The 230686-nt window shown below is 69.4% G+C and carries 181 protein-coding genes, 5 tRNA genes and 2 pseudogenes (1 of these 188 only partly in view); 103 read left to right on the top strand and 85 right to left on the bottom strand.

The genetic code is table 11. The features are described 5' to 3' along the window. The 4 genes in view from ACZ6BG_RS05660 to ACZ6BG_RS05645 are tightly spaced (at most 43 nt apart) and all read right to left on the bottom strand, a layout consistent with a single transcriptional unit that may run on beyond the window. Positions 1–1299, bottom strand: the 5' portion of a protein-coding gene (locus ACZ6BG_RS05660) for an AAA domain-containing protein (RefSeq protein WP_468997226.1). Its footprint begins 57 nt before the window's first position; 1299 of the gene's 1356 nt are visible here — the first part of the coding sequence; its start codon is at positions 1297–1299; its stop codon lies beyond the left edge, outside the window. A gap of 43 nt (positions 1300–1342) precedes the next feature. Continuing rightward, positions 1343–2959, bottom strand: coding sequence for a hypothetical protein (locus tag ACZ6BG_RS05655; RefSeq protein ID WP_468997225.1), 1617 nt, complete (start codon positions 2957–2959; stop codon positions 1343–1345). Next, positions 2950–4026: a hypothetical protein gene (locus ACZ6BG_RS05650; protein ID WP_468997960.1), complete on the bottom strand. Its 1077-nt coding sequence runs from the start codon at positions 4024–4026 to the stop codon at positions 2950–2952. The genes ACZ6BG_RS05655 and ACZ6BG_RS05650 overlap by 10 nt, the downstream gene beginning before the upstream one ends. Further along, a complete protein-coding gene (locus ACZ6BG_RS05645) occupies positions 4013–5095 on the bottom strand; it encodes a phosphatase PAP2 family protein (protein WP_468997223.1) in 1083 nt (360 codons plus the stop codon). Before ACZ6BG_RS05645 ends, ACZ6BG_RS05650 begins: the two co-directional genes overlap by 14 nt. Before the next feature lie 226 nt (positions 5096–5321). Here ACZ6BG_RS05645 and ACZ6BG_RS05640 point away from each other — a divergent pair, with 226 nt between their 5' ends. Further along, positions 5322–5918, top strand: a complete 597-nt coding sequence (locus ACZ6BG_RS05640; protein ID WP_468997220.1) for a histidine phosphatase family protein — start codon at positions 5322–5324, stop codon at positions 5916–5918. A gap of 58 nt (positions 5919–5976) precedes the next feature. On the opposite strand, the gene ACZ6BG_RS05635 is transcribed toward ACZ6BG_RS05640, so the two are convergent. Next, positions 5977–7422, bottom strand: a complete 1446-nt coding sequence (locus tag ACZ6BG_RS05635) for a tetratricopeptide repeat protein (protein ID WP_468997218.1) — start codon at positions 7420–7422, stop codon at positions 5977–5979. A 327-nt stretch (positions 7423–7749) separates the two neighbouring features. Here ACZ6BG_RS05635 and ACZ6BG_RS05630 point away from each other — a divergent pair, with 327 nt between their 5' ends. Together ACZ6BG_RS05630 and ACZ6BG_RS05625 are read left to right on the top strand one after the other, a co-directional pair. Further along, a complete protein-coding gene (locus ACZ6BG_RS05630) occupies positions 7750–8232 on the top strand; it encodes a hypothetical protein (protein WP_468997216.1) in 483 nt (160 codons plus the stop codon). Positions 8233–8430: 198 nt separating this feature from the next. Further along, complete coding sequence (locus tag ACZ6BG_RS05625; RefSeq protein WP_468997213.1) at positions 8431–9291, top strand: spermidine synthase; 861 nt, start codon at positions 8431–8433, stop codon at positions 9289–9291. 27 nt (positions 9292–9318) lie between these two features. On the opposite strand, the gene ACZ6BG_RS05620 is transcribed toward ACZ6BG_RS05625, so the two are convergent. Continuing rightward, the gene (locus ACZ6BG_RS05620) at positions 9319–9870 is read right to left on the bottom strand and encodes a hypothetical protein (protein ID WP_468997211.1); all 552 of its coding nucleotides are present in this window, start codon (positions 9868–9870) and stop codon (positions 9319–9321) included. Between the two features lie 178 nt (positions 9871–10048). On the opposite strand from ACZ6BG_RS05620, the gene ACZ6BG_RS05615 reads away from it, so the two are divergent. The 3 genes from ACZ6BG_RS05615 (at position 10049) to ACZ6BG_RS05605 (ending at position 14050) form a co-directional block, all read left to right on the top strand. Then, on the top strand, positions 10049–10747 hold the full coding sequence (locus tag ACZ6BG_RS05615) for a response regulator transcription factor (RefSeq protein ID WP_468997209.1): 699 nt from the start codon (positions 10049–10051) through the stop codon (positions 10745–10747). A 28-nt stretch (positions 10748–10775) separates the two neighbouring features. Then, positions 10776–12194 (top strand): sensor histidine kinase, encoded by a 1419-nt coding sequence (locus ACZ6BG_RS05610; protein ID WP_468997206.1) that lies wholly within the window; start codon positions 10776–10778, stop codon positions 12192–12194. 377 nt (positions 12195–12571) lie between these two features. Then, entirely contained in the window at positions 12572–14050 is a 1479-nt protein-coding gene (locus tag ACZ6BG_RS05605; protein WP_468997202.1) for a cellulose binding domain-containing protein, read from the top strand. 128 nt (positions 14051–14178) lie between these two features. On the opposite strand, the gene ACZ6BG_RS05600 is transcribed toward ACZ6BG_RS05605, so the two are convergent. The 4 genes from ACZ6BG_RS05600 to ACZ6BG_RS05585 form a co-directional block, all read right to left on the bottom strand. Beyond that, positions 14179–15618: a GH1 family beta-glucosidase gene (locus tag ACZ6BG_RS05600; protein ID WP_468997200.1), complete on the bottom strand. Its 1440-nt coding sequence runs from the start codon at positions 15616–15618 to the stop codon at positions 14179–14181. Between the two features lie 81 nt (positions 15619–15699). Beyond that, positions 15700–16572, bottom strand: a complete 873-nt coding sequence (locus ACZ6BG_RS05595) for a carbohydrate ABC transporter permease (protein WP_468997197.1) — start codon at positions 16570–16572, stop codon at positions 15700–15702. Between the two features lie 9 nt (positions 16573–16581). Then, positions 16582–17610, bottom strand: a complete 1029-nt coding sequence (locus ACZ6BG_RS05590) for a carbohydrate ABC transporter permease (protein WP_468997195.1) — start codon at positions 17608–17610, stop codon at positions 16582–16584. A gap of 7 nt (positions 17611–17617) precedes the next feature. After that, positions 17618–18955 (bottom strand): ABC transporter substrate-binding protein, encoded by a 1338-nt coding sequence (locus ACZ6BG_RS05585; protein ID WP_468997193.1) that lies wholly within the window; start codon positions 18953–18955, stop codon positions 17618–17620. Between the two features lie 260 nt (positions 18956–19215). On the opposite strand from ACZ6BG_RS05585, the gene ACZ6BG_RS05580 reads away from it, so the two are divergent. Together ACZ6BG_RS05580 and ACZ6BG_RS05575 are read left to right on the top strand one after the other, a co-directional pair. Further along, on the top strand, positions 19216–20271 hold the full coding sequence (locus ACZ6BG_RS05580; RefSeq protein WP_468997191.1) for a LacI family DNA-binding transcriptional regulator: 1056 nt from the start codon (positions 19216–19218) through the stop codon (positions 20269–20271). Between the two features lie 282 nt (positions 20272–20553). Continuing rightward, on the top strand, positions 20554–20955 hold the full coding sequence (locus ACZ6BG_RS05575; protein ID WP_468997189.1) for a hypothetical protein: 402 nt from the start codon (positions 20554–20556) through the stop codon (positions 20953–20955). Positions 20956–21021: 66 nt separating this feature from the next. Here ACZ6BG_RS05575 and ACZ6BG_RS05570 read toward each other — a convergent pair. The 4 genes from ACZ6BG_RS05570 to ACZ6BG_RS05555 form a co-directional block, all read right to left on the bottom strand. After that, positions 21022–21094 (bottom strand) — tRNA-His (locus tag ACZ6BG_RS05570). A gap of 111 nt (positions 21095–21205) precedes the next feature. Further along, positions 21206–21808, bottom strand: coding sequence for an oligoribonuclease (gene orn / locus ACZ6BG_RS05565; RefSeq protein WP_468997187.1), 603 nt, complete (start codon positions 21806–21808; stop codon positions 21206–21208). 10 nt (positions 21809–21818) lie between these two features. Continuing rightward, positions 21819–23123: a helix-turn-helix domain-containing protein gene (locus ACZ6BG_RS05560; RefSeq protein WP_468997184.1), complete on the bottom strand. Its 1305-nt coding sequence runs from the start codon at positions 23121–23123 to the stop codon at positions 21819–21821. A gap of 396 nt (positions 23124–23519) precedes the next feature. Next, the gene (locus ACZ6BG_RS05555; RefSeq protein WP_468997182.1) at positions 23520–23933 is read right to left on the bottom strand and encodes a hypothetical protein; all 414 of its coding nucleotides are present in this window, start codon (positions 23931–23933) and stop codon (positions 23520–23522) included. A 540-nt stretch (positions 23934–24473) separates the two neighbouring features. On the opposite strand from ACZ6BG_RS05555, the gene ACZ6BG_RS05550 reads away from it, so the two are divergent. After that, complete coding sequence (locus ACZ6BG_RS05550) at positions 24474–24998, top strand: universal stress protein (RefSeq protein WP_030360002.1); 525 nt, start codon at positions 24474–24476, stop codon at positions 24996–24998. Positions 24999–25406: 408 nt separating this feature from the next. Here the strand turns inward: ACZ6BG_RS05550 and glmS are convergent, their stop codons facing one another. The 3 genes from glmS to ACZ6BG_RS05535 form a co-directional block, all read right to left on the bottom strand. Continuing rightward, a complete protein-coding gene (gene glmS, locus ACZ6BG_RS05545) occupies positions 25407–27224 on the bottom strand; it encodes a glutamine--fructose-6-phosphate transaminase (isomerizing) (RefSeq protein WP_468997177.1) in 1818 nt (605 codons plus the stop codon). A 30-nt stretch (positions 27225–27254) separates the two neighbouring features. After that, on the bottom strand, positions 27255–27512 hold the full coding sequence (locus ACZ6BG_RS05540) for a hypothetical protein (protein WP_468997174.1): 258 nt from the start codon (positions 27510–27512) through the stop codon (positions 27255–27257). Between the two features lie 119 nt (positions 27513–27631). After that, positions 27632–28531 (bottom strand): DUF4429 domain-containing protein, encoded by a 900-nt coding sequence (locus ACZ6BG_RS05535; RefSeq protein WP_468997173.1) that lies wholly within the window; start codon positions 28529–28531, stop codon positions 27632–27634. Between the two features lie 125 nt (positions 28532–28656). Here ACZ6BG_RS05535 and ACZ6BG_RS05530 point away from each other — a divergent pair, with 125 nt between their 5' ends. After that, positions 28657–30282: a beta-N-acetylhexosaminidase gene (locus ACZ6BG_RS05530; protein WP_468997172.1), complete on the top strand. Its 1626-nt coding sequence runs from the start codon at positions 28657–28659 to the stop codon at positions 30280–30282. A gap of 55 nt (positions 30283–30337) precedes the next feature. On the opposite strand, the gene ACZ6BG_RS05525 is transcribed toward ACZ6BG_RS05530, so the two are convergent. From ACZ6BG_RS05525 to ACZ6BG_RS05485, 9 genes are all read right to left on the bottom strand, one after another. After that, positions 30338–32140, bottom strand: coding sequence for an IucA/IucC family protein (locus tag ACZ6BG_RS05525; protein WP_468997169.1), 1803 nt, complete (start codon positions 32138–32140; stop codon positions 30338–30340). Further along, on the bottom strand, positions 32137–32739 hold the full coding sequence (locus tag ACZ6BG_RS05520; RefSeq protein WP_468997957.1) for a GNAT family N-acetyltransferase: 603 nt from the start codon (positions 32737–32739) through the stop codon (positions 32137–32139). Before ACZ6BG_RS05520 ends, ACZ6BG_RS05525 begins: the two co-directional genes overlap by 4 nt. A gap of 41 nt (positions 32740–32780) precedes the next feature. Beyond that, complete coding sequence (locus ACZ6BG_RS05515) at positions 32781–34016, bottom strand: lysine N(6)-hydroxylase/L-ornithine N(5)-oxygenase family protein (RefSeq protein WP_468997954.1); 1236 nt, start codon at positions 34014–34016, stop codon at positions 32781–32783. Positions 34017–34077: 61 nt separating this feature from the next. Then, a complete protein-coding gene (locus tag ACZ6BG_RS05510) occupies positions 34078–35520 on the bottom strand; it encodes a pyridoxal phosphate-dependent decarboxylase family protein (RefSeq protein ID WP_468997168.1) in 1443 nt (480 codons plus the stop codon). A gap of 354 nt (positions 35521–35874) precedes the next feature. Continuing rightward, positions 35875–36921 (bottom strand): ABC transporter substrate-binding protein, encoded by a 1047-nt coding sequence (locus ACZ6BG_RS05505; protein WP_468997166.1) that lies wholly within the window; start codon positions 36919–36921, stop codon positions 35875–35877. A gap of 108 nt (positions 36922–37029) precedes the next feature. Beyond that, positions 37030–38190, bottom strand: coding sequence for an acyl-CoA dehydrogenase family protein (locus tag ACZ6BG_RS05500; protein ID WP_468997164.1), 1161 nt, complete (start codon positions 38188–38190; stop codon positions 37030–37032). A gap of 5 nt (positions 38191–38195) precedes the next feature. Beyond that, the gene (locus ACZ6BG_RS05495; RefSeq protein WP_468997951.1) at positions 38196–39143 is read right to left on the bottom strand and encodes a hydroxymethylglutaryl-CoA lyase; all 948 of its coding nucleotides are present in this window, start codon (positions 39141–39143) and stop codon (positions 38196–38198) included. A 65-nt stretch (positions 39144–39208) separates the two neighbouring features. Then, positions 39209–41284 (bottom strand): acetyl/propionyl/methylcrotonyl-CoA carboxylase subunit alpha, encoded by a 2076-nt coding sequence (locus tag ACZ6BG_RS05490; RefSeq protein WP_468997948.1) that lies wholly within the window; start codon positions 41282–41284, stop codon positions 39209–39211. 19 nt (positions 41285–41303) lie between these two features. Then, positions 41304–42920 carry a carboxyl transferase domain-containing protein gene (locus ACZ6BG_RS05485; protein WP_468997161.1) on the bottom strand — a complete coding sequence of 539 codons (1617 nt, stop codon included), beginning with the start codon at positions 42918–42920 and terminating at the stop codon, positions 41304–41306. Positions 42921–43003: 83 nt separating this feature from the next. On the opposite strand from ACZ6BG_RS05485, the gene ACZ6BG_RS05480 reads away from it, so the two are divergent. The 3 genes from ACZ6BG_RS05480 to ACZ6BG_RS05470 all read left to right on the top strand — a co-directional run bounded on the left by ACZ6BG_RS05480 (position 43004) and on the right by ACZ6BG_RS05470 (position 45853). Further along, entirely contained in the window at positions 43004–43600 is a 597-nt protein-coding gene (locus ACZ6BG_RS05480) for an SACE_7040 family transcriptional regulator (RefSeq protein WP_468997159.1), read from the top strand. Positions 43601–43806: 206 nt separating this feature from the next. Next, positions 43807–44964, top strand: coding sequence for an acyl-CoA dehydrogenase family protein (locus ACZ6BG_RS05475; RefSeq protein WP_468997158.1), 1158 nt, complete (start codon positions 43807–43809; stop codon positions 44962–44964). Positions 44965–44971: 7 nt separating this feature from the next. After that, the gene (locus ACZ6BG_RS05470; protein WP_468997155.1) at positions 44972–45853 is read left to right on the top strand and encodes an acyl-CoA thioesterase; all 882 of its coding nucleotides are present in this window, start codon (positions 44972–44974) and stop codon (positions 45851–45853) included. A gap of 214 nt (positions 45854–46067) precedes the next feature. Here the strand turns inward: ACZ6BG_RS05470 and ACZ6BG_RS05465 are convergent, their stop codons facing one another. Both ACZ6BG_RS05465 and ACZ6BG_RS05460 read right to left on the bottom strand, forming a co-directional pair. After that, a complete protein-coding gene (locus ACZ6BG_RS05465; RefSeq protein ID WP_468449839.1) occupies positions 46068–46853 on the bottom strand; it encodes a phosphatase in 786 nt (261 codons plus the stop codon). 388 nt (positions 46854–47241) lie between these two features. Further along, positions 47242–49008 carry a PucR family transcriptional regulator ligand-binding domain-containing protein gene (locus tag ACZ6BG_RS05460; protein WP_468997150.1) on the bottom strand — a complete coding sequence of 589 codons (1767 nt, stop codon included), beginning with the start codon at positions 49006–49008 and terminating at the stop codon, positions 47242–47244. Positions 49009–49199: 191 nt separating this feature from the next. Between ACZ6BG_RS05460 and ACZ6BG_RS05455 the strand changes: the two genes are divergently transcribed. From ACZ6BG_RS05455 to ACZ6BG_RS05425, 7 genes are all read left to right on the top strand, one after another. Continuing rightward, entirely contained in the window at positions 49200–50669 is a 1470-nt protein-coding gene (locus ACZ6BG_RS05455) for a sodium:solute symporter family protein (RefSeq protein ID WP_468997148.1), read from the top strand. Between the two features lie 250 nt (positions 50670–50919). After that, positions 50920–51942: an agmatinase gene (speB, locus tag ACZ6BG_RS05450; protein WP_380854931.1), complete on the top strand. Its 1023-nt coding sequence runs from the start codon at positions 50920–50922 to the stop codon at positions 51940–51942. After that, the gene (locus ACZ6BG_RS05445) at positions 51939–53660 is read left to right on the top strand and encodes a thiamine pyrophosphate-binding protein (protein ID WP_468997144.1); all 1722 of its coding nucleotides are present in this window, start codon (positions 51939–51941) and stop codon (positions 53658–53660) included. Before speB ends, ACZ6BG_RS05445 begins: the two co-directional genes overlap by 4 nt. A gap of 99 nt (positions 53661–53759) precedes the next feature. Further along, positions 53760–54689, top strand: a complete 930-nt coding sequence (locus ACZ6BG_RS05440; RefSeq protein ID WP_468997141.1) for a serine hydrolase — start codon at positions 53760–53762, stop codon at positions 54687–54689. Positions 54690–54871: 182 nt separating this feature from the next. Next, a complete protein-coding gene (locus ACZ6BG_RS05435; RefSeq protein WP_468997137.1) occupies positions 54872–58606 on the top strand; it encodes an ABC transporter ATP-binding protein in 3735 nt (1244 codons plus the stop codon). A gap of 152 nt (positions 58607–58758) precedes the next feature. Next, entirely contained in the window at positions 58759–59151 is a 393-nt protein-coding gene (locus ACZ6BG_RS05430) for a hypothetical protein (protein WP_468997134.1), read from the top strand. Positions 59152–59290: 139 nt separating this feature from the next. Next, positions 59291–60727: a S28 family serine protease gene (locus tag ACZ6BG_RS05425; protein ID WP_468997131.1), complete on the top strand. Its 1437-nt coding sequence runs from the start codon at positions 59291–59293 to the stop codon at positions 60725–60727. 233 nt (positions 60728–60960) lie between these two features. On the opposite strand, the gene ACZ6BG_RS05420 is transcribed toward ACZ6BG_RS05425, so the two are convergent. The 3 genes from ACZ6BG_RS05420 to ACZ6BG_RS05410 form a co-directional block, all read right to left on the bottom strand. Beyond that, positions 60961–61593: a hypothetical protein gene (locus ACZ6BG_RS05420; protein ID WP_468997946.1), complete on the bottom strand. Its 633-nt coding sequence runs from the start codon at positions 61591–61593 to the stop codon at positions 60961–60963. Positions 61594–61718: 125 nt separating this feature from the next. Beyond that, complete coding sequence (locus ACZ6BG_RS05415) at positions 61719–63515, bottom strand: glycoside hydrolase family 3 protein (RefSeq protein WP_468997129.1); 1797 nt, start codon at positions 63513–63515, stop codon at positions 61719–61721. A gap of 320 nt (positions 63516–63835) precedes the next feature. After that, positions 63836–64762, bottom strand: coding sequence for a LysR family transcriptional regulator (locus ACZ6BG_RS05410; protein ID WP_468997123.1), 927 nt, complete (start codon positions 64760–64762; stop codon positions 63836–63838). 180 nt (positions 64763–64942) lie between these two features. Between ACZ6BG_RS05410 and ACZ6BG_RS05405 the strand changes: the two genes are divergently transcribed. The 4 genes and pseudogenes from ACZ6BG_RS05405 (at position 64943) to ACZ6BG_RS05390 (ending at position 69225) form a co-directional block, all read left to right on the top strand. After that, the gene (locus ACZ6BG_RS05405; RefSeq protein WP_468997115.1) at positions 64943–65872 is read left to right on the top strand and encodes an EamA family transporter; all 930 of its coding nucleotides are present in this window, start codon (positions 64943–64945) and stop codon (positions 65870–65872) included. Further along, positions 65869–66720 (top strand): MerR family transcriptional regulator, encoded by an 852-nt coding sequence (locus ACZ6BG_RS05400; protein ID WP_468997111.1) that lies wholly within the window; start codon positions 65869–65871, stop codon positions 66718–66720. Before ACZ6BG_RS05405 ends, ACZ6BG_RS05400 begins: the two co-directional genes overlap by 4 nt. Before the next feature lie 198 nt (positions 66721–66918). Next, positions 66919–67404: pseudogene (locus ACZ6BG_RS05395) on the top strand (DUF4158 domain-containing protein); the annotation flags it as partial. A gap of 216 nt (positions 67405–67620) precedes the next feature. Beyond that, the gene (locus ACZ6BG_RS05390) at positions 67621–69225 is read left to right on the top strand and encodes a Tn3 family transposase (RefSeq protein ID WP_468997943.1); all 1605 of its coding nucleotides are present in this window, start codon (positions 67621–67623) and stop codon (positions 69223–69225) included. Here ACZ6BG_RS05390 and ACZ6BG_RS05385 read toward each other — a convergent pair. From ACZ6BG_RS05385 to ACZ6BG_RS05370, 4 genes are all read right to left on the bottom strand, one after another. Further along, positions 69197–70612, bottom strand: a complete 1416-nt coding sequence (locus ACZ6BG_RS05385; protein WP_468997109.1) for an NAD(P)/FAD-dependent oxidoreductase — start codon at positions 70610–70612, stop codon at positions 69197–69199. The genes ACZ6BG_RS05390 and ACZ6BG_RS05385 overlap by 29 nt on opposite strands. 105 nt (positions 70613–70717) lie before the next feature. Continuing rightward, on the bottom strand, positions 70718–71689 hold the full coding sequence (locus tag ACZ6BG_RS05380) for a spirocyclase AveC family protein (protein ID WP_468997107.1): 972 nt from the start codon (positions 71687–71689) through the stop codon (positions 70718–70720). Positions 71690–71694: 5 nt separating this feature from the next. After that, complete coding sequence (locus tag ACZ6BG_RS05375; RefSeq protein ID WP_468997105.1) at positions 71695–76926, bottom strand: type I polyketide synthase; 5232 nt, start codon at positions 76924–76926, stop codon at positions 71695–71697. 9 nt (positions 76927–76935) lie between these two features. Continuing rightward, positions 76936–77169, bottom strand: coding sequence for a DUF5988 family protein (locus ACZ6BG_RS05370; RefSeq protein WP_468997102.1), 234 nt, complete (start codon positions 77167–77169; stop codon positions 76936–76938). A gap of 225 nt (positions 77170–77394) precedes the next feature. Here ACZ6BG_RS05370 and ACZ6BG_RS05365 point away from each other — a divergent pair, with 225 nt between their 5' ends. Continuing rightward, on the top strand, positions 77395–78762 hold the full coding sequence (locus ACZ6BG_RS05365; RefSeq protein ID WP_468997099.1) for a hypothetical protein: 1368 nt from the start codon (positions 77395–77397) through the stop codon (positions 78760–78762). 65 nt (positions 78763–78827) lie between these two features. On the opposite strand, the gene ACZ6BG_RS05360 is transcribed toward ACZ6BG_RS05365, so the two are convergent. The 3 genes and pseudogenes from ACZ6BG_RS05360 to ACZ6BG_RS05350 all read right to left on the bottom strand — a co-directional run bounded on the left by ACZ6BG_RS05360 (position 78828) and on the right by ACZ6BG_RS05350 (position 81119). Beyond that, a complete protein-coding gene (locus ACZ6BG_RS05360; RefSeq protein WP_468997096.1) occupies positions 78828–79661 on the bottom strand; it encodes a sugar phosphate isomerase/epimerase family protein in 834 nt (277 codons plus the stop codon). A gap of 221 nt (positions 79662–79882) precedes the next feature. After that, positions 79883–80669: pseudogene (locus tag ACZ6BG_RS05355) on the bottom strand (bifunctional helix-turn-helix transcriptional regulator/GNAT family N-acetyltransferase); the annotation flags it as partial. 72 nt (positions 80670–80741) lie between these two features. Beyond that, positions 80742–81119 (bottom strand): nuclear transport factor 2 family protein, encoded by a 378-nt coding sequence (locus tag ACZ6BG_RS05350; protein ID WP_468997092.1) that lies wholly within the window; start codon positions 81117–81119, stop codon positions 80742–80744. 200 nt (positions 81120–81319) lie between these two features. Between ACZ6BG_RS05350 and ACZ6BG_RS05345 the strand changes: the two genes are divergently transcribed. Further along, a complete protein-coding gene (locus ACZ6BG_RS05345) occupies positions 81320–81508 on the top strand; it encodes a hypothetical protein (RefSeq protein WP_468997088.1) in 189 nt (62 codons plus the stop codon). A 15-nt stretch (positions 81509–81523) separates the two neighbouring features. Here the strand turns inward: ACZ6BG_RS05345 and ACZ6BG_RS05340 are convergent, their stop codons facing one another. Next, positions 81524–82576 carry a LacI family DNA-binding transcriptional regulator gene (locus tag ACZ6BG_RS05340; protein ID WP_468997084.1) on the bottom strand — a complete coding sequence of 351 codons (1053 nt, stop codon included), beginning with the start codon at positions 82574–82576 and terminating at the stop codon, positions 81524–81526. Between the two features lie 162 nt (positions 82577–82738). Here ACZ6BG_RS05340 and ACZ6BG_RS05335 point away from each other — a divergent pair, with 162 nt between their 5' ends. Genes ACZ6BG_RS05335 through ACZ6BG_RS05325 form a run of 3 tightly spaced genes read left to right on the top strand, consistent with a single transcriptional unit; the run spans position 82739 to position 85865 of the window. Then, entirely contained in the window at positions 82739–83899 is a 1161-nt protein-coding gene (locus ACZ6BG_RS05335; RefSeq protein WP_468997081.1) for a Gfo/Idh/MocA family protein, read from the top strand. Next, the gene (locus ACZ6BG_RS05330) at positions 83896–85017 is read left to right on the top strand and encodes a dihydrodipicolinate synthase family protein (RefSeq protein ID WP_468997079.1); all 1122 of its coding nucleotides are present in this window, start codon (positions 83896–83898) and stop codon (positions 85015–85017) included. The genes ACZ6BG_RS05335 and ACZ6BG_RS05330 overlap by 4 nt, the downstream gene beginning before the upstream one ends. Continuing rightward, a complete protein-coding gene (locus tag ACZ6BG_RS05325; RefSeq protein ID WP_468997076.1) occupies positions 85014–85865 on the top strand; it encodes a sugar phosphate isomerase/epimerase family protein in 852 nt (283 codons plus the stop codon). The genes ACZ6BG_RS05330 and ACZ6BG_RS05325 overlap by 4 nt, the downstream gene beginning before the upstream one ends. Before the next feature lie 34 nt (positions 85866–85899). Here the strand turns inward: ACZ6BG_RS05325 and ACZ6BG_RS05320 are convergent, their stop codons facing one another. Then, the gene (locus ACZ6BG_RS05320; protein WP_468997073.1) at positions 85900–86505 is read right to left on the bottom strand and encodes an ArsR/SmtB family transcription factor; all 606 of its coding nucleotides are present in this window, start codon (positions 86503–86505) and stop codon (positions 85900–85902) included. Between the two features lie 152 nt (positions 86506–86657). On the opposite strand from ACZ6BG_RS05320, the gene ACZ6BG_RS05315 reads away from it, so the two are divergent. Then, on the top strand, positions 86658–86930 hold the full coding sequence (locus ACZ6BG_RS05315; protein ID WP_468997070.1) for a hypothetical protein: 273 nt from the start codon (positions 86658–86660) through the stop codon (positions 86928–86930). Between the two features lie 43 nt (positions 86931–86973). Here the strand turns inward: ACZ6BG_RS05315 and ACZ6BG_RS05310 are convergent, their stop codons facing one another. From ACZ6BG_RS05310 to ACZ6BG_RS05285, 6 genes are all read right to left on the bottom strand, one after another. Beyond that, entirely contained in the window at positions 86974–87507 is a 534-nt protein-coding gene (locus ACZ6BG_RS05310; RefSeq protein WP_468997068.1) for a DUF937 domain-containing protein, read from the bottom strand. 284 nt (positions 87508–87791) lie between these two features. Continuing rightward, a complete protein-coding gene (gene rbsD, locus ACZ6BG_RS05305; RefSeq protein ID WP_468480766.1) occupies positions 87792–88187 on the bottom strand; it encodes a D-ribose pyranase in 396 nt (131 codons plus the stop codon). After that, positions 88184–89092: a ribokinase gene (locus tag ACZ6BG_RS05300; protein ID WP_468997066.1), complete on the bottom strand. Its 909-nt coding sequence runs from the start codon at positions 89090–89092 to the stop codon at positions 88184–88186. The genes rbsD and ACZ6BG_RS05300 overlap by 4 nt, the downstream gene beginning before the upstream one ends. Positions 89093–89180: 88 nt before the next feature. Further along, positions 89181–91151: an ABC transporter permease/substrate-binding protein gene (locus tag ACZ6BG_RS05295; protein WP_468997064.1), complete on the bottom strand. Its 1971-nt coding sequence runs from the start codon at positions 91149–91151 to the stop codon at positions 89181–89183. Further along, entirely contained in the window at positions 91138–92820 is a 1683-nt protein-coding gene (locus ACZ6BG_RS05290; RefSeq protein ID WP_468997062.1) for a sugar ABC transporter ATP-binding protein, read from the bottom strand. The genes ACZ6BG_RS05295 and ACZ6BG_RS05290 overlap by 14 nt, the downstream gene beginning before the upstream one ends. Next, the gene (locus tag ACZ6BG_RS05285) at positions 92817–93857 is read right to left on the bottom strand and encodes a LacI family DNA-binding transcriptional regulator (protein WP_468997059.1); all 1041 of its coding nucleotides are present in this window, start codon (positions 93855–93857) and stop codon (positions 92817–92819) included. Before ACZ6BG_RS05285 ends, ACZ6BG_RS05290 begins: the two co-directional genes overlap by 4 nt. Before the next feature lie 313 nt (positions 93858–94170). Here ACZ6BG_RS05285 and recD2 point away from each other — a divergent pair, with 313 nt between their 5' ends. Next, on the top strand, positions 94171–96423 hold the full coding sequence (gene recD2, locus ACZ6BG_RS05280; RefSeq protein WP_468997057.1) for an SF1B family DNA helicase RecD2: 2253 nt from the start codon (positions 94171–94173) through the stop codon (positions 96421–96423). A 228-nt stretch (positions 96424–96651) separates the two neighbouring features. Next, complete coding sequence (locus tag ACZ6BG_RS05275) at positions 96652–97950, top strand: citrate synthase (protein ID WP_468449809.1); 1299 nt, start codon at positions 96652–96654, stop codon at positions 97948–97950. Between the two features lie 606 nt (positions 97951–98556). Here ACZ6BG_RS05275 and ACZ6BG_RS05270 read toward each other — a convergent pair. From ACZ6BG_RS05270 to ACZ6BG_RS05250, 5 genes are all read right to left on the bottom strand, one after another. Next, positions 98557–100818: a heavy metal translocating P-type ATPase gene (locus ACZ6BG_RS05270; RefSeq protein ID WP_468997054.1), complete on the bottom strand. Its 2262-nt coding sequence runs from the start codon at positions 100816–100818 to the stop codon at positions 98557–98559. 82 nt (positions 100819–100900) lie between these two features. After that, positions 100901–101146 carry a heavy-metal-associated domain-containing protein gene (locus ACZ6BG_RS05265; RefSeq protein ID WP_468997053.1) on the bottom strand — a complete coding sequence of 82 codons (246 nt, stop codon included), beginning with the start codon at positions 101144–101146 and terminating at the stop codon, positions 100901–100903. Positions 101147–101285: 139 nt separating this feature from the next. Next, positions 101286–101486 carry a helix-turn-helix transcriptional regulator gene (locus ACZ6BG_RS05260; protein WP_190113812.1) on the bottom strand — a complete coding sequence of 67 codons (201 nt, stop codon included), beginning with the start codon at positions 101484–101486 and terminating at the stop codon, positions 101286–101288. Between the two features lie 384 nt (positions 101487–101870). After that, the gene (locus tag ACZ6BG_RS05255) at positions 101871–102875 is read right to left on the bottom strand and encodes a helix-turn-helix domain-containing protein (RefSeq protein WP_468997050.1); all 1005 of its coding nucleotides are present in this window, start codon (positions 102873–102875) and stop codon (positions 101871–101873) included. A gap of 109 nt (positions 102876–102984) precedes the next feature. Further along, positions 102985–103911 carry a sugar phosphate isomerase/epimerase family protein gene (locus ACZ6BG_RS05250; protein WP_468997047.1) on the bottom strand — a complete coding sequence of 309 codons (927 nt, stop codon included), beginning with the start codon at positions 103909–103911 and terminating at the stop codon, positions 102985–102987. A 127-nt stretch (positions 103912–104038) separates the two neighbouring features. Here ACZ6BG_RS05250 and iolC point away from each other — a divergent pair, with 127 nt between their 5' ends. The 7 genes from iolC (at position 104039) to ACZ6BG_RS05215 (ending at position 112664) form a co-directional block, all read left to right on the top strand. After that, positions 104039–105022, top strand: a complete 984-nt coding sequence (gene iolC, locus ACZ6BG_RS05245; RefSeq protein ID WP_468997045.1) for a 5-dehydro-2-deoxygluconokinase — start codon at positions 104039–104041, stop codon at positions 105020–105022. Then, complete coding sequence (locus tag ACZ6BG_RS05240; RefSeq protein WP_468997043.1) at positions 105019–105903, top strand: Cgl0159 family (beta/alpha)8-fold protein; 885 nt, start codon at positions 105019–105021, stop codon at positions 105901–105903. The genes iolC and ACZ6BG_RS05240 overlap by 4 nt, the downstream gene beginning before the upstream one ends. A gap of 31 nt (positions 105904–105934) precedes the next feature. Further along, positions 105935–106738 (top strand): 5-deoxy-glucuronate isomerase, encoded by an 804-nt coding sequence (gene iolB, locus ACZ6BG_RS05235; RefSeq protein WP_468997041.1) that lies wholly within the window; start codon positions 105935–105937, stop codon positions 106736–106738. Continuing rightward, a complete protein-coding gene (iolD, locus tag ACZ6BG_RS05230; RefSeq protein WP_468997039.1) occupies positions 106735–108642 on the top strand; it encodes a 3D-(3,5/4)-trihydroxycyclohexane-1,2-dione acylhydrolase (decyclizing) in 1908 nt (635 codons plus the stop codon). The genes iolB and iolD overlap by 4 nt, the downstream gene beginning before the upstream one ends. Positions 108643–108665: 23 nt before the next feature. Then, positions 108666–110177 carry a CoA-acylating methylmalonate-semialdehyde dehydrogenase gene (gene mmsA / locus ACZ6BG_RS05225; protein WP_468997940.1) on the top strand — a complete coding sequence of 504 codons (1512 nt, stop codon included), beginning with the start codon at positions 108666–108668 and terminating at the stop codon, positions 110175–110177. 332 nt (positions 110178–110509) lie between these two features. Then, positions 110510–111934: an APC family permease gene (locus ACZ6BG_RS05220; protein WP_468997037.1), complete on the top strand. Its 1425-nt coding sequence runs from the start codon at positions 110510–110512 to the stop codon at positions 111932–111934. A gap of 259 nt (positions 111935–112193) precedes the next feature. Then, a complete protein-coding gene (locus ACZ6BG_RS05215; protein WP_468997035.1) occupies positions 112194–112664 on the top strand; it encodes an ABC transporter permease in 471 nt (156 codons plus the stop codon). 19 nt (positions 112665–112683) lie between these two features. Here the strand turns inward: ACZ6BG_RS05215 and ACZ6BG_RS05210 are convergent, their stop codons facing one another. After that, the gene (locus ACZ6BG_RS05210) at positions 112684–113928 is read right to left on the bottom strand and encodes a threonine synthase (RefSeq protein ID WP_468997033.1); all 1245 of its coding nucleotides are present in this window, start codon (positions 113926–113928) and stop codon (positions 112684–112686) included. A 217-nt stretch (positions 113929–114145) separates the two neighbouring features. Here ACZ6BG_RS05210 and ACZ6BG_RS05205 point away from each other — a divergent pair, with 217 nt between their 5' ends. The 3 genes from ACZ6BG_RS05205 to ACZ6BG_RS05195 all read left to right on the top strand — a co-directional run bounded on the left by ACZ6BG_RS05205 (position 114146) and on the right by ACZ6BG_RS05195 (position 119776). Next, on the top strand, positions 114146–116860 hold the full coding sequence (locus tag ACZ6BG_RS05205) for an alpha/beta fold hydrolase (protein WP_468997031.1): 2715 nt from the start codon (positions 114146–114148) through the stop codon (positions 116858–116860). Beyond that, positions 116857–117807 carry an ABC transporter permease gene (locus tag ACZ6BG_RS05200; RefSeq protein ID WP_468997029.1) on the top strand — a complete coding sequence of 317 codons (951 nt, stop codon included), beginning with the start codon at positions 116857–116859 and terminating at the stop codon, positions 117805–117807. The genes ACZ6BG_RS05205 and ACZ6BG_RS05200 overlap by 4 nt, the downstream gene beginning before the upstream one ends. Positions 117808–118114: 307 nt before the next feature. Then, positions 118115–119776 carry a vWA domain-containing protein gene (locus tag ACZ6BG_RS05195; protein ID WP_468997937.1) on the top strand — a complete coding sequence of 554 codons (1662 nt, stop codon included), beginning with the start codon at positions 118115–118117 and terminating at the stop codon, positions 119774–119776. 19 nt (positions 119777–119795) lie between these two features. On the opposite strand, the gene ACZ6BG_RS05190 is transcribed toward ACZ6BG_RS05195, so the two are convergent. Then, positions 119796–121649 (bottom strand): arabinofuranosyltransferase AftB family protein, encoded by a 1854-nt coding sequence (locus tag ACZ6BG_RS05190; RefSeq protein WP_468997027.1) that lies wholly within the window; start codon positions 121647–121649, stop codon positions 119796–119798. Between the two features lie 333 nt (positions 121650–121982). On the opposite strand from ACZ6BG_RS05190, the gene ACZ6BG_RS05185 reads away from it, so the two are divergent. Then, positions 121983–123899, top strand: coding sequence for an AMP-dependent synthetase/ligase (locus tag ACZ6BG_RS05185; RefSeq protein WP_468997025.1), 1917 nt, complete (start codon positions 121983–121985; stop codon positions 123897–123899). Positions 123900–123952: 53 nt separating this feature from the next. Here ACZ6BG_RS05185 and ACZ6BG_RS05180 read toward each other — a convergent pair whose 3' ends face one another. Then, on the bottom strand, positions 123953–124654 hold the full coding sequence (locus ACZ6BG_RS05180; RefSeq protein ID WP_468997934.1) for a MerR family transcriptional regulator: 702 nt from the start codon (positions 124652–124654) through the stop codon (positions 123953–123955). Between the two features lie 95 nt (positions 124655–124749). Between ACZ6BG_RS05180 and ACZ6BG_RS05175 the strand changes: the two genes are divergently transcribed. Then, positions 124750–125160 (top strand): DUF3291 domain-containing protein, encoded by a 411-nt coding sequence (locus ACZ6BG_RS05175; RefSeq protein ID WP_468997023.1) that lies wholly within the window; start codon positions 124750–124752, stop codon positions 125158–125160. Between the two features lie 134 nt (positions 125161–125294). Beyond that, the gene (locus ACZ6BG_RS05170) at positions 125295–125753 is read left to right on the top strand and encodes a hypothetical protein (RefSeq protein ID WP_468997021.1); all 459 of its coding nucleotides are present in this window, start codon (positions 125295–125297) and stop codon (positions 125751–125753) included. Between the two features lie 207 nt (positions 125754–125960). Here the strand turns inward: ACZ6BG_RS05170 and ACZ6BG_RS05165 are convergent. The 4 genes from ACZ6BG_RS05165 to ACZ6BG_RS05150 all read right to left on the bottom strand — a co-directional run bounded on the left by ACZ6BG_RS05165 (position 125961) and on the right by ACZ6BG_RS05150 (position 129649). Further along, a tRNA-Arg gene (locus tag ACZ6BG_RS05165) sits at positions 125961–126036 on the bottom strand. 310 nt (positions 126037–126346) lie between these two features. Beyond that, positions 126347–126715, bottom strand: a complete 369-nt coding sequence (locus ACZ6BG_RS05160; RefSeq protein ID WP_468997019.1) for a hypothetical protein — start codon at positions 126713–126715, stop codon at positions 126347–126349. 367 nt (positions 126716–127082) lie between these two features. Continuing rightward, entirely contained in the window at positions 127083–127745 is a 663-nt protein-coding gene (locus ACZ6BG_RS05155) for a hypothetical protein (protein WP_468997017.1), read from the bottom strand. Between the two features lie 1145 nt (positions 127746–128890). After that, the gene (locus tag ACZ6BG_RS05150; RefSeq protein WP_468997015.1) at positions 128891–129649 is read right to left on the bottom strand and encodes a hypothetical protein; all 759 of its coding nucleotides are present in this window, start codon (positions 129647–129649) and stop codon (positions 128891–128893) included. Positions 129650–130595: 946 nt separating this feature from the next. Here ACZ6BG_RS05150 and ACZ6BG_RS05145 point away from each other — a divergent pair. From ACZ6BG_RS05145 to ACZ6BG_RS05115, 7 genes are all read left to right on the top strand, one after another. Next, positions 130596–130871, top strand: a complete 276-nt coding sequence (locus tag ACZ6BG_RS05145) for a hypothetical protein (protein ID WP_468997013.1) — start codon at positions 130596–130598, stop codon at positions 130869–130871. Positions 130872–130882: 11 nt separating this feature from the next. Next, on the top strand, positions 130883–131401 hold the full coding sequence (locus ACZ6BG_RS05140) for an ATP-binding protein (RefSeq protein WP_468997010.1): 519 nt from the start codon (positions 130883–130885) through the stop codon (positions 131399–131401). A 519-nt stretch (positions 131402–131920) separates the two neighbouring features. Then, positions 131921–132748, top strand: a complete 828-nt coding sequence (locus ACZ6BG_RS05135; protein WP_468997008.1) for a DUF2637 domain-containing protein — start codon at positions 131921–131923, stop codon at positions 132746–132748. A 356-nt stretch (positions 132749–133104) separates the two neighbouring features. After that, positions 133105–133176, top strand: a tRNA-Val gene (locus ACZ6BG_RS05130). An 84-nt stretch (positions 133177–133260) separates the two neighbouring features. After that, positions 133261–133335, top strand: a tRNA-Leu gene (locus tag ACZ6BG_RS05125). A 420-nt stretch (positions 133336–133755) separates the two neighbouring features. Further along, the gene (locus ACZ6BG_RS05120) at positions 133756–134118 is read left to right on the top strand and encodes a hypothetical protein (protein WP_468997006.1); all 363 of its coding nucleotides are present in this window, start codon (positions 133756–133758) and stop codon (positions 134116–134118) included. A 430-nt stretch (positions 134119–134548) separates the two neighbouring features. Then, the gene (locus ACZ6BG_RS05115) at positions 134549–135493 is read left to right on the top strand and encodes an N-acetylmuramoyl-L-alanine amidase (protein WP_468997004.1); all 945 of its coding nucleotides are present in this window, start codon (positions 134549–134551) and stop codon (positions 135491–135493) included. Between the two features lie 661 nt (positions 135494–136154). On the opposite strand, the gene ACZ6BG_RS05110 is transcribed toward ACZ6BG_RS05115, so the two are convergent. Then, positions 136155–136712 (bottom strand): Lsr2 family DNA-binding protein, encoded by a 558-nt coding sequence (locus ACZ6BG_RS05110; protein WP_468997002.1) that lies wholly within the window; start codon positions 136710–136712, stop codon positions 136155–136157. 324 nt (positions 136713–137036) lie between these two features. On the opposite strand from ACZ6BG_RS05110, the gene ACZ6BG_RS05105 reads away from it, so the two are divergent. From ACZ6BG_RS05105 to ACZ6BG_RS05000, 22 genes are all read left to right on the top strand, one after another. Then, positions 137037–137225: a hypothetical protein gene (locus tag ACZ6BG_RS05105; RefSeq protein ID WP_468997000.1), complete on the top strand. Its 189-nt coding sequence runs from the start codon at positions 137037–137039 to the stop codon at positions 137223–137225. A 689-nt stretch (positions 137226–137914) separates the two neighbouring features. Continuing rightward, positions 137915–138106: a hypothetical protein gene (locus ACZ6BG_RS05100; protein ID WP_468996998.1), complete on the top strand. Its 192-nt coding sequence runs from the start codon at positions 137915–137917 to the stop codon at positions 138104–138106. A 19-nt stretch (positions 138107–138125) separates the two neighbouring features. After that, a complete protein-coding gene (locus ACZ6BG_RS05095) occupies positions 138126–138296 on the top strand; it encodes a hypothetical protein (RefSeq protein WP_468996996.1) in 171 nt (56 codons plus the stop codon). 598 nt (positions 138297–138894) lie between these two features. Further along, complete coding sequence (locus ACZ6BG_RS05090; protein WP_468996993.1) at positions 138895–140352, top strand: terminase; 1458 nt, start codon at positions 138895–138897, stop codon at positions 140350–140352. A gap of 18 nt (positions 140353–140370) precedes the next feature. Beyond that, positions 140371–141837, top strand: a complete 1467-nt coding sequence (locus ACZ6BG_RS05085; protein WP_468996990.1) for a phage portal protein — start codon at positions 140371–140373, stop codon at positions 141835–141837. Then, positions 141837–142511: a VG15 protein gene (locus tag ACZ6BG_RS05080; RefSeq protein WP_468996988.1), complete on the top strand. Its 675-nt coding sequence runs from the start codon at positions 141837–141839 to the stop codon at positions 142509–142511. The genes ACZ6BG_RS05085 and ACZ6BG_RS05080 overlap by 1 nt, the downstream gene beginning before the upstream one ends. 101 nt (positions 142512–142612) lie before the next feature. Beyond that, positions 142613–143155, top strand: a complete 543-nt coding sequence (locus tag ACZ6BG_RS05075) for a hypothetical protein (protein ID WP_468996986.1) — start codon at positions 142613–142615, stop codon at positions 143153–143155. A 119-nt stretch (positions 143156–143274) separates the two neighbouring features. Then, a complete protein-coding gene (locus ACZ6BG_RS05070; protein WP_468996984.1) occupies positions 143275–144165 on the top strand; it encodes a phage major capsid protein in 891 nt (296 codons plus the stop codon). An 85-nt stretch (positions 144166–144250) separates the two neighbouring features. Beyond that, positions 144251–144682: a Gp19/Gp15/Gp42 family protein gene (locus tag ACZ6BG_RS05065; RefSeq protein WP_468996982.1), complete on the top strand. Its 432-nt coding sequence runs from the start codon at positions 144251–144253 to the stop codon at positions 144680–144682. Next, complete coding sequence (locus ACZ6BG_RS05060) at positions 144667–145017, top strand: hypothetical protein (protein WP_468996978.1); 351 nt, start codon at positions 144667–144669, stop codon at positions 145015–145017. The genes ACZ6BG_RS05065 and ACZ6BG_RS05060 overlap by 16 nt, the downstream gene beginning before the upstream one ends. Continuing rightward, on the top strand, positions 145017–145271 hold the full coding sequence (locus ACZ6BG_RS05055) for a hypothetical protein (RefSeq protein WP_468996976.1): 255 nt from the start codon (positions 145017–145019) through the stop codon (positions 145269–145271). The genes ACZ6BG_RS05060 and ACZ6BG_RS05055 overlap by 1 nt, the downstream gene beginning before the upstream one ends. Continuing rightward, the gene (locus ACZ6BG_RS05050; RefSeq protein WP_468996974.1) at positions 145271–145672 is read left to right on the top strand and encodes a hypothetical protein; all 402 of its coding nucleotides are present in this window, start codon (positions 145271–145273) and stop codon (positions 145670–145672) included. Before ACZ6BG_RS05055 ends, ACZ6BG_RS05050 begins: the two co-directional genes overlap by 1 nt. Before the next feature lie 223 nt (positions 145673–145895). Next, positions 145896–146474 carry a phage tail tube protein gene (locus ACZ6BG_RS05045; protein WP_468996972.1) on the top strand — a complete coding sequence of 193 codons (579 nt, stop codon included), beginning with the start codon at positions 145896–145898 and terminating at the stop codon, positions 146472–146474. A 113-nt stretch (positions 146475–146587) separates the two neighbouring features. Further along, the gene (locus tag ACZ6BG_RS05040) at positions 146588–146836 is read left to right on the top strand and encodes a hypothetical protein (RefSeq protein ID WP_468996969.1); all 249 of its coding nucleotides are present in this window, start codon (positions 146588–146590) and stop codon (positions 146834–146836) included. A gap of 140 nt (positions 146837–146976) precedes the next feature. Then, entirely contained in the window at positions 146977–147438 is a 462-nt protein-coding gene (locus tag ACZ6BG_RS05035; protein ID WP_468996966.1) for a hypothetical protein, read from the top strand. Positions 147439–147464: 26 nt separating this feature from the next. Next, the gene (locus tag ACZ6BG_RS05030; protein WP_468996964.1) at positions 147465–151127 is read left to right on the top strand and encodes a phage tail tape measure protein; all 3663 of its coding nucleotides are present in this window, start codon (positions 147465–147467) and stop codon (positions 151125–151127) included. Further along, the gene (locus ACZ6BG_RS05025) at positions 151124–152971 is read left to right on the top strand and encodes a DNRLRE domain-containing protein (protein ID WP_468996962.1); all 1848 of its coding nucleotides are present in this window, start codon (positions 151124–151126) and stop codon (positions 152969–152971) included. Before ACZ6BG_RS05030 ends, ACZ6BG_RS05025 begins: the two co-directional genes overlap by 4 nt. Before the next feature lie 107 nt (positions 152972–153078). After that, complete coding sequence (locus ACZ6BG_RS05020; RefSeq protein ID WP_468996960.1) at positions 153079–154137, top strand: hypothetical protein; 1059 nt, start codon at positions 153079–153081, stop codon at positions 154135–154137. A 40-nt stretch (positions 154138–154177) separates the two neighbouring features. Beyond that, positions 154178–156652, top strand: coding sequence for a hypothetical protein (locus ACZ6BG_RS05015; RefSeq protein WP_468996958.1), 2475 nt, complete (start codon positions 154178–154180; stop codon positions 156650–156652). Positions 156653–156683: 31 nt separating this feature from the next. Next, complete coding sequence (locus tag ACZ6BG_RS05010) at positions 156684–156929, top strand: hypothetical protein (protein WP_468996956.1); 246 nt, start codon at positions 156684–156686, stop codon at positions 156927–156929. A gap of 82 nt (positions 156930–157011) precedes the next feature. Next, a complete protein-coding gene (locus ACZ6BG_RS05005) occupies positions 157012–157335 on the top strand; it encodes a hypothetical protein (protein WP_468996953.1) in 324 nt (107 codons plus the stop codon). 541 nt (positions 157336–157876) lie between these two features. Further along, entirely contained in the window at positions 157877–158092 is a 216-nt protein-coding gene (locus tag ACZ6BG_RS05000) for a hypothetical protein (RefSeq protein ID WP_468996951.1), read from the top strand. A gap of 84 nt (positions 158093–158176) precedes the next feature. On the opposite strand, the gene ACZ6BG_RS04995 is transcribed toward ACZ6BG_RS05000, so the two are convergent. Together ACZ6BG_RS04995 and ACZ6BG_RS04990 are read right to left on the bottom strand one after the other, a co-directional pair. Further along, positions 158177–159232, bottom strand: a complete 1056-nt coding sequence (locus tag ACZ6BG_RS04995; RefSeq protein WP_468996948.1) for a tyrosine-type recombinase/integrase — start codon at positions 159230–159232, stop codon at positions 158177–158179. A 134-nt stretch (positions 159233–159366) separates the two neighbouring features. Then, a tRNA-Arg gene (locus ACZ6BG_RS04990) sits at positions 159367–159439 on the bottom strand. A gap of 329 nt (positions 159440–159768) precedes the next feature. On the opposite strand from ACZ6BG_RS04990, the gene ACZ6BG_RS04985 reads away from it, so the two are divergent. From ACZ6BG_RS04985 to ACZ6BG_RS04955, 7 genes are all read left to right on the top strand, one after another. Then, the gene (locus ACZ6BG_RS04985; protein WP_468996943.1) at positions 159769–161418 is read left to right on the top strand and encodes a dynamin family protein; all 1650 of its coding nucleotides are present in this window, start codon (positions 159769–159771) and stop codon (positions 161416–161418) included. After that, positions 161415–163463 (top strand): YfjP family GTPase, encoded by a 2049-nt coding sequence (locus ACZ6BG_RS04980; protein WP_468996941.1) that lies wholly within the window; start codon positions 161415–161417, stop codon positions 163461–163463. Before ACZ6BG_RS04985 ends, ACZ6BG_RS04980 begins: the two co-directional genes overlap by 4 nt. Positions 163464–163750: 287 nt before the next feature. Continuing rightward, positions 163751–164359: a single-stranded DNA-binding protein gene (locus ACZ6BG_RS04975; RefSeq protein ID WP_468996939.1), complete on the top strand. Its 609-nt coding sequence runs from the start codon at positions 163751–163753 to the stop codon at positions 164357–164359. Between the two features lie 328 nt (positions 164360–164687). Then, a complete protein-coding gene (locus tag ACZ6BG_RS04970; RefSeq protein WP_468997931.1) occupies positions 164688–166190 on the top strand; it encodes an LAETG motif-containing sortase-dependent surface protein in 1503 nt (500 codons plus the stop codon). A 188-nt stretch (positions 166191–166378) separates the two neighbouring features. Next, entirely contained in the window at positions 166379–168043 is a 1665-nt protein-coding gene (gene ettA, locus ACZ6BG_RS04965; RefSeq protein WP_468996937.1) for an energy-dependent translational throttle protein EttA, read from the top strand. Between the two features lies 1 nt (position 168044). After that, positions 168045–168518 carry an acyl-CoA thioesterase gene (locus ACZ6BG_RS04960; protein WP_468449787.1) on the top strand — a complete coding sequence of 158 codons (474 nt, stop codon included), beginning with the start codon at positions 168045–168047 and terminating at the stop codon, positions 168516–168518. After that, the gene (locus ACZ6BG_RS04955) at positions 168515–169192 is read left to right on the top strand and encodes a DUF8010 domain-containing protein (RefSeq protein ID WP_468996935.1); all 678 of its coding nucleotides are present in this window, start codon (positions 168515–168517) and stop codon (positions 169190–169192) included. The genes ACZ6BG_RS04960 and ACZ6BG_RS04955 overlap by 4 nt, the downstream gene beginning before the upstream one ends. A 113-nt stretch (positions 169193–169305) precedes the next feature. On the opposite strand, the gene ACZ6BG_RS04950 is transcribed toward ACZ6BG_RS04955, so the two are convergent. Next, positions 169306–169710: a globin gene (locus ACZ6BG_RS04950; RefSeq protein ID WP_468996933.1), complete on the bottom strand. Its 405-nt coding sequence runs from the start codon at positions 169708–169710 to the stop codon at positions 169306–169308. 85 nt (positions 169711–169795) lie between these two features. Between ACZ6BG_RS04950 and ACZ6BG_RS04945 the strand changes: the two genes are divergently transcribed. Beyond that, positions 169796–170794 carry a methyltransferase domain-containing protein gene (locus ACZ6BG_RS04945; RefSeq protein ID WP_468996931.1) on the top strand — a complete coding sequence of 333 codons (999 nt, stop codon included), beginning with the start codon at positions 169796–169798 and terminating at the stop codon, positions 170792–170794. Between the two features lie 62 nt (positions 170795–170856). Here the strand turns inward: ACZ6BG_RS04945 and ACZ6BG_RS04940 are convergent, their stop codons facing one another. From ACZ6BG_RS04940 to ACZ6BG_RS04875, 14 genes are all read right to left on the bottom strand, one after another. Further along, complete coding sequence (locus ACZ6BG_RS04940; RefSeq protein WP_468996929.1) at positions 170857–172848, bottom strand: FHA domain-containing protein; 1992 nt, start codon at positions 172846–172848, stop codon at positions 170857–170859. A gap of 117 nt (positions 172849–172965) precedes the next feature. Continuing rightward, positions 172966–174309: a vWA domain-containing protein gene (locus ACZ6BG_RS04935; RefSeq protein ID WP_468996927.1), complete on the bottom strand. Its 1344-nt coding sequence runs from the start codon at positions 174307–174309 to the stop codon at positions 172966–172968. Positions 174310–174457: 148 nt separating this feature from the next. After that, complete coding sequence (locus tag ACZ6BG_RS04930; protein ID WP_468996925.1) at positions 174458–176176, bottom strand: PP2C family serine/threonine-protein phosphatase; 1719 nt, start codon at positions 176174–176176, stop codon at positions 174458–174460. 11 nt (positions 176177–176187) lie between these two features. Further along, positions 176188–178923, bottom strand: a complete 2736-nt coding sequence (locus tag ACZ6BG_RS04925) for a serine/threonine-protein kinase (RefSeq protein ID WP_468996922.1) — start codon at positions 178921–178923, stop codon at positions 176188–176190. Continuing rightward, positions 178920–180239 carry a hypothetical protein gene (locus tag ACZ6BG_RS04920; protein ID WP_468996920.1) on the bottom strand — a complete coding sequence of 440 codons (1320 nt, stop codon included), beginning with the start codon at positions 180237–180239 and terminating at the stop codon, positions 178920–178922. Before ACZ6BG_RS04920 ends, ACZ6BG_RS04925 begins: the two co-directional genes overlap by 4 nt. A 47-nt stretch (positions 180240–180286) precedes the next feature. Further along, the gene (locus ACZ6BG_RS04915) at positions 180287–181348 is read right to left on the bottom strand and encodes a glutamate ABC transporter substrate-binding protein (protein WP_468996919.1); all 1062 of its coding nucleotides are present in this window, start codon (positions 181346–181348) and stop codon (positions 180287–180289) included. A 17-nt stretch (positions 181349–181365) separates the two neighbouring features. Further along, entirely contained in the window at positions 181366–182811 is a 1446-nt protein-coding gene (locus ACZ6BG_RS04910; RefSeq protein WP_468996917.1) for a hypothetical protein, read from the bottom strand. Between the two features lie 447 nt (positions 182812–183258). Then, a complete protein-coding gene (locus ACZ6BG_RS04905; protein ID WP_468996915.1) occupies positions 183259–184275 on the bottom strand; it encodes an N-acetylglucosamine kinase in 1017 nt (338 codons plus the stop codon). Next, positions 184266–185588 (bottom strand): 6-phospho-beta-glucosidase, encoded by a 1323-nt coding sequence (locus ACZ6BG_RS04900; protein ID WP_468996913.1) that lies wholly within the window; start codon positions 185586–185588, stop codon positions 184266–184268. Before ACZ6BG_RS04900 ends, ACZ6BG_RS04905 begins: the two co-directional genes overlap by 10 nt. Positions 185589–185596: 8 nt before the next feature. Beyond that, entirely contained in the window at positions 185597–186508 is a 912-nt protein-coding gene (locus ACZ6BG_RS04895) for a carbohydrate ABC transporter permease (protein ID WP_468996911.1), read from the bottom strand. A 6-nt stretch (positions 186509–186514) separates the two neighbouring features. Further along, on the bottom strand, positions 186515–187450 hold the full coding sequence (locus ACZ6BG_RS04890; RefSeq protein WP_468996908.1) for a carbohydrate ABC transporter permease: 936 nt from the start codon (positions 187448–187450) through the stop codon (positions 186515–186517). A gap of 13 nt (positions 187451–187463) precedes the next feature. Next, complete coding sequence (locus ACZ6BG_RS04885) at positions 187464–188804, bottom strand: ABC transporter substrate-binding protein (RefSeq protein ID WP_468996906.1); 1341 nt, start codon at positions 188802–188804, stop codon at positions 187464–187466. Between the two features lie 160 nt (positions 188805–188964). After that, on the bottom strand, positions 188965–190155 hold the full coding sequence (locus ACZ6BG_RS04880) for an ROK family transcriptional regulator (protein WP_468996904.1): 1191 nt from the start codon (positions 190153–190155) through the stop codon (positions 188965–188967). Positions 190156–190329: 174 nt separating this feature from the next. Then, positions 190330–191424, bottom strand: coding sequence for a mechanosensitive ion channel family protein (locus tag ACZ6BG_RS04875; protein WP_468996902.1), 1095 nt, complete (start codon positions 191422–191424; stop codon positions 190330–190332). A 267-nt stretch (positions 191425–191691) separates the two neighbouring features. Here ACZ6BG_RS04875 and ACZ6BG_RS04870 point away from each other — a divergent pair, with 267 nt between their 5' ends. Next, a complete protein-coding gene (locus tag ACZ6BG_RS04870) occupies positions 191692–192228 on the top strand; it encodes an HNH endonuclease (protein ID WP_468449769.1) in 537 nt (178 codons plus the stop codon). A gap of 66 nt (positions 192229–192294) precedes the next feature. Here the strand turns inward: ACZ6BG_RS04870 and ACZ6BG_RS04865 are convergent, their stop codons facing one another. After that, positions 192295–195306 (bottom strand): beta-N-acetylglucosaminidase domain-containing protein, encoded by a 3012-nt coding sequence (locus tag ACZ6BG_RS04865; RefSeq protein WP_468996899.1) that lies wholly within the window; start codon positions 195304–195306, stop codon positions 192295–192297. 592 nt (positions 195307–195898) lie between these two features. Between ACZ6BG_RS04865 and ACZ6BG_RS04860 the strand changes: the two genes are divergently transcribed. The 3 genes from ACZ6BG_RS04860 to ACZ6BG_RS04850 all read left to right on the top strand — a co-directional run bounded on the left by ACZ6BG_RS04860 (position 195899) and on the right by ACZ6BG_RS04850 (position 199023). Then, a complete protein-coding gene (locus tag ACZ6BG_RS04860; protein ID WP_466260013.1) occupies positions 195899–196135 on the top strand; it encodes a hypothetical protein in 237 nt (78 codons plus the stop codon). After that, a complete protein-coding gene (gene malQ / locus ACZ6BG_RS04855) occupies positions 196136–198700 on the top strand; it encodes a 4-alpha-glucanotransferase (RefSeq protein ID WP_468996897.1) in 2565 nt (854 codons plus the stop codon). Positions 198701–198783: 83 nt separating this feature from the next. Next, entirely contained in the window at positions 198784–199023 is a 240-nt protein-coding gene (locus ACZ6BG_RS04850; RefSeq protein ID WP_030363363.1) for a hypothetical protein, read from the top strand. A gap of 142 nt (positions 199024–199165) precedes the next feature. On the opposite strand, the gene ACZ6BG_RS04845 is transcribed toward ACZ6BG_RS04850, so the two are convergent. Next, entirely contained in the window at positions 199166–199717 is a 552-nt protein-coding gene (locus ACZ6BG_RS04845) for a MarR family winged helix-turn-helix transcriptional regulator (RefSeq protein ID WP_468997929.1), read from the bottom strand. Positions 199718–199881: 164 nt separating this feature from the next. On the opposite strand from ACZ6BG_RS04845, the gene ACZ6BG_RS04840 reads away from it, so the two are divergent. The 3 genes from ACZ6BG_RS04840 to ACZ6BG_RS04830 all read left to right on the top strand — a co-directional run bounded on the left by ACZ6BG_RS04840 (position 199882) and on the right by ACZ6BG_RS04830 (position 202797). After that, the gene (locus ACZ6BG_RS04840) at positions 199882–200847 is read left to right on the top strand and encodes an EamA family transporter (RefSeq protein ID WP_468996894.1); all 966 of its coding nucleotides are present in this window, start codon (positions 199882–199884) and stop codon (positions 200845–200847) included. A gap of 114 nt (positions 200848–200961) precedes the next feature. Then, complete coding sequence (locus ACZ6BG_RS04835; protein WP_468997926.1) at positions 200962–201864, top strand: DMT family transporter; 903 nt, start codon at positions 200962–200964, stop codon at positions 201862–201864. Positions 201865–201891: 27 nt separating this feature from the next. Beyond that, positions 201892–202797, top strand: a complete 906-nt coding sequence (locus tag ACZ6BG_RS04830; protein ID WP_468996892.1) for a LysR family transcriptional regulator — start codon at positions 201892–201894, stop codon at positions 202795–202797. A gap of 261 nt (positions 202798–203058) precedes the next feature. On the opposite strand, the gene pepN is transcribed toward ACZ6BG_RS04830, so the two are convergent. Beyond that, positions 203059–205677, bottom strand: a complete 2619-nt coding sequence (pepN, locus tag ACZ6BG_RS04825) for an aminopeptidase N (protein WP_468996890.1) — start codon at positions 205675–205677, stop codon at positions 203059–203061. Positions 205678–205866: 189 nt separating this feature from the next. Here pepN and ACZ6BG_RS04820 point away from each other — a divergent pair, with 189 nt between their 5' ends. The 6 genes from ACZ6BG_RS04820 to ACZ6BG_RS04795 all read left to right on the top strand — a co-directional run bounded on the left by ACZ6BG_RS04820 (position 205867) and on the right by ACZ6BG_RS04795 (position 212275). Continuing rightward, on the top strand, positions 205867–206907 hold the full coding sequence (locus ACZ6BG_RS04820) for an ABC transporter substrate-binding protein (RefSeq protein ID WP_468996888.1): 1041 nt from the start codon (positions 205867–205869) through the stop codon (positions 206905–206907). 280 nt (positions 206908–207187) lie between these two features. Beyond that, positions 207188–208168, top strand: coding sequence for an ABC transporter permease (locus tag ACZ6BG_RS04815; protein WP_468996886.1), 981 nt, complete (start codon positions 207188–207190; stop codon positions 208166–208168). Further along, the gene (locus ACZ6BG_RS04810; RefSeq protein WP_468996884.1) at positions 208165–209202 is read left to right on the top strand and encodes an ABC transporter permease; all 1038 of its coding nucleotides are present in this window, start codon (positions 208165–208167) and stop codon (positions 209200–209202) included. Before ACZ6BG_RS04815 ends, ACZ6BG_RS04810 begins: the two co-directional genes overlap by 4 nt. Before the next feature lie 42 nt (positions 209203–209244). Beyond that, entirely contained in the window at positions 209245–210072 is an 828-nt protein-coding gene (locus tag ACZ6BG_RS04805; RefSeq protein WP_468996880.1) for an ABC transporter ATP-binding protein, read from the top strand. Beyond that, on the top strand, positions 210069–211361 hold the full coding sequence (locus tag ACZ6BG_RS04800) for a flavin-dependent oxidoreductase (RefSeq protein ID WP_468996878.1): 1293 nt from the start codon (positions 210069–210071) through the stop codon (positions 211359–211361). Before ACZ6BG_RS04805 ends, ACZ6BG_RS04800 begins: the two co-directional genes overlap by 4 nt. 401 nt (positions 211362–211762) lie before the next feature. Then, positions 211763–212275, top strand: coding sequence for a DUF1203 domain-containing protein (locus tag ACZ6BG_RS04795; protein WP_468996876.1), 513 nt, complete (start codon positions 211763–211765; stop codon positions 212273–212275). A 17-nt stretch (positions 212276–212292) separates the two neighbouring features. Here ACZ6BG_RS04795 and ACZ6BG_RS04790 read toward each other — a convergent pair whose 3' ends face one another. Further along, positions 212293–213186: a LysR family transcriptional regulator gene (locus ACZ6BG_RS04790; protein WP_468996874.1), complete on the bottom strand. Its 894-nt coding sequence runs from the start codon at positions 213184–213186 to the stop codon at positions 212293–212295. A gap of 98 nt (positions 213187–213284) precedes the next feature. Here ACZ6BG_RS04790 and ACZ6BG_RS04785 point away from each other — a divergent pair, with 98 nt between their 5' ends. Next, positions 213285–214469, top strand: a complete 1185-nt coding sequence (locus ACZ6BG_RS04785) for an MFS transporter (RefSeq protein ID WP_468996872.1) — start codon at positions 213285–213287, stop codon at positions 214467–214469. A 78-nt stretch (positions 214470–214547) separates the two neighbouring features. Here the strand turns inward: ACZ6BG_RS04785 and ACZ6BG_RS04780 are convergent, their stop codons facing one another. After that, positions 214548–214745, bottom strand: coding sequence for a hypothetical protein (locus tag ACZ6BG_RS04780; RefSeq protein ID WP_468996871.1), 198 nt, complete (start codon positions 214743–214745; stop codon positions 214548–214550). A gap of 185 nt (positions 214746–214930) precedes the next feature. Continuing rightward, positions 214931–215950, bottom strand: a complete 1020-nt coding sequence (locus ACZ6BG_RS04775; RefSeq protein WP_468996869.1) for an aspartate-semialdehyde dehydrogenase — start codon at positions 215948–215950, stop codon at positions 214931–214933. 232 nt (positions 215951–216182) lie between these two features. Between ACZ6BG_RS04775 and ACZ6BG_RS04770 the strand changes: the two genes are divergently transcribed. From ACZ6BG_RS04770 to ACZ6BG_RS04760, 3 genes are all read left to right on the top strand, one after another. Continuing rightward, complete coding sequence (locus ACZ6BG_RS04770) at positions 216183–216716, top strand: RNA polymerase sigma factor (RefSeq protein WP_468996866.1); 534 nt, start codon at positions 216183–216185, stop codon at positions 216714–216716. Next, entirely contained in the window at positions 216713–217627 is a 915-nt protein-coding gene (locus ACZ6BG_RS04765) for a hypothetical protein (RefSeq protein ID WP_468996864.1), read from the top strand. The genes ACZ6BG_RS04770 and ACZ6BG_RS04765 overlap by 4 nt, the downstream gene beginning before the upstream one ends. Before the next feature lie 277 nt (positions 217628–217904). Then, the gene (locus ACZ6BG_RS04760) at positions 217905–219404 is read left to right on the top strand and encodes a M28 family metallopeptidase (RefSeq protein WP_468996862.1); all 1500 of its coding nucleotides are present in this window, start codon (positions 217905–217907) and stop codon (positions 219402–219404) included. A 136-nt stretch (positions 219405–219540) separates the two neighbouring features. Here ACZ6BG_RS04760 and ACZ6BG_RS04755 read toward each other — a convergent pair whose 3' ends face one another. Both ACZ6BG_RS04755 and ACZ6BG_RS04750 read right to left on the bottom strand, forming a co-directional pair. Continuing rightward, positions 219541–222867: a S8 family serine peptidase gene (locus tag ACZ6BG_RS04755; protein ID WP_468996860.1), complete on the bottom strand. Its 3327-nt coding sequence runs from the start codon at positions 222865–222867 to the stop codon at positions 219541–219543. Between the two features lie 218 nt (positions 222868–223085). Continuing rightward, entirely contained in the window at positions 223086–223670 is a 585-nt protein-coding gene (locus ACZ6BG_RS04750) for a CGNR zinc finger domain-containing protein (RefSeq protein WP_468996858.1), read from the bottom strand. A 140-nt stretch (positions 223671–223810) separates the two neighbouring features. On the opposite strand from ACZ6BG_RS04750, the gene ACZ6BG_RS04745 reads away from it, so the two are divergent. The 3 genes from ACZ6BG_RS04745 to ACZ6BG_RS04735 all read left to right on the top strand — a co-directional run bounded on the left by ACZ6BG_RS04745 (position 223811) and on the right by ACZ6BG_RS04735 (position 227740). Next, positions 223811–224257 carry an NUDIX hydrolase gene (locus ACZ6BG_RS04745; RefSeq protein WP_468996855.1) on the top strand — a complete coding sequence of 149 codons (447 nt, stop codon included), beginning with the start codon at positions 223811–223813 and terminating at the stop codon, positions 224255–224257. A gap of 457 nt (positions 224258–224714) precedes the next feature. Next, positions 224715–226517, top strand: coding sequence for a TIGR03767 family metallophosphoesterase (locus ACZ6BG_RS04740; RefSeq protein ID WP_468996853.1), 1803 nt, complete (start codon positions 224715–224717; stop codon positions 226515–226517). Between the two features lie 53 nt (positions 226518–226570). Next, positions 226571–227740: a serine hydrolase domain-containing protein gene (locus ACZ6BG_RS04735; protein ID WP_468996851.1), complete on the top strand. Its 1170-nt coding sequence runs from the start codon at positions 226571–226573 to the stop codon at positions 227738–227740. A 148-nt stretch (positions 227741–227888) separates the two neighbouring features. Here ACZ6BG_RS04735 and ACZ6BG_RS04730 read toward each other — a convergent pair whose 3' ends face one another. Then, entirely contained in the window at positions 227889–228971 is a 1083-nt protein-coding gene (locus ACZ6BG_RS04730) for a hypothetical protein (protein WP_468996849.1), read from the bottom strand. A 320-nt stretch (positions 228972–229291) separates the two neighbouring features. Between ACZ6BG_RS04730 and ACZ6BG_RS04725 the strand changes: the two genes are divergently transcribed. After that, positions 229292–230368 carry a S1 family peptidase gene (locus ACZ6BG_RS04725; RefSeq protein ID WP_468996847.1) on the top strand — a complete coding sequence of 359 codons (1077 nt, stop codon included), beginning with the start codon at positions 229292–229294 and terminating at the stop codon, positions 230366–230368. The last annotated feature ends 318 nt before the right edge of the window (positions 230369–230686 follow it).

The raw sequence follows: 230686 nt of genomic DNA, 5'->3' as shown, positions 1-230686 counted from the left end.
CCAGCCGTCGGGGAACTTGACCGTGACGCCCAGTTGGACGGGCTCCGTGGAGGGGTGGTCGTCCAGGAGCGTGTCGACTCCCGCTCGGCACACGACGATGCACGCGTGCCGGTGCCGGGACGTGAGCACGCACAGCCGTCCCGTCTCCAGGTGGAAGGCCGTGGCGTCCGGCCGCCCGGACAGGGGGTGGAGCACGACGGTCACGTCGAACTCCCGCCCCTGGAGACGGTTGGCCGTGTCGACGGTCACGTCCACCACCCCGAGAGCGGCGAGCGCCCCGCGTACGGCCGCGGCCTGATCCCGGTGCGCCGTCCCGACGGCGATCCGGTCGGCCGTGAGGGGGACGGGCTCGGGGGCCCGCTCGGACGTCGCGGCCCCGCCCCGGTCGAGCAGCCGCCGCACCACGAGGGCGACGGCCCGGACCGCCTCGGGGTCCGTACGCGGAGTGTGCCGGGCGGGCAGTTCGAGCAGGCCCCACCCGGAGAGGGCCGCCTCGTCGATGACCCGGTCGGGGCCCGAACCGTCGGACGGGACGCCGAAGTTGAGGGACCGGTCGGCGTGCCCTGTGCCGCTGCGGAAGGGCGTGTAGGGGTAGAACGCGTCGGAGACCAGCGGCGCGGCCGACGCGGGCAGCCGCCACGAAACGGGCAGCCGATGCTGCGGCAGCCCGGGATTGTGGGCGAGGAGCGTGGTCACCGCGCTGGCCGAGGGATCGTACGCGAGCCCCGCCCACTGCTCGGCCTCGGCGATGGCGAAGGGGTCCAACTGCCCCGGGTCGCCCACGAACAGGGCCCGCTCGAAGAGCCCGGCGACGGCGAGCAGGGCGTCCGACCGCATTTGGTACGCCTCGTCGACGATGGCGTGCCGCCAGGGCTCGACGTCCTTGACGTGCCCCCACTTCGCGGCGGTGGACACGACGACGTCGAGCCCGGCGAGGTCGCCGACCTTCGCGGACTTGCGTACGTTCGCGAGTGCGTCGAGCGCCTTGTCGTACGGGTCGGGGTCGCTGCTGTGCAGCCGTCCGACGGGCAGTTCGGGGTTCTTCTCGGCGAGGCGCAGGACGAGGTCGTCGACCTGGGCGTTGGTCTGGGCGACGACCATCAGGGGGCGCCCCGCCGCGGCCAGTTCGAGGGCGGCGCGGACCACGAGGGTGGACTTCCCGGCGCCGGGCGGTGAGTCGACGACGACACCCCGGTGCGCGCCGTCCAGCGTGTCGCGCAGGATCGCGTCGGTCGCCCGGGCGGCTTCCGCCCCGGGGTCGAACGGCGCGGGGCTCGCGTCGAGGGGTGCCGGGCTCACAGGGTGTCCTCCGGGGTGGCGGGGGCGGCGGGGGCCACGGACGTCACAGGATGTCCTCCGCTGTCACGGGGTCGGGCCGTTCGCCGACGGGGGCGGTGCCGGCGGCCGGGGCGGGCGTCGCCTCCGGGGGGCCGCCGTGCGTCCACGGGGTGTCCTCCGGGTCCGGAAGGCGCGGCCCGCCCCGCTGCTCGTGCTCGAAGAGCGTCCAGCACAAGCGGTCGCCCACCTCCGGCACGGAACCCGGCTCGGGCTCCTTGCCGCGGCCCATCTTGTCCAGGAGCCGCAGGACGAGCCCGCCGTCGGGGTCGCGGGTGACGAACTGGAAGGACTGGGGCTTGCCCGCGAGGGAGCGGTAGGCCTTCACGCCCTCGTCGAGCTGCGGGCGGTCGGGGGTGCGGACGGTGACCAGGGGGCGGGGGCGGGGCGAACGGCCCTCGCTGTACGCCATGACGACGTCGGTCACCTCCCCGGCGAAGGCCTCGCCCGCGAGCCGCCGCCCGGCCATGACCAGCGGGTCGTCCAGGGCCTCCTGGGCGTCGAGCCGGGCCTGCTCGCGCTCGCGGGTGGCGAGCTTGTTCGCGGCGGTGACCGCGTCGTCGACGCGGGGCTGCGGCGGCTCCCCGGCGGCGACACGGTCGCGGTGCCCGGTGAACGACCAGCGGTCGCCGCGCCACCGGTCGACGGCGCTCGGCGCCTCGGGCAGTGTGCACAGCGCGTCCAGGCCGCGCCACACCGCGTCCCAGGTGGGCCGGGTGCGGCTGGCCACCAGGGCGTCGATCTCGCGCTCGGCGGCGCCGAGCGAGGCGAGCAGCGCGTCCGCCTCGACGCCGTCCGCGGCGGCGGCCAGGGCGGTGCGGGCCCGGTCGTGGCGCTCGATGGCCGGGGCGAGGAGCTGGTTGTCGAACGCCGGGTCCGTGGCGGGCCCCGCGGGCGGGCACAGCAACTGCCCGTCGGCGTCCCTGGCCAGCTCCGCGCGGAGCGCCGCGTCCGCGCCGGACGTCCCCTCGGGCGCCTCGATCCACGCGAGCAGCGCGCCCAGGTGCTGTTCCTCAAGGGACGACTGGCCGGTGGCCCAGTGCCGGGACAGCAGGTCGGTCATGGCGAGCAGCAGCGACGAGCCGGGCACACGGGACCGCTCGCCGTAGTGCGTGAGCCAGCGCCCGAGCAGCGGCACGCGCGGGGGCGCGGGATACGGGGCGTCCGGATCCTGCTCGGCGGTCCGCCGGAACCGCATGGAGCGGCCGAGCAGCCGTACGAACTCGATGCCCGCGCGGCTCGGCACGATCAGCTGCGGGGCGTCCGCGCACAGCTCGACCTCGACCTTGACGCGCTTGCCGGTCTCCGGGTCGGTCTCGGTGCGCTCGGCGGCCTCGACGTCGTCCGCGTACGACTCGACGTACGGCAGCAGGATCTCGGCGAGCCGGGACAGGAACGCGAAGCGCAGGTCGCGGTCGCGGGGCTGGGCCACCGTGAGCAGCCGGGGGGCCGTGCGCTCCGTGCCGATCAGGGCGCCGAGCGGAGCGCCCGCCTCGCCTGCGGTGATGAGCGGCACGAAGACCAGGGGGCGCTCGGACAGATGCCGGTGGCGGACGGTGGCCCGCGGCTGGGCGCGCCCTGTGGTGGCGGCGTCGAGCCGGGCCAGGTTGTCGATCAGGGACAACGCACACCTCCGGCGAGCGCCTCCGCGCGCAGCGCGCCCGCGCGGCGCAGCGCCGCCACCGCCGGGTCGTCGGCGTCGCCCGCCTCGCCCCGGGCCGCGGCGAGCGCCTCGTCGATGGTGGCGAGCGTGCCGAGGTCGGCGCGCAGGGAGCGGCCGAGGGAGGTCAGCTCGCCCGCGGCGCGGGCCCGGTCGCGGCAGTGGAAGGCCAGCTCGCAGGCGGCCAGACACTCGGGGGCGTACGTCGCGGGGACCGCGTCGACCGCGGCGGCCAGCTCGGCGGCGGGCCGCGTCACGTCGAACGTCGTGCCGGGCGGGAGCGTGGCCGCGATGTCCTCGACGCGGGTCAGGCGGGACAGCTGGCGGCGGGTGACGGCGAGCTGCTTGCGGACGTCCACGGGGGACGCGGTGGGCAGGTTCGAGAAGTCCTTGGGGCAGACGAGGAGCGCGTGGTGGCGCACCTGGGGCGCGGGGTCGAGGCGCCGCGCGACCCGCTCCAGGGCGAGGACGTACACCGCGGCCTGGCGCGCCGCCGCGCCCACCTTCGCCGCGTCCGCCGCGCCGTCGATCATGGGGAAGGACTTGATCTCGACGACCGTCCAGGTCCCGTCCGGCGCCACGACCACGGCGTCCGGCTCCAGGAAGGCGGGCGTGCCCGCGACGTCCAGGGCCAGCATCGGGTGGTCGAGCAGCGTCCAGGTCCCGGCGGCCGAGGCCTCGTCCAGGGCGAGCTCCGTGCGGGCCGCGCGGCCCTCGGGCCCGGCCGCCGTGAGGTCCGGCACGCTCGCCGCACCGGGCTCCGGCTCAGGGCCGCCGCCCAGGCACGCGTGCGTGAGGCGCAGCAGCTCCGTGCCGCCGTCGGCCTTCACGCGGGCCTCGAAGGCGTGCCCCCGCATGAACGCGAACTGCGACTGCCCGAAGCCCGAGGGCGAGCCGAGCGCCTCGGCGAGCGCCGCCTTGGGCACGCCCGCGCCGTCCAGGAGCGCGCGCCGCCCGCAGCCCGGGTTCGCCGCGAGCGCCGCCAGGGCGCGGGCGTCCAGGGACTGCGGCGGTACGTCAGGTCCGCGCAGCTCCGCGAGCCGATGTCTGAGCGCTGTCCCCGGAGTCCGCGGCGCGGCCCGCGGGTCTGGCGCCCTTGTTCCCGCGGGGCTTGCCGCCCGGCTTGGTGGCGGACTTGCCGCCCGGATCGGTCCCGAGCTTGCGCTGATGGGGAATTCGCTCACCCGCCGAAGTCTGGCATCCGGCACTGACAATCGAGGAGTCAGTGGCGACTGGGGCGGTGGTGGCTTCCGCGGGGGCCTTGGCGCGCCCCGCGGCGCGTGCGGCGAGTGCGGTCGCGACGACCGGCCGCAGCCGGGCCTTGACCCGGGCCGCGCCGCGCTGCACCGGCCGGACGAGCAGCAGGCCGAGCCCCATCACGGCCGCGCCCGCGACCGCGTCGAGGAAGTAGTGGTTGGCGGTGCCCATGACGACGATGGTGGTGAGCAGCGGATAGGCGATGGCGATGGCCTTCACCAGGGGCGTGCGGCCGTAGCGCCACAGCACCACGCCGCACCACAGCGACCAGCCGACGTGCAGGCTGGGCATCGCCGCGTACTGGTTGGTCATGCCACCGAGCCCGCGCGGGGCGCTGGCCTGGCCGCCCCACCAGCCCCAGTCGCTGTACTGCGCCATCGTGTCGACGAAGCCGTGCTTGCCGTCGAGGAGCCGCGGCGGGCAGGTCGGCATCAGCGTGAAGCCGATCAGACCGATGAGCGTGGACACCATCAGCCAGGTGCGGGCGGCGGCGTAGTGCACGGCCTTGCTGCGGAACAGCCAGATCAGTACCAGTGGTGTGACCAGGTAGTGCAGCGAGGCGTACCAGAAGTCCGCCGGGACACCGATGGAGGTGTGGGCCGTGAACAGCCGGTTGAGCGGATGCTCCAGGTTCAGGTTCAGGGCCTTCTCGACCCGCAGGATGTCCAGGCCGTGGCCCACGGCCGTCGTGACGTCCCCGCGCGCGAGCAGCCGCCCGGCGGAGTAGGCCCCGTACACCAGGAGGATCAGCGGCAGCTCCGTCCACCAGCGCAGGCGGAGTGGGGATGTCAGGCCCTCGGATATGCCGCGGCTGCCGGCGCCCTTTGCCTCGGTCTGCGGCATCCGGTGGGTCCCCCATCTCATTCGCGCTGTTCCCGCTCTGTTCTCGCGGCGTACGGCCGCTGGGTCACTTTACGGCGTACGCGAAGGCCGATGAGCCATCCCCCTGTGCCTCAAAGACGCAGAGATCGCCGCCCGGGTTGCGCTTTCCCGGTGTGAGTGATGATGGAAGGAACGGACAGGTGACTGTCCCTTTTTGTCCTTGCATGTCCCTCTAGAAAGGCTTCTCATGGCACCGCGCATCCTGCTGGCCCGGCACGGACAGACCGAGTGGTCGCTGTCCGGAAAGCACACCGGCAGGACGGACATCCCGCTCCTCGAAGAGGGCAGGCGCGGCGCCAAGCTCCTGGGCCAGCGGCTGCACCGGGCGCCCTACGACGGCCTCCCCGGGGTCGAGGTGCGCACCAGCCCGCTGTCCCGCGCGCGGGAGACGTGCGAGCTCGCCGGGTTCGGCGACCGGGCCGCCGAGTGGGACGCGCTGATGGAGTTCGACTACGGGGCGTACGACGGACTGACTCCCGCGGACATCCAGGCCCTGCGCCCCGGGTGGTTCATCTGGCGGGACGGGGTTCCGGACGGCGAGACGCTGGCGCAGGTGTCCGCGCGCGCCGACGAGGTCGTCACCTGGGCCCGCGAGGCCGACCGGGACGTCCTCGTCTTCGCCCACGGCCACATCCTGCGCGTCATCGGCGCCCGCTGGCTCGGCTACGACATCGAGTTCGCGGCCCGCGTCCGCCTCAACCCGACGTCCCTCTCGGTCCTGGGCTGGGCCTACGGAGAGCCCGCCCTGGAGTCCTGGAACGAGACGGGCCACCTCGCCGGGTAAACCGTCGTCCACGCGCGCGTGCGCGATGTCGTCATCCACGCGCGCGTGCGCCGTGCCGTCATCCACGCGCGCGTGCCGCGTGCTGCTCCAGGAAGTCCGTCACCTCGGCGGCCCGCCGGTGCGGCAGCAGCAGCCGGGCGGTGGTCGCGAGCATGCACGCGATCCGCGACGACTGCACCTCGTCCAGGAGGGCGAGGACCCGCACGCCCGCCGCCGCGGCCTCGTCCGGGCGGCCCGCGCGGGCCAGGTCGTCGGCGAGCTCCGCGGTGTACAGCGCGATGTTCCGCGTGAACTCCGGCGTCTGCTCCGCCGCCACGCCCGCGGCGCGCTGCGCGTGCCGGGCCGCGCGCTCCCACTGCCCGAGCGCCGACCAGCACTGCGCCTCCAGGCCCGCTAGCTCGGCGTCGCCGTAGAAGGTCATCCACTCCGGGTCGGCCTCGGCCGGGCCGCGGTCGAACAGGGCGTGCGCGCGGGTCAGTGCCTGGCGGCAGCCCGTGTGATCGCCGAGCCCGGCCCAGCCGCCCGCCTCGCGCAGTGCGAGCAGCGAGAGGAACCGGGGCGATTCCAGGTGCCGGGCCGCCCGCGCCGCGGCCTGCGCGGCCCGCACCGCCTCCCGGGGTCGGCCCGCGTCCCTGGCCAGGAACGCCGTGTTGCAGAACGCGTGCGCCTCCAGGGCGGGGTCCCCGGCCATCCGGGCCGTCGCGAGCGCCTCCGCGTAGTGCGAGCGGGCGTCGTCGAAGCGGCCGGAGTCGTGCGCGAGCCAGCCGACGGAGATGGCCAGCTCGCCCGCACCCGAGTACAGCCGTGCGGTCGCCGCCTGCCCGGCCTGCCGGGTGGTGCCCGCGTCGAGCAGGGCGTAGGCGGTGCGCAGCGGGGCGGCCGCCCGCTGGTAGAGGCCGTCGGCGCCATGCCGGTCGTCGAGCAGGCGGATCTCGCGGACGGCCTCCTCGACGGCGTTCACCTCGTGCTCGTCCGCCGCGCGGAACCGGCGGGGCTCGCGGGCACGGGCCTCGGCGCCGCCCAGCGGGAGCCCGAAGGACCCCAGGGAGGCGACGGCCACGGTGGCCGTGCCGCTGGTCATGAATGCGCGACGCCGCACGTCGCTCTCCTCGGTGCTGAAGGTGTTGTCGCTGTCACTGGCACGCGGGTACCTCGGGTCGTCGCCGTCATGCGGGCAGCCGGTGGCCGCCCCGCGCGCGTCCCCGGCGGCCCGCGCCCCCCGGCCCCGGACGGCCGCGCGCGGCGCGAAGCCCAGGTCCGTCAGCGTCCGGCCGGGGAACATGTGCAGGAACACCCGTTCGTACGCGTAGTTGGGGCAGCGGATCTCGCCCGCCTCCACGCGGCCGACGTACCGCGCGTCGCAGCTGACCCGCTCGCCGATCTCGCGCGCGGCCCGCCGCACCGCGGCCGCGAACTCGCCCGGGGAGCGCTGCCCGCGCAGCTGCCGGAACACGACATTCGGACGCGGAGGCGGAGTTGACGATGCCGATGACGACGACGCCATGCCGGATCCTCTCGCTGGAGACCGTGCTGGACCGTGGTACGCCGTTCCGCGCGGTCGGCCGCCGGTACGCCGACCGGAGCCGACCGGTGCGGGCTGTTCCGGCTTGTTCCGGCTCGTTCCGGCGGAGCATGAACGTACTAGTTGTGAACCGGCCACCACACGGAGTTTGGCTACAAACCGGATATCTCACCCGTGATCTGCCATGAACTGCCATCCTTTGCGGCGGCGTGGCGCCGTAGCCGTTGACGCCCCGGCGCGTTGAACCATGCGGAGAGGGAGCGACGCCGCTTCCGCCCTGGCGAGGAGGTTCCCTTGTTGGAATTCGGCATGGAGAACAGCGAATCCGGGGGCGCGCTGACGACGGCCCGGCACTGGCCGAGCCAGGACCGCAGCGCGGGGCCCGGCTGCGGGGGCCTTGACGGTCATGAGGACCCCGACGGCCACGAGGAGTGCGATCTCGTGACCGTTCCCGCACGCCAGGGGCTCGAAGCCGTCGACATTCTGCGCCGGGGCGCGGGCGGCGAGGCCGTGGGGCCCGTCCTGCACGACGGGGGGTGCGACACGCTCGGCTTCCTCGTGCCGCCCGGCACCGCGGACGGGTGGGATCTGCCCGGCAGTGCCTGCACCCAGACCTTCGGACGCGGGGTCGCCGTGGCCCGGGACCCCGATCCGGTGCCCGCGCCGCCCGTCGCCGGGACCGGGTGGCTGGTGCCGCCCGGGGACACCGATCCCGTGACCGATCCGGCGATGTTGCGCGCTGCGCTGGGGGAGGCCGCGCGCATGATCGAGGCCGCGGACAACTGCCGTTGAGGGTGGGGTGCCTGTGCCTGTACAGAGGGCTGCGGCCCTTGCCCCGCTTTTCGCCGCTGCGCGGCTCGTCCTCAAACGCCGGACGGGCTGAGACGGCTCGGCCGAGTGCCGACGGGGCCGAGATGGCTCGGCCTGGCGTCGGCGGGGCTGAATGCGTCCGGGCGGGCGGGGGCGTAGCCGCCCGGCGATAATGAGCCCGTGGCAAGGAACAGGCGGGGCCAGCAGGCGCGGGAAGCGCTCGTCGAGGAAGTCGACGGAGGGCTCGCCGAGCTGATGCCCGACCGGGAGCGGGCCCGGGGCTGGACCCTGCTTGTCGACGGTGCGCCGCAGTCGCACGTCGATCTTGACGATCCCGCCCACCTCGACTTCGAGTACCAGCGCAGGATCGGCCACATCATCGACCTCGTCGCCCCGCCGGGACGGCCCGTGCACGTGCTGCACCTCGGCGGTGGCGCCCTCACCCTCGCCCGGTACGTCGCCGCGACCCGGCCCCGCTCCACCCAGCAGGTCGTCGAGCGCGACACCGCCCTCGTCCAACTCGTCCGCCGCGCCCTGCCCCTCGACCCCGGCGCCCGCATCCGCATACGCGGCACCGACGCCCGCGCAGGCCTCGCGAAGACCCCCGACGGCTGGGCCGACCTCGTCATAGCCGACGTGTTCAGCGGTGCCCGCACGCCCGCCCACCTCACCACCGCGGAATTCCTCGGCGACGTCCGCAGGGCCCTGAAGCCCACCGGCTGGTACGCCGCCAACCTCGCCGACGGCCCGCCGCTCGCCTATCTGCGCGGCCAACTCGCCACCGCCGCCACCGTCTTCCCCGAACTCGCCCTCATCGCCGACCCGGCGGTCCTGCGCGGCAAACGCTTCGGCAACGCCGTGCTCCTCGGCGCCGGGCAGCCCCTGCCCATCGCCGAACTCACCCGGCGCAGCGCCAGTGACCCGCACCCCGCCCGGGTCGAACACGGGCCCGCGCTCGGCGACTTCAGCGGCGGCGCGGCGGCCGTGACGGACGCGAGCGCCGTGGCGTCGCCCGCGCCGCCGTCGTCCGTGTTCCGCTAGCCGGCGGGGTTCCCCGAGCCGCCCGGCTCAGTACGTGTTGATGTCCACCCGCGGCGCGTGGTCGTGCCACGTGCAGAACACCGACACCCGGTCCGCGCCCGACGTGAACTCCACCCGGATCCACGTCGACGCCTTCCACACCTGCATCGACCAACCCGCCGACGGCGACGACGACACCAGCGTCGCGTACGTGTCGCCGAGGTCGAAGACGACCCGGCCGCCGTCGGTGCTGTAGCCCTTCACGCTGCCCGAGGGGGAGGGGCGGGTGGGCTTCTCCGGAGGCTCGGCCGAGTGGTCCGGGGACGGGCTCCGGGGGAGCTCCGGGCTCTTCGTGGGGTCCGGGCGCTTCGACGTGGACGGGTCGCCGGACTTCGGGGGCTCGCTGCTCGACGTCGGCTCGGGGCGGTGCGTCGACGACGACAGGGGGTCCGCCGCGCGGTCGCCGGACGCGAGGGGCAGGGCGCGCGGCGGGTCGTACGCCGTGCCCGCCATCACCGTGTGCACGCCCCACCACGACAGCGTGACCGCCGCGCCCGTGGCGAGCGACCACGCGATCGCGTGTACGAGACCTCTGTGCATCGCGGGCCATAGTGCACCACCCGCCGCGCCCAGGACCAGGAGTTGAACCTTCCGCTTGGCATCCGCACGCGGTCCGGCGCGCGGCCCGGCATACGTTCCGGACCGGACATCGGACCCAAGTCCGGGCCAAAAGTCCCGCTCGGCACCCGTGTCCCCCGAATGGCGTACGGTGCCGCCCATGGCAAGTGTGCTCGTCGTCGAGGACGACCAGTTCGTACGCTCGGCCCTCATCCGGCATCTCACCGACGCCTCCCACACGGTACGGAGCGTCGGCACCGCCCTGGAGGCGCTGCGCGAGGTCGCCCATATCCGCTTCGACCTGGTCATCCTGGACCTCGGACTGCCCGACCTGGACGGGGCCGAGGCGCTGAAGATGCTGCGCGGCATCACCGACGTACCCGTGATCATCGCGACCGCGCGCGACGACGAGGCGGAGATCGTGCGGCTCCTCAACGACGGCGCCGACGACTACCTGACCAAGCCGTTCTCCGTCGAGCACCTGTCCGCGCGGATGGCCGCCGTGCTGCGGCGCTCGCGCGGCGCCGGATCCGGCAACGGCGACGCGGCGCCCCGGCCCGTGCTCCGGGTCGGCGGCCTCACCGTCGACCCGCTGCGCCGCCAGGCCCAGTTGGACGGCGCCCGGCTCGACCTGACCCGGCGCGAGTTCGACCTGCTCGCCTTCCTCGCCGGGCGGCCCGGTGTCGTCGTACCGCGCAAGGAACTCCTCGCCGAGGTCTGGCAGCAGAGCTACGGCGACGACCAGACCATCGACGTCCATCTCTCCTGGCTGCGCAGGAAACTGGGCGAAACCGCCGCCAACCCCCGCTATCTGCACACCCTGCGGGGCGTCGGCGTGAAGCTGGAGCCACCGCTGTGACCCGCGCCCGGCGGGCGGGAGCCGCGCCGTGAGGTGGGCGCTCGTGCGGGTGTGCCTGGCCGTCACCACGATGGTCGTGGCCGCGTTCGCCGTCCCGCTGGGCCTCGTCATCCAGGAGATGGCCCGCGACCGCGCCTTCTCCGCCGCCGAACGGCACGCCGCCGGCATGGGCCCGACCCTCTCCATCACCACCGACCGTGCCCAGCTCACCCGGGCCGTCGCCACCTCCGAGGCGGGCGGCGACGGGCGAATGGCCGTGTACGTACCGGAGATCGGCGAGCAGCCGCCGCTCCGGATCGGCGGCCGCCGCGCCACCGCCCGCGACGTGGCCGCCACCCGGGCGGAGGGGCGGGCCAGGACCGCGGGCGTGCCCGGCGGCTCCGCGCTGCTCCAGCCCTTCGGGCTGAGTTCCGGGGAGATCGCCGTCGTCGAGATCTTCGTGCCGGAGAGCGAGGTCAGCAACGGCGTGGCCACGGCGTGGCTGGTGCTCGCGGGCGTCGGCGTGGCGCTCATCATCGGATCCGTCGCGGTCGCCGACCGCCTCGGCGTGCGCATGGTCCAGCCCGCCCGGCGGCTCGTCGGCGCCGCGCACGACCTCGGCGAGGGCAAGCTCGGCGCGCGGGTGCCGGAGGACGGGCCGACCGAACTGCGGCTCGCCGCCGTGGCGTTCAACTCCATGGCCGACCAGGTCGTCCAGCTCCTCGCCAACGAGCGGGAACTGGCGGCCGACCTGTCGCACCGCCTGCGGACGCCCCTGACCGTGCTGCGCCTCAACGCCGCCTCGCTGGGCGAAGGACCCGCCGCCGAGCAGACCCGCGTCGCCGTCGAACGCCTCGAACGCGAGGTCGACACCATCATTCGTACGGCGCGGGACGCCAAGCCGCAGACGGCGGCCGGTGTGCACGTCGGGCCCGGGGCCGGGTGCGACGCCGCCGAGGTGATCCGCGAGCGGATGGGGTTCTGGTCGGCGCTCGCGGAGGACGAGGGGCGCGAGGCACGGGTCGCCGGGGTGGAGCAGCCGGTGTGGATCCCGGTGGCGCGGGCCGAACTGGTCGCCGCCCTCGACGCGTTGCTCGGCAATGTCTTCCGGCACACGCGGGAGGGGGCGGCGTTCGCCGTCGACGTGCACAGCGGGGAGGACGCGGTGATCGTGCTCGTCTCCGACGCGGGGGGCGGGATCGCCGACCCCGGGGCCGCCCTCGCCCGCGGCAACTCCGGGGCCGCGACCGGCGCGACGGGGTCCACCGGCCTCGGCCTCGACATCGTCCGCCGCCTCGCGGAGTCCACCGGCGGCGATGTGCGCATCGGCCGCTCGGTCCTCGGCGGTACGGAGGTGCGCCTCTGGATCCAGCGGGATCCTCGGCGGTCCCTGGCCGGGAGGCGGCGGCGGGGGAGCGTGCGCCGACGAGGGCGGCGGGCGGCGCCGGTGGGGGGTGGTTCGGGCTGACGGGGGGCTTCCCCAATCCCGCCCCTTCCCGAACCGGGGGCTGCGCCCCCGGACCCCCGCTTGTCGGCGCTTCGCGCCTCGTCCTCAATCGCCGGACGGGCTGGAACTTTGCCGGGGCGGGCTGGAAGCTGGCTGCACCGGCGAGATTTTCAGCCCCTCCGGCGTTTGAGGAGCGGGGGTCTGGGGGCGGAGCCCCCAGGTTCGGGAAGGGGCGGGATCGGGGAAGAAGCCGACCCAACCTTTCCCCACCCCGATCCCACTCTTAAGCCCGCCCTAAGATCCACCCCCGGACCCGGGGAAGCCCCTTTTGTCGCGCCCACGCGGGGCTAACGTGCGGAGCGGTCCCACCCGCACCCCCCGAAAAGGCAGGCGCAGCCATGAGCACCCACCGTCGCAGGATCACCGGCAGACAGAAGGCGATAGGTGCCGTCGTCACGGCGGCCGTCGTCGGTGGCGGTGCCTTCCTGTTGTCCGGCACGGCCCAGGCGGCCTCCGTCGGCGCCGCGTACACCAGGACCAGCGACTGGTCGGGCGGATACACCGCGCAGTACGTCGTCAAGAACAGCACCGACAAGGCCCAGTCCGACTGGACCCTGGAGTTCGACCTGCCCGCGGGCGCGAAGCTCGGCTCGCTGTGGAACGCCGAGCACAAGGTCGAGGGGCGCCGCGTCACCGTCACCCCGCCCAAGTGGGACAAGGAGCTGGCGCCCGGCGAGTCCCTGACGGTCGGGTTCGTCGTGTCCGGCGCCGCCGACCCGGTCAAGTGTCTGATCAACGAGGCCAAGTGCGCGGCCGACGACGGCGCGGCCCCGCAACCCTCCGGCCGCCCCTCCGAGAAGCCCACCCAGGACCCGACCGGCAAGCCGTCCGGGAAGCCGACCGGGAAGCCCACGGACAAGCCCACCGACAAGCCGACGGAGAAGCCCACCCCGACCTCCACCCCGGGTGAGGGCACTGGCGGCAAGGGCGCCGCCAAGTTCGCCCCCTTCGTCGACACCTCCCTCGCCCCGGCCTACGACCTCCTCGACACCGCAGCGAAGACCGGTGTGAAGGAGTTCAACCTGGCCTTCGTCACCTCGGGCGGCGGCTGCGCACCCCTGTGGGGCGGCAGCACCGCGCTCGGCGACGACAAGGTGGCCGCCCAGATAGGTGATCTGCGTGCCAAGGGCGGTGACGTCCGCGTGTCCTTCGGCGGCGCGGCCGGCTCCGAACTCGGCCTGCGCTGCGACAGCGCGGGCGCACTCGCCAAGGCGTACGGCAAGGTCATCGACGCGTACAAGCTCACCAAGGTCGACTTCGACATCGAGGGCGCGGCCCTGCCGGACACCGCCGCCAACTCCCGCCGCGCGCAGGCCATCGCCGCCCTCCAGAAGGACCACCCGGGGCTCGACGTCTCCTTCACGCTGCCGGTGATGCCCGAGGGCCTGACCCAGCCCGGCGTCGACCTGCTCGCCGACGCCAAGAAGAACGGCGTGAAGATCTCCGCCGTGAACATCATGGCCATGGACTACGGACCGGCCTACAGCGACGACATGGGCACCTACGCCACCCAGGCGGCGACCGCGACACAGGCGCAGATCAAGGGCGTGCTCGGCCTTTCGGACGCGCAGGCCTGGAAGACCGTCGCGGTCACCCCGATGATCGGCGTCAACGACGTCACCACGGAGATCTTCAAGGTCGACGACGCCACCCAGCTGGTGAGGTTCGCACAGGACAAGGGCATCGGCTGGCTGTCGATGTGGTCCTCGACGCGCGACAAGGCCTGCGCGGGCGGCAACAACTCCGTCCAGCCGACGTGCTCGTCGATCGCCCAGGACCCCCTGGCGTTCACGAAGGCGTTCGCCGCCTACAAGTAGCCGCACCCACGGCCGCTTCCCCCAAGAGCCACTGCGTCCCCCCACACGCGCCCCGGCCGGACTTTCCCCCCACTCGGCCGGGGCGCACCCCTGCCCCCTGCCCCCTGCCCCTCTGTCCACCCGCCGCCTCACTCCTCGGCCGCGCGCAGCTCCCCGCTCGCCGCCACCTTCGCGTACCAGTGGGCGCTCGACTTCGGCGTCCGCGCCTGCGTCTCGTAGTCGACGTACACCGCGCCGAACCGCTTGCTGTAGCCGTACGCCCACTCGAAGTTGTCCAGCAGGGACCAGAGGAAATAGCCGCGCACGTCGGCGCCCGCGAGGAGCGCCTCGTGCAGGGCGGTGAGGTGGCCGTGCAGATAGCGGATCCGGTCGGGGTCGTGGACCTGGCCGCCCGCGCCGGGCTTGTCGTCGTAGGCCGCGCCGTTCTCCGTCACGAAAAGGGGAACCCCGGGGGCCTGAGCGGTGTACTCAAGGAGAAGGTCCTTCAAGCCGGTGGGGTCCACCGGCCAGTCCATGGCGGTGAGTTCACCGGGCGCCCGGTGGAAGGAGACGGAGTCGGCGCCCGGCCAGGGGGAGTGGTCGGCGGCGCCGTGCCCGTCGAGACGCGGTCCGGCCGCGGGCGGGGCGGCCGACACGACGGCGGGGGAGTAGTAGTTGATGCCGAGGAAGTCCAGCGGCTGCCGGGCGGTGGCCAGGTCCCGGTCGCGCACGAAGGACCAGTCCGTGATCCGCGCGGTGTCGGCGAGCAGATCGTCGTCGTACGTCCCGCGGAGCATCGGCCCGGTGAAGACGCGGTTGGCGAGCGCGTCGATGCGGCGCCGCGCGTCGAGATCCGCGGCGGACGAGGTCAGCGGGCGCACGGCGCTCGGGTTGAGGCAGACACCGACCCGGGCGCGGGTCGGCAGCGCCGCGCGCAGCGCCCGGACGCCCAGGCCGTGGGCGAGGTTGAGGTGATGGGCCGCGCGCAGGGCGGCCGCCGGGTCGGTGCGGCCGGGCGCGTGCACACCCGAGCCATAGCCCAGGAAGGCGCTGCACCAGGGCTCGTTGAGGGTCGCCCACAGCTCCACGCGGTCGCCGAGCGCCCCGGCGACGATGCCCGCGTACTCCTCGAAGCGGTAGGCGGTGTCCCGCTCCGGCCAGCCGCCGCCCGCCGGGGAGCCGCTGGGGAAGGCCGACTCCAGCTCCTGGGGCAGGTCCCAGTGGTAGAGCGTGACCATCGGCGTGATGCCGTGCGCGAGCAGCTCGTCGACGAGCGCGCGGTAGAAGTCGAGCCCGCGCTGCACGGCGGGCCCGCGCCCGGTGGGCTGCACCCGCGGCCAGGACACGGAGAAGCGGTAGGCACCGATCCCGAGGTCGGCCATCAGCCGCACGTCGTCGCGCCACCGGTGGAAGTGGTCGCAGGCCACGTCCCCGGTGTCCCCGCCGAGCACCTTGCCCGGCGTATGGCTGAAGGTGTCCCAGATCGACGGCGTCCTGCCGTCCGCCCGCACCGCCCCTTCGATCTGGTACGCGGCGGTGGCCGCGCCCCACAGAAAGGAGGACGGGAATCGCAGGTTCGCGTGGGTCATGGAAGCGCTCCCATGGATCGTACGGAAAGGTCGGTGCACGTCGAGCCAGGACGGCGGTGCGGCGAGGGACGGCGGTGCGGGTTACCCCTTCACCGCGCCCTGCATGATGCCGCCCACGATCTGCTTGCCGAACAGGACGAAGGCGATGAGCAGCGGCAGCGTGCCGAGCAGCGCGCCCGCCATGATCACGGACTGGTCGGGGATCTGGCCGCGGCCGAGACCGGCGAGGGCCACCTGCACGGTGGGTTCGCCGCCCTGGGTCAGCGCGATGATGGGCCAGAAGAAGTCGTTCCAGGCCATGACGAAGGTCAGCATGCCGAGGACGGCCATCGCGGGCCGTGCCGCGGGGAACACCACGTGCCAGATCAGCCGCAGACTGCTGGCGCCGTCGACCCGGGCGGCCTCGATCACCTCGGTGGGCAGCGCCTCGATGAGGTACTGCCGCATGAAGAACACCCCGAAGGCGCTCACGAGCGTCGGCAGGATCACCGACTGCAGCTGATCGGTCCAGCCGAACTCGGCCACCATCATGAACAGCGGTACGACACTGAGCTGCGGCGGCACCATCATCGTGCCGATCACGAGCAGCAGAAGCAGCCCCCGGAAGCGGAACCGCAGCTTGGCGAAGGCGAAGCCCGCGAGGGTGGAGAAGAGCACGGTGCCCACGGTGATGGTGCCCGCCACCACCAGGGTGTTGAGCAGGGCCGTGCCCATGTTGGCGTCGGTCCAGGCGATCTCCAGGTTCTTGAAGAGGTTCCCGCCGAACCAGAAGGGCGGGGGTGTCTCGGCGAGCCGCGTGTTGTTGCGGGACGCGGCGATCGCGGTCCACACCAGGGGGAAGAGGGAGCCGATGGTGAACAGGATCAGTACGGCGTAGGCCAGCTTGCCGCCGTGCAGTTGGCGCCCGGCGCCACGCTTCTTGAGGCGTGTACCGCGCTTCTTGAGGCTTGCCACGTCATCCCCTCACGCGCTTCTGCGGATCCAGCGGCTGATCGCCCAGTTGAGCAGGCCGATCAGGACGAGAATGAGGAACATGGTCCAGGCGATCGCCGAGGACCGGCCCAGGTGCTGGTTGAACCAGCCCTGTTCGTACAGATAGAGACCGAGCGTCTGGAACTGGTGGTCGGAGCCGCCGGTGGGGCTCGCGCCCTGGCTGAAGAGCAGCGGCTCGCCGAAGAGCTGGGTCGCCCCGATCGTCGACACCACGCAGGTGAACAGGATCGTCGGCCGCAGCGAGGGAATCGTGACGTGCCGGAACTGCTGCCAGCGGCTCGCGCCGTCCAGCGCCGCCGACTCGTACAGATCGTTGGGGATGGCCTGCATCGCCGCGAGATAGATCAGCGCGTTGTAGCCGGTCCACCGCCAGATGACGATGGCGGACACGGCGAACTGCGCGGTCCAGTCGCCGTTCTGCCAGTCCACGGCGTCGACGCCGACGAGCCCGAGCGCCCAGTTGATCATGCCGTGGTCGGTGCGGCTGAACATGAGCACGAAGACGAGCGTCGCCGCGGCCACGGAGGTGGCGTAGGGGGTGAGGATCGCGACGCGGAAGAACATCGAGCCGCGCAGCCGGTAGTGCAGGAGATGGGCGAGGCCGAGGGCCATCAGGAGCTGCGGCACGGTCGAGATGAGACCGATGGTGAAGGTGTTGCGCAGCGCGTTCCAGAAGAAGTCGTCCTCGATGAGCCGCGAGAAGTTGCGCAGCCCCACCCACTCCATGTCCGTGGGCGTCCCCAGCTCCACCCGGTGCAGCGAGGCCCACCCCGTGTAGAGCAGCGGGAAGAGCCCGAAGGCGATGAAGAAGAGGAAGAACGGCGCGATGAGGGCGTAGGGACTCCACTTCATGTCCCAGCGGTAGCGGCGGCTGCGCCGGGCCCGGCGGCGCTCGGCCGCCGGGTCGGCGAGCAGTGCCCCGGCCCGCGCGCGGGGGGCCGCGCCCTCCTCCCCCGTGGAGGGCGCGGCGGTACGGGTGTCGCTCGGGATGTCGGTCACCGGATGATCACTGGTCCAGCGCGTTGTCGATCGTCTTCATTGCCTTGTCCCAGGCCTTGTCGGGAGACGTGCCCTTCTGGTCGACGCCGAGCATCCCGGTGTCGGCCAGGTACTGGGAGATGATCCCGTCCTTGGGGCCGATGGGCTGGACCGGCACGCCCTCGGCGGCCTTGGCGAAGATCTGTCCGACCGGGGCGTCGCCGAAGTAGGGGTTCTTGGCGTCCTTCACCTCGGGCAGGCCGTACGCGGCCTCGGCGCTCGGGAAGCTGGCCCGCTTGTCGAACAGCTTGGCCTGCTGCTTCGGGGCGGTCAGCCAGGCGGCGAGCTTGGCGGCCTCCTCCTTGTTCTTGCCCGCCTCGGGCACGGTCAGGAAGGAGCCGCCCCAGTTGCCGGGCTTGGGCGCGGCGGCGACGTCCCACTGGTCCTCGCCCTTGTCGCCCGCCTTGTCCTTGATGTAGCCGAGCATCCAGGGCGGGCAGGTCACGGTGGCGAAGGAGGCGTTGGAGAAGGCCTGGTCCCAACTGGGCTGGAACTGCTGGAGCTTGGCGGTCAGACCGGCCTCGGCGAACTCGGCCGCGAGGTCCCAGCCCTCCTTGACGCCCGCGCTGTCCTTGTACACCAGCTCGCCCTCGGCGTCGTAGAACTTCTCCTTGCCGGAGCCGTGCACGGCGGCCATCACTCCGGTGGCGCCGTCGACGAAGGCGGTGTCCTTGGGCGCCTTCTTCTGGAACCGCTTGCCCGCCTCCAGGTACTTGTTCCAGTCCCCGGCCCAGAGCTTGCCGACCTCCTCGCGGTCCGTGGGCAGCCCGGCCTTCCTGAACAGGTCCTTGCGGTAGCAGATGCCGGTCGGCCCGATGTCGGTGCCGAGGCCGATGGTCTTGCCGTCGTCGGTGGTGCCCTGCTGCCACTTCCAGTCGAGGTAGGCGTTCTTGTCGACGCCGGAGGCCTTGCCGAGGTCCACCAGCTTGCCGGAGTGGGTGCCGGTCAGCTCGGCGATGTTGCCGACCTCGACGGCCTGGATGTCGGAGAGGCCGCTGCCACTGCTGAGGTGGGTGAGGAGCGCGGGCCAGTAGTTCTCGTTGCGCTGTACGGAGTTCTGCTTGATGTTGATCTCGGGGTTGAGCTTCTCGTACTCGTCGTACAGACCGGCTTCCTGCAGGCCGAAGGCGCCGAACACCCCGACGGTCAGGGTCGTCTTGCCCTTCCCGCCCCCGCCGCCCCCCGAGGAACCGCCGGGCTCGTCCTCGGCGGAGTCCTCCGCGCAGCCGGCGAGCAGTCCGGCGGCGAGAGCGGTGGCGGCCGCGAGGACCACGGCCGTGCGGGACGTTCGAGTCCTGTAGCGCATTGCGTCCTCCTGGTCCCAGACGTACCGACAGCCGGTCAACTCTCGTATGAAATGGGCGAGTTGGTGGGAAATGGCTCGGACGGGACGTGCGGGTCATGTAAGAGCCGAGTAGGGTGGGAGCGCTCCCATGTGTGATGCCTTGAAGGTTCGCGGCTCGCCCGGGGGGTGTCAAGGCACCGGACGCCGGGAGTTGCGGGCCGTCGGCGCCGTCGCTGGTGGTCGTGGCCCTGCTGTTAGATTCGCGTCGTGGGGAGGCACTGATGGGGAGCGGTCAGTCCAGGGGGCGCGGCGGGGCACGGCCCACGCTGGAGGAGGTCGCCGCGCGGGCGGGGGTCGGGCGCGGCACGGTGTCCCGGGTGATCAACGGTTCGCCCCGGGTGAGCGAGCAGACGCGGGCCGCCGTCGAGGAGGCGGTCGCGGAGCTGGGCTATGTCCCGAACACGGCGGCCCGCGCGCTCGCCGCGAACCGTACGGACTCGATCGCCGTGGTCGTCCCCGAGCCGGAGTCCCGTTTCTTCGCCGAGCCGTACTTCTCGGACATCATCCATGGCGTGGGCACCGCGCTCGCGGAGACGGACATGCAGCTCCTGCTGACGTTCGCGGGCGGCGACCGGGAGCGCCGCAGCCTCGCCCAGTACCTGTCGGCGCACCGCGTGGACGGTGTCCTCCTCGTGTCGGTGCACGCCGACGACCCCCTGCCGGACCTGCTCCAGCAGCTCGACATCCCCGCCGTGATCAGCGGCCGCCGCTCGGCCGACGAGCCGCTGGCCTCGGTGGACTCCGACAACTTCGCGGGCGCCCGCGCGGCCGTCGGCCACCTTCTCGACCGGGGCCGCCGCACGATAGCCACGATCACGGGACGCCTGGACGTGTACGGCGCCCAGCGCCGCCTGGACGGCTACCGCGAGGCCCTCACCGAGGCGGGCCGCCCCGTCGAGGAGGCCCTGACAGCGCGCGGCGACTTCACCGAGGAGGGCGGCCGTCGCGCCATGACGGAGCTCCTGGCCCGCCGCCCCGACCTGGACGCGGTCTTCGCCGGGTCGGACGTGATGGCGGCGGGCGCCCGCCAGGTCCTGCGCGAGGCGGGCCGCCGCATACCGGACGACGTGGCCCTGGTCGGCTTCGACGACTCGGCCATCGCCCGCCACATGGACCCGCCCCTGACCAGCGTCCGCCAGCCCATCGCCGAGATGGGCCGCACGATGACGGACGTCCTGCTCGCCGAGATAGCCGACACCCGCCCGGCGGGCTCCCGCCGCCTCGCGCGGCAGCAGATCGTGCTGCCTACGGAACTGGTGTGCAGGGCGTCGTCGTGAAGGGTGCGGCGCCATGCGTTCACGGACCTGGGCGATGCGGCCTGGCGTGCGCCTTTGACCTCACGGAGAGATGATTGAGGTACTAGCCCCGCGCGCCACCTGGGGGGCGCCATGTCAGCTCAGCGGCCTCGTTCCGCAGCACCGCCGACTGGGTGGGGGCAGCCACCAGGTGGACCGCCGAGCGGACCGCCGAGCGGACCGCTGGGTGGGCCGTCGGGAGGGTCGTCCTGGGGGCAGCGCCCTCCGCCGAAGAGGAAGCGGCTCGGGCGGGCGATTCTGTACGTGGTCCTGATCGCTGTCGCCCTGGTGGCGCTCATGGTAGCGGCGGCGCTCATCGGTGGCGGCGACGAGGAGACGCCTCCCGACAAGGGCCCGTCTCAGGAGCAGACCGCCCCGTCGGTGTCGGATGCGCGCGCCGACGTGCGGCTCACCAAGTGTTCGGTGGAGCCGAGCACCGGCTGGCCCACTGCCGAGTTGCGTGTCACCAACCACAGCTCGAAGACGTCCGACTACGTGATCCAGGTGGAGTTCGTCGGCGCCGACGGCGTGCGCATCGCCGAGGGGGCCGCGGTCGCGAGCAACTTGGCGCCGGACCAGGTCGCGAACGAGTCCGCTTCGGGGATCCGTCAGGCGTCGGGGAAGGTCGTCTGTCGGATCACTGATGTGACACGGCACATGTCCTAGGCTCCCGCGAGAGCCGGAAACAAATCGGCCCCTGACCCGTTCCCGGGTCAGGGGCCGATCCTTCAGGGTGAGTGACGGGACTTGAACCCGCGGCCACCTGGACCACAACCAGGTGCTCTACCAACTGAGCTACACCCACCACGGGCCGGTCTTTGTCGTTCTTCCGACCGGCCGAGAAAAAGTGTACAGGGTCCGAAGGGGTGCTCGCGCACGCCTTTTCCGGACCCCGTACACGGGGTGCCGCGGAGGGCTAATCCGCAGGCAGGACGTGCTTCGCGGCGATCGACTTGGCGGTGTCGGAGTCCGGCCCGGGCTGCGGGACGAAGATCGCCTCGCGGTAGTAGCGCAGCTCCGCGATGGACTCGCGGATGTCGGCGAGGGCGCGGTGGTTGCCGTTCTTGTCCGGGCTGTTGAAGTACGCCCGCGGGTACCAGCGCCGGGCCAGCTCCTTGACGGAGGAGACGTCGACGATGCGGTAGTGCAGGAAGTCCTCGAGGGTCGGCATGTCCCGCAGCAGGAAGCCGCGGTCCGTGCCGACCGAGTTGCCGCACAGCGGTGCCTTGCGGGGCTCCTTCACGTGCTGCCGGATGTAGGCGAGGACCTGCTCCTCGGCGTCGGCCAGCGTGGTGCCGCCGGCCAGCTCGTCGAGGAGCCCCGAGGTGGTGTGCATCTGCCGCACCACCTCGGGCATGGTCTCCAGTGCCGCGTCCGGCGGGCGGATCACGATGTCCACACCTTCGCCGAGCACGTTCAGTTCCGAGTCGGTGACCAGTGCGGCCACCTCGATAAGTGCGTCATCCGTCAACGAGAGCCCGGTCATCTCGCAGTCGATCCACACCATGCGATCGTTCATGCGCCCAACCCTACGGCGCGCTCCTCTGACCGGGCAGGGGAGTGCGACCCGGCGCGTACGCGTCGGAGTGTGGCTTGCCCGGATCCATGGGCAGGGACGCCGCGGCCCCGAGCGAGCTGGCGGCGGCCGTGCGTCGGGTCTGGGACGGGACGGGGCCCGGTGCCAGACCGGGATTTCCCGGCCCCGGCCCTGGTCCGTCCGCGGCGACCACGGAGGGCCCGGCGGACACGGCGGCAGCCGCGGTGGCCGCCGACGGGGCGGAGGGCGCCGACGCCGACTCCAGGGACCGCTCGTTCTGCGGCCGCCGCGCCCGGTACGCCGCGCGGTACGCCGCGGGCGAGGAACCGAGCTGGCGCCGGAAGTGGCCGCGCAGCGCGACCGGCGAGCGGAAGCCGCAGCGTCCGGCGACCTCGTCCACGGAGTAGTCGGAGGTCTCCAGGAGCCGCTGTGCCTGCAGCACCCGCTGAGTGATCAGCCACTGCAGGGGGGCGCTCCCGGTCAGCGAGCGGAACCGCCGGTCGAAGGTGCGCCTGCTCATATAGGCGCGGGCGGCCAGCGTCTCCACGTCGAACTGCTCGTGAAGGTGTTCGAGCGCCCAGGCGACGACCTCGGCGAGCGGGTCGGCGCCGATCTCCTCCGGCAGCGACCGGTCCAGGTAGCGTTCCTGGCCGCCGGCCCGGCGCGGTGGCACGACCAGCCTGCGGGCGAGCGCGCCCGCCGCCTCATTGCCGTGATCCGTGCGCACGATGTGCAGACAGAGATCAATTCCGGCCGCGGTGCCGGCCGACGTCAGCACATCGCCGTCGTCGACGAACAGCTCGCGCGGATCGACGTGCACGGACGGGTAGCGCTTGGCCAGCGTCGGCGCGTACATCCAGTGCGTCGTCGCCGGTCGGCCGTCCAGTAAACCGGCCGCGGCCAGGACGAACGCGCCGGTGCACAGGCCGACGATGCGCGCGCCCTCCTCGTGCGCGCGGCGTAGCGCGTCGAGTGCCTCCAGCGGGGGCGGCGATGTGATCGAGCGCCAGGCCGGCACCACGACGGTGCCTGCCCGCGAGATCGCCTCCAGCCCGTGGGGCGCGGTCAGTTCCAGCCCGCCTGTGGTGCGCAGCGGCCCCTCTTCACCGGCGCACACGAGCAGCCGGTATCGGGGTACTCCCGCGTCCTGCCGGTCAATGCCGAACACGGAGAGAGGTATGGAACTCTCGAAAATGGGACCACCGCTGAAGAGCAGCACCGCGACGATCTCCCGACGTCGCCGCCCGGAGAGTTTCCGCGCCGCGGCTTCCTGCACGGCAGTGGAGTCGTGGCTCATGGTGCTAAGCCCCCCTCGGTCGTCGCGGCTCCCTGTTCTTGACGTGCTTTCTGGGCCTGTCGCTCCTGCACGTTTCCCCTCGGTCCTCCACCAGTCCCCCGCCGTACTACAGTCAAGATCGAATCTACTGCGTCATGTGACGCCGCTGTGACCAGTTCAGCACCCGGCGCATTGTCGACATGGCAACTTGGCGTGAAGCATTCGATCACGAAGCGTCGCACTCACGGGCCGCGCAGGGAAGTGCGCCTTGTGCCAGTGGCCGGTCAACGTAGGGTGCAGAAGCCTTCCCCACTCCTTTCACCCCTGGTGAGACGTGCGTTGACCCCCCGTTCCGCCAGGGAATGCCGACGGCTGGGAAGTTGGCTGAAAACATACGGGGGAGTGCGTGGGAATCAGTCAGTCCACCGGCGCGTCCGGCCCCGGACGGCGGCCGCCCCGATGCGCCCCCGGCGCCTGGCGCTGACGCCGTCCGCGGGTGTCCGCGCCCCGCTGCGCGCGGGCCCGCGCCGCCCCGCGCTCGGACTGCTGCAGAAGCACCCGGCACACCCCGGTCACGGCGGCGAGTCCCAGGGCCGCCCCGCCCGCGCCGGCCAGCGAGGTCCCGTACCCGACCAGGACCACCGGAACCAGGACGCAGGAGAAAGCCGCCCAGCGCACCACGTCGCTCGCCGATTCCTGCGGGGCGGGCGCCGGGGTCCTTGCGGGGCGGGGCGCCGGGACCCCGGGGGCCCGGCGCTCGCGCGCCCCCTCGGGTGCGCGGCGGCGGGTGGTGGCTGCGGCGACCGGGGCTGCGGTGGACGGTCCTGGCACGGCGTGCTCCCTGCGGCAGTGGTTTCGCACGGTGTGGCGGTGGCTGCGGATGTCTCCGAAAGAGTGGTTTCACGGGTTCAACGCGCGGCCGACCGGCCGGTCACTGGCCTGAAGGGACCGCGCGCGCGAACCGGGCGCAAACCGCCTGTACGGGGCAGCCGCCATTGCCATCCGAGCCGGGCTCATGCATGCTCCGGTGAACGCCGTGAGGCCTCGCTGAGGCCTTGGGCGGGCCTTGTGCGGGCCCGCGGCGGCGCCCCGGGGCCAGGCCCGGGCGGGTCCTCGACGGGGCCCGGACGAGGCTCGTCGAGAGCTGGGCAGGAGAGGAGTGCGGCCGTACCCTTGGGGGTAAGGGGTTGGGAAGATGATTCCCGGACACACGTCCGGTGATGTGCGTCGTCACAGTGCCCGACCTGCGGTGACCCGCACACGTCCGAACCTGCTCGTACTTGTTTGTGCCGCCCTGTCCCCTACCGCGCACGCAGACCGCGCACCTGAAAAGCCGACCCTCCCACAGAGGACTCCTTCGCCGAGACACCGATGGCCGGTCACGAATTCTCCGAACCCGCGAACCGCAAGCGGCAGGTCGCCGACCCGAGCGCGACCCCCCAAGCGGCGGAAGAACCACGTCACTCCTGCGATCCCGCCTTCCGGCACGGTGTCGTCGTCGGCTTCGACGGCTCGACATCCAGCGAGCGGGCCCTCGCCTACGCGATCGGGATGGCACACCGATCCGGCTCCGGCCTGATCATCGTCCATGTCGCCAACCGGCTGCCCACCACCGTCTGGGCGGGCTGCGAGCCCCCGGTCTTCGTCGACGTCCCCGACCACCGCACCGAAGTCCTCGGCCTCGAACTGGCCTGCGCCGAGTATCTGTCGGAAGTTCCCTGGATCCTGGTCGAGCGCGGCGGCGACATCTGCCACGAACTCGAAGAGGTCGGCCGGGAGTACTCCGCGGACGCCATCGTCGTCGGCTCGACGCACGGGATCGTGGGGCGCATCTTCGGGTCGGTCGCGGGCCGTCTCGCGCGCCGTGCGCAACGGCCCGTCGTCGTGATCCCCTAACTGCGCAACTCCCTTTCGTCCCAGGTGGGATGAGGGGCGCGGGGTAGCGGCGGCGCATCGGCGGCGCATAAATCTACTCGCGCGTAGAGGTGGGTTGCTCCCTTGTGAAGGGTACATACCGCTTGTTGGGGCAGAACCACGGCCCAGTGCCCGTGCGGCGGCGTCCGGCGGCCCATGCCGACGCGCGGAGCGTATGCCCTGCAGGTCGGGGGGTGACGGCCGCCGGCTGAGCAGGCGCGGGCCGGGGTAATGGGCGACCCCGGTCCCTCGAAGAACGGTCCCCTGTGCGCTTGGTGGCACACACAGGGGACCGTTCGCCCCTTTGCGGCTGAACCGCCGCCGCTCTCGCGGAGGTGGTTGCTCGCCGTGGGGGTTGCTCAATTTTCGCTGCCGTGATCGGTGGCAGGACTACTCCACCGTGACCGACTTCGCGAGATTCCTCGGCTTGTCGATGTCCCGGCCGAGGGCCAGCGCCGTGTGGTAGGCGAAGAGCTGGAGCGGGATGCCCATCAGGATCGGGTCGAGTTCGTCCTCGTTCTTCGGGACGACGATCGTGTGGTCGGCCTTCTCCTGCTCCCGGTGGGCGACCGCGAGGATCTTGCCGCTGCGGGCCTTGATCTCCTCCAGGGCGGCGCGGTTCTTCTCCAGGAGGTCGTCGTCGGGGACGATCGCCACGGTCGGCAGGGCGGGCTCGATGAGGGCGAGCGGGCCGTGCTTCAGCTCGGAGGCGGGGTAGGCCTCGGCGTGGATGTAGGAGACCTCCTTGAGCTTCAGGGAGGCCTCGCGGGCCACCGGATAGCCGCGTACGCGCCCGATGAAGAGCATCGACTTGGCCTCGGCGAACTCCTGCGCCAGCTTCTTGATCTCGTCCTCGCGCTCCAGCATCTGCTCGATCTGCGCGGGCAGTTGCCGCAGACCCGCGATGATCCGCTTGCCGTCGGAGACCGACAGGTCGCGGATGCGGCCCAGGTGCAGGGCGAGCAGCCCGAAGGCGACGGTGGTGTTGGTGAAGCACTTGGTGGAGACGACGCAGACCTCCGGGCCCGCGTGCACGTACACACCCGCGTCCGCCTCGCGCGCGATGGCGGAGCCGACGACGTTGACGACGCCGAAGACGCGGGCGCCCTTGCGCTTGAGCTCCTGCACGGCGGCGAGCACGTCGTAGGTCTCGCCGGACTGGGAGACCGCGACGTACAGGGTGTCGGGGTCGACGACCGCGTTGCGGTAGCGGAACTCGGAGGCGGGCTCGGCGTCGGCGGGGATGCGGGCCAGCTCCTCGATCATCTGGGCGCCGATCATGCCCGCGTGGTACGAGGTGCCGCAGCCGAGGATCTTGACGCGGCGCACCTTGCGGGCGTCGTGCGCGTCCAGGTTCAGGCCGCCGAGGTGCACGGTGGAGAAGCGGTCGTCGATGCGGCCGCGCAGGACGCGGTCCACGGCGTCGGCCTGCTCGAAGATCTCCTTGTGCATGTACGTGTCGTGGCCGCCCATGTCGTACGACTCGGCCTCCCACTCCACGGTGGTCGGCTCGGCCGAGGTGCGCGAGCCCTCGGTCGTGTACGTGCGGTAGTCGTCGGCCTTGATGGTGGCCATCTCGCCGTCGTCGAGGGTGACGACCTGGCGGGTGTGCGAGACCAGGGCGGCGACGTCGGAGGCGACGAACATCTCCTTCTCGCCGATGCCGAGGACGACGGGCGAGCCGTTGCGGGCGACGACGATGCGGTCGTTGAAGTCGGCGTGCAGGACGGCGATGCCGTAGGTGCCCTCGATGTGGCGCAGTGCCTCGCGGACCCGGTCCTCCAGCTTCTCGGCGTCGGAGCGGGCGATCAGGTGGGTGATCACCTCGGTGTCCGTCTCGGAGCGGAACTCGACGCCGTCGGCGATCAGCTTGGCGCGCAGCTCGGAGGCGTTGTCGATGATGCCGTTGTGGACGACGGCGACCTTGTTCTCGCCGTCCAGGTGGGGGTGGGCGTTCTCGTCGGAGGGGGCGCCGTGGGTGGCCCAGCGGGTGTGGGCGATGCCGGTGGTGCCGGTGAAGCGCTTGGGGACGCGGGCCTCCAGGTCGCGGACGCGGCCCTTGGCCTTGACCATCTTCAGGCCGGTGGCCTTCGGGCTGGTGATCACGACGCCCGCGGAGTCGTAGCCGCGGTACTCCAGGCGCTGCAGGCCTTCCAGGAGCAGGGGGGCGACGTCACGCTTGCCGATATATCCGACGATTCCGCACATAAGGGTCCCTCGGGTTGATGTGGACAGGGGTCAGCCGTAGACGATGCGGCGCAGCTGTCTGAGCGTGAGCTCGGGCGGCGCGACCGCCCGGTAGCGCAGGTCCGCCGCGATCCGCTCGAAGATCTCCGTGTTCACCAGGCCCTGACCCTGGAGCTCACGGTGGCGGCGGCGGACGAACGCCTCGGTCGTCTCGTCGAAGTACGCGAGCACGTCCTGGATCACCCGCAGCGCCTCGCCGCGGTGCAGCTGGGTGGAGCGCGTCAGGTGATCGACAAGTTCTTCGTGCACCCGTTGATCCTGGGGCACCAAAGGAGCTTTCGCAAGAATCCTGCCCGATATCGGGCAGGGGTGGCCTGGTCCATACTTTTATCGGGCCCCGAAACGCCTCTCGGGCCCCACGCCCCCCTTCACATCCGCTTCAGCACCGCCTGCTTGGCCGCCGCGAACTCCTCGTCCGTCAGGACCCCGCTCCGGTGCAGCTCGCCCAGCTCCCGCAGGCGCCGAAGCAGCGCGTCATGGCTGTCCTCGGCCGGTGCGGCGGGCGCCGCGGCCACCGCGTCGGCCGCGGCGCCCGCGGCATCCTGGGCGAGCGCCGCCTTCGCGGGCGCGGCCGGGTGCGGCAGGCGGGCCTGCACGGCCGCCGCGACCAGTGCCATCAGCGGGTCCTTCTTGAAGCCCCACAGCTCCACCGAGTTCGGGTCGTACTTCGGCGGGGCCTTGGTGGGGGAGTTGCGCACCGTGAACCGCAGATAGCCGTTCTCCAGGCCGATGGCGGGCTGCCACTCCACGGCGGCCACGTCGGCGAGGGCTATGGAGCGGGTGCCGGAGGCCGCCTTGGCCTCCTCCGTCTTCCAGTTCCACTCCAGGCGGACGTTCTCCCCGTCGAAGCTCACCGTGGCGTCGCCAGCCGCGACCTGCAGCGGCACCGAGGGGCCCGGCAGCAGATAGCTCTCGCAGCCCTTGGCGGGGACCTGCTCCAGGAGCAGCGCGTTGCGCACCTCGTCGACCACGTACTCCGCGACGCCGTACCGGTCCGGCTCCACCGTCAGCTGGTACGGGTCGGAGGCGTCGGCGAGCTTGCCGCCCGTCGCCTGGAGCAGCGGGTCCGCGCCGTCGCGCAGCCGCAGCCGCAACCGGCCGTTCTTCTTGCCCTGTTCGAAGGCGATGCCCGCCAATGCCGCCAGGGGCAGCGTGAGTTCGCCGAGGGTCTTGCGCAGCAACGAGACGGCTTTGTCGCGGCCCGGCACGAGCCGCAGCGTCTCTCCGTCGAAGGTCCAGGTCCCGTCGCGCTGGATGATTTCCGCCATGCCCCGATTCTCGCACCGCAGGCCAGGGCGGGTGGTCTACACCTTGACCAGGTCTGGGGTGCGCGGTACGCATGGTGACGGTTCGACTGCGTCACATCCGCGTTGCCCGGCGAAGGGACCCGCTTGTGAGACAGCACCGCAGAACTGCCTGTGTCATCGGATCACTCCTGCTGATCGCCGCCGCCGGTACGTCATCGTCGGCGGCCGCCTCCGGCTCGGCCACCCCGGGCTCCGCCACCGCCCGCGCCGAGCCCATCCCGCTGGGCCGGATCGTGCCGGTGCCCATGAAGGCCGAACCGGGCGGACCCGGCTTCGAAATCACCTCCAAGACCCGAATCCGCGTCGGCGACAGGCCCGAGGAGCGCCGCGTCGCCGAGTACCTCGCGGGCATCCTGCGCCCCTCCACTGGCTACCGCCTCCCCGTCACCGACCGCTCGGGCGGTGACGGCATCCGCTTGCGCCTCAGCGCCGAGCCGGAGAACAAGGTCCTCGGGAACGAGGGCTACCGCGTGATCTCCAAGCGTGGCTCCCTCACCATCACGTCCTGGTCGCCCACCGGCCTGCTCCACGGCGTGCAGACCGTGCGGCAGCAACTGCCCGTCGCCGTCGAGAAGAAGACGAAGCAGCCGGGACCGTGGCGGATCGCGGGCGGCACCATCAAGGACAAGCCGCGCTTCGCCTACCGCGGCTCGATGCTGGACGTGTCCCGGCACTTCTTCCCCGTCGAGCACGTGAAGCGCTACATCGACCAGTTGGCGCTCTACAAGATGAACAAGCTGCATCTGCACCTGAGCGACGACCAGGGCTGGCGCATCGCCATCGACTCCTGGCCGCGCCTGGCCACCTACGGCGGGTCCACGCAGGTCGGCGGCGGCCCCGGCGGCCACTACACCAAGGACCAGTACAAGGACATCGTCGCCTACGCCGCGTCCCGCGGGCTCCAGGTGATCCCGGAGATCGACATGCCGGGCCACACCAACGCGGCCCTCGCCTCGTACGCCGAACTGAACTGCGACGGCGTCGCGCCGCCGCTGTACACCGGCACGAGCGTCGGCTTCAGCTCGCTGTGCGTGAAGAAGGACGTGACGTACGAGTTCGTGGACGACGTCGTCCGGGAGCTGGCGGCGCTCACGCCCGGTGGGACCGTGCACATCGGCGGCGACGAGGCGCACTCCACGAGCCACGAGGACTTCGTGACGTTCATGGACAAGGTGCAGCCCGTCGTCACCAAGTACGGCAAGAGCGTGATGGGTTGGCACCAACTGGCGGGCGCCAACCCGGTCAAGGGCGCCGTCGCCCAGTACTGGGGCTACGACCGCACCGGCCAGGCCGAGCGCGACCAGGTCGTGAACGCGGCGAAGAACGGCACCAAGCTGGTGATCTCCCCGGCCGACCGCGCCTACCTCGACATGAAGTACCACAAGGACACCCCGCTCGGCCTGTCCTGGGCCGGCTACGTCGAGGTGCAGCGCTCCTACGACTGGGACCCGGGCACGTATCTGCAAGGGACCCCGGCGGACTCGGTCCTCGGCGTCGAGGCGCCGCTGTGGACGGAGACCCTGTCCACGCCCGCGCAACTGGACTTCATGGCGTTCCCGCGCCTGCCCGGCATCGCCGAGCTGGGCTGGTCGCCCGCGTCCACGCACGACTGGGACACCTACAAGTCCCGGCTCGCCGAGCAGGCTCCGCGCTGGGACGCGCTCGGCATCGACTACTACAAGTCACCGCAGGTGCCCTGGCCCACGAAGTAGACCCGGACACGGCTGAGCGGGGCTCCGCGGGACCGTCCGCGGAGCCCCGCCCGGTCTAGGCGATCGGGTTCTTCAGGGTCCCGATCAGCTGGAGGGCGCCCGCCGGGTCGGCGAGGTCCAGCATCTGCTCGTTGTCGCGCAGTTGGAGCCGGTTCAGGCAGGACAGCGCGAACTCGGGCGCGAACATGTCGTACTGCCGGAACTTGTCGGCCAGTTCGGGCATCGAGTGCTGGTAGTCGCGGACGCACTCGGCGACCGTGCGCCAGAAGACGTCCTCGTCGAGGCGGCCCTCGGTGACGAGGCTCGCGGACAGGAAGCGGAAGAAGCAGTCGAAGACGTCCGTGAGGATCGACAGGAGTTTGCGGTCCTCGGGCACGTCGACGCGGATCCGCTCGACCTCGGGCGGCAGGACCGCCGTCGGGTCCATCACGGCGATCTCCTCGGCGATGTCCTTGAACAGGACCCGGTCGACGACACCGTCCTTCAGGACCATGATCACGTTCTCGCCGTGCGGCATGAACACCAGGTCGTAGGCGTAGAAGCAGTGCAGGAGCGGCGTCAGATAGGCGCGCAGATAGCGGCGCAGCCACTCGGCGGGCGCCAGGCCCGAGCGCTCCATGAGGGCGCCCGCGAAGGAGGCCCCTTCGCGGTCGGTGTGCAGCAGTGACGCCATGGTGGCGAGCTGCTCGCCGTCCTTCAGGGCCGGCACGGGGCTCTCGCGCCACAGCGCGGCGAGCATTTTGCGGTACGGCGAGTAGCGGTCGGTGGCGGCCTCGTACTCCAGGTGCCGGTAGCCGACGGCGGCGCGCTCGCGGATGATGCCTAGGCCGGTGGAGCGCAGGACCTCGTCGGAGGCGACGAGGGCGTGCAGCCAGTCGTTGATGGCCGGGGTCGCCTTCATGTACGCGGCCGAGAGCCCGCGCATGAAGCCCATGTTGATGACGGACAGGGCCGTCTTCACATAGTGCTTGGCCGGGGCGGAGGCGTTGAAGAACGTCCGGATCGACTGCTGGGCCAGATACTCGTCGTCGCCCTCGCCGAGGCACACCAGGCGCCGGTCGGCGACCTCGGCCGCGAAGGTCACGGAGAGCTTGTTCCACCACTGCCAGGGGTGGGCCGGGATGAGGAGGTAGTCGGCCGGGTCGAGGTCCTGGGCGCGCAGCACGGCGTCGAACCGGTCCAGGGTCTCCCGGCCCAGCTCGGCGCGGAGGAACGACTCGTACTCCAGGCCCTCGCCCGCGGTGAACGCGGCCCGGTCGCGCCGCGCCGCCAGCCAGATCAGCCGGACGGGGCTCGCGGTCTCGGGGGCGTACGAGAGGTACTCGTGCACGCCGAAGCCGAGCCGTCCGTTGTTCGCGACGAAGCAGGGGTGGCCCTCGGTCATGCCGGTCTCGATCTCCTGGAAACCGGCGGTGGCCAGCTCGGCGGCGGAGACGCGGGGCTTGGCGAGTTTGAAGCAGGTGCCGGAGAGGGTGGAGGAGATCTCCTCCAGGTACACCGGCAGGACCTGGTCGCTCAGGCCGAGGGCGCCTCGCAGCTCGGTGAAGAACTCCAGGGCGTTCAGGGGGAGTTCGGCGCCGTCGCGGTGGCGGGTGATCGAGGAGGCGTCGATGCCCCAGTGGTCGAGGGCGAAGACGCGCGCGGCGAAGCGGTAGCGGGTCAGGCCGTCGTCGCTGCGCACGACGTACCGGCCCGCGCCCAGTTCCTCGGGGGCGAGCAGCCGCTCGTGCGCGAACTCGGCGAGGGCTTTGCGGATGAGGAGCCGGTTGGCCTCGGCCCAGCGCTCGGGGCTCAGATGGTCCACGGCCTCGGCCTGGGGGGAGAGGTGCGTCAGGGGTGCGGCGGGCGTCAGGGTCATGTCCGTGCTCCAGAAACTGCGGTGGGGCGTGCTGCCACGGCGTGGCGCACCACGGCCGCCTCGTAACTCTCGCGGGTGCAGAAGCTGAGCAGGGCCCGCTTCTCCGGCTTGTCGATCTCGCGCTCCGGCACGAAGCCGACCTCCTCGTTGAGGCGGTGCACGGCCGTGTTGGTGACGTCGGGTTCGACGACGACGCGGTGGGTGCGCGGGTCGGCGAACAGGTGCTCCATCACCGAGGAGATGACGGCTCGGGTGAAGCCGTGCACCGGTCGGTCGGTGGGGGCGACCAGGAAGTGCATGCCGACGTCGCCGGGCTCGGGCTCGTACAGGCCGACCAGTTCGATGTAGCGGGGGTCGTAGCGCTCCATCAGGAACGCGGGCTCCCCGTCGTGCAGGCCGATGAACGCGTCGTGGTGCTCGGAGGCGGCGATGCCCATGTACTCGCGCTCGACGTCCTGCAGTTTCGCGCCCTGGAGCAGCCAGAAGGCCGACTTGGGGTGGGTGACCCAGGAGTGGACCAGCTCGGCGTCTTCGAAGGGGTCGAGGGGGCGCATGGTGAGGGTGCCGACGCCGCGCTCCCGGCTCGGCCTGCGTCTCATGCCGCTCGTGCCGCTCGTCCTGCCCGTCCCTTGCATCCAGCTCATGCGGCGAACTCCTGGAAGGCGATGGACTTCTCGACCGGGTAGACCTCGCGGCCGAGCAGCTCTCGGATGATGTACGCGTTGCGGTACGGGCCCATGCCGAGGTCGGGGCTGGTCATGGAGTGGGTGTGGACGGCGGCGTTCTGCAGGAACACGCCTCGGCCGGTGGTGTCCACGGAGTAGTTGCGGGCCACGTCGAAGCGGCCGTGGCCGTCGAAGCGCAGGTGCTCGCGCAGCGGCTCCAGGAAGGCGGGGACGGCGTACCGGTAGCCGGTGGCGAGGATCAGGCCCTCCGTCGTCATCTCGAAGTCCTTGCCCTGCTCCTCCTGGCGCAGGCCGAGGGTGTAGACGCCGTTGGTGTGCCTGGCTTTGCGCAGGCTCGTGTTGGTGAGCAGCCGGGTGGGCACGGGACCGTCGAGGTTCTTCTGGTAGAGCAGGTCGAAGATGGCGTCGATCAGCTCCCCGTCGATGCCCTTGAACAGGTTCTTCTGCTCGCTCTCCAGGCGGTAGCGGGTGTCCTCGGGCAGCGCGTGGAAGTAGTCGATGTACTCCGGAGAGGTCATCTCCAGGGTCAGTTTCGTGTACTCCAGCGGGAAGAAGCGCGGCGAGCGGGTCACCCAGTTGAGGCGGTAGCCGTGGGTGTCCATGTCGGCGAGCAGGTCGTAGTAGATCTCCGCGGCGCTCTGGCCGCTGCCGACGATGGTGAGGGAGTTCTTCTTCTGCAGCTCCTCCTTGTGCTCCAGGTAGCGGGAGTTGTGCAGGAAGTCGCCGCCGAGGCCCTCGCACGCCGCCGGGACGTGGGGCGGGGTGCCGGTGCCGAGGACGAGGCGGCGGGCGCGCAGGGTGGTGCCGGAGCCGGTCGTCACGTCGTAGCCGCCGTTGTCGTACGACACCCGGGTCACGGTCGTGCCGAAGCGGACGGAGGAGAGTTTCCCGGCGGCCCAGCGGCAGTAGTCGTTGTACTCGCGGCGCAGCGGATAGAAGTTCTCGCGGATGTAGAAGGAGTACAGGCGGCCCGATTCCTTCAGGAAGTTCAGGAAGGAGTACGGGGACGTGGGGTCGGCGAGCGTCACCAGGTCCGACATGAACGGAGTCTGCAGGTGGGCGCCGTCCAGGAACATGCCCGAGTGCCACTCGAAGTCCGGCTTGGACTCCAGGAACAGGCCGTTCAGGTCGTCCAGGGGCTCGGTGAGACAGGCGAGGCCGAGGTTGAAGGGCCCGAGGCCGATGCCGATGAAGTCGTACGTCGTGTCCGGCGCCGTGGCCGTCGAGGTCTTCGGCCGCGCTTCGCGGCGGTCAGCTGGCGCGGTCAAGGTTCTCTCCCAGGTACTGCTCGGCGTGGCCGGCTATCAGGTCGAGGACGGCGGCGATGTCGGCGGCCGTGGTCTCGGGGTTGAGCAGGGTGAACTTCAGGTACTGGCGGTCGCCCACCTTGGTGCCCGCGACCACGGCGGCACCGGAGGCGAACAGGGCCTTGCGGGCGTACAGGTTGGCGCGGTCGATGGCCGCCGGGTCGCAGATCGCCGCCGGGATGTAGCGGAAGACGAGCGTGGAGAGGCTCGGCTGGACGACGACGTCGTAGCGAGGGTCGGCGGCGAGCAGGTCGAAGCCCTCGGCCGCCAGGTCGCAGACCTCGTCGAAGAGGTCACCGATGGCGTCGGCGCCCATCACGCGCAGCGTCATCCACAGTTTCAGGGCGTCGAAGCGACGGGTCGTCTGCAGGGACTTGTCGACCTGGTTGGGGATGCGCTCCTGCACCGCGCGCCGCGGGTTCAGATACTCGGCGTGGTACGTGGCGTGCCGCAGCGTCACCGCGTCCCGGACCAGGAGCGCGGACGAACTGACGGGCTGGAAGAACGACTTGTGGTAGTCGACCGTGACGGAGTCGGCGCGCTCGATGCCGTCGAGCAGGTCGCGGCGGGTGCGCGAGGCGAGCAGACCGCAGCCGTAGGCGGCGTCGACGTGCAGCCACGTCTCGTACCGCGCGCAGAGGTCGGCGATCTGCGGCAGCGGGTCGATGGAGCCGAAGTCGGTGGTGCCCGCGGTCGCGACGACGGCCATGGGGACCAGGCCCTCGCGGTCGAGGCGGGCCAGCTCGCGGGCGAGCGCCACGGTCTGCATGCGCTTGTCGCGGTCGGTGGGGATCACCACGACGGCGTCCTGGCCGAGGCCGAGCGTCTTCGCGGCCTTCTGGACGCTGAAGTGGCCGACCTCGGAGGCGAGGACGCGCAGCCGGTCGGGGGATTCCGCCTTGGCCTCCTCGCGGGCGAGGAGCAGCGCCTGCAGGTTGGACTGGGTGCCGCCGGAGGTGAACACGCCGTCGGCGGCGGGCCCGAGGCCGATGCGCTCGGCGGTCCAGTCGATCAGGCGGCGCTCGATGAGGGTGCCGCCCGCGGACTGGTCCCAGGTGTCCAGGGACGAGTTCACGGCGGTCAGGACGGCCTCGCCGAGCACGGCAGGGATGACGACCGGGCAGTTGAGGTGGGCCAGGTAGCGCGGGTGGTGGAAGTAGACGGCGTCGCGCAGGTACAGCTCGTCCAGCTCGTCGAGGGCGGCGCCGGTGTCGTGCAGCGGGGTGTCGAGGTCGACGGCCTCGACGCGGGGGGTGAGGGCGTCCGCGGAGACGCCGGTGAACGGGCGGGAGGTGGTGGCGATTCTGGCCGCCACCCGCTCGACTCCTTCGGTCACGGAGGCGCGGTACCGCTCCGTGGTGGTGTCATTGAGCAGGTGCGAGCGCATGAACTGTCCTCCAGGTGAGGGGACTTGGTCGCGCCCCCGGAGCAGGGCACAGCGGGGAGGGCCGAGGGCGCGACATGGAACTTAGGTTAGCCTAACCTAAGTTCATCCCGACAGGGCTCTGGGGTCCCTTCCGTCCCACAAGTCGCAGGGATATTCACGAGTCGTCCACAGGCCCGCAGGCCACAAACACAGCGCCGCCCGGCTGCGGGGGGCAGCCGGGCGGCGCTGGGGGATATTTCGAGCCCGTCGTGGGGGTACCCCCTGCTCCTTAAGAGCTTGGGGGAGATTGAGGACGAGCCAGGCCGAAGGCCGCGACTAGGCGGCGCGCCAAGGCCGACGTGCACCGAACCCCGGTCAGGAGACCTTCTTCGCCTTCTCGATGGCCTTGGCCAGGTCCTCCAGGATCGGCGCGCACTTGGCGTACGAGAAGATCGGCTCGGTGACGCGCGGGATGACCTGCCCGGCCTTGACGGCGGGCAGCTTGCCCCAGGTGGGCTTCTGCTTCGCCAGGTCCGCGGGCTGCAGGGCCGACGTGCGGTTGTCCATCATGATCACGTCGGCCTTGTACTGGTCGACGTTCTCCCAGGACAGGTTCTCGAACCAGCCCCCGCTCTCCTTCTTGGCCTTCTCCGGCGGCTCGACGATGTTCACGCCGAGCGCCTTGAAGTACTCCAGGTCGGCGGAGAGGTCGGAGCCGGAGACGTAGAAGATCTCCGCGCTCGCCGAGCCGATCAGGACCTTGATCTCCGGGCGGGACTTCGCGGCCTTGCGCAGCCGTTCCGCAGCGGCCTCGAAGCGCTTCTTCGCCGTGACGACCTTGTCGGACTTCACGTCCGCGCCGAGCGACTCGGCGAGGGCGAGGATGCGCTCAAGGGGCTTGGTCATCTGGCGGTCGTAGACGGAGACGCCGACGCTCGGGGCGAGCCCCAGGATCTTGTCCTTGGACTGCTCGGGGACGTACCAGAGGGTGCCCTTGTCGTCGAACATCGTGGAGATCAGGACGTCGGGCTGGAGGCCCACGTACTTCTCGATGTTGAACTGGTCCCAGGCGTTGCCGAGGATGGTCACCTTGCTGATGTCCATGTCGCCGGCCTGGACGTCCGGCTTGCCGTCCTTGGTCCTGGTCGGGCCGAAAACACCCTTGACCTCGATGCCGTAGTCGTACAGCGCGGCCGCGACACCGGTGAACGCCACGATGTTCGCGGGCGTCGCGTCCGCCTTGGCCGTCTCGCCGCGGTCGTCCTTGAAGGACCAGGGGCCGCCGTCCTCGGTGCCGCTGCCCGAGCCGCCGCTCTTGTCCTTCTTCTCGTCCCCGCAGGCGGCGAGGACGGCGGTGAGCCCGAGGGCGCCGCCCGCGGCGAGGATGCCGCGGCGCGAGGGCGTGCGGAGGCTGTGCGACATGAGGTCTCTGCTTTCGTACGGGGCACTGGCCGGAAGTGGTGCTTAGGTTAACCTAACCTTGCTTCCGGTCCAGCGGCCCCCCGCCCCGGTCGGCGGCCCCCTCCCGCCTCAGCTGGTGAGGCCGAGCTCCCGGGCGATCAGCATGCGCTGCACCTCGCTCGTGCCCTCGCCGATCTCCAGGATCTTGGAGTCCCGCCACATCCGCGCCACCGGGTACTCGTTCATGAAGCCGTACCCGCCGTGGATCTGCGTGGCCTCGCGCGCGTTGTCGACGGCGACCGTCGACGAGTACAGCTTCGCCAGCGCCGCCTCCTTCTTGAACGGCTCGCCGGAGACGAGCCGCGAGGCCGCGTCGCGCCAGGCGAGCCGCGCCGTGTGCGCCTTCATCTCCATGTCGGCGATCTTGAACTGGATGGCCTGGTTGGAGCCGATCGGCCGCCCGAACGCGTGCCGCTCCTTGGCGTACTTCACCGACTCGTCGACACAGCCCTGCGCGAGCCCCGTGCCGAGCGCCGCGATCGCGATCCGGCCCTCGTCCAGGATGCGCAGGAACTGCGCGTACCCGCGGCCGATCTCACCGAGCAGGTTCGCCCGCGGCACCCGCACGTCGGAGAACGACAGCTCCCGCGTGTCCGACGCGTTCCAGCCGACCTTCGAGTACGGCGCCGCGACCGTGAAGCCCGGCGTGCCGGACGGCACGATGATGGAGGAGATCAGGGGCTTGCCCGCGTCCGTGCGGCCCGTCACCGCCGTCACCGTCACCAGGCCCGTGATGTCGGTCCCGGAGTTGGTGATGAAGCACTTCGTGCCGTTGACGACCCACTCGTCGGTCGCCTCGTCCAGGCGCGCCGTCGTGCGCGTACCGCCCGCGTCGGAGCCGCCGTCCGGCTCGGTCAGGCCGAAGGCGCCCAGGATCTCGCCGGAGCACAGCCGCGGCAGCCACTCCCGCTTCTGCTCCTCGGTGCCGAACAGGTGCAGCGGCATCGCGCCCAGGGAGACGCCCGCCTCCAGCGTGATCGCCACGGACGAGTCGACGCGCGCCAGCTCCTCCAGGGCGATGCCGAGCGCCAGGTAGTCGCCGCCCATGCCGCCGTACTCCTCGGGGAAGGGCAGCCCGAAGAGGCCCATGCGGCCCATCTCGCGCACGATCTCGTACGGGAACTCGTGCCGCTCGTAGAGGTCGCCGATCTTCGGGGCGATCACGTCGTGGGCGAACGCCTCGACGGTGCGCCGGAGTTCCTCGTGCTCGGGGGAGAGGTGGTGGTCCATCGTTCTCACTGCTCCTGGTGGGAGAGGGCACGCACGGTGCGGGACGGGCTCGGTCGGCCCAACTGGCCGGCCATCCACACGCTGGTGGCGGTGAGACGGCCGAGGTCGACCCCGGTCTCGATGCCGAGGCCGTGAAGCATCCACACGAGGTCTTCGGTGGCGAGGTTTCCGGTGGCGCTCTTGGCGAACGGGCAGCCGCCGAGGCCGCCCGCGGACGCGTCCACGGTGGTCACCCCGTGCTGCAGGGCCGCCAGGGTGTTGGCGAGCGCCTGGCCGTAGGTGTCGTGGAAGTGCACGCCGACGCGGTGCGTGGGCACGCCCTGTTCGTTGAGGGCGGCGAGCAGTTCCTGTACGTGGCCGGGGGTCGCCACGCCGATGGTGTCGCCGAGGCTCAGCTCGTCGCAGCCCATGTCGAGCAGCGCCTTGCAGACGCGGACGACCTGGGCGATCGGGACGGCGCCCTCCCAGGGGTCGCCGAAGCACATCGACAGATAGCCGCGCACGTGCACCTGGTCGTGCGCGCTCTGAGCCGCCTTCGCCCGCGCCACCACCGGCTCGAACATGGCGAGCGCCTCGTCCACCGTGCGGTTCAGGTTGGCCTTGGCGAAGGACTCGGTGGCGCTGGCGAACACCGCGACGCGGCGGGCGCCGAGCGCGAGGGCGCGGTCCAGGCCGCGGGCGTTCGGGACCAGCACCGGCAGGCGCACGCCCCTGGTGTGCGCGAGGTCGTCGAGCAGCGGGAACAGCTCTTCCGCGTCGGCCAGTTGGGGCACCCACTTGGGGTGCACGAAGCTGGTCGCCTCGATCGTGGTCAGGCCCGCGGCGGCCAGGCGGTGGATGAACTCCGCCTTCACCTCGGTGGGCACGGTCGCCTTCTCGTTCTGCAGGCCGTCCCGGGCGCCCACCTCGTGGATGCGGACGCGGGGCGGGAGGCCCGCCGTGGGGACGACCATGGGGAGGGGGGCGCGGGGTGCTTCGGCGGCTCCGCCCGCCTCGGTGGCCGGGCCGGTTTCCTCGGTCATGACGCGTCCTCCTCCGCTGGGGTCACCACGGCCAGGACCTGGTCCATGGCGACCGTGGTGCCCGGGGTGACGTCCAGCTCGGTGACGGTGCCGGCATGCGGCGCGGAGATGACGTGCTCCATCTTCATCGCCTCCACCACCAGCAGGCTCTGGCCCGCGGCCACCTCGTCGCCGGGGGCCACCTTGACGACGGTGACCGTGCCGGGCATGGGCGCCGTCAGGGCGTCCACGCCCGCGTGCGCGGCGCCGCTGAGGGCGGCTTCCACGGGGTCGTGGTCCTGGACGTGCCAGGCGTGGCCGTCACGGCCGAGCCAGGTGCCGGCGCGGTGGAAGGTGTGGGTGCGGCCGTCGAGGTGGAGGGTGGGGCGCTGCGCGGAGCCTTCCCCAAGCCCGCCCCTTCCCGAAACCGGGGGCGAGCCCCCGGGCCCCCCGAGGTCGACTTCGACGTCGCCGTCGGCGGTCAGACGTGTCCGCACGGACACGGGCTCGTGCCCCGGCACCCGCAGATGGTGCACGGTCCACGCGGGCTCACCGCCGAGGCGCCACCCGTTGGGCACGGAGAAGGGGTCGAGCCACGCGTTGTTCTTCAGCCCCTCCGGCGTTTGAGGAGCGGGGGCCGGGGCGGAGCCCCGGTTTCGGGAAGGGGCGGGATCGGGGAAGGAACCGACCGCCCGCACCAACGCCGCCGCCCCGTACACCTCCACCGGCACGTCCGGGTCCACCAGCCCCTCGGCCTCCCGCTCCACCAGGCCGGTGTCGATGTCCCCGGCCACCACCGCCGGGTGGGCCAGCAGCCGCCGCAGGAACCCCGCGTTCGTCGGCACCCCCAGGGTGACCGTCTCCGCGAGCGCGGCCCGCAGCTTCCGCAACGCGGTCGCGCGATCCGGCCCGTACGCGATGACCTTCGACAGCATCGGGTCGTACAGGCTCCCGACCTCCGTGCCCTCGCTGAGCCCGGAGTCGGTGCGCACGCCGTCGCCGGACGGCTCGTGCAGGGAGAGGACGGTCCCGCCGGACGGCAGGAAGCCGCGGGAGGGGTCCTCGGCGCAGACGCGGGCCTCGACGGCGTGCCCGGTGAGCGTGATGTCGTCCTGAGCGAAGGGCAGTCGCTCGCCGGAGGCGACCCGGAGCTGCCATTCCACCAGGTCCAGGCCGGTGATCAGCTCCGTCACGGGGTGCTCGACCTGGAGGCGGGTGTTCATCTCCATGAAGTAGTACGAGGCGGGGTCGTCGCCGGGGACGATGAACTCGACGGTGCCCGCGCCGACGTACCCGCAGGAGCGCGCGGCCTCCACGGCGGCGGCCCCCATCGCGGCGCGCGTCGCCTCGTCGAGCAGGACGCTGGGCGCCTCCTCGATGATCTTCTGGTGGCGGCGCTGGAGGGAGCACTCGCGCTCGCCGAGGTGGACGACGTTGCCGTGCGCGTCGGCGAGCACCTGGATCTCGATGTGCCGGGGCCGGTCCACCCACCGCTCCACGAGGAGGGTGTCGTCGCCGAAGGAGGCGCGGGCCTCGCGCCGGGCGGCGGCGATCTCCTCGCCGAGGAGGGCGGCGTCCCGGACCAGGCGCATGCCCTTGCCGCCGCCGCCCGCGGAGGGCTTCAGGAGCACGGGGGTGCCGATCTCCCGGGCGGCGTCGATGAGCTGGGCGTCGGTGAGGCCGCTGCCGGAGGAGCCGGGGACCACGGGGACCCCGGCCTTCCGTACGGTCTCCTTGGCGCGGATCTTGTCGCCCATCAGGTCGATGGCGGTGGCGGGCGGCCCGATGAAGGCGAGCCCGGCGTCCGCGCAGGCCTGCGCGAAGGCGGCGTTCTCGGCGAGGAAGCCGTAGCCGGGGTGGACGGCCTGGGCGCCGGACGCGGCGGCGGCCGCCAGGAGGCGCTCGGCCGACAGATAGCTCTCGGCGGCCGGGGCGGGCCCGAGCCGCACCGCCGTGTCGGCCTCGTGGACGTGCCGGGCGTCGGCGTCGGCGTCGGAGAAGACGGCCACCGAACGGACGCCGAGCGCGCGCAGCGTACGGATGACGCGGACGGCGATCTCGCCCCGGTTGGCCACAAGGACTGTGTCGAACATGCTCATGGGGTCTGGTCCCTCACATCCGGAAGACGCCGAAGCCGCGTTCGCCCAAGGGCGCCCCGGCACACGCGGTCAGAGCCAGGCCGAGCACCTGGCGGGTCTCCAACGGGTCGATGACACCGTCGTCCCACAGTCGTGCCGTGGCGTAATAGGCGTTGCCCTGCTGTTCGTACTGCGCGCGGACCGGGGCCTTGAAGGCGTCCTCGTCCTCGGCCGACCACTCCTCGCCGCGCGCCTCCAACTGGTCGCGCTTGACGGTGGCGAGGACGGACGCCGCCTGCTCGCCGCCCATCACGGAGATCTTGGCGTTGGGCCACATCCACAGGAAGCGCGGCGAATAGGCCCGGCCGCACATCGAGTAGTTGCCCGCTCCGTACGAGCCGCCAACCACGACGGTCAGTTTCGGTACGCGGGTGCAGGCCACCGCCGTGACCATCTTCGCGCCGTGCTTGGCGATGCCCCCGGCCTCGTAGTCCCGGCCGACCATGAAGCCGGAGATGTTCTGGAGGAAGACCAGCGGGATGCCGCGCTGGTCGCACAGCTCGATGAAGTGGGCGCCCTTCTGGGCGGACTCCGAGAACAGGATGCCGTTGTTCGCGACGATGCCGACGGGGTGGCCGTGGATGTGCGCGAAGCCGGTCACCAGGGTCTGGCCGTACTCGGACTTGAACTCGGCGAAGCGCGAGCCGTCGACGACGCGGGCGATGACCTCGCGGACGTCGTAGGGGGTGCGGGAGTCCGTCGGCACCGCGCCGTACAGACCGAGCGGGTCGACCTTCGGCTCCTCGACCGGGCGGACCTCCCAGGGCAGGGCGCCGCGCGCGGGGAGCGTGGAGACGATCGTGCGGACGATGCGCAGCGCGTGCGGGTCGTCCTCCGCGAGGTGGTCGGTGACGCCCGACACCCGGGAGTGGACCTCGCCGCCGCCCAGCTCCTCGGCGGTGACGACCTCGCCGGTGGCGGCCTTCACCAGGGGCGGGCCGCCGAGGAAGATCGTGCCCTGATCGCGCACGATCACGGCCTCGTCGCTCATCGCGGGGACGTACGCCCCGCCGGCCGTGCAGGAGCCGAGGACCGCCGCGATCTGCGGGATGCCCGCGCCGGACATCCGCGCCTGGTTGTAGAAGATCCGCCCGAAGTGCTCGCGGTCGGGGAACACCTCGTCCTGCATCGGCAGGAAGGCGCCGCCCGAGTCCACCAGATACAGGCAGGGCAGGCGGTTCTCCAGGGCGATCTCCTGCGCCCGCAGGTGCTTCTTGACCGTCATCGGGTAGTACGTCCCGCCCTTGACGGTCGCGTCGTTGGCGACGATGACGCAGTCGCGCCCGCTGACCCGGCCGACGCCCGCGATGACGCCGGCGGCCGGGGCCGCGCCGTCGTACATGCCGTCGGCCGCGAGCGGGGCCAGTTCGAGGAACGGCGAGCCGGGGTCGAGGAGGGCGTCCACGCGGTCGCGCGGCAGCAGCTTGCCGCGCGCCACATGCCGCTGCCGGGCGCGCTCGCCGCCGCCGAGCCGGGCCGCCGCGAGTTTGCCGCGCAGCTCCTCGACCAGGGCGCGGTGCGCCGTCTCGTTCGACCGCCAGGCTTCCGAGGCGGGGTCCGCCGCGCTCGCGAGGACTGGTGCCTGTTGCATCCGCTGTGCTCCCACTGTTAGTGAGCGTTAACGTATGCCGTTAAGGTTAACGACCGCTAACCGTGCTGTCTAGAATTGCTTCCATGGCCACCAGGACCGACGCCCCCACCCGTCGCGAGCAGATCCTCAAGGAAGCCGCCAGGCTCTTCGCCGAGCGCGGCTTCCACGGCGTCGGCGTGGACGAGATAGGGGCCGCCGTCGGGATCAGCGGGCCCGGTCTGTACCGCCACTTCGCGGGCAAGGACGCGATGCTGGCCGAGCTGCTCGTGGGGATCAGCGAGCAGTTGCTGCGGGGCGGCGAGCGCCGGGCCGCGGAGGCCGCGGGATCACCCGGCGCCGTGCTCGACTCGCTCATCGAGGGCCATATCGACTTCGCCCTCGACGACCGCCCGCTGATCACTCTCCACGACCGGGAGCTGGACCGCCTGCGGGACAGCGACCGCAAGCTGGTGCGCTCGCTCCAGCGGCGGTACGTGGAGCTGTGGGTCTCCGCGGTGCGGGACGTGTACGCCGGGCTCGCCGAGGCCGAGGCGCGGGCGTCGGTGCACGCGGTGTTCGGCCTCCTGAACTCGACGCCGCACCTGGGGCGGCCGGGGTCGCTCCCGGACCGGGAGGGGATGGCGAGGCTGCTGAGCAGGTTGGCGCACGGGGCGCTGGCGGCGGCCGCGAGCGAGAACTGAGCGGCGGGGGCATCGGAACCGGTGGGGGGATCAGGCCCGTCCGGCGATTGAGGGCGAGCAGGCCGAAGGCCACGATCGGCGGTGCCCCCGACCGGCGGTCACGAATTTCGCCCTGGACGGTCACGCGAACCCACGGGTAACCTCGACTGAGCAAGCGCTTAGCCAAGGACGCGCTTGGCCGGATCCGTGACCCAGGGAGCTCAATCGTGCGGCGTACCGTCTTCAACGAGGACCACGAGGCATTCCGGGAGACCGTCCGGGCCTTCATCGAGGCCGAGGTCGTGCCCGTGTACGACGAGTGGTTCGCGGCGGGCCAGGCGCCCAGGGACTTCTACTACAAGCTCGCCGACCTCGGCGTCTTCGGCATCCGCGTCCCCGAGGAGTTCGGCGGCGCCGGCATCGACTCGCACAAGTTCGAGGCCGTCATGTACGAGGAGACGGCCCGCGCGGGCGTCTCCTTCGGCGGCTCCGGCGTGCACGTCCTGCTCGGCCTGCCGTACATCGAGATGCTCGCCACCGACGAGCAGAAGAAGCGCTTCCTGCCCAAGTTCGTCTCCGGCGAGGAGATGTGGGCGCTCGCCATGACCGAGCCCGGCACCGGCTCCGACGTCGCGGGCATGAAGACCACCGCGAAGCTCTCCGACGACGGCACGCATTACGTCCTCAACGGCGCCAAGACCTTCATCACCGGCGGCGTGCACGCCGACCGCGTGATCGTCTGCGCCCGCACCTCCGCCCCGCGCGAGGACGACCGCCGCTTCGGCATCTCCCTGTTCGCCGTCGACACCAAGTCGGCGGGCTACTCGGTCGGCCGCAAGCTCGACAAGCTCGGCCTGAAGGTCTCCGACACCGCCGAGCTTGCCTTCGTCGACGTCGAGGTCCCGGTCGAGGACCTGCTCGGCGAGGAGAACAAGGGCTTCGGCTACCTCGGCCACAACCTCGCCTCCGAGCGCTGGGGCATCGCCTTCGGCGCGTACGCGCAGGCCAAGGCCGCCGTGCGGTTCGCCAAGGAGTACGTCCAGGAGCGCGCCGTCTTCGGCAAGTCGGTCGCCTCGTTCCAGAACACCAAGTTCGAACTGGCCGCCTGCCAGGCCGAGGTGGACGCCGCCGAGGCCGTCGCCGACCGCGCCCTCGAAGCCCTGGACGCGGGCGAGCTGACCCCCGCCGAGGCCGCCTCCGCGAAGCTCTTCTGCACCGAGGTCGCGCACCGCGTCATCGACCGCTGCCTCCAACTGCACGGCGGCTACGGCTTCATGAACGAGTACCCGATCGCCCGCCTGTACGCGGACAACCGCGTCAACCGCATCTACGGCGGCACCAGCGAGGTCATGAAGATGATCATCGCGAAGTCGATGGGTCTGTAACTCGCCGATGAGCGAGGAACTCGAAAGGCTGCTCGGCCTCCTCGACCTGGAACGGGTCGAGGAGGGCATCTTCCGCGGCGTCAGCCGGACGTCGCTCGTGCCGCGCGTCTTCGGCGGCCAGGTCGCCGCGCAGGCCCTGGTCGCCGCCGGGCGCACCGTCCCCGGCGAGCGTCCCGCGCACTCCCTGCACGCCTACTTCCTGCGCCCCGGCGACCCCGGCGTGCCCATCGTCTACACCGTCGACCGCATCCGCGACGGGCGCTCCTTCACCACGCGCCGCGTCGTCGCCGTGCAGCACGGGCAGCCGATCTTCCACCTCTCCGCGTCGTTCCAGGCGTACGAGGAGGGGCTCGACCACCAGGACGGGATGCCGCCCGCGCCCGACCCCGAGACGCTGCCCACCGCCGCCGAGTCGCTGCCCGGGTACGAGGACGTGCTCGGGCCCGACGTCGTGCGGCGGCTCATCGAGGCGCGGGCCGCCGTCGACCTGCGGTACGTGGACGAACCGCCGTTCGCCAGCGTCGGCGCGCCCCGGCAGGCGCGGTCCCAGGTGTGGTTCCGCACCAACGGCAAGCTCGGCGCGGAGCCCGCGGGCTCGCTCCTGCACCTGTGCCTCGCCACGTACGTGTCCGACATGACGCTCCTCGACTCCGTGCTGCTCGCCCACGGGCGCGGCGGGTGGGCCGTCGGGGACGTCGTCGGCGCCTCGCTCGACCACGCCATGTGGTTCCACCGGCCCTTCCGGGCGGACGAGTGGCTCCTCTACGACCAGGAGTCGCCGTCGTCCGGGGGCGGGCGGGGACTCGGGCAGGGGAGGATCTGGACGATGGACGGGAAGCTGGCGGTGACCGTGATCCAGGAGGGTGTGGTCCGGGTTCCCCGGGGCTGACGGCGTCTCCGGCCGCCTTCGTCCCCGCTGCCCGGGGCGGGGCTCGGCCACTCCGCGGCCGGAAACGGGCTCGGGATCGCCGTCGCCGCGGTGACCAGGGAGTACCCGGACCCGACGCCGGGGCGGGAAAGAACAGCTCGTCCGGCGATTGGGGACGAGCAGGCCGAAGGCCGCGATCGAGGGTGCGGGCAGGCCGGGGCGCGCCCCGGCCGACTCAGGCCTGGGCCAGCCCCGCCGCGTCGAGCAGGTACGCCGTCAGCGGGTCGTAGAACCGAGGGCTGGTCACGTGGTCGTCGAGGGGCACCGTCACCTGGACGGTGCCCTCGGCCTCGCCGATGAACAGGGCGGGGTCGTTGCAGTCCGCGTACCCGACGGAGTCGATCCCGCGCTGGCCCGCGCGGCCCGCCCAGCCGTGGTCGGCGACGACGAGGTCCGGCAGCGGCCGCTCCTCGCGCAGCAGCCCGTCCAGGATCGCGTTCATCGGCTCCGGCGAGTGGGTGTGCCACAGCGTCGCGCCCCGCTCAAGGACGGCCACGTCGGCGAACTGGAACACGAAGCCCTCGTCGGCGGTGAGCCCCTCCGGGATCACGACGATCTCGCAGCCCGCGGCGCGCAGCGCGGCGGCCGTCGCGCGGTGCACGTCGAGCAGACCGCCGGGGTGACCGGTCGCGAACAGCACGCGCTCCTTGGCGGACGCGGCCTTGCGCAGCCGCCCCGCCATCCGCTCCAGGGCGTCGACGGTCAGCTCCGGGTCGATGGTGTCCTGCCCCTGGCGGTACTCGGGGTCGTCGTTCACGCCGCAGCGCTCGGCCATCACCGCGAGCACGTCCTGCTCGTCGGTCCAGCGGTCGCCCAGCTCCAGGCCCAGCCAGTAGTGGCGGTCGCCGTTCGCGAGTTTGCGGTAATGGGAGAGGTTGTTGTCGCGGGGCGTCGCGACATCGCCCGCGATGCGGGTGCGGACGAGATGATCGACGAGCGCGGCGCGGCTGGGTATCGGCATGCGTCCCATTGTGCCGTCGCCAACGACCCCGGCGCGGGCCGTCCCGCGGGCCGGACCTGTGCGGCGACTCACGTTCGGGGGCGGGGCGCTGCGGAGGGGGATGTTCCGGAGGGCGGCGGGTGCTGCTCCGGCGGGGTGGGGGGCGGGGCCTGTTCCGGGCGGGGCACGTCCTCCCGGTGGTGGAGCGAGCGCTGCTGGCGGCGGCGGGTTCCGGTGCGAGTGCGGGGGCACGGCGGGGCGAGTGGTGCGGGGGCGCTCTGGGGGGCGTGCGGAGGCCTGTGACCACTCCGGCGCGTGCGGATCGGGGCTCGGGGTGGGTTACGTGGTCGGGCGGCCGGTGTCGCCCGCGAGTACCGCAGTCGACCCGGGGCCGTACGGCTCCCCGTGCTCAGCCCACCCCGTCCCTACGCCCCAGCGCGAACCACAGCTCCATGCGGACGTCCGGGTCGTCCAGGTCCGCGTCGAGCAGTGTCGCGCAGCGGGTGATGCGCTGGCGGACGGTGTTGCGGTGCACGGTCAGGGCGGCGGCCGTACGGTCCCAACTGCCGTGCAGGGAAAGCCAGGTGCGCAGCGTCTCGGCGAGCGGCCCCCCGCCGAGCGGGGCGAGCAGCGCCCGCGCGTGCGCGTCGGCCTCGGCGGGCGCGACCAGCCCGGCCAGACCGGTCTCGCGGTGTCGCACCAACGGCACCCGCGTCGCCTCGGCCCGGCGCAGGGCCCGCGCGGCCTGCGCGTCGGCGGCGGACAGGGCATCGGCCCCGGCGGGCGCGGAGGCCCCGAGCGTCCAGCCGGTCTGCGGGGCGGGTTCCCGGCCGGCGGGCAGGAGCAGGCGTACGGGGTGGGGGGTGCCGTCACCCGTCGGGCCGCCGTGGGCCTCGGTGCGGATACCGGTGCCGGTGCCGCCGCCGGGTCCGCTGCCGCTGCCCCCAGCCCGGCCCTCGTCGCCAGATCCGTCGCCCTCGGCCCCCCTCCCGTCGTCCATCAGCACGCTGCCGAGGGCCGCCGCCAGGGATGCCGGGGTGGCCGGTGTCCGGTCGTGGTCGCCGCCGCGTACCCGGGCGTGGACGACGGTCCACCGTCCGGCGCCGAGCAGTGGCGCCACGTCCTCCGGGGCCGCGCCAAGGAGCAGCCGCACCAGCGCCGCCGACCGGGCCGACTCGGCCGCGCCCTGGTGCGGTGCGGTCAGCAGCGACAGGAGCACGGCGGCGACCCCGGCCAGCGTGTGGTCGCCCGGCTCCCGCTGCCGGGTGGCCACACCGAGCGCGAGCCCGTGCGCCCCGGCCAGGGCGTACGCGGCGAGGTGGGCCCCGGCGACCGTGTCGGTGGCGGAGGCGGGCGCCGGGCGAGGAGCCCGCGCGGCCTGCCCCCGCCCCGCGTCCGTGTCCCCGGCCCCGCCCGAAGCCGTGCCCCCGCCCGGATTCACCACCCCGGCCAGGCGCGCCAGCGCCGCCCCAGCCCCCGGCTCCGGCTGTGTGCCCGCGCTCTGTGTGGGCGTGCCGTCGGCCCCGTACAGCGCCGCGTATCCGCCGAGGCGGGCCGCCAGTTGGCGGAGCAGGGCCGGGACCGGGTCCGGGCGGGACGCCGCTGCCGCCAGGCCCTGCTGGGCCTGGGTGACGCGGCGGAGTTCGGCGTGCCGGGCCTCGGCCATGAGCTGCCACACCGCGCGGGCGATGCCGCTGAACGTCGTGCGCGGGGGCACCTCCAGGAGGGGGAGGCCGTGGCGTTCGCAGGCGTCGACCAGGGCCTGCGGCACCGTGTCGTGCACCGGGGCCACTCCGAAGCCGAGCGCGGCGCCGCCCGCCGCCACGATGCGCGCCGCGTAGCCGTCCAGGCGGTCGGCCGCGCCGTCCGCGTCCGCCGCCGGGACGTGCACCCCGGCCGTGAGCAGCAGCTCGCCGCCCAGCAGGTACGGGTAGGGGTCGGCCATCTCCGAGGTGTGCACCCAGTGCACGACGGCGCCGGTGCGCGCCGCGTCCGGGCCCGCGATCTGGCGCAGGCCCAGCTCCTCGTCGGCGAGCAGGGCGGTCAGCGGGACGGGCGGGGTCGGGGGAGCGGCGGGGGGAGGGGGCGGTGCTGGTGTCGGCGACGGCGTGGCTGACGCGTCCCGTGGCGGCGACGGCGGCGACGGCGGCGACGCGGGTTCAGGGTTCGGCACCATGGACACTTCCTCCATCCACCGCTCGGCGAGTGTAGGAAACGTACACTTCAGCGTCGCTTTCCGGCCACCTAAGGTCGTGCCGACCGGCGCCTCGGGTACGGGCGGATGTCCCCGCGGCCGGTCCTCGCAGCTCCCCGCAGCACTCCACCCGCACGACACGCCACCGACCGAGCGCGCAAGGAGGCCCCACCATGGCCGTCGACTACACAGTGATCGTCGTCTATCTCGCCGGGATGCTGGCCATGGGCTGGTGGGGCATGCGCCGCGCCAAGTCCAAAGCCGAGTTCCTCGTGGCGGGGCGCCGCCTCGGTCCCTGGATGTACTCGGGCACGATGGCCGCGATCGTCCTCGGCGGCGCCTCCACCATCGGCGGCGTCGGCCTCGGCTACACCCACGGCCTGTCCGGCGCGTGGATGGTGTTCACCATCGGCCTGGGCCTGCTCGCCCTTTCGATCTTCTTCTCGGCCCGCATCGCCCGGCTCCGGGTCTACACGGTCTCCGAGATGCTCGACCTGCGCTACGGCGGCCGCGCGGGCGTCCTCTCCGGCGTCGTCATGTGGGCGTACACGCTGATGCTCGCGGTCACCTCGACCATCGCGTACGCCACCATCTTCGACGTCCTGTTCGACATGAACCGCACGCTCGCCATCGTCATCGGCGGCTCCATCGTCGTCGCGTACTCCACCCTCGGCGGCATGTGGTCGATCACGCTGACCGACATGGTGCAGTTCGTCGTCAAGACGGTGGGCGTGCTTCTGCTGCTGCTTCCCATCGCCGTCGTCAAGGCCGGCGGCTTCGGGGAGATGCGCGACAAGCTGCCGGACGAGTACTTCGCGCCGTTCGGCGTCGGCGCCGAGACGATCTTCACGTACGTCCTGATCTACACGTTCGGGATGCTCATCGGGCAGGACATCTGGCAGCGCGTCTTCACCGCGCGCAGCGACAAGGTCGCCCGGTACGGGGGGACCGTCGCCGGGACGTACTGCCTCGTGTACGCCCTCGCCGGAGCCGTCATCGGGACGGCGGCCAAGGTCATGTACCCCAAGCTGCCCAGCGCGGACGCCGCCTTCGCCACCATCGTCAAGGACGAACTTCCCATGGGGGTGCGGGGGTTGGTGCTCGCCGCCGCCCTCGCCGCCGTCATGTCCACCTCGTCCGGGGCGCTCATCGCCTGCGCGACCGTCGCCAACAACGACATCTGGGCGCGGGTGCGGGGCGCTGTGCGCGCGGGTGGCGCTGCCGACGAGCCGCACGACGAGGTGAAGGGCAACCGGCTCTTCATCCTCGTCATGGGCGTCGCCGTCATCTGCGTCTCCATCGCCCTCAACGACGTCGTCCAGGCGCTGACCGTCGCGTACAACCTGCTGGTGGGCGGGCTGCTCGTGCCCATCCTGGGCGGGTTGCTGTGGCGGCGCGGGACCGGGGCGGGGGCGCTGGCCGCCGTCGTCGCCGGTGGGCTCTCCGTGGTCGGCCTCATGTGGTGGTACGGGATCCTCGCCAACGAGCCCATCTACTACGGGCTGCTGACCTCGCTCGTCGTGTACGTCGTCGTGTCGCTGGCCACGCCGCCCACGGACGCGGTGACGCTGGCCGCTTGGCGGGAGCGCCTGGCCGGGCGGACGCCGGACCCGGCGGCGCCGGAGGCTTCGGTGACCGCATGAGAAGTCCCCGAACCACCCCTTCCCGGAAACCGGGGGCTGCCGCCCCCTGGACCCCCGCTGATCGGCGCTTCGCGCCTCGTCCTCAAGCGCCGGACGGGCTATCGATAGCCCCTCCGGCGATTGAGGAGCGGGGGTCTGGGGGCGGAGCCCCCAGTTACGGGAAGGGGCGGGATCGGGGAGCCCCCGGCAAGGACCACGACCGCGCGACACTTGACCACGTACAACCAGCTAAACCAGGAGGAACCCGACCATGAGCAGCAGCGTGACGAACGAACCCCGTGGACCTGTCGACTCCTCGCGCGTCCCGCGCTACGCGGGCCCCGCGACGTTCGCCAGGCTGCCCCGCCTCGACGAGGTAGGCACGACGGACATCGCGGTCGTGGGCGTCCCCTTCGACACGGGCGTGTCGTACCGCCCGGGCGCCCGCTTCGGCGGGAACGCGATCAGGGAGGCGTCCCGCCTCCTGCGGCCGTACAACCCGGCCCAGGACGCGTCCCCCTTCGCCCTCGCGCAGGTCGCCGACGCGGGCGACATCGCCGCGAACCCGTTCAACATCAACGAGGCCGTGGAGACGATCGAGGCGGCGGCCGACGACCTGCTCGCGACCGGCGCGCGCATGATGACGCTCGGCGGCGACCACACCATCGCGCTGCCGCTGCTGCGGTCGATGGCGAAGAAGCACGGCCCGGTCGCGCTGCTGCACTTCGACGCGCACCTGGACACGTGGGACACGTACTTCGGCGCGGAGTACACGCACGGCACCCCGTTCCGCCGGGCGGTGGAGGAGGGCATCCTCGACACCTCGGCGCTCAGCCACGTCGGCACCCGCGGCCCGCTCTACGGCCGCAAGGACCTGACCGACGACGAGAAGATGGGCTTCGGCATCGTCACGTCGTCGGACATCTACCGCCGCGGCGCGGACGAGGTCGCCGACCAGCTCCGCCAGCGCATCGGCGACCGGCCGCTGTACATCTCCATCGACATCGACTGCCTCGACCCGGCGCACGCCCCGGGCACGGGCACGCCGGAGGCCGGCGGCATGACGTCCCGGGAGCTCCTCGAGATCCTGCGGGGCCTGTCCTCCTGCAACCTCGTCTCCGCCGACGTCGTGGAGGTCGCCCCCGCCTACGACCACGCCGAGATCACGGCCGTGGCCGCCTCCCACACCGCGTACGAGCTGACGACGATCATGTCCCGGCAGATCGCCGGTGCCCGCGACGCCGCCATGATCCAGGAGATCGCCGCCCAGGGGACCGCGGAGGCCGCCCGGTGACCCACGACCACGACCTGGTCCTGCGCCCCACCGAGGCGCAGACCCGCGCCGCCCTGCACCCGGCCACCACCCCTCAAGGATGCGCTTCGCGCCACGTGACGATGGGCCGCAACGGCGGTGACCTCGTCGTCGAGACCCTCCAGGGCCTCGGCGCCACCACCGTCTTCGGCCTTCCCGGCCAGCACGCGCTCGGCATGTTCGACGCGCTGCGCCGCTCCTCCCTGCGGTACGTGGGGCTGCGGGTCGAGAACAACACCGGCTTCGCCGCCGACGCCTACGGCCGGATCACCGGCGAGGTCGCGCCGCTGCTCCTGTCGACGGGGCCCGGCGCGCTCACCTCGCTGGCCGCGCTCCAGGAGGCCGCCGCCGGGTCGTCGCCGGTGCTCGCCATCGGCAGCCAGGTCCCGGTCGCCGGGCTCGGCGGCGGGCGCCACGGCTATCTGCACGAGCTGCGGGACCAGCAGGCCTCGTTCCGGGACGTGGTGAAGTCCGTGCACACCGTGCGAACGCCGTCGCAGATCCCGTCCGCGATCGCCGCGGCCTGGCAGTCGGCCCTCACCGCGCCGCACGGGCCGGTGTGGGTGGAGATCCCCCAGGACGTGCTGCTCGCCGAGACCACGCTGCCGGTCGTCACCGCCGTCGACGCCACCCCGCACGAGGTCGTGCCCCGGCCCGAGCTCACCGCCGTGGCCGCCGACCTGCTCACCCGCGCCGAGCGGCCCGCGATCATCGCGGGCGGCGGCGTGGTGCGCGCCGACGCCTCCGGCAAGCTGCGCGCACTCGCCGAGCGGCTGAACGCGCCCGTCGTCACGACCTTCGGCGGCAAGGGCGCCTTCCCCTGGGAGCACCCCCTCTCGCTCCAGTCGTGGCTGGAGGACCGGCACACCACCGACTTCCTGGAGGACGCCGACGTCCTGCTCGTCGTCGGCTCCGGGCTCGGTGAACTGTCGTCCAACTACCACACGTTCACGCCGCGCGGGCGCGTCATCCAGATCGAGGCCGACCTCGGCAAGCTGGAGTCCAACCACCCGGCGCTCGGCATCCACGCGGACGCCAGGCTCGCCCTCTCGGCGCTCCTGGAGACCGTCGGGGAGCGGCCCGACCCGGCCGCCCCGGAGCGGGTGCGCCAGGTCCTCGCCGCCGTGCGGGAGCGGATCGACGGGCAGGAGCTGACCCTGGAGCAGGACGTGCTCGCCGCCGTGCGGGCCGCCCTGCCGGACGGGTCCCCGTCCTTCTGGGACATGACGATCCTGGCCTACTGGGCCTGGTCCGCCTTCGACGCGCGGCGGCCCAACACCATGCACTCCGCGCAGGGCGCGGGCGGCCTCGGCTACGGCTTCCCGGCCGCACTCGGCGCCGCCGCGGCCGACCCGACGCGGCCCGTCCTCGCGGTCTCCGGCGACGGCGGCGCGATGTACTCGATCGCGGAGCTGGCCTCGGCCAAGCAGCACGGCCTCGACGTCACCTGGCTGATCGTCGACGACGGTGGCTACGGCATCCTGCGCGAGTACATGGCCGACGCCTTCGGCGAGGCCACCGGCACGGAGCTGGCCCGGCCCGACTTCGTGGCGCTCGCCGAGTCCTTCGGAGTGCCGGGGGTGCGGACCTCGCCGGAGCGGCTGCGGGAGGACCTGGCGAAGGCGCTGGCCGAGCCCGGGCCGTCGGTCGTGGTGCTGCCCGCGCTCCTGCGGATGTTCGCGCCGACGCATCTGGGCTGAGTTTTTTCGTTCTGCGTGCAACCTTTCACCGGGTCCGGTGAGTCAAGTGAAACGCGTGCGCCGGGGGCGTACGCGTGTCCGACTACGGGGGGAACCTCCATGACTCACCGCATATCCCGGCGTGCCCGCATCCTGAGCGCGGGAGCGGCCGCCGCCGTCCTCGTGCCCGTCGCCGGGGTGGCGGCCGCCACCCCGGCCGCCGCCGCGGCGGCCCAGGTCAAGTGCACCTCGTCGGCCCAGCCCGAGCTGGCGAAGAAGCTGACGAAGGACATCACGGCCGCCCTGAAGAACCGCAAGGGCACCATCGCCGTGGGCTTCCACGACAAGGCCACGAAGACCACCTGCACCCTGCGCGGCTCCACGTCGTTCGACTCGGCCAGCGTCGTCAAGGTGACCGTGCTCGCGACCCTGCTGTGGGACGCGAAGAAGACGAACCGGTACCTGACGGAGCGCGAGTCCAACCTCGCCACCGCCATGATCACCAGATCGGACAACGACGCCACCAGCGCGCTGTGGCGACAGCTCGGCGTCACCAAGGTCAAGAAGTTCCTGGCCGCCGCCAAGATGACCAAGACGGTTCCGGGCTCCGGCGGGTACTGGGGGCTCACCCGCATCAACGCCACCGACGAGCAGAAGCTGCTCGCCCTGGTCACCGGCAAGAACAACGTCCTCAGCGACAACGCCCGCGCGTACATCCTGAAGCTGATGGGCAAGGTCGTACGCGACCAGCGCTGGGGCACCCCGGCGGGCGCCCCGTCCGGCACCTCCATCGCCGTCAAGAACGGCTGGCTGCCGCGGGCCACGCACGGCTGGCGCGTCCACAGCCTCGGCGCCTTCAAGGGCCGCGGCCACGACTACACCATCTCCGTGCTCACCCACGGCAACAGCAGCATGAACTACGGCGTGGACACCATCCAGAAGGTCTCCAAGGCCATCCACAAGGACCTGACCCCCATCAGCCAGGCCCCCACGCGCTTCGCCCCGACGGAGACCCCGAAGGAAGCGGCGGTGCCCGTGCCGCAGTCCTGACCCGGACCCCTTGGCGCCGGGCGGGCAATTTCAGCCCGTCCGGCGTTTGAGGACGAGGCGCGGAGCGCCGAAAAGGCAGGGGGAACGGGGGCGCAGCCCCCAGCTGTTTTGTTGCGGCGGGATGAAAACGGCAGAAGCCCGCGTTGGCGCTCTCGGCAGGTCAGGTCGACGGGAGGCGGACAGTGACGGAGCAGCCGGAGCAACGGGGCTGGGCGAAACGACTCTGGGGCTATGCCTGGCGGCACCCCCTGGACGTCGTGCTCGCGCTCGGCTCCTCGCTGGGCGGCATGGCCGTCATGGCGCTGGTGCCGCTGTTCACGAAGGTCGTCATCGACGACGTGATCGGCGATCACAGCAGGTCGATGGGCCCCTGGGCCGCCGCCCTCATCGGCGCCGCGGTCCTGGTCTACGTCTTCACGTACATCCGCCGCTACTACGGCGGCCGCCTCGCCCTCGACGTACAGCACGACCTGCGCACCGAGATGTACGACACGGTCACGCGCCTCGACGGCCGGCGCCAGGACGAGCTGTCCACGGGGCAGGTCGTCGGCCGGGCGACCAGCGACCTCCAGCTCATCCAGGGCCTGCTCTTCATGCTGCCGATGACCATCGGCAACGTCCTGCTGTTCGTGATGTCGCTGGTGATCATGGCGTGGCTGTCCCTGCCGCTGACCCTGGTCGCCCTCGCCGTCGCCCCCGCCCTGCTCTGGATCGCCCGCCGCAGCCGCGCCAAGCTGCACCCCGCCACCTGGTACGCGCAGGCGCAGGCCGCCGCCGTGGCGGGCGTCGTCGACGGTGCCGTCGGCGGCGTACGCGTGGTGAAGGGCTTCGGGCAGGAGGAGCAGGAGACCGGGAAGCTCAGGGAGGTCGGACGGCGGCTGTTCGCGGGCCGTCTGCGCACCATCCGGCTGAACTCCCGCTACACCCCGGCCCTGCAGTCCGTGCCCATGCTCGGGCAGGTCGCGATGCTGGCGCTCGGCGGCTGGCTCGCCGTCAAGGGCGAGATCACGCTCGGCACGTTCGTGGCGTTCTCCACCTACCTCGCCCAGCTCGTCGGCCCCGTGCGCATGCTCGCCATGGTCCTGACCGTCGCCCAGCAGGCCCGCGCGGGCGTCGAGCGCGTCCTGGAGCTGATCGACACCGAGCCGACGATGACGGACGGCACGAAGGAGCTGCCCGCGGACGCCCCGGCGACCGTCGAGTTCGACGACGTGTCGTTCGCGTACGAGGACGGCCGCCCGGTCCTCGACGGCCTCAGCTTCGAGATACACCCCGGCGAGACCCTCGCCGTCGTCGGCTCCTCCGGCAGCGGCAAGTCGACCGTGTCCCTGCTGCTGCCCCGCTTCTACGACGTCTCACGCGGCGCCGTCCTCATCGGCGGCCACGACGTGCGCGAGCTGACGCACGACTCGCTGCGCGCCGCCATCGGCCTGGTCCCCGAGGACTCCTTCCTCTTCTCCGACACCGTCCGCGCCAACATCGCCTACGGCCACCCCGGCGCCACCGACGAGGAGATCGAGCGCGCCGCCCGCGCCGCCCAGGCCGACCGCTTCATCGCCGAGCTGCCCGAGGGCTACGACACGAAGGTCGGCGAGCACGGCCTGACCCTCTCCGGCGGCCAGCGCCAGCGCGTCGCCCTGGCCCGCGCCATCCTCACCGACCCCCGGCTGCTCGTCCTCGACGACGCCACCTCGGCGGTCGACGCCCGCGTCGAGCACGAGATCCACGAAGCCCTGAAACAGGTCATGGAGGGCCGCACCACCCTCCTGATCGCGCACCGCCGCTCCACCCTGAACCTCGCCGACCGCATCGCCGTCCTCGACGGCGGCCGCCTCGCCGACATCGGCACCCACGCCGAGCTTGAGCGCCGCTCCCCGCTGTACCGGCGGCTGCTCACCGACCCCGACGAGCTGGGCGGCGTCTCGCCCGGACACGTCACCCCCGCCGCGCCCGCCGAGGCCGTCGAGGACACGTCCGTGCGCGCGGAGCTGGACGCCGAGTTCGACGCCGAGCGCGGCATCACCCCGCGCCTGTGGGTCGGCGACCGCGAACCCCGCGACACCGACGCCGGGGCGCTCGCCGGGACGCCCGCGACGCCCGAACTCCTCGCCCAGGTCGACGCCCTGCCGCCCGCGAACGACACCCCCGGCGTCGACGAGGCGCGGGCCGTCGCCGCCGAGGAGTCGTACGGGCTGCGCAGACTGCTGCGCGGCTTCGGCGGGCCGCTCGCCCTGAGCCTGCTGCTCGTCGCCGTCGACGCCGGGGTGGGCCTGCTCCTGCCCGTGCTGATCCGGCACGGCATCGACGAGGGCGTCACCCAGCTCGCCCTCGGCGCCGTGTGGACCGCGTCCGCGCTCGCCCTCGTCGCCGTCGTCGTGCAGTGGGCGGCGCAGACCGGCGAGATCCGGATGACGGGCCGCACCGGCGAGCGGGTCCTGTACGCGCTGCGCCTGAAGATCTTCGCGCAGCTCCAGCGGCTCGGCCTCGACTACTACGAGCGGGAGCTGACCGGGCGCATCATGACCCGGATGACCACGGACGTGGACGCGCTCTCCACGTTCCTGCAGACCGGCCTGGTCACCGCGTTCGTCTCCGTCGTCACCTTCTTCGGCATCCTGGTCGCGCTCCTCGTCATCGACGTGCAGCTCGCCCTCGTCGTCTTCGCGACGCTGCCGTTCCTGGTCGTCGGCACGTTCTTCTTCCGCCGCTCCAGCGTCAAGGCGTACGAGCTGGCGCGCGAGCGCGTCTCGGTGGTCAACGCCGACCTCCAGGAGATGGTGTCGGGGCTGCGGATCGTGCAGGCCTTCCGGCGCGAGGGCTCCGGCAGCGAGTCGTTCGCCGCGCGCAGCGCCGAGTACCGCGCGGCCCGCATCCGCGGCCAGTGGCTGATCTCGGTGTACTTCCCGTTCGTGCAGTTCCTGTCGTCCGTGGCCGTCGTGGCGGTCCTGATCGTGGGCGCGCACCGGGTCGACGCGGGCACGCTCACCACCGGCGCCCTGGTCGCCTACCTCCTCTACATCGACCTGTTCTTCGCGCCCGTGCAGCAGCTGTCCCAGGTCTTCGACGGCTACCAGCAGGCGACGGTCTCCCTCGGCCGCATCCAGGAACTGCTCCAGGAACCCACGTCCACCAAGTCCGCCGACGAACCCCTCGACGTGCTCTCCCTGCGCGGCGAGATCGCCTTCGAGGACGTCGACTTCGGCTACGGCTCGGCCGACGAGCCGGAGGCCGCGCTCAGCGGGGTCCGCCTTCGCATCCCGGCCGGGCAGACCGTCGCCTTCGTCGGCGAGACCGGCGCGGGCAAGTCCACGCTGGTCAAGCTGGTCGCCCGGTTCTACGACCCGACGTCGGGCCGGGTCACGGTCGACGGCACCGACCTGCGCTCCCTGGACCTCACCTCGTACCGCCACCGGCTCGGCGTCGTCCCGCAGGAGGCCTATCTGTTCGCGGGCACCATCCGCGACGCCATCGCCTACGGCCGCCCCGACGCCACCGACGCGCGGGTCGAGGCGGCGGCGCGGGCCGTCGGCGCGCACGACATGATCGCCACGCTCGACGGCGGCTATCTGCACGAGGTCTCCGAGCGCGGCCGCAACCTGTCGGCGGGGCAGCGCCAGCTGATCGCGCTGGCCCGCGCCGAACTCGTCGACCCCGACATCCTGCTCCTCGACGAGGCCACCGCCGCCCTCGACCTCGCCACCGAGGCCCAGGTCAACCAGGCCACGGACCGCATCGCGGGCAAGCGGACCACGCTGGTCGTCGCCCACCGCCTCACCACGGCCGCCCGCGCGGACCGCGTGATCGTGATGGACCACGGCCGGGTCGCCGAGGACGGCACGCACGACGAGCTGCTGGCGCGGGGCGGGCGGTACGCGGAGCTGTGGCGGACGTTCGTGGGGGAGCCGGTGGGCGCCTAGGGCCATGTCCGGCGGGTCGGCGAGGCCCTGACCGGGCGGTTTCCGACGGTTCACGGGCGACAAAAGTGATAGATCAGCTTCCGCAACCATCCGGTGCCGGTTCGGCGTCCGTACGTCAGTACGCTGATACGGGGGTGTCGGGAGGGGCAGACGTGAAGAGTGGTCGGATACGGCGGAGCCTGGCCGCGGGTGCCGTCGCGCTCGTGGCCGCCGTCCTGGTGGCGCTGGTGGGACCGGGCGCGGGCACCGCCGCGGCCGCGGGCCCCTGCCCCGGACACAAGGCGCGCACCCTGACCTTCAGCACCGGCAAGGTCGTGCTCTACAAGAAGCGCGGCTACGTCTGCGCCGTGACGTACGCCAAGAACCCCGGTGCCCGCCAGAAGATGTCGATCAGCGTGCAGGCCCGCGGCAGCCGTCCCGTACGGGACGCGGGCACCTTCACCCGCCTCGCGGGCCCCGTGAAGGTGCACGCGGGACACCGCTGCGTCTGGGTCAAGGGCTCGGTGGGCCGGGCGAAGGTCAGCTCGGGCTGGATCCTCTGCTGAGTCCGAGATGTCCGCTCACCGGACATCCCCGTCCTCTCAGTGAATTTCCCTGAGTCCTGAATGTCCTCAATGTGCCCTGGTGTGCGACGAGTTGCTCGGTTAGGTTCCGGTCAATCGCTGCGCCGACAGGGGAGGATGCATGCGCAAGACCCTCAGATGGGTGCTCTCGCTCGTGGTGCTCATAGGCACCGTGGGCCTCACCGGAGTCACGGCCACGGCGGCCACCGACGCCGGACAGGGCGCGCCCGCCGCAAGCAAGGACATCAAGGACCGGCTCCTCGCCATCAAGGGCATGAGCCTGATCGAGGAGAAGCCGTACGACGGCTACCGCTTCTTCGTCCTCAACTACACCCAGCCGGTCGACCACCGGCACCCGTCCAAGGGCACGTTCCAGCAGCGCATCACCGTGCTGCACAAGGACACCGCCCGGCCCACCGTCTTCTCGACCTCGGGCTACGGACTCAACACCAACCCGGGCCGCGCGGAACCCACCCGCGTCATCGACGGCAACCAGGTCTCCATGGAGTACCGCTTCTTCACGCCGTCCCGGCCCGCGCCCGCCGACTGGTCCAAGCTGAACATCTGGCAGGCCGCCACCGACCAGCACCGCATCTTCAAGGCCCTCAAGCCGATCTACGGCAAGAAGTGGCTGTCCACGGGCGCCTCCAAGGGCGGCATGACCGCCACCTACTTCGAGCGCTTCTACCCGCGTGACATGGACGGCGTCGTCGCCTACGTCGCCCCGAACGACGTCAACAACCGCGAGGACTCCGCGTACGACCGCTTCCTCGACACCGTCGGCACCAAGGAGTGCCGCGCGAAGATCGAGGCCGTGCAGCACGAGTCGCTGGTGCGGCGCGCGCCCATGAAGAAGCTGTACGCCGACTTCGCCGCCGCCAACAACCACACCTTCAAGACCATCGGCGGCATCGACAAGGCCTTCGAGGCCGTCGTGCTCGACGTCAACTGGGGCTTCTGGCAGTACCAGCAGGCGGCCACCGCCTGCGCCGACGTGCCCGTCGCCAAGACCGCCAGCGACGCCACGCTGTTCGGCTGGATCGACGAGGTCGGCGGCTGGGCCTCCTACACCGACCAGGGCCTCGAGTACTACACGCCGTACTACTACCAGGCCGGTACGCAGCTCGGTTCGCCCGACATCAAGCAGCCCTGGCTCAAGGGCCTCAGCCGCTACGGGTACCAGCCGCCGCGGAACTTCGTGCCCCGGGAGATCCCGATGACGTTCCAGAAGAACGCCATGAAGGACGTCGACCGCTGGGTGCGGCACCACTCGCACCGCATGCTGTTCGTGTACGGCGAGAACGACCCGTGGGGTGCCGAGCCGTTCAAGCCCGCGCGCGGGGCCAAGCACGACTCGTACGTCATGACCGCGCCCGGCGCCAACCACGGTGCCAACGTGGCCGGGCTCGCCGCGGCGGACAAGGCCAAGGCCACCGAGCGGATTCTCGCCTGGGCCGGGGTGCCCGCCGCGCAGGCCGCGGAGGCGAAGCCGTTGGCTCCGTACGACGCGAAGCTCGACCGTCGGGACCGTGACCGGCAGCAGATGCTGAGGCCGTAGCCTCGCGGCGCGCCCCAGTCCCGCCCCTTTCCCGAAACCGGGGGCTGCCGCCCCCTGGACCCCCGCTTGTCGGCGCTTCGCGCCTCGTCCTCAAACGCCGGACGGGCTATATCCAGCCCCTCGTGGGGGTCCCCCCTGCTCCTTAAGAGCTTGGGGGAGTTTGAGGAGCGGGGGTCTGGGGGCGGAGCCCCCAGTTTCGGGAAGGGGCGGGGTTGGGGAATGCCCCGCAGGGCCTACACCCGCACCCCGCACCCCACCGGCCGCCCCCCGCCCAGGGCCACGTACAACTGCGTGTCCGCGGGGCAGAGGCCGCGGGAGCGGACGGCCGCGGCCACGCGGTATTCGGGGGCCCGGCGCCCCGAGCCGTCGCAGGCGGTCTCCCGCACCTGGCCCCGCCCGGCCCCGTACACGCAGTCCCCGACGACGGTACGAGGCCCGCCCCCGGCCCCGGGGTCGCCGGGGTGGGGCGACTCCAGGTTGCGCATGCAGGCGTACCCCTGGCGCACCGCCCCGTCGCCGTCCTCGTCGAAGGAGGGCCGGTTCGCGCTGATGTGGAGGACGAAGTCGGTGCGCCCGGGACAGAGGGGCCCGTCGGAGAGGCGCCCGCCGTGCCGGGCGATGACGCGCGCGGCGGCCCGCTCACTGCCGCAGGGCACCTCGGTGAAGGAACCCCGCCCACGGGAACTGCACTCGTCGGCGCCGAGGAAGACCGCGCCGTGCCCGGCCCCGGCGGACCCGGCGGGCGAGGTGTCGCCGGTCGGCCCGGCACCGGAGCTGTCGCCGGGGGACTTCTGACAGCCGGTCAGGGCGAGCGCGGCGGCGAGCAGCGCGCCGCCGCACACCATCGCCGCTCCTGACACCCGCATGGCCGGACCCCCCGCCACGTACGCCATGTGCACCCAGCGTGACCCCCCGCGGCGGGCGCACGCCAGGCGCGCGGGGGGCTTTGCGCACGTTGGCCCCGGCGGTCGGGGCGGGCTGCGTACGTCCGCTACGCCTGCGGGCCGGGGGCGGCGTAGGGCCCGTACGAGAGGCCGTGGCCGATGGGGTACAGCACCTGCCCGGGGTCGTCCGGGCTCGGCACCGGCACGGGCAGGCGCCCGACGGGGTGGACGCGGCCGGCGAGGACGCGGGCGGCGGCGCGCAGTTCGACGTCCGTCCAGGAGTAGGCGGCGAGCGCGGCCCGCACGCCGGGCAGCCGGGTCACGTCGTGCGGGGTGCGGACGGAGACGGTGATGACGGGCGGGCCTTCGGGGGCGGAGGTGAGCGCGGTCACAAGGGCGTGCTGGCGGTCGCCGTGCGTGACGTCGTACGTCGTGACGATCACGGCGTCGTGGCCGGAGGCCGCCTCGGCGAGCGCCTTGTCGACGGCCTCGGGGGAGGGTTCGGTGCCGGTGCTCAACGCCGTCGCGGTGAAGCCGAGTTCGGTGAGGGCGGCGGCGAGGACCGTGGTGGGCGGGCCGGTGGTGCCGGACGGGGAGACCGGGTCGGCGCCGAGGACCAGGAGGCGGCGGTGGGTGTCGGGGGACAGGGGGAGCAGGCCGCCCTCGTTGCGCAGGAGCGTGGTGGTGCGTTCGGCGATGCGGTCGGCGGCGGCGAGATGGGCGGCGCTGCCGACGGTGGCGTCCACCTCGTCCAGGGTCGTGTACGCCTGCTCGAACAGGCCCAGTTTCCGCTTCAGCCGGAGGATGCGCAGGACCGACTCGTCGATGCGGGCCTCGGTCAGCTCACCGTCGCGGACGGCCTGGAGGACGGCGTTCCACGCGAGTTCGGGCTGCGGCGGGTGCAGCAGCTGGTCGACACCCGCCTTGAGGGCGAGGACGGCGACACGGTCGTCGCCGTACTTGGTGCGCACCCCCTGCATGGACAGGGAGTCGGTCACGATCACGCCCTGGTGGCCGAGCTGTTCGCGCAGGATGCCGGTGACGATGGGGTACGAGAGCGTCGCCGGGTCGAGCGCCGGGTCGAGCGCCGGGACCACGATGTGCGCGGTCATCACCACGTCGACGCCGATGGCGAGCGCGGCACGGAACGGCGGGGCGTCGAGGTCCTCCCACTGCTCACGGGTGTGGTGGATGTGCGGCAGCGCGGAGTGGCTGTCGGTCTCGGTGTCGCCGTGGCCGGGGAAGTGCTTCACCGCCGGGGCGATGCCCGCGTCACGGTAGCCCTCGATCTGCGCGGTCACGGACGCGGCCACGGCGTCCGGGCCCGCGCCGAAGGACCGTACGCCGATGACCGGGTTGGCCGGGTTCACATTGACGTCGGCGGAGGGGGCGTAGTTCTGGAAGATGCCGAGCGCGCGCAGTTCGGCGCCCGCGATCCGGGCCGCCTCGCGGATGTCGTCGGCCGCGCCGCCCGCACCGAGGGCCATCGCGCCCGGCAGGAGCGTCGCGGGCGCGCCGATGCGGGCGACGACGCCGTGCTCCTGGTCCACGGAGAGCAGCAGCGGGACGCCCGGGGAGGTGTCGTGGGCCACCCGCTGCACGTCGTCGGAGAGCGTGGCGAGTTGTCGCGGGTCGCGGGTGTTGTGGGCCCAGCCGAAGTAGATGAGCCCGCCCGGGCGGTATTTGGCGACGGCGTCCGCGGCGGTGCGCACGCCGAGCTCCCGCTCGTTCAGCTCGATGTCGGCCTGGTCCGGGGCGCTCGCGTGATGCCCGTACACATGCAGGACGAAGAGCTGGCCGACCTTCTCTTCGAGCGTCATGCGGGCGAGCAGGTCGCGCGGGTGGGCGTCGTGGTCGTCGGGGGTGTCCTGGCTGCTGGGGGTGGAGTGGGAGTCGTGAGGCACCTGCCACGGATATCCCGTGGGGTGCGGCGGGTCAAGGGTGGTGCCGCCGCGGGTTCGCCGCAGGTCCGCCGAGGGTTCGCCGCGGGTCCGCCGCGGGTCCGGGGAGGGGCCGCCACCGGTGCAAGGGAGGGGGCGCACCGGTGGCGGCGCGCTGCCGGCCACGGGCGGCGGAGAGGGTGGTCAGCGTTCGCAGCCAGCAGCGATGCCGACACCGCCTCGCGGAGACTCTCCGACAGCGTGCCCCTTGGACGACGGGGCGCGCGTCGGGGTTCCCGAACTGCTCCCGATCGCCCGAAGTTGGTGCGGGTGGGGGTGGGGAGTCAGGAGGTGGCGTCCGATGGTCCTTCGGCCGCGGGCACCCATCGCTCCCGCAGCACCCGTACCGCCTCCGCGATCGCCGGGCGCCGTGCCGCCCCCGTCCGCCACACCGCGTACAGCCTGCGCACCGGCAGCGGGTCGAGGCGCACCGCCGTGACGCCCGCGGGGAGCGGGCCGCGGCCGAGGCGGGGGATCACGGCGATGCCAAGACCGGCCGCGACCAGCGCGATCAGCGTGGGGTTCTCCTCGGCGCGGTGCACGATGTCCGGCTCGCAGCCCGCCGCCCGCATCGTCCGCAGCAGCCAGTCGTGGCACACCCGGCCCGGCGGCTGCGAGATCCACCGCTCGTCCCGCAGCTCCTCGCGCCGCACCGCCGCCCGCCCGGCCAGACGGTGCCCCGACGGGACCAGGAGGTCGCACAAGTCGTCGCCGATCACGGCCTGTTCGACGCCGGGCGGCGCGGGCAGCGGCGCGATGTCCCAGTCGTGCGCGACCGCCAGGTCCGCGGCGCCCTTGGCGACGAGGTCCACCGACAGATGCGGCTCGACCTCCGACAGGCGCGCGTCGAGCGCCGGATGGCGGTGGGCGAGGTCCGCGAGCACCCCGGGCAGCAGGCCGCGCGCCGCCGACGCGAACGCCACCACCGTCAGGCGCCCGGCCGGGACACCCCGGCGCTCCTCCAGGTCCGTCTCCGCGCGCTCCACGATCGCGAGGAGTTCCTGCGCCGCCTCGACGAGCCCCACCGCCTCCTCGGTCAGGGCCACGCCCCGGCCCCGCCGCTCAAGGAGCGTCGTGCGGGTCTCCCGTTCCAGCTTGGCGATCTGCTGGGACACGGCGGACGCCGTGTAGCCGAGCGCTTCGGCGGCGGCGCCGACGGTGCCGTGGACGGACACGGCGTGCAGGGCACGCAGCCGGGCGAGATCCAGCACGGGGGTCACCTCGTCTCTCTGCGGCTCGTCTCTGTGCGGCCGGGGCCCGCCGCGCCGGACGCCGGGGTTGCCACTTGCACGTGTTGTACGTGCCGGGGCGTCACTCCTAAGCAACGCTTCAGACAATCATGAAGAAACTCGCGCTGGTGCTGAACACTCGGGTCGCGTGATCCTCGACGCATGCGCCCCACCCACATCCTCCTCGCCGTCCTGGTCGCCGCCGTCTGGGGCGTCAACTTCGTCGTCATCGAGATCGGCCTCGACCACTTCCCGCCCCTCCTCTTCTCCGCCCTGCGCTTCCTCGTCGCGGCACTGCCCGCCGTGTTCTTCGTCGGCCGCCCCAAGGTCGCCTGGAAGTGGCTGGTGGGCGTGGGCCTCACGCTCGGCGTGGCCAAGTTCGGGCTGCTGTTCATCGGCATGGACGCGGGGATGCCGGCCGGTCTGTCCTCGCTCGTGCTCCAGATCCAGGCCGTGTTCACCGCCCTCATCGCCTTCGCCGTGCTCGGTGAACGCCCGGCCCGGATAAGGGTGGTGGGCATGGCGGTCGCCCTCGCGGGCATCGGGGTCGCGGCCGTCCACGAAGGCGCGTCCGGGCCGCTCACGGCCTTCGGCCTGACCGTCGCCGCGGCGGCCTGCTGGGGCGTGTCGAACGTCCTCACCCGCAAGGCCGCGCCGCCCGACGCCCTGAACTTCATGGTGTGGGTGAGCACGGTCCCGGTCCTCCCCCTCCTCGCCCTCTCCCTGCTCTTCGAGGGCCCCGCACGCGACCTCGACGCGCTGCGCTCCCTCGACTGGCAGGGCGTCGGGATCATCGTGTACGTCGCGTGGATCACGACCGTCTTCGGCTTCGGCGTCTGGGGGTACCTGCTGCGCCGCCACCCGGCGTCGACGGTGGCCCCGTTCTCGCTCCTCGTCCCGGTCTTCGGCATGTCGTCGGCCGCCCTGTTCCTGGACGAGTCCGTGGGCACGCTCCAGTGGTGCGCGGCGGCGCTCCTCGTGGGCGGGGTCGCGCTCGCCTCGCTCCCGCCCCGGCACCGCACGCCCATCTCACCGCCCGCCCCGGCGACGTACGCTGACGAAGTGATCCCGGAACCCTCGTCCCGCGCATGACCCCGCGCCCCGCGCGCCCCCTGCCCAAGGCCCTGCGCCCCGTCGACCTGGCCCGGATGGCGGGCGTCTCCACCCAGCTCGTACGCGACTACGCCGACGCGGGCATCCTGCCCCCCACCCCCCGCACCCCCTCCGGCTACCGCCGCTTCGCCCCCGTCCACGGCCGCGCCCTGCTCACCTACCGCGCCCTTGTCAAGGGCTTCGGCCCCGACACGGCCCGCGCGGTGATGCGGGCGGTGCACGCGGACGACCTACCGCTGGCGCTGACCTTGCTGGACGCGGCCCACGCGGAACTGCACACGCGCAGGGAGGCGCTGCGGGCGACGGGGGCGGCGTTGGAGGCGGTGGCGCGGGAGGGGGAGGGGTCGGCGCCCGCCGGGGCCGCGCCCGCCGGGTCCGCGTCCGCTGAGCGCGCGTCCGCCGGATACCCGTCCGCCGCGGCCGCGGCGCCGTCCCGCGTGGACCTCACCGTCGGCGAGGTCGCCGCCCGCGTCGGCGTGCGGGCGTCGGCGCTCCGTGTCTGGGAGTCGGCGGGCCTGCTCGCGCCCGCGCGGGAGCGGGGCACGGGGTACCGCCGCTACGACGCCGCGGACGTCCGCGACGCCCGCATGATCGCCATGCTCCGCCAGGCCGGTTACGCCCTGCCCGCGATCCGCCCGGTCCTGGACGGCCTGCGCGAGACGGGCAGCAGCGAGGCCCTGCGCGCGGCCCTGGCCCGCCGCCAGGAGGAGCTGACGCGGAGGTCACGGGCGATGCTGGCGGGGGCGGGGCTGCTGGACGGGTATGTGGGTGAGGGCTGGGGAGAGGGAGACGGGGGAGGGGTGGCCGGGGAGGCCGAGGAGACCTGAGAGGGTCCCCGGGTGCTGGGGTGCCGGGGCGGTCGAAGGGACCCGAGCCGCCCGGGACGCGGAAGCGGCCGACGGGGCACGGGCGTTGGGTCGGTCGACAAGTCGGGGTGCTGGTAAGAACCCTGTCACCAGCCGCAAACGGTGGTGATCTTGTCAGGGCATTGCTCGTGCGGGTGAGCCGGAGGCCGTACGGCTGCGGTGTGTGAAGCCCCGCGAGGACGATCGGCGATCGTGGCCCGTACCCCGTTGGACCTGGACGAACTGGTCGAGCACTGGGCGCTGCTGAAGGACGAGCAAGGACTCGTCTCCGGCAAGCGCGGTGCGACGCGACTGGGCTTCGCCGTCTTGCTGAAGTTCTATACGCAGTACGGCCGGTTTCCCCGGAACCGGGCAGAGCTGCCCGGCGAGGTCGTGGAGTTCGCGGCCCGGCGGGTACAGGTCCCCGCCTCCGAGCTGGATGCGTAGGACTGGACCGGCCGCACGATCGAACACCACCGCGCGCAGATCCGGGAGCACCTCGGCTTCCGTGAGTGCAGCGTCGCGGACGCGGAGAAGCTGACGACGTATCTGGCCGAGCACGTCGCGCGCAAGGAACGCAGGCCCGAGCAGATCCGGGTGGAGCTGCTGGCCCGCTGCCGCGAGGAGAGCGTCGAGCCGCCCACACCGGGCCGGTGCGACCGCATTGTGGCGGCCGCCCTGCGAGCGTCCGAGGAGGCCCTGACCGCCCTGATCTCCTCGCGGCTGACCGCGGAGAGTATCGAGCGGATCGTGGCGTTGGTGGCCGGTGGCACCGACGACCAGGACGATGCTGGACCCGCGGGCGGCGGCACAGAGGGCGAGGGCGCGCCCCCGGTGCTGGGGACGATCGAGGAAGCGCCGGGCAATGTGAGCCTGGAGACGATGCCCACCGAGATCGACAAACTCCTGGCGGTGCGGGCGATCGGCCTGCCGCCGGACCTGTTCCTCGACATCGCACCGAAAGTCGTGGCCGACTGGCGGGCCCGGGCCGCGGTGGAGTCGCCGTCCCACCTGCGGACGTACCCGGCGGGGCTGCGGGTGACCTTGCTGGCCGTGCTCTTGCACGAGCGGGAGCAGGAGATCACCGACACTCTGGTGGAGCTGCTGATCTCCACCGTGCACCGGATCGGGGCGCAGGCGGAGAAGAAGGTCACCGAGCAACTCATCAACGCGTTCAAGAAGGTGTCGGGCAAGGAGAACATCCTCTTGAAGCTCGCCGAGGCGTCCCTCGGCACCCCGAAGGGACGGTCCGCCAGGTCGTCTTCCCGGCGGTGTCCGGGGGCGAGGCGACGCTGCGGGAGCTGGTACACGAGTTCAAGACTCGCGGGCCCGATCCGGCTCACGCCGGCCGAGGCCCAGCCCGAGCCGCGCAACCTGCGCAGGATCAAGGGCGGAGTGGCGTGGCGGTGGGGCATCGTGCCCCTGATCGACATGCTCAAGGAAGCGGTGCTGCGGACCGGCTGCCTGGACGCGGTCACCTCCGTCTCCGGCGGCGGCAGCCTCTCGGCCGAGGTACTCGCCGAACGCCTGCTGCTGGTCATCCACGCGTACGGCACGAACACCGGGATCAAGGCGGTGGCGTCCGGCGGCCACAGCCACACCGAGGACGAGCTGCGCTACGTACGGCGGCGGTACCTGTCCGCCGAAGCCGCCCGCGCCATCGCCATCCAAAGCGCGAACGCCACCTTCACCGCCCGCAACACCGAGTTGTGGGGCCAGGGCTCGACCGCGGTCGCCTCCGACTCCACCCACGTGCGCGGCTACGACCAGAACCTGTTCACCGAGTGGCACTCGCGCTACGGCGGCCGCGGCGTGCTCAACTACACGGACAGCCATGGCCAGTCGGAATTCGGGTTCGGCATCACGAGGCTGCTGAACTTCGACCTGCTGCCACGCACCAGGCGGATCAACAAGGTGAAGCTGTACCGGCCGGTGGCCGGCGAACCGGACGCCTACCCGCAGCTGACCCCGGCGCTGACCCGTCCGATCCGCTGGGAGCTCATCGCCCAGCAGTGCGACCAGATGATCAAGTATGCGACGGCGATCCGGACCCGGACCGCGTCCACCGAGGCGATCCTGCGGCGCTTCACCCGCAACGCCTCCCACCCCACCTACGCGGCGATGCTGGAGGTCGGCCGCGCGCAGAAGACCATCTTCGTGGCCCGCTATCTGCGGCTTCGGGACCTTCAGCGGGAGATCGAAGAGGGCCTGAACGTGATGGAGTCCTCCAACGGCGCGAACTCTGTGATCGCCTACGGCAAGGGCGGGGAGATCGCCTCGAACCGGCGCGACGAGCAGGAGATGTTCGTGTTGTGCCTGCGGATCCTGCAGTCTGCCCTGGTTCAGGTGAACACCCTGATGCTCCAGGACATCCTCGGCGAACCAGGGTGGGCGGACCTGCTCACCCCTGCGGCGAGCTGTCCGCGCGGAAGGAGCGCTTCCGCGTCAGCGACAGGTCTCAGTTCGGCTGCCGGCGGGTGGCTGTGAGGCCGCCTTGCAGCCCAGGGGGGTGAGGGCCTGGGCCGGTGCCGGCTGCGCCTCGTGCCACCGTGGCGGTGAGCACACGCGGGAGGAGGATGGCACTGGGTGGTCTGACCAGCGTGAGGATGTCGAGGAAGACGGCCTGCGTGTGCGGATCGCGAGTTCCGGCCGCGAGGATTCTGTCGACGTAGCGGCCGAGCAAATGTCGGCCGATGCCGGGCCGGGGGGCGGCGCAGGTGGTCGGATACCGCAAGTCGGCGGTGGTTCCCAGTAGCCAAGGGGATTGCCGAATGGCCTTCAGAGCGTGGTGGTAGCGGCGAGCCAGGGTCGGGGAGTCAGGTCCGTCTGCAGCCAGGCAGCGCCCGAGTTGCCGGGCGCTGAGGGCGGCCACGGTCATGCCCTGGGCGTACAGCGGATTCAGGGCACATGCGGAGTCGCCGAGAGCGACGACGTTGGCGGGCAGGCCTCGCGCTTTGTCGTAGTGACGTAGGCGGCCGGCTGTGGAGTTGTTGCGTACCACCGGGGTGAGGGGCGTGGCACCGGCCAGCAGATCAGCGATGACCGGTGTGGTGAGAGATCGAGCGAAGGCCAGGAAGTCGTCCGAGGAGGCGGTGGGACGATCCGTTCCCACTCCGGTGAGGGTGACGATCCAGCGGTCCTTCTCGAAGGGTGCGAGGACTCCGCCGCGGGTGACGGCCGGTCCTGTTTCCATGACGTAGCACGCCTGCCAGTCCGGCTCGGTGTAGGAGGGGGGCCGGGCGAACAGGCGGCTGGCGTAGCCCAGGCGGGAGTCCACCACGGACTCAGGGATGGCAGGGCAGCCGAGCGCCGCCAGCCACGACGGGAGCCGCGAGCCGCGTCCGGTGGCGTCCACGACCAGGGAGGCGGGGAGGCTGCGGGCCGGGGTTGTGGGCGGTGCGTCCTGCGGGCGCAGCGCCACGGAGGTGACCCGGGCCGGAGTGCCTTCCAGAGCTTCGGCGTGGTGCCGGGGCAGAAACCGGATCTGCGGGAGTGCGAGGACACGGTCCCGCAGGACACATTCCAGCAGGGGGCGGCTGCCGCCGATGGCAGATGTTCCGGACGGGGTTCTGAGTCCCCAACCGTGCCGGGTGGCCAGGGCCAGGTGCGCGCCCACGTCGATGAGATGACCGCCTCGGCCGAGGAAGTCGGCGGTGACTCCCGGGAAGAGCGCTTCCACTACGTCCAACCCCGGCGGGAACAGGACATGGACATGGGCATCCTGGGGCGTTCCGCTGCGCCGTGTCGCTGTGGTGGGCGGATCGTCCCGGTCGATCAGGTAGACCGTGGCGTAGTGGTCGGCGAGCACTCTGGCGGCGAGCAGTCCGCCGATTGAAGCCCCGATGACCAGGGCAGGGGGGTGCGTATCCGGCATGGCCACTCCTGGAGAACGGCGGGGTGTTCCTCGTGGACCGGGGTCGGCCCCTGGCTGAAGGGGGCCCGGTTGCGTCTCCCGGACGGGTGCGGCGGCCGCCCGGGGTCAGACGAACGGCAGTGGTAGATGCTCGGCTGCCGGTCCTGGCAGCAGGGTGAAGAGCCGGAAGGCGATGCAGTCGAGCATGACGGAAACATCCAGGAGACCGATGACAGCGAGTGCTTGGACGGGCGTCCTGGCCCGGTGCGGCAGCAGGCCGGTGCCGCGGAAGATGGTGCTCTCGGGACCGTGGTGGAGGTAGTAGTGCCTGATGAGCCAGGCGGTTCCGTACCAGAAGACGCCAGAGGTCATCGGGACGTAGACGGGGACCTGGTACCACTCGGCCGAGAAGAGCGTCAGGAACGGGACGCCCTCCCGGTAGGCGTAGGCACCGGTCTGGATCCAGATGATCTCGATGGGCAGTCCGATGGCCGCGCAGACACCGAGCCCGGTGGCAGCGAGACGGATTCCGCTCAGGTCGGGCCATCGGCGCAGCACCCCAAAGTGCATGACGGCGGCGGCGGTGAGCGCGAATACCAGACCGGTGAGGTATCCGGCACCGGTCACCAGCAAGGGTTCGACTTTGACCGAGGGATCGGGGAAGCCGAAGATCTCCGGCCAGGCTGGCAGGTACTCCCCCCAGGACGGGATGTGCAGGCTCGCCGAGTTGAGCATCCCCATGGGGGAGAAGTACGGGTCGAGTCCGGCCTGGGAGACGAATCCGAGCAGCAGGAGCGCGTCGATGGTGAGGCGGTGTTCGCTGATGCAGCGGCGTGCGATCCAGATGATGAGCGGAACGATCATCATGATGACGAGGATCTGGGCTGTCCAGAGCAGTGTCTGTCGGGGCCCGCTCAGTGCACCGAGGTCGCCTGTGCTCAGATGGAGTTGTCCCGAGGAGAGGTAGCGCACCGCCACATACGTCTCCAGGCCGAGGAAGAGCGCTCCGGTACAGGACCACAGGATCACCGGTGCGGGCCGCCGCCGGTGGGGGGACACCGGCACTGGGGCTGAGCCGGGCTCAGACCGGGCGTACATCGCGATCACCTCCGTGGGGTTTCGTCCGACAGGACCATCGCGTCCAGGAGCCAGTCAGCGAGGGCGGCCGCGCTGGGTTTGACCCAGATCACGCCGGTTTTCATCTCGGTGCGCAGTGCTCGCTGGAGGCGTTGCTGGAGCTGGATGGCGCCAAGGGAGTCGAGGCCGAGGAGGACCATGCTGGTGTGGGGACCGATGTGGCGGGTGGTGCCTCCGAGCAGTTCGCGGACGGTCTCGATGATGAACGCCTCCAGGAGGGCCTGGCGCTCCAACGAGTTGTCGGCGGCGAGGAGCTGGTCCCGAATCCCGGTCTCATCGCCTTCGGCCTCGGTGCCCGTGAGAAGCCTGGTGAGCAGTGTGGAGGACCGCACGGTCGGGTAGGGGCTGGTCCACCGGTCGACGTCCAGGGGAGAGTAGGCGACCTGCTGGTAACCGGAGGTCAGGATGCGTTCGAGTGCGTCGATGCCGTCGGTGGGGCTGATGGTCAGGAAGCCGCGGTCGGCCAGGTGCTGTCCGCGGCCGACCTCGCTCCATGGGCCCCAGTGGATGCCAGTGGCGGGCAGGCCTGCGGTGGTGCGCTGGGAGATGAGGCCGTCGAGGAAGGCGTTGGTGGCGGCGTAAGCGGCCTGCCCGGGGGAGCCGATCAGGGAGGCGACGGAGGAGTAGACGACGAAGAGGTCCAGGTCGGCGCCCTCAGTGGCTTGGTGAAGTGTCCAAGCTCCTTCGGCTTTGCCACGCCAGACCCTCTCCAGAAGGCGGTCGTCGAGGTTGGCGAGGGTGGCGTCCTCGACGACTCCGGCTGCGTGGAACACCCCGCGCAGTACGCACCCGTCCGCTGCGGCGGCCGCGACTGCTCGTGCGGCGACGGCGGGGTCGCCGATGTCGCCGCGGACGACGGTGATGCCGGTGCCCACGGTACGTAGGGCTTCCAGTCTGGTTGCGGTGGTGTCCGAGGGCGTGGAGCGGCCGCTGATGACGATCTGGCCGGCGCCGCGGCGGGCGAGCCATTGGACAGTGAGGAGGCCGAGGCCGCCGAGGCCGCCGGTGACGAGGTAGGCCGCGCCGGGACGAATCAGCGGAGTGACGGTCTGCGTGGCGGGAGTGTTTTCGGTAGGCGCACCCGGGATGACCTGCGCGATGCGGCGCCCTTGCGGCAGGAGTGCCAGCTCGGTCAGAGGTTGTTCGTGGTCGAGCAGTTCCGCGACGACAGTGGCGTAGTCGGTTTCCTGACCGGTGAATTCCAGGCTGCTGGCGTGAAGTTCGGGATGCTCGTACGCCACGGTCCTGAGCACTCCGCGTACGCAGGCCGCGGTGAGCGGGGGACAGTCTTGGCGGCTGAGGACCCACAGCCGGGGCGGTTGCTCCCGATGGGCGAGGTGGCGGACCAGGGTGCAGGCGTGGGAGACCGCTGTGCGGGCGGCTCTGTCGGGTGCATCGCCGGGTTGCCCACTGGGCAGGGCGAGGACGACTCCTGTGCAGGGCAGTAGGGCGGCGGGGTCGGCGAGGAATGTGGTGAGGGGAAGCAGCCGGCAGCCTGCTGTGTGCCTTTTCAGCTCCAGCGCCAGTTCCGCAGGCCAGGTGTTGTCCTCGGAGGTGAGTACGGTCCATGTGCCCTCAACGGTGCGGGGACGATGCGCGGGCGCAGGGGAGGAAATCCACTTCAGATGGGACAGACGGGTGTTGAAGCGTTCGGTGGGCGGGGTGATGTTGGTGACGCGCAGGCCGAGGATCTCGGCGACGACCGTGCCGTCGGTGGTGGCCAGCCGGGCGGAGGCGGTGCAGCCCAGGTCGTCGGCCTCATGCACGCGGATCGCGGCCCTGCGGGTGTGGGCGGTAGGGCCGTACACCCGTACCTCTTCGAATCCGGCGACGGCCACCGGGCCGGGGGTGAGGGTGTAGTGGGCGAGCCAGGCCGAGACCGCGGTCTGTACGACCTGGTCGGCGAGGGCCGGGTGCAGGGACATCGTCCAGGCGGAGACCTGTGCGCTCTCGTGGGTGTGCAGCGAGGACACCGCCAGGTCCTCGCCGGGGTGCACCTGGATGCGGTCGATGGCGGTGAAGGCCGGTCCGTGGAAGACGTGGTGTCTATCCCGGAAAGTGCGGTGCAGGGTGGCGACTTCGCTGTCCTGCCAGCCGTCGGGGTCCAGGCCGGCGGGGGCGAGCGGGATGGGGTGCTCATGTTCGGGTAACGGGCGTACGGCGCCACGGGCATGGACGGTGGTGCCGTCGTCGCTGGTGGACGCGATCTCAACGAGGCCGCTGTCGCCATCGCGGATCAGGCGGGTGGTGACCTGCGGCTCAGGATCCAGGATCAGCGGGTGGAGGACACGGATGTCCGAGGCTGCGACGCGATCGGTGCCGTAGGCGCGTGCGGCGGCGGCCAGCATCATCTCCACCGCGCCGGTGCCCGGCAGGATCGGCACGTCCGCCACCTTGTGGTCAGCGAGCCAGGGCAGCCGCCGCGGACCAAGAGGGGTCTGCCACAGGTAACGGTCGGGGTTGTCGGGGTCGTTCACGTGCCCGCCGAGCAGCGGGTGCTGCTCAGAGCCCGGCAGGCCCGGCGCGACCAGTCGGTAGGCGGGCTCGTCGCCGCCGTGGCGGGTGCGGTGCCAGTCGGTGACCGGCACGTCGGCCAGCTCGCCCTCGCCGTAGTGGGTGGCGAAGTCGATGCCGTGGTAGCCGGCTGTGTGCAGGGTGGCGAGGTGGGTCAGAAACGCGTCCTGGTCGTCGGCTCCCTGGCGCAGGCTGCCGACCGCGATGGCGTCGGGTACGGCGTCATGCCGGGCGGTGTCCAGGATGGGGCGTACCGCGAGGGGGTGGGCGGTGCACTCGATGAACAGCCGGTGCCCGGCGGTGAGCGCCGCGGACACGGCGGTGTGGAACCGCACCGGATCTCGTTGGTTGCGCACCCAGTACTCCCCGTCCAGCACACCATGGTGGAGCGGATCGGGTGACACGGTGGAGTAGAAGGGGATACGGGGGTGCGCCTCGGGTACGTCGGCCAGCGCGGCGTGCAGCTGGGCCAGGACGGGATCGACCTGCGGGGAGTGCGAGGCCACCTCGACATCGATCGGCTTCGCCACCACACCGTCCGCCTCCCACCGCTCGATCAGCGAGGCGATCTGTGTGGCGTCGCCGGAGACGACCGTGATTCCGGGCGAGGTGAGCACCCCCAGCGTCACTCCGTCCGCTCCGCCCGCGTCGATGGCCGCCTGCACTTGGTCGGCGCCGAGCATCACCGAGGCCATCGCCCCGCCGGAGATCGTGGCCAGCAGGGCGGAACGGCGACAGATCACCTTCACCCCGTCCGCGAGGCTCAGTCCGCCCGCCACGACCATCGCGGCAACCTCGCCCAGCGACTGGCCGATGACGGCCGTGGGTTCGATCCCCCAGGACCGCCACACGGCCGCCAGCGCCACCTGAACGCCGAACAAGGCAGGCTGGATGCGCTCGAGCCCGACCAACTGCCCGGAATGGGCGATCACCTCGCGCAGCGAGAATCCGGCCTCCATACGGATCAGCGGTTCCAGCTCGTCCACTACGGCGGCGAACACAGGCTCGCTCCCCAGCAGACCCTGGCACATGCCGGGCCGCTGGGAGCCCTGCCCGGTGAAGACGAACACCGGGCCTGCGTGCTCAGGCGGCAGCAGCGGCGCACCAGAGACCACGCCCTCGCACGCCTGCCCGGCCGCGAAGGCGCGTGCGCGGCCGGTGAGTTGGCGATGGTCGGCGGCGACGATTACCAGCCGGTGATCGGCGTGCGATCGGCGCTGAGTCAGGGTGTGCGCCGCATCCAGCAGCGATGCGTCCGCTCCAGGGCCTTCGGCCCAGGCGGCGAGGCGGGCGGCCGCCAGGGACAGGGACTGCGGTGAGCCGCCCGACAGAGGGAACAACCGGGCCTCCCCCTCGGGGCGTTGGGGACGCCGGGGCCGGGAACGCGGCACAGGAGCGGACTCGATCACCACATGCGCGTTGGTGCCGGTCACACCGTACGAGCAGACAGCCGCCAGCTGCGGCCCACCCTCCACCGGCCAGTCGGTCAGTTCGGTCGGCACGAAGAGCCGAGAGCCCTCGTCCCGCGGAATGGTGGGATTCCACTCCTTGAAAGTGGCATTGGGTGGAATCATCCCGCGCCGCAGGGACTCCACCGCCTTGATGGTGCCCGCGATGCCGGAGACCGGCTCGGAGTGCCCGATGTTCGTCTTGACGGAACCCAGCGCACATCGGCCCCGGCCACGCCCGTAGACGGCGTTGATGGAGGTGTACTCGATCGGGTCGCCGACCGCTGTGCCGGGGCCGTGCGCCTCCACCAGGCCCACCTCGCCCGGGTCGATACCCGCCTTGGCGACCGTCTCGCGAAACAGCTGCTGCTGCATCTCGGTCGAGGGAGCGGTCAGTCGGCTGGCCTGGCCGTCGTTGTTGACCGCGCTGCCCCGGATGACGGCCAGCACCCGGTCCCCGTCGCGCCGCGCGTCGGCCAGCCGTTTGAGGAGCAGGACACCCGCCCCCTCACCTCGTACATAGCCATCGGCACGGGAGTCGAAGGCATAGCACGCCCCCCGCCCCGACAGCAGCAACGGAGCCTCGTAGTAATGAGTCTCAGGCGACAGCATCAGCAGCACCGCCCCCGCCAGCGCCGTATCGCACTCGCCCAGCGTGAGCGCCCCGCACGCCGTGTCGAGAGCGACAAGACCCGACGAGCAGTGCGTGCTGACCACCATCACCGGACCACGCAGATCCATCGAGAAGGCCACCCGGCCCGCCGCGCCGGCCGTGAAATTCCCGAACAGATAAGGGCTGTTGGGGTAATCCTCGACCGGCCGCGCCTCACGGAAGAGATTGTCCGGCGCGTACGTACCCATATAGACCCCGGTACGCGAGCTGCGCATCCGGTCCATCGGCACGCCCGCGTGCTCCACCGCCTGCCAGGCCACCTCCATCAGCACCCGGAACTGCGGATCCACCCACCGCTGCTCCATCGGCGCGACCGAGAAGGCCTCCGGATCCCACGCCCACACGTCCCCCTCCAGGAAGCAGCCGCGCCCCGCCCGCTGTGCCAAATCCGGGTCGTGCAGGGCTGCGAGGCGCCCGGCCTTCCACCGGCCAGCCGGCACCGGACCTGCCATCTTCCCTCCCTGAGCAGCCAGTTCCCACAGGCCCGCAGCGCTCTCCACACGACCGGGAAACCGGCAGCCGATACCGATGATCGCGATAGGTTCCCTCGCCGAAGCCGACATGTCCGCCCCCTACTCGGCAATGGCCGTGCTGTAGCTGAACCGGAACACCGGCGCCAACTCGCCCTCCACCAGCTCCGTCTCGCCGGTGTCCTCGAAATGCTGGTGCCGCCCGTAGAAGGCCACGATGAGTCGCGATGAATCCGCAACAGCCCCCTCCGGCAGCCAGTGCCGGCTCGGCAGCTCCGGCGGGCCTCCCACCAGAAGGACCAACCGTCCCGAACCCGCCACCGCCTCACTGGCCATATGCCCCCACCTCTCCTCATCCCTCGCCCTGCGCACAGAGCCACACCAGAACCACTGGCCTTCTCTTTCCAGTTGGCGCGAACAGAACAGACCCAACAAGGCGCATTCGGCAGGCGCTCGCTGCAGACCGTGCCCAGGCCAGGCAACACGTGCCCCCCTGAGCTCCCTGGACCGCCCGGCGCCTGTCGCGGTAAATGCCGGATTTACCGCGACAGAGCCCCTACCGTGATCACCGCGACCTGCGACGGGCCATTCCGGCCGCCGGGGCGAGGTGTACGCATTTACTGCGGCAGGGTCGGAGGGCGGGGAGAGCATGGCGATCGAACCAGTAACCGACATCGGGAGTGGGGGCGCGTTGCGGTTGCCGCGCGCCCGCGTCGTCCCCTGTCCGCCCCGCCGGCCTCGTACACCGCGGCCATCGAGCGGTCCCTCACCGGCGCGGGCATCGCGAAGTCCTCCGCGCGGATCTACCGGATCTCGCTGACGACGTGGGGATGGATGCTCGCCGGGGAACCGGCTCCGACCGGACCCGCCCACCGGGGCTCGAAGCCTCCCGTCTTCCCTGTCACCGCGATCGACGACCCGGCGCTGCCGGAGCTGCTGGCTGAACTGGCGGCGGCCCGCGCGGACGATATGGACGTCGACATCGTCAACCGCGAACTGTCCATCGCGCGCAAGGAAATCGGCTGGTGGCAGCGCCAGGGCTGGCTCGAAGGCGACCCGACGATCGGCATCGAGCGGCGGCCGGCACCACAGGACCGCACCAAAGCCCTGGCAGAGAACCAAATGGCTGCTCTGTGGCGCCTGGGCGTCGCCCTGCGGGAGAAGACGCAGTCGAAAATGCTCTACGAGCCCGCCGCACGGGCCGACGAAGTGCTGTGCCTGAACGTGGAAGACCTCTACCCGCAGGACAAGCGGGGGAAGATCACCGCCAAGGGCGGGGCGGCCGAGTGGATTCACTGGCAGTCCGGCACCGCCCAGCTGCTGCCCCGCCTCATTGGCCGCCGTACCCACGGCCCGCTGGTCCTCACCGACCGCGAAGCCCCGGCCGGAACACCGACGCTCGACGTGTGCCCCGAGACCGGCCGGGCCCGGCTCTCCTACCGCCGCACTGAGGAAATCCTCGAGGAGAACACCAGGCTGCTGGCCAACCCCCTCGCCTCACCCGAAGACATCGAGGACCTGGACGGCTGGACCCTGCACCGGCTCCGGCACAGCGCCCTCGCACACGACGCCGAGGACGGCACCTCCCCCCGATGCTGCTGGCCCGCTCCCGCCACGCCTCCGTCCGCTCCCTGGAGCGGTACGCCCGCCCCGGCGTCGACTCGGTCGCCCGGCACGTCGCCGGACGCGACCCCGCCGCACGTCGTCGGACGTGCCCCTCGCCGTTTGCGGCTGGTGACAGTGTTCTTACCGGCGCCCCGAGTCCGGACGGCCGGGCTGGTCGGCGAGTCCCGACGGCCGGGTCGGTCGGCGAGTGCTGACGGTGGGGTCGGCCGTGTCGCCGATGGCTGCCCCGGCGGTCGGAGTCATCCTCGGACCGGCGTCGTCAGCAATCCGGGCGGCAACTCCCGCCCAGGAGCGCGGAGTTAGGCCGGGTCGGGCCGCAGGCGTAACCGGACTCCGCTGCCGCCCCCCCCGCGTGGCCGGGTGCCCCCTCAGGCCGACTCCGTCAGCAGCCGCGCCAGCAACTCCCGGCCCGGACCCAGGAGTTCCGGCAGCGGCGCCGCCCCCTCGTACCACCGCTTCTCGTACTCCCAGCACAGCCAGCCGTCCCAGCCCTTGCGGGTGAGGAGTTCCACGCACTCGGCGAGGGGCAGGGCGCCCGCGCCGAGGGGGAGCGGGGTGGTGTCGTCGGCGCTCGCGATGTCCTTGACCTGGATGTAGCCGAGGAACGGGGACAGCGTGGCGTAGGTGTCGGCGACCTGTTCGCCGCCGAGCCAGGTGTGCATCAGGTCCCACAGGGCTCCGGCGTTCCGGTGGCCGACGGGGCCGAGGACGCGGGCTGCGGCGGCGCCGGTGCGGTGCGAGTCGTGGGTCTCCAGGAGGATGCGGACGCCGACGTCGGCGGCGTGCTCGGCGGCGGTGCCCAGGCGCCGCGCGGCCGTCGCGTCGGCCTCGTCCCGCTGCTCCTGGGACGGCTCGGTGCCGTCGTCCGGGGAGCCGCCGGGGAATCCGCCCGGGAAGACGCGGACATAGGGCGCGCCGAGGTCCCGGGCGAGGGCGAGCAGCGCCCGGATCTCGTCCAGGACGGGCTCGTCGTCGCCGGGCGCCGCGACGCGGGCGTACCCCGCGAGGCCGAGGACGTCGACGCCCGCGTCCTTGAACGCGGCGGCCACGTCGGCCCGTTCGGTGAGACCGAGGCCCGGGTGGACGGGCTCCTCGGGGTGTGCGCGCAGCTCGACGCCGTGATAGCCGTGGGTGACGGCAAGCCGCAGTACGTCCGGGACGGGCATGCCGGGTACGCCGAGCGTGGAGAAGGCGAGTTTCATGGCCGGACTTCTTTCCCGAGGAGGACTACGGAAACGCCCCCGCTGAGGCGCGGGGTACCGAGTGCCCCGTGAGGGGCGCGGGGAACTGCGCGACAAGCCACAACGCACCCGCACCCGCGCACCCCGCGCAACAGGGCAGATGCAACCGCGCCACCCGCACCCCGCGCAACAGGGCAGATGCAACCGCGCCACCCGCACCCCGAACGGGGCCACCCCACACGTCAAAGGCCCCCGGCCAGATCCTGCAACCGCCAGTCCTGCCCCACCAGATCCGCCCCGAACGACCGATGCGCCTTCTCCGCCACGAGCACGAACCCGTGCCGCTGATAGATGGGCCGGGCCGAGCCGAGGACGTCGTTGGTCCACAGCACCAGCTCCCGGTACCCCACGCTCCGGGCGAACTCCACGACCGCGCCGACCAGCCGGTCCCCGATGCCGAGCCCCCGCGCCTCCGGCTCGACGAGCAGCAGCCGCGCCGTGCCCGGCGCCTCGTCGCGTACGCACATCACGCACCCGACGGGACGTCCGTCGAGCTCGGCGATCCACACCCGCTCCAGGTACGGGTCGTGGTCCTCCGCGAAGTCGGCGACGATGCGGGCGACCAGGCCTTCGTAGTCGGCGTTCCACCCGTACTCGGTCGCGTACAGCGCGCCGTTGCGCTGCACGATCCAGCCGAGTTCGCCCGCGCCGGGCTCGCGCAGGAGCACGTCGTCGGCGCGGGGCGGGCGGCGGGTGCTGTCCGACAGGATGGCGCGGACGGTCCCCATGGCGGCGGTCAGCCGCTCGCGCTCGGCGGCCGGGACCGACGCGAGCAGCGAGCCGACCGCTTCCCGGGACCGCTCGTCGAGCAGCTCGGCGGCGGTGCGCCCGCGCGGGGTGAGCGTGACGCGCCGCCGCCGCGGATCCCGCTCCGAGGGGGCCCGCTCGGAGCGGGCCGTCCTCCTCGAACTTGGCCAGGATGCGGCTCAAGTACCCCGCGTACAGGGAGAGGCCGCCGCGCAGGTCGGCGACCCGGTCCCCGGCAGCGGCACGGCGACGACGCCGTACGGCGCTCTCCCGATGGCCCTCAAGCGAACGAACTCAGGAGCCGGACGGCTTGATCTCCCCCGCGAACACGATGATCTGGTCGATGAGGCTCCGCCGCAGATGCACGACATCCGTGCCCGCGAGTCGCGGCCCCCCGTCCGGCGTGGTGAAGACCCACTGGTACCGGGCCCACTCGTCCGGCATGTCCACCGCCGAACACCGCACCATGGTCCCGGCCCCCGCCGGATGCCGCCGAAGATCCAGCACGAACCGCTCGACCTCCTCGATCCCCTCCCGCCGCCCGAGCGGCCCCCAGAAGACCACGTCCGAGGTCAGGGCCTGGGAGAGCAGGGTCGTCACCCGGCTGTCGTCCGGCGCGTTGAAGGCGGAGATGAACATGTCGATCGCGGACTGTGCGGTCTCTTCCTGCATACACCAGTAGTACCAGTACGCGCCGGTGAACTCGCCCCAACCGACGTGTTCCTCGGCCCGTTTGAGACTTTTCGCGTGGCGTGCGTCGCTGACCGGCCATGATCGGGGGAAAGTCCCCAGAGGAACTTCAATGGAATGCTGGAACCCACGAGTGGGCGGCGGCATCGGCCTCGCCCCGGCTGCGCCTGTGGGAGGCCGTCGTGAAGTTCGTGCTCGAAGTCGACGTCGACGACACCGCGTCGGCGGAGGACGCCACCCGGGAGCTGGGGCGCATCCTCCGCTACTGGGCGGGGAGCCTGCGGTACTACGCCCTGGAGCCGGGGGCCGGTGAGACCGTGCTCGACTCGGCCCACCGGGAGGTCGGGCGGTGGACGATCGCGGGGAGCTGAGGCGGGGCGGGGGCGTCAGGCCCGGCGGGGTGTTCCCGTGGAGCCGCGCACCATCAGTTCGCCGTGCACCGTCGCGATGCCCCCGGGCGGCTCCTCCTCGCGGCCCATGGCGATGCGGCCGGCCCGCGCCCCCGCCTCGTACAGCGGAAGGCGGACCGTCGTCAGGGCGGGGACCGCGTCGATGCTGAACGGGAGGTCGTCGAAGCCCGCCACCGAGACGTCGCCGGGGATGGAAAGGCCGCGGTCGCGCAGGGCGGCGCAGGCGCCCAGGGCCACCGTGTCGTTGGCGGCGACGACGGCCGTCAACTCGGGGGCGCGGCGCAGGAGTTCGAGGGTTGCGTCGTAGCCGGAGCGGCGGTCGTAGGGGCCGTGCAGGGTCAGGCGGGGGTCGTCGGGGACGCCCGCGGCGGCCAGGGCCTCCTGGTGGCCCTCCAGGCGGTGGCGGGTGGTGGTGCGCTCCGTGGGGCCCGCGATGTAGCCGATGCGGCGGTGGCCGAGGCCGATGAGGTGGTCGGTGAGGCGCCGCCCGCCGCCCCGGTTGTCGAAGGTCAGGGCCACCGCGTCCGGCGCCTCGTCGGTCGGCGGCCGCCCGCACAGCACCACCTGTGAGCCCGCCTCGCCGAGCCGCCGCAGCTTCCCGCCGATCGCCGCCGCGTGTGGGGCGTCCTCGATGGCGCCGCCGGTCACCACGACGGCCGCGGCCCGCTGGCGCTGGAGCAGGGTCAGGTACGTCAGCTCGCGCTCGGGGGAGCCGCCGGTGTTGCAGACCACGGCCATCCGCTCGCCCCCGGCCCGGCCGCCGGGGCCGGTGATCTCCGACTGGACCGCGCTCGCCATGATCCCGAAGAACGGGTCGGCGATGTCGTTGACGAGGATGCCGACCAGGTCCGAGGTCGCCGCGGCCAGCGAGCTGGCGGGGCCGTTCAGGACGTAGTCCAGGTCGTCCACCGCGCGCAGTACGCGCTCCCGCGTCGCCGCGGCGACGGGGTAGTTGCCGTTCAGTACGCGGGACACGGTGGCGGGGGACACCTGGGCGCGAGCCGCCACGTCCGCCAGGGTCACGGTCATCTGTTGGCCTCCGGTCTTGTACGAACCTTGTCCGGCAGGCTAGCTTCTCCCCAATAGAAAGCGCTTGCTACGCATGGAGTGCCGTACGGGACACAAGAACCTCGCCCCCACCACCGCCCACCGGCCGCGCACCCGGCGCCCCGCGCCTACGGAGGAACTCACGTGACACGCGAGACGGTCCGCATCGCCATGAACGGCGTGACGGGACGCATGGGTCACCGCCAGCACCTGGTCCGCTCGATCCTCGCCCTGCGCGAACAGGGCGGCCTCGACCTGGGCGACGGCACCCGGCTCTGGCCGGAGCCGGTCCTCGTGGGCCGCAGGGAGCACGCGCTGCGCGAACTGGCCGAGCGGTACGGCCTCACCCACTGGTCGACCGACCTCGACGCCGTCCTCGCCGACCCCACGATCGGCGTCTACTTCGACGCGCAGGTCACCTCGGCCCGCGAGGACGCGCTCAGGAAGGCGCTCGCCGCGGGCAAGCACCTCTACACCGAGAAGCCCTCCGCCACGTCCTTCGCCACCGCCCTCGACCTGGCCCGGCGCGCCCGGGACGCGGGCGTCAAGCACGGCGTCGTCCAGGACAAGCTCTTCCTGCCGGGCCTGCGCAAGCTGAAGCGCCTGGTGGACGGCGGCTTCTTCGGGCAGATCCTGTCCGTGCGCGGCGAGTTCGGCTACTGGGTCTTCGAGGGCGACTGGCAGGAGGCGCAGCGCCCGTCCTGGAACTACCGCGCGGAGGACGGCGGCGGCATCGTCGCCGACATGTTCCCGCACTGGGAGTACGTCCTGCACGAGCTGTTCGGCCGGGTGCGCTCCGTGCAGGCGCTCGCCGTCACCCATGTGCCGCAGCGCTGGGACGAGCGCGGCAAGCCGTACGACGCGACGGCGGACGACGCAGCGTACGGCATCTTCGAGCTCGACGGGGGCGCCGTCGCACAGATCAACTCGTCCTGGACGGTGCGGGTGCACCGCGACGAGCTGGTGGAGTTCCAGGTCGACGGCACCGAGGGCTCCGCGGTCGCGGGCCTGCGCGGCTGCCGCTTCCAGCACCGCGCGGCCACGCCCAAACCGGTGTGGAACCCCGACCTGCCCGCCGCGCACTCCTTCCGGGAGCAGTGGCAGGAGGTCCCTGACAACGGGTCCGCGGGCGAGTCCGACAACGGCTTCAAGGCCCAGTGGGAGCTGTTCCTGCGGCATGTGTACGCCGACGCGCCCTACCGCTGGGACCTGTTCGCGGGCGCGCGGGGCGTGCAGCTGGCGGAGCTGGGGCTGCGGTCGTCGGCGGAGGGGCGCCGGATCGACGTACCGGAGATCGCGCTGTGAACGCGGCGTCCGTGCCTCCCTCGCCCCCTTCGCCTCCCTCGCCCCCGTTGCGCTCCCGCACCGTCTTCGCTGCCGCCCACGTCGTCGCCGACCCGCGCGCCGACGTGTCCCCGGACGGACCCGCCGCCGTCGACTGGGACGCCACCCTCGCCTTCCGCCGCCACCTGTGGGCGCACGGCCTGGGCGTCGCCGAGGCCATGGACACCGCGCAGCGCGGCATGGGCCTGGACTGGGCGGGCGCGGCCGAGCTGATCCGGCGTTCGGCCGCGGAGGCCGCCGCGGTCGGCGGCCGGATCGCGTGCGGCGTCGGCACGGACCAGCTGACCTCGCCCGCGGCGACCCTGACCGACGTACGGCGCGCCTACGAGGAGCAGTTGGCGCTGGTGGAGGAGGTGGGCGCGCGGGCGATCCTGATGGCGTCGCGGGCCCTGGCGGCGACGGCGGAGGGCCCGGACGGCTACCTGGCGACGTACGCCGACCTGCTCCGGCAGGCCACCGCCCCGGTGATCCTGCACTGGCTCGGCCCGATGTTCGACCCGGCACTCGCGGGCTACTGGGGCTCGGCCGACCTGGACGCGGCCACGGACACGTTCCTGGAGGTGATCGCCGCCCACCCCGGCAAGGTGGACGGCGTGAAGATCTCGCTCCTGGACGCGGACCGCGAGGTCGCCCTGCGCCGCCGCCTCCCGGACGGGGTGCGCTGCTACACGGGCGACGACTTCCACTACCCCGACCTGATCGCGGGCGACGACCAGGGCCACAGCGACGCGCTCCTCGGCGTCTTCGACCCGCTGGCACCGGTGGCGGCCCGAGCGGTGCGCGCCCTGGACGCGGACGACCCCAAGGCCTTCCGCGAACTCCTCGACCCCACGGTCGAGTTGGCCCGCCACCTCTTCGAGCCGCCCACCCGCTTCTACAAGACGGGCGTCGTCCTCCTGGCCTGGCTGGCGGGCCACCAGGACCACTTCACGATGGTCGGCGGCCTCCAGTCGGCCCGCTCCCTGCCGCACCTCACCAGGGCGTACGAACTGGCCGACGCCCTGTCCCTGTTCCCCGACCCGGACCTGGCCGCGTACCGCATGCGCACGCTCCAGGAGATCCACGGAGTCACCCCATGACGCCACCCCCGCCCCGCGCCCCGGCCGACTTCAGCATCAACCAGATGACGGTGAAGCAGCTTTCCTTGCCCGAACTGGTCACCGCCTGCGCGGACTTGGGCGTCCGGGGCGTCGGACTGTGGCGCGAGCCGGTCCAGGAGTACGGGGTGGAGGCGGCCGCGAAGCTGGTGCGGGGCGCCGGTCTGACCGTCACCACGCTCTGCCGGGGCGGTTTCCTCACGGCCCGCGACCCCGCCGAACGGGCCCGCGCCCTGGCCGACAACCGCGCCGCCATCGACGAGGCCGCGACCCTCGGCACCGACACCCTGGTCCTCGTCTCCGGCGGCCTCCCCGCCGGCGACCGGGACCGCGACCTGCCCGCCGCCCGCGAACGCGTCGCCGACGCCCTCGCCGAACTCGCCCCCTACGCCGCCGCCCGCGCCGTCCGCCTCGCCATCGAACCCCTCCACCCGATGTACGCCGCCGACCGCTGCGTGGTCTCCACCCTCACCCAGGCCCTCGACCTGGCCGAACGCTTCCCCGCCGACCAGGTCGGCGTCTGCGCCGACACGTACCACATCTGGTGGGACGACCAGGCCCCCACCGCCCTCACCCACGCCACCACCACGGGCCGCCTGCACGCCTTCCAGCTCGCCGACTGGACCACCCCGCTGCCCCACGGCGTCCTCACCGGCCGCGGCCAACTCGGCGACGGCGCCATCGACTTCCGCCACTGGCGCCACCTCGTCGAGTCCTCCGGCTACAGCGGCCCGACGGAGGTCGAACTGTTCAACGACGGCTTGTGGGCGGAGGACGGGCGGGAGGTCCTGGGGGAGACGGTGCGGCGGTATCTGGAGCACGTCTGCTGAGCCTGCCTGGCCTGCCCGCCTGCCTGCCCGCCCGTCAGTCGTCGTCGTCAGGCGCGGTCGGCAGGGTGGGCCGGGGGCCTTCGTCGGGCACGACCACCAGGCGTACGGCCATCTGTCGTGAGTCGGGCGGGTGGTCGCCGGGCTCGGTCTGGTATTTGCGCAGCAGCGCCAGGTACTCCTCGGTGAACGTGGCGACCTGTTCCTTCGTCATCCGCAGTCCGAAGCGTTGGATCTGGTTCCAGCCCGCGGAGGCGTCGTACCCGGCGTACGCGCTCACGACCAGGTTCAGGTCCTGGGTCATCTTGAGCGCGCCGATCTTGACGGCGGCCTCGCGTTCGTCGGCCGTCAACTCCAGGCCCGGCGGCGTGAAGATGTCCGTCATCAGCGACTTCCACCAGCGTTCCCGGCCGGTGGACCGCTCCTCGATCTCGGCGATCAGCTTCAGGTCGGCGAGTTTGCGCAGGTGGTAGCTGGTGGTGCCGGTGCTTTCGCCGAGGGCCTTGGCGACGCTGGTGGAGTTCGCTTCGCCGTGCTCGCCCAGGTAGCTCAGGATGTCGCGGCGCACCGGGTTGGACAGTGCCTTGTAGAAGGCTTTGAGGTCCGGGCCGGTGAGGACTCTCTTCTCGGGGCGCTCGACCATGCCGACCAGGGTACTGCAGAGAGTCTCTGCGGTTATTGCAGAGACTGTTTGCAGAATGTCTCTGCAATGGCTACTTTGGTTCGAGGGGCGCCAACGGGCGCCGGAAAGCTCGGGGGTCGAGATGCGAAAGAAGCGGGCCGGGGTGGCCGACCATGGCTGAATCACTGGATGCCCAGTTGCGGGACGAGATCGACGACCAGGTCGCGGAGGCGTTCGATGCCTACCTGGCCGACAGGCTGGCCGAACCGGGGCCGCTGCGCACGGCGCTGGAGCTGAGGCGCAGTACCAGGCTGGTGCTCGGCACGGTCGGGCTGGGAGCGCTCGCCACGGCGCTGGCGCCGGACGGAAGCACCGTCGTCTGCTGGATCTGGGGTGCGATCGCGGTGATGAACCTCGCCTGGCTGCGGACCGCGCGCCGTTGTTGAGGGGTTCGGGACGCGGCGCTCGCGGGCGTGGTGCCGCGTACGGCTACTTCTTGCCGCCTCCCAGGATGTCCCCCAGCAGATCCGCGAGCCCGCCGCCGCCCTGACCGGCGGTGGGCGCCGCACCCGGCGCGGCGCCGGAGGGCCCGGTCCTCTGCGTCCTCTGCGCGCGCTTCGTGAGCACCGCGAGGACCACCGGGATCAGAAGCTCCACCGCGCGCGTCACCGTCGCCACGGGCAGACCCGTCTTCTTCGCGACCGCGTTCGCCACCGGGCGGCTCAGCTTGCCGAGCATGCCCGCCATGATGCCGCCGCCGAGCAGCCCGCCGAGGCCGCCGCCCAGGGTGGCCACGCCCTGGAGCGGGGCCTCCTCCGTGAAGGCCTGGCGCACCTCGGCCGCCTCCGCCGGGTCGGCCGTCCGCGCCTTGTCCCGCAGGGTGCCCGAGAGCGTCGAGACCGTCTGGCCCACGACGGCCTGCGCGCCGGCCGGGTCCGTGCCGAGCACGTCGGCGATCTCCTGGAGCCTGTCGTCGCCCAGCTCGGTCAGTACGTCCTGCTCGAATGAGGTGTCGTCGCCCATGGGCGAAACGCTACGTCCGTGGTGGTTTGTCGGCACGCCGAAATCTTCCGGGGGAACTTGCCGAAGTCGTGCAACCCTTCCGCCACGACGCGTGTCGTACTGGGTGTCAGAAGCTCTGGAGGGGGGATCTGGGGGGATCCGTGGAGCGACTGACAAGGGGAGGGAAACCGAGGGGGCCCGGTCGACGGACAGGGCCCCCTCGAAACGTTCCCGGGCCAGGGGGAGATGTCCCCGAGGGCAGCAGGAGATCGTTCGCCGGGGTCAGCAGGGAACCGTTCCCGGGATCAGAAGAAGACCCCGCACGTCAACAACGCGTTCGCGTACGGACTCGCCTCGCCCGTCCGCACCACGAGCCGCGCCCCCGCCGACCGCTCCTTCAGCTCCTGATGCGGGACCAACCCCAGCGCCGCCCCCGGAAACCGCCGCTCCAACAACGCCGCCGCCCCCGGATTCGCCTCCCGCACCTCCCGCGCCGCCACCGCGCCCTCCACCACGAGCTCCGCGAGCAGCCCGTCCAGGACCTGCGCGAACGACGGCACCCCGGCGACGAACGCCAGATCCACCACCCGCGGCCCCGCCGGAATCGGCATCCCCGCGTCGCACACCAGGACCCGGTCGCCATGACCCAGCTCGGCCAGCGCGCCCGACAGATGGCGGTTGAGTATCCCGGCCTTCCTCACAGCGCCGCCACCTCGGCACCCGACGGATACGACACCTGAGCCCCCGCCCGCGTCACCGCGAGCGCCCCCACCTTCGCCGCGTACCGAGCCGCCGACTCCAGGTCCTCGCCCGCGCCGAGCCGCCACGCCAACGCCGCCGTGAACGCGTCCCCGGCACCCGTCGTGTCCACGGCGTCCACCTTCACCGACGGCACCCGCGCCACCCCCTCGGGACCCGCCACCAGCGCGCCGTCGCCGCCGAGCGTCACCACCACCGACCCCGGGCCGAGCGCCAGCAACCCCCGCGCCCAGTCCTCCGGCGCCTCGGGCACGTCCGCCCCGGCGCCCCGCAGGATCACCCGCGCCTCGTGCTCGTTCACCACGAGCGGATCGCAGGCCGCGAGGACCTCGTCCGGCAGCGGCGCCGGCGGCGACGGATTCAGGACCAGACGCGTGCCCTCGGGCAGGACACGCACCACCTCCGCGACCGTGTCGAGGGGGATCTCCAACTGCACCGACACCACCCGGGCCGCCTGGAAGAGGCTCGCCGCGGCCCGAACGTCCGCGGGCGTCAGGCGGGAATTCGCGCCCGGCGCCACCACGATGCTGTTGTCGCCCGACGGATCCACCGTGATCAGCGCGACCCCGGTCGGCGCGCCGCCCACCAGGACCCCCACCGTGTCCACGCCCGCCGACCGCTGCGACTCCAGGAGCAGCCTGCCGTACGCGTCGTCGCCGACCCGGGCGAGCAGCGCCGTCCGCGCGCCCAGCCTGCCCGCCGCCACCGCCTGGTTCGCGCCCTTGCCGCCCGGATGGACGGCCAGGTCCGAGCCGAGGACCGTCTCACCCGCGCCCGGCCGCCGCTCGACTGCGGTCACCAGGTCGGCGTTGGCCGAGCCCACGACCAGCAGGTCGTAGTCATGCATCGTGGTTCTGCCTTTCCCAAGTTCCCCGTGGTCCCCGTGTCAGGGACTGCTGCCCTTTGCCCCGCGTACGCCCCGCGCACGCGGCACCTCACTTGAACCGTGCCACGTTCTTCTCCGTGACCACCTTCACCGGCACCTTCACCACGGCGTTGACCTTCTTGTCGTCCGCCGCGCGGATCGCGTTGCGCACCGCGATCCGGCCCAGCTCCGCGGGCTGCTGCGCCACCGACGCGTACAAGGTGCCCGCCTCGACCGCCTTCAGGCCGTCCGGGGTGCCGTCGAAGCCGACCACCGACACCGACTCGCCCGCCTTGTCGCCGAGCGCCTTGACCGCGCCGAGCGCCATCTCGTCGTTCTCCGCGAAGACGCCGTCGACGCCCGGGTTGCCCTGGAGCAGGTTCGTCATGACGTCCAGGCCCTTGGTGCGGTCGAAGTCCGCGGGCTGCTTGGCGACGACCTTGATGCCGGGGAACGCCTTGATGCCCTCGGCGAAGCCCTGCCCGCGCTCGCGGCTCGCGGAGGTGCCCGCGGTGCCCTGGAGGACGACGACCTCGCCCTTGCCGCCGAGCTTGTCGGCGAGGGCCTTCGCGGCCTGCCTGCCGCCCGCGACGTTGTCGGAGGCCACGAGGGTGGCGACGTCCGCCTTGTTCACGCCGCGGTCGGCGGCGATCACCGGGATGTCCGCCTTGTTCGCGGCGCGCGCGGCCGGGCCGACGGCGTCGGAGTCGACCGGGTTGACGATGACGGCCTTCATGCTCTCGCTGGTGAAGTTCTGCAGCTGGTTGGCCTGTTGGGACGCGTCGTTCTGCGCGTCCGTGACCGTCAGGTCCACGCCCGCCTTCCTGGCCTCCGCCTGCGCGCCCTCCTTCATCTGGACGAAGAAGGGGTTGTTGAGGGTGGAGAGGGACAGGCCGATCTTCGTCGACGTACCCGAAGAGCCGGAGTTGAAGACGGACACCGCGGCGATGACGGCTGCCGCGACCACGGCCGCGAGCGTGTACGTGAGGGCTTGCGGACCCTTGCGCCCGGACCCGGAGGACGTACTGCCGACGGCGCCCCCGCCCGAACCCGCCCCGGCCCGCCTGCGCAGCGAGTCGAGGAGCACGGCCAGCGCGATCACGACGCCGATGACGACCTGCTGCCAGAACGCCGACACGGAAAGGAGGTTGAGGCCGTTGCGCAGCACCGCGAGGATCAGCGCGCCGATCAGCGTCCCGGACGCCTTGCCGACGCCGCCCGCGAGGCTCGCGCCGCCGATGACGACCGCGGCGATCGCGTCCAGCTCGTAGCCCTGCGCGGCCTGCGGCTGCGCGGACACCAGACGGGAGGCGAGCACGATGCCCGCGACGGCCGCGAACAGGCCGGAGAGCGCGTAGATGACGATCTTCTGGCGCTTCACGCGCAGACCGGAGAGGCGCGCGGCCTCTTCGTTGCCGCCGATCGCGTACATGGAGCGGCCGATGTACGTACGCGTCAGGATCAGCGCCGTGATCAGGCCCATCGCCACCATCACGATGACCGGCACCGGCAGCCAGCCGCCCAGCGTGTCGCCGACCTTGGAGACCGACTCCGGGAAGGCGATGGGGGAGCCCTGCGAGATCACCAGGGACAGGCCGCGCCCGATCGACAGCATCGCGAGGGTCGCGATGAAGGGCGGCAGTTTCCCGTACGAGACGAGCACGCCGTTGACCAGACCGCAGGCGATGCCCGTGGCGACCGCGAGGAGCACCGCGATCCAGACGGGCACGCCCTCCTTCGTCGCCGACCAGGCGAGGACCGTCGCCGAGAGCGCCGCCACCGAGCCGACCGACAGGTCGATGCCCGCCGCGACGATGACGAAGGTGACACCGAACGCGAGGATCGCCGTCACGGCCGCCTGCACGCCGACGTTGAGGAGGTTCTGCGTGGTCAGGAAGTCGCCGGAGAGCAGCGACATCGCGACCACCAGGACCACGAGGGCGCTGAGCGCGCCGTTGTCGAGCAGGACGCGGCGCAGGTCGAGGCCGCCGCCCGCGCCGCCTGTGCCCGTCTTGTCCGGACGGGTGTCAGTGGTTGCCACGGGAGTCCTCCTTCGCGTCCCCGGCAGGGGCGTCGTCGCCCGCGGGGGTGTTGTCGTTGTCCACAGGAGCGCCGGTGTCCACAGGGGCGCCGGTGTCCACAGGCGAGGCGGCGTCCACAGGCGCCGTCGAGGCCCCCGTGCTGACGGCCAGCGCCATCACCGCGTCCTGCGTCGCCTCGTCCGCGGCGAGTTCGCCCGCGATCCGGCCCTGCGCCATGACCAGGACCCGGTCGCTCATCCCGAGGACCTCCGGCAGATCGCTGGAGATCATCAGGACGGCGTGCCCGGCGGCCGTGAGCTCGTTGACGAGCTGGTAGATCTCGACCTTCGCGCCGACGTCGATGCCGCGCGTCGGCTCGTCGAGGATGAGGACCTTCGCCTGGGCGAGGAGCCACTTGCCGATGACGACCTTCTGCTGATTGCCGCCGGAGAGGGTGCGCACGTGCTGGTGGAGTCCCGCCATCCGTACGCCCAGTTGGCCCGCGATCCGCTCGGCGGCGGCGCGCTGCCCGGCCCGGTCGACCAGGCCCGCGCGGGTCGCCGCCCGCAGCGTCACCAGGCCGAGGTTCTCCTCCACGGACGCGTCGAGCACGAGCCCCTGGCCCTTGCGGTCCTCCGGCACGAGCCCGACCCCGGCGGTCATCGCCGCGTACACGTCGTGCCGGGGCAGCGCACGGCCCGCGACCTCCACCGTGCCCGCGTCGTACGGATCAGCGCCGAACACGGCCCGCGCCACCTCCGTGCGCCCCGCTCCGACCAGGCCCGCCACACCGACGACCTCACCGGCGCGCACCTCGAAGCCGACGTCGTGGAAGACACCGCCGCGCGTGAGCCCGCGGACCCGCAGCAACGGCGCGTCCCCGTCGGCCTGTTGACCCTTCTCGGTCCGCTCGCGCGGATACTGCTGCTCGATGGACCGGCCCACCATGAGGCGTACGAGTTCGTCCTCGGGCGTCGACGCGGGCACCTGGCCCACGCTGCGGCCGTCCCGCAGCACGCTCACACGGTCGCCGAGCGCGGCGATCTCCTCCAGGTGGTGGGTGATGAAGACGACGCCGACGCCGTCGGCGCGCAGCCCCCGCACGATGGTGAAGAGCTTCTCCACCTCCTCGGAGGTGAGCACGGCCGTCGGCTCGTCCATGACGAGCACGCGCGCGTGCAGGCTGAGCGCCTTGGCGATCTCCACCATCTGGAGCCGGGCGATGCCCAGTTCGCGGCAGCGGGCGCGCGGTGACACGTCGACGCCCACGCGCGCGAGGAGCTCGGCGGCTTCGGCCTCCATCTTCTTGCGGTCGATGAGGCCGAAGCGGCGGGGCTGCCGGCCCAGGAAGACGTTCTCGGCGACCGTGAGGTCGGGGACGAGGTTGAACTCCTGGTAGATGGTGGCGATCCCGAGGCGCTCGGCGTCCTGCGCGCCGTGGATGCGGACCTCGTCGCCGCCGACGAGGATCCGGCCCGCGTCGGGCTGGTTGGCGCCGGAGAACATCTTGATGAGCGTGCTCTTGCCCGCCCCGTTCTCGCCGAGGAGTACGTGCACCTCCCCGCCGCGCAGGTCGAAGTCCACGCCGTCGAGGGCGACGACGCCGGGGAAGGCCTTGCGGATGCCCTCGACGCGCAGCAGTTCCGGTGCGTCCTGCACGGCGTCGCGCACCGGTGCGGGGCCAGTCATGCGTCACTCCTTCGGGTCGTGCCGGTCGTGCTGGTTGTGGGGGCCTCGCCGCACGAACCGCGTACGACAAGGCGGGCGGGCAGCGTCACGGACTCCGGCGCCCGGCCCTCGATCAGGTCGGTGAGCGCCCGCACGGCGGCCCGGCCCAGCTCGCCCGTGGGCTGGGCGATCGCCGTGATCGGGGGATCGGTGTGCACGAACCAGGGGATGTCGTCGAACGCGGCGAGCGCGATGTCGTGCGGAATCCGGAGGCCGCGCGCGCGGATCGCGTCGAGCGCGCCGAGCGCCATCAAGTTGTCGGCGGCGAAGACGACTTCGGGCGGCTCGGGCAGCTCCAGGAACCGCTCGGTGGCGCGCCGCCCGCTCGTGGCTTGGAAGTCGCCCTGGCCGATGTACTCCCGCGGCAGTTCGAGCCCGTACGCGGCCAGCGCGTCCCGGAAGGCCGCCACGCGCTCGCTGCCGGTGGTCGTGGCCGCCGGGCCCGCGATGATGGCGAGCCTGCGGTGGCCGAGCCCGTGCAGATGCGCGACCAGGTCGCGCACGGCGGAGCTGCCGTCGGCCCGCACCACGGGCACGTCGAGGCCCGGGATCCAGCGGTCGACGAAGACCATCGGGGTGCCCGCGCGGGCCGCGTCCAGGACCAGCGGGGAGCCGCCGTCGGCGGGGGAGACGAGGAGGCCGTCGATGCGGCGGTCCAGGAGCGTGCGGATGTGGTGGTCCTGCAGCTCGGGCCGCTCGTCGGCGTTGCCGAAGATGATGCTGTAGCCGAGCGCGCGGGCCTCCTCCTCGACGGAGCGGGCCAGTTCGGTGAAGTACGGATTGAGCACGTCGCTGATGACCAGGCCGAGCGTGCGCGTCTGGTCCGTCCTGAGGGACCGCGCGAGCGTGTTGGGCCGGTAGCCGAGCGCGTCCACCGCGGCGAGCACACGCTCCCGGGCGGCCGGACTCACGGACGCGTGCGCGTTCAGGACACGCGAGACCGTGGCCACGGAGACGCCCGCGCGGGCCGCGACGTCTTTGATGCCGACGCTTGCCACTGCCGATGCCACCTCCTCGTGGAATCGATTACACGAGGATTGGAATCGATTACACGGCTGGTGGCAACCCCCTGTCCGCTGGCTGAAACTCGATCGTGATTTTTGCTGGCGGGGGCGCCTTGACCAGCGGGCGCCCGCCAGGCCGACCTGAGCCCCGTCAGGGGCGCGGGGAACTGCGCGACCGGCCACAGCAAAGCCGCAGTCGCGTCTGCCGAGATCCCGGCAGACGCGTCTGCGGCTCTTCGCGCGCTGAGCGCGCAGTTCCCCGCGCCCCCGACGGGGCGCTGTCAGTGGGCGGCGGTAGCTTCGGGGCATGTCCAGTGCCGCACAGCCGAACAGCGCCAGCGTCCCCGCACCCCGCATGGCCGTTGTCGAGGGCGTCCTGGAGCGGGTGACGTACGCCAACGAGGAGAACGGGTACACGGTCGCGCGTGTGGACACCGGCCGGGGCGGCGGCGATCTGCTGACCGTGGTCGGCGCGCTGCTCGGTGCGCAGGTCGGCGAGTCGCTGCGGATGGAGGGGCGTTGGGGCTCCCACCCGCAGTACGGCAAGCAGTTCACCGTCGAGAACTACACGACGGTGCTCCCGGCCACGATCCAGGGCATCCGGCGCTATCTGGGCTCCGGCCTCATCAAGGGCATCGGCCCGGTGATGGCCGACCGCATCACGACGCACTTCGGCGTGGACACCCTCGACGTCATCGAGACCGAGCCCAAGCGCCTCATCGAGGTCCCCGGCCTCGGCCCCAAGCGCACGAAGAAGATCGCCGCCGCGTGGGAGGAGCAGAAGGCCATCAAGGAGGTGATGGTCTTCCTCCAGGGCGTCGGCGTCTCCACGTCCATCGCCGTGCGGATCTACAAGAAGTACGAGGACGCCTCCATCTCGATCGTGCGGAATCAGCCCTACCGCCTCGCCGCCGACGTGTGGGGCATCGGCTTCCTCACCGCCGACCGCATCGCCCAGTCCGTCGGCATCCCGCACGACAGCCCGGAGCGCGTCAAGGCCGGTCTCCAGTACGCCCTTTCGCAATCCACCGACCAGGGCAACTGCTTCCTGCCCGAGGAGCGCCTGATCGCCGACGCGGTCAAGCTCCTCCAGGTCGACACGGGCCTCGTCATCGACTGCCTGGCCGAGCTGGCCAAGGACCCCGAAGGGGTGGTCCGCGAGGCCGTCCCCGGACCGGACGGCGACGACGTCACGGCCGTCTACCTGATCCCCTTCCACCGCGCCGAGCTGTCCCTCGCGGGCCAGGTCCTGCGGCTGCTGCGGGCGCCGGAGGACCGGATGCCGGGCTTCGGGGACGTCGCCTGGGACAAGGCGCTCGGCTGGCTCAAGGGGCGCACGGGGGCCGACCTCGCGCCCGAGCAGGAGGAGGCCGTCAAGCTCGCCCTGACCAGCAAGGTCGCCGTCCTCACCGGCGGGCCCGGCTGCGGCAAGTCCTTCACGGTCCGCTCGATCGTGGAGCTGGCCCGCGCGAAGAGGGCGAAGGTGCTGCTCGCCGCGCCCACGGGCCGCGCCGCCAAGCGCCTGGCCGAGCTGACCGGCGCCGAGGCCTCCACCGTCCACCGCCTCCTGGAGCTGAAGCCGGGCGGCGACGCCGCGTACGACAAGGACCGGCCCCTGGACGCCGACCTGGTGGTCGTCGACGAGGCCTCCATGCTCGACCTGCTCCTCGCCAACAAGCTGGTGAAGGCCGTCCCGCCGGGCGCCCATCTGCTCTTCGTGGGGGATGTGGACCAGTTGCCCAGCGTCGGCGCGGGCGAGGTCCTGCGGGACCTGCTCAGCGAGGAGGGACCGGTCCCCGCGGTCCGCCTCACCCGGGTCTTCCGCCAGGCGCAGCAGTCCGGCGTGGTCACCAACGCCCACCGCATCAACGCCGGGCAACCACCCCTGACCCAGGGCCTGAACGACTTCTTCCTCTTCGTCGAGGACGACACCGAGGAGGCCGGGCGGCTCACCGTCGACGTGGCCGCGCGCCGCCTGCCCGCGAAGTTCGGCCTCGATCCGCGCCGGGACGTGCAGGTCCTCGCCCCCATGCACCGGGGCCCGGCGGGCGCGGGCCATCTGAACGGCCTGCTCCAGCAGGCCATCACCCCCGGCCGCCCCGACCTGCCGGAGAAGCGCTTCGGCGGCCGCGTCTTCCGCGTCGGCGACAAGGTCACGCAGATCCGCAACAACTACGAGAAGGGCGCGAACGGCGTCTTCAACGGCACGGTGGGCGTGGTCACCGCCCTGGACGCCGACGAGCAGCGCCTCACGGTCAAGACGGACGAGGACGAGGAGGTCGGGTACGACTTCGACGAACTCGACGAACTCGCCCACGCCTACGCGGTGACGATCCACCGCTCACAGGGAAGTGAGTACCCAGCTGTGGTGATCCCGGTCACCACCGGCGCCTGGATGATGCTCCAGCGGAATCTGCTCTACACGGCCGTGACGCGGGCCAGGAAACTGGTCGTCCTGGTCGGTTCGCGCAAGGCTCTGGGGCAGGCGGTCCGCACGGTCTCCGCGGGCCGCAGGTGGACGGCCCTGGATCATCGGCTCGCGGTTCGGCGCGGCGGCTGAGGGTAGGCGTCAACGCACTGCCGACCTTTGATCGATCAAACGAGTCGGAAACGTCACACAGCACTTTCGGAACTGGGGCGAAGGGGGCAGGATGAGCAGGTTGGCGGCACTGAGTGCCGCCAATAGGCCCAATGGTCGACCCCGAGTGCACTCTCCAGGGCCAAATGGGGGATGGTAGAGACAGTCAGGGCACCTCGAAGAAGAGGCACAACGTCGGTGAGGGATGACGTGAGCGAGAACGCTAACAAGGCTGTAGTACTGCGGTACGGCGATGGCGAGTACACCTACCCGGTGATCGAGTCCACTGTCGGCGACAAGGGCTTCGATATCGGCAAGCTCCGCGCCCAGACCGGTCTGGTGACCCTGGACAGCGGTTATGGCAACACGGCCGCCTATAAATCCGCCATCACGTACCTCGACGGCGAGCAGGGCATCCTGCGCTACCGCGGCTACCCGATCGAGCAGCTCGCGGAGCGCTCCACCTTCACCGAGGTGGCGTACCTGCTGATCAACGGCGAGCTGCCGAAGGTCGACGAGCTCGCGACCTTCAAGAACGAGATCACCCAGCACACCCTGCTGCACGAGGACGTCAAGCGCTTCTACGACGGCTTCCCGCGCGACGCGCACCCGATGGCGATGCTGTCCTCCGTGGTCAGCGCGCTGTCGACGTTCTACCAGGACAGCCACAACCCGTTCGACGAGAAGCAGCGTCACCTCTCGACGATCCGGCTGCTCGCCAAGCTTCCGACGATCGCGGCGTACGCGTACAAGAAGTCGGTCGGCCACCCGGTGGTCTACCCGCGCAACGACCTCGGCTACGTCGAGAACTTCCTGCGCATGACCTTCTCGGTGCCCGCCGCCGAGTACGACCTGGACCCGGTCGTCGTCGCCGCGCTCGACAAGCTCCTGATCCTGCACGCGGACCACGAGCAGAACTGTTCGACGTCCACGGTCCGGCTGGTCGGCTCCTCGCAGGCCAACATGTTCGCGTCGATCTCCGCGGGCATCTCCGCCCTCTGGGGTCCGCTGCACGGCGGTGCCAACCAGTCGGTCCTGGAGATGCTGGAGGGCATCCAGGCCTCCGGCGGCGACGTCGACACCTTCATCCGCAAGGTGAAGAACAAGGAAGACGGCGTGAAGCTCATGGGCTTCGGGCACCGCGTCTACAAGAACTTCGACCCCCGGGCGAAGATCATCAAGGCGGCGGCGCACGACGTCCTCTCGGCGCTCGGCAAGTCCGACGAGCTCCTGGACATCGCCCTCAAGCTGGAGGAGCACGCGCTGGCCGACGACTACTTCGTCGAGCGCAAGCTCTACCCCAACGTGGACTTCTACACCGGCCTGATCTACCGCGCCATGGGCTTCCCGACCGAGATGTTCACGGTGCTCTTCGCTCTGGGGCGTCTGCCCGGCTGGATCGCCCAGTGGCACGAGATGATCAAGGAGCCCGGCTCGCGTATCGGGCGCCCCCGCCAGATCTACACCGGCGAGGTCATCCGGGACTTCGTCCCGGTGGAGTCCCGCTAGCCTGCGGCCGCGGCTGACTTTGCCCTGTGCCCCGTAAGGGGCGCGGGGAACTGCGCGCTCAGCGTGCGAGAAGCCGCAGACGCGTCTGCCGGGATCCCGGCAGACGCGTCTGCGGCTTTTGTTGTGGCTGGTCGCGCAGTTCCCCGCGCCCCTGACGGGGCTTACGTCGGCCGGACAGGCGCCCACTGGTCAAGGCGCCCCGGCCATGAAAAACGCCCCGCCGTCGATCCCCCCACGGGTCGACGGTCGGGGCGCTTTCCTGTGCCCCGGTGCGGATTCCCCCCACGGGATCCGGCCGGGAGTTTGTGTGGTCTGCGTTCTGCCGGGACGCGTACGAGATCGGGAGGGCCGCTCAAAGCTCCCCGGTGCACGTGCCCCGGCCAACACATCCGGGACATCCCCCAAGATGTCCCCCGACGCCCGATGGATCCCCCAAGATCCCTCTGGTGTCGCCCTCTTAGACTCGCGAGCCCCCCTGATGGTTACGTTGCGATCGCTGTGATCTACGTCTCTTGCATATGCCATCGAACGGACGCAAGGGGGCCCATATGCGGATATCTCGCTCGAGGTGAGAGTCCCGCGAAGACAGTGTGAAGGATCGCGAGGCTATGTGAAAGACCGCAAGCGGAGGCTGTTGGTGACGACGAACACGGAGGAGAACGCCATGGCCGCTCCGGCGATCATCGGGTTGAGCAGTCCGGCCGCCGCGAGGGGCAGCGCGGCGACGTTGTAGCCGAAGGCCCAGCAGAGGTTGCCCTTGATGGTGGCGAGGGTGCGGCGGGCGAGCCGGATCGCGTCGGCGGCCACCCGCAGGTCGCCCCGGACGAGGGTGAGGTCGCCCGCCTCGATGGCCGCGTCGGTGCCCGTGCCCATGGCCAGCCCCAGATCGGCCGTCGCCAGGGCCGCCGCGTCGTTCACGCCGTCGCCGACCATGGCCACGACCCGCCCCTCGTCCTGGAGGCGGCGCACCACGTCGGCCTTGTCCTCGGGCAGCACCTCGGCGTGCACGGCGTCGGGGGCGATGCCGACGGCCGCCGCGACCGCCTCGGCCACGGATCGGTTGTCGCCGGTCAGGAGGACCGGTTCGAGGCCGAGTTCGCGCAGTCGGCGTACGGCCTCGGGGCTGGTGTCCTTGACCGTGTCGGCGATCGCGAGCAGCCCGCGGGCCACCCCGTCCACGGCGACGAGGACGGCGGTGCGGCCCGCGGCCTCGGCCCGCTCCCGGGCGGCGGTCAGCCCGGCCAGGCCGGTCACGCCCGCATCGGCGAGCAGCCGTTCGCGCCCGGCGAGCACCTCGTGCCCGTCGACCGTGCCGCGCACCCCGGCCCCGGGGGCGTTCTCGAAGCGCGTCGGCACCGGCAGGGCGCCCGCGTCGAGGCCGAGCCGCTGGGCGGCGCCCGCCGCGACGGCCCGCGCCACCGGGTGCTCGGAGGCGTGCTCCAGGGCGCCCGCGAGCCGCAGCAGCTCCTTCTCGTCGGCGCCCTCGGCCGCGTACACGTCCTGGAGGGCCATGCGGCCCGTCGTCACCGTGCCGGTCTTGTCGAGGACGATCGTGTCGACGCGGCGGGTGGACTCCAGGACCTCGGGGCCCTTGATGAGGATGCCGAGCTGGGCGCCGCGGCCGGTGCCGACGAGCAGGGCGGTGGGCGTGGCGAGGCCGAGGGCGCACGGGCAGGCGATGATCAGTACGGCGACGGCGGCCGTGAACGCCGCGGCCGCGCCCACGCCGTTGCCCAGCCAGAAGCCGAGCGTGGCCACGGCGAGCGCGATGACGACGGGGACGAACACGGCGGCGACCCGGTCGGCCAGGCGCTGCACCTCGGCCTTGCCGCTCTGCGCGTCCTCGACGAGCCGGGCCATGCGGGCCAGTTGGGTGTCGGCGCCGACGCGGGTGGCCGCGACGACCAGGCGCCCGCCCGCGTTCACGGTCGCGCCGGTCACCGCGTCCCCGACCGTGACGTCGGCGGGCACGGACTCGCCGGTCAGCATCGACACGTCGACGGCGGACGCGCCCTCGACGACGGTGCCGTCGGTGGCGACGGTCTCGCCGGGCCGGACGACGAAGCGGTCCCCGACGGCGAGCCGCCCCACCGGGATCCGCGTCTCCGTGCCGTCGGCGCCGAGCACGGACACGTCCTTGGCGCCGAGTTCGAGCAGGGCCCGCAGGGCCGCGCCCGCCTTCCGCTTGGAGCGGGCCTCCAGATAGCGGCCGAGCAGGATGAACGTGACGACGCCTGCGGCCACTTCGAGATAGAGCGCCGAGGAGCTGTCGCCGCGCGCGATCGTGAACTCGAAGCCGTGCCGCATGCCCGGCTCGCCCGCCGTGCCGAGGAACAGCGCCCACACCGACCAGCCGAACGCGGCGAGCGTGCCGAGGGACACCAGGGTGTCCATGGTCGCCGCGCCGTGCCGGGCGTTGGCGAGCGCCGCCTTGTGGAAGGGCAGCCCGCCCCACACGACGACCGGCGCGGCGAGTGTCAGGGACAGCCACTGCCAGTACTCGAACTGGAGCGAGGGCACCATCGCGAGCACCACGACGGGCAGCGCGAGGGCGGCGGAGACGAGCAGGCGCTGCAGGAGCCGGTCGGCCTCGGTGAGGTCGATGGTGACGGGCAGGTCGGCGCCGTCGTCCGGCCCGGCGTCCGGCGGGGGCGGCACGATCTCGCGCGCCGAATAGCCGAGCTTCTCGACGGTGGCGAGGAGTTGGCCGACCTCGACCCCGTCCGCGTAGGAGACCTTGGCCTTCTCGGTGGCGAGGTTGACCGACGCGGTCACGCCCTCGATGCGGTTCAGCTTCCTCTCGATGCGGGCCGAGCAGGAGGCGCAGGTCATTCCGCCGATGGCGAGTTCGACCTCGGAGGTGTTCATGGCGGCTCTTTCGGGGAAAGGCGCCGGGCCCCGCGGCCGTGGGTGGCGTGCCGCGGGGCCCGGGGGAGGGGAGGGGCGGCGGTCAGGCCTTGCCGACGAGCTCGTAGCCGGCCTCGTCGACGGCGGCGCGGACCGCCTCCTCGTCCAGCGCGGCGGCGGAGACCACGGTCACCTTGCCGCTGGCGGCCTCGGCCTTGACCGAGTGGACGCCCGCCAGCTCGCCGATCTCGTCGGCCACGGCGCCCTCACAGTGGCCGCACGTCATGCCCTTCACGGCGAACACCGTGGTGACGGATTCGGTCTGCGAGGTCTGGGCGTTGGCGGTCATGTCGTTCTCCTCGGTGAAAGGTGTGGACGTGTCGGACGTCTGCGCACGCGTGGGGTCCCGTGGGTTCCAGGGAACCCCTGACGTGCTTCACACTATACCCCTAGGGGGTACTCATCCAAGAGGGGGCGCCGGGCTCGTCTCAGCCGTCCCTGCGGGCGCGGTTGCCCGGCCGGGACGCGACCCAGGCGCGGATGGTGTCGGCGTACCAGTAGGGCTTGCCGCCCTCGACGTGGTCGGGCTCGGGCAGCAGACCGTGCTTGCGGTAGGAGCGCACGGTGTCGGGCTGGACCCGGATGTGCGCCGCGATGTCCTTGTACGACCAGAGCCTTCGGTCGGTCATGGGTGGCTCCTCCCTGCGCGCGCCCAGGGGCGGCCGGAACGGCCGACGGGGGAGCTGGGCGCGGCACTGGCGATCACTCAGCCTGTGCCCCGTGAACGACGCAGAGTGACCGCGCGGGGGCGTCTGTCGACTGGCTGTGACGCAAGACCCGCGTACGCGAGACATGTGTGACGAGAAAGGGGCGTTTGTGACGGAAGTGTCGCCCGCGAAGGGCGCGGGCGCGGGGCGTGTCCGGGGCGCGTGATTACCCGTGGTGGCGGCCCCGGGAGTCGGTGCGCCGGTGCCCTTGCCTGGCGTGCGGGTGCCCTTGCCGCCGGTGCGCCGGTGCCTCTGCCTCGGCGCGCTGGTGCCCCTGCCGAGGCGTGGCCCCCGGTCGGCCGGTCCTCAGCGGCGGCGGCCTGCGGTCTTCGCGAACAGCGCCCGCTGCCCCGGTGTGCCGGGCGCGAGGACCAGGCTCGTCTGCTCGCCCGCGAGCCGCTCGGCGGACGGCGGCCCGCTGTGCGCCGGGAGCGCGGCGGCCCCGGCGAGCGCGAACCGGCGCGGGGTGCAGCCCGTCATCGCCTTGAACTCGCCGCTGAGGTGCGCCTGGTCGTAGAAGCCGCAGAGCGCGGCCGTCTCCGCCTGGCCGCGGCCCGCGGCGAGCAGCCGGCGGGCGTGCTGGAGGCGCAGGATCCGGCCCGCCGCCTTCGGGCCGACGCCGATCTGTTCGCGGAACCGGTTCTCCAACTGCCGCACGCTCCAGCCGACCTCCTCCGCGATCCGGGCCACGGACGCCCGGCCGCGGCTCCGCACCAGCTCCTCCCAGGCCCGCACGGTCCGCGCCGAGCACGGCGGCCCGTCCTCGGACCAGCGGGTGAGGACGTCGTCGAGGAGGCCGAAGCGGTCGCTCCAGCGGGGCAGCGCGCCGAGCGCCGACGCGAGGTCCCCGACCCCCTCCCGCCGGCCCCGCCCGGGCCGGACGCCGAGCACGTCCGGATCCAGGGCGCGCTCGGCCAGCTCGTGCTGCTCCGTGGCGAGGAGCGTGAACGCGGCCCACGGCGTGAGCAGCACCTCGACGCCCGCGAGCCGTCCGTCGTGCTCGCCGAGCACCGGCCGCGTGGTGAGCCCGGAGACCACCGAGACCAGGGACACCGGCGGGCGCGCGGAGCCCGTGAGGTCCCGGATGCGCAGTTGGTCACCGAAGCCGAGCATCAAGGTGACGGCGCCGATGGGGACTTCGAGCCGCCGCCGGGGCGCGCCGAGGGCGAGCCGGAAGCCGCGGTAGCTGATGACGCCGGGACGCAGCCGCGGGTGCGGCCGGGCCAGGGCGACCTCCCAGAGGCCGTCCGGGCCGTGCAGGGAGCGCACCGCGGTGCGCGTGCGTGCGTCGTGCCAGCGGCCCGTGTTCATCCGGCCTCCCGCTCGTCGTCGGCCCGGCCTCGCCCGTCGTGCGACCAGCGTGCCGTACGCGGGCGCCGCGCAGGAGGCCCGGGGCGGAGCCGGGTGCCGGGGACGGGTCCTAGGCCCCGCAGGAGCGCAGGAACGAGCGGGTGCGGCGGGCGATCGGCAGCGGCTTGTCCGGCTCGCACGGGTACATGTCCTGCTCGACGATGGCGAACAGGTCGACGTCCAGCCTCGCCGCCGCCGCGAGGACCGGTTCGAGCGCGGGCACCCCGGTCGGCGGCTCGCACATCACGCCGCGCGCGACGGCGGGCCCGAACGGCATGTCCTGCGCGCGCACTTCGGCGAGCACGGCCGGGTCGACCTGCTTCAGGTGCAGATAGCCGAGGCGCTCGCCGTACGTCTCGATGAGCTTGACGCTGTCGCCGCCGCAGTAGGCGTAGTGCCCGGTGTCCAGGCACAGCGACACCAGGTCGGAGTCCGTCCCGTCCAGGAAGCGGGTGACGTTCTCCTCGGTGTCGATGTGGGTGTCGGCGTGCGGGTGGACGACGATGTCGAGGCCGTAGCGCTCGCGCACCTCGCGGCCCAGGCGCTCGGTCTGGGTGGTGAGCCGGCGCCACTGCTCGGGGGTGAGGGTGGAGTCCTCCAGGACCTCGCCGGTCTTGTCGTCCCGCCAGAAGGACGGGATGACGACCAGGTGGCGCGCGCCCGTCGCCCGGGTCAGCTCCGCGATGGCGGAGACGTGCTCCCAGGTCCTGTCCCAGACGTCCGGGCCGTGGTGCAGACCCGTGAAGACCGTCCCCGCGGACACCTTGAGGCCCCGGCGGTCCGTCTCGGCGGTCAGCCGCGCCGGGTCGGTCGGCAGATAGCCGTACGGGCCCAGCTCGATCCACTCGTAACCGGAGTCGGCGACCTCGTCCAGGAAGCGCGTCCAGGGGACCTGCTGGGGATCCTCGGGGAACCACACGCCCCAGGAGTCGGGGGCCGAGCCGACGCGGATGCGGGACAAAGCCGACGATGGGGTCAAGGAGGTCTGGGTCGCCATGGGCGTCAGCCTCCACGGCGGCCGAGAAGAGTGTCAAGGAGTAGTCCGAATGTAAGGACAAAATGTTGACAGGGTTCCTGGGACGGGATTAGACCTGGGGGAGGCGGCAGGCTGCCTCCAGGAAGGGATGTGCAGGGTGAGCGATCCGAACACCGATCCGTACGACCCGTACGACGTCATCACGATGGGCCGGATCGGGGTGGACCTCTACCCCCTGCAGACCGGGGTGCCGCTCTCGAAGGTCACGACCTTCGGGAAGTTCCTCGGCGGCTCGGCCACGAACGTGGCGGTCGCGGCGGCGCGGCTCGGGCGGCGCGTGGGTGTCGTCACGCGGACGGGACAGGACCCCTTCGGCACGTACCTGCGGGAGCAGCTGCGGGAGTTCGGCGTCGACGACCGATGGGTCGGCGAGGTCGCCGGGCTGCCCACGCCCGTGACGTTCTGCGAGATCTTCCCGCCCGACGACTTCCCGCTGTACTTCTACCGTCAGCCCAAGGCACCCGACCTGGAGCTGGCCGCGGCCGACCTCGACCTCGACGCGATCGCCGAGGCCAGCATCTTCTGGATGACCGGGACCGGGCTGTGCGCGGAGCCCAGCAGGACGGCGACCGTCGCCGCGCTCGGCGCGCGCTCCGGCGGCATCACCGTCTTCGACCTCGACTGGCGGCCCATGTTCTGGAACGACCCCGACGAGGCCCGGCCGCACTACGCCGCCGCGCTGCGGCACGCGAGCGTCGCCGTCGGCAACGTGGACGAGGTGGAGATCGCCACGGGGGTGCGGGAGCCGCGGGCCGCCGCGGGGGCGCTCCTGTCGGCCGGGGTCGAGCTGGCCGTGGTCAAGCAGGGGCCCAAGGGGGTGCTCGCCATGAACCGCGAGGGGGACACCGTCGAGGTGCCGCCGCTGCCCGTGACCGTCCTGAACGGGCTCGGGGCGGGGGACGCGTTCGGTGGGGCGCTGTGTCACGGGCTGCTGGCCGGGTGGGAGTTGGAGCGGGTGATCCGGTACGCCAACGCGGCGGGGGCGATCGTCGCCTCCCGCCTGGAGTGCTCCTCGGCGATGCCGTACGCGTCCGAGGTGGACGCCGCGCTTGCAGCGGGGGCCGTCACATGACCGCCGTGGACGTGGCCCGGCTCGTACGGACCCGGGTGCGGGAGCCCGAGGCCATCGCCGAGGCCGCCGCCCGGCGCAAGCGGCGGGAGCTGGTCGGGGACTCCGGGCGGCTCATGATCATCGCGGCGGACCATCCGGCCCGGGGCGCCCTCGGCGTCGGGAAGGACCCGATGGCGATGGCCGACCGGGCCGACCTCCTGGAGCGACTGTGCCTGGCCCTGTCGCGGCCGGGGGTGGACGGAGTGCTGGCCACCGCGGACATCCTCGACGACCTGCTCCTGCTCGGCGCCCTGGAGGGCAAGGTCGTCATGGGGTCCATGAACCGCGGCGGCCTCGCGGGCGCCGCGTTCGAGCTGGACGACCGCTTCACCGGCTACCGCCCCCGGGACCTGCGCCGCCTCGGCTTCGACGCGGGCAAGCTGCTGCTGCGCGTCGACTACGCCGACCCGGGCTCCCTGGCGACCCTGGAGGCCACCGCGCGGGCCGTCGACGGCATGGCCGCGCGCAAACTGCCCGTGTTCGTCGAGCCGTTCCTGTGCCGCAGGTCCGACGACGGGGTGCTGCGCAACGACCTGAGCGCGGCGGCCGTCACCCGGTCCATCGCCATCGCCGCGGGACTCGGCGGCACCTCGGCGTACACCTGGCTGAAGGTCCCCGTCACCGAGAACCCCGACGACATGGCCCGCGTCATGGAGACCTCGACGCTGCCCGCCGTGCTGCTCGGCGGCGACATCGCGGGCGACGCGGACGCCGCGTACGAGAAGTGGCGCGGCGCCCTGTGCCTGCCCACCGTGCAGGGCCTGGTCGCGGGCCGGACACTGCTCTACCCGGCGGACGGCGATGTCGCGGGCGCGGTCGACACCGCGGTCGGCCTGTTGTAGCCGTGACGTACGCGATCAGGAGGAGCCCCGCATGACGTACGTACCAAAAGGAAGTGCGGCCGATGGGACGTACGCCGTCGCCATCGACCCCAAAAGCGCAGCCTGGACGTATGCCGGGCTGCGAGTCCTCGACATCCCGGCGGGTGGAATGCACTCCTTCGCCACCGGTGAGAGTGAATGGATCGTGCTCCCGCTGACCGGCGGCTGTACGGTGCACGCGGAGGGCGAGATCATCGAACTCCTGGGCCGCGAGAGCGTGTTCAGCGGAGCCACCGACTTCGCTTACGTTCCCCGTGACGCCCATATCCAGATCGCCTCCGGCGTGGGAGGCCGCTTCGCCCTGGCAGGAGCGAAGTGCGAGCGCCGACTCCCCGCCCGCTACGGCCCCGCGCCGGAGGTCCCCGTCGAAGCGCGCGGCAGCGGAAGCTGCGCGCGCCAGGTCCGCAACTTCGCGTCCGCGGACGCCTTCGACTGCGACCGGCTGATCGCCGTGGAGGTGATCACGCCGGGCGGCAACTGGTCCTCGTACCCGCCGCACAAGCACGACGAGCACCGCCCCGGCGTCGAGTCGGTCCTCGAGGAGATCTACTACTTCGAGATCGAGGGCGACAACGGCTTCGGCTACCAGCGGGTGTCCCCCTCCCGCGAGGGCGGCACCGACCTGCTCGCCGAGGTGCGCTCCGGCGACGCGGTGCTCGTGCCCGACGGCTGGCACGGCCCGTCCATCGCCCAGCCGGGGCACACCATGTACTACCTGAACGTCATGGCGGGACCGGGGAACGAGCGGGAGTGGAAGATCTGCTTCCACCCCGACCACACGGAGGGTTACCGATGAGCGAAACGCAGGGCGGCACGCGCGGCGCGCCCGGCACGGTCCGGCTCACGACGGCCCAGGCCCTGGTGCGCTTCCTGGCGCGGCAGTTCACCGAGCGGGACGGCGAGCGGCGCCGCCTCATCGGCGCGACCTGGGGCATCTTCGGGCACGGCAACGTCGCCGGACTCGGCCAGGCGCTCGTGGAGTACGGCGAGCGGATGCCGTTCCACCAGGGCCGCAACGAACAGGCCATGGTGCACGCGGCCGTCGGGTACGCCCGGCAGTGCGGCCGCCTGTCCACGCACGCCGTGACGACGTCCATCGGCCCCGGCGCCACCAACCTCGTCACGGGCGCCGCGCTCGCGACCGTCAACCACCTGCCGGTGCTCCTGCTCCCCGGCGACACCTTCGCGACCCGCCCCGCCGACCCCGTCCTCCAGCAGCTCGAAGTGCCGTACGCGGGCGACGTGTCCGTGAACGACTGCCTGCGGCCCGTCTCGAAGTACTTCGACCGCATCACCCGCCCCGAGGCGCTGATCCCGGCCGCGCTCCAGGCGATGCGCGTGCTCACCGACCCCGTCGACACGGGCGCGGTGACCCTCGCGCTGCCGCAGGACGTGCAGGCGGAAGCCTTCGACTGGCCCGAGGAGTTCTTCGTCGAGCGGGTCTGGACGGTACGCCGCCAGGCCCCCGACCCCGCCGAACTCGCCGCCGCCGCCCGCCTGGTGCAGGGCAGCGACCGGCCCCTGATCATCGCGGGCGGCGGCGTCCACCACAGCGCCGCCGAGCAGGCACTCGCCGACCTCGCGGGCGCCACCGGCATCCCCGTCGCCTCCACCCAGGCCGGCAAGGGCTCGCTGCGCCACGACCACCCCGCCGACGTCGGCGGCATCGGCCACACCGGCACCGCGACCGCCGACGAACTCGCCCGCACCGCCGACCTGGTGATCGGCGTCGGCACCCGCTACACCGACTTCACCACTGCCTCCGGCACCCTCTTCGCCGCGCCCGGCGTGCGCTTCCTCAACATCAACGTCGCCGCGTTCGACGCCCACAAGATGGCGGGCGCCACCGTCGTCGCCGACGCCCGCGCCGCCCTCGAAGGGCTGCGGGACATGCTGTCCGGCCATCGCGTCGACCCCGCGTACGCGAACGAGTACGTCGACGACAAGGCCCGCTGGGAGCACCGTGTCGACGCCGCCTACGAAGCGGACGAACCCGATGTGCGGCCCACCCAGGCGCAGGTGCTCGGCCTGCTCGACGAGCTGGTCACCGACGCCGACGTCCTCATCAACGCGGCCGGTTCGCTCCCCGGCGACCTGCACAAGCTGTGGCGGGCGCGCTCGCCCCGGCAGTACCACGTGGAGTACGGCTACTCCTGCATGGGCTACGAGATCCCCGCCGCGATCGGGGTCTCGCTCGCCTCGCCGGAGCGGCCCGTGTGGGCGCTGGTCGGCGACGGGACGTATCTGATGATGCCCACCGAGATCGTCACGGCCGTCCAGGAGAACATCCCGATCAAGGTCGTGATCCTGCAGAACCACGGGTACGCCTCCATCGGGGGCCTCTCGGAGTCCGTCGGCGGCGAGCGGTTCGGCACCGCCTACCGCCACCGGGCGCCCGACGGCACCTACACGGGTGCCCCGCTGCCCGTCGACCTCGCCGCCAACGCGGCCTCGCTCGGACTGCCGGTGCGGCGCGCGAAGACCGTCCGCGACCTGCGCGAGGCCCTGCGCGAAGCACGCGAAGCGGACGGCCCCACATGTGTCTACGTGGAGACGGAAACGGCAGACACAGTGTCGGGCCCGCCCCCCGCGCAGGCGTGGTGGGATGTGCCCGTGGCCGAGACCGCGACCCGGGCGTCGGCGGTCAAGGCACGCGAGGAGTACGACCGGCACGTCTCAGCCCGGCGCCGCCATCTGTGAAGGGAATTCTCGGCATGACGAGCATGACGAAGACCGTCGACCACTGGATCGGTGGCAAGACCGTCGAGGGTGCGTCCGGTACGTACGGCCCCGTCACCGACCCGGCGACCGGTGCCGTGACGACCCGCGTCGCCTTCGCGTCGGTGGACGAGGTGGACGCGGCGGTGGCCGCCGCGAAGGCCGCGTACACGACCTGGGGCCAGTCCTCGCTCGCCCAGCGCACCTCGGTCCTGTTCAAGTTCCGGGCGCTGCTCGACGCGCACCGCGACGAGATCGCCGAGCTGATCACCGCCGAGCACGGCAAGGTGCACTCCGACGCCCTCGGCGAGGTCGCCCGCGGCCTGGAGGTCGTCGACCTGGCCTGCGGCATCAACGTGCAGCTCAAGGGCGAGCTGTCCACGCAGGTCGCGAGCCGCGTGGACGTCTCCTCGATCCGCCAGCCCCTCGGCGTGGTCGCGGGCATCACGCCCTTCAACTTCCCGGCCATGGTGCCGATGTGGATGTTCCCGCTCGCCATCGCGTGCGGCAACACCTTCGTGCTCAAGCCCAGCGAGAAGGACCCCTCGGCGTCGATGCGCGTCGCGGAGCTGCTCGCCGAGGCGGGCCTGCCGGACGGCGTGTTCAACGTCGTGCACGGCGACAAGGTGGCCGTGGACCGCCTCCTGGAGCACCCGGACGTGGCCGCCGTCTCCTTCGTCGGCTCCACCCCGATCGCCCGCTACATCCACACCACCGCCTCCGCCAACGGCAAGCGCGTCCAGGCACTCGGCGGCGCCAAGAACCACATGCTCGTCCTGCCGGACGCCGACCTGGACGCGGCCGCCGACGCCGCCGTCTCGGCCGCGTACGGCTCGGCGGGCGAGCGCTGCATGGCCATCTCCGCGGTCGTGGCCGTCGGCGCGGTCGGCGACGAACTGGTCGCCAAGATCAAGGAGCGCGCCGAGAAGATCAAGATCGGCCCCGGCACCGACCCGGCCTCCGAGATGGGCCCGCTCATCACCGCCGCCCACCGCGACAAGGTGGCGTCGTACGTGACGGGCGCGGCGGCGCAGGGCAGCGAGGTCGTCCTGGACGGCACCGGCTACACCGTCGAGGGCCACCCCGAATGCGCTGACGGCCACTGGATCGGGCTCTCGCTGCTCGACCGGGTGCCGGTGACGGCGGACGCGTACAAGGACGAGATCTTCGGCCCGGTGCTGTGCGTGCTGCGCGTCGACACGTACGAGGAGGGGCTCGCCCTCATCAACGCCTCGCCGTTCGGCAACGGCACCGCGATCTTCACCCGGGACGGCGGCGCCGCGCGGCGCTTCCAGCTGGAGGTGGAGGCGGGCATGGTCGGCGTGAACGTGCCGATCCCGGTGCCGGTGGGCTACCACTCCTTCGGCGGCTGGAAGGACTCGCTCTTCGGCGACCACCACATCTACGGCAACGACGGCACGCACTTCTACACCCGCGGCAAGGTCGTCACGACCCGCTGGCCGGACCCGTCGGACGCCCCGGCGGGCGTGGACCTGGGGTTCCCGCGCAATCACTGAGCGGTACGCCATAAGGCAGTGGTAGGGCACGAAGCCGTCCGGACTCCGGACGGCTTCGTTTGTTTTTCGGGGCTCGGGCTGCGGTTCTCGTACAGACGGGATGAAACGGGTGGCAGAGGTACTGGTCGTAATTGACCTTGGTATTGAAGGTCATGCGCGGAGCTGATCAGTTGAAATTCACCTAGGGGTGTGAAGGGCTGGGATTCAATGGTGAGTTGATGACTGGCCGGGGTGCGGATTCCGTAGGCAAACGGGCATTGACGTTCCCCTTACGCCGGGGTTTCCTGACGGCTCTGCCTCCCCCCTTGGTACGAGCCGATCGGATCCGCCGTATGACCGAAACGCTGCACACGCCTTCGCCCGCGACCCTCGCGCCGGAGGCGGCCCCGGAGCCGGAACAGGCCCCGCGCAAGCTGAAGCGTTCCATCGGCGTCGTCGGCGGCACCCTGCTCACGCTGTCCTGCGTCACGCCCGCCTCCACGCTCTTCGTGGTCGTGCCCGACCTCTTCTCCTCGCTCGGCACCGCCACCGCCCTCACCATCGCCATCGGCGCGCTGCTGTGTGTGGGCGTCGCGTTCTGCTACTCGGAGCTGGGCACCCTCATCCCCAGCGCGGGCGGCGAGTACGCGATGGTGTCGACCATGGCCGGACGGCTCGCGGGCTGGCTGGTGTTCGTCCTGTCCCTGCTCGTCGTGATGATCGTGCCGCCGGTGATCGCCATGGGCACGGCCGACTACCTCGCCCCGGTCGTGCACCTGGACCCGTCCACGGCGGGCGCCGGCGTGATGCTCCTGGCCACCCTCGCGGGCCTGCTCGACCTGCGGGCGAACGCGTGGATCACCGGGATCTTCCTGGTCCTGGAGGTGGTCGCGGCCGGTGTGGTGGCCGTGCTCGGGTTCGCGCACGCCGAGCGGGGCGCGGGCAGCCTCGTCGACCTCACCGTGGCCACGGGGTCCGGCTCCGGCGACGGCACCAAGACCGTCACCGCCATGCTGATCGTCTCCGGGCTCGCCATCGCCCTCTTCGTCACCCAGGGCTTCTCCACGGCCGTGTACCTCTCCGAGGAGATGGAGGACCCCCGCAGGAACGTCACCCGCACCGTGCTGCTCACCCTCGGCATCTCGGCGGTCGTGCTCCTCGTGCCGGTCGCCGCCATCACCATGGGCGCGCCCGATCTCGCCGCGCTCACCAGCGGTGACATCGGCGGCATGGTCGCCGCCTGGTCCAGCTCCGGGGTCGGCACCTTCATCAGCCTGTGCGTCGCCCTCGCCATCATCAACGCGGGCATCGTCATGGTGATCCAGAACTCGCGGGTCCTGTTCGCCTCCGCCCGCGACAAGGCCTGGCCCGAGCCCGTGAACAACGTCCTGTCGCGGCTCGGCCGCTTCGGCTCGCCCTGGGTCGCCACGCTCCTGGTGGGCGTGCCGGGCGCCGCGCTGTGCTTCGTGAACCTGGACACCCTCTACGGGGTGACCGGGGTGTCCGTGACCGGGATGTACCTGCTGGTCGCCGTCGCGGCGCTGCTCGCCCGGCGCGGGACGCACCGGCACGCGCCGGCCTGGCGGATGCCGCTGTGGCCGGGGGTTCCGGTGGTGCTGATCGCGGTGCTCGCGTACGTGCTGAGCCGCCAGGAGGCCTCGTACCTGCTCTGGACGGGCGGGATCGTGGGCGCGGCGACGCTTTACTGGCTCTGCTACCTGCGGCCGCGCCGGGAGAGCCGGTGGCTGGTGAGTGTGCCGGAGGACATGCGGGAGTAGTCCCGGCTGGCGCGCGGGCCCGCTGCCGGTCCGGGCGCTCAGGCGGGCCTCGAGGATGGTCTCGACGCCGAAGGTGATCCTCGCGGGGCTCTGACCTCCGGGGGTGGTGCGGGGCTCCGGGGTGTGCGACTGCCGCGTGTCCGGGTCCTGGGTGTCCTGGGTGTCCTGAGCGTCCTGGGCCCGTGCGTCCCGCTCCTCCGTGAGGCGGGCCCGCGCCCCCGCCTCGATGCGGGCGCGCAGCCGAGGGAACTCCTTCGCGATGTCGTTCGCCCACTCGACGACCTCCTTGACCTCCCGCTCCTCGTCGCCGCCCCGCCTGCGGATCTGGGCCCGCAGGGTGGCGGCGGCCGCGTCCTCCAGGGCCGTGCCGGTCACGAACGTCAGGAGCGTGGTCACGGCCCCGTCCAACTCGTCGCCGGAGAAACCGGCTGTGTCGGCCGCCATGGGCCTGGGCGCGAGGACCGTCGAGGCGGCCAGCAACGCGCCCGCGCCGCTGACCTTCCTGCCCTTCCTCGGCTCCGCGGTGGTCACCCCCGAATCGATGCCGACGGGCCTGCGCTGGTTCGCCGAGTACCAGCCCTTCACGCCGATCAACGAGACGCTGCGCGGGCTGCTGCTCGGCACCGGGATCGGCACCAGCGGCGCCCAGGCCCTGGCCTGGATCGCGGGCCTGACCCTGGTCGGCTTCCTCTGGGCCCGCTCGGTCTTCGGCCGGGCGGTCAAGAGCTGAGGCGCCCGGCCGGGTGCCGTCACGCCTGGCGCAGCCGCCGCTCCACCGCGTCCCAGTCCTCCGGGTCGACCACCTCCGACGGCCCGGCGGCCAGCAGGTCCTGGTCCTTGAAGCCGCTGGACGTGGACACGCACACCACGGGGCCGTCCTCCGGGCGGCCGATCCGCCGGAGCCCGGCGAGGCCCGCGGCGGCGGAGAGCTCGGCCCACACCCCGTTGCGGGCCAACTCCGAGCGGGCGGCCGCCATCTCCGCGTCGGTGACGAGGAGCGGAGCCCCCTCGCTCTCCCGGACGGCGACGACCCCGCGATACCCGCCGACGGGACAGGCGATGGCGTACGCGGCGGTGGCCCCGAGAGGAACATGCGCCGCGGGCACCCCGCCCCGCACGGCCGCGGCGAGCGGACCCCCGGCGGCGGGCTCGCACCCGTACAGCCGAGGCACCCGCTCCGCGTGCCCGAGCCGCACCAGCTCGGCGAACCCCTTCCAGAGGCCGAACAGCATCTCTCCGTAGCCGGTGGGCACGAACACCGCGCGCGGGACGACGCCGAGGTCGGCGAAGATCTCGTAGGCGAGGGTCTTGTAGCCCTCGGGCCCGAAGCCGTGCCCGGTGTGCGCGGCGGGCGTGAGGTTGCTGACGGGGTGGTAGCCGGTCCGCTCGACGATCCGGCGCAGGAGCGGCCACCGCGCCTCGGAGGGCACCCGCAGGACGACCGCTCCGTAGCCGCGCAGGAACGCGTCGACGGCCGCGGGCACCTCGGCGGAGGTGAGGACGGCGCAGCGGAGCCCGGCCCGCGCCGCGTACGCCGCCGCGGAGGCGCCGTGGTTGCCGGAGGAGGCGACGACGACCCCCGCCGCGCCGACCCCGACGGCCGCGCCGACGGCGACCCGGTTGAGGCGGTCCTTGTGGCTCCAGGTCGGATTGCGGGACTCGTCCTTGATCCACACCCCGTCCTCCAGGGGCAGCAGCGGAGTGCCGCCCTCCGCGAGCCCGGGGCCGTGCAGGGGCGGAAGCAGCGGCGCCCACCGCTCGTGCCCGCGCGGCCGCGCCGCGGCGGTCGCGAAGAAGTCGGCGGGCACCTTGTCGTAGGCGTAATCGACCTCTACGGGGTACGCGACGGACTCCGTGCTCGTGACCGGGCAGCCTTCGGTGAGCGGCGGCCACAGCGGGAACAGCACGGAGGGGTCGCCGAGCGAGCGCTGGCCGACGGCCAGGGATTCCGTGGGGGCCGTGGGCGTCCTGGGGTTCGCGGGCTGAGGTGTCATGGGTCAACAGGGTAGGCGCCCCTGACAGTTGACCCCTGGCCCGGCGGGGCCGGGGCGCGGCGGCGGGGGCACGGGGCGGCCCGCGCCTACCGTGCCGGACGGCCCGCTCCTACCGCGTCGGCGGTATGCCACCGGCCCGCCGTACTTCCCGGGGAGGCATCGGGGTTCCGACCGGCGGGGGCATTGGTTGTCGGTGGGCCCCCGTACCGTTGACGCCATGGATCTACGACGGCCCAAGGCCGGAGCCTGGAAGGCCGCGCTGCGCGGGCCGCGGCGGCTGTTCGCCGCCGCGGCCGCCGTCGTGGTGCTCGCAGGGGCGGGTACGTGGACGGCGTTGGCGTCGGACGAGGGTCCGGACGTGCGGCGCTCGGACCGGATGCTCGACATGGGCAAGGCGGCCGACGGCCAGGAGGTGCGGATCGACACGTCGTACTTCACGGCGGGCGACCCCGGCACCAAGCGGCCCGCCGTCCTCATCGGGCACGGCTTCGGCGGCAGCAAGAGCGACGTGCGCGACCAGGCCGAGAAGCTGGCCCGCGAGGGCTACGCGGTCATGACCTGGTCCGCGCGCGGCTTCGGCAGGTCCACCGGGCGGATCGGGCTGAACGACCCCAAGGGCGAGGGCGCCGACGTCTCCCGCCTCATCGACTGGCTTGCCAAGCGCCCCGAGGTCCGCCTCGACAAGGCGGGCGACCCGCGCGTGGGCGTCACGGGCGCCTCGTACGGCGGCGCGGCCGCCCTGCTCGCCGCCGGGTACGACCAGCGGGTCGACGCCATCGCCCCGGTCGTCACGTACTGGAACCTGGCGGACGCGCTGTTCCCCCAGGGCGTGTTCAAGAAGCTGTGGGCCGGGATGTTCCTCAGCGCGGGCGGCGGCTGCGACCGGTTCGAGAAGCGGCTGTGCGAGATGTACGACCGCGTGGCGGTGGCCGGGAAGCCGGACGCGAAGGCGCGCGATCTCCTGAGCGAGCGCAGCCCCGCCGCCGTCGGCGACCGCGTCAAGGTGCCCGCGCTGATCGTGCAGGGCCAGACCGACTCGCTGTTCACGCTCGACCAGTCCGACGCCATGGCCAGGGCGATCCGCGCCAACCACGCCCCCGTCTCGGTCGACTGGATCGCGGGCGGTCACGACGGCGGCGACATGGAGACCGACCGGGTCGCGGGCCGCGTCGGGACGTGGTTCGACCGCTATCTGAAGGACGACAAGGGCGTCGACACCGGGCCCGCCTTCCGCGTCACGCGCACGGGCGGCATCGACTCCACGGACGGCGCGGCCACCCTGCGCGGCGCGAGCGGCGACCGCTATCCGGGCCTGGCGAGCGGCGTGCGCGAAGTTCCCCTCGCCGGGCGCCCGCAGACCTTCGACAACCCCGCGGGCGCCTCGCCGCCCGCCGTCTCCTCGCTGCCCGGCATCGGCTCGGCGGCCGGTGGCGGTGGCCGGGGCGGCGGCCTCGCCCAGCTCTCCTCGCTCGGCATCGGCGTCTCCCTCGACTTCCCCGGCCAGTACGCGGCCTTCGAGTCGAAGCCCGTCTCCGCGGACCTGCGGGTCACCGGCGCGCCGACCGTGCGGGCGCATGTGAAGTCCGACAGCGAGGACACGGTCCTGTTCGGGAAGGTGTACGACATCGGGCCCGGCGGCGACCAGCGGGTCCTGCCCGCCCAACTCGTCGCCCCCGTGCGGGTGCCGGGCACCGCGGACGGCGTCGACGTCGACCTGACGCTGCCCGCCGTCGACCACGAGGTGAAGAAGGGCCACCGGCTCCGCCTCGTGCTCGCCTCGACCGACCTCGGCTACGCCTCACCGGCCCGCCCGGCCGCGTACACGGTGTCGTTGAAGAGCGGCCTGAAGGTCCCGACGGCCCCCGGCGTGGAGACCGCAGCCGCCCCGCTGCCCGCCTGGGTGTGGTGGCTGCCGATCACCGGCGCCGTGCTCGCGGTGGGCCTCCTCGTCCTCGGCCGCAGGCGCACCACGGCGCCCGCGCCCGACCCGGCGCTCGCCGAAGTCCCCCTGCAGATCACGGACCTGAGCAAGCGGTACGCGAAGTCCACCGACCGGTACGCGGTCCGCGACCTGTCCTTCCGCGTCGAGAAGGGCCAGGTCCTCGGCCTCCTCGGGCCGAACGGCGCGGGTAAGACGACGACCCTGCGCATGCTCATGGGCCTCATCCGCCCCGACGCGGGCGAGATCCGCGTCTTCGGCCGCGCGATCAGGCCCGGCGCACCCGTCCTGTCCCGGGTCGGCGCGTTCGTCGAGGGCGCCGGATTCCTGCCGCACCTCTCCGGCCGGGAGAACCTGGAGCTGTACTGGAAGGCCACCGGCCGCCCCGCCGATGACGCCCACCTCGACGAGGCCCTGGAGATCGCCGGACTCGGCGACGCCCTCGCCCGCGCCGTGCGGACGTACTCCCAGGGCATGCGCCAGCGCCTCGCCATCGCCCAGGCCATGCTCGGCCTGCCGGACCTGCTCATCCTCGACGAGCCGACCAACGGCCTCGACCCGCCGCAGATCCGCGAGATGCGCGAGGTGATGATCCGGTACGCCGAGGGCGGGCGCACCGTCATCGTCTCCAGCCACCTCCTCGCCGAGGTCGAGCAGTCCTGCACGCACCTGGTCGTCATGGACCGCGGCCGCCTCGTCCAGGCGGGGCCCGTGGACGAGATCGTCGGCTCCGGGGACACGCTCCTGGTCGGCCTCGCCGCCGACATCGCGGACCCGCTGGTGGAGAAGGTGGCGTCGCTGCCGGGCGTGGCGTCGGCGACGCGCGCCGACGGCGGGCTCCTGGTGCGCCTCGAAGGACCGGGGACCGGGGACGGCTCCCCGGCGTCCCGGCTGCTCGTCGAACTCGTCCGTCTTGAGGTGCCCGTCGAGTCCGTCGGACCGCACCGCCGCCTGGAGGACGCGTTCCTGACCCTGATCGGAGGCACCGCATGACGGCGACCGAGAGCACACCGGACGCACCCGACGCGGCGGCCGCCGTGGGCGTGGCGGAAGTGACCGACGCGGCGACCGCGGACCCCGCTGACGGCCCCGCCGAGGGAGCCACCGCACCCGGATACCGCGCCGGGCGCACCCTGCCCCTGCGCGTCGAGGCGATCCGCCAGCTGAAGCGGCGGCGCACCCTGGTGATGGGCGGCATCCTCGCCCTGCTGCCGTTCGTGCTGCTCATCGCCTTCGCCGTCGCCGGATCACCGGGCGGGCGGAACGACCAGGTCACCCTCATGGACACGGCCACGGCGTCCGGCGTGAACTTCGCCGCGACCTGCCTGTTCGTGTCGGCCGGGTTCCTGCTCGTGATCCCCGTGGCGCTGTTCTGCGGGGACACCGTCGCCTCCGAGGCGGGCTGGTCAAGCCTGCGCTATCTGCTCGCGGCGCCCGTGCCGCGCGCCCGGCTCCTGTGGTCCAAGCTCGCCGTGGCACTCGGCCTGAGCGCCGCCGCGATGCTGCTGCTCCCGGTGGTCGCGCTCGCGGTCGGCGCGGCGGCGTACGGCTGGGGGCCGCTGGAGATCCCGACCGGCGGCACGCTCGAAGCGGGCACGGCCGCGCGGCGCCTCGCGATCGTCGTGGCGTACGTCTTCGTGTCCCAACTGGTCACCGCGGGCCTCGCCTTCTGGCTCTCGACGAAGACCGACGCCCCGCTGGGCGCCGTCGGCGGCGCCGTCGGCCTCACCATCGCCGGGAACGTCCTGGACGCCGTGACGGCCCTCGGCGGCTGGCGCGACTTCCTGCCCGCGCACTGGCAGTTCGCCTGGGCGGACGTGTTCCAGCCGACACCGGAGTGGGGCGGCATGATCCAGGGGTCGGCGATCTCGGTGACGTACGCCCTGGTGCTGTTCGCGCTCGCGTTCCGGGGGTTCTCGCGGAAGGACGTGGTGTCGTAGGGCCTGTCCGACGGGTCGGCCCCAGGGGCGGCCACGGTGGCGGAGCCCTGACTTCCGCTCGCCGTGGCCGACTTGAGACCCTTCCGCAACGTACGGGACCGATCGTCCTCGGCCCCCCGGCCGTCACAGGCACGAACGCCGACGAGACGAACCGGGGGGCCGACCCATGCGCCACACCCTTTCCGTACGCACGCGGGCCCGCTCACGAACCCGCGACCGCACCCGAACCCATACGGCCCGCGCCCGATCCCGCACCCGTATACGTGACCGCCGCACCGCCCTGGCCGCCGCCCTCCTCGCGGGCGGCATGCTCCTCTCGGGCTGCAGCGGCGGCGGGGACGCCAGCGGCGACAAGCGCCGGGCGGCGGGCAAGGAACGCGGGTCGAACGCCCTGCCCGCGCCCGCCCCGCCGCCCGACGGGGCGCAGGACTCACGGCAGCGCGAGAGCGGCCTGAACCGTGACATCGCCCCCGGCCCCCGCCCCGCCGACATGCGCTCCACCTTCGCCCTGGACGTGGACACCGCCTCGTACGGCTTCGCGCGCCGCACCCTGGACCAGGGCCGGCTGCCCGACCCGGCGGCGGTGCGCCCCGAGGAGTTCGTGAACAGCTTCCGGCAGGACTACCCGAAGCCCGCGGGCGACGGCTTCTCCGTGAGCGTCGACGGCGCCCGCACCGGCGCCGACGGCTGGTCCCTGATGCGCGTCGGCCTCGCCACCCGCCCGGACGACGACGAGCGCCGCCGCCCGCCCGCCGCGCTCACCTTCGTGATCGACATCTCCGGCTCCATGGCCGAGCCGGGCCGCCTCGACCTGGTCAGGAAGTCCCTCGGCGTGATGACCGACCGGCTGCGCGACGACGACTCGGTCGCCCTCGTGACCTTCAGCGACCGCGCCGAGACCGTGCTGCCCATGACCCGCGTCGGCGACAGCCGCGACGAGGTGCACGCCGCCGTCGACGAACTGCGCCCCACCGCCTCCACGAACGTGGAGGCGGGCATCACCACCGGCTACGACACCGCGTCCCGCGGCCTGCGCGAGGGCGCCACCAACCGCGTCGTGCTGCTCTCCGACGCCCTCGCCAACACCGGCGACACCAGCGCCGACGGCATCCTGCGGCGCGTCGAGGACGCCCGCCGCGCGCACGGCATCACGCTGTTCGGCGTCGGCGTCGGCAGCGACTACGGGGACGCCCTGATGGAACGGCTCGCCGACCGGGGCGACGGCCACACCACCTACGTGGCGGACGAGGACGACGCCCGCGAGGTGTTCTGCGAGCGGCTGCCCGCGAACATCGACCTGCGCGCCCGCGACGCCAAGTCCCAGGTGACCTTCGACCCGGAGACGGTCGAGCGGTTCCGGCTCATCGGGTACGACAACCGGCGCGTCGCCGACGACGCCTTCCGCGACGACCGCGTGGACGGCGGGGAGGTCGGCCCCGGGCACACGGTGACGGCCCTGTACGCCGTCCGCACCCGGCCCGGCGCGAGCGGCCCCGTGGCCACGGCGCGCGTCCGCTGGCTCGACCCCGGGAGCCGCGCCCCGCGCGAGGCGTCGGCCGACATCGGCACCGACGACCTGGACGGCACGCTGGAGAAGGCCGAGCCGCGCTTCCAAGTGGCCGCCACCGCCGCGTACTTCGCCGACGGGCTGCGCGCGTACGACCGCGTCGCCGACGCCGAACCGCAGCGGGAGGGCGGCCCGGACGACCGCGGCGGCCAGGGCGAGGACAACGGCACGGCCCCGCTGCCGGGCGCCCCGGCGCCGGACCGCCTGGAGGAGTGGGCGCGCGGCCTCGCGTACACGACCGGCGACAAGGACGTGAGCGAGCTGGCGGAGAGCATCCGCGAGGCGAACGACCTGCGGGGCCGGGTGCCCACGCGGCAGAGCGAGCCGCCCACCCCCTACCCGCCCACCCCTTACCCGCCCCGGACACCGGCCCCGGGTCACGACAGCCCCGCTCCGCGCTGACGGCTCCCCGCGCGGCCGCTCACCGCCCGCCGCCGCACAACTCCCGCTCCGCCCGCACCGGATCGTTCGGGAAGCGGAACGCCGTCCGCTCCAGGGCACCGGCGGCGTTGCGCAGGAACCGCCCCGGTGTGAGGGGGGCGCGCGTGGCGGCGCGCAGTTCGGCGAGCGGCCCGCAGGCGAGCGCGCGGCGGGCGGCGGCCACCCGGGCCGGGTCGAGCCCGGACGGCAGGTCGGCGGTGCCGCGGTCGGCGACGACCCACTCGTCGGGCAGCCACTTGTCGTGACCCACGCGCGCGTGGTCGATGCGCTGGGAGTGGGCGGCCAGGGGGTAGGCCAGGCCGATCGGGTCGAGGGCGGCGCCGTCCAGGGGGACGACGGTGCCGTTGAGGCCGAGGGTGGCGTAGAAGCCGGTCACGGAGGGGGCGGCGGCGGTCACGCGGGTACGCGAGACGAACAGGGCCGCCGCCTCGCCGCCGCGCCCGGCCGCCGCGCGCACCTCGCGCGCGTACGCGGCGTTCTCGCTGTAGCCGCCGAACGTGTGGTGGACGGGGTGGGCGGCTGCGTTCTGCCGGACGTACACACCGCGTTCGTCCGCGATGCCGCCGGGCCCGATCCGCCCCTCGTACCCGATCCGCAGCACGGCGGCGCACACCACGGCCCACACGCACACCCCCGCGGCGGCAAGCGCCCACGCGCGCGTGGCGGGCACCACGAACACCGGCAGGACCATCAGGAACAGCCCCGGCAGGAACATCCGCGCGTGCATGAAGTCGCCGCCGACCTTGATGACGTACGCCCAGCAGAGCGCGCCCGCGAGGACCGGCGCGAGGGCGGGGACGAGCGGCACGGACATCCCGAGGGGCACGGACATCCCGAGGGGCCGGGACATGTGGGTGGGCCCGGACGCCCCCGCGCTCCCGGCCGCCCCGCCGCGCCCGAACAGCCGCGCCCGACCCGACGGCAGCGCGGCCGCGACCACGAACAGGGCGGGCACCCACAGCAGATAGGGCCCGGCGAAGTCGCCGAGGTAGCCAAGGCCGCGCCCCCACAGGCTCCGCGAGGCCTCCTTGGTGACGCCGGGCAGCGGCACCAGATGCCCGTAGTACCCGATCCGGAAGATCTCGTACGCGACGGGCAGCGCCCCCGCCGCCCCCGCCCCGGCGAGCGCGGCGCGCCGGGAGGGGCGCGCGCTCAGCCACTGCGCGCCCAGGAACACGGCGGAGACCAGCGCCAGATCGGGCCGTACGAGCGGGCCGAGCCCGATGACGAAGGCGGTGGCGAGGGAGCGGGGCCGCGCGACCAGCAGCAGCCAGGCACCGCCGAGCCAGCAGGTGGCGAGCCCCGTCTCCAGGCCGGAGGTGGCGAAGTCCCAGACGGGCGGCAGGGCGAGCGGCACCAGGACACCGAGGGGGAGCAGTACCCGGCCGCCGCGCCCGCCGTCACCCGCGCCGTCCCCGTCGTACAGCCGGAGCGCCCCCCACGCGGCGAGCGCGAACCCGGCGGCGGTGAGCAGCAGTCCGCCGTACACGGCGGCGCTCGCGATGTCCGCGCCCGGCAGCCCCGCGAGCACGAGCAGCCACTGCCACAGCGTCCCCGTGGACGACTCGGCGCGCTCGCCCGCGTTGAACACGGGCCCGTGCCCGGCGAGGATCTGCCGGACCGTGCGGACGTAGATGTGCCCGTCGTCGGACATCCAGCGCCGCTGGAACCCGGCGACGAGGATCAGCAGGGCGGGCGCCAGACAGAGAGCCGCCCGCAGATACGGCCGGGCGTCGGCGAGTCGACCGCCCGGCCGCGCGGTGGCCGTTCCGGCGAGCGCGGTGAGGGCGCCCAGCGTGCCGCGGCCGCGGACTGGGGTGCGTGTAGAGGTCATGCAGCGTACTTCGGCGCAGGTCAGCCGGGTCTTGAGGTACGGGGGACAGCCCCGTGCGCACGGGGACAGGGACTACGACCGCGCGTAGGCGCGGTGGGTGCTGCGCTGGTGGGCCACGACGACCCCGTCCGGCCGTCGAGGCGCAGCGAGCGGGCGGACGCGCTGACCGGGTGCGTTGTGAGCTCCGCACGCGGTCCGGAGTTCTTCTGCGTGAACCATTGAATTTCCCTTACGCGTCGGTAAGTTGACCCAAAAGTAAGTGCCAGGATCCGCACCTCCGCACCCCCGCACCGCACCCCCGCACCCGCGCCGAGCGAACGAACGGGAGCCGTCATGGGCGTACGCAAGGACCTGAAACAGGCGCGCCGCCGCACCGATCTGGCGGATCGCGCCAAGGTCGAGACCGTCAGGGATGAGCACGGCGTCGTACGGGAGGCCCGCACCCCCGCCCTCGCGGCGGCGGCCACCCGCGGCAGCGCCGCCGACATCCCCTTCACCAACGCCGCCGAGGCCCCCGACGCCGTCGTCCTGCGCCGCAAGGAGGCGGGCCAGTGGCGCCCCGTCACGGCCGCTGCCTTCGCCCGTGAGGTCACCGCGGCCGCCAAGGGCCTGATCGCGTCCGGCCTCGAACCGGGCGGCCGGGTCGCCCTGATGTCCCGCACGCGCTACGAGTGGGCGGTCCTCGACTTCGCGATCTGGGCGGCGGGCGGCCAGACCGTGCCCGTCTACCCGACGTCGTCCGCCGACCAGATCGAGTGGATCGTGCGCGACTCCGGCGCCACGCTCCTCATCGCCGAGACCGCGGAGAACGCGGAGACGGCGCGCCGCGCGGTCGCCGCGCATCCCGTACCCCCGGCCGTGTCGGTCCTCGACGACGGCGCGGTCATCGAACTGGCCGAGCGCGGCCACGAGGTGGGCGACGAGCAGGTCACCGCACGCCGCACGGCCCTCACGCCCGACTCCGTCGCAACCGTCTGCTACACCTCCGGCACCACCGGCAGACCCAAGGGCTGCGTCCTCACGCACGGCAATCTGCACGCCGAGGCCGCGAACACCGTCGAGCTCATGCACCCGGTCTTCAAGGTGGTCACGGGCCAGACCGCGTCGACCCTGCTGTTCCTGCCGCTGGCCCACATCCTGGGCCGCTCCATCCAGATCGCCTGCATGCTCGCCCGCATCGAACTGGGTCACTTCCCGAGCGTCAGACCGGACGAGCTCCGCCCCGAACTGCGCGCCTTCAGGCCGACGTTCGTCGTCGGCGTCCCGTATCTCTTCGAGCGGATCCACGACACCGGGCGCGCGACCGCCGAACGGATGGGCCGCGGCGCCTCCTTCGAGCGCGCGGACCGCGTCGCGGTGCGCTTCGCCGAGGCGTACCTGAACAAGTTCCAGGGCCGCGGCCGCGGCCCCTCCCCGGGCCTGTACCTCGCCTGGGCGCTGTACGAACTCCTCGTCTACCGCCGCGTCCGCAAGGAGGTCGGCGGCCGCCTCCGCTACGCGATCAGCGGCGGCTCCCCGCTCGACAAACGCCTCAACCTCTTCTTCTACGCCGCCGGAATCCTCATCTACGAGGGGTACGGCCTGACGGAGACCACCGCGGCCGCGACCATCGTGCCGCCGCTCGGCCCGCGCCCGGGCACCGTCGGCACGCCCGTGCCCGGCACCGCGATCCGCATCGCGGACGACGGCGAGGTCCTCATCAAGGGCGGCATCGTCTTCAGCTCGTACTGGAACAACAAGGAAGCCACCGACGCCGTCCTCGCCGACGACTGGCTGGCGACCGGGGACCTCGGATCCCTCGACGACGACGGCTACCTCACCATCACCGGCCGGAAGAAGGACCTCATCGTCACCTCCGGCGGCAAGAACGTCTCACCCGCCGTCCTGGAGGACCGCCTGCGCGGCCGCCCCCTGGTCGGCCAGTGCCTGATCGTCGGCGACAACCGCCCCTACGTGGCTGCGCTCATCACCCTCGAACCGGAAGCCGTCGCCCACTGGCTGTCCGTGCGCAAGCGCCCCAAGGACACACCCCTGTCCGAGCTGTGCCACGACCCCCAACTGCTCGCGGACCTGCAGAAGGCGGTGGACTACACCAACGAGGCGGTGTCGCGCGCGGAGTCCATCCGCCGCTTCGTGGTCGCCGAGGGCGAGTTCACCGAGGCGAACGGCCTGCTCACACCGTCCCTGAAGATCAAGCGGTCGGCGGTGGCGGCGGCGTACGCGAAGGAGATCGAGAAGCTGTACGACTAGCTCTGCGCCTGGCTTTGTGACTGGCCCTGTGACTGGCTCCGCCCCCGGCCCTGTCAGCCCTGCGCCCGGGTCTGTGGCTGATCGCCGCGGTAGCGCGCCGCCGCCTCCGACTCCTGCGCGAGGCGGCGGAGCGCGAGGAGGGCCGGTTCGAGGAGGTAGGTGAGCAGGACGGCGCGCTCGGCCTTCTCCAGCGGGTCGTCCGGGCCCTCGATCTGGTCGAGGTCGAGGGCGGCGGTGCGTTCGGCGAGGCGGGCGTAGGGGAGCAGGGTGCGCCAGTCGTACGGGACGCCGAGGCCGCGCAGGGTGTTCAGGGTCTGGGTGACGGTCTTGCGGGCGGGGCTGAACTCGGTGATGTCCCAGCCGAGTTCGGCGATGAGGGCGTCGGTGTCGGTGTCGGTGTCGACGTCGGAGTCGGTGTCGACGTCGGCTTCGGAGGCCTGCCCGGTGTGGGAGTCCGTGCCGCCGCCCGCGCCGCCACCCGTGCCGGGCCACACCCCGAAGACGAGCCCGAGCAACTCGTACGTATCCCCCTCCACCTCGCCCAGGCTGCCCACGATTTCCTTGGTGGCGTTGACACTCAGCCCGCGCGCGCTGATCAGCGCGCGGACGAGCCGCAGCCGCCGCAGATGCGTCTCGTCGTACTCGGCCTGCGTGGCGGAGGTGGCCCGCCCGGGCGGCACGAGCCCTTCCCGCAGATAGAACTTGATCGTCGCGGTGGGCACTCCACTGCGCCGACTCAACTCGGAGATCCGCACAGCCGTCACCCTCTCCTTGGACTGACCTATGGCATTAGAGAGTGCCACTACCTAATATGGATAGCGCCACTCTCTAACTAGGGATCGAGGATACCGTGCCGATCATTCCCTGGGTGACCCCGCACGAGGCGGCCCCCGACACCACAGCGTTCGTCATGGCCTCCCGCCTGGAGACGAAGTCCCTCAAGCACGTCCCGCTCTTCTTCTGGCAGTCGTACAAGGCCTGGAAACAGGTCCGCACCGCCCCGGGCGCCCTCGGCGCGTCCCTGGAGGCCCAGCTCACCAAGGGCGTCTTCTACACCCTCTCCGCCTGGCAGGATCGCACCGCCCTGTACGCGTACGCCCGCGCGGAACCCCACAAGAGCATCATGACGGGCCTGCGCCGAGCGGCACGGGACTCGGTGTTCACGTTCTGGGAGGTGCCGGCGGGGGAACTGCCGATCGATTGGGCGGAGGCGAAGCGACGCCTGGAGGAGGAGGCGTCGACGGCACAGAGCCACCCGTGACGAGGCTGGCCCCCTCTCGCCCGCCGCCCCTCCCTGCCTCCCCTTACCTCACAGGTAATTGCCGCACTCCCCCCGCCGAACGAGTCTGGAGTAGCCCGGAACAGGGTGAGGAGACGAGCGGGAGGAACCACAAGATGACATCGGCGAACTACTCCGGACCCGTCACGACGACCGACGCGACGAAGCCGCGACACGAGGACTCCCTGGCCCGCCTGACCCTGAAACTGGACGCGGCCGTCACCGGCCCCAACGGCCTCGCCTACCTGGCCCTGGCCCAGATCCTCGACTCCGTCCTCGGACTCGAAGCGGCACTCCTCTACCCCGTGGGCGCCTTCCTCCTCCTCTACGCGGCGGCGGTCCAGTTCGCGGCGACCCGCCCCCGAATCACCCGCCCCGCCCTCGCGGCGATCATCACCGCGAACCTCCTCTGGACCCTCCTCAGCCTCACCCTCGCGGCCACGGACGCGCTGTCCACGACGACGGTGGGGACGGTGTGGATCGTCTTGCAGGGCTTGGTGGTGGGGGGATTCGCGGCGGTGCAGTACGTGGCGTTGGGGCGGCTGCGGGGGGCGGGCCCGGGGCGTAACGGCTAAGTGCAGAACCAGCCATAACGCCGACGTCCTGCTTCTGGACGAGCCGACCGCCGGGATGGGCCCCACGCGGCGCCGCGTCTTCCGTGACCTGATCCAGACCCTCGCCACCGCGGACGTGCGCGTGCTCATGTCCACAAGTGAGGGGAGGACTAGGGAGCGAGGGGCAGGCGTGGGAGCGGAGGAGGAATCCGCCGCCCACGTGCGGTGTGGCGCCCCCGGCAGGACTCGAACCTGCGGCCAAGTGCTTAGAAGGCACCTGCTCCTCTGCGGTGAACTTTGAGCAGTCTACCTGCACCTTTGGGCCTGAACAACCGGCCCTATAGCAGGTAAGCACCTTCTCTAACCACGCCCGGAATCCCGCCCTGAGTAGCCCTGTATGCCTTTCTAGCGGCTTCTTTTATCTTCCTGGTCTCTCAGTAGCCCTACTTCTTTTCAATGCGCTTGTAGCACTTCAAGTGGTAGAAGCCCTGGTCTTCAACATAGACTTCCTTCTCATCCTTACTGATTCCCTTACGGCATCTTGCGCATCTAACGGTTCCTCCCATATCACCTCCTTAAAAGAAGAAACCCGCCATTTTCAGGCGGGTTCTGTCTCAGACTCTTGAGAGCCTATCTCTAAATCTCTCACTCTTTGGCCACTCATGCTCAGGGTCATTGATTGGCGCATCTGTGAAGTCATCTCTTGTTAGCTCTCTACCTAGCCTCTTCTCAAGGCATCCTAGGCAAAGCATCCCTTCACCCGATTCGTTCACCTTTCGCCAAATCTCATGCTTGACCATGTAATACTCTGCAATTCCGCCACCGCTGGTGTCTTCCTTACAATCAAGGCAATGGAAGACTTTGTAGTCCTCATAGTTACCGTAATAGTGAGCAAGCTCTACAAGAGCCCTTACGAAATCCTCTCTTTCGGCTACGTCCTCTTCCAAGATATAGAAGAGGTCATCTGCCATCATGTCTGCCAATGAACTTAGTCTCATGTTTTTCTCAGGATTAAATCCTTCCCAATTCCCTTCCTAGTCTTCTTGCTTCTTCTGTTGCTGCTTCTCTTGCTCTCTTAGGGCTCTCTTCCCAACCCCCGGCAAAGAATGTCTCTGCCGTTCCTTCTCTGTGATGCACTTGCCAAAACCACTCGCCAGGAAATAGCTGTCTGGTTCTGATGACTGCATAGATGTCATCGTTCATATACAGACGCCACACTCTCAGCAAGCACTCTCAGAACGTTCTCAAGCCCTCTAACTACTAGGTCTGCGTCCATCATTCGTTCAATCAAAAGGTGCTCTACGGTCTCCTCTAGCTCTCCTTCAATCACGTCTAGCTGCTCTCGGCTCATCATGCGTAATCCTTCTCCCTATTGTTGTAAGTTTCCTTAGCGGAACCTAGGGCTACTCGATTACTGACAACCTTTCTGCTACCGGTTCCCTCATACTCATACGTCGCCTTCTTCTTCCTGTAATTCAAGGTGCTAGTGACCTTACGAACTACTCGGCTGTATCTCTGACGCTCTGCTGTGTCCTTAGCCTCTGAGTCAAAGAAGTAGGTCTGTAGTACCTCTACGTCTGCCTCTGGTAGTCCATCCAAGACCCGCGCAATATCTCCAAAGATGGCTAGGTCATCGTCTCCATGAATGCTCTTGGCATCCTCAGGAACGAACATCCCTTCCTTCTTACCCCCAAAGAACTGCTCAAGCATGACCTTGACATCTGCTGTCTGATACTCGTAAAGGTCGCTCTCTCGCTTTTCCTTGCGCTTCTCTGCCATGCACGCACGCCATGCAGCGTTCTTAAGAATTACCTTTGTGTAGCCTGCTGGCTTCTCCATGTTGATGAATGCCTTAGCTAGACGCTCCTCCTTAGTGATTAGCTCAATGGCAATCTCCTGGTAAACATCCTCCCAGTGACCAAGCCACTCATCACGCTTAGGCCAATATGTCTTGGCAAACTGCTTAGCGACTCTTTCCGCGTACTCAAGCCACTCGTTCAATACAAATTCCATGTCTGTTGTTTCTCCTAAGTTAATGTCAGGGCATCACGTCCTTTCTAGACTGCTTGCCCTTATGCTTCTATCTTAAGCCCAGACGAATTATGAAGCAAAATCCCGCCGGGCATTTTTAGGGAATGAGAAACCCCGCACTTGGCGGGGTTAGTCTCACTTAGCGTATGCCTTGATAAGCATTCCGGTTGCCTGGTAGCTAAAGGCTCCAAGCAGTCCTAGCAAGTAGAAGAAGAGGAAGATGCTCATGCTGCCTTCCTGACTACTACTAGGTTCCCTGTGTCGTAGTTACGGTGGCAAGCGCGGGACATTGGAACGTAGTCATCAACGTTGTCTGACCATGTGTAGCGCTTTGACTTCTTGAGGTCTGATGCATCGTTCATCAGAGCCCAGTCATAAGCCTGCTTGCCACAACCACAAGCGCAAAGGTAGCCAGAGGCAGAACCATGAGCCCTTCTGACTGCCTGGTGGGCTCTCGCGTATGCGCGGTGTCCCTCTAGGTCTTCTGCGATTCTCTCGGCTGCATAAGCAGCCTGGTACTCAGAACGTCGTTCCTTGTTGGCCTCATACCACTCTGACCAGTAACCAGGGTTAGCGTCACGCCACTTCTGATTGATGTCCTTACGGCATACTCGGCACTCGCTCTGTAGTCCACCGGTCTTGTGTGCATTGCTTCCGAATGCCTCTAGTGGAAGAACCTTCTTGCATGGTCCTGAGCACTTCTTAGTCTTGATGTTGTCTGTCATTTTAAAACTCCTCGTTAATTTGTTTTCCGATGGCATCACCCTTTCTTATCGATTGGCTACCATCTACTATTAGTATACAACATATTCTTTTCTAAAGCGGCCTCAAAAGGCTGTTTTAGAGGTTATTCTTTGTAACAATATCTGGCTTTATCTGTTACATAAAGCCTTATCGAGAACCCGCCCATTCCTTGTCCAGTAGAAACGGGCGGGTTGGTCTTTACTTGCTGCCGTTGACTGACTCTTCAACCGAAGACCAGTCAATATCCATTTCCTTAAGCATGTAGTAGAAGCGAGTCTCAATACATGGCTTGCAAACCTTTGGCTTCTTAGAGCCCCAAGGGAAGTAGTGTCTACTCTTGGGCCAATCAGAACTACAATCAATGCACTTTACAGTGCCCATTGTCACCACTCCTCATCAAATGATTCAGTAACGGTCTTAGTCTTAGCGGCTGGAACAAGAACCTTCTCAACCTTGAATGCTGCGGCTGCTGCACGCTTCACAACGTCTGTCGTTGTTGGAAGCCACTCACTGTCATTGAACAACTTACGAGCCTCTACAGGGTCATCAGACTTCTCAAGAATTTCAGTAGCCTTCTGCTGGTCTGCATCCTCAAGGGTGTCCTTGAGAGACTTGGTTGGTAGCTCTAGTGGCTCATCCCCAAAGTCATCATGGTCAAGGATTCGCTGAGCCTCTTCATCAGTCATTTCCTCAACAGGCTCTACAACGTCCTGTGCGGCTGTCTGAGGCTCTGCAACAGGCTCAGGGTCTTCCTGTACCTCTACAACGGCTACAGGCTCCTCAGCAGGCTCCTGCTCAGTCTGTGGCTCCTCTGTCTCAAGCCAGACGATTTCCTCGCTGGTGGTCTCCTTAACAGGAACAAGAGAGGCTAGAGCCTTCTCGTCAATGCGGTAGACAGTCGTTGTGTCCTTACGTAGCCCTTCCTTGACTAGCCCCTTCTTGATGAGGCTGTTCCTGGTTCGGTAGTACGTATCCTTACTCATTCCCATGTCACCGGCGGCTGTCTGCCACTCTGAGTACATGATTCCTCTTGAAGCAACTACGAACAAGAAAGTCTTCTCGTTAGCGTTGATTCCTCTTGCGTCTCTGATGTTCCAAATGGCCTGAACGCTCATGTTCTGGCTCTCTACTGTGTTTGTCATTCTGGGTACGACCTTTCTAATCGTTAGTGTTTGTATTCTTCTCGGTAAGCACGAGAAAGCCCCCTTCCCGGAGAGGTCCAGTTCTCGGGAAGGGGGCCGTTGAATACAAACTATTAGAAATAGTCGTAAAGCTTGGGTGTGTTCCTCCTTCGGTACTGGACTTACCTACGGGGTGTTTCTTGCTTACGTTATTAAGTGTACACCCTTAAAACCTTCTTGTCAAGTCAAGGAGGTTCATTCTGAGGTTTATCAGAAACCCGCCCGGTGGCGGGCGGCGGGTCTTTCTAAAAACACACAAAGACAGGGCGGGGCCTATCTACATAAAGGCAAAGGAAGAGCTACAACTAGAATCAAGGAAAGGTCTAGATAACTACATACAAGGAAAGACTAGCTAACTCCTTCATCCTCCTTTGCCTAAGAGGTATCTCTAGAGTACGGCGGCCGTAGGCCGCTATATGTTTCCTTTAAAGGTTCCCTTCTTGGTTACCTTCATGGTTACCTTATGTTCCGGCTGGTGCGAATAACTGTTCTCAATCTGCGAATGACCATTCTCAACCTGAGAAGACCCATTCTCAATATGAGAATGATGCAGGTGAGAGGGGTTGTGAGCCCCTTCCTTGCCTTGAGATAGAGCTGTTGACTGTACCCAAATAAGGTACAAGGACAGCACAAAGCCCCGGCAGAGGGGTAACCGGGGCTTCATACTAACTATCTAGAGAATCTTCTTCGTTCTCTCGTGTCTGTCTCTATCTCTCTTGTTCTTCTCTAGTGTAATGATAGTAAGCCTGTGCCTTGCCTCTTGTCAAGAAAGACCTTGAAAGGCTCTGTACGTTTATCTAAGCCTTTGGATTAAAGCAGTCGCCCACAGAGACCAGGACTATTTAATTGTTCCGTAGAAAGGCGTCCAGGGGCCTTCCTGAGCCTGCCAGCAGATAAGGTGTCCGGCATGACGTATGACGTGCGCGTGACCAGCGATGTAGTGGACGACGTGAGCGCGACAGCCGCCAACTGGACAGAGGTTCGGCAGGCTGTCGGCAACGCTGTTGAGCAGGCTCTAGGCACCCTGCCTCCTGGTAAGGGTCACCTTGCCTACGCTGAGGACGTGATGCCCTTGAACATGGCTCTGACCAGCGGAGAGGTCTCGAACACCGTTGAGGAACAAGGGTGGTTCAGGGTGGCGTTTCAGTCGGTGCCCCTGACAGTCACCATCAGCAAGCGGTAGCCTCCCATGCCATGAACCTTGAAGCGGTTCCCCTTCTAGAAGGGCCGATTGACACCGAGCAATGGTGCTCAATGGGCTTCAAGACGACTGACCAGAAAGCCCCTGCCTCTCTACGTGGAGCGGTTCAGGGGCTTCTCTGGCATTGGGAGGTAACTGACAGGGCATTCAGTGAAGACGTGTCTCTCATCGTCTCAGAGCTTGTCTCTAACGTCGTAGAGCACACACAAGAGGACTACCACTCAGGCTCTCTTACGGTTTGGCTGAATGAGGGAATGCTTCTCCTCTCTTGCCATGACCGTTCAAAGAAGCCTGCTGAGCCCAACTCTGACCTTCTGACAGAAGGCGGTAGGGGACTCATCATCGTCAATGCTCTCTGTGCAGAGCGAAACGGCTATGTCGAAACCTGCCCGGATTGGGATGGACAGGGCAAGGTAATCAAGGCATGGCTTCAGGTCCCTATGGGTCAAGGTAGAAGGGAGGCTCTTCCTCGTAGGCTCATCACCACTAACCGGCCGGTACTAGTCGGCTAAGGAGCGGCATGGACAGATACAAGGTGACTCGCAGTGCCGACCAAAGGTCATGGGTCATCCTTGATAGGGAGTGGTACGACTTCTGTACTCTCCCCAATCCAGAAGAGCCGGACAAGCCCATAGAGCTTCAGTGGGTACTCAGGGAAGGTGCTGAGCATTGGCTTAAGCGGTGCTACAGCATTTGGGGCCGGTGGGAACAGGTGGCTAAGCACGAGAAGCTTCCGTTCATGGTCACCCCTCAAAGGTGGAAGCCTCTTCCTCCTACGCGAAACCCATTCGAAGAAGACTGGTATGACAGATAAGGTCTAAGCCCCTGCTATCTGGCCAGAAGCAGTGGACAACTAAAGACCTAGAAGCCCTACCCTCAAACCAGGGGGTAGGGCTTCTGTCATGTCTAGTGGACATCCACTTGACTTGCTTCATAATTCAATCCAAGAGATAATGGACTAGTCATCAAGAAAGGTGACAGTCCACCTATAGAAGAAGGAGGACATAACTAACACTTAGGAGAGCAATAAAATGAATAAGACAAAGATTGTCCAGTGGATTGGATTTGGGGTGGTGCTTCTAGTAGCCCTTTCAATCTCTTGGTACAGCATGGCAACAATGGCAATGGACTTCTTCCACTTGCCAGAATGGATTGCTTACGCAGTAAGCGCAGCATTTGATGGGGCGGCTATCTACACAGGAGTTCTAGCCTCTGAATACAGTAAGACAGAAGACTCAGGTCTTATGCCTAGGGTTGTGACTCTAGGGCTTGTAGGCGTATCAGCTTGGTTGAACTTCCAGCACGCTTCTCTAATGGGACTAGGGCTTGCCGGACAGGTGTTCTTCGCAGCACCACCGTTTGTAGCGTATCTGCTGTTTGAGCAGTTCTTGAAGTTCGAGAACCGTAAGGAGCTTAGGAAGCGTGGACGCGTAGCACAGGCTCTACCGGTCTACGGTCGTGCAGCATGGCTCAGATACCCACTGGACACATTCAAGGGCATGTCCAGTGTCATCAAGCATCGTCTAGAGGGTGTCACCAGGACAGAAACGGCCGGTGGACAGATGGACAGTGGACAGGTGGACGTTAAGCCTATGGACACGTCCACAAAGCCTGTGTCCATGAAGAAGATGGACAAGCCTAAGAGGACACCTAAGAAGGTTGACACTCCTACGGCTAAGGAACTGGACAATGAGTTTCCAGAACTGACAGCAGACATGTCCATTGCTCGTTTGGCTCAGGCTCTATACAAGCAAGGCATTGAGAGTAGGCCAGAGATTCAGCGTAGGGTCTCAGCCATCAAGGGACAGGATGTTTCCTTGAACACCATTTGCAAGAGCGTCAAGCGTCTAGGCGAGTAAGACCAGGAAGAGCCGCCCAAAAAAATTGGGCGGTTTTTTCATGTAAAAATTCGGCCGGTGGTGAGGGTAGAGAGCCCAAAAACCCATAGGAAAAAGAAGCCAAAAAAGTTCGTGAGTCCTCATGTCACACTCTTGAGCTGATGAGCCTTATTACTAGTAGAAGGTGGTTGAGAGACTGCCTTTCCTCCATTAAATGGTTAGGGCCGGACGGGTGTTCTTCTATTGCTCTCGCACCAATGGGCGTCCATATGCGTTCAAGTCGCATCGGCTCACTACGGTCTGTCAACCGTTAGTCATTCTCATTTGAATGATGTTTCTCCTCGGAATCGCTTAGGGCTAGAGATAGTCCTAAGCATAGACTCATAGCTCAGAGGCAGAGCACTGCTCTTACAAAGCAGGGGCCGGGATTTCGAAATTCCCTGAGTCTACTGAATGTCCATCAGCACATTCTCATGTAAGTCACTTCTCTTTCCATAACCCCTCAGGCTCACCAACAGCCTGAGGGGCTTCTTGCACCTGTGGGCAAATTAGGCAAAGCCGTTGCGTTTAGGCCGCAAAGTCTGAGAGTTCGAGTCTCTCCAGGTGTACTCAATAAAAACCGGCGGGTTGGAAAGGAAACGCACCATGAACACAACCAAACTAGAAAACCTCCAAGAAGAACTAGCTAGGCACGAGCATGAGGCTCACACAATCACTGTTGCCCTTTTGGCCATTGACACTCTTGGTTGCATGAGCGATGACCTTCTAGACACGCTTGCAGCAGAAGTCACTATGGAGCAGGTAGCTAGAGCTTCAAGTGAGCGAGACTGCTAATGGATGAGCTAGAGCGCATCCTTTGGGATTACTGGCGTAGGTCAGGCATTACAGCCAATGGGCTAGCCAACAGGCTAAAGACCATCGCTAAGGATATCGAAGCAGCAGAGCGCGACATTAAGCGTAAGAAGTAACACAGACCACCGACCATCTATTTACGGCAGGGTTCTAGATGACTCGGAATACTACAAACCTTGCAACAGATAAGGATGATGATGGGAAATCTACTAGGTGAAATGTTTGACAGGGCTGAGGCTCTAGCAAACACAGCTAAGGCACTCAAGGGCTTGAAGGCTCTAGATGATGAGATTCTTGAATACCTCTACGTTCAGGTTAAGGCGGAGCGTAGAGAACGTAACAAGGCAATCAATGCACGTCATGACATGGTTCTTGCTGAAGAGTTCAAGGCTGCCATGCCCGATAGCGAACTACTATCGCTAGAGACTCAGGATGACAGCTCCGTAAAGGTTGTTATCAAGCAAGGCTCTAGCGTAATGGCCAAGACATTTGAAAACCGCTGGATTCTTTCCGCTTGGATGAAGGGTCCACAGGACTAAGACTTAGGGAGACTGGCAGGCATCAGGTTTCGAGCACCTGACTCCCACTAGAGAGACACCACCTTTCTTCAGGTGTGATTAAAAGCGCACGGTGTCTCTCCTAAACGTGCCTCATCACAGGTGGCTTTTGTGGTGCCCCTGTCTTGAGGCATACCAATTCAACTACCACCAGGCCCCCTCTTAACTGTAAGGCACTCAAATGCGGGTCTTTGAGTAGGTAGTTCCTTGAGGAGGAAATATGAATTTGATTGTGAATGAGTGCTGCCAAGACAAGGCCCTAAATGAAGTATGCGGTGAATGCCGACTTGACTTGATGGTCTTCTTCTTGAACAACAAGGCCGGTGTCATGAAGTACCTACTTCAGCATGACCCAAAGCTTTGGAGAGAGATTAATAGCGCAAACTTTCAGCTATAGACGATAAGGAGAATTATGGCAAAGCCAATGAGTGCGGCTCAGATAGTCGCACAGCTAAAGAAGTGGGGTTTGACTTACAAGGAATACAAGTCATGGGAAACCCACAACAGGAATCATGTAGGAGCTTGGGGGCCGGTTAGCGGCTTCATGCTTCATCACACAGGAAGTGACTCAACAGACCAGAGAGCTTTGCTCTATGACGGTATTGCTGGTCTTCCTGGTCCTCTATGTCAGTTCGGTCTAGCGCAAGATGGAACAGTTCACCTCATTGGTTGGGGTAGGGCTAACCATGCCGGTGCTGGAGACCCTGACGTATTGAGCGCGGTAGTAAATGAGTCTTACGGTGACTATCCACCACAGGACAACCAATCAAGCGTAGATGGCAATAGCCGCTTCTACGGTGTTGAGATTTGGTATAGCGGTTCGCACGCTATGACGGCTAAGCAGTATGAAGCTATGCGCAAGCTAGCTGCTGCCATTTGTGATTTTCATGGCTGGTCTGAGAAGAGCGTGATTGCTCATGCTGAGTGGGGTTCTCCTGGCAAGTGGGACCCTGGTATTAGCTCAGGCAAGACCTATGACATGGCTAAGGTTCGAAAGGACATCAAGGCAACACTAAACGGCGGGGTTTCAGTAGAGAAGCCTGAACCTAAGCCAGAGACACCTAAGCCAACTCCAGTAAAGCCACTAATGCCTAAGTTTCCTGGCAGGCAGTATTTCAAGGTAGGAGTTACCAGCAAGCACGTTACTGCTTTGGATAAGTTGCTTGTTAAGACTGGCTTCACCAAGTTCAAGTCAGGCAAGGCTTATGAGCCTGGTCCTTACTACAGTGAGTACACCAAGAAGAACGTTCAAGCCTTTCAGAAGTCTCTAGGTTGGACAGGCAATGACGCAGACGGTCTAGTCGGCCCTGAGACATGGAGAAGGCTTCACCTAAAGGCAGGCTATAGAGACCAATGAAAGAGACCTTCTACTTCTGCCTTGATTGCTTGGTAGCTAGGTTCTCTAAGGAGCCTAAGGAGCTATGCCCTGTCTGCTCTATGCCAATGACTGAGTCAGGTTGGATGCAGGGGCTAGCCGAGAACAGCCCTGAGAAGGGGCTAGAAGGCACCTCTGAGCCTCTGTCAGCCTGAGCACGACCTAGGAGACCCCGGAACCCTGAGAAGGGCACACAGCGGGTCTCCAAGCTTTTTGTACCAAGGATTGTAGCAACATGGATTTGCCGGCCTCTGGGGGTTGGTACAAAACATGACACAAAACCCTGTGCCGACACAGGGGCACGTGAGCGTCCACCAGGACGTGACTCACCTCCTGGTGCCAGGGGACAGCAAGAAGCCCCCTGACGGTCTGCCAGAGGGCTTCTGAGGCTTGCTGTTCAGTTGTGGCCGAACTCCTCGTAGAGGGCTATCCAGTCGGCTGCTTCCAGGGTCTTGCTGCTGAGACTGCTTCGGTCCCTCAGGTACCGCTTAGCCGCCTCTGAGAAGGACTCAACTGAGTCCCTGGGGAAGCTGTCTCCAACCTTGTGCCACATGCTCGATTCACGGTGGAGAGCCTTCCCTACCGACTGAGTGGCCTTACTCCCTAGAACGTTCCGAGAGAGACCACTCAGACGGCTAGCACTTCAAGTGCCAGGGTGAGCCTTCTTGTATTCGTCAATGAAGCTCTGAGGCACGCGGCCCTTTTCGTTGATGGGCTTGCCATCAACCTTGATGTCATTTTCCTGAGCCCACTTACGAACGGTGGCGGTGTCCACACCATCCGGCAGGGTCGGAGCGGTGTAGGAGCGAGAAGGAGCCGAGACCACCGGAGCAGCCTTCTCACGCGCACCCTTCACGAACGGGGCGAGAGCCTTGAGGAGCTTGTCACGGGACGCAGGAGCCATGTCCACCTCGTAGTGAACGGTCTTCCAGTACGTCTCAGTCTTGAGCTTGGTAGAGCCATCGTCGTTCTTCTCAGGCTCTCCATCCTCACCGATGACCTCTACCTCTTCCTGAGCCTCCACCGGCATGGAGAAGGAGTAGGTCTCGACACCCTCAGTGGTCTTACCGTCCACGTCATCGGTCTTCTCAACCTTGACGTAGATGGTCATGTTGCCGACACCAGGCACGTGAGTCAGGGTCTCGACTACCCCCGGCTCATCCTTCTGGTCTGCGGTAACCGGAATCGGGTTCGTTGCCATGCTTCCCCCTGAGGGTTCTGACCAGGGCTTCTAGCCCTAGTAGCTGATTGGTGAGGGGACTCTAGCACACCTCTAAGGCTCTAGGTCAAGCCTTGATGCAGTGCTTGAAAGTTCTAGCTCTTCTTATGTCACAGTCTTGAGTGAATCACACTTATTACTAGTAGAGGTACTTAAAGCTAAGGAGGTTGGAGCCATGAAGGCTAAGGAGTACGAGAAGGCAGAGTGCTCATGTGGCTGGTTCTGCCATGTCCTTAGAGAAGCTAAGGCTGAGGTTTTCCATTGCGGAGAGCTTCTAACAAAAACGGCCGGTGGTAAGGAGGAAGCATGGGTTACACAGAAGACCTAAAGAACAGCTTCAATGACGCACAGGCTGTCTACTATAACGAGATTAGCCGTTATGCATCTGACGTATTCGACAGGTTCAGGGCTATCTCAGAAGAAGACGTTCCTGTTGTCCTTGAGGTTATTCACCTTGAATGGATTGAGAGGGTAGAGAACAACGATGAAGTATGAGTATTTGATTGAGAGAGTTCCGGGCGGGTCTCGGATTACTGAGGACAGACTTAACCAACTAGGTTCTCAGGGATATGAGCTTGTGCACGTAAGCAGTGACAGCAAGGAATTCATCTTTAAGAAGCAGGCAAGAGCGACACGAGCCAAGAAGGCTGATGCCTAATGGGTGCGTCTGTTGCATCTCTTGTCAGGTACGTAGAGGGCACCAACGAAAGACTAGACGCTGTTCTAAACGGTGAGACTGTCTGGCGTATTCAGGGTGACCGAGGACTACGGCCAATCATTGCAGAGACAGAAGAAGAGGCAAGGGAAAAGTACCTTGCCATTCCCAAGAAGGGTTACTGACAATTTCGGGCGGTGGTGAATGAAGGATGAGTAAAGACCCTAGACGTAACCTCCGTGCATACAGAGACAAGGTAGCTAGAGCTAAGGCAAAGGCTAGACAGAGTAGTGAACCAACACTCTGCTATCTGTGTAACAAGGTAATTGATATGACTCTTCCCTACCAAGACAAGTGGGCATTCACTCTTGACCATATTGATGCTATCGCCACGGGAGGTCATATCCTCGGGGACACAATGCCTGCCCATCGTTCTTGCAACAGTAAGAAGGGTGATGGCACAAAGCCTAAGCCAACCAAGGGAAAGCTTAGAGACTGGTAGCAACAACAACGGAATAGGAGTAACGATATGCCAAGCATTCGAGTGGAGTACCCACAAGACAAGGCACTAGAGGCGACAGGCAAAGACATTGATGAGATGGTTGATGCTGTGAACATTGCCATTGCCTTGCTATGGGGAAAGAGAAACTACGGAAGCAATGCAATCTCTCTTGAAGAGATGGATGCATGGCTAGGACGTAGTATGCAGAACACCAAGTAAGTAAAGGAGGTAATGCCATATGGATAACTGGGAAGACACTGATGATGGATTTAGCTATGACACCAACGAAGGTCGAATGACCTTCAAGTGGAATAAGGATGCGTCTCAGCGATTCGCCAATGAACTAGGACAGCTATTCAAGACTCGCAAGCATGAGGTTGAAACGCTTGAGGAGCTTTGGGCTCTCTGAGGGGTGGCACCCTCCCCCTCCCCCCGCCTCCACGGCACACCACGCGGCATTGCGTCAATCCCCCCGCGATAGAGGAGCCCAACAGGGCAGAGGAGTAGCAACAAAAGCAAGAACAACAACGAATAAACGACTTAGAGCCCCGGTCATTCGGCCGGGGTTTCTTCATGACAGGAGTAGCTATGAAGCTAACCATTCGTCTTGAAGGAGCGGTAGAGGCAGACACCGTAGAAGACCTTATGGCAGCAGCCATTGAGCTAATGACTCGCCCTTTCAGTGATGAGATTCTTCCTCACTATGGGAAGTTCGAGCCTGACTCACACAAGGTTGTGAATCTGAACTTCCACGGCAGTTTCCCTCTTGGCTCCATCAAAGACGCAAACGACTAAGACTTAGAAAGGAGGTCCCTCAATGAGTGGACTAGTAGAAGCGGCTCTCTCCGGAGATAAGCGGGCGGCTCTAATCGCTCTGAGGGACCGACTTGCAGAAGAGATTGAAACAACGACATCAGGCAGAGACCTAGCTGCTTTGTCTCGTCAGTTCACTGATGTGCTCAAGCAGCTAGACGAGATTCCAGACCATGAGGAGGTGACTGCTGTTGATGACATCGCTAGACGAGAAGAGGAGCTACGTAGGCAGAGGCAGTCAGACACCGAGACTCAGCCTGGTTCCTGAGAGCGTCTACCACACCGCTTGGAGCCTTGCCACAGAGCTAGGCGAGAAGTACGGCACCACCCTTGATGAGTGGCAAGAGAACGTGCTTAAGGGGTGGATGGGTGAGAACGCGTATGGCCGATGGACTTGCACTCAGTGTGCTCTCTCCGTTCCAAGACAGAACGGTAAGGGAGCGACGCTAGAGATTCGAGAGCTATTCGGTTTGGTGATTCGGAAGGAAAGAATCCTTCACACCGCTCACGAATTGAAGACTGCTAAAGACCACTTCCGAAGAATGCAAGCTTACTTTGAGCATGAAGACTTGAAGAAGCTAGTCAAGAAGATTGTTAACACTAACGGTGAAGAAGCTATCTGGCTAATCAACGGCGGTGTTATTCGCTTTGTCGCTCGTTCCAAGAGTTCCGGCCGTGGATTCTCCGCAGACTTGCTTGTCTGTGATGAAGCACAGGAAATGGACGATGACAAGTTTGAGGCACTTCAGTACGTACTAGCTACGTCCAAGAATCCTCAGACGATTCTTACGGGTACTCCACCGGCACCGAATATGAACGGTGAGGTATTCGGCCGGTTTCGCCAGACAGCTCTAGATGCTAAGTCAGAACGTCTCTCATGGCTCGAATGGTCAGCCGACAAGACAGACGACATTGACGCTCATGAGACTTGGGCAAAGGCTAATCCAGCACTCGGCTACAGGCTGAAGCTGGAGACCACACAGGATGAACGTAACGCTTCATCTGAGGACGGTTTCGCAAGAGAGCGTCTAGGAATGTGGACGACAGTAGCCAGCAACTCAGTCTTTGACCTAGAGCTATGGGCTTCTCTTGAAGCAGAGATTGACCCTGAAGACCCTGTTGCCTTTGCGCTTGATGTCTCTCCTATGCGAGACAGAGCAAGCATCGGAATGGCGGGTTATGTGGGAGAGAAGGTCATTGTAGAAGTGACTCACTCCAAGAAGGGGACAGGTTGGGTTGTAGAGGAACTAGCTCGAATGAACAAGGCATGGAGACCATGCGCGGTAATCATTGATGCTGGTTCTGCTGCTGCCTCTCTAATCCCTGAGCTAAAGGCTAAGGGAGTACGAGTCATCACAACTCAAGGTAGAGAAATGGGCCAAGCCTGTGGACAGTTCCTTGACCGAGTGAACAACGAACGTCTCTATCACACCAATCAGGCTCCACTAAATCTGGCGGTAGCCAATGTGAAGACACGTCCAATCCTTGATGCCTTTGGATGGCACAGGAAGAACGACACAGACATTACCCCGCTGGTAGCAGTCACTCTTGCTACATACGGACTGACACTAAAGCGCAAGCCTAAGGGAGAGCGTAAGGAGTCACATGAATACAACGAAAGGCCACGACAGAGAGTTGTGGTTATGAATTAACTTGAGGAGTTGATATTGATGGCAGTAGCCATTGCGACTCCGACACTTGAAGTTACTCAGGATGAGCTAGACCTTGTTGAGCACATGCTTGCAAAGCTCACTGTTTATGCGGGTAAGAATCGAGTAGCGGAGGCATATTACGAAGGAAAGAACCGAATCAAGCAGCTTGGTATTTCCATTCCACCGCACCTAGCAAACATTGAGACTGTAGTTGGTTGGGCGGGTACGGCTGTAGACGTTCTAGATGAGCGTCTTGAATTCCAGGGGTGGACAAGCATTGCCGGTAATGACTTTGGACTAAGCGAGATTTACCAGGAGAACACACTAGCTGTGGACTCTGGTCTAGGACATCTAGACGCTTTGGTTTACGGAACAGCCTTTGTCATGGTCGGCAAGGGTGACGCTGGTGAGCCATCCACTCTTGTAACTGTTGAGTCAGCCAAGAATACAACGGGTATTTGGAATGCTCGAAAGCGTCGCCTTTCAGCGGCTCTAGCTATTCTCGGCCATGACAGAGATGGTCACGTAACTGAGGTGATTCTTTACACCGACTACGCGAATATCACGCTTGGTCGAGTTAGGTCCTCTTGGGTTGTCCTTGATAGGGATGACCACAAGATTGGGCGGGTTATGGTTGCACAGATTTTCAACCGTACAAGAGCCGGTGACCTAAAGGGACGCTCAGAGATTACAAGGGCTATCCGCTCTTACACAGACATGGGTGTTCGCACACTTCTAGGAATGGAAGTAAACCGAGAGTTCTACTCAGTCCCTCAGCGCTACATGCTTGGTGCAGATATGAGCATGTTCACGGATGGTGACGGAAACACGCTCACAGGTTGGGAAGCTATTGCAGGTCGAATGCTTGCTATTGCTGACCCGGTTGATGAGAACGGCCAGAGGGACCGAGACAAGGACAGAGTTGAAGTTGGTCAGTTCTCTGCTGCTTCTCCTGCACCTTATCTAGAGCAGGTACGCGGACTAAGCCAGATGGTTGCTGCTGAAGCGGCTCTACCTGCTTCCTACTTTGGATTCGTAACGGCTAACCCTTCTTCTGCTGATGCTATTCGTCAGGAAGAGGCAAGGCTTATCAAGCGTGCCGAACGTAGACAGCTCATGTTTGGTCAGGGTTGGAACGAGGTTGGAAAGCTAGCTCTTCTTGTAAGAGATGGCTCTATTCCAGACGACTATAAGAACGTCTCTGTTAAGTGGCGTGACGCTGCGACTCCTACCCGTTCTGCTGCTGCTGATGAAGCTGTAAAGCTCATCACTTCTGGTGTTCTTACTGCTGATTCAACGGTTACTTACGACCGAATCGGACTGACACCACAAGAGCAGAAGCAGCTAATCAACGATAAGCGTAGGGCTCAGGCTTCACAGAGGCTTGCCGACATTAAGGAAGCGGTAGCGGCTACGTCCACTACGGCACCCGCTGTAGAGGCTGCTGGTGCCCCTCAGGAAGCCCCTGAGGAGGCTGGTGAGTAATGGCTACGGCTACCGCTGTTGAGGAGTTCAGAGACGCACTCAAGGACGTTGTGACTCTCTCAGAGCGAGAGCTACGGCTGTTCCTCTTGAGTCTCGACTTTGACAACATCGTTGCTTCTACCAATGCGCTTGAAATCTTCATGCCTGCCCTTGTGGCCGAGTATGGCGAGATTGGCGCGGCGGTAGCAGTGGACTTCTACGACGAACTACGAGAAGGAAGCCCAGCTAAGAACCTCAAGCCCTTTAAGGCTGAGATGGCTGAGCTTCCAGAACAGAAGGCTATTCAAGCCTCTGTTAGATGGGCTGTTGGTCCTCTCTTTCAGGCTGAGTCAAACCCTGCACAGGCAATCAGCAATCTGACTGAGGTTAACGACCGATTCGTTAAAGCAGCCCCAAGGAACACCATCTTCTATAGCGCACAGAAGGACACTTCAAGGGCTAGCTTTGCAAGAGTTCCCTCAGGTTCAAAGACCTGTGAGTTCTGCTTGATGCTGGCTTCTCGTGGTGCTGTCTATGCCAATGCCAAGAAGGCAGGCGAGACAAAGAAGTTCCACGGTCACTGTGACTGCCAAATCATCCCTATGTGGGATGGGGATGAGTACCCAAGAGGCTATGACCCTGAAAGCCTCTATAACCAATACGTTGACCTACAGGTTGCGAAGCAGGGTCACTGACGACATTGAGCTACCGGCCCAAAACGGGCCGGTGGTAATCAGAGAAGGAACCGCACGGTACCTAACTCAATACATAGCCGCACGGCAGAAAGGAATTAACAATGTCTGAGACAAAGGATGACGCCATCAACTCTCTTGATGGTCTAGTTAATAAGAAGGAAAGCGAAACCGAGACTGAGGTAGTTGAGGAGAAGGAAACAACCACTGAGGAGCCTGTTGAGAATCCTGCACAGGATGAAGAGGAGTCCACAGAGGAGAAGCCTGACACTGACTATAAGGCTGAGTCTCGCAAGTGGGAATCACGCGCTAAGGCCAACAAGGCTGCTGCTGATGAACTACCAAAGGTTACAGAGAAGCTTGAAGCGACTAAGAAGGAACTAGCCGAACAGAAGAAGGCGACTGCAAACGCTGAAGCAGCTCTAACCCGATACAAGATTGCGACTAAGTACGCAATCTCAGAAGAGGACATGGGGCTATTCCTCACCGCTTCTGATGAAGAGACTTTGGAGAAGCAGGCTAGTGCTCTAAGTGAGCGCACTGCTAGGACTCCAAGACCAGACCGAGCACAGGGCAACCGAAACGGTTCTGGTGCAACAACCAATCGTGAGCGTTTCGCTTCCACGCTTGGTGACTTGTTCAACTGACGCTAAGGCGTCAACCAATAAATAAATAAGCCAGACAAGACAAGGGCTTCCGGCAATTCGGCCGGTGGCCCTTTTTCTATGCCCTGGCACTTCCAATATTGAAAGGAGGGCATATCACTATGCCTAACATTGCTCGTAACACCTCTGGTGTTTCACTACCTACAGAGGTCTCTACTGAAATCTGGGGTAAGACTCAGGAGTCAAGCGCTGTAATGCGTCTTGCTCGCAAGGTAGACCTACCAGGAAGCGGCGTAACCGTTCACTACGTAACGGCTGATGCTGAGGCTGACTGGGTAAACGAGACTGCTGAGAAGCCAGTCTCTAACGCCACTCTTGGCAACAAGGCTATGTCAGCTTACAAGCTAGCCGTTATCGAGACCTTCTCTGACGAATTCCGTCGTGACATTCCTGGTCTCTACGATGAGCTAGTTCGTCGTCTGCCAAACGCTCTTGGTAAGAAGTTTGATGAGACTGTATTCCACGCTACCTCTGGTCCTGGTTCTAACTTTGGACTTCTAGAGGCTGCACCAGTCAAGACCGTTGACGGTACTGGTACATGGGGTGACCTAGTAGCTGTAGACGCTGCTGTTGCTGCTGCCGGTGGAGAGCTAAACGGATGGGTCTTTGCCCCTCAGGGTAAGGCGACTCTTCTTAACGCTTCTGACTCTACTAACCGTCCTCTATTCATCAGCGACCTACAGAACGGCGGGGTTGGTTCTGTTCTAGGAAGCCCTGTCATCTTCTCTCGTCACGCTTACAAGGCTGACGCTGCTGGTGACGATGGTGAGGTTATCGGTTTCGCTGGTGACTGGTCTTCAGCCGTATACGGAACTGTAAACGGTATTGAGGTCTCTATGTCTGACCAGGCCACTGTCACTGTTGCTGGTTCTCCAGTGAACCTATGGCAGCGAAACATGTTCGCTCTACGCGTTGAGGTAGAGATTGGTTTCCAGGTCCACGACATCAACCGCTTCGTCAAGATTACTTCTGGCGTTAACTCCGTTTCCTAATCTTGACGGTCCCTAAGACGATGAAAAGGGGCGGGGTTTTCCTGCCCCTTTCTTCGCACCAAAACTTATATAGGAGGTTTCAAACATGGCTTACGCCACTTATGCCGATGTGCTTGCACGTTGGTTTGATTCAGAAACCCTCACAGCAAGCGAAGCACAGATTGAAACCCTTCTAGAGGATGCTGAAGACACGATTCTTAGAGAGTTCCCTGACCTTGACGACAGAGTTGATTCAGGAGAACTACCACTAAGGCGAGTGGTCAAGGTTGAAGTAGGAATGGTTAAGCGTCACCTACGTAATCCAGAAGGTGTGAGAAGCACTCAGAAGGGTGCTGGTCCTTTTCAGGAGACAGTCACCTTTGGTGGTGAAGAACCAGGAAGCCTCTACCTAACCGAGGATGACAGACGCGAATTGCGTGCTGCTTCTGCGACTAAGGGCAAGGCATTCACTGTTGATACAACCCCAGCTAACTACACCAACCCTTACCTTGATGAACTTTGGTGGGTGAGGCTATGAGACTAAAGGCTAAGTACAAGCTTGGAATCAAGCGGTACCAAGAAGGAGCCACAGACGCTCATGGCAACCCCGTAGAGGGTTGGGGAGACGTAGAGCTAGTGGACGTATACGCAATCGCTCCTACGTCCTCTACAGAGCCTTACAGCCCCGGTAGAGAGGCTGTCATTGATGGTCTGACTGTGCTTGCTCCTGAGGACTACGGCATTACCCCTAAGGACGTAGCCGTTTATGACGGCTCTGAGTATTCCATTGAAGGCAATCTAGCCGACTGGAATAACGGTCCCTTCTCATTTACGCCGGGCTTTCAGTTCGCCTTGAAGAAGGTGGATGGCTGATGGCTAACGTACAAATCAGATGGAACATGGCTGGTTTCAAGAAGATTCGTAAGTCTCCAGAGATGGAGGCTCTTCTACAGAAGGTTGTAGACGAAATGCTGAATGAGCTTGGTGACGGCTATGAGGGAAATGTTGAACAGGGTAGAACGCGTGCCCGTGGAGGAGTCGTAACGGCTTCTGCTGAGGCTAAGCGTGAGAACGCTAGAGACAACACTCTTCTCAGGGCTCTTGCTAAGGCAAGGAGTGGTAGCTAATGGCAACAGAAGTTATCGCATTCCCTGACGCTGAGGCTCTAGTTATCAGCTATCTCAAGACAAAGATTGCCGGGGTTACGGTGTCAACAAAGGTGCCTAACCCTAGACCGGCCAATAACAAGCTCATCAAGGTAACAAGAGTAGGCGGCTCAAAGCTAAGGCTTAATGCTGACTCTCCTCTCTTGGTCTTTGAGTGCTGGGGCTCAACTTCAGTAGAAGCATCAGAGCTTTGCCGACAAGCAAGAGCTTATGTAGACGCTATGGCTGGAGAAAAGGTTAATGGCGTTTGGGTCTTCAAGGTTCGAGAAGTAGGCGGTCCCGCTTATTTCCCTGACCCTGACTCAGACCTACCGCGCTATCAGTTCTCCGCAGCAATCGACATGAAGGGAGTTGCCCTATGAGGCTAAAGAATCCAAACGTTCCTGACTGGTTCGTTGAGCTAGACGACAAGGACAAGGAATCAATTAAGGCGCACATTGAAGCCGGATGGCAAGAGGTGCCTAACAAGCGCAGTACCACCAAGAAGGCGGTAAGCGCTAAGGCTGCTGACAAGGCAGCAAATGAAACAAGCCCAGCTACAGAAGCTGGAGACACAATTAATTAAGGAATGGTGGTTTTAAAACTATGCCAAATTCAAACAACGTGCTAACTGGTAAGCCTCTTGCGACCGGTGGTGTTCTAGTAGCTCCTATCGGTACGGCCGCACCAACCAATGCCACGACTGCTCTAAACGCAGCGTTCAAGGCTCTTGGTTACATTGGTGAGGATGGTCTTACCGAGTCTAACGAGCGTTCTACCGACAAGATTAAGGCTTGGGGTGGTGACGTAGTAAAGGTAGTTCAGACTGACTTTGCAACTACGTACACATTCACTCTGATTGAGACTCTGAATTCAGACGTTCTTAAGGCTGTCTACGGTGCAGACAACGTAACTACTACGGCTGCTACCTCTACTGCGGGAACGCTTCAGGCTGTAAAGGTCAATAGCGATACGCTAGAGCGTCAGTCATTCGTCTTTGAGGTCAAGGATGGGGATGCTCGCATCCGTATCTACGTGCCTAATGGTCAGGTCACTGAGGTTGGTGAGATTACCTACTCTGATGAGGACGTAATTGGTTACGAAGTGACTGTTGAAGCATTCCGTGACGCTACTCTTGGTGCTCAGGCAATGAAGTACATTGACGATGGTGTCTTCTCTGCCTAAGAGATAGATGCTCTACAACTGAATAACGAACAGCCCCCTCTACTACCGATTCGGCCCGGTAGAGGGGGCTTACTCATGGGCCGACACTAAATAACAGGAAGAGGAATAACAAAATGTCAAACTTTACTTTTACTCACAAGGGTGAGGAAATCGAATTCGAGAAGCCATTCTCAGTAGTGCGTGCCCCTAAGTGGCTCCGTGCCAATCGTCGTAGGGATGAGGTTGACCTTATCTTCACAATCATTGAGGACATCGGTGGTGAAGACGTTTGTGACGCTGTAGACGAGATGAATGAGGAAGAGTTCCAGGATTTCGTCAAGGCAGTCATGAAGGAATTTAGTAAGGACGCCTCAGAGAAGTAATGAGGCCATGAGGTGAAGTCGTGCAGCTAAGAACTAATGCGGCTTCCCTTCTTACTCCTGACTTCATCAAGTCACGTCCTAGCTTTTGGGACCTAGTAGAGGAAATTCTTACTGCTAAGTCTTTGAAGGAGCTTGACTCTATGACAGAGGAAGACATTCCTAGTCTAGTCAAGTGGATTGACGACGAAATCAAGAGACTCAAGGGAGCCAGTTACTCAGAAATCCTTGGCTTGCTTGACCTTATCGATAAGCACGAAGAAGCAATTGCTTATGACTGCATCACCCTAGGACTGAGACTCAGAAACGTAGGAACAGAAGACTTTACATGGGGTGACTTGCTGGCAGTAGTTCGGCAGTCACCCCGTTCTTCTGCTTTGTTCAGGGCTCAGCATCCTGATGAATCAGTCTGGGGACTGCAAGAACAGCTTCTAGCGACTATCGCTGACTATATCGCTGCCGGTAACTGGCAGAGGGGTCAAGGAAAGCAGAAGGACTATCCAAAGCCTATCCCGCGTCCGGGTGTTAGGTCTGAAAAGGAAACCGTAGGCAAGGAAGCCATGTCCATGGAGGCAATGGCGGATTGGCTTGGATGGAAGAAATAACAATAACTTAAGGAGGCAATGCACTCATGGCAAACATTGAGCTTGGTGCAGCGTATATTTCAGTGCTGCCAAGCACTAATCAATTGGCACAAGGCATCAGGCAGGCTCTAAATCAGGCTGCTAGTCATGCTCAAACCGCTGGTAATCAGATGGGTAACAACCTTGCTAGCGGCATTAACTCCAACCTGAATAGCGTAGGTCAGCATCTACAGCAGCAGCTAAACGCTGGTGCTAGTGCGGCTACTAATGCGGGTAATCAGGCTGGTAGTAACTTCACGAATCAGTTCAACTCTGGTCTTAGAGGAGTAGGACAGAGATTCAGGAGTCTCTTTAACGGCTCAGTGCAGCAAGCACAGGGTGCCGGTAGCGATGCCGGACAGAGGTTCCATGCAGCCCTGAGTAGGGGCGTAGACCGTGCCAGGGAGACCATGCGCACGGCCATGGCAGCAGGAGGTGTAGCCGCCGGTGCTGCGGTCGCTGGTGGCCTTCTAGAGGGCATGAGCCAGGAAGCCTCAGCCGACAAGCTAGCGGCTCAGCTTGGTCTCACAGGTGGAGAACAGAAGAAGTTTGGTGCTATTGCCGGGGCTCTCTACAAGAAGGGCTTTGGAGAGTCAGTAAGCGATAACCAAATCACTGTTCAGGCTGTACTAGCTGGACTACCTGAGATGCGTAACGAGTCAACTAAGGCTGTTACAGATGTAGCCAAGAAGGTTGCCACTATCTCTGAACTGACAGAGGAAGAGGCTTCAAGCGTTACCAACTCAGCTAAGCAGCTTGTGACTTCTGGTCTTGCCGGTAGTTACAAGGAAGCCCTTGACGTCATCATGAAGGGTAATCAGCTAGGTCTTAACAGCTCTCAGGACCTTCTAGACACCTTTAACGAGTACAGCCCTTACCTAGGAAAGCTAGGTCTTGATGCCAAGACTTCTCTTGGAATCATGAAGCAGGGTCTTGCTGGTGGCGCTAGGAATCTTGACGTAGTTGGAGACGCTTGGAAGGAATTTGGTATCCGTGCTATTGACGGCTCTGCCACTTCAGTTCAGGCATACAAGGACCTAGGTCTAAATGCCGATGACATGGCAGCCAAGATTGCTAAGGGTGGTCCTGCTGCGGCTAAGGCAACATCAACCATCCTTGAGAAGATTAAGGCAATCAAGGACCCGGTTAAGCAGAACGCTGCTGGTGTTGGTCTATTCGGTACGATGTGGGAAGACAACTCTAAGGCTCTTCTCAACACCGATTTCTCTAAGGCTGCTTCAGAGGTAGGCAAGGTAGGCGGTGCTGCCGATAAGGCAGGAAAGACACTGCACGATAATGCCAAGGGCAATATTGAGACCTTCTACCGCACCATTAAGCAGCGATTCGTAGAGTACATCGGTAATGAGGTTCTGCCGGTTGTCACTCAGCTAGGTAGCTTCATTAAGCAGAATGCAACGGCATTCAAGATTCTTGGTGGTGCAATCCTAGGCATCATTGCGGCTGCTTACGCTTACCGTGCGGCTGTATGGGCAGTCAAGATTGCTCAGGATGCAATGGCTCTAGCTCGATTCATCAGCAATATCAGCATTGCTGCGGCTAGACAGAAGATTATGGCGGCGGCTACTAGGGCTTGGGCAGTAGCTCAGAGGCTCCTTAACGCTGCGATGAGCATGAACCCTATCGGTATCGTCATCACGTCTCTGGTGGCTCTTGGAGCTATCTTCACGGTGCTCTACAAGAAGAACGAGACATTCAGGAACCTTGTAAACACCGTTTGGGCTTCAGTCAAGACCGCCATTGTCGGTACTTGGAACAACTACATCAAGCCTGCCTTGATGGCTTTCTGGGGATTCATCAAGAACACCCTATGGCCAATCATTCAGCAGCTTTGGACCAACGTAGTTAAGCCAATCTTTGGGCTCATCGGTACAGCAATTGGTCTTTGGTGGACAGGAGTAAAGGTCTACTTCAACGCTTGGAAGTACATCATCACAGAGGTTCTATGGCCTGCCCTCAAGGGTCTTTGGTCCGTAGTCTCTACTGTGTTCTCAGGCATTTGGACAGCCATCAAGCTCTATTGGGGCTTTGTGAAGGGTGTCTTTAATGCGTGGAAGTACATCATCATGGAAGTCATTTGGCCGGTACTGAAGTTCCTATGGAATGGTGTAAAGAGCGTCTTCAATGGAATCTGGTCAGCTATCAAGACTGCTTGGGGATTCGTTAAGGGAGTCTTCCAGGGATGGAAGAACTTCATCAACAACGTTCTAGCTCCTGCTTTCAGGTGGCTACGTGACTCTGTTGTGAAGCCTGTCTTTGATGGAATCCGCAACAAGATTAGCTCTATCTGGAACAACGGCATCAAGCCTATCTTCAATGCCCTAAGGAACTTCATCACAGACAAGGTGAAGCCAGGATTCAAGAAGGGTGTTGACGCTATTGGTTCTATCTGGAACAGCCTTAAGAGGCTAGCGGCAAAGCCTATCAACTTCTTGATTGAGTGGGTGTACAACAAGGGTATTCGAAAGATGATTAACCTTATCCCTGGTGTAAAGGACTTGCCTGCTGCTTCAACGATTAAGTTCGCTCGTGGTGGTGCCGTTAACGGTGGCATCAAGGGTAAGGACTCAGTTAACGCAATGTTGATGCCTGGTGAGCACGTATGGACCACCAAGGAAGTTGAGGCTATGGGTGGTCAGAAGAACATGTATGCACTACGTGCGGCTGTTCGTCATGGCAAGTTCCATCCTGGTGAGGCTCAGCACTTTGCCAAGGGTGGAGCCGTTAAGAATCCTGATGAGCGTGTCTATTGGGATGGTGAGCCAATCACCCGTATTACGGCGGCTCAGCTATCTCTAGCACAGCAGCTCTCTAACTCTCGTATTCGAGTAATGCAGGGTTCTTGGCAGCCACGTACTAGCTACTCAGGTACCTCTCACACTGGTCCTGGTGTAGTCGATACCTCTCCTGGTTCTTTCAATCAGCAGTATTGGCTACGTCGTGTTGGTTTTGCTGCTTGGGCTAGAAACATTCCAGGAGCGGCTACGGCTGGTTCTGGTGCCCACGTTCACTCAGTCTCAAGGCTTGACCCTGGTGCAAGAGGACATGGACAGCTAAGCGCGTTCAACAGTGGTGGAAACGGTCTAGGAGGAAGGGACTACGGTCCTAACCCTGGTCTTCTACCGGGGCTTCTAGACAGGCTTGGTGAGTTCGGCAACCTATCCGTTTACGGCGGTAAGGGTGGAGACAACAGCTCTTGGCTAGGTCTCATCACCAAGGTTAAGGGAGTCATTGACAGCATTAAGAAGGTAGTCAACGGAGGCTTTGACAAGTTCGGGGCTTGGGGTGACATGGCCGTTGATGCTGCGAAGAACATTGCTAACAACGTTGTTCAGTACGTCAATGACAAGATTCCTAACAGGTTCCTGCCTGATAACCCAATCCCTAGCATCTTTGACACTGGTGGTGTCCTAGAGCCAGGAATGTTGGCTTACAACGCGTCTAGCCGACCAGAGGCAGTCTTTAACCACGCTCAGTTCAAGTCATTTGCTCAGAGCGCTGGTGCTGCTAACACAGCTAATGCCGGTACTGCCTATGAAATGCAAATCACTAACTGGGATAGAGGAACGGGTTATATCCGTGCCATTGCTCAGGAAGAAGTAGAAAGCACAGCAACATTCAATAACTACAGAGAAAGGATGGGTGGAAGATGAGTTCAACGCCTATCAAGGTATCCAATGGAACGGATACGTTCGTCAAGCAAAACAGGCCGAGTGATAAGCACGCGGGCACTGACTATCTAGAGTTCACCAATATCTCTGGTAAGCAGCGTTTCGCGTACCTCAACTTTGCCCGTCCATTCCCTAAGGGTGTCACTATTCTTAGCGCTAAGCTCCGAATGACTCAGCGCTATGTAGAGACTGGTTCAACAACGGTCACCCTTAAGAAGGTCACACAGGCTTGGACATCAACCAAGATGACTTGGAACAACAAGCCTGCTGTGACCTCTACAGATAGCAAGTCTCTTACCAAGGGTTCAGCTCCTCAGTACACAGTCTGGGAGTTTGACGTTACGTCTCACATGCAGGCTGTAGCTGATGGAGCTGCTTGGTACGGATGGCGATTCGAGACCAGTAACACAACGGCTTACCGTCAGTTCTACTCAGCCAATGCTTCTGTATCCGGCCGTTCAGTAAAGCCAACCCTTGAGATTGTTTATATCGAGAAGCCAAGCAAGCCAACTCAGTTGGCTCCTGCTGCTGGAAGGGTTACGTCTCTGGCTAAGCCTGTGTTGCGATTCGACTTCACAGACTCTCAGGGCTCAACCACCATGCAGGCTTTTCAGGTGCAGATGAACAGCACTAACAGCTTCACTACACCATCATTCGATACAGGCACGGTTCTTGCCTCTGTTCCTCAGCTAGACCTCAATGACACCGCGTTCACTGGTCTAGCTGATGGAGCAACTATCTATTGGCGCGTAAGGGTTCAGGATGACTCAGGGCTATGGTCCTCATGGTCTGACGCTACGTCTTTCACAAGGCGAGTGAAGCCAACACTGACCATCCTTAATCCACCTGCCAATGAAATTGATGAACCAACCCCGCCAATTCTGTGGTCACTGACTGGTGGTACTCAGACTGCCTATCAGGTCATTGTCAAGAATGCTGCTGGTGACTGGCTTTCCTCTTCTGGAAAGCTGACTAGCACTGACACTGACTACACAATTCCGGCCGGGGTTATTAAGTGGTGGGGTGTTTCAAACGAATACACCATTGAAGTCAGAGTATGGGACACGTACAACCGTGAAAGCACTCCAGGAGATACCGCCTACATTGCGGCCTCAAGGACTGTCACCTATCACTACGACTCAACCACTGACCCTGTAACCAGCCTTACGGCTCAGTTGCAATATCCAAAGCCAGTAGTCAAGTTGACTTGGTCTAGGTCTCTTGCTCCTGACTCATTCGTAATCCGACGCAACGACGAAATCATTGATTCCTTTGTTGAGCCTCTTGAGGCTCTTGTCTCAGGCACTACGTATGAGTTCATTGACTACAACGCTTCTCCTGGTACGACTCACGTCTACAAGGTTGATGCGGTAGTCAACGGCAAGACATCTGCTGACAGCCCCTCTGTGACCATCAAGCCAGAGTCCGTAGGCATTTGGCTTATGGACCCTTCTCAGGACATCTACGTACAGCTTATGGACGTTGATGAGGGCACTTGGTCAATGGGTGAGGATGCAGGTATCTACTCACCTCTTGGTGGAACTAAGTCAGTTCGAGTTACACAAGCACTCAGAGGCTATGAGGGTTCTCTATCCGGAAGGCTAGTCCAAACCCCCGATAGTCTCGGAACAGTAAAGGAACAGGAGGATGACATTTGGAAGTTGAAGTCTCGCCCCGGCAAGACGCTCACACTTGCTCTGTCAGACATTTCTATGAAGGTAGTTATTGGAAACGTGGTAGTAGCCCCTCTACCAAACAGAGAGACCATGAAGAAGGTCTCATTTGATTTCTGGGCACAGGAAGTGCCTTTCCAGGCGGAAATGTGATTCCTCTTGGACTCACGGCGACTCAGCAAGGGTGGCTTCATTCCACCCTTGCTGGCTCCCATTCAGTTCACATCACTGTTCAGCTATTGACTCTCTCAGGGGCGAGAGTGTCAGACCTTTCATCAAGGCTTCTTGGTGGACAGGTGAACTGTGATTATGAAGCAGAGGTAACTAGGAACTGCACCATGCAGCTTCTAGACCCTGACAGGACTCTTTCATTCGAGAGTGATTCTTCCGATGAAGGAGCCATCTACATGGACCGAATGATTCGGGTTATCTACTCAGTCAAGGTCCCTCAGATGAACGATTGGGTTGACATCCCTGTCTTTGTTGGGCCGGTGGTCTCAATGGACAGAGACAACGACGTAATCAACATTGAGTGTCAGGGTAAGGAGACCCTTGCTAAGGGTGTTGCGTATAGAACCTTCACGCGCAAGAAGAACACCAACAAGGGCAACGTCATCAGAGACATTCTGAGAGACCTAACAGGTGAGGATAAGTTTGACTTCCCTGAGGTCTCTAACAAGCTCTCAGCCGACTACTCACTAGGTCGAGAGAGCATCCCTTGGGACTCTGCCAAGAGCATTGCTAGCGGTATCTCTCGTCAGTTGTTCTATGACGGTAGAGGCTATGCCCGTATGCGTAGCCTGCCAGGAACACCAGTCTTCACGTTCAAGTCTGGTGATGGCGGAACAGTCGTTTCTACGCCAAAGATTAGCTATGACAGCTCTGAGGTTAAGAACGCTGTTCAGGTCAAGGGCGGAATCCCTAAGGGTTCCAAGACTGCTGTGAATGAAACGGTGGTTGCCGACAAGACGCACCCTCTAAGCCCATCAAGGCTTGGACGTAACGGCGTCGGTCGTTATCTGCTTGAGGTCATTGAGGATGAATCCATCCGCTCTAAGACTGAGGCAATCGAGAAGGCAGGCACCACCTTGAATGACAGGCTTCTACAGGAAGTCTCAGTCACCTTTGACGCTATGCCTATCCCTCACCTTGAGCCGGGGGATATGTGCAGAATCCAGACCGATGAATACGCTACTTCATTCAGGCTTAGAGAGTTCAGTATCCCTCTTGTAGCTGGAGACACCATGAGCGTTGGTCAGATTAAGAAGATGCCTGTTCGCAAGAACGCTTGGAAGTGGGCACCCAAGAAGAAGAAATAACAACAGACAGGAGCAACAATAAATGCGAGAAGAAGGGTACGTGCATGACGTTGAGGTAATCACAGCAGGTTCATTCCTAGATGGTGAACACCTAACGGGTGCAACAACACTAAAGATTATGGATGCCGCCGACTTTAACGAGTCAGGCGGCATTCTCATTTTGGATGGACAGTCTTACACCTATGTAAGTGCTGATTTGGATGCTGACACTATTCAGCTAGCTGTAGGTCTTCTAGCGGACTATGAGGATTCAATGCCTCTGTACGCTAGTCCACTCACCTACGAGAAGCGTGCAACGGTAGTCGTTGACGGCTATGACGAGTCAATCTCTGCTGTAGTCCCTCACAGCCTCTATGACAGGCTTGCAGAGGGTATGCGAGAGGACTTCAACCGAGAGTCAGTCAGCCTTGAGCTAAAGGGCAACACTTGGTATGTCGAGAACGTCTACGGAATTGAGCCGGTTATTGATGGTCAGTTCCTTGAGAACGTAGTAGCCGATGACATCATTGATGGCATTGTCACTACGGTTAAGTTGGCCAATGATGCTGTAACTCAAGCCAAGATTGCTACTGGTGCTATTGGCTTTAATGAGCTAGCCGTAGGTACGGGAAACCTCGTAGCCGATGGTTCCTTTGAGGGTGAGATTGGTGCAGCCCTAGCCGCTACAGATGCCAATTACTCAATCTCAACACCAGGCAATAACAGCCCTAAGGCTCTACGTATCAACTGTGTCTCTGCTTCAGCAGTCACCAGAAGGCCAGTAGTCGCTAAGTTCCCTGTGAACCCTGGTGAGACGCTTTATATCTCTGCTGACTACCGAGTCTCTTCCGATTGGGCCGGACAGTTCCTCAAGGTCTACCCACGTTGGGAGGATGCCTCAGGAGCAGTTATCGGCTATGGAGTCTTGGCAGACCTTACGCCTACTCCTGGTGGTGCTTGGGCTACGTCTAAGGGCATGAAGACTGCTCCTGCTGGCACTGTCTATGCAGTCATCTGTGTAGAGGCTTACAACGTCACGGCCGGTTGGGCTGAGTTCGATAACGTCACTGTCTACAACGCTGTCATTGCCGGAATGGTTCAGGCAAACACCATCACGTCTAATGAGCTAGCGGCTAATGCTGTAACGGCTGGAAAGATTGCAGCGGGTTCTATTCAGGCTGGTTCTTTTGCGGCGGGTTCTATTGCAGCAGGAGACATTGCATCTAACGCCATTACAACAGCTAAGTTGGATGCTCTAGCTGTCACGGCAGACAAGATTGCGGCTAACGCGATTACGGCTACAAAGATTCTTGCTGGGGCTATCACGGCCGATAAGCTAGACGTGAATGCGTTGATTGGTAAGACAGCTCAGTCAAGCAACTTTGTGAATGACCCTGAGGCAGGCATTACCGGTTGGCAGTTCAATGCTGATGGTTCTGCTTACATCCGTAGCGCAACCATTGGTAATGACCTCTACTCCATCAGTCCTACCGGTGACGCTAAGTTCCAGTCTCTCAGCGTCAATGACATCTACGTAGATGGTGAAGACCTGCAAGCCTATGTAGATAACATGGCTAGAGGCGTCATGGCTGTTACGACTCTCACCGGTGCTTATACATTTCCTGCAATCAATACGGAATACCTAATCGCCAAGATTCAGATTCCGAACGTTGAAGCGCGTATGTACAAGATGACGCTAGACAACTTCCGCTTTGACCGTGGTAGCGGTACACCACCTACTCAGATGCAGGTGAACGTTTACTCAAAGTACGGAAGTCAGGCAACCAATGCTGACTACAACATCCACAGCTTTTGGCGCGGTGCTGCTGGTACTGCGGCTAATGACGACCTTTGGTCTTCAAGCCATGTGTTCTCAGTGCCGGACGCTAGTGCTGGTCAGGATATGTACATTGCCATTTACGCAAGCACTAACAGCGTTTCTTCTACACCAAGACTCGAATGCACAGACAACACGCGCTTTGTCTTTGAGGACGTTGGTGGAAAGGTCGTCTACAACACCGTAGATATCAGTAACGCAACCGTTCCCGCTAAGACCACTTACACCAAGACTTACTCATCTTCTTGGATGAGCACTTGGGGTGTTAACAGTGGACGTAGAACAGACGGTAAGGCTTACCAGGGTAACTACTCTTCAACCAACGGAAACAACTACACCAAGTACGGCTTCAGCTCTGCTATTCAGACTGACCTTTCTGGTGCAACCGTCAAGAAGGTTGAGCTTTACCTTGATAACAACCACTTCTATTCAAACAGTGGTGGTAACGCAATCATCGGTACCCATGCGAACAGCTCTCAGCCAACCGGCTCTAGCTCTACAACGGGAACCTTTGGAAGGCAGTCAACTGCTTTCACATACGGACAGGCTAAGTGGGTCACTCTCTCTAGCGTGTTCGGTACTGACCTTAAGTCTGGTGCCGCTCTAGGTATCACCCTTGGTCGCACAAGCGGAGGAACGCTATCCGAGTATGGATACTTCTCTAGCTCCGCAAAGTTGAGAATCACATACGAGAAGTAATCCTTCTCCCTAACAATTAAGGAGGCCCTACATGGCTGAATACAAGGTAGCTGTTAGCTACGAGACATTTGATGGTGGAGTCATTGTCGTTGACTTTGACCTCACCCCTGGTGAGTCTGGTCTTTCTGGTCAGAACAAGGAAACTCTAGTTCAGGCAGTAGCTCAGGCTATTGCCGACACTCTAGAGACCATCGTTGTGAATACGCCTAATGCAACCCTGAACAACACTGTTGCTAAGCGCTATTACGATGCAGAAGAGACCCTTACGCTTGTTTGAGTTGTAAGGATTTCGCCGGGGTTCCAAAAGAGCCCCGGCTCTATCTCCTCATAGAGAGGAAACGTATAAATAACTGAAGAGGGTGATTGAACTGCTAGAACTACTAGGCAACATTCCCGGACCTTGGCTAGCTCTTGCTGGTGCTCTATTTGGTGGAGGTGGCCTTAAGGTCATTGAGCACTTCTTGGGTCGGAACAAGGTTAAGAACGACATTGCCACGGAACTACGTAATGAGCTTCGTAAAGACATTAAGGACCTGCAAAACAGGGTTGATGAACTAGAAGCTGAGAACGAGAAGTGGAGGGCAAGAGCCTTCAAGGCAGAAGAGGAAGTAGCGGTAAGAAATGCTCTCATCGCTAGCCACGGATGCATGTCTGACATGCTTAAGCCACCATCAGACGACTAGCACGAAACCCCCGGTTTTCTCAGGATTACCGGGGGCTCTTCTTGTCTAACACCCTCTAACAACACGCATTCCGACCAATCTAATCGGAAGGAGAAATCGTCAATGTCCAACAAACTAGTAACGTTCTTGCTTACAAGGATGATGAACGTCTATGTCTTGAGTCTAGGTATCCTGGCTTTTGGTTGGGGACTAATCCTCTGCCTGCCTGCTGGTGGTACGACTACGGGACAGGTAGGAGCCTTTATGACCTACCTAGCACCAGAGCCAGTATGGGGACTCTTCTCTATGCTTGCTGGTGGCCTTATGGGTTATGGAGCACTCAAGTCTGATTCTTGTACGTCTAAGCTAGGTCTTTTCCTAGGCTTCCTCGTATGGGTCTTTGTCTTCATGACCAACATCATTGGACTACCTCTAGGCACTGGAGTTATGTCCTCAGCATTTCTTGCTTGGGCTCACGTAATGGCTCATCTAGTCATTAGTACCCGCCCGGAAGTTTTGAAGGAACGTCTATAAAACCCGCCGGTGGTGCTATGCTCTCCTCATGAACAAAGATGAGCTTGCAGCAATGCACGACCGGTACACGGTCAAGCACAAGGACACGGAGAAGAATCAGGAGTTCACCACCTACAACCTCACAGAGCTTGAAGCAGTGAGGCTCAAGGAACGGTGCGATATCTACATGAACCTTGAGTTCGTGAGTGTCACTCCTGAGCCTGACTGGTCCAAGTACAGGACTCAAGCCCCTGAGAAGCCCTGAGAGCCCCTAGAAGGCTTCCGGGCATGAAGAAGCCCCTCTAACCGATTCAGATTGGTTAGAGGGGCTTTTCTGTGCGTTCTAGGGCTAGTAGCGGTCCCCTAGGGCCGAGACAGCAGCAACGGCACGATGTGTTGCCCTGTCGGCTCCATACCGCTGAAGCATGGCAGGAGACTTCCAACCACGAATGGTCATGACGTTCTCTCCGCTTACTCCTGCTGACAAGAGGTCATCACACCACGTGTGGCAGTACGAGTGAGGAGAGACAAGCTTAGGGTCATAGCCCTCAGCCTCAGCAAGACGCTTAACCAGCCTGTAGAGCCCCGAGTAGGTCATGCGTGCCCGGTTACGCGTACCAAGCCATACGGCAGCGTCCTTAGCCCTCTTGTGGCTTGCCCGGTAGCGAAGGTAGCGACGCAATGCCTTGATGGTAGAAGGCTGAAGAGGAATTGCGCGGGTGTCTTTGGAGTTCCTGTCACCCTTGAGAGGAACCACATAGAGAAGACCACCATTCAAATCCAAGTGGTCTACATCAAGCCTTAGAAGCTCTTCAGACCTAAGACCCTCAGTCAGTACCCGCACAATGGCGTGATTCCTGACTGTCTCAAAGTCTTTAGCCCGACCATTGCCGGTTGCCTTGAGCATGTCTCCAACAAAGTCATTGCTCAGAGTCTTAGGCTTGCCAGCTTTGGGAGCCGAATACTTCTGAAACCTCTTGTCCGCATAGGCGTCCTCTACGTCAAACTCTTCACTGAGCCATGCCACGAAAGGACGCAGATTCCTTTGAAGGGTGTTAGTTCCGCCCGTATAGCCGCCCTGACCATCAGGAGACTTAGGAACGTCATAGGTCTCGTAGTAAGACCTAAAGAATGTGTTGAGAGTAGAGACGTTGCAGTGTTCCTCAAATGAGCCACTAAGCCTGTTCTCAGTCAGCCACCGGTCAAGGGCATAGACAGGCTTCAGATAAGCCTTAACGGTCTTAGGGGAGAAGGGCCGACCAAACCGATTGGTAGTGGTCAGCAAATGGTCTGCGTACTCAGCCACTACGTCATCACGCTCTGAGGACACCCCACGTCCCCCGTAGGGATGGTGGCTAGCAGCCACAGGGGCGGAGGAACGAAGGGGGCTCTTCCTGGCAGTCACGGCGTCTCCTGGCGAGTCTGCGCTAGAGAAGAACCAAGATGACTAGGCACCTTCTCTAGCGTCCTGTGGACGTTGGTCCACTCGCAGACTGTGACGCCGAACTGACCCAAACATGCAGGTCAAGTAGGTTAAGGCGCCCCCGGCAGGACTCGAACCTGCGGCCAAGTGCTTAGAAGGCACCTGCTCTATCCACTGAGCTACGGGGGCCGGGTGGTGGCCGGTGGCCTGGAGCCCGGTGTGGGGTGGTCCGTGGCCTTTGCCGGGGGCCGTGGACCATGGACCGGGGACAAGGATAGGGCTCCTGGTGGCTTGTCCCTGGTGCTTCACCTCCGCCACGCGATGTGGAGGTTCGGTGAAGCGGTCCTGATAATCGCAGGCAGGTGCGAATCTCGCACCGCTTTTGGCGTCTGTCGCCCCGGGTGTTGTGCACTCGTTATGCCTGCGCCCCAGTCGTCCCTTCCGTCGCGGGTGTCCGATCGGCGCGCAGGGGTGCCCATATGCTTCAGAAAGGCGCCAAAATTGGGCATTCTTCGCATGTGGTGACCTTGGACGTACGGCCTCAACTGCTTGACGCACTCTCCGCCCTGCGTGAGCGTGTCGCCGCCGCACGCTTTCCGCTCCCCCTCGCGGGGGCGCCACGCGCGCGGGCCAACCGGGACGAGCTTCTCGCACAGCTCGACGACTATCTGGTGCCCCGGCTACGGGCCCCCGAAGCACCCTTGCTGGCCGTTGTCGGCGGCTCCACCGGCGCCGGCAAGTCCACCCTCGTGAACTCTCTGGTGGGCCGTCAGGTCAGCGAGGCGGGCGTCCTGCGGCCCACGACCCGCACACCCGTCCTGGTGTGCCACCCGGAGGACAAGGACTGGTTCGCGGGAATGCGCGTCCTGCCGCACCTCACGCGCGCGTGGGCGCCCCGCCAGGGCGGCGCGGGCGACGACGGGGCGGGCAGGGGGTCGGGCGGCGAGAACGAGCGTGTGCTGCGCGTCGAGACCGCCGACACGCTGCCCTGCGGCCTCGCCCTCCTCGACGCCCCCGACATCGACTCCCTCGTCGCCGACAACCGCGTGCTCGCCGCCGAGCTGATCTGCGCGGCCGACGTGTGGGTCATGGTCACGACCGCCTCCCGGTACGCCGACGCCGTGCCCTGGCACCTGCTGCGTACCGCCAAGGAACAGGACGCCACCCTCGTCACCGTCCTCGACCGCGTGCCCCACCAGGTCGTCGGCGAGGTGTCGCGGCAGTACGGCGCCCTCCTCGCCAAGGCCGGCCTCGGCGACGTACCCCGCTTCACCGTCCCCGAACTGCCCGAGTCCGCGGGCGGCGGCGGACTCCTCCCCGCCACCGCCGTGGAACCCCTGCGCACCTGGCTCGCCCACCGCGCCCAGGAACCCGCCTCCCGTAGACAAGCCATCGAACGCACCGCCTACGGAGTGCTCGGTTCGCTCAACTCCCGCATGCCGGAGCTCGCCGGTGCCGTCGCCGCCCAGTACGCCGCCGCCCTGCGCCTCACGTCCGCCGTCGACGAGGCCTACGAAAGCGAGCACGCGCGCGTACGCGCCCGCCTCCAGGCAGGCGCCGCGCTCGCCGGGGACGCCCTGAAGCGCTGGCGCGCGTACCCGCTCGACTGCGGCCCCGGAGAGCTCCTGGACGCCATCGCCGAGAGCCTCGAAGCGCTCCTGCTGTGCGCGGTCACAGCCGCCGACGAACACATCGACGACGCGTGGCGGCGCGAGCCCGCCGCCCAGGCCCCCGCGCTCGTCCGCAGCGGCGGACGGTACGAAAGGGCCCCCTACGAAGACGGCGACAGCCCCGAACACCGCATCGGCATGGCCGTACGGCGCTGGCGGCGCGAACTCGAGGAGTACGCCGAGGAGGAGGTACGCGCCCTCGACCGCGCCGACAAGAGCACCCTGCCCGACGCCGACGTCGTCGCCGCGCTGCTCGCGACCGCCCTGCTCGGCGGGCGCCGGGCACGCACCGCCGGAGAGACCCTGGCCGAGCGCATCGGCGCCCACGGGGCGCTGCGGCTGCGCGACCGCGGCGGCCGACTGCTCACCGACTACCTGGACAAGGTCCTCCGCGCGGAGCGCGAGCGGCGCCTGGCCCCCCTCGACGCACTCGACGTCAACCCGGAGCCCCAGGCCGAACTCATCGCCGCACTGTCCGTACTGCAGAAGGAGAGGTGACCGCGGTGACCGCCGTCACGGGCCACACCGACCACCCCGGCGATCTGGAACGCGCGGACAGCGCAGACGGCACGGATGCCACGGCAGGCGGCATTGACGGAGCCGAGAGCGCTGGGAGGGCCACGAGCGCTGAGAGGACTGAGCGGGCTGAGAGCGCCCCGGGCGCGGGGCTCGCCGATCACGCCGGTCAGGACGAGGAAAACGGCAACCACGCGCGCGAGGCCGACGGCGTCTGGGACGACGGGCTCATCGCGCGGCGCGCGGTGCCCGGCGCGTCCCCGGCGAACGGGGACTCCAGAACCGTGGCCGAGGTGCTCGCCGGATCGGTGGCCACCGGTTCGCCGGCGGCCGCGGCTACGGGGAGACCGTCCTCGTACGGGGACCCCACCGCGTACGACACCCGCACCCCGTACGAGAACAGCGCCCCCGCGCAGGACACAACCGTCGTCTACGAAGGGCCCCTTCGAGGGCGCCTTGACGCGCTGCGCGAGCTGATCGGGCTGTCCCGTACGCGGCTCGACGGCGAGACGCTCGCCGAGGCCGGGCGCGTGCTCGACGAGGCCGCGGCGCGGCGGCGGCTGTCCGACCGGCACACCGTCGTCGCCCTCGCGGGCGCCACGGGCAGCGGCAAGTCGACCCTCTTCAACGCCCTGGCGGGCGTGATGATCTCGGAGACGGGCGTACGCAGACCGACCACGGCCGCGCCCATCGGGTGCAGTTGGACGGACGGCGCCGCGGGGCTGCTCGACCGGCTCGGCATCCCCGGGAGGCTGCGCCGACGGCCGCTCCCGGGGGCCGACGCGCAGACCCTCCAGGGCCTCGTCCTCGTCGACCTGCCCGACCACGACTCGGCCGCGGCGGACCACCGCGAGCACGTCGACCGGATCCTCGGGCTCGTCGACGCGGTCATCTGGGTCGTCGACCCCGAGAAGTACGCGGACGCGATGCTCCACGAGCGCTATCTGCGGCCCCTCGCCGGGCACGCCGAGGTCATGTTCGTCGTGCTCAACCAGGTGGACCGGCTCCCCGGAGACGCCGCCGACCAGGTGCTCGACGATCTGCGGCGACTCCTCGACGAGGACGGCATCGCCCTCGGCGAGCACGGCGAACCGGGCGCCACAGTGCTCGCGCTGTCCGCCCTCACCGGTGAGGGCGTCGGCGATCTGCGGGAGGCCCTCGGCCAGTTCACCCGCGAACGGGGAGCCGCGGCGCGGCGCATCGAGGCGGACCTGGACGCGGCGGCGACGCGCCTGCGGCCGGTGTACGCCGCCGGGGCGGGATCGGCGTCCGCGCGGGGCGCGATCGGGCTCAGCGAGGAAGCGCGCGAGGAGTTCTCCGAACGGCTCGGGGAGGCGGTCGGCGCGGCGGCGGCGGGCCAGGCCGCCGAGCGGGCCTGGCGCAGGCACGCAGGCCGGGCGTGCTCCTCGCCCTGGCTGCGGCTGTGGCGCTGGTACGAGGCGCAGCGCTTCCCGCACAGCACGGGCAGGCACGCTGTGGCGCCGCCCGCGGACGAGGAGGCGACGGCACGCGCGCGCGTGGAGCACGCCGTGCGGGCCGTCGCCGACGAGGCGGCCACCGGGCTGCCCACGCCCTGGGGGCAGGCCGTGCGGGAGGCGGCGGCACGCGGGGCCCAGGGCCTGCCCGAGGCGCTCGACGAGTTGGCACTGCGGGCGGCCCTGCCGGACGGGCGGCCGCCGCGGCCCGGCTGGTGGCCGGCGGCGGTCCTCGCGCAAGCGGCCATGACGCTGCTTCAAGTCGTCGGCGGGCTGTGGCTGGTGGGGCAGATCGTCGGGGTCGCGCAGCCCAACCTGGGCGTGCCGGTGCTCCTGATGGCCCTTGGCATCGTCGGCGGGCCGTGCGTGGAGTGGGCCAGCGGGATGGCGGCGCGCGGGCCGGCCCGGCGGTACGGCTTCGAGGCCGAGCGACGGCTGCGGGAGGCGGCCGCGGGGTGCGGGCGGGCGCGGGTGCTTGATCCGGTGGCGGCGGAGCTGCTGCGGTACCGGGAGGTTCGGGAGCAGTACGTGCGGGTGGCGCGGCGGGGGTGAGGGCTGGGGGCGGGGCGTGGGCTCGGGACGTGGGCCCGGCGTGTGAGCTCGGGACGTGGGCCCGGGGTGCGGGGGAAGCGGAAGGGCTCCATCGGGTGACGGAGTTGTCCACAACCGGCCGGTAGGACACAGGGCTCAGCGGGCTCGGTCCGGCCGGTGCAATCTGAGATCGCGGCAGCCCGCCGACCGCCGACGCCGGAGCGCGAAGGCGGAGGTGAGCGGTCGCGGACTCAGACGTGGGCGTGCGGGACGAGCCCGCACGTGTGTGGACGTAGGGAGGGGTCGGCATGAACGACACGGTGGTGACGGTGGTGGGGAACGTGGCGACGACGCCGGTGTTCAGGGAGCTGCCGTCCGGACCGGTGACACGCTTTCGGATCGCGGTCACGGCACGGCACTTCGACCGCTCGCGCAACGCGTGGGCGGACGGGCACACCAACTTCTTCACGGTATGGGCCTGGCGGACGCTCGGCGTCAATGTGCAGGGGTCGCTCGCGATCGGCGAACCGGTCATCGTGCAGGGCAGGTTGAGGGTGCGCGACGAGGAGCGGGGCGGGCAGCACTTCCGGTCGGTGGACATCGACGCCCAGTCCATCGGACACGACCTCGCCCGCGGGACGTCCGCGTTCCGGCGCACGCGCAGGGTGATGGACTCCGCCGTGCAGGAGCGAAGTGCCGTGTCCGGGGCGGAGGATGAGCCGGAGTTCGAGTTCCCCACCCAGTCCGGCGCCAGGGACCGGGCGCACGCCAAGGCCCAGCAGGAGGCGAGGGTCCGGATGGGGCCGGGGGCGCAGACGCGGACCAAGTCGGAGGCGGAGCCGGGCGGTGAGCCGGAGGCCGCGGCGGAAGGCGCCCAGGGCGTCGAGTTGGAGCGGGATCCGGCCCCCGTCGGCTGACCCGCACCGCACGGCCGGACATGGCCCGATCCCCTAACCGGAACCATGGATTTGTCGATATGCCCAGCTCAGAAGGGCGTTGTCGATAACAATTCCGATTCGGATCGGTTGCCGGACGGCGCTACTGGGAACGGCGATGCGTCGCTTCCTTAGGATGCCGGGCGTGGCTCCGTAAGGCGGTTGAGGCCTGAGCGGGGCGGTCGGCAGGTGAGTCTGCTCGGTTGAATCTGCTGGCGGGGCCAGTCCCCCCATGTGAATTGGGTCCCGCCCGGAGGGGATTTCTGTGTTTTCTGCGTGGTCAGGGTGTCGGGCACTCAAGGCGTTCGCGATATCGCCCGCGCACGGCCGTGGCGCGGCCCGAATCGCCGCCGCGACGGTGGCGTCGGGGCTTGTCGTGGCCTGTGCGACGGTCAGCGCGACCGCGGCCACCGCGGTGGACGCCCCGCAGCACCGGGGCGGGGCGAGCGCGACCCTCAGCGGCCTGAAGACGTACGGCCAGGCGGTCGTCCGTGAGGACGGCGAGAGCCAGCGAATCCCCGCAGGCCTCTTCGAGATGTCCGTGGACAACGGCGGCACGCTGCAGACGTACTGCATCGACCTGCACACCCCGACGCAGAAGGACGCGAAGTACCAGGAGACCCCCTGGAGCGGCACGTCCCTGAACGGCAACGCGCACGCGGGCAAGATCCGCTGGATCCTGCAGCACTCCTACCCCCGGGTGAACAACCTCGCCCAGCTCGCGCGGCAGTCGGGCGCGGGCACGCTCACCGAGAAGTCGGCCGCGGCCGGCACCCAGGTGGCGATCTGGCGGTACTCGGAGAATCTGGGCAAGTGGAAATCCCGCACGTCGGACAAGTCGAGCGAGCCCGGCGCGGCGAGGGAGGCGGCGAAGCCACGCAGGATCAAGGTCGAGGCCGCCGATCCTCGGGCCGAGAAGCTCGCGGACTATCTGGAGCGCAGCGCGCGCAACAGCCCCGAGCCGAAGGCGTCGCTGACGCTGGAGCCCTCGGCCGTCTCCGGGAACGCCGGGAAGCGACTGGGCCCGGTGACCGTGCGGACCGACGCGGAGAGCGTGACCGTCACACCGCCCGCGGACTCGGCGAGCGGGGTGAAGATCGTCGGCAAGGACGGCAAGAAGGTCAAGACGGCCCGTGACGGCAGCCGGCTGTTCTTCGACGTGCCGAAGGGCACGCCGGACGGCACGGCCGCGCTGGAGGTGCAGGCGGCGACGACCGTGCCGGTCGGACGGGCCTTCACCTCCGAGACCCGCAGCCAGACACAGATACTCGCGGGCTCCAGCGAGTCCACGGTGTCCGCCGCCGCGACGGCGCACTGGGCGGAGAAGGGCGCGATACCCGCGCTGTCCGCGGAGAAGAACTGCGCCAAGAACGGCGTGGACATCACGGCGAGCAACAAGGGGGACGCGCCGTTCACCTTCAGCCTGATGAAGTTCAAGCACACCATCAAGGCCGGTGAGCGACGGACGGTGACGATACCGCTGCAGGAGGACCAGCCCTACGACTTCACGATCATGGGGCCGGGCGGGTTCGAGAAGCGGTTCAAGGGAGTGCTCGACTGCCGGACCGAGGGCAGCGCGGTCGCCGTCGACGGCAAGGCGCAGCCCGCCTCGAACCCGAGCCCCGCGTCGGCGGGCGGTACGAGCGGCGGCGGCGACCTCGCGGAGACCGGCGGGTCGAACGCGACGCCGCTGATAGCCGCCATCGCGGTCGTGCTGGTCGTCGTCGGCGGTGGCGCGGTGTTCCTCCTGCGCAGGAAGAAGGACCCGGCGGCCCCGGCGGAGCCCGCGGAGACGGCGTCGTCCGAGGAGTGAGTGGAGCGAGCGGGGCGCGGGGGACGCCCGGCGGCGGGCCGCGGCCACGGTCGGTGACAGATCAACTACGTAGGTGGGCGCGGAAGGGCCAGGTCACGGGGTCCTCGTGATACTGGTTTCTTCCGGGGGGTGGCTGTACGGCAAGATGGGGTGTATCTGCCCACACACTGATTGCCGGACGGTTTCTCTTGGCTGAGTACATCTACACCATGCGCAAGACGCGCAAGGCGCACGGCGACAAGGTGATCCTCGATGACGTCACCTTGAACTTCCTGCCCGGCGCGAAGATCGGTGTCGTGGGTCCGAACGGTGCCGGTAAGTCCACGGTGCTCAAGATCATGGCGGGCCTCGAGCAGCCGTCGAACGGTGACGCGTTCCTGTCGCCGGGCTACACGGTCGGCATGCTCCTGCAGGAGCCGCCGCTGGACGAGTCCAAGACGGTCCTGGAGAACGTGCAGGACGGCGCCGCCGAGATCATGGGCAAGCTGAAGCGGTTCAACGAGGTCGCCGAGCTGATGGCGACCGACTACTCGGACGCGCTGATGGAGGAGATGGGCAAGCTCCAGGAGGACCTGGACCACGCGGGCGCGTGGGACCTGGACACCCAGCTGGAGCAGGCCATGGACGCCCTCGGCTGCCCGCCCGGCGACTGGCCGGTCACCAACCTCTCCGGTGGTGAGCGCCGCCGCGTCGCGCTCTGCAAGCTGCTCCTCGAGGCGCCCGACCTGCTGCTCCTCGACGAGCCCACCAACCACCTGGACGCCGAGTCCGTGCAGTGGCTGGAGCAGCACCTCGCGAAGTACCCCGGCACCGTCGTCGCCGTCACCCACGACCGGTACTTCCTGGACAACGTCGCCGAGTGGATCCTCGAGCTGGACCGCGGCCGCGCGCACCCGTACGAGGGCAACTACTCGACGTACCTCGACAAGAAGGCCACCCGCCTCAAGGTCGAGGGCCAGAAGGACGCCAAGCGTGCGAAGCGTCTGAAGGAAGAGCTCGAGTGGGTGCGGTCGAACGCCAAGGGGCGTCAGGCCAAGTCCAAGGCGCGACTGTCGCGTTACGAGGAGATGGCCGCCGAGGCGGACAAGATGCGGAAGCTGGACTTCGAGGAGATCCAGATCCCGCCGGGCCCGCGCCTCGGCAACATCGTCGTCGAGATCGAGAACCTGTCGAAGGCGTTCGGCGACAAGGTGCTGATCGACGACCTGTCGTTCACGCTGCCGCGCAACGGCATCGTGGGCGTGATCGGCCCGAACGGCGCGGGCAAGACCACGCTGTTCAAGATGATCCAGGGTCTGGAGACGCCGGACTCGGGCAGCATCAAGGTCGGCGACACCGTCAAGATCTCCTACGTCGACCAGGGCCGCGCCAACATCGACCCGAAGAAGACGCTCTGGGCGGTCGTGTCGGACGAACTGGACTACATCAACGTGGGCCAGGTCGAGATGCCCTCGCGCGCGTACGTCTCCGCGTTCGGCTTCAAGGGCCCGGACCAGCAGAAGCCGGCGGGTGTGCTCTCCGGCGGTGAGCGCAACCGGCTGAACCTGGCGCTGACCCTCAAGCAGGGCGGCAACCTGCTGCTCCTCGACGAGCCCACCAACGACCTCGACGTCGAGACGCTGTCGTCGCTGGAGAACGCGCTCCTGGAGTTCCCGGGCTGCGCCGTGGTGGTCTCCCACGACCGGTGGTTCCTGGACCGGGTCGCCACGCACATCCTCGCCTACGAGGGCGAGTCCAAGTGGTTCTGGTTCGAGGGCAACTTCGAGTCGTACGAGAAGAACAAGATCGAGCGGCTCGGTCCGGACGCGGCCCGTCCGCACCGCGCCACGTACAAGAAGCTCACGCGGGGCTGACATGGCGCGCCACATCTACAGCTGCCCGCTGCGGTGGTCGGACATGGATGCCTTCGGGCACGTCAACAACGCCGTCTTCCTGCGGTACTTGGAAGAGGCGCGGATCGACTTCATGTTCCGGCTCTCGTCCGACGACGGCGGGCCGTCGTTCTCGGGCGGCTCCGTCGTGGCGCGCCACGAGATCGACTATCTGCGGCCGTTGGTGCACCGGCACGAGCCGGTCACCATCGAGTCGTGGGTGACGAAGATCGGGGCCGCGTCGCTGACGATCTCGTACGAGATAAAGGAGCCCGAGGCGGGCGGGCAGGTGTACGTGCGGGCCTCGACGATCGTCGTCCCGTTCGACCTGCGGGCGCAGCGGCCGCGGCGGATCACCGCCGAGGAGCGCGCCGTGCTCGAGGAGTACCGCCCCGAGGACACGGCGAGCGCGACGGGCGGCCGGCGCGCGGGCGGTGCGGGGGCGCTTGTCGCATGACCGTGCGACTGGACTTCGTCGACGCCGGGGAGGCGGTGGATCTCACCGCCTTCCTGGCGCGGCTCGTCCACTACGACAAGGCGGCCGCGGTGCGGTTGCAGGCCGCGGGGGACACCCTGGCGGTGTTCGGGCGGCCGCCGTCGTTCGAGGTGCTCGCCATCCGTACGGCGCGCCTCGCGAAGCCGTACGAGTACGGGCTCGACACCTCGCTCGACGTGACCGTCTCCGCGGGGGAGTTCCTGGAGTCCGTGGCGGAGGCGGGGGAGACCGCGGGTACGGCTGTGGTGCCGGACGCGGTCACCGGGCCGCCGTGGGCCGGGGTGCTGCCGCCCCGTGGGGGCTGGCGGCAGGTGCGCGGGCTGCCTTCGGCGGGGGAGGTGCGGGAACTGGTGCGGGGCGCTGTCGCTGAATTCCGGGGACGGGTCGAGGAGTTGGCGCCCGAGCTGCGGGTCCGGGCCCAGCTGGACCTCGTGGGGCGGGAGATTTGGTCTCGGGCGATTCCCGGGACCGAGTTGCCCGTGCGGGCCGCGCACGCTGCGCACGCGCTGGGGTTTTTGCGGGGCGACGTCCTGGACTTGCTGTCGGCCGGGCCGTGGCTGCGGTTGCGGACGCCGTTCGGATCGATTGCCCTGCGCCGGGCCGGCGTCGGGGCGCTGACCGTCACACCGACCTAGTAGGCACCCCTGGCCGGGGCTGCGCCCACCCGTTCCACCCTGCGGAACGCCTGCCCACAGTCCTGGAGCGATCAGGGCTGACCGTCTCCACCACGGGCAGGCGGGCGAAGTGGTCAGCCGGGGGTGTTGACCATCGAGGCTGCCGCGTAGGTCAGGTAGTTCCAGAGGGTGCGGTCGTGTTCCTCGGAGAGGCCGAGGGAGTCGACGGCGGCGCGCATGTGCTTGAGCCAGGCGTCGTGGGCTTCCCTGTTGACCGTGAACGGGGCGTGGCGCATGCGCAGGCGGGGGTGGCCGCGGTTGTCGCTGTAGGTGCGGGGGCCGCCCCAGTACTGCATCAGGAACAGGACGAGGCGTTCCTCGGCCGGGCCCAGGTCCTCCTCCGGGTACATCGGCCGGAGCAGCGGGTCCTCCGCGACTCCCTGGTAGAAGTGGTGCACCAGGCGCCTGAAGGTCTCCTCGCCGCCGACCTGTTCGTAGAAGGTCTGCTCCTGAAGCGTGCCGCGCGGGATCTCATTCACTCCTCCATGGTCTCAGACGCGACGGCCGAGGACGGAAGGCTTAGGACCACTCGCATCGAGCGGCCCGGGGCAGCAGAGTGGGGGTATGGGTGAGAGGGTTCCACTTGCTGACGAACCCGAGGGGCCGGACCCCGTGCGGGCGGCCGAGGCGCGCGCCGGCCTGGTGCGGGAGATCGAGGCCGGCGGGGCCTGGGACGACGACCCGGCCTGGCGGGAGGTGTTCCAGGCGGTGCCGCGGCACCTCTTCGTGCCGTACTACTACGTGAGCACGGGCGGCGGGTACGAGCGGATGTGGGGCGAGGACCCCGACCCGGTGCGGCGGGGGCGGTGGCTGCGAGGGGCGTACGCGGACGCGCCGCTCGCGACCCGGGTACGGGACGGGGAGCTGATCTCGTCCAGCAGCCAGCCCTCGCTGATGGCCAAGATGCTCGTCGAGCTCGATGTCGGGGACGGGGCGCGGCACGACGTCCTGGAGATCGGGGCCGGTACGGGCTACAACGCGGCGCTGCTCGCGCACCGGCTCGGGGACGAGCACGTCACCACCGTCGACCTCGACCCGGAGATCACCGAGTCCGCGCGGCGGCACCTGGCGGCCGCCGGGTACCGGCCGGTCGTCGTGACCGGCGACGGCGCCGCGGGCTGTCCGCGGCGGGCGCCCTTCGACCGGATCATCGCCACCTGCACGCTCAGCTCGGTGCCGCGGGCCTGGCTCGCCCAGTGCCGCCCCGGCGCGCGGGTCCTCGCGCCGCTGGCGACCGGCCTGATCGCGCTGCGGGTCGCGGACGCCGAGCACGCCGAGGGGCGGTTCCTGCACACGCCCGCGTACTTCGTGCCGCTGCGCGGCGGCGGCGCGCCGCCGCGGCCCGAGCAGTACATCGGCGGGCTGCCGCGCCGGGCGCTGCAGAGCGAGCTGTTCCGGTTCCTGCTCGAACTCACGGCGGGCAGCCTCGACCCACAGGAGGCGCTGGCGCTGTGGCAGCGGGAGCGGCGGCCGGTGCGGGAGCGGTTCGGGGTGACGGTCAGCGGGCCGTACGCGTGGGCGTGGCTGGACGACCCGGAAGGGCCGTACGCCTGGCCGCTGTGACGGCGGCGGGCGTACGGCCCTTCGGTGGTGCGGGTGGTGCGGGGTGACCCCGGTGGCCGGGGTCAGTCCCTGCGGACGGTGATCGTCGTCCAGGCGCCGACGTGCACCTGGTCGCCGTCCTGGAGCGGGATCGGGACGAAGGGCTGGATGGGCTCCTCGCCGGCGTTGACCGTGGTGCCGTTGGTCGAGTTCTGGTCGACGACCGCCCAGCCGCCGTCCGGCTGCTGGACCAGGACCGCGTGCTGGTGCGATACGCCCGGGTCCTCCGGCGGCACCGACAGGTCGATGTCGGGGGTGTCGCCGGTGGAGTGGCGGCGGCGGCCGATCGTGATCTGGTTGCCGACCAGCGGACGCTGCTGCTCCGGGGAGTACGCGGGCAGGTTCAGGCCCGCGGCCTCGGGGCCGCTGCGCTGCATCATCGCCATGAAGTAGTCACGGTCGGGACCGATGGTCGCGGTCCAGGTCCCGGGGCCCGCCGGCTGGGGCGGACCGCCCTGGCCGGGGTAGCCCTGCGGGGGCTGCTGGGCCGGGGCGCCGGGGCCTCCGGGGCCGCCCTGGCCGCCGGGGTGACCCTGGCCGGGTGCCGAGGTCGAGGGCGGGGAGAGGACCCAGTCGTCTCCGCCGCCGAAGGAGGGCGCGCCGGGGCCGCCGGGACCACCGGGTCCGCCAGGTCCACCGGGTCCGCCCTGGCCGGGCGGGGGCGGCGGGCCCTGCGGGGTGCCCGTCTCCTGCGGGAACGCGGGCGGTGCGGGCGGACCCTGCTGCTGGAACCCCTGCGGCGCGCCAGGACCGTTGGGTCCGCCCGGTCCGTTGGGGCCGCCCTGGCCGGGCGCGGAGCCGGGGCCGCCGGGAGCGCCGCCGCCGTTGCCGAACGGAGGGATCGGCTCCGCGGGGCGGTTCATCTGCGAGGGCCGCGAGCCCTGGTAGCCGAACGGGTCCTGGCCGGGGCCGGGGGACTGCTGGCCGGTCGGGGAGGTGGTGCCGGGGCCGTTGGGGCCACCGGGGCCACCCGGGCCGCCAGGTCCACCGGGTCCGCCCGGAGCACCGGGGCCCGGCTGGGGCGGGCCCTGCTGGAACTGCTGGGAGGGGTTGGGGGCGCCAGGAGCACCACCCGGTCCGCCGGGGCCGTCGTACCCACCGGGTCCCCCTGGTCCGCCGGGGCCGCTCGGGCCGGGCCCACCAGGGCCGCCGTGCGCACCGGGGCCGGGGCCGTCGGGGCCGTCGTACCCGCCGGGTCGGCCGGGGCCACCGGGACCGCCCGGGCCGTGGGGGCCACCGGGCCGGCCCGGCCCCTGAGGCGGGTAGCCGTACCCACCGGAACCGGGACCACCGGGCTGGCCAGGGCCGCCGGGCCCACCAGCACCGGGGCCGCCGGGCTGACCCGGACCACCGGGCTGCCCCGGACCTTGCGGCGGGTAGCCGTACCCACCGGGCCCACCGGAACCGGGTCCACCGGCACCCGGACCGCCAGGCTGGCCGGGACCGCCGGGCTGCCCCGGACCGCCGGGCTGACCAGGCCCCTGAGGCGGGTACCCGTACCCACCAGGACCGGAACCGGCACCGGGCCCGCGCCCGCCAAAGCCAGGACCACCGGGTCCACCCGGACCACCGGCACCAGGCCCACCGGGCCCAGGCATCCCCGGACCACCAGGCCCACCGGGCCGCCCCGCCCCACTCGTGGGCAGTGGCGGATTAGGCGCGGCAGGCGTGTACGACGTCGCCGTACCCGTCAGGAAGTTCCACCGGCACTCCTCGCAGAACGGCGCGTTGGCCTCGCGGGGCGTGCGGCACTGCGGGCAGAGCTCGGGCTCGGGCCCGAGGTCCGGCACCGCGGAAAGGTGCGAGCGGCCGGGCTGGCCGGGACCGCCGGGCTGGCCGGGGCCACCAGGACCACCGGGCTGGCCGGGGCCGCCGGGGCCCTGCTGCGGCTGGCCGTAGCCCGCGGCCGGGGGCGGTGGCGGAGGTGGCGGTGGTACGGCACCAGCCATGCGGTGACCGCAGACCTCGCACCAGTCGTCGGAACCCGACTGGTGTCCGTTCGGGCAGGTCGGCATGTCGGCGCTTCCCCCTCTCCTTCTCCGGCCCGTGGGCCGCGTGCACTGGCGTTCTTCCGGTACTGACAGGGCGTACGCGGGGCGTGCTCGGCGTACGGGACGCCGTGGGACGCCCTGCTACTTCTTCACGCGGACCGTTTTCGTCGAGCGCGTCTCGAGTGTCATCTCGTCGGCCTCGGCGACCCGCGCCTTCAATCGAACAGTACCTGTCGCGGCGTCGACCACGTCCACCACCTTGGAAAGGAGCTTGGCGGTATCGGCGTTGCCGGAGGCGCTCGCGAGCTGAACGGCCCTGCCCAGTTTGGCCGTTGCTCCGTCGTAATCGCCCGATTTGCGGGCGTCGAGGCCCTGCTGGATGACCTGGGCCAGCTCCGCCTGGCCCGTGTAGTGCGCGACCTGCGGATTGATGGAGGTGGATGCCGCCATGTCGTCCGTCCAGACGGCCCGGACCAGGCCCTGGGACAGGGTCTGCACGGTGCCGTCGGCCGCCGGGACGACGAGCGAGACACGGGCCGCGAGCATCTCCTGGCCGAGCTCGGCGCCGGGAACGCGTACACAGACGTGGTAGTCGCGGGACTCGTCGCCCCAGGAGCCGGTGGGGTAGTCACCCGCACGGGGCCCTGCCTCGGTGCGGCGGTCGGTCAACTCCTCGACCGTGGGTGCCACTTGCTTCACGAACACGATCTCCACGCCCATGGGGGTCCACAGCCGCAGACTGACGTCGGCGACCTCCTTGCCCATCGCGGACTCCATCATCTGCGTGAAGTCCGCGGCGAGGCCCGCGGGGTCGGCGACGATGTCGGCGGTGCCGAGCAGCGCCGAGGCGATGCCTGTGACCTCTTTCACTTCCCAGTCGGTGCCGACGCCGCGCGCGTCACAGGTGAAGCGGCCCGCGCAGGCGTCGAGGGAGGCGCGCAGGTCCTCCGGTGACTCGTGTTCGTTGCGGCCGTCGGTGAGCAGGATGCCGTGTCTGATGGAGACGTCGGCGGAGGCGAGGAGGCGGTCGGCCAGGCGCAGCCAGGTGCCGATGGCGGTGCCGCCGCCCGCGCTGAGCTTGCGCAGGGCCTCCTTGGCCTGGGCGCGGGTCTGCGGGCCCGCGACGGCGAGGCGGCCGCCGCCGGGGTAGACCTCCGTGGCGACGTGGGTGCCGCCGATGACGGCGAAGTGCACGCCGTCGCGCAGGGCGTCGATCGCGGCGGCGGTGGCGTCACGGGCGCCGCGCATCTTCGTCGGCGGGTAGTCCATGGAGCCGGAACAGTCGACCATGATCGCGACCGCGGCGTCGGGGCCGTCGCCCACCGCGTACAGATGGGGCGCGCCGACAGCGGCGCCGATGGTGCCGCCGCCGGTCGAGGTGACCGTGGCGATCGCGTTGACCTCGCGGCCGCCCTCGGGCAGGTACTCGTTCTGGTAGACGTCGACGGTGAACTGCGGAACGTTCGACTTGGAGAAATTGGCCATGGACGTTGCTCCCCCCTAGGACTTCTTTCCACGGACTCGGATCTGCTGCCCGCCGCGGTGTCCGCGCGTACGGGTGGTGCCGGTGGCGCGCGTGGGGCGAAAGCCACCGGGCCAACCGACCGGCCGCGCGGCGCGGTCCCCGTCCGCGCTAGGCCGATCCTGCCCCCTGCGGCGGGGCGGGGAACGGCAGGACCGCCACTGTTACGTTGTCGTGGCCGCCGCCGTCGAGCGCGTGGCCGACGAGCACCTGGGCGCTGTGCAGCGGCCGCCGGGCGGCGTCGAGGGGGACGGCGCGGGCCATCTCCTCGGCCGCCTCGGCGTAGTTCCACAGGCCGTCCGTGCACACCACCACTACACCCGGGCGGTCCGGCTTGAAGGAAGCGGTGTGCGGCTCCAGTTCGTACGCGTCGGCGCCGAGCCAGCCCGTGATGGCGTGGGCCCGCTCGTCCGCGTACGCCTCGGCCTCGCTCATCAGGCCCGTGGCGACCATCTGGGCGGCCCAGGAGTCGTCCTCGGTGAGGCGCGCCGCGGGGCCGGAGCGGTCGACCGGCACCCAGTAGACACGGCTGTCGCCGACCCAGCCGATGACGAGGAGGCCGCCCGCGACGACGGCGCCGACGAGGGTGCAGGCGGGGGCGTTCTGGTGCGGGCTGTGCTCGCGGGCGCCGGTGGGTTCGTCGGCGAGCGCGTTCACGGCCTCGGCGGCGGCGACGATCGCCTCGTGCATGGCCTGCTGCGGGTGGGTGCCGCGCGGCAGGGCGGCCCTGAGGGTGGCGTCGGCGGCGCGGGACGCGGCCAGGGAGGCCTCGTCGGGGCGGGTCGCCGAGGAGACGCCGTCGCAGACGACGGCGATGACGGCGGGCGAGCCGTCGGGCAGCGCGGCCGCGGAGATCGCGAACGCGTCCTCGTTGCGGTGGTGGCGCAGGCCCCGGTCGCTGACGGCGGCGACCGCGTCGAGCTGCTGCTCCATGTGGTCGCGCTCGCGCGGCTGGGCGTGCCCGCAGTTCTCGCAGTAGCCGTCGGGGGCCACGTGCCCGGAGCGGCAGGCGACACAGAGTTTCGTTCCCGCGGGCGGGGTGGGTGCCTCGGCGCTCGCTGTGGGCCGTGGTGCGGGGGCCGCGGCCGGCGGGGCGGGAGCCGGGGGTGCCGGAGGGCTGGAGGGGGCCTGGGGCGCCGGGACCGCCGGGGCCGTCGGACACACGGACTGGTCGGGGGTGGGCGCGCCGGTGCGCGGGTCGGCGGCCGGGGCGGCGCCGGGGGACGTGGGTGCGGGCAGGGGGTAGTCGTCGGGCTCGGCGCTGGGGGAGGTGGGTCGGCCGGGAGCCTCGGGGCCGGTGGCCGGGGGGGCCGGTCGACCGGGCATTCCCGGTCCGGTGGCCGAGGGAGCGGATCCGCCGGGCGTCCCCGCTCCAGTGCCCGGAGCGCCCGGAGTGCCCGGAGTGCCCGCGCCGCCGGAATCGCCGAGCTCGGCCCCCGAGGAGTCCGTGCCGGGCAGGTCGGAGGACCGGTGCGTCGGGGCCGGGGTGTCGGAGCTGTCGACCTCGGGTGCCACGGGCCACTGGCCGGCACCGGGGGCCTGGCCCGCGGCGGCCACGGCGGAGGCGGCGGCCGCGCCGCCGGAACCCGGGCCGGGGCCTTGGCCGAAGGTGGAGCCCGGGCCGGATGCGGAACCCTGGCCGGAGCCCGGCCCGGCCTGCGGCGCGGAGTCCGGCAGCGGAGGCAGGCCGTTGATCGCGAGCGTGGGCCGGTCGTCCGGCGGCGCCGGGACCGCCGAGAGGTCGTAGCCGCACGCGCCGCAGAACAAGTCGCCCGTCTCCAGGGGCTCCTCGCAGCTCGGACACGTGGACAAGGCCGCCGGTTGGTGCATTTGCGCCATCTTCACACCCACGTCCGGGGGCGGAAACGGTTGGCCCGCTCCACCAGTTCGATCCTTTCCTCGCCACCCTGTGCGAGCCGGGCCAGGGTCCGGTACGAACGTTCCAGACCGAACCGGAGGCCCCGCTCGTCCAGCTCGCTGCCGAGCAGTACGGCTCCCGTACGCCCGTCGCCCGCGGCCGCCGGGGGTCCAGAGGACCCCGAGGACACTGCGGCATGGCCGGAGTGGTGGCTACCGGAGAGTACCCAGTCGAGCGCCGTACCGAGGACTTCCGTCGAAAGGCGCTCTCTGCGCACCGCGTCCAGGCCGAAGCCCGCGAGCGCCTCGACCTGCCCGGCGGCGGCCGTCAGGTCGTCGAGGAACCGGGCTCCGGGCCCGGTCGCCGTGTCGAACGTCATACGCCGCCGCAGCCGCGCCCGCACCGCGGCGACGCGGGCCGCCGTGTAGTGGATGGACGACTCCGGCACGGACTCCAGCGTACGCACCGCTCCGCTCCGGTCGCCCGAGGCGAGCTGCACCCGGGCGAGCCCGAAGGCGGCGCTGACGTAGCTCGGGTCGGTCGCCCACACCAGGCGGTAGTACTCGGCGGCGTTGTCGAGCTGGCCGAGCACCTCCGCGCAGACGCCGAGGGCGAGCTTGGGCGCGGGCTCGCCCGGGAACGCGTCGTACACCGCGTCGAAGGAGAGCGCCGCGATCTCGTGGTCGCCGTTGGTGAGCGAGGCGACGCCGCGGTACCAGATCACCCGCCAGTCGTCGGGGTGGTCGATCTCCAGGGACTCCAGCGTCTTGCCCGCGGCGGCTGGGTCGCCCATGGTGAGCAGCGCCCGCAGCTCGCGCAGGCGCAGTTCGGTGGAGGGCGCGGGGGCGGCCGCGAGCGCGGCGATCAGCTCGGCTCCCGACGAGTCCACGAGCCCGGCGAGGAAACCGGCGTTGGCGTCGCCCGGGTCGACCCGGGGCACGGGCAGGGCGAGCGACGTCGCGGGCGCGTCGAGGGCGCGCACCAGCGACGCGACCGCGGCGCCTTCGCCGGCTCCGCCGGGACCGCCATGACCGGCTCCGCCGGACCCGTTCCCCCCGGCTCCGCCGGGCAGCGCACCAGCGCCACCCTCACCACCGGCACCACCGCCGGACCCTTCCCCGAACGCCCCGAGGCCCAGCGCACTGGCGGCTCCGCCGCCCAGCATCCCGTCGCCTCCGGCGCCACCGGACGCCCGCACCACCGGCCCCCGGGCCCCGAGCACCGACACCTCCCCGGCCAGCTCCGCGAACAACTCCGTGTCCGTGACCTTCACTTCAGGCCCGAACAGCGTGGACAGCGCGGGCCGAGGCCGCCCGCTCTGCACCGCCACGACCTCCCGCAGCACACCGGTCAGCTGCTCGGCCATCTCCTGGGCGGAGCTGAAGCGCCGGGCCGGGTCGGGGTCCGTGGCCCGTACGAGCAGCCGGTAGAACGACTCGTACGTCCGGAAGACCTCGATGTTGTCCGGGTCGGGCAGCGAGTCCACGAAGACGTTCGTGTAGCCCTGGAAGTCGAAGGTGAGCACGGCCAGCGTGCGCGCGACCGTGTACAGGTCGGAGGCCACCGAGGGGCCGACCTCCGCGACCTCCGGGGCCTGGTAGCCCACGGTGCCGTAGATCGCCGACTCGTCGTCGTCCATGCGGCGGACCGCGCCCATGTCGATGAGCTTGAGCTGGTCCTCGGTCTGGATGGCGTTGTCGACCTTGAAGTCGCAGTACAGCAGGTTGCGGCTGTGCAGATGACCGAGGGCCTCCAGGGCCTCGATGCCGTACGCGCAGGCCTGCTCGACGGGCAGCGGGTCGCGCTTGCCGGTGGGCGTGCGGCGGCCGTTGGCGATCTCCTTCAGGGACTTGCCGCCGACGTACTCCATGACGATGTAGCCGTCCATGGAACCGGTGCGCTGGTCCAGGTGCTCGACGAAGTTGTAGATCCGCACGATGTTGGCGTGCTCGATCTCGGCGAGGAAGCGGCGCTCGGAGATCGCCGCGGCCATCGCGTCCTGGTCGCCGGTGTCGAGCAGGCCCTTGAGGACCACCCAGCGGTCGGACACCGCGCGGTCCACGGCGAGATACACCCAGCCGAGGCCGCCGTGCGCGAGACAGCCCACGACCTCGTACTGGCCGTGCACGATGTCGCCCGCGGCCAGCTTCGGCACGAAGGAGTAGGGGTGCCCGCACTTGGTGCAGAAACCTTCCGTGCGGCCGGAGCGCTCACCGCGCGCGCGGCCCACCGGGGCGCCGCAGTCGGAGCGCGAGCAGAACCGCTTCCGCTCGGGCACCTCGGGGTTCTGCTGCACTGCGCCGCGCGGGTCCGGGCGCGGCACCTGCGGCACCGAGACCAGGCCGACGCCGAGCCTGCTGCGGGCCGATGACGCCGCCGACGAGCCGGAGCTGCGCACCGACACCGACCGCGCCGACGTACTGCCCGACGTGGAGCGCGAGAGCCGCCCCGAGACCGAGCGGCGCGACGAGGCGGACCGGGAGGAGCGCGTGCTGCCGCGGGTGCCGCGCGAGCCGACGCTGGACGAGGCCCGCGAGCCCCGGGCGCTGCGCCCGCCGACCGTGATGCCCGTGGCCGGGGAGCCCACCATGCCGCTCGCCGACACGACCGGGGCGAGGCCGCACGTGTCGCAGTACAGCTCGCCGCCGCCCACGTCCTCGTACGAACCCGTGCACTTGGGCCGCTGGCACGGCTGCTGTCCGCCGTTCTCCTCGCTCATGCTTCCCCCCTCCGGTCGGTGGGCCCGCTCTGGTGCGGGACCCTCGGCGCCAGCGTGTCGGCCGCCGCCTGTTGGTAGCGCAACACCGCCTGCTCGGCCACGCGCAGGTCGCAGGGCGCGCTCCAGAGCATGCGGCGCGCCGCGTCGTACCGCTCCATGAGGACCGGGTCCTCCGCGTGGCCGTGCCGGGCGACCTTCGCCTTGTACGCGTCGAGGCGGCCGCGCAGCTCCGCGCGGACCGCGAGCGGCGCGGTGACCGCCGTCAACGACTCGCGGGCGCGCAGCAGTTCGTCCTCGGCCTTCTCCTCCAGGGACTCGAGGAGCGGCGAGAGGCGGTGCCACTGGGCGTTCCTGCGGTAGTCCGCGGCCATCGCGAGCTGCTCCTGGAGCGCCGTGGGCGGCCCGGACACGGCGGGCACCTCGGAGGCGGCGATCTTCGCGAGCACCTCGCCGCGCGCGGAGCGGGCCTCGGCCAGCGTGCGGTCCGCGCGGGACAGCACGTCGCGCAGCCTGCCGAGGCGGGCCTCGGCGTCCTGGCGGACCGTGAGCACGGCGTCGATCTCGCGGCGCACGTCCTCCAGGGCGCGGGCCGCGTCGTCGTAGCGTTCGGTGTGCGGGCGGCCGCCGCCGGGGGCCGAACTGCCGCGCGCGGGCTGCCAGAACGCGAGCGGGTCGGACACGACCTGCTCGCGCAGCGCCGTCAGCTCCCGTGTGATGCGCTCCAGGTCGTCGCCCGAGGGGTGCTCGCCGGGGCGCACGCCGACGGAGTGCGCGAGCTGGCGGGTGCGCTGGAGTTCGGCGGCGAGCAGGTCGATGCGGGCGGGCAGCGCGGACCAGACGGCGTCGGCGGCGACCACCATGTCCAGGGAGTGCGCGTACAGGTCGTTCATGCGCGCGACCAGCTCTTCGAGCGTGAACTGTTCGGTGAGCTTCGCGGGCCCCGTGATCGACGGCGCCGCGCCGGACGACGAGCCGCCCGCGACGGTGACGCTCCGGCCGCGCAGCAGCCGGGTGAGTTCGAGCAGGTCGTCGCGGTTGGGCCAGCGTCTGCGCTCGCGCACCTCACGGGCGGTGTTCAGGGCGCCCGCGTACGCGTCGAAGTATGTCCAGAGCAGCGTGATCTGGGCTTCCGTGGCGAGCCAGCGTTCGTGCGTGGTGCCGGTGAGCCGTGCGCCTTCGAGGAGGCGGCGGCCCGCGTGGTCCTGGAGGGCGAGGAGCGACGTCTCGATCGCCTCGTGCTCGGCGTCGAGCCGCACCAGCGCACGGTCCACCTCGTCCCGGTCCATGACAGGGCCGGGGGGTCCCGCGACGCTCATCGATCACCTCTCCGCTCTGCGTTCCGTGTGCTTCGGGTCCTGCGGGATCAGTCCTTGTACTTCGGCTTCGGCGGGCCCGCCGAATCGCCGAGGTCGTCCGCGAGCCACCTGTCGTAGGAGGCGCGCCAGCCGTCCTTGTCCTTGCGGAAGTCGTCCAGTACGTCGTTCACACGCCGCACCAGGTCGTCCGCGTCCTTCTTCATCGCCACGCCGTAGTACTCCGTGGTGAACGGCTTGGAGCCCTTCAGCTCCACCGTCGGGTCCTGGGCGGCCTGGCCCGCGGCGAGCGCGCTGTCGGTGACCACCGCGTCCACTTCGCCGAGCTGGAGCCTTACCAGGCAGTCGAGTTGGTTCGGCACCGTGGTCCTGATGTCGGCACCGAAGCTGTTCTCCTTGAGGGCCGTCTCCGCCGTGGAGCCCGCCGCGGAGCAGACCTTCTTGCCCTTCAGCGTGGTGTTGTAGCCGGTGATGTCGGAGGTCTTCGGGGCGAGGACCTGCTGGCCGGTCTCGAAGTACGCCGTGGAGAAGGCGACGTCCTTGATGCGGTCGCAGTTGACGGTCATCGTGCGCACGACCATGTCGACCTGGCCGCTCTGGATCGCGGGGACGCGCTGGTTGGTGGGGATCGCGCGGAACACCACGGCGTCGCGGTCGCCGAGCAGCCGCTCCGCGATCTCGTGCGCCAGGTCGATGTCGAAGCCCTCCAGCTTGCCGACGCCCTTGTTGGGGTCGCGGTAGCCCCAGCGGTAGCTGTTCTGGTCGACGCCGACGACGAGCTTCCTGACCTTGCGCTGCTTGATCTTCTCGATCGTCGGGCCGTCCTTGGTGGCGGGCCGCAGGCTGCGCTCGGGCGCCTCGCACTCGTCGGCGCGCGCGGGCGCGGCCTGCGTCAGCCGGTCCGCGTCGGCCGAACCGCCGCCGCCCCCCGGTCCGTTGCCGCCGCGCAGATGCGGCAGCGCGAGGATCAGGGTGGTCGCCAGGAGGCAGGCGAGGGCCATCGAGGCGACCCCGCCCCAGCCGCGCAGGGCCGCGAGGCCGCGGCGCGGGCGCGCCGCGCGCCGGATCGCCGCGGCGACGTGCTGTTCCGTCTCGCCAGGTCGCGTACGCATCGTCCGCGCGCCCCCCATCACCGGTACTCCGAAAGCCTGCGGCCGATGCCGAGCACGGCGGCCGCCGCGCCGACGACCGCGAGCACGGCCGCGCCGATGGGCAGGCCCGTCATGGCGCCCTTGCCGTCCTCGGCGGCCCGCTTGAACTCCCGCTGCTCGTGCGCGAGCGCGACATCGAGGGCCGCGTCCACGTTGTCGAAGGACTCGCCGGTCGGCCGGTCGCTCTTCGCGCCTATGACCTTGTCGAGCGCGCCCTCGTAGTCACCCGAGTCGTCGCTCGCGCGGGCCGACTTGTGGCGGTCCTTCCACTCGGTCACGTTCGCCGCGGCGGCCGCCACGGGGCGCTTGCCCGAGTCGTCGTCGGCCAGCTCCGCCGCCCGGCCGAGCAGCCCCTTCTCGCCCGCCTTCGCGCCCGCGAGGCGCGCCATCTGCCGCTGGTAGGCCACGTCGAACTTGTCCTTCGTGGCGTCGCCCACGACGACGGTCTCGGCGCCTCGGCTGACCAGCGTCAGGTTCTCGTTGCCCCGGGCCTTCAGGGAGCTGATGCGGGCGTCGTTCAGGACGTTCAGGGACTTCACGCCTCGGTCGTAGGACTCGTTCAGGCCGGAGCGGGCGAAGGTGTGTCCGGCGAGCAGCCACAGCAGCGTCACCGCCGCGGCCGTCGTCGCGGCCACCAGGCCCGTGTTGAACACCCTGTTCGTCCGGCGGTAGTTGCGGTGCTGGGCCCAGCCGAGGGCGGCCAGGGCCAGCACTCCGAAGGCGATCGCCAGCCACGGATACGGCTTCGCGTCCGCGTAGTCGTCGGTCAGGCGCTCGTTCTCCGCCTTGTAGAGCTTCTCGGCGGCCGGGAGCATGCGGGTCTGCATCGTGTCGTTCGCGTACCGCAGATAGGCGCCGCCCAGCGGCAGGCCCTGGCGGTTGTTGGCGCGGGCCCGCTCGATCAGGGCCGTGTACTGGGGGAGGAGCTTGTTCAGGCGGCTCACCGATGCCGCCGACGAGGAGTCCGAGCCCGCGTTCGACGCGGCCGTCGCGAGCTTCTCGCTGGCCCGGTCGACGTCCCGCTGATACCGCTCGCGGACCTTCGCGGGCTCCTGGCCGCCCGCCAGGAAGCCGCTCGACGCCGCCGTGTTGGCGTCCGCCAGCGAGCGGTAGATCGCGGCTGCGTCGTTGCTCAGCGGCTGGCTGCTGTTCAGGACGCGGTCCGCCGCGTCCGCCCGGGAGGTCGTCTGCCAGGCCGTGACCGCGCCGAACACCAGGACCAGGGCCGCGAGGACGGCGCCGATGGCGCGCAGTCTGCCCGGCTCTGTCGTCGCCGCCACGCGCAGGCGGTCCACTCCCTCCGCCCACGCCGTTCCTCTCGCGGGCGCGGGCGCCTGGCCTGGTGGCTGCGCCGCCTTCTGCGTCGGCAGTGGCGGGTGGTTCGGTGCGGGCGCGTGCGGTGGTGCCTGTGGTGGGTGTGTCACCTGACCTCGACCTCCCCCTTGGTCTGTGGACTGCCCTTCTTCCGTGCCGTGGTGGCGGTGGAAGCAGTGCACGGCCGCAAGTATCGCCGTAGGGACTGACATCCGCACAGGGCTTGACTCGATCTTGTGCGGATTGGTGGGCCGCCGGGCGTCTTTGAACACGCCTCGGAGGCGTGTTCGGTTCCCTGTGCGGGGGCGGGACGGGGGCCTTGCCAGGGGGCTCCCCAGTCCCGCCCCTTCCCGTAACCAGGGGCGCTGCGCCCCCTGGACCCCAGCTCCCCCCGCCGATGTCCCCTTCGGGTGGGACGGGCCTCCGCCGGATCGGCGCTTCGCGCCTCGTCCTCAAACGCCGGACGGGCTGAATACCTGCCGGGACGGGCTGAGAAGTCCCCGGGACGGGCTGAATACCTGCCGGGCCGGGCGCGATGTCGGCCCGGCCCGGGCCCGCTAGCCGTCCGCGCGGTAGTGCTCCCGTACCCGCGCGTGCACCCGGGCCGGAGCGCCCACCTCGTCCAGGCCCAGGAGGATCGCGCCCAGGACCGGGCGTTCCGTCACCACGCGGGGGGTCGCCTTGGGGGCGCGGTCGGACAGGAGGGTGCGGATGGTGTCGTCCAGGCGGGGGTGGCGGGCTGCCAGGACGCTGCCGCCCAGGAGGACGGGGGCCGCCTCGTCCAGGAGGTCCAGGCGGGTGAGGGCGACCGTGGACATGGCGACGACCTCCTCGGCCATGCGGTCGACCAGGGAGCAGGCGACGGAGTCGCCGGTGGCTGCCGTCGTGAACAGGACGGGGGTCAGCTCGTGTTGGCGGGCGGGCTCGATGTGGCCGAGGTGGAGGGCCTCGATGAGGGCGTACATGGAGGGCAGGCCGAAGTGCGCGGGGAGGGCCGTCATGAGGGCCGTCGGGCCGCCCCTGCCGTCCTCCGCGCGGGCCGCGTGCCACAGCGCCTCCTGGGCGAGGTGGCCGCCGCCGCCCCAGTCGCCGGAGATCTTGCCGATCGCCGGGAAGCGGGCCGTGCGGCCGTCCGGCAGCATGCCCACGCAGTTGATGCCCGCCCCGCACACCACGGCGACACCGCGCGGCTCGGCGTCCTCGACCAGGCCGGCCCTGAGGATGGCGAAGGTGTCGTTGCGCACGTCCACGCTGTCGCCCCAGCCACGCCGCCGCAGCGCGGCCGCCAACTCCCGTTCCTCCACCGGGAGATCTGCGTTGGCCAGGCACGCCGAGACATGCCCGACCGAGGGGAGACCGGCCTCGCCGAGGGCGGCGGCGACCGCCTCGGCGAGGCTGTCCACGGCTGTCTCCACGCCGACCAGCGGGGGCTGGAAGCCGCCCCCGCGGGCCGCGCCGACGACCTCGCCGGCCGCCGTGACCACCGCGACGTCGGTCTTGCTGTTGCCCGCGTCGATGGCGAGCAGTGACGTGGACGCCGAAGGGCCCGCGCCGTGCGGTGTGCTCAGGCCCACGCCAGGTGCTCCCGGTTGTGTGCGACGAGATCGTCCGTGAGCTTCTCCGCGTACTCGTACTGCCCCACCAGCGGGTGGGCGAGCAGCGCCTTGAAGACGCGGTCGCGGCCGCCGTGCAGGGCGGCGTGCAGTGCCAGGTCCTCGTACGCGGTGACGTTCGCGATCAGGCCGGAGAAGAGGGGATCGAGGGTGGGGACGGGCAGTGGCGTCGCGCCGGATCCGTCCACGGACGCCTGGACCTCGATCACGGCGTCGTCGGGGAGGAAGGGCAGCGTGCCGTTGTTGTGGGTGTTGACCACCTGGTACGGGCTGCCGCCTCCCGCCCGTCTCCCACCACCGCCCTCAACCGAGGGTCCTGCGGACCCGCTGCTCTGGTTTCCCAGGAGCGACGCCGCCAGGTCCACGGCCGCCTCGGAGTAGAACGCGCCGCCCCGCTTGGCGAGCAGCTCCGGCTTCTCGTCGAGGGCCGGGTCGCCGTACATCTTCAGCAACTGCTCCTCCATCGCGGCGACTTCGGCCGCGCGGGAGGGCTTGGTGCGCAGTTCTCGTACGACGGCGTCGTGCTGGTAGTAGTAGCGCAGGTAGTACGACGGGACGACGCCGAGGCGGTCGACGATGGTCTGCGGCATGTGCAGGTCCTCGGCGATGGCCTCGCCGTGTTCGGCGAGCAGCTTCGGAAGGACGTTCTCGCCGTCGGGGCCGCCCAGGCGTACGCCCAGCTCCCAGGTGAGGTGGTTGAGGCCGACGTGGTCCAGGTGGACCTGGCCGGGCTCGACGCCCAGGTGCGCGGCGAACTTCCGCTGGAAGCCGATGGCGACGTTGCACAGGCCGACGGCCTTGTGCCCGGCCTGGAGCAGGGCGCGGGTGACGATGCCGACGGGGTTGGTGAAGTCGATGATCCAGGCGTCGGGGTTGGTGCGGCGGACGCGCTCGGCGATGTCGAGGACGACGGGGACGGTGCGAAGGGCCTTGGCGAGGCCGCCCGCTCCGGTCGTCTCCTGGCCGACGCAGCCGCACTCCAGGGGCCACGTCTCGTCCTGCTGACGGGCCGCCTGGCCGCCCACGCGGAGCTGGAGCAGGACCGCGTCGGCGTCGGCGACGCCCGCGTCCACGTCGGACGTGGTGACGATGCGGCCCGGGTGGCCCTGCTTGGCGAAGATGCGGCGGGCGAGGCCGCCGACCAGCTCCAGGCGGTCGGCCGCCGGGTCGACGAGGACGAGTTCCTGGATCGGCAGGGTGTCCCTCAACCGCGCGAATCCGTCGATGAGTTCGGGTGTGTAGGTCGAGCCTCCGCCGACCACTGCGAGCTTCATGTGCTGAATCAGCCCTTTACTCCGGTGAGGGTGACGCCTTCGACGAAGGCCTTCTGTGCGAAGAAGAAGACGACGATGACCGGGGCCATGACCAGCAGCGTCGCCGCCATGGTCATGTTCCAGTTCACCATGTGGGCGCTCTTGAAGGACTCCAGGCCGTAGCTGAGGGTCCAGGAGCCCGGGTCCTGCGCCGCGTAGATCTGCGGGCCGAAGTAGTCGTTCCAGCAGTAGAAGAACTGGAACAGCGCGATCGCCGCGATGCCCGGCTTGGCCATCGGAACGATGATCTTCAGCAGGGTCTTGACCTCGCCGCAGCCGTCGACGCGCGCCGACTCGATGTACTCCTTGGGGATCGTCAGGAGGAACTGCCGAAGGAGGAAGATCGAGTACGCGTCGCCGAACGCCATCGGGATGATCAGCGGCCACAGCGTGCCCGACAGGTGGAACTGCTGCGCCCACACCAGGTACATGGGGATCACGATGACCTGAGGCGGCAGCATCATCGTCGAGATGACGAGCAGCATCGCGGTGCGGCGGCCGCGGAAGCGGAACTTGGCGAGGGCGTACGCCACGGGAATCGCCGAGCACACCGTGAACAGGGTGCCGAGGCCCGCGTACATCAGGGAGTTGCGCCACCAGGTGAGGAAGCCGTCCGTCTCGAAGACGGCCTTGTAGTTCTCCCAGTGCCAGGAGGACGGCCACAGGTCGCCGCTCATCGCCTGCGAGTCGCTCATCACGGACGTCAGGAAGACGAACACGAAGGGCAGGATGAACAGCAGGGCCACGGCAATGGCGACGCTGTGCACCGCGATCCAGTGCAGGATGCGCTTGCGGCGGGCGCGGGCGGCCTCCGGCCCGCGCGGCTTGACGGGCGCGGCGGAGGACGCCGTGGCGGGCGCGCTGAGTGTCGTGGAAGTCATCGGGGATCAGTCCTCCGCCGAGAGCAGACCGGAGCGCTTGCGCATCAGCAGCATCGTCACGGCCATGGCGATGACGAAGAGGACGAGCGAGAGGACGCACGCCGCACCGGTGTTGAAGTTCTGGAAGCCCATCTGGTAGACGAGCTGCGGGACCGTGAGGGTCGAGTGGTCCGGATAGCCGGGCTGGATCACCGAGCCGGGTCCGATGGAGACGCCGGAGGCGATCTTCCCGGCGACCAGGGCCTGCGTGTAGTACTGCATGGTCTGTACGACGCCCGTGACCACGGCGAACATCACGATCGGGGTGATGGAGGGCCAGGTGACGTACCGGAACTTCGCCCAGGAGCCCGCGCCGTCGAGCTCGGCCGCCTCGTACTGCTCCTTCGGTACGTCGAGCAGCGCCGCCATGAAGATCACCATCAGGTCGCCGATGCCCCACAGGGAGAGCATCACCAGCGACGGTTTCGCCCACGTCGGATCGTTGAACCAGGTGGGCGCCGTGATGCCGATCTTGGAGAGGAGCTCGTTGACCGGCCCCGTGCCCGGGTTCAGGAGGAAGACGAAGGCGACCGTGGCCGCCACCGGCGGGGCGAGATAGGGGATGTAGAAGGCGGTCCGGAAGAACCCGACCCCCGACTTGATCTTCGTGATGAGCAGCCCGAGCGAGAGCCCGAAGACCACCCGCAGCGCCACCATCACCACGACCAGCCACAGCGTGTTCCACAGCGCCGGGCCGAACAGCGGCATCTGCTCGAACACGTACCGCCAGTTCTTCAGGCCCACGAAGGTGGGCTCCTTGATCTGGTTGTAGTGCATGAACGAGAAGTAGACGGTGGCGATCAGCGGGTACGCGAAGAAGACGCTGAAGCCGATCAGCCAGGGGGAGAGGAAACCGAGGACGCGCAGTCTGCGGCGCGCGGGGCGGGAGAGTGACAGGGCCATGGCGGGGCGCTCCTCAGTTCTCTGCCTGGAGGTTGTCGGCGTCGATCTGCTCGTCGAGCTTCTTCAGCGCCTCGCGCAGGTTCTTCTTGCCGCCGGCTTCGACGGAGTACGCGAGGTCCGCGAGCGAGACGATGTAGGAGCCGCCGTTCGTGGACTGCGGGAGCGCCGTGCTGTGCTCGTTCTCCAGGATCTTGAAGAAGGTGCGGAAGCGCTTGTCGGCGTCCAGGCGGGGCGACTTGAGGGCCGCGAAGGTGGACGGCACGTTGTGGATGTCGTTGGCGAGGTCCACGACCTGGTTGGTGTTCGCCGTCAGGAACCTGACCAGCTCCCAGGCGGCGTTCTGCTTCTTGCTGCTGTGCGCGATGCCGAGGACCGTGCCCGTGATGAACCCGCGGCCGTAGCTGTCGGCCTGGTCGTCGGGGACCGGCAGCGGCGCCACGCCCCAGTCGAACTTCGCCTTCTTCTCGTCCAGCATCAGACCGCGCCACTCGCCGTCGAGGTGCATCGCCAGCTTCCCGGTGAGGAAGCCGTTCTGGCTGGACATCTCCTCGCCGAACGTGGCCCGGAACTTCTCCAGGTCGTCGTAGCCGCCCTGCGCCGCGATCAGCTCATTGGTCGTCTTGAAGTAGTCGTACGTCTTGGGCTCGTCGGCGAGGTTCGACTTGCCGTCGGCGTCGAAGTACCGCGGGCCCCACTGCGCGAAGAGCCGGTCGGGGGCGTTCTGGTAGAGCCGGAAGTTCGGCATGAAACCGACGCGCTCGTACGAGTCCTTGCCGCTGCGCACGGTCAGCTTCGCCGCGGCCTCCTTGAACTCCGACATGGTGCGCGGCGGGCGCGCGATGCCCGCCTCCTTGAAGGCGTCCTTGTTGTAGTACATGCCGAACGCGTCCGCGAGGAACGGCAGCGCGCACTGGTTGCCCTCGTAACTCGTGTAGTCGAGGAGGGTCTTGGGGAACGTCTTCTTCTTGTCGAGCCCGGTCTTCTTCATGAACGGGTCGAGGTTGACCCACATGCCGGAGTCGCAGTACTGGCCGACGTTGTTCGTCGTGAACGACGACACCACGTCGGGGGCCTCGCCGCCGCCCGCCCTGAGGGCCTGGTTGATGGTCTCGTCGGTGACGTTCCCGATCGCCTTCACATTGATGTTCGGGTGCAGTTTCTCGAACCGCTCGATGCTCGCGTTGATCGCCTTGACTTCACCGGGGGCCGACCAGCCGTGCCAGAACTTCAGCGTCACGGGCTTGGTCGGGTCGTCGTCGGCGCTGCCGGTGCTCGGGTTGGCGCAGCCGGACAGGAGCAGTCCGGCGGCGGCGAGCGCGACCGGCACACGTGCGGGTATTCGCCATCGCGGCATGGCGGACGTCCTTTGCGGGAGGCGGTGTTGGGGAGAAGAAGGGAGGGGGCGGGAGGGGACGGGAGAAGACGGGAGGGGACGGGAGAAGACGGGAGGGGACGGGAGAAGACGGGAGGGGACGGGGAAGGGTGCGGGCGGTGGGACTCGCTGTGCCGAGCGCTCAGGCGGTGTCGAAGAGGGTGTCGCGGGCCTGGGTGAGGGCGGTGCGCAGGGCGCCGGTGAGGATCGGGTCGCCGTCCAGCTCGCTGATGCGCAGGAGCGGGCGCGGCAGGGCGAGGCCGGTCATCTCCTCCTTGACGCGCAGGCGCAGCTCCTCGCCGCCCGCCTGGGCCACCTGGCCGGACAGGACGACGAGTTCGGGGTCGACGACCGCCACGACCGCGGCGAGGCCGGTGGCGATGTGCCCGGCGAGCTCGTCGCGCGCGGCGGGGTCGGCGAGTGCCTCGGTGAGCGGCTTGCCGCCCGCGCGCTCGCGGACCACGGCACCGGAGACGAGGCTCTCGAAGCCGCCCCGGTACGCGTCCGGCGCCGCCTCCGGGCCGCCGCGCAGCAGCGGGGCGCCCGGCACCGGCATGTAGCCGATCTCGCCCGCGCCGCCGGTCGCGCCGCGAAGCAGCACGCCGCCGAGCACGATCGCCGCGCCCACGCCCTCGTCCAGCCAGGCGAGCACGAAGTTGTCGTTGTCCTGCGCCGCGCCCTCGTACTGCTCGGCGATGGCGGCGAGGTTCACGTCGTTCTCGATGGTCACCGGGGTGCCGAGGACCTCGGCCAGCTCGGCGCGCAGGGTGCGCGAGTGCCAGCCGGGCAGGTGCGGGGCGTAGCGGAGCTGGCCGCTGCGCGGGTCGATGGCGCCGGGTGTGCCGATGACGGTGGCGCGCAGGTCGTGGTGGCCGAGCCCGGCCTTCGCGAGGGCGCCGTCCACGGCCTCCACGACCAGCTGGGCGGTGCGGTGGCGCACGTCCTCGGTGACCGGCTTCTCGGGGTAGGCCTCGATGCGCTGCCGGCCGACCTCGCGCCCGGTGATGTCGGCGACCAGGGCGGTGATGCCGGTGGGGTCGGCGGACAGGGCGGCGACGTGGCCGACGGCGGGGTCGATCTCGTACAGGACGGCGTTGGGGCCCGGGCGGCCGCTCTGGCGGCCGGTGGTGCGGACGAGCCCCGCCGACTCCAGGCGGCTGAGCAGCTGGGAGGTGGTGGGCTTGGACAGGCCGGTCAGCTCGCCGATGCGGGTGCGGGTGAGCGGGCCGTGGGCGGCGAGCAGGTCGAGCGCGGCGCGGTCGTTCATGGCGCGGAGCACTCGGGGCGTGCCCGGCACGCCGGGAGACCCATTGGATGGGGTGGTTCCAGCCATCGCTGACGACACCTGCCCTTCGGCGGCCCGCCTTCCTCGCTTCACTGTTAGGAAGGCTTCCTATTTGATGCGAGGAACGTAAAGGCCCGTGAAGGGGGCGTCAAGAGCGAGCGCCCCCGAGGCAACCAACTCGTTACCTGTGGGGGCGCTGTCGTACGGGGTGCTGCGGGGCGGCTACTTCGACAGGTTCGGCGGCGGGGCTATCGGCGACGCCGCCAGGGACTGCGGGGACGTCGAGGAGGCGTACGCGGACGGGGCCGCCATGCCCGCGGTCGGGTCCGGGGCCTGGGCCACGCCGCCGTCCGGCAGCATCGGCAGGCCGCCCACCAGACGGATGCCCTCCGCGTCGAAGGCCCGCTTGATGCGCCAGCGCAGCTCCCGCTCCACGCCGAGCGACTTGCCCGGCATGGTTTTGGCGGAGACCCGCACCACCATCTGGTCGATCAGCACGCTGTCCAGGCCGAGCACCTCGACCGGACCCCACAGCTGCTCGTTCCACGGCTCGTCCTTGCCGAGCCGCTCGCCGACCTCGCCGAGGACCCGCTTGACCTTGTCCAGGTCCTCGTCCGGGCGCACCGTCACATCGACACCGGCCGTCGACCAGCCCTGGGAGAGGTTGCCGATGCGCTTGACCTCGCCGTTGCGGACGTACCAGATCTCGCCGTCGTCGCCGCGCAGCTTGGTCACGCGCAGCCCCACCTCGATGACCTCGCCGGAGGCCACTCCGGCGTCGATGGAGTCACCGACGCCGTACTGGTCCTCCAGGATCATGAAGACGCCGGACAGGAAGTCCGTGACCAGGTTGCGGGCGCCGAAACCGATCGCGACGCCCGCGACGCCCGCGGACGCGAGCAGCGGCGCCAGATTGATCTGGAACGTGCCGAGGATCATCAGCGCGGCCGTGCCGAGGATCAGGAACGACGCCACCGACCGCAGCACCGACCCGATGGCCTGCGAACGCTGCCGCCGCCGCTCCACATTGACGAGCAGCCCGCCGAGCGCGGTGCCGTCCACGGCCTGCGCCGTGCGGTTCATCCGCTCTATCAGCTTGGTGATGGCACGCCGCACGATCACGCGCAGCACCATCGCGATCACGACGATCAGCAGGATGCGCAGGCCGATGGCGAGCCACGTCGACCAGTTCTCCTCCACCCAACTGGCGGCGTTGGTCGCGCTCTCCTGGGCGTCGTCGAGCGTCACGGGCTTGCGCGTCGGCGTCGGTGTCGGGTCCGGGTCGGCCCCGGCGGCCGACAGGGCGGACAGGAACACGGCTGGTACCTCCAGGCATAGCGGCCTGCCCAGGAGATGCACCGGGCAGACTCACCACACTAACGGGGCATTGTGTGGGGATCGTTGTCATGTTCGGAGGAGAGACGGTGCTCACCAGTGCGGAAACGTGTCTCCGTCACAGGTGTGGTCGAAAACACTTCAGGGCCGTTACCGGCTGATGGTGGCGCTACGACCAGGCATGAGGGGAGACTGGCTACAGATCGTCCCGGCGCGAGCCACGCGCCGCCGGCGTACAAGGAGGCATCCGTGCCGCATGTCCTGGTCCTCAACGCGTCGTACGAGCCGCTCGGCGTCGTACCGCTCCGCCGCGCGCTCGTCCTCGTCCTCGAGAACAAGGCCCTCTGCCTCGAGGAGTCCGGCGCCTTCATGCACAGCGCGACCCGCACCATCCCCGCACCCAGCGTGGTCCGGCTCAAGCGCTTCGTGCGGGTCCCCTACCGGGGGCCCGTTCCACTGACCCGCCGTGCCCTGTTCGCCCGCGACGGCGGCCGGTGCATGTACTGCGGTGGCGTCGCAACCAGCGTCGACCACGTCATTCCGCGCAGCCGGGGCGGCCAGCACGCCTGGGACAACGTGGTGGCCTCGTGCCGCCGCTGCAATCACGTCAAGGCCGACCGGCACCTGCTGGAGCTCGGCTGGCGCCTGCGGCACAAACCCGCCCCGCCCTCGGGACTCGCCTGGCGCATCATCGGCACCGGGCATAGGGACCCGCGCTGGCTGCCGTACTTGCAGCCGTTCGGCGCGGACGACGTGATGGCCCGGATCGACGGCATTTCCGCCTAGGAACCGATCCGGGCCTTGTTGTACGCAGTGCCGGAGGCGCGGTTGCACGCGGTGCCGGAGGCAGGCTCAGTCCTCCGCCACCGCGTAGGCCGCGACCGACCACAGCGAGTATCCGAACCGGGTCGCACGGCGCTCGCCGCGCACGCGCACGAAGCGGGTGTCCGGGGCGTCCATGCGGACGGACTCGCGGCCGCCCGCGCCGTCGCGCACGACGGCGGCGGTCCGCCAGGTCCTGCCGTCGGCCGACGTCTGGATCCGGTACCCGGCGGCGTACGCGTCCTGCCAGCGCAGCACCACCTGTCCCAGGCGCACCGGCTCGGCCAGCTCCACCTGCCACCACGCGTCGTCGTCGGCGGGCGAGGACCAGCGGGTCGTGGCGTCGCCGTCGAGCGCGGCCGACGCGGGGAAGTCCGCCGTCTCGTCCCCCGAGGACCTGGCCCGTCCGCCGCGCGCGAGATCGGGGCCGCCGGCCGGCGGGAACGCCCGCACCGACACGGTCCGCGTCCGGCCCGCGAGCGTGACGGACACCTCGTACGTCCCCGCGCGCGTGCCCCTCGGCACGGTCACGTCGAGCGGCACCCCGACGTCCGTGCCGCGCGGCAGCGTCACCGCCCGCGGGGCCCGCACCCGCACCCCCCTCGGCGCCCGCACCGTGATCTCACCCCGTACGTCACCGGGCCGCCGGGACGACAGCTCCGCCGTGACCCGGCGCGGGCCGCCGCCGATCTCGACGTCCACGTCCGCCGGGATCCGCCCGAGGCGCGCGACGGCCGTGTCGGCGAACCACGGCACGACGTGCCGCACGGTGCCGTGGTCGAGGACGACGCGGAGGGCGTCGGCGCGCAGGCCTTCCGGGAGGGCGGCGCCGAGTGGGGCGCCCGCGGGGGCCGTCCCCCGGGGCGTCAGCTCCGTGCAGCCCGCGGGGGACAGGGCCGCCGCGAGACGGCGCCAGCCCTCGCCGGGGACGTGGGCCTCCAGGGTGCCGCGGGTGCCGGGCTCGGCCAGGACCGTGACCCCGGCGAGCGGCCGCGCACCCTGCCAGCGGGCGCCCGGACCCGACCCGACGTGCTCCCCGTCGAGGCCCGCCCACCTCTCGTACGCCTCCCGGGCACGCTCCACGAACGGACCGAGCACCCCCTCCCCGACGGTGACCCGCCCCCCTCCCTTCTCCTCCTTCTCTCCATCAGCACGTTGCGCGTGCAGGGCGCGCGCGGCCCGCCACGCGCCCTCGGTGTCCCCGTGCGCCGCCGCGCTCAGCATCCGGACGGCCGTCCCGCCCGCCTCGCCGTAACGCGCCAGCCGCTCCGTCCACGGCCGCACCTCCGCCGCGAGGGCGCCGACGCCCTCCACATCGCTGTCGGCCAGCCGCCCCGGCGCGTCCCGCATCACTCGGAAGGCGTCGCCCAGCGCCCGCGCGGCGGCGTCGACGCGGCCCCGGTCGGCCGTCGTGCGCGCGTGCCAGAACTCCCGCAGCAGCGGCCGGAGATACGCCGACTCGGTGGCGCCGAGGACCGACGACGCGTCGTTCCCGGCGAGCGCCGCCAGCGCGGCGCGCGCCTTCGTGTCGCCGCCCGCGAGATCGTCGATCGCGGCGTGCCAGGACTCCCGGGGACGGTAACCCCGCGGATTCCAGGCGAAGTCGGCCACCGTGAACAGAGGGATGCGGGACGCCGCCGACTGCGCCATCGCGTTGCCGAGCAGAGCGGCCGACCCCTGGGCGACGGCGGGCTCACGGCCCAGGTACGGCCCGAGGAAGATCCTGTCCCGGGCGAAGTCGTTCACGGGGTAGTTGTCCGCCGTGACCAGCGGCTGCTCCCCGAACGCCCGCCGCGCGCCCGCAAGTTCGCGGCCCGTGATGGTGCGCGGTACGACGCCGACTCCCGTCCACGTCACCTCGACGGAGTCGTGGAGCGCGGCGGACAGGGCCGCGCGGTAGTCCGTGGCGCCGTCCTGGAAGTACTCGGTGGGCATGAGGGAGAGCGGTACGGCACCCGGGTGCCGTACCGCGAGATGCCGCGCGACGGCGTTGGCCACGCGTGCCTGCGCGCGCGCCGCGGCGCGCGGCCCCGAACCGAACGCGTCCGCGTCCTCCTCGCAGTGCCACTCGCTGTAACTCACGTCCTGGAACTGCAGTTGAAACGCCCGCACGCCCAGCGCCCACATCGCGTCGACCTTCCGCGTCAGGGCCCGTACGTCGGCGTCCGACGACAGGCACATCGACTGGCCGGGGGCCACGGCCCAGGCGAGCGTCACGTGGTTGCGGGCCGCCCGCGCGGCGAGGGCGCGGAACTCGGCGCGCCGCGCCGCCGGATAGGGCTCGCGCCAGCGTGCCTGGCGGTACAGGTCGTCGCCCGGCGCGTACAGGTAGCGGTTCTGCTTCGTGCGGCCCATGAAGTCGAGGTGGGCGAGGCGCTGGCGGTGGGTCCACGGCGTGCCGTAGAAGCCCTCTGTCAGGCCGCGTACCGCTGTCGCGGGCCAGTCGCGGACGCGGACGCCCGGGATCGTGCGGGTCGTGGGGTCGGCGAGCTGGCGCAGGGTCTGCACGGCGTGGAACAGGCCGTCCGGGCCCGCGCCGTCCAGCGCCACGGTGTCCCGGCCGTCGATCCGGCCGACGGCGAGGCGGTAGCCGCCCGGAGGGAGGTCGGCGCGGGGCTTCGCGCCGAGCGCGCGCAGGGCCTTCCCGGCGCTCGCGCCTCCCACGTGCACCACGAGGTGGCGGGTTGGGGGGAGAGAGGTGTCCGCGGGGACTTCGCTGATACGGCGGGCGCCGGTCGTACGAAGCAGCGTGCGCAACGCCTCGACGGCGTGCGGGTCGGCGGGCTCGTCCGGTGTTCCCGTTACGAGGACCACGTCGTCGCCGACGGTGGCCGTGCTCCCTCGACCCGTGCCCTCCAGGGCCTGCGGCCTCGGCCAGACCTTCGGCACGGGGGCCGAGCGGGGGGCGTCGTCCGGGGTGGTCGGCGGGGGGCCGCCCGCGGGTGGGGCTGGGGTGGCCAGGGCGTTCGGGGTGGGGGTGAAGGTGCTGGCGAGGGCGGCCAGGGCGAGGGTGGCTGCGCCTCTGCTACGTCGCCGCCGCACGTGCTTCTCCCTTGCCGCTCGGCAGTGGTGCGGCGGGGGTCCGCCCCGCCATCCTCGTCACTGTGCCCACTCGTGTGGTCACACAGGGTTCCGGAAGCTCATCACTGGGGTGGGGAGGGTGTCAATGTGTGCCCTTGGACCCTCGCCCTCGCCGATCGGCCTTCGGTCTCGTCCTCGTCCTCGAACGCCGGACGGGCTTCTTCCCACCCGCCCGCCCAACTAGTCGCAGACTGAGCAACAGCCCGGCACTCCCAGCCCGAGCGGCCCACCCTGGCGGAATTCTCTGCCCACCCCGGCGGAATTCTCGGCCAGCCCCGGCGAGATTTTCAGCCCGCCCCGGCGACGTTTCAGCCCGTCCGGCGTTTGAGGACGAGGCGCGGAGCGCCGATTCGGCGGTGGCCCGTCCCACCCGAAGGGGAAACCCACCCCCGGGGTCCAGGGGCGCAGCCCCGGTTTCGGAGAAGGGGCGGGATCGGGGCGCCCCGCGAGGGCCCGGGTGTGACCACCGCCACGTTCCCCGACCGTATACGGATGCCCCCGACGGCAGTGGGTAGGGCTTCGGAACCGGCATCCGCGACCAAGGGAGCACCCCATGCCCGCCTCCGCGAACCTCCTCCTCTCCGCCCTGTCCAAACAGGTCTCGCACCCCGACTCCGGCCTCGACGGCTCCTGCTCCTGCGGCTGCCTGGAGCCGCCCCTGACCAGCGAGCCCCCGCTGGCCGACGCCTCCCCCCTGACCAGCGAGCCGCCCCTGATGGACGCCGCCCCGCTGACCAGCGAGCCCACCTCGACGGGCACGGCCGCGGGCCTGGACCCCATGGGCGTATAGATGACCCTTGCCCGGCTGGCCGCCCTGTACGGCGTGGCCACCTCCTACGCACCGTCCCCGGACCGCACGGTGCGGGCCTCCGAGGCCGCGGTCGTTGCGGCCCTCGCCGCGCTCGATGTCGACGCGAACACACCGGAGGCGATACGGGACGCGGTGGCGGCGCGCGAACGGGATTTACGGGAGAGGCTGTTACCGCCCACTGTGGTGCTCTGGACCGACGAGTGGCCCGCAGCCGAGAACGCTTCCCCTCGACGCGAGGGCGACGCACACGCCACGCCAGGGGAGCTCCCACAGACGGCACAGGCCGTACAGACGCCGCAGGCCCCGGCACCGCAGGCGCCGCAGGCCGAGCAAGCCCAGCAGGCCCCACCAGCCTTACAACCCCCGCAGGCTCCGCAGCCCCCGCAAGCCGCGCAGCCTCCACGAGCTCCGCAGCCCCCGCAAGCTCCGCAGCCTCCACGAGCCGCGCATTCCCCGCAGGCTCCGCATTCCCCGCAAGCTCCGCATTCCCCGCAAGCCCCGCAGCCCCCGCAAGCTCCGCAGTCCCCGCAAGCCGCGCAGTCCCCGCAGCCCCCGCAAGCCCCGCAGCCTCCACGAGCCGCGCAGCCCCCACACTCCCCGCAATCCCCCCACCTCCCAGACCTCCTCACCACCCTCCCCCCAGGCACCCACCTCACCGTGGAGACGGAGTGGGATGGGACCCTCATCAAGCTCAGCGCGACCCCCGCGACCCCCGCGACCCCCGCGACCCCCGCGACCCCCGCGACCCCCTCCACCCCCGCAGCCCCCTCCGCCCCTTCCACCCCAGCAACCCCCCATCTCCCCCTGGGCGTTCACCGCCTCACCGCCACCACCCCCGACGGCCTCACCGCCCAGGCGCACCTGATCGTCGCCCCGCGCCGCGCCCCCGCGCCGCCGCCCCGCGCCTATGGCTTCCTCGTGCAGCTGTACTCGCTGCTCAGCCGGCACTCCTGGGGGATGGGGGACCTGGGTGACCTCGCGGAGCTCGCGGGGTGGGCGGGGCGGGTGTTGGGGGCGGGGTTCGTGCAGGTGAATCCGTTGCACGCGGCGGTGCCGAGGGCGCCGGGCGGTGCCGGGGACCCCTCGCCGTACCGCCCGTCGTCGCGCCGCTTCCCGGACCCCGTGCACCTGCGGGTCGAGAACGTCCCGGAGTTCGCGCACCTGCGGGGCGAGGCGCGCGAGAGGGCGGGTGTGTTCGGGGAGAGGGGGGAGGCGCTGCGCCGCGTGGTCGTGGGGGAGGGCGGGCTCATCGACCGGGACGCCGTGTGGGAAGTGAAGGCGGCCGCGCTGGAGTTGATCCGGGGCGTGCCGCTGGGGCCCGGCCGGTGCGCCGCCTACAGCGACTTCCTCGCCGAGCACGGCGAGGACCTGGAGGACCACGCGACGTGGTGCGCGCTCGCCGAGCGGCACGGGCCGAACTGGCGCGCCTGGCCCGAGCCGCTGCGGGACCCGGCGTCGCCCGAAACCGCCCGCGCCCGCACCGAGTTGATGGACCGCGTGGACTTCCACGAGCGCCTCGCCTGGCTCACGGACGAGCAACTCGCCGCCGCGCAGCGGGCCGCGCGGGACGCCGGGATGTCCGTCGGCCTCATCCACGACCTGGCCGTCGGCGTGCATCCGGACGGCGCCGACGCCTGGGCGCGGCAGCGGTACTTCGCCGCGGGCATGTCGGTGGGCGCGCCCCCGGACGCCTTCAACGAACGCGGTCAGGACTGGGGCCTGCCGCCGTGGCGCCCGGACCGGCTCGCCGAGTCCGGCTACGCCCCGTTCCGCGCCCTGCTGCGCGCGACCCTGCGGCACGCGGGCGCCGTCCGCGTCGACCACGTCATGGGGCTCTTCCGGCTCTGGTGGGTGCCGGACGGACGTACCCCCGGCGACGGGACGTACGTGCGCTACGACGCGGAGGCCATGCTCGCCGTCCTCGTCCTGGAAGCGCACCGCGCGGGTGCCCTCGTCATCGGCGAGGACCTCGGCACCGTGGAGCCGGGCGTGCGCGACGCGCTGCGCGCGCACGGGGTGCTCGGCACGTCCGTGCTGTGGTTCGAGCGGGACTGGGAGGGCACAGGGCAGCCGCTCGCGCCCGCCGACTGGCGCGCCGACTGCCTGGCCACCGCCACCACCCACGACCTGCCGTCCACGGCCGCCCGCGTCACCGGCGCGCACGTACGCCTCCGGCACGACCTGGGCCTGCTCACCCGCCCGCTGGCCGCCGAGCGCTCCGAGGCCGCCGCCGACGTCCGCGAATGGCTCGGCCTGCTGTCCCGGCTCGGCCTGCTGCCGGGCGGCGCGGGGAACGAGGAGGACGAGGTCCGCGCCGTGCACCGGTTCCTGCTCGCGACGCCCGCCCGCATGGTCGGCGTCTGGCTGCCCGACACCGTCGGCGACCGCCGCCCGCAGAACCTGCCGGGCACCTGGGACCAGTACCCCAACTGGCGCCTGCCGATCGCCGACGCCGCGGGCCGCCCCGTCACCCTGGAGGACCTCGCCGCCGCCCCGCGCCTGCACGCCCTCATGGAGGTGTTCCGCGCGTTCCGGACGCCCTGACCGCGCCCGCCGCGCACCGGGTGGGGCGCCCGTACGGCACCCCGGGCGCGCGGGCCGCGCGGCGGTTCGCTACGTTGGGCACCGTGGACAAGAAGAACGCCCTGCGCGCCGGTGCACTGACGGCCGGTACGACGCTGATGATGCTGCTCATGTCGTCCCCCGCGCTCGCGCTCAACCGCGACGACGGCGACGACCCGGGCCCGGGCCTGAGCGTGATGGAGACGCTCGGCCTGTATGTCGCCGCGCCGATCGTGCTGTTCCTGGTGATCGCCGGTCTGGTGATGGTCGGCGACAAGTCCCGCAAGCAGCAGAAGCAGAGCTGACGACGCGGGTCCGCCCCTTCACGCTTATCGCTTTTCTTCGCCGAGGGCGCCCCTCGGCCACGTACGCAGACGGTTGTTGACGTCTTCGTACGAGGCCGGAGGGCGCCCTCGGTGTTTCACGAACCCCCGGCGCCGCCCGCCGTCATGAGCCGTCGCCGGGCTGCGAGCCCGCGAGCAGCTTGCGCAGCAGGGCCGCGAGCTGCGCCGTCTCCGCCTCGTCGAGCCCGGCGGCCGTGAGCGCCGCGTGCTGCACCTCCAGGCCCGCCGCGACGGCCCGGTCGACCAGCTCCCGGCCCTCCTCGGTCAGCGTCACCTGAAGGCCGCGCCGGTCGTGCGGGTCGGGGGAGCGGCGCAGCAGCCCGGCCCGCTCCAGCTTGTCCAGGCGCCCCGTCATGCCGCCCGTCGTCAGCATCAGCGTCGAGGAGAGCTGGCGCGGCGAGAGCGTGTACGGCTCGCCGTGCCGGCGCAGCGTCGCGAGCACGTCGAACTCCCCGCGCGTGGTGCCGAGGCGGCGGTACGCCTTCTCGATGCGCTCGCCCATGGCCTGTGTGGTGCGGTAGACGCGGCCGAAGACTTCCATGGGTGTGGTCTCCAGGTCCGGCCGGACGGCGGCCCACTGCTCGATGATCGCGTCGACGCCGTCGGGCGCGGCGGCCGCCGCTTCTCCGGAGTGCGTGGCGCTCGGGGAGGACATCACGTTGCTCGCGTTCATGGGGGAAGTATCCACGAGACACGGACGCTTGCAAGTAAGTGGGTCGGCGCTGAGTTGCTTTTTACTAAGTGGGTTGACGGTAAGTAGCTTACGGCTAAGCTACTTACTGCTCAGCTTCCTCCGTGAGTCCTCGGGAGACATCTGCCATGAAGCGCGCCACCGCCATCCTCCTCACCGCCTACGCCCCCCTCACCTGGGGCTCCACCTACGCCGTCACCACCGAGTTCCTGCCGGCGGACCGCCCCTTGTTCACGGCCCTCATGCGCGCCCTGCCCGCCGGGCTGCTGCTGCTCCTGCTCGCCAGACGCCTGCCCAGAGGGGAGTGGTGGTGGAAGTCGGCGGTCCTCGGCGCCCTCAACATCGGCGCCTTCTTCCCGCTGCTCTTCCTGTCCGCCTACCGCCTGCCCGGCGGCATGGCCGCGGTCGTCGGCTCCGTCGGCCCGCTCTTCGTCGCCGGACTCGCGGCCCTGCTCCTCGCCGACCGGCCGACCCCGCGCACCCTGCTCACCGGGGCCGCGGCGGCCCTCGGCGTCAGCCTGGTCGTCCTGAAGGCCACCGGGTCGCTGGACGCGGTCGGGCTGCTCGCGGCCGTGGGGTCGACGGCCTCGATGTCGACGGGCACGGTGCTCACCAAGCGCTGGGGCCGCCCGGACGGCGTCGGACCGCTCGCGCTCACGGCCTGGCAGCTGACGGTCGGCGGCCTGCTCATCGCCCCGATCGCGTTCCTGGTCGAGGGTGCGCCGCCCGCCCTCGACGGACGGAACATCGCGGGCTACCTCTACCTGTCCCTCGCCGGTACGGCCGTCGCGTACTGGCTGTGGTTCCGCGGCATCGGCCGCCTCAGCGCCACCCAGGCCAGCCTCCTCGGCCCGCTCTCGCCGCTGACGGCCGCGGTCATCGGGTGGGCGGCGCTCGGCCAGTCGCTGACGGCGGTGCAGGTGGCGGGGATGGCGCTCGCGTTCGGGGCGACGGTGTTCGGTCAACTGCGCCCGAAGGCGAAGGTGAAGCCGGAGCCGCAGCCGCAGATGCTCGCCGAGGAATCGTTCACCTCAGCTTCAAAGAACGATCGGAAAGATTCGATGGACCTGAGCGGTCCCGGACTGCGACGGTAGCTCAGCCGGCCCCGGAGCGGGGCCGCGCGAGCGCCCCGGAGCGGGGAGAGAGGCAAGGAGATACCAGTGGCGAGCGTCCTGGACCTGGACCGGAGCGGCAGCGGCGACACGAGCGTGCGGGGTGCGGGAGGCGGACGCGCCGCCGCCGCGGGGCTCGGCGTCGGGCTCGCCCTCGCCGCGCTCGCCACCGCCGTCTGGTCGGGCAGCTTCGTCACCTCCCGCGCCCTCGCCGACAGCGTCCCGCCGATCCAGCACGCGTTCTGGCGCTGGCTCATCGCCATCGCGGCCGTCGCGCCGTTCGCGGTCCGCGGGACCTGGCGCCAACGCGCCCCGCTCCGCCGGCACTTCCGCTTCCTCCTCGCCGCCTCCTTCCTCGGCGTCACCGTCTACAACACCCTGGTGAACCAGGCCGGAGTGACCACCACCGCGGGCAACATGGGCATGATCATGGCCGCGTCGCCCGTCCTGATGGCGGTCTACGAACGCCTCGGCGGTGCCCGCCTCGGCGCGCGGCGCGTCACGGGCATGCTCGTCGCCTGCGTCGGCGTGCTGCTCCTGGTCAGCGGCGGCTCCCTCGCCATGGACCTCGCGGCGGGCGACCTGTGGGTGATCGGCGGCGCCGTCGCCTTCGGCTCGTACAGCGCGCTCCTGCGCCGCAAGCCCGCCGAGATCTCCGGACTGCCCTTCCTCTTCAGCACCTTCGTCCTGGGCGCGCTGATGCTGCTGCCCCTGTTCCTCGTCAGCCTCGCCGTGCAGGGCGGCTTCGAACCGACGGCCGCGACGGTGTCCCCGCTCCTGTACGTCGGCGTCGTCTCCTCCGCGGTCGCCTTCTTCGCCTGGAACAAGGCGATCTCCGTCATCGGCGCGGCCCGCGCGGGCGTCGTCTACTACCTCCAGCCGGTGTGCGTGGCCCTGCTGTCCTTCGCCGTCCTCGGCGAGGGCATGGGCCGGCTCCAGGTGATGTGCATGGGGCTGATCCTCGGCGGCGTGGTGCTGGGGTCGGCGGGCGGGAAGTAGCGGCCGGTGCGCGGGTACGTTGACGCCATGACCGAGTGGGACATCAAGAAGCTGCGGATCCTGCGCACCCTCGACGAACGCGGGACCGTCACCGCGACCGCGCGGGCCCTTCTGATGACCCCCTCCGCGGTGTCGCAGCAGCTCTCCAACCTCGCCAAGCAGGTCGGCGTGCCGCTCCTCGAGGCCCACGGGCGCCGGGTGCGGCTCACCGGCGCCGCCCGGCTCCTGCTCGTCCACGCCGACGCCGTCCTCGCCCAACTGGAGCGGGCCGACGCCGAGTTGGCGGCGTACGCCAAGGGGGAGGCCGGGGAGGTGCGGGTCGGGGCCTTCGCCACCGCCGTGCCCGCCCTTGTGGTGCCCGCCGTCAAGGCCCTGCGGGTGGCGCACCCCGGGATCTCGGTGCGGGTGCGGGAGGCCGAGGCGGGCGCCGCCTACGAACTCCTCGCCGCCGGGGACGTCGACCTCGCCCTCTCCCTCGCCGCGCAGGCGCCCCGGGGGCGCGACGGCCGGTTCACCCGCGTCACGCTCCTCGCCGACCCGCTCGACGTCGCGCTCCCCCTCGACCACCCGCTCGCCCGCACCGACGCCCTGCTCCTCGCCGACCTCGCCGACGAGCCATGGATCTTCGGCGGTTCCGGCCCCTGGTCGGAGATCACGCGTGCCGCGTGCGAGGCCGCCGGGTTCGTCCCCGAGCAGGCACACAGCGCGGCCGGGTGGGAGGCGATCCTGGCGATGGTGGAGGCGGGGATGGGGGTGGCGCTGGTGCCCCGGATGGCCGGGGCGGGGGCCTTCGGCCGGGCCGGGGTGGCGATGCGGGAGCTGGCGGAGGACCGGCCGCATCGGCATGTGGTCGCGGCGGTGCGGCGGGGGGTGGAAACATCCCTGACGGTGGGCCATGTGCTGGCGGCCCTGCGCGGGGCTGCGTCCCCCTGACGTCAGGGCCACCCTCGGCCGGGGCTGTGCCCACCCGTTCCGCCCTTTGGGCGGCCCAGCTGCCCACAGAGTGAAGCCGCAGGCGCCGGGCGAGCCCGGCCACAGAGGTGAGTGAGGGGTGGGCGGGGCCTCTGTGCGGGGTGAGATTGCCCGGGGCGGTCGCGGCCGTGGTGGGGAGCAACGGGTGGGCGGGTGGGAGGAAATCCGCCGGGGGCGGGCTCGACCAGCCCGCCCCCGGCGTCCCCACCCGCCCGGCCAGGGCTACGCGTCGGCGGCCTGCGCCCGCAGCGCCCGCTCCACGCCCGCCCGGGACTCGGTGATCAGACGGTGCAGCGCCGCCGTGGGCTCCGCGGACCCGAGCCACGCGTCCGTCGCGTCCAGCGTCGCCTGGGACACCTGGACGGCCGGGTACAGGCCGACCGCGACCTGCTGGGCCATCTCGTGGGACCGGGACTCCCAGACGGACTTCACGGCGTCGAAGTACTTCTGGGTGTACGGGGCGAGAAGCTCCCGCTGCTCGGTCTGGACGAAGCCGGAGATCACCGCCTCCTGCACGGCGTTGGGCAGCTTGTCCGACTCGACGACGGACGCCCACGCCTCGGCCTTCGCGGCGGCGGTGGGCCGCGCGGCCCGCGCCGCGGCGGCGTGCCGCTCACCCGCGGCGGTCTTGTCCCGCTCGAACTCGGCGGCGATCCCCGCCTCGTCGAGCCGCCCGGTCGCCGCGAGCCGCGCCACGAACGCCCACCGCAGCTCGGTGTCGACGGCCAGGCCCTCGATGGACTCCGAGCCGTCGAGAAGCCCTTCGAGGAGCGCCAGGTCGGACTCCGTACGGGCGGTCGCGGCGAACGCGCGCGCCCACGCCAGCTGGTGGTCCCCGCCGGGCTCGGCCGCCCGCAGGTGCTCCAGGGTCGCCTCGGTCCACCGCGCGAGCGCGGCCTCGCGGCCCGCCGGGGCGGCGTACAGGTCGAGCGCCAGCTTCACCTGCCGGTGCAGCGACTGCACGACGCCGATGTCGGACTCCTTGCCGATGCCGGACAGGACGAGGGAGAGGTAGTCCCGCGTCGGCAGCTCGGCGTCGCGCGTCATGTCCCACGCGGAGGCCCAGCACAGCGCCCGCGGCAGCGAGGCCTCGAAGTCGCCCAGGTGCTCGGTGACGAACGCGAGGGACTCGGTGTCGAGCCGGACCTTGGCGTACGACAGGTCGTCGTCGTTGAGCAGGATCACGTCCGGCCGGGCCCGGCCCACGAGCTCCTCCACCGCGGTCAGCTCGCCGTCGACGTCCAGCTCGACGCGGTCGGTGCGCACCAGCTTGCCGGAGCCGCCCGCCGAGTCGTCCAGGTCGTACAGGCCGATGGCGATGCGGTGCGGGCGCAGCGTCGGCTCGCCCCTCGCGCCCTCGGGCAGCGCCGGGGCCTCCTGCTTGATGGCGAAGGAGGTGATGTTCCCGGCGGAGTCGACGTCCACGACGGGGCGCAGCACGTTGATGCCGGCCGTCTCCAGCCACTTCTTCGACCAGGTCTTCAGGTCACGCCCGCTGGTCTCCTCCAGGGCGCCGAGCAGGTCGGACAGGCGCGTGTTGCCGAACGCGTGCCGCTTGAAGTACGTCTGCACACCGCTGAAGAACTCGTCCATGCCGACGTACGCCACGAGCTGCTTGAGGACACTCGCGCCCTTGGCGTACGTGATGCCGTCGAAGTTGACGAGCACGTCGTCCAGGTCGCGGATGTCCGCCATGATCGGGTGCGTGGACGGCAGTTGGTCCTGCCGGTAGGCCCAGGTCTTCATGGAGTTCGCGAACGTGGTCCAGGAGTGCGGCCACTTCGACCCGGGCGCGTACGCCTGGCAGGCCGCCTCGGCGAACGTCGCGAACGACTCGTTCAGCCACAGGTCGTTCCACCACTCCATGGTCACGAGGTCGCCGAACCACATGTGGGCGAGCTCGTGCAGGATCGTCGCGGCCCGCACCTCGTACGCCGCGTCCGTCACCTTGGAGCGGAACACGTACTGGTCGCGGATCGTCACCGCGCCCGCGTTCTCCATCGCGCCCGCGTTGAACTCCGGCACGAACAGCTGGTCGTACTTGGCGAACGGGTAGGCGTAGTCGAACTTCTCCTGGAACCAGTCGAAGCCCTGCCGGGTGACCTCGAAGATCGCGTCCGCGTCCAGGAACTCGGCGAGCGAGGGACGGCAGTAGATGCCGAGCGGGACCGACTGTCCGTCCTTCTCGTACACGCTGTGCACCGAGTGGTACGGGCCGACGATGAGCGCCGTCACATACGTGGACATCCGGGGCGTCGGTGCGAAGGTCCAGACGTCGTCCTTGGGCTCCGGCGTCGGCGAGTTCGAGATGACGGTCCAGCCGGAGGGCGCCTTCACGGTGAACTGGAAGGTGGCCTTCAGGTCGGGCTGCTCGAAGGAGGCGAACACGCGGCGCGCGTCCGGGACCTCGAACTGGGTGTACAGATAGGCCTGCTGGTCGACCGGGTCGACGAAGCGGTGCAGGCCCTCACCGGTGTTGGTGTACTCGCAGTCCGCGACGACCTTCAGCTCGTTGGTGCCCCGCACCAGGTGCCGCAGCGCGATGCGGGAGTCCCGGAAGACCGCCGCCACCTCGAGCGCGTGCCCGTTCAGGACGACCTCGTGGACGGCGGGGGCGACGAGATCGATGAAGGTCTCGGCGTTCGCCTCGGCGCAGTCGAAACGCACCGTGGTCACCGACCGGTACGTCCCTCCCCCGTTCTCGGTGCTCCCGGCGTCGCCAGAGGGGGAGGTGCCCCCACTCTGCGCTCCGGAGAGGTCGAGATCGATCTCGTACGAGTCAACGGTGAGCAGCTTCGCCCGCTGCTGCGCCTCTTCGCGGGTCAGATTGGTGCCGGGCACGCGGTCATCTCCTCGGTACGACTTGCGAACTTTTTGCGATGTTTCCCGCCATCCTTCCATGTGCCGTCGCCACCCGCTCCGGGCCATTGTTCTCAGGTCGCGCGGCCGTTAGCATCCGCGCGTCGGCTCAGGTCAAGGAGCGGCCTGAAGCGGGCTGAAGCGGGCTGAAACGGTCGGGAGCAGATGTATATGGCAAGGGGTGCACGCGGTGCGCAGGGTCCGCGCGGGCCGCGGCGGTCACGGAGCCGGGCACGGTTACGCGGCGCGCCCGCCCTCGCCCTGCTCCTGCTGGCCGCCACCGCGGGCTGCGGCTCGCCCGACGGCTCCGACGGCTCCGGCGGCGGTGACGGCAAGGGCCCGGAGAAGACCCGGATCACCGTCGGCACCATGCCCGTCGCCGACACCGCTCCCCTGGAGATGGCCCAGCGCAAGGGGTTCTTCAAGGCGGAGGGCCTGACCGTGCGCACCACCACGCTCAGCGGCGGCGCGGAGTCCGTCAGCCGGCTGCGGGCGGGCGCCCTCGACATCTCCTTCGGCAACTACGTCTCGTACTTCCTCGCCCACGCCAACAAGGCCATCGACGTCCGCGTCGTCTCCGACGCCTTCCAGTCCGCGCCCCGCACACACGCGGTCCTCGTCCGGAAGGACTCGCCGGTCAAGTCCCTGAAGGACCTCCAGGACAAGAAGATCGGCGTCAACACCAAGCGGAACATCAGCGCCCTGCTCGTCAAGAAGGCCGGCCGGGCCGAGGGCGCCGCCTTCGACGACGACAAGAACTTCGCCGAGGTCGACATGCCGAACATGGAGACCGCCCTGAAGTCCGGCAGCGTCGACGCCGTGCAGGCCGTCGAGCCGTTCGTCTCCGCGATCGAGCGGTCCGGCACCGGCCGGGTCGTCGCCGACCTCGGCAAGCCGCCGACCGCGGGCTTCCCGATCGCCGGGTACGCGGCCACGGCGTCCTTCGCCGAGGACAACCCCAAGACGGTCGCCGCCTTCCAGCGGGCCATGGCCCGCGCCCAGCGGCAGGCCGCCAACCGCTCGGCCGTCGTCGACACGCTCCCCGACTACACGAAGATCACCACCGGCCAGGCCGCCCAGCTGAACCTCGGCGGCTACCCCGCGGCGCTCGACCCGGCACGCCTTGAACGGGTGGTCGACCTGATGCGGGAGTTCGGCTATCTGAAGCGGAAACTCGACGTGGAGCCGCTGCTCGTGCGCGCGGGGCCGTGAGGGGGCTGCGCGGTGAGGGGGGCCAGGCGGGCCGTGGGAATGGCCCGGGCGGTGTGGATGGCCCGGGCGGTGTGGATGGCGCGGGCGGTGTGGATGGCGCGGGTGGCGCGAGCCGCGTGGGTCACGCGGGCGGCGCGAGCCAGGCGGACGGCGCGGTTCACATACGCCACGCGGGCGGCGCGGACCGCACGGGTCACGTGGGCCACTCGGACAGCGCGGGCCGCGCAGACGGCGCAGGCCGCGCGGACCACGTGGGCGATGCGGTGAAGCGGGCGATGCGGTGAAACGGGACGCGCGCTCCGGTCCGGGCCTCGGCCCGGGATGCGGGGCGCGCGCTCGCCCGCGCGCCGGTGCGCGCTCCGGGCGGCTGGTCGAGCGCAGGTCGGGACGGGTCCTGTTGGGGGCGCTCGGCCTCTGCGGCGCCTTCCTCGTGGTGGAACTCGTCGCCCGCGGCGGGGTGTTCGACGACCAGGCGCTGCCGCCCGCCTCCTCCGTGCTCGCCCGTGCCGCCGAGATGGCCGTCGACGACGGGTTCCTCGACGACCTCTGGACCACCGTCTCCGCCTGGCTCGGCGGGCTCGCCCTCGCCGTCGCCCTCGCCGTGCCCGCCGGGCTCCTGCTCGGCTCCCTGCCCCGCCTGCGCGCCGCCGCCCTCGCCGTCGTCGAGCTGGCCCGCCCCATCCCCTCCGTCGCCCTCATCCCGCTCGCGATCCTCGTCTTCGTCGAGCCCGACCGGGTGGAGCGGTCCCTGGTCTGCTACGCCGCGCTGTGGCCCATCCTCCTCAACACCCTGTACGGGCTCCGCGACGTCGACCCCGTCGCCAAGGAGACCCTGCGGTCCTTCGGGTTCGGACCGCTCGGGGTGGTGTGGCGGGTGTCGCTGCCGAGCGCCGGGCCGTTCGTCGTCACGGGGGTGCGGATCGCGGCGTCCGTCGGGCTGATCGTGGCGGTCAGCGCGGAGCTGCGGGCCGGGGGTGACGGGGGACTCGGCGTCCATCTGCTCGACTCGCAGTCCGGGGGCGGGCGGCCGGATCTGATGGTGGCGGGGGCGTGTTGGGCGGGGGTGCTGGGGGTGGTGGCCAACGCGGGGCTCGTGGCGGTGGGGAGGGTGTTGTTTCCCCACAGTGCCCGATCAGCGCGCTCCGCGCGCGGGCGCCCCTTCCTCCGGCCAGGGGGCTCCGCCCCCGTGCCCCCGCGTGTCGCGCTGCGCGCTCGTCCTCAATCGCCGGACGGGCTCGATGGATCAGGAGCGGGACGATGAGCGGGGGAGGGGCGCGGCCGGGGGCGGAGGGCACGGCGGGCACTGTCGGCGGGCGGGCGCGGGACGTCGGCCCTGGGCGGGCGCGGGGCGCAGGGGACGCCGTCCCCGGGCGGGCGGGGCGCGTCGGTGGCGGGCCGGTGCGGCGGGGCGTTCTCGGGCTTCTCGCCCGGGGGTGGCTGCTCGTACTCCTCGTCCTCGTCTGGGAGTCGGCCGCCCGGCGGGCCGGGGACCTGTACTTCCCGCCGCCCACGCGGATCGTGCGGACCATGCGGGAGCTGTGGTGGTCGGGGCCGCCGACGCGGCTGTGGCTGAGTGACCTCGCCGTCGACGACTTCGTGCCGAGCCTCAGCCATCTGCTGCTCGGCTGGGCCATCGCCGGGGCCGTCGGGATCTGTGTGGGCGTCGGGATCGGGCTCTCCCGGGTGGCCTTCCACGTGCTCGACCCGGTGCTGCAGTTCGGACGTGCCGTGCCGCCGCCCACGCTCATCCCGTTCTTCATGGTCGCCTTCGGGCTCGGCACGTCCATGCAACTGGCGGCCATCGCATTCGGCGTCGTCTGGCCGGTGCTGCTCAACACCGCCGACGGTGTGCGCTCCGTGGAGCCTCTGCATCTCGACACCGCCCGCGTGCTCGGGCTCGGCCGCCTCGCGCGGCTGCGGTACGTCGTCCTGCCGGGAGCCGCGCCGAAGATCTTCGCGGGGCTCCGGGTCGCGCTCGGGTTCGCGCTGATCCTCATGGTCGTCGCCGAGCTGATGGGGTCCGGCGAGGGCATCGGCTCCCGGCTCAACGCCGCCGAGCGGGAGTTCAGGCCGGACCGGCTGTGGGCCGGGATCGTGTTGCTCGGCGCCGTCGGCTGCGTACTGAACGGACTGTTCCTGCTCGTCGAGCGCAGGGCCCTGGCCTGGCACCGGGGCGCACGGCGGGCGGACACCTGGACCACCAGACCACCCGGCCCCGCGGGGGCGGCGGACCGGCCGCGATCCACGGGGGCGCACGGGGAACGCGAGGGCTCTGCGGACCCTCACATCACGTAGACCGCAAGGCAGTTGGCAGCAGGGGGACAGGGGGAACAGGGGATGCTGGAGATCGCTGGGCTCAGTCATCGCTACGCCGACGGACACCGGGCCGTCGAAGGGGTCGAACTGCACGTCGCTCGCGGCGAGTTGGTGAGTATCGTCGGGCCGTCCGGCTGCGGCAAGTCCACGCTGCTGCGGTGCGTCGCGGGGCTGCAACGGCCGAGCGAGGGCCGGGTCGCCGTCGGCGGCCGGGACGTCGACGGCGTACCGGACGACCTCGCCGTCGTCTTCCAGGACTACACCCGCTCGCTCTTCCCGTGGCTGACCGTCCGCGACAACGTCGCACTGCCGCTGCGCCGCCGCGGCCTCGCCCGCGCCGAGCGCCGCGCCCGCGCCGAGGAAGCCCTCGCACAGGTCGGCCTCGACGGCACCGCGGGCAGATACCCGTGGCAGCTCTCCGGCGGCATGCAGCAGCGCGTCGCCATCGCCCGCGCGCTCGCCTACCGGCCCGCGCTGCTCCTGATGGACGAGCCGTTCGGCTCCGTCGACGCCCAGACCAGGGAGGATCTGGAAGACCTGCTGCTCGCGGTGCGCGGGGGAGGGGGCGGGGGCTCGGGTGGTGGGTCGGGCGGGGGAGCGGGCGGGGGGCCGGGTGGCGCCCCCGACGGTCGCGACGGGCGCGGGATGACCATCCTGCTCGTCACCCACGACATCGACGAGAGCGTGTACGTCGGCGACCGCGTCGTCGTCCTCACCGGCGCCCCCGGCCGCGTCCACAGCGAGCTGCGCGTCGAACTGCCCGCGCCGCGCGACCAGATCGGCACCCGCGGCCTGCCGGAGTTCGTGCGGCTGCGGGCCGAGGTCGGGCGGGCGGTGCGGCGGCCATGAGCGCCATGAACGCCGCGAACGCCGACGTCCTGGTCGCGGGCGCGGGCATCGGCGGGCTCACGGCGGCACTGAGCCTGCACGCGGCGGGGATCGGCGTGCGCGTCGTCGAGCCGGTGCAGGTCCTTCGGCCCGTCGGCGTCGGCATCAACCTGCTGCCGCACGCCGTCCGCGAACTGACCGAACTCGGCCTCGGCGAGCAACTGGCCGCGACCGGCGTGGCGACCGCCGAGATGGTCCACTACGACCGGCACGGCAACCGCATCTGGGGCGAGCCGCGCGGCCACGCCCTCGGCTACCACTGGCCGCAGTACTCCATCCACCGCGGCGCCCTGCAGATGATCCTGCTCGACGCGGTGCGCGAACGCCTCGGCGAACGGGCCGTCGTCACCGGCACGTCGTTCGTGCGGTGCGCCGAGACGGAGGGGCAACTGCTGCGGGTCATCCTGCGGGACCTGGCGCGCGGGCGGGAGCACGCCGTGCGCGTGCGGGCCCTTGTCGGCGCCGACGGGCTCTACTCGACGGTGCGCGCCCGGCTGCACCCCGGGGAGGGGCCGCCGCTGTGGAACGGCATCCGGATGTGGCGCGGCGTCGCCGAGTGGGACCCCGTGCTCGGCGGCCGCAGCGTCGCCATCGCGGGCAGCAACGCGCACGCCAAGCTCGTCGTCTACCCCATCTCGGGCGAGGCCGAGCGGCGTGGGCGCGCGCTGCTCAACTGGGTCGCGGAGGTGCGGTTCCCCGTCGAGCACGGGGCGATCTCCGGGGCCGCCGACTGGAACCGCAGCGGCCGCCTCTCCGACGTCCTTCCGTACTTCGCCGGGTGGCGGATCGGGGACCTGGACGTGCCCGCGCTGTTCGCCGCGACCCGGCGCATCCTGGAGTACCCGATGGTCGACCGGGAGCCGCTGCCGCGGTGGGGGCGCGGGCCCGTCACCCTCCTCGGCGACGCCGCCCACCCGATGTACCCTGTCGGCTCCAACGGTGGTTCGCAGGCCGTCCTCGACGCGCGGGTGCTCGCGCGCAGCCTCGCCGTGAACGAGCCCGACCGGGTCGCCGGGCTGCGGGCGTACGAGGAGGTGCGGCGGGAGGCCACGGCGGCGCTCGTCCTCGCCAACCGGCGCATGCCCGCCGACCGGCTCCTCCAAGTCGTCGCCGAGCGCGCCCCCGACGGGTTCGAACGGGTCGAGGACGTGCTGACCCCCGAGGAGTTGGCCGAGCTGGACGCGGCGTATCGGTGGACGACGGGCACGGATGTGGCGGAGCTGAACGGGAGGGGGTCGTGGGGGGTGTAGGCCCTCGCGGGGCGCCCCGGTCCCGCCCCTTCTCCGAAACCGGGGCTGCGCCCCTGGGCCCCGGGGGTGGGTGTCCCGTGCGGGTGGGACGGTCCTCCGCCGAATCGGCGCTCCGCGCCTCGTCCTCAAGCGCCGGACGGGCTGAATACTTCGCCGGGGCGGGCTGGAAGGTACAGCGGGGCGGGCTCAGGGGTGCCCAGCGGGGCGAGGTGTTTCGGGCCCGAGGGTGCCGGGCTTTTGGGCTGGCCCGGGGGAAGGTTGGGCGGGTGGGTGGGGGATAGCCTGTCCGGCGATTGAGGACGAGGCGCGGAGCGCCGATATCGGGGGCGCCCCGGGAACAGGGCAAGGTAGACGTCCGGAAACCGCCGGTCGGAACGTACCGCAGGGGCGAACCTGGGCCCATGAGCACAACATTCACCCCGCACCCCATCACCCCCGACACCCTCAAGCAGCTCCGCGAGACGGACGACGCGGGCAACCCCTGCGTACCGTTCACCGACCCGGAGGGCGGCGACCCCCTGCGCTGCTGCCTGCGCCCCGCCCGCGAGGGCGAACGCATCGCCCTCGTCGCGTACGCCCCCCTGCGCCGCTGGGCGGCGGACACCGGCGCCGACCCGGGTGCCTACGACGAGCAGGGCCCCGTGTTCATCCACGCGGACCCCTGCGAAGGACCGGAACCGGCGGCGACGCGAGCGGAGTACCCGTACGTCAGGCCCGGCGCCCTGCGCACGTTCCGCCGCTACAACGCGGCCGGAAAGATCGTCGGCGGCCGCTTCCTGGAAGCCCCCGAGAACACCACGGCGGCCTTCGACGAGGCCCTCACCGAGGCGTTCGCCGACCCCCAGGTCGCCCTGGTGCACGTCCGCGCCGTGGAGTACGGCTGCTTCCACTTCGAGGTCCGCCGCCCGGCCTGAGCGCCCGCCGCAAAGCCTCAGGCGGCCGACGCCGACCCGTCGGCCGCCCCCACCCCGGCCACCGCCCGCGCGAACGCCCGCACCCGCTCCGTCTCCCCGTCCCGGTGCCACACCAGGCCGAGGACGGAGTCCGGCACCCCCTCCACCGGCACGAACACCACGTCCTGGCGTCCGTGGTACTCCGCCGTCGGACGGCAGAGCAGCATCGCGCCCCGGTCCGCGGCCACCAGTGTCAGCCCCTCCTGGAGGGTGCGCACGGCGGGCGCGGGCACGGCCGACGGCGCCTGCGCCTCGCGCCAGTACGCGGGGGCGGGCGCCGCCGCCGAGATCAGCGGGACGTCCGCGAGCTCGGCCGCGGCCAGTGACGTACGGGACGCGAACGGATGCCGTACCGACACCGCCACCGTCTGCTGCTGGCGCGAGAACAGCGGACCGAGCACCAGCTCGGGCTCCGCCACCGGAAGCAGCACGATCGCCGCGTCCACATCACCGCCGCGCACCGCCCCGAACGGGTCCGCGAACGGCACCTCCACGATCTCCGTCACACAGCCCGGATGCCGCTTCTGGAACGTCGCGATCGCCTCCATCAGACGTGCGTCCGCCGTCCCCTGGAAGCCGAGCCTGATCCGGCCCGCCACCCCCCGCGCCGACTCCCGAGCCCGCCCCACCACGCCCGCCAACTCCGCGTACGCGGGACGCAGTTCCGCGTGGAACCGCTCGCCGAGCGGGGTCAGCCGCACCCGTCGGCTAGTACGCTCCACGAGGCGCGCGCCGATCCGCTGTTCCAGCGCGGCCAGCAGCTGACTGACCCGGCTCTGGGAGACATAGAGCCGCTCGCCCGCCCGGCCGAAGTGCAGTTCCTCGGCCAGTGCCAGAAAACACTCCAGCTCCCGGACTTCGAGCCCACTCATAAACGTTCGCCCCGTCCCTCGATCGATGAGCCACGCTCATTCAAGGATGAGAGGTCCGACGTTGTTCCCGGTGATCGCTCGGGCGTTGGCTGGTGCCCATGAAAACCGTGACTGAAACCGCGCCGGTCCCCACCGGACGACGGTCCCTGCCGCTGTCCGTCGTCGCCGTCGCGGCCGCCACCTTCTCCGTCGTCACCACGGAAATGCTGCCCGTGGGACTGCTCACCTCCCTGTCCTCGGGCCTGCACGTCAGCGACGGCACCGCAGGGCTCACCGTCACCCTGCCCGGCCTCGTCGCCGCTCTCGCCGCCCTGCTGCTGCCCGTCGCCGCCCGCCGCGCGGACCGGCGCGCGGTGCTGTGCGGGCTGATGCTGCTGCTCGGCGCCGTGAACCTGCTGTCCGCGCTCGCGCCGTCCTTCGCGGTGCTCCTCGGCGCCCGCATCGTCGTCGGCCTGTGCATCGGCGGCGTCTGGGCCGTCGCCGCCTCCCTCGCGGTACGCCTGGTGCGCACCGAGTCCATCGGGCGGGCCACCGCCGTGATCTTCAGCGGGATAGCCGTGGCGTCGGTGCTCGGCGTGCCCGCGGGCACCTTCCTCGGCGAGGTCGCGGGCTGGCGCTGGGCGTTCGGTGCCGTCGCCGTGCTCGGCGTCGCCGTCGCCGCGCTGCTCGCCGTCGTCCTGCCCCCGCTCCCGCCCACCGAGCCGGTGCGCCTCGGCGTCTTCCCGGAGCTGCTGCGCCTGTCGCGGCTGCGGGTCGGCCTGATCGCGGTGGCGCTGCTCGTCGTCGGCCACTTCACCGCGTACACCTATGTGCGACCCGTCCTGGAGCGGGTGCCGGACCTCGGCGCGGGCCTCGTCAGCGGGCTGCTGCTCGGCTACGGCGTCGCCGGGATCGCGGGGAACTTCCTCGGCGGCTCCCTCGCCGCACGCGACCCGCGCCGCGCGCTCCTGCTGATCTCGGCGGCGCTCGGCGCCGTGATGCTCCTGCTGGTCCCGGCCGGGGGCTCGCTCGCCGCGTCGGTGGTGCTCCTGATCGCGTGGGGCCTCGCCTACGGAGGTGTGTCGGTGTCCTCGCAGAACTGGGTGATGGCGGCCGCGCCGGGAGCGCGGGAAGCGGCGTCCGCGCTGTTCGCGGGGGTGTTCAACGTGGCCATCGCGGTGGGCGCGCTGACCGGGGGCCGGGTCGCCGACGGGTTCGGCGTGACCGATGTCCTGCTGGTCGGCGGCGGGCTCGCGGTGGTGGCCCTCGGGGTGGTGGCGGTTGCGCGGAACGGCAAGGCGTGACGTCACGGCACCGCGCCCGTACGGACCTGGTCGGGGTCCGTACGGGCGCGGTGGTGTCCCGGGCCTGAGATCGTCAGGTCACGGGGCCAGGCAACCCGTGGCCGGGACCTCGGCGGGCACGCCGGGGCTGGCGAGGTCGACGAGGCCGGTGACGTCGTGGACGGCACAGTCGACGGTGGCTACAGGGTCCGGGACGGCGCTCGCCGGGGCGGCGAGCACACCGGCGAGGGCGAGGGCTCCGACGGCCATGGTGGCGACGGCGGTGATACGGCGCATGAACTTCCCTTGTGAGTGGTGCGGTTGGTGCACCGAGGTCCTGCCCGGACCCGCCCGGGAGGCATGCGCCGTTTCACTCATGCGTGGGTGCTGAAACGATCCCCCGCGACCAGCGGGTTTACCGGTCGCTCAGCTTTCCGGCGGCCCGGGTCTCCCGCCCGTCGGGGCCGCGGCGCCCCGGCGCCTCAGGAACCCGAGAGCTCCGCCGCGACCAGCTCCGCGATCTGCACCGCGTTCAGCGCGGCGCCCTTGCGGAGGTTGTCGTCGGAGATGAAGAACGCGAGGCCGTTCTCGACGGTCTCGTCGCCGCGGATACGGCCCACGAAGGACTCGTCGCGGCCCGCGGCGACCAGCGGCGTCGGTACGTCGGTGAGGACGACGCCCTCCGCGGCGGCGAGGATCTCGGTGGCCCGCTCGGGCGAAAGGGGACGCGCGAAGCGGGCGTTGATCTGGAGGGAGTGGCCGGTGAAGACGGGCACGCGGACGCAGGTGCCGGAGACCTTCAGACCCGGGATCTCCAGGATCTTGCGGGACTCGTGGCGCAGCTTCTGCTCCTCGTCGGTCTCGTTCAGGCCGTCGTCGACGACCGAGCCCGCCAGCGGCAGGACGTTGTACGCGATCGGCGCGACGTACTTGTCCGGCTCGGGGAACTCGGCCTGGTCGCCGCCGTGGGTCAGCTTCGGCGCGTCGTCGCCGACCTTCTTGACCTGCTCGAACAGCTCCTCGACGCCCGCGAGCCCGGAGCCCGACACGGCCTGGTAGGTGGCGACGACCAGCGAGGTCAGCTCCGCCTCCCGGTGCAGCGGCTTGAGGACCGGCATCGCGGCCATCGTCGTGCAGTTCGGGTTCGCGATGATGCCCTTGGGGCGGTCCGCGACGGCGTGCGGGTTCACCTCGGAGACGACCAGCGGCACCTCGGGGTCGCGGCGCCAGGCCGAGGAGTTGTCGATCACCACGGCGCCCTGCGAGGCGACCTTCTCGGCGAGCGCCTTGGAGGTGGCGCCGCCCGCGGAGAACAGCACGATGTCCAGGCCCGTGTAGTCGGCCGTCGAGGCGTCCTCGACCGTCACCCCGTCCAGGACCGAGCCGGCCGAGCGGGCCGAGGCGAACAGGCGCAGCTCGTCGATCGGGAACTTCCGCTCGGCGAGGATCTTGCGCATGACCGTGCCGACCTGACCGGTGGCTCCGACGATTCCGACCTTCACAGGGGTCCCTCCGTAGTTGCGTGCCTGGCGCGGCAGTCTCCTGCCCGGGCGGGCGGCCGTCCGGCCAGGGGCGCTGCCGCCGCTCCATGATGCGTCTGTCCACGGCCGCTTTGTCCAATCCATTGTCCGAGGTGCGGGACGCCACATCCGCGCGAACGTTTCGGCCCGCTCCGGCGTCCTAGGGGAAACGCGGGAACGCGCGCGCCGAAGGGGCGACAAAGGGGGAGGGCCATTGCTGCGCAGAAGCACGCGCCGCGGAGCGCGGGGACAGGAGGCCGCCGACCCGCTCGACCCGGACCAGGAGGACCGGGTCCGGGCCGTCCTGTCCCTGGGCGGGGTGCCGCACGGGGAGCTGCAGGACGGGGTGCAGCAGGTCAGGCTGCGGCTCCTGGAGCGGGCGGCGAAGGGGGAGGTGGCGCCGCGCGACGTGTCCGCGTGGGCCGCGGTGGTCGCCTCGAACTGGGCGATGGACTTCCACCGCGCCCGGCGCCGCCAGGAACGGCTCGGGGAGCGGCTCGCCGCGCTGCGCCCCGCGGAGGCCGGGGAGGACGGCGCCGAGTCGCGGGTCCTCTCGCTGGCCGTGGCGCAGGGGCTGGACGCGCTGCCGGACAGCCAGCGGCAGGTCGTCGTGCTGCGCTTCTACGCCGATCTGCCGGTCCGGGACATCGCGGCCGAGCTGGGCATCCCGGAGGGCACGGTCAAGAGCAGGCTGCACGCGGCCGTACGGATGCTGCGGACGCGACTGCACGAGGGAGAGGTGGTGTGACCGTGGCGCACGAGGACAATCACGACGCCGTCGACGCGCTGACGCTGGCGGTCACGGACACACCGGTGCCCGACGCCGTGCGTGACGACGAGCGGTTCATGGCCGAGCACGCGGCGGCGCTCGCCGATGTCGCGGTGCTGCGCGAGCAGCTGCGGATCGTGGGGGAGACGCTGGCGCGGGGGCCCGAGGGGGAGGCGCGGGCCCGCGCGGAGGGGCAGGGCCGGGACCGCGGTACGGAGGGGTGGACCCGGGCCCGTCCGGAGGAGCGGCCGCGGGCCCGTACGGAAGGGCGGCCCCCGACGGCCCCCCTCCCCGACCCCGCCCCCGTCCTGCCGCCCGCCGCCCCCTTCCGGCAGCCCGGCGCCGCCCGCCGCAGTGCCGTGCTCGCCCTCGCGGCCGCGCTCGCCGCCGGACTGCTCGGCGGGCTGGTCTGGCTCGGGGCGAACGCCGGGACCGGGGACGGCGACATGGCGGGCGGCGGCGACGCGAAGCACGCGGCGCCGAGCCTCACCGACGGGCGGGAGCCGGCCCCGGACGCCTCGAAGGCCCCGGACGCCTCCCAGGAAGACGCGGGCGGCGCAGCGGACGGCCGGTCGCCCGAGGGCTACGTCGCCTGCGCGCGGCTCGTCGTCGAGGGCACCGTGCGCCGCGTCGAGGCACTGCCCGGCGGCACCCGGGACCGGATCACGCTCGATGTGTCCCGCTACTACAAGCCCGCCAAGGGCAAGCCGAGGATCACGTTCGTGATGGACACGGACGTGGACCCGCGGCTGCGGACGGGCGACCGCGCGCTGATCGGGATCACCAAGGGGAAGGCCACGCCCGACCTGTGGACGACGGGCAAGCGGATCGCCAGGGACCGCGCGTGGATCGAGAAGGCGCTGCCCGGGTCGCGCGGGCTGACGTGCTGAGCGACACGTTCCGGTGCCGCCGAAGGGAGAAGGTGGGACGGAACCTCACATTCCGGGGCGATGGCACCCGGAGTACTGAGTTCCGGTGACAACTGCGTGAAGGCGCGGTTGCGAACCCCGCGAATCCTCTGAACTGCGGTTTCGCCGGGCTAACGTCCTTCCACCGCTCGCCGGTGATCACCGCCGCACGCCGGTCGCGTACCCGACCAGTACCGACCGCGTGCCCGACCACGGAGGTCATCGGCGCCGAACTCCGACCACGCAAGGAAGGACCTCCGTGCGCGCACCCCGCAGCCGGACCACGGCCGCTCTCGTCTCCGCGGCCGTCGCCGCCCCCCTCCTGCTCGCCGCCGCCCCGGCGGGCGCCCAGGACGCGCCCCGCGGCGCCGGGCACCACACGACGCAGTCCGCGCAGGCGAAGAAGCTCGCCAAGAAGCTGGTGCAGAAGTCCACCGGCAAGAGCGCCTACCGCCACCTGGAGAAGTTCCAGGAGATAGCCGAGGCCAACGGCGGCAACCGCGCCGCGGGCACCAAGGGCCACAAGGCGTCCACGAAGTACGTGTACGACCGCCTGAAGAAGGCCGGTTACAAGGTCTCGTACCAGGACTTCACGTTCTACGAGTCCGAGACCCTGCGCGAGAGCGCCGCCGTGCTCACGCCCGACGCCCGCAAGCTGAACGCCCTGGCGTTCGACTTCAGCAAGTCCACGCCCGAGGGCGGCATCCAGGCGCCCCTCGCCGCCGCCCGCGTCGACGACACGCCGGGCTGCGAGGCCGACGACTACACGTCCGACACCTTCACCGGCAAGATCGCCCTGGTGAAGCGCGGCACCTGCACCTTCGCCGAGAAGGAGGCCGCCGCGGCCAAGGCGGGCGCCATCGGCCTCGTCCTGTACAACCACTCCGGCGACCAGCCCGTGAAGGGCAACCTGGAGGTCCCGGCGAACGCGCACATCCCGTCCGTCGGCATCACCAAGGCCGAGGGCGAGAAGCTGGCCGCTGACCTCGCCAAGGGCGAGGTCAAGGTCTCCGTGGACGTCGCCACCAAGGCCGTCCCGCACAAGACCCGCAACGTCGTCGCCGAGACCCGCGGCGGCCGCGCCGACCGCGTCGTCGGCCTCGGCGCGCACCTGGACTCCGTGCCCGAGGGCCCCGGCATCAACGACAACGGCTCCGGCTCGGCCGGTCTGATCGAGGTCGCCGAGAAGCTCGCCAAGGAGACCAAGGGCGGCAAGAAGCTGACCAACAAGGTCCGCTTCGCCTGGTGGTCGGCCGAGGAGCTGGGTCTGCTCGGCTCGGACCACTACGTCAAGTCGCTGTCGGCGAAGCAGAAGAAGAACATCAAGCTGTACCTGAACTTCGACATGATCGCCTCGCCGAACGCGGCGGAGCTGGTCTACGACGGCGACGACTCCGACAAGGTCGGCGAGGGCGCGGGCCCGGCAGGGTCCGCCCAGATCGAGAAGCTGATCAACGGCTTCCTCGACAAGAAGAAGGTCCCGCACTGGGGCACCGACTTCGACGGCCGCTCGGACTACGGGGCGTTCATCGCCAACGGCATCCCGGCCGGCGGTACCTTCACCGGCGCCGAGGGCCTCAAGACCGAGGAGCAGGCGGCGAAGGCGGGCGGCAAGGCCGGTCAGCCCTACGACCCGAACTACCACGGCGCGGGCGACGACCTGAAGAACATCAACCGCAAGGCGTTCGCGACGAACATCGACGTCATCGCGCACGCGGTGGGCACCTACGCCCACGACCTCAGCTCCCTGAAGAAGTGAACCTCGGCTTCCTGAAGGACTGAGACTTCCTGAAGGGCCGAACGCGGATCTGAACAAGCGAAACAACCGAACGGGGGCGGGCACTTGAGTGCCCGCCCCCGTTCTCATGCCATCAGCACCATCGGCGCCGGCAGCGTTACGGAGTGACCTTCTCCACCGTCACGCTGCCCGTGCCCGCGACGGTCCCGCGCGCGTTCAGGAGGCTGACCTCACCGAACAGAACGCGGCCCGCGGCGGCGGGCCCGCTCGCGACGACCTCGGCGGAGACGTCCGCGGTCGCCCCGTTCGCGAGCTTGACCGCCTTCGTCTCGTCGACCTTGATCTGGCCGAGCGAGCCGGAGAAGAACACGTCACGGTAGTCGTACGCGGTCGACCCCGACGGGATGGAGTAGCCCGCGACCTCGATGGTGTACTTGCCCGCGGCGGGCTTGGTCAGGCTCACCGACTCCTCGGAGTCGCCGTCCGCCGAACTGCCCACCGGCACGCCGTCCTTGAGGACCGCCAGGTCCAGGTCGGCGGCGGCGTCGGCGGTGCCGCCGATCGCCACGTCGAGCCGCTCGGCGCCCGCGGGCACCTCGACCGTCGTGGTCTGCTTCTCACCCTGCTTGATGGTGGGACGCGTGGTCGCGGCCGAGCCGAGCGTGCTGCCCTTCAGCTTGCCGTCGACGGCGGCGTAGTTGTTCGTCGCCTTCCAGGTGACGGGCGTGGCCTGACCGGACTTGGCCTCCGCGAGCTTCTGCGGCGCCGGGGCGAAGGCCACGCCGAGCGCGGCGACACTCAGCTTGTACGGGTTGTCGAGCACCGGCGACGTACGGCGCGACTCGATCTCGATCTCCCAGACGCCCGGCGTCGGGTTCGCGTACGAACGCAGGTCGGGGCGGCAGGTGTTGTCCGGGTTCGGGAAGTCCGGGTAGCAGACGAGCGAGGACGTCGACTCGACCGGGACGCCGTACGGGTGGATGGAGATGAACCGCGTCTGGCTCTTGTCCTTCAGACCGCTGAGCGCGACCTCCAGGGTCTTCGCGCCCTTCGGCACCGTCACGAAGAGGGACTTGGTGCCGTTGCGCTGCACCGAGCTGCTCGACGAGGTGGTGAAGGAGGGCTTGGCGAGGTCCTTGGCCACGACGACCGTCGTCATGATCTGGTGGTCGATGCCGCGGGTGCGCTTGTCGTTCACGGTGAGCACGGCGCTGGAGACGCCGTAGGACTCCGGCTTGGCCTGCACCTTCACGGTCACGGCCGTGTTCAGGGGCAGCAGCACGTCGTCGTCGCCGACCAGGCGGAAGGTGCCGCCGTGGTTGTTGGCGAACGCCAGCTTGTGCAGCACGGGACGGGCCGGGCCCGTCGTCCGCTTGATGGTGACGCTGTACGTCTTCTTCTGGCCCTTCTTCAGGCCGCCCTCACGGTCGTACAGGCCGGTGCCGGGCTTCTTCAGCTCCTGCTCCAGGGCCGTGTCGACGGGCGCCTTGACCGTGTACTCATGGGCCTTGGCGCCGCCCTTGATCGCGCTCCAGGCGTCCACGACGTCGATCAGGCCGGTGCCCTGCGCGTAGGCCTGCACACCCGGGATGCGGTGGGTGGTCGAGGTGAGCGCGGTGCGCAGCTTCGCCGGGGTGAGGTCGACGCGCTGCTGCTTGGCGGCGCTCAGCAGGAGCGCGGAGGCGCCCGCGGCCTGCGGCGACGCCATCGACGTACCCTGCAGCATCGAGTATCCGGCGGGCAGTTGGTACCCGGCCTCGGCGGCGGGGCCGCCCGGCAGCCAGGTCTGCGTGGTGTTGATGGCCGAGCCCGGCGCGGTCACCAGGGGCTGGAAGCCGCCGTCCTCACGCGGGCCGCGCGAGGAGAAGTTGAACATGGCGTTCTTCTTCGTCACCTCGGAGCCGTAGTTGGCGGCCCAGGTCTCCTTGGAGACCGAGGCGCCCACGGAGACGACGTGGTCGGCGAGGGAGGGGTCGCCGATGGTGTTGGCGCCGGGGCCCGAGTTGCCCGCGGAGATCACCAACTGCACGCCGTAGGTGTCGATGAGGCGCTTGTACAGCTCGGCGCGCGCGTTGTTGCCGTCGTTGAGCGCGGGCAGGCCGCCGATCGACATGTTGACGATGTCGACGCCGCGCTTCGTCACGAGGTCGATCATGCCCTCGGTGAGCGCGACGTTGGTGCAGCCGCCGGTCCAGGTGCAGGCGCGCGAGGACACCAGCTTGGCGCCGGGGGCGGCGCCGTTCATCTTGCCGCCGAACAGCTTGTTGGCGGCCGTGATGCCCGCGACGTGCGTGCCGTGCTCGGACTCGATGAGGCCGATGTTCACGAAGTCGGCCTTCTTGCCGACCCAGTCGCCGCCGTAGGGGTCCGTCGGGACGTCCTTGCGGATCTCCACGACGAACGGCACGCGCTCGGCGACGTCGGTCGCCGGGTCGTCCTTGCCGAAGTAGCCGACCTGGTGGTTCTTGCCGTAGGGCTTCATCGGCGCGTCGTCGCCGAAGTCCTTGTTGTCGTTCAGGTCGACGCGGACGGTCCCGGCGGCCGGGTCGTAGAGGACGCCCCAGGTGTCGGTGGTGTCGCCGTCCCGGTTGAGGTCGCCCTTGGCGTCGCCACCGGTCGTGGCGGCCTCACGGAAGCGGCTGATCTGGTACGAGCCCGAAGGGGCCTTCCAGGAGTCGCCGTCGAAGGTGAACGTGGGCCCGGACACCGGGTTGGTCATCCGGCGCCAGGTCGCGTCGGCGTCGACGATCGGGTCGGTCGCCGTCACCCAGTCGGTGATCTTGCGCTCGCCGGTCGTGGTCTTCTGCAGCGCCGGGTGGCCGAGGTCGACGCCCGAGTCGAGGATGCCGATGGTGATGCCGCGGCCGTCCGCCTTCGGGTTCTTCTTCACGAAGTCGACGGCGCCCGTCTCGAAGGACGGGTTGTACGGGTTCTTGGCAGGCGTGTTCTTGTCCGGCGCCGGGTAGGCGGCCCGGCCCTGCGGGCCCTTGGCGCCCTTGGGGCTCTGCGGCTTCGGGTCGTCGAGTTCGATCTCGTGCCGCAGGTCGATGGCGTGCACGGAGGTCAACTTCGACGCGGCCTTGATCGCGGCGTCGGCGCGCGCGGTCGGGACGGCGGCGCGGACGTAGCCGAGCTTGTCGTAGGTGCGGCCGACGGAGCCGCCCTTGACGGCGTCCAGCTCCTTGGCGACCTGCTCGGTCGCGCCGGGCGCGGTGGCGACCATCATCGTGACGGTCTTCTCGCCCTCCGCCTTGGCGTCGGCGAGCAGTTCGGCGTCCTGGGCGCCGAGCTTCGCGGCGGCGTCCTTGGGCGCGGGGGCGGCCGGGGCGGGGGAGGGGCCGTCGGCGGCGAGGGCGAGCGGGAGCGGGGCCGCCGCGCAGAGAGCGGCGGCCACGCCTATCGCGGTGGCGAGGCGGGCCGTGCGTCTTGCGCGGTCGCCACGTCTCGCGCCCTGCTCGGGCGCGCCTTGTGAATCGAGGGTCATCAGCATCCCTGTACGTAAAGACCGGCTGGTCGAGCCGGTGCAGTGAGGGTCCGGAATACGGGGCCGGATGACCGCTCAGCTTTACGTAAGGGGTGCCTGTTTGGGGAGAGTTGCCCGGGGCTGGAATGCCCGGTGGCGTACTTCCGCCATACGCCATCGGGAACAAGGCGCCGCATAACGGGACCTGACGCCCGGCCGGGCGTCCCCCGCGACCCCCGCTAGCTGTCCCGCGAACGCGCGTAGTGACGGGACGCCTTCGCGCGGTTGCCGCACACGGCCATCGAGCACCAGCGGCGGGTGCCGTTGCGCGAGGTGTCGAAGAAGTGCAGGACGCACGCCTCGTGGGCGCAGCCACGGATCCGGTCCGGGGCGGCGGTGAGCAGCTCCAGATAGTCCCGCGCGGCCAGCCACGCAGGACCCCACGCCGGATCCTCGAACTCGGCCTCCTCGCCCGGCCCGTCCGGCGTCAGCGTCGCCCGGACGCGGCCGTGCGCGAGGACCGCGTCGACGCGGGCCACGGCGTCCGGGGCGCCGCCCGGCTTGCCCGGCAGGTCGACGAGCCCGGCGAGGGCGTCGCGGGCCCGCAGCAGCCGCTCCAGGGTGCGGCGGTCGGCGGCGAACCGCCCGTCGAGTCCGTTCGCCCCGAGCCAGACGGCGAGCCCTTCGGTGTCGGTGAGCCCGCCCGCGCCGGCGAGCAGGTCCGCGCGCACGCCGTCCTGGACCCACCGGGTGTTGAGCAGGTCCAGGGAGAGGGGTTCGCCGGTGAGGGGTCGGGGGTCGGGCGGGGCGGTGGGGGTGGGCAAGGAGGGCTCCCTTCGGTACCGGGGCCGGCGCCGCGGCGGCTCACTAACCCCTCAAGTGTACGTGACCGGTTCCCTGGAGCGGGTCGGGACATCGGGGAACGGGACGTGCCTATCCGGTGTACGGGGTCTAACGTCGGCCCGTGCACAAAGAACTGCGGGTGGCGGCCTACGCCGTATGCGTACGCGACGGGTCCGTGCTGCTCGCCCGCTGGGTGGCGGGCGACGGCAGCAGGCGCTGGACGCTGCCCGGGGGTGGCATGGACCACGGCGAGGATCCGTACGACACGGTGATCCGGGAGGCCGACGAGGAGACCGGGTACGCCGTGGAGCCGGTCGCGCTGCTCGGGGTGGACTCGCTGCGGCGTCGCTATCCGAGGCGCCTCGGGGCGGTGGCGGACTTCCACGGGGTGCGGATCGTGTACGAGGCCCGGGTCACCGGGGGTTCCCTCCGCCACGAGACGTCGGGGTCGACGGACCGGGCGGCGTGGCACCCCCTGGACGACGTCGCCGCCCTCGACCGCGTGAGCCTGGTCGACGTCGGCCTCGCCCTCTGGCGCACCCGCCCGGCGGACGGGCATCTGCCGTAGCCGGGGGCTCCCCAACCCCGCCCCTTCCCGAACCGGGGGCTGCCGCCCCCGGACCCCCGCTGTCGGCGCTTCGCGCCTCGTCCTCAATCGCCGGACGGGCTATGCATAGCCCCTCCGGCGATTGAGGAGGGGGGTCTGGGGCGGAGCCCCCCCACGCGGCGGAGCCGCAAATCGACACAGCCGGGAAGGGGCGGGATCGGGGAGCCCCCGGCAAGGCCCCCCTTCCCCCGCAGATGAACACGGAGTAACCCCCACCCCACCCCTCAACGAGCACCCCGTGCACACGCAAAGTACGCCCAGATCCACTTACGGTGATCGGCGCTGCGCGTTGTGGCGACGTTAACGCGCAGGCCACCCCCGCTGCCAACGATCCAGTACGAGCGGGAAGTCCGCCGGCGAAAGCGCCCGGACCTCCCGCGACCACTGCCGACGCGTTCGCACTCGGGGAGACCGCGCCATGTCGCGCATACGCTCTGTCGCCACCACGGCCGCCACCGCCACCGCCTCCGCCACCACGTCCGTCGTCTCCACGGTGAACCGCCGCGCGTTCCTCGCGGCGACGGGCGCCGTCTCCCTCTCGGCGGGCATCGGGTACGCCCTGGGCCCGGGAGCGGGCTCCGGTTCGGCGGCCCCCGCGGCCGCCGCCGCGGCCCCGGTGCCGATGTCCCGCAGGGCCCCGTCGGCCCCGCTGGCCCCGTACCGCTCGGGCACCACCCTGGCCACGGTCTCGGCGCCCCGCGGCACCTCCGGTTACCGCCGCCTCGGCGACGGCCCGGCCTGGGACCGCGTCGTCCGCACGGACCTGGCCCCGGCCGAGCGGGGCCGCGAGTCCCGCCGCACCCCGCTGGCCGCGTTCGTCCAGTTCACCGACCTGCACCTGGTGGACGTACAACACCCGCTGCGCTACGAGTACCTGCGGGCGCAGACGGCCAGCGCCTGGCGTCCGCAGGAGGCGCTGTCCGTCGCCGGAGCCGTCTCGCTGGTCGAGCAGGTCAACGGCCTGCGCGGGGCGCCCGCCACCGGCGCGCCGCTGCACTTCGTGATGACGACGGGCGACAACACGGACAACAACTCCCGCAATGAGCTGGACTGGTTCCTGAAGGTGATGAGCGGCGGCCGCGTCAGGCCGAACTCCGGCGACCCGCGCCGCTACGAGGGCGTACAGGACAGCGGTCTGAAGCTCTACTGGCACCCGGACGCCGCCCTGCGCGACGCCGACAAGGGCGTCGGCTTCCCCCGTCTGGAGGGCTTCCTGGACGCCGCGATCCGCGAGGTGAACAGCCCGGGCCTGAACCTGCCGTGGTACTCCACGGTCGGCAACCACGACGGCCTGCCCGGCGGCTGCTACGCCCCCGGCGACTCGTACCTCACCGAGTTCGCCGTCGGCGGCAGGAAGCTGATGTCCCTGGACGAGGCGCGCGGCGCGGCCCTGTGGAAGAACGTGAAGAAGGGGCACGACCCGAAGGGCGCCGCCTTCCGGGACCTGCTCAAGTCCGAGGCCCGGCGCATGCGTTCGGTCACCCCGGACGAGTCCCGCGCCCCCTTCACCCCCGCCGAGTACGTCAAGGCCCACCTGGACCCGGCGCACGCGGGCCGCGGCCCGGTCGGCCACGGCTACACCCAGGAGAACCTGGCGGAGCGCACCCAGTACTACTCCTTCCGCATCACCGACGACGTCCTCGGCATCAGCCTGGACACCACCGACCCGGGCGGCCACTACGAGGGCTCCCTGGGAACGGCCCAACTGCGCTGGCTGGAGCGGAAGCTGACGGAGGTGGAGAAGAGCGGCGACGCGTCGTACGTGATCGTCTTCAGCCACCACACCAGCAAGTCCATGCGGAACCTGCGCACCGACCCCGACCACCCGCGCGAGTCCCGGCACGGCGGCGACGAGGTCGCGGCGCTGCTCGGGCGGCACCGCTCGGTGCTCGCCTGGGTGAACGGCCACAGCCACAAGAACGCCATCACCCCCCATCACTCGGAGCACGGCTCGTTCTGGGAGGTCTCCACCGCGTCCCACATCGACTTCCCGCAGCTCGCCCGGGTCATCGAGCTGGTCGACAACCACGACGGGACGCTGTCGCTGTTCACCACCCTCATAGAGTCCGCCGCCCCGCACCGCACCGACTTCGCCGACCTGTCGCAGACGGGCCTCGCCGCGCTGTACCGGGAGCTGTCGTTCAACGCCCCCGGCGCGAAGCCCACGCTCGGCGGCGAACCCGGCGACCGCAACACGGAACTCGTCCTGCGCAAGGGGTGACTCCCGGCCCTGCTCCGCTGCGCTACGGTCGCGGCCTGGAGAAGGGACGACGCATGTCAGTACGCAAGCGGTTCATGGGGGTGGCCGCGGTGATGACGGCGGCGGGCGTCCTCGCGGCACCCGCCGTGTCCGCCGCGCCCGCGAGGCCCGGCGCGCCCGGCGCCGACCACGGCCACCGCGCCACCCAGCGCGCCATGGACCGGGCCGTCACGGCGGGCATCCCCGGCGTCACCGGCCAGGCCGTCGACCCGCACGGGACGTGGACCGGCACCTCGGGCCTCGGCGACCTGAGCGCGCGGACCCCGCGCGGCGCGTACGACCACTTCCGCGTCGGCAGCATCACGAAGACGTTCACCGCCGTGGTGCTGCTCCAGCTCGCGGCGGAGGGCAGGCTCGACCTGGACGACACCGTGGGGGAGTGGCTGCCGGGCGTGGTCGAGGGCAACGGCCACGACGGCGACAGGATCACCGTCCGGCAGCTCCTCAACCACACCAGCGGCGTGTACGACTACCTCGCCGACCCCCGGTTCCACCGCGCCTACTTCACCCCGGAGTTCATGAAGCGCCGCTTCGACACCCGGCCCCCGGAGCACTGGGTGCGCATGGCGATGAGCCACCGGCCGCAGTTCCGCCCCGGCACGGGCTGGGGCTACTCCAACACCAACTACCTGCTCGCCGGAATGATCGTGGAGCGGGCGACCGGCCACCCCTACGGCGACGAGATCCACGCCCGCGTCATCGAACCCCTCGGCCTGCGCCACACCTCCGTGCCCGGCACCCGGCCGACCCTGCCGCAGCCCAGCTCCCGGGCGTACTCCAAGCTGTTCGTCGAGGCGAGGTCACGGTCCACGACGTACGACGTGACCGAGCTGAACCCGTCCGAGGCGGGCGCCGCGGGCGAGATGATCTCAAGCTCGGCGGACCTCAACCGCTTCTACCGGGCGCTCCTTGCCGGACGTCTCCTGCCGGACGAGCAACTCGCCCAGATGAAGGAGACGGTCCCGGCGAAGGCCCTGGGCCCCGGCGTCGGCTACGGCCTGGGCCTGATGCGCGTGCGCCTTTCCTGCGGGACGGCCGTGTGGGGCCACGGCGGCGGCATCCAGGGCTCGCAGTCCGAGGCGATGGCCACCGGCGACGGGCGCCGCGCGCTGGCGTTCAACTTCAACGGGGACTGGACGGGCGAGCTGAAGCCGGTCGTCGAGGCGGAGTTCTGCGCGGAGTAGCCCGCGTGGGCCCGTCGTTCGCCCCGGGGCAGTCGCTCGTGCCGGGTGCCGGAGCGCCCGTACGCGCCGGACACGCGTACGGGGGCGGAACCCCGCCGTCCAGGATTCCGCCCCCGCACTCCCCTCCTGCGGGTCCGCCGTGGCCTGCCTATCTGGGCAGCACCACGACATACGCCGCAGGATCCCGGTCAGCGGCCGCCATCAGCGCCGTGCGCAGGACCGTGGCCTGCTGCTCCGCCGTGTCCCGCAGCTTCTTCGGGGTGATGTGGACGACGGTGATGCCGAGGCGCTCCAAGTGGTCGCGTTTACGGGTGTACTCGGACCACTCGCCGAGCTCCCGGCTGCGCTCGGTGAGGGAGGAGCCGAGGCCGTCCTCGCCCTGGCGCGGCGCCCGCGTGTCCAGCTCCACGGCGACGGAGTGCTCGGGCCAGTAGGCGTCGACGCCGCCCAGATGCGGGCCGCCCGGCAGCCGCAGGTCGACGTTCCACAGCGGGTCGGGCAGGCCGAAGTCCCGTACCAACGCGTACAGCCGGTCCTCCGCGAGGGCCCGGCCCTCGGCCAGGAGCGAGTCCACCGCGTCCACCACGTGCGGCCGGGTGAGCAGCCGGGCGTTGTTCAACTCCCGGACCACAGCCGCTGGTTCGCAGTGCCCGCCGCGCACCGCCTCGGTGAGCAGCCGCCGCACCGCGCCCGCCTCGGCGAGCTGTGCCACGGCGTCGGCGAGCGCGCGCGGCACGGGGGCGACGGGGAGCCCGGTGATCTGCTGGGGAGTCGGCAGGCCGTTGGTGCGGACGAGGCGGGCGCAGCCGGTGGAGCGCAGTCGTCGGGTGCGGGGCACGAGCACGTCGATGCGGTCCAGGGAGAGGAGCGGGGGCGCCGAGGAGAAGCGGTGCAGCGCGAGCGCGGCGAGCCCGGTGATCATCGCGTCCGCGTACGCGGCGTGCGGTTCGCCGGGGCCGGGCTGCGCGGGGACGGACCTGGCCTCCTTGGCGGGCGGGCGGCCCGCGTACAGGAGCACGCCGTGCAGCCGCTCCTCGCTGGTGGGCGGTCCCGGGTGGAGCAGGTAGACGCCGGGCAGGAACTGCTGCCAGGGGCCGCCGGGGCGGCAGTGCGCGCTGGTGTCGGCGCCGGAGACGCCGTGCTCGCGCAGTTGTGCGGAGCTCATGACGCGGCGCTGGACGGCGGTGAGGTGGCACAGGGGGCGGGGGGAGAGCGGGGTGTTGTGGTTCATGACGGGGCCTTTCCCGCGCCCGGAGGGCCCGCTAACCGCTGTTACAGTCCCGTCGATAAAACAGGACAACCCCGTCCTAAAGTGCGGGCGTTCGAGAGCCGAAAATGGCCGGTTCGAGGGGCGCTCCGGTGGCGCGGGGGGCGTGCGGGGCGGCGCGATGCCCTCTTGTGGGCGGCGGACACCGTTGTCATACTCGGCGCGATGTTTGGCATGGACGCGACGTAATTCGGGTCACCCCTGAGGCGCGCCCGCGCCAGGCACCGGTAACTCCCGATGACCGCCCCCCACTTGAGCGGTCCATCCCCCCATGGAGGTACTGCGTGAACACCCAACGAGCGAGCAGGCGACGTCTGGCCATCACCGGAGTCGGGGTCGCCGCGCTGGTCGCGGGCACCCTGACGATGGCGCACACCAGCGCCGCGGCACCCGCCCCCACCCCGGACACCCTGACCGCGACCGCGGCGGGCAAGCTCGCGAACTCCCTCTCCACCGACCTGAAGAGCGACCTGGCGGGCACGCACTACGACGCCACCGCCAAGAAGCTCGTCGTCAGCGTGCTCGACAGCGCGGCCGCCGACAGGGCCCGCGCGGCCGGCGCCGAGGCCAGGCTCGTCGAGAACTCCCGGGCCCAGCTGAACTCCGTGCAGAAGACACTGGGCGAGCGTGCCGTCCCCGGCACGTCACGCGCCGTCGACCCGGTCGCCAACAAGGTCGTCGTCACCGCCGACAGCACGGTCAAGGGCGCCGCCCTGAAGCGGCTGCGCGCCGACGTCGCCGCCCAGGACGGCAAGGCCGTGCTCAAGCGCACCGCGGGTAAGTTCCAGCCCCTCATCCGCGGCGGCGACGCCATCCACAGCTCGGGCGGCCGCTGCTCGCTCGGCTTCAACGTGGTGAAGAACGGCCAGCCGTACTTCCTCACCGCGGGCCACTGCGCCGCGCTCGCCGGCACCACCTGGTCCCAGACCCAGGGCGGCTCCGCCATCGGCACCGTCGAGGACTACGGCTTCCCCGGCCGTGACGACGCCATCGTGAAGTACACCGCCAACACGGCGCACCCGAGCGAGGTCAACCTCTACAACGGCGGCGCCCAGCAGATCACCGGCGCCCGCACGGCCGTCGTCGGCGAGCAGGTGCAGCGCAGCGGCAGCACCACCAGACTGCACGGCGGCTCGGTCCAGGCCCTGAACGTCTCCGTCAGCTACCCGCAGGGCACCGTCAACGGCCTCATCCAGACCAACGTCTGCGCGGAGCCCGGCGACAGCGGCGGCGCCATGTTCGCCGGCACCAGCGCCCTCGGTCTGACCTCGGGCGGCAGCGGCAACTGCTCCAGCGGCGGCCAGACGTTCTTCGCCCCGGTCACCGACGCCCTGTCCCGCTACGGGGCACAGATCGGCTGACGCACCGTCACCCCTGCGCGGACGCACACCCAAACGCCGGGCGGGCCGACAACAGCCTGTCCGGTGCCTGAGGACGAGCGCGTAGCCAGCCCCAAGCGCCGGGCGGGCCGACAACAGCCCGTCCGGCGCTTGAGGACGAGCGCACAGCGCGATGTCCTGACAACGAGCACCGCGCCGCGAAAGGCAAGAGAAAACCGCGCAGCGCGACGATCGGGCCCCGGGGGTGGTGTCCCCCGGGCCCCACCCCAGGGCGGCCCCCCCAAGGCCCCCCCCCCCCCCCCCCAAAGGGACCACGCCCCCCCCCCCCCCCTTTTCCCC

It is taken from the genome of Streptomyces sp. NPDC041205 (genome assembly GCF_055591765.1).
The sequence above is the reverse complement of the archived record's forward strand: the minus strand, read 5'-3'. Positions and strand labels throughout refer to the sequence as shown.

What these genes read in the sequence shown, in the direction of transcription:
- ACZ6BG_RS05645 (WP_468997223.1), bottom strand. Translation starts at nt 5,095, where the DNA reads ATGCCGCAGACCGAGGCAAAGGGCGCCGGCAGCCGCGGCATATCCGAG.
- ACZ6BG_RS05640 (WP_468997220.1), top strand. Translation starts at nt 5,322, where the DNA reads ATGGCACCGCGCATCCTGCTGGCCCGGCACGGACAGACCGAGTGGTCG.
- ACZ6BG_RS05635 (WP_468997218.1), bottom strand. Translation starts at nt 7,422, where the DNA reads ATGGCGTCGTCGTCATCGGCATCGTCAACTCCGCCTCCGCGTCCGAAT.
- ACZ6BG_RS05630 (WP_468997216.1), top strand. Translation starts at nt 7,750, where the DNA reads ATGGAGAACAGCGAATCCGGGGGCGCGCTGACGACGGCCCGGCACTGG.
- ACZ6BG_RS05620 (WP_468997211.1), bottom strand. Translation starts at nt 9,870, where the DNA reads ATGCACAGAGGTCTCGTACACGCGATCGCGTGGTCGCTCGCCACGGGC.
- ACZ6BG_RS05615 (WP_468997209.1), top strand. Translation starts at nt 10,049, where the DNA reads ATGGCAAGTGTGCTCGTCGTCGAGGACGACCAGTTCGTACGCTCGGCC.
- ACZ6BG_RS05605 (WP_468997202.1), top strand. Translation starts at nt 12,572, where the DNA reads ATGAGCACCCACCGTCGCAGGATCACCGGCAGACAGAAGGCGATAGGT.
- ACZ6BG_RS05600 (WP_468997200.1), bottom strand. Translation starts at nt 15,618, where the DNA reads ATGACCCACGCGAACCTGCGATTCCCGTCCTCCTTTCTGTGGGGCGCG.
- ACZ6BG_RS05585 (WP_468997193.1), bottom strand. Translation starts at nt 18,955, where the DNA reads ATGCGCTACAGGACTCGAACGTCCCGCACGGCCGTGGTCCTCGCGGCC.
- ACZ6BG_RS05580 (WP_468997191.1), top strand. Translation starts at nt 19,216, where the DNA reads ATGGGGAGCGGTCAGTCCAGGGGGCGCGGCGGGGCACGGCCCACGCTG.
- orn (WP_468997187.1), bottom strand. Translation starts at nt 21,808, where the DNA reads ATGAACGATCGCATGGTGTGGATCGACTGCGAGATGACCGGGCTCTCG.
- ACZ6BG_RS05560 (WP_468997184.1), bottom strand. Translation starts at nt 23,123, where the DNA reads ATGAGCCACGACTCCACTGCCGTGCAGGAAGCCGCGGCGCGGAAACTC.
- ACZ6BG_RS05550 (WP_030360002.1), top strand. Translation starts at nt 24,474, where the DNA reads ATGGCCGGTCACGAATTCTCCGAACCCGCGAACCGCAAGCGGCAGGTC.
- glmS (WP_468997177.1), bottom strand. Translation starts at nt 27,224, where the DNA reads ATGTGCGGAATCGTCGGATATATCGGCAAGCGTGACGTCGCCCCCCTG.
- ACZ6BG_RS05535 (WP_468997173.1), bottom strand. Translation starts at nt 28,531, where the DNA reads ATGGCGGAAATCATCCAGCGCGACGGGACCTGGACCTTCGACGGAGAG.
- ACZ6BG_RS05525 (WP_468997169.1), bottom strand. Translation starts at nt 32,140, where the DNA reads ATGACCCTGACGCCCGCCGCACCCCTGACGCACCTCTCCCCCCAGGCC.
- ACZ6BG_RS05520 (WP_468997957.1), bottom strand. Translation starts at nt 32,739, where the DNA reads ATGAGACGCAGGCCGAGCCGGGAGCGCGGCGTCGGCACCCTCACCATG.
- ACZ6BG_RS05510 (WP_468997168.1), bottom strand. Translation starts at nt 35,520, where the DNA reads ATGCGCTCGCACCTGCTCAATGACACCACCACGGAGCGGTACCGCGCC.
- ACZ6BG_RS05505 (WP_468997166.1), bottom strand. Translation starts at nt 36,921, where the DNA reads ATGTCGCACAGCCTCCGCACGCCCTCGCGCCGCGGCATCCTCGCCGCG.
- ACZ6BG_RS05500 (WP_468997164.1), bottom strand. Translation starts at nt 38,190, where the DNA reads ATGGACCACCACCTCTCCCCCGAGCACGAGGAACTCCGGCGCACCGTC.
- ACZ6BG_RS05495 (WP_468997951.1), bottom strand. Translation starts at nt 39,143, where the DNA reads ATGGTCGTCCCCACGGCGGGCCTCCCGCCCCGCGTCCGCATCCACGAG.
- ACZ6BG_RS05490 (WP_468997948.1), bottom strand. Translation starts at nt 41,284, where the DNA reads ATGTTCGACACAGTCCTTGTGGCCAACCGGGGCGAGATCGCCGTCCGC.
- ACZ6BG_RS05485 (WP_468997161.1), bottom strand. Translation starts at nt 42,920, where the DNA reads ATGCAACAGGCACCAGTCCTCGCGAGCGCGGCGGACCCCGCCTCGGAA.
- ACZ6BG_RS05480 (WP_468997159.1), top strand. Translation starts at nt 43,004, where the DNA reads ATGGCCACCAGGACCGACGCCCCCACCCGTCGCGAGCAGATCCTCAAG.
- ACZ6BG_RS05470 (WP_468997155.1), top strand. Translation starts at nt 44,972, where the DNA reads ATGAGCGAGGAACTCGAAAGGCTGCTCGGCCTCCTCGACCTGGAACGG.
- ACZ6BG_RS05465 (WP_468449839.1), bottom strand. Translation starts at nt 46,853, where the DNA reads ATGCCGATACCCAGCCGCGCCGCGCTCGTCGATCATCTCGTCCGCACC.
- ACZ6BG_RS05460 (WP_468997150.1), bottom strand. Translation starts at nt 49,008, where the DNA reads ATGGTGCCGAACCCTGAACCCGCGTCGCCGCCGTCGCCGCCGTCGCCG.
- ACZ6BG_RS05455 (WP_468997148.1), top strand. Translation starts at nt 49,200, where the DNA reads ATGGCCGTCGACTACACAGTGATCGTCGTCTATCTCGCCGGGATGCTG.
- speB (WP_380854931.1), top strand. Translation starts at nt 50,920, where the DNA reads ATGAGCAGCAGCGTGACGAACGAACCCCGTGGACCTGTCGACTCCTCG.
- ACZ6BG_RS05440 (WP_468997141.1), top strand. Translation starts at nt 53,760, where the DNA reads ATGACTCACCGCATATCCCGGCGTGCCCGCATCCTGAGCGCGGGAGCG.
- ACZ6BG_RS05425 (WP_468997131.1), top strand. Translation starts at nt 59,291, where the DNA reads ATGCGCAAGACCCTCAGATGGGTGCTCTCGCTCGTGGTGCTCATAGGC.
- ACZ6BG_RS05420 (WP_468997946.1), bottom strand. Translation starts at nt 61,593, where the DNA reads ATGCGGGTGTCAGGAGCGGCGATGGTGTGCGGCGGCGCGCTGCTCGCC.
- ACZ6BG_RS05405 (WP_468997115.1), top strand. Translation starts at nt 64,943, where the DNA reads ATGCGCCCCACCCACATCCTCCTCGCCGTCCTGGTCGCCGCCGTCTGG.
- ACZ6BG_RS05400 (WP_468997111.1), top strand. Translation starts at nt 65,869, where the DNA reads ATGACCCCGCGCCCCGCGCGCCCCCTGCCCAAGGCCCTGCGCCCCGTC.
- ACZ6BG_RS05390 (WP_468997943.1), top strand. Translation starts at nt 67,621, where the DNA reads ATGCCCACCGAGATCGACAAACTCCTGGCGGTGCGGGCGATCGGCCTG.
- ACZ6BG_RS05385 (WP_468997109.1), bottom strand. Translation starts at nt 70,612, where the DNA reads ATGCCGGATACGCACCCCCCTGCCCTGGTCATCGGGGCTTCAATCGGC.
- ACZ6BG_RS05380 (WP_468997107.1), bottom strand. Translation starts at nt 71,689, where the DNA reads ATGTACGCCCGGTCTGAGCCCGGCTCAGCCCCAGTGCCGGTGTCCCCC.
- ACZ6BG_RS05375 (WP_468997105.1), bottom strand. Translation starts at nt 76,926, where the DNA reads ATGTCGGCTTCGGCGAGGGAACCTATCGCGATCATCGGTATCGGCTGC.
- ACZ6BG_RS05370 (WP_468997102.1), bottom strand. Translation starts at nt 77,169, where the DNA reads ATGGCCAGTGAGGCGGTGGCGGGTTCGGGACGGTTGGTCCTTCTGGTG.
- ACZ6BG_RS05360 (WP_468997096.1), bottom strand. Translation starts at nt 79,661, where the DNA reads ATGAAACTCGCCTTCTCCACGCTCGGCGTACCCGGCATGCCCGTCCCG.
- ACZ6BG_RS05350 (WP_468997092.1), bottom strand. Translation starts at nt 81,119, where the DNA reads ATGCAGGAAGAGACCGCACAGTCCGCGATCGACATGTTCATCTCCGCC.
- ACZ6BG_RS05340 (WP_468997084.1), bottom strand. Translation starts at nt 82,576, where the DNA reads ATGACCGTGACCCTGGCGGACGTGGCGGCTCGCGCCCAGGTGTCCCCC.
- ACZ6BG_RS05325 (WP_468997076.1), top strand. Translation starts at nt 85,014, where the DNA reads ATGACGCCACCCCCGCCCCGCGCCCCGGCCGACTTCAGCATCAACCAG.
- ACZ6BG_RS05320 (WP_468997073.1), bottom strand. Translation starts at nt 86,505, where the DNA reads ATGGTCGAGCGCCCCGAGAAGAGAGTCCTCACCGGCCCGGACCTCAAA.
- ACZ6BG_RS05315 (WP_468997070.1), top strand. Translation starts at nt 86,658, where the DNA reads ATGGCTGAATCACTGGATGCCCAGTTGCGGGACGAGATCGACGACCAG.
- ACZ6BG_RS05310 (WP_468997068.1), bottom strand. Translation starts at nt 87,507, where the DNA reads ATGGGCGACGACACCTCATTCGAGCAGGACGTACTGACCGAGCTGGGC.
- ACZ6BG_RS05300 (WP_468997066.1), bottom strand. Translation starts at nt 89,092, where the DNA reads ATGCATGACTACGACCTGCTGGTCGTGGGCTCGGCCAACGCCGACCTG.
- ACZ6BG_RS05290 (WP_468997062.1), bottom strand. Translation starts at nt 92,820, where the DNA reads ATGACTGGCCCCGCACCGGTGCGCGACGCCGTGCAGGACGCACCGGAA.
- recD2 (WP_468997057.1), top strand. Translation starts at nt 94,171, where the DNA reads ATGTCCAGTGCCGCACAGCCGAACAGCGCCAGCGTCCCCGCACCCCGC.
- ACZ6BG_RS05270 (WP_468997054.1), bottom strand. Translation starts at nt 100,818, where the DNA reads ATGAACACCTCCGAGGTCGAACTCGCCATCGGCGGAATGACCTGCGCC.
- ACZ6BG_RS05265 (WP_468997053.1), bottom strand. Translation starts at nt 101,146, where the DNA reads ATGACCGCCAACGCCCAGACCTCGCAGACCGAATCCGTCACCACGGTG.
- ACZ6BG_RS05260 (WP_190113812.1), bottom strand. Translation starts at nt 101,486, where the DNA reads ATGACCGACCGAAGGCTCTGGTCGTACAAGGACATCGCGGCGCACATC.
- ACZ6BG_RS05255 (WP_468997050.1), bottom strand. Translation starts at nt 102,875, where the DNA reads ATGAACACGGGCCGCTGGCACGACGCACGCACGCGCACCGCGGTGCGC.
- ACZ6BG_RS05250 (WP_468997047.1), bottom strand. Translation starts at nt 103,911, where the DNA reads ATGGCGACCCAGACCTCCTTGACCCCATCGTCGGCTTTGTCCCGCATC.
- iolC (WP_468997045.1), top strand. Translation starts at nt 104,039, where the DNA reads ATGTGCAGGGTGAGCGATCCGAACACCGATCCGTACGACCCGTACGAC.
- ACZ6BG_RS05240 (WP_468997043.1), top strand. Translation starts at nt 105,019, where the DNA reads ATGACCGCCGTGGACGTGGCCCGGCTCGTACGGACCCGGGTGCGGGAG.
- iolB (WP_468997041.1), top strand. Translation starts at nt 105,935, where the DNA reads ATGACGTACGTACCAAAAGGAAGTGCGGCCGATGGGACGTACGCCGTC.
- iolD (WP_468997039.1), top strand. Translation starts at nt 106,735, where the DNA reads ATGAGCGAAACGCAGGGCGGCACGCGCGGCGCGCCCGGCACGGTCCGG.
- mmsA (WP_468997940.1), top strand. Translation starts at nt 108,666, where the DNA reads ATGACGAAGACCGTCGACCACTGGATCGGTGGCAAGACCGTCGAGGGT.
- ACZ6BG_RS05220 (WP_468997037.1), top strand. Translation starts at nt 110,510, where the DNA reads ATGACCGAAACGCTGCACACGCCTTCGCCCGCGACCCTCGCGCCGGAG.
- ACZ6BG_RS05215 (WP_468997035.1), top strand. Translation starts at nt 112,194, where the DNA reads ATGTCGTTCGCCCACTCGACGACCTCCTTGACCTCCCGCTCCTCGTCG.
- ACZ6BG_RS05210 (WP_468997033.1), bottom strand. Translation starts at nt 113,928, where the DNA reads ATGACACCTCAGCCCGCGAACCCCAGGACGCCCACGGCCCCCACGGAA.
- ACZ6BG_RS05205 (WP_468997031.1), top strand. Translation starts at nt 114,146, where the DNA reads ATGGATCTACGACGGCCCAAGGCCGGAGCCTGGAAGGCCGCGCTGCGC.
- ACZ6BG_RS05200 (WP_468997029.1), top strand. Translation starts at nt 116,857, where the DNA reads ATGACGGCGACCGAGAGCACACCGGACGCACCCGACGCGGCGGCCGCC.
- ACZ6BG_RS05195 (WP_468997937.1), top strand. Translation starts at nt 118,115, where the DNA reads ATGCTCCTCTCGGGCTGCAGCGGCGGCGGGGACGCCAGCGGCGACAAG.
- ACZ6BG_RS05190 (WP_468997027.1), bottom strand. Translation starts at nt 121,649, where the DNA reads ATGACCTCTACACGCACCCCAGTCCGCGGCCGCGGCACGCTGGGCGCC.
- ACZ6BG_RS05185 (WP_468997025.1), top strand. Translation starts at nt 121,983, where the DNA reads ATGGGCGTACGCAAGGACCTGAAACAGGCGCGCCGCCGCACCGATCTG.
- ACZ6BG_RS05170 (WP_468997021.1), top strand. Translation starts at nt 125,295, where the DNA reads ATGACATCGGCGAACTACTCCGGACCCGTCACGACGACCGACGCGACG.
- ACZ6BG_RS05155 (WP_468997017.1), bottom strand. Translation starts at nt 127,745, where the DNA reads ATGGAATTTGTATTGAACGAGTGGCTTGAGTACGCGGAAAGAGTCGCT.
- ACZ6BG_RS05150 (WP_468997015.1), bottom strand. Translation starts at nt 129,649, where the DNA reads ATGACAAACACAGTAGAGAGCCAGAACATGAGCGTTCAGGCCATTTGG.
- ACZ6BG_RS05145 (WP_468997013.1), top strand. Translation starts at nt 130,596, where the DNA reads ATGACGTATGACGTGCGCGTGACCAGCGATGTAGTGGACGACGTGAGC.
- ACZ6BG_RS05140 (WP_468997010.1), top strand. Translation starts at nt 130,883, where the DNA reads ATGAACCTTGAAGCGGTTCCCCTTCTAGAAGGGCCGATTGACACCGAG.
- ACZ6BG_RS05135 (WP_468997008.1), top strand. Translation starts at nt 131,921, where the DNA reads ATGAATAAGACAAAGATTGTCCAGTGGATTGGATTTGGGGTGGTGCTT.
- ACZ6BG_RS05115 (WP_468997004.1), top strand. Translation starts at nt 134,549, where the DNA reads ATGGCAAAGCCAATGAGTGCGGCTCAGATAGTCGCACAGCTAAAGAAG.
- ACZ6BG_RS05110 (WP_468997002.1), bottom strand. Translation starts at nt 136,712, where the DNA reads ATGGCAACGAACCCGATTCCGGTTACCGCAGACCAGAAGGATGAGCCG.
- ACZ6BG_RS05105 (WP_468997000.1), top strand. Translation starts at nt 137,037, where the DNA reads ATGGGTTACACAGAAGACCTAAAGAACAGCTTCAATGACGCACAGGCT.
- ACZ6BG_RS05100 (WP_468996998.1), top strand. Translation starts at nt 137,915, where the DNA reads ATGCCAAGCATTCGAGTGGAGTACCCACAAGACAAGGCACTAGAGGCG.
- ACZ6BG_RS05095 (WP_468996996.1), top strand. Translation starts at nt 138,126, where the DNA reads ATGGATAACTGGGAAGACACTGATGATGGATTTAGCTATGACACCAAC.
- ACZ6BG_RS05090 (WP_468996993.1), top strand. Translation starts at nt 138,895, where the DNA reads ATGACATCGCTAGACGAGAAGAGGAGCTACGTAGGCAGAGGCAGTCAG.
- ACZ6BG_RS05085 (WP_468996990.1), top strand. Translation starts at nt 140,371, where the DNA reads ATGGCAGTAGCCATTGCGACTCCGACACTTGAAGTTACTCAGGATGAG.
- ACZ6BG_RS05080 (WP_468996988.1), top strand. Translation starts at nt 141,837, where the DNA reads ATGGCTACGGCTACCGCTGTTGAGGAGTTCAGAGACGCACTCAAGGAC.
- ACZ6BG_RS05075 (WP_468996986.1), top strand. Translation starts at nt 142,613, where the DNA reads ATGTCTGAGACAAAGGATGACGCCATCAACTCTCTTGATGGTCTAGTT.
- ACZ6BG_RS05070 (WP_468996984.1), top strand. Translation starts at nt 143,275, where the DNA reads ATGCCTAACATTGCTCGTAACACCTCTGGTGTTTCACTACCTACAGAG.
- ACZ6BG_RS05065 (WP_468996982.1), top strand. Translation starts at nt 144,251, where the DNA reads ATGGCTTACGCCACTTATGCCGATGTGCTTGCACGTTGGTTTGATTCA.
- ACZ6BG_RS05055 (WP_468996976.1), top strand. Translation starts at nt 145,017, where the DNA reads ATGGCTAACGTACAAATCAGATGGAACATGGCTGGTTTCAAGAAGATT.
- ACZ6BG_RS05050 (WP_468996974.1), top strand. Translation starts at nt 145,271, where the DNA reads ATGGCAACAGAAGTTATCGCATTCCCTGACGCTGAGGCTCTAGTTATC.
- ACZ6BG_RS05045 (WP_468996972.1), top strand. Translation starts at nt 145,896, where the DNA reads ATGCCAAATTCAAACAACGTGCTAACTGGTAAGCCTCTTGCGACCGGT.
- ACZ6BG_RS05040 (WP_468996969.1), top strand. Translation starts at nt 146,588, where the DNA reads ATGTCAAACTTTACTTTTACTCACAAGGGTGAGGAAATCGAATTCGAG.
- ACZ6BG_RS05035 (WP_468996966.1), top strand. Translation starts at nt 146,977, where the DNA reads ATGACAGAGGAAGACATTCCTAGTCTAGTCAAGTGGATTGACGACGAA.
- ACZ6BG_RS05030 (WP_468996964.1), top strand. Translation starts at nt 147,465, where the DNA reads ATGGCAAACATTGAGCTTGGTGCAGCGTATATTTCAGTGCTGCCAAGC.
- ACZ6BG_RS05025 (WP_468996962.1), top strand. Translation starts at nt 151,124, where the DNA reads ATGAGTTCAACGCCTATCAAGGTATCCAATGGAACGGATACGTTCGTC.
- ACZ6BG_RS05010 (WP_468996956.1), top strand. Translation starts at nt 156,684, where the DNA reads ATGGCTGAATACAAGGTAGCTGTTAGCTACGAGACATTTGATGGTGGA.
- ACZ6BG_RS05000 (WP_468996951.1), top strand. Translation starts at nt 157,877, where the DNA reads ATGAACAAAGATGAGCTTGCAGCAATGCACGACCGGTACACGGTCAAG.
- ACZ6BG_RS04975 (WP_468996939.1), top strand. Translation starts at nt 163,751, where the DNA reads ATGAACGACACGGTGGTGACGGTGGTGGGGAACGTGGCGACGACGCCG.
- ACZ6BG_RS04960 (WP_468449787.1), top strand. Translation starts at nt 168,045, where the DNA reads ATGGCGCGCCACATCTACAGCTGCCCGCTGCGGTGGTCGGACATGGAT.
- ACZ6BG_RS04955 (WP_468996935.1), top strand. Translation starts at nt 168,515, where the DNA reads ATGACCGTGCGACTGGACTTCGTCGACGCCGGGGAGGCGGTGGATCTC.
- ACZ6BG_RS04945 (WP_468996931.1), top strand. Translation starts at nt 169,796, where the DNA reads ATGGGTGAGAGGGTTCCACTTGCTGACGAACCCGAGGGGCCGGACCCC.
- ACZ6BG_RS04940 (WP_468996929.1), bottom strand. Translation starts at nt 172,848, where the DNA reads ATGCCGACCTGCCCGAACGGACACCAGTCGGGTTCCGACGACTGGTGC.
- ACZ6BG_RS04935 (WP_468996927.1), bottom strand. Translation starts at nt 174,309, where the DNA reads ATGGCCAATTTCTCCAAGTCGAACGTTCCGCAGTTCACCGTCGACGTC.
- ACZ6BG_RS04930 (WP_468996925.1), bottom strand. Translation starts at nt 176,176, where the DNA reads ATGCACCAACCGGCGGCCTTGTCCACGTGTCCGAGCTGCGAGGAGCCC.
- ACZ6BG_RS04925 (WP_468996922.1), bottom strand. Translation starts at nt 178,923, where the DNA reads ATGAGCGAGGAGAACGGCGGACAGCAGCCGTGCCAGCGGCCCAAGTGC.
- ACZ6BG_RS04920 (WP_468996920.1), bottom strand. Translation starts at nt 180,239, where the DNA reads ATGAGCGTCGCGGGACCCCCCGGCCCTGTCATGGACCGGGACGAGGTG.
- ACZ6BG_RS04915 (WP_468996919.1), bottom strand. Translation starts at nt 181,348, where the DNA reads ATGCGTACGCGACCTGGCGAGACGGAACAGCACGTCGCCGCGGCGATC.
- ACZ6BG_RS04900 (WP_468996913.1), bottom strand. Translation starts at nt 185,588, where the DNA reads ATGAAGCTCGCAGTGGTCGGCGGAGGCTCGACCTACACACCCGAACTC.
- ACZ6BG_RS04895 (WP_468996911.1), bottom strand. Translation starts at nt 186,508, where the DNA reads ATGACTTCCACGACACTCAGCGCGCCCGCCACGGCGTCCTCCGCCGCG.
- ACZ6BG_RS04890 (WP_468996908.1), bottom strand. Translation starts at nt 187,450, where the DNA reads ATGGCCCTGTCACTCTCCCGCCCCGCGCGCCGCAGACTGCGCGTCCTC.
- ACZ6BG_RS04885 (WP_468996906.1), bottom strand. Translation starts at nt 188,804, where the DNA reads ATGCCGCGATGGCGAATACCCGCACGTGTGCCGGTCGCGCTCGCCGCC.
- ACZ6BG_RS04880 (WP_468996904.1), bottom strand. Translation starts at nt 190,155, where the DNA reads ATGGCTGGAACCACCCCATCCAATGGGTCTCCCGGCGTGCCGGGCACG.
- ACZ6BG_RS04860 (WP_466260013.1), top strand. Translation starts at nt 195,899, where the DNA reads ATGCCCGCCTCCGCGAACCTCCTCCTCTCCGCCCTGTCCAAACAGGTC.
- malQ (WP_468996897.1), top strand. Translation starts at nt 196,136, where the DNA reads ATGACCCTTGCCCGGCTGGCCGCCCTGTACGGCGTGGCCACCTCCTAC.
- ACZ6BG_RS04845 (WP_468997929.1), bottom strand. Translation starts at nt 199,717, where the DNA reads ATGTCCTCCCCGAGCGCCACGCACTCCGGAGAAGCGGCGGCCGCCGCG.
- ACZ6BG_RS04840 (WP_468996894.1), top strand. Translation starts at nt 199,882, where the DNA reads ATGAAGCGCGCCACCGCCATCCTCCTCACCGCCTACGCCCCCCTCACC.
- ACZ6BG_RS04830 (WP_468996892.1), top strand. Translation starts at nt 201,892, where the DNA reads ATGACCGAGTGGGACATCAAGAAGCTGCGGATCCTGCGCACCCTCGAC.
- ACZ6BG_RS04820 (WP_468996888.1), top strand. Translation starts at nt 205,867, where the DNA reads ATGGCAAGGGGTGCACGCGGTGCGCAGGGTCCGCGCGGGCCGCGGCGG.
- ACZ6BG_RS04810 (WP_468996884.1), top strand. Translation starts at nt 208,165, where the DNA reads ATGAGCGGGGGAGGGGCGCGGCCGGGGGCGGAGGGCACGGCGGGCACT.
- ACZ6BG_RS04805 (WP_468996880.1), top strand. Translation starts at nt 209,245, where the DNA reads ATGCTGGAGATCGCTGGGCTCAGTCATCGCTACGCCGACGGACACCGG.
- ACZ6BG_RS04800 (WP_468996878.1), top strand. Translation starts at nt 210,069, where the DNA reads ATGAGCGCCATGAACGCCGCGAACGCCGACGTCCTGGTCGCGGGCGCG.
- ACZ6BG_RS04795 (WP_468996876.1), top strand. Translation starts at nt 211,763, where the DNA reads ATGAGCACAACATTCACCCCGCACCCCATCACCCCCGACACCCTCAAG.
- ACZ6BG_RS04790 (WP_468996874.1), bottom strand. Translation starts at nt 213,186, where the DNA reads ATGAGTGGGCTCGAAGTCCGGGAGCTGGAGTGTTTTCTGGCACTGGCC.
- ACZ6BG_RS04785 (WP_468996872.1), top strand. Translation starts at nt 213,285, where the DNA reads ATGAAAACCGTGACTGAAACCGCGCCGGTCCCCACCGGACGACGGTCC.
- ACZ6BG_RS04780 (WP_468996871.1), bottom strand. Translation starts at nt 214,745, where the DNA reads ATGCGCCGTATCACCGCCGTCGCCACCATGGCCGTCGGAGCCCTCGCC.
- ACZ6BG_RS04755 (WP_468996860.1), bottom strand. Translation starts at nt 222,867, where the DNA reads ATGACCCTCGATTCACAAGGCGCGCCCGAGCAGGGCGCGAGACGTGGC.
- ACZ6BG_RS04740 (WP_468996853.1), top strand. Translation starts at nt 224,715, where the DNA reads ATGTCGCGCATACGCTCTGTCGCCACCACGGCCGCCACCGCCACCGCC.
- ACZ6BG_RS04735 (WP_468996851.1), top strand. Translation starts at nt 226,571, where the DNA reads ATGTCAGTACGCAAGCGGTTCATGGGGGTGGCCGCGGTGATGACGGCG.
- ACZ6BG_RS04730 (WP_468996849.1), bottom strand. Translation starts at nt 228,971, where the DNA reads ATGAACCACAACACCCCGCTCTCCCCCCGCCCCCTGTGCCACCTCACC.